Raw genomic sequence first — 230,686 nt, 5'->3', positions numbered from 1 at the left:
ATTCTTTCTCAATATTAATCTCTGAAATTTTATATTTTTTTGTTCTATAACCTATTCTTGAGATGAATAAACTATCAGAAGAATCAAGACACCCTATCTCAAATTTCCCAATGGTATCTGTAAAAGTTCCAAAAGTACTTTTTTTAAGAAATACATTAACAAAGTCTAAAGGTTTGTTTTGTAAACTATCAACAACTGTGCCTCTAATAATTTGAGAACTAACAGTCAGACAAATAAAATATAATATAAAAGTTAATTTGTTTTTCATAATAAAAAAATGAGGTGGATTTACCACCTCAAATTTAAAAATTTAAAATTATGGCCCTGGATCGTATTCACCCATGTCAATATAATGATCTTCAAACCAAACATATAAATGACCATTTTCAATATAATTATTTCCTCTTGGTGGTTTTTTTGCAAATGCTATTTCTGTAGACATTACAAACATAAGAATAGCACTTAATACAACAATTAATTTTTTGTTTTTCATAAGATTAATTTAATAATTTTAATTTTTCATTAACTAAATAAAGTTTCGGATGATCAATCCTTTAGTACCATAATTAAAATAACAATGGATTTATAGCTATATAAATACAAACATAATTTAAATAAAAAAGTTATTTTACGGTTTAATAAATTGATTTTTACGGTTTAAATTATCTTCTAAAAACATCTCTAAATTGATATAATAATCTTTCTAACAATCGTAAATCTTCAGTAATGATATCAGCGGTTCCTGTCATTTCTTGTTGGAAGTTGATTTGCTTTTTATACGAAGTTTGGAGTCCGTTTGGAAGTTCTATATCTAAAAGTAAATTACCTTCTTCATCCGGAGTCAGTGATATGGTTTTTAATCTTCCTTCAATCACTCCAAATTCTCTATCAGGATAATTGGCTAATCGAATGTTTACTTTTTGACCTATTTGTAATTTACCTGAATTTTGAGCTATAGCTTTCACTTTTCCAATGTAGCCTTTTTCAGTTGAAGGTATTATGGCAAACATGTTTTCTCCAGAGTTTATGGTTTGATTTTCAGACCAAATCTGCAAAAAGGAAACAGTACCTTTTACTGATGAACGAAAGACATAATTTAACTCCCAATCTTTAATTGCTTTTTTAAGTTGGTAAAACGATTGCATTACACTTCTTTCTAAATTAATTGAAGTGGTACTCTCATTTATTACGGTTGTTTTACTACTTCTGTTCAATTCGTTAATGGAAGATTTCAATTGTGAAATAGAACTTAATAAACTTTTGTAGTTCTTTTCGGCTTGTAGAAAAACTAATCTTTGTTTTTCGATTTCTTGTGCTGATATGACACCTTTTTTGAATAGTTTTTCATAACGCTCCACATCAGTTTTTAGTAACTGAAGTTCTGATTGATTAATTCCTTTCTGTCCTTCCAAAAGCTGTAAACGTTCTCTTAATTGTTTAGCTTCAAAACTTTGTGCGCTTGACTCAACTTTATATGGTTGCAATTGTTTGTTCAATTCGCTTGCGATATACTCCTTTTGAAACATAGCAAAACTATTTTCAATTTCTCCCAATTGTGCCGCTTGTAATTTTTCAAAAGGGAATTTTGAATTACTTAAAGAAATCGTATCTGTGATTGCTTTTAAAAGAAATACATCTTTATAATTGGCTGCATTTTCAATCACTGCTAACGGAGTATTTTCATTAACTTTTGCTTTATCACTAATTAAAATGGCTTGAATTTTACCAGAAGTTTTAGCAACTAGTTTTTCAGGGGGGATTTGGGTTGTAATGGTAATCTCAGTAGTAATTATGTCTGGATATTTAACCATCCAGGACACCAAAAATAAAAACAGTAAAATAATTAAAACCACCAAAGAACCCCATCGAATAATCCAATGTGGAATTTTAGTTAATATATCCTGAACTTCCTCGCTTCTAAGTTCTATTTCGTTATGATTCGGCATGTTAATTTCCTAATTGCAATTGATTTTTTACTAACCCATAATAGTTTCCTTTCTTGGCAACTAATTCGTAATGATTACCCGTTTCAATAATTTTTCCTTTTTCCAAAACTACGATTTGTTCAGCATTCATAACTGTACTTAATCGGTGTGCAATTACAACAACGGTCTTATTTTTGAAGAAGATATTTAACTTCTCCATAATTTCTTTTTCGTTATTGGCATCTAAAGCAGAAGTGGCTTCATCAAAGAATAGCATTTCCGGATTTTTGTAAACCGCTCTTGCAATTAATAATCGTTGCTTCTGTCCTGTACTCATTCCTACACCTTCTTGACCGATTTTAGTATTGAATCCTAAAGGATATTCTTGAATGAAACTTAAAATATTTGCCACATCGGCTGCATAAACTAAACGTTCTTTATCAATTACATCAACACCAACTGCAATATTATTAGCAATTGTGTCATTAAAAATATAACCTTCTTGCATTACTGTTCCAATATGAGAACGCCAGGATTTTTGCTGGATATTATTCAAATCCGTTTTACCAATTGTGATTTGACCTTTATTAGGTTCATAGAACTTTAATAAAAGTTTCATCAGGGTGGTCTTACCGCTTCCACTAGTTCCAACAACTGCTGTTATTTTATTTGAAGGAATGACCAAATTCAAATTATCTAATACATTACTATCTGAACCTATATATCTAAAAGAGACTTCTTTTAAAGCAATATCGCTTTCTAATGGGATGTTATTCGTTTGTGTTGCTTCTTGCTGCGCTTCATCTTCTTTTTCGTGAATTTCAGATAATCTAGCTAATGATATTTTAGCATCTTGTACTTCTCTAATGAAACCTATTAATTGCAAAACAGGTCCATTAAGGTTTCCTACAATACTACTAATTGCCATCATCATACCTAAAGTGATTTGCCCATCGATAACCAATTTGGCAGATAGAAAAACGATGATGATATTTTTTAATTCGTTGATGAAGTTAGAACCAATACTTTGTGTTTGTTCTAATACCAAGCTTTTCATTGAAACCCTGAACAATCGTGCTTGAACGTATTCCCAACCCCAGCGCTTTTGTTTTTCTGCATTGTGGAGTTTGATTTCTTGCATGCCATTTATAAGTTCAATTACTTTGCTTTGCTCTTGTGAAACTTCTGCAAATCGCTTATAATCTAATGCTTCTCTTCTTTTTAAAAACAAAACTACCCAACCAAAGTATAAGATACTTCCGATAAAGAAAACTGCAAATATTTTTAAATTATAGTAAGCCAAAACTCCGCCCATAATAAACATATTAATCACAGAAAATAATACACTTAATGAAGAAGTGGTTAATATCCTTTCAATTCTTTTATGATCATTAATGCGTTGCATGATATCTCCTGTCATTCTAACATCAAAAAATGAAATAGGTAAGTTCATTAATTTGATGAAAAAATCAGAAATAAGTGAAATATTTATTCGGGTTGATAAATGCAATAATATCCAACTTCTAATGAGTTCTAAAGCCGTTTTACCAAAGAACAAAAAAAGTTGAGCAAACAATACTAAATAAATAAAATGTAGATTTTGGTTTTGAATACCAACATCTACTATACTTTGAGTAAGAAATGGAAAAATAAGTTGCAATAAACTACCCGCTAATAAACCAATAGCCAACTGAACAACAAAAGATTTATAAGGAATAATATATTTAGTTAACAAAGCAAAACCAAACTCTTTACTATCTTGATTATCCCACTCATTTTTATAAAAAGTTGGAGTAGGTTCTAATAGTAAAGCAATTCCTTCTTCTGTGTCTGTTGAAGCATTATTTCCAATCCAAAATTTTAAAAATTCTTCTTCGTTATATTCTAACAAACCATGTGCCGGGTCGGAAACATAAAATTTATTTTTTTTAATTTTATATAACACAACATAATGATTGTTATTCCAATGCAAAATACAAGGTAAAGGTGCTTCTTCTAACTTTTTAATGGATAATTTAACACCTAATGTTCTAAATCCAATTTTTTCAGCAGCATCACTTAAAGTTAATAGATTACTACCTTCACGAGTAGTTTCTGATAAACTTCGTAAGGTCTGAATATTTAAAGTTTTACCATGATACTTGGCAATAATTTTAAGGCATGTAGGACCGCAGTCTTTACTGTCGGGTTGTTTGTAGAAAGGGAAAAATTTACGCATCTTTTTAACTAATTCTTACATGCTAGAATTTTCTATTCTTTTTTGTTGTAAAGACTTTAGCATTTAATTAATTCATACAATAAGTATTACAATTACGCTTTAAATGAGTAGAAAGTCTATTTACGTTCAAAATTAGCACAATAAATGAGGGCTTATTTATTTTATTTTTTTCTATTAGATTGTGTATTAAAAACTATATTTTATCACTCCAAATACTTTTATTTATTTCATTTACTTTTTTGTAATCAACAAAACAATTTTCATCATTCAATAAAATCCCTGATTCATTCAAAGATAGATAACCTAATTCTCCTTTCCATTTAGAAATGTAAGGATTATATGAGCACTCTGATTTATAATAAAAAGAACCATTATTTCTCTCCTGTGGAACTCTATTGTCTATACACATATATCTAAATTCACAGTCTTTGCAAACATCTATTTGATCCTTACAAATACCCCATAATTTAGAGTTCTTAATTTTTTTTATTAAATGTTGGCTATTTTTAATTTTAAAAAAATTTCCTAAAATTTCTTTAGTTTCAATACCATTTTTTATATTACCTTTGGATTCAATGTATATTTTCCCATTAAAATATACATTTTTAAGTAGCGCTTCAGTATATATTCCTATATTAACTGACAAATAAGGTGTAAATATGTCAGTTTCTATTTTTTCTTCAAAAAACTTTATACTTGTCACTTGTTCAATGTTATCAATAATTTTTTTGAATATAATATGATTATTTTTTTTATTGCTTTTCAAATTAAAAGGTAAAACAACTTCAACTGATTTAAATGTTAAATCATTGAATGTGCTAAATAAAAAATTAACTATTTCATCTGCACTATAATTTTTGACAAATCTCAATAAAATATGTTTACAGTTTATTTCTTCAAAATATTTAAAATTTCTTTCACATTCTAAATTATCTAAATCAATTATTGCATTTGTAATATTTGCTGGTGATTCCCATTTAAAATTAATCTCTGGAAAAGAATCAATGAAAAAATCTGGTACTAAAAAACAATATTCATTTTCTATTAAAAATTTAAGCCAAATTTTATCATTATTATCTAATCGATTATTTAAATCAGAAATATTACAATTTATATTATCCCTTAAAGTATTTATTACTTCATTTGGAACAAAATCATATTTCTGTCTTGGCAAATCATAAATACAACTTCTATTATAACCTAACACTATAGGGGTTTCTGAATGAAATTTTAATATCATTTAATCAAAATATAATTGGTTTATGAAATTTTTTTTTAGGATAAAACTTTGTATTATACTCTCTTGATGTGGAAAATTTTATACTATTTTTTTTATTATTCCCTTTTAATGCAAACTTACCAGTTCTGATAAAAATAGGTAGTGACTTAATGTTAAATAGATCCATTACTCTTTTTCTTTATTTTAATTGCAATCTTTTTTGCAATTAATTTTTCTATATAATAGTTGCAAGGCATTGAAACCTGAGAAAATTGCCCAATAGGATTGACCTCTAAAAAAACAAATTCATTATTTGTATTTACTATTAAATCGATGGAGCCTGAATTAATATTTATCTCTTTCATTAATTTTATTAAATTCTTTTTAATAACTTTTGGCAACAAAAATGGCGGAGTTCTATTTGGGTTTTGAAAATCATAGTTTCGAAAATCTACTTTTGTTTTCTCATTATTTTGAGAAAAAATTGCGCTTGAATAAAAATCATTATCTATAAAGAATATTCTTACTTCAAACAACTTTTCAACCATTTCTTGAAATAACATGAAATGAAAATTTTCTGGAATATTATTTAAAATATAATCATCGATAACATTTGTACTACTTGTTAAATATGAATTCTTATGTTTGATAAACACTCCTTGTGAAATATTTTTAGTTATAACATTTTTATTCTCATTCAAAAAACGTATGAGTTCTTCCTTATTGTTTGTTACAATAGTTTTAGGTATTTTAATTCCAATTTCTGCAGCTTTTTTTAAAACCTCTAACTTATTAATAAAAATATCATTATGTTTATTAATAGATCTACTTTCAATATATCTTTTAACAATTCTATGAATCTCTTGAGCTTCAGTATAAATATGTTTTTTTAATTCATAACTAACAGGACTATTTATTTCAAGTTCTTTTAGTTGCAAGTTTAAAAAACTTCTTCTGTACCAAAAGAAATTAAATTCTGTTAACTTGTAAGAAAGACCATTTATTAATAACTCTACATCGAATTCATTGTTGTTGACAATTAAGTTTTTATAATTAATAATATCAAGATGTGATATTCTTATATATTTTATTTTAAAATATCTTAACCAATCAATAACGTCATTAGTTGACTGATCATCCTCGCTAGAAATAATTAAAACCATTTGAATTCAATTTTAATTTTATTAAACTCTTCTTGATTTTTTAATGGGATTTCACCTTCATTTTTTCTAAAATCTATTGGTATTTGTTCTATAGTAAAGCTATTAAATTCTTGATATCCATGTCTTAAATAACAATAAAAATCATAATTTTGAAAAACTACATTAGTAATCTCAAAATTTAAATATGCTTTTTTAAAATACGGATATAATAACAACCATGTTTCGTCAGTATTTTCTCTAAAATTATGAATTAAAACCGTTTCATAACTATTTTGAATTATTCCAAAATTTTTTGAATTTGGTAACTTCCCATATTTTTTTGAAATTTCATACAGAAAGGTTATATTTTCAAAATATAATTTATTCGATTCTTTTAATATTACTTCTTTTTGCAAAGAATCAAAATTTAAATCATTAATCAAATTAGAACTTAATCTTGCTATTATTTGATCTTTCAAATAAAGGTCATTAATTTTTTTTAATTCCATTACTTTACTGAAATTATTTTTTATCCATTTAGAATGGTTTTTTGAATAAACACTTTTAAACCATTTAGATAATTCTCCATAGCAAATATCATTGAAGTAATTTTCATTCCCGCTTAAATATTCAATTTGAAAACCGTGATTTTTAATTAATTCTTTAATTTCTCTCTTAAAAAAAGACATATCTTTATGATGATAACTGCCCTCTATTAGTTTTTTTTTTAACTCTGTTTCGTATCCAAATTTTCTTTCAATTTCAATAATTAAAGATTTGATTTTAAAATAATTATTCTCTTTTAAAATCTTATTAGAATTTAAAATTGGCAAAATAGAATCTTTAATAATCATATCTCTTTCATTTTGAGCAGAGCAATAACAACCCGAAATCAATGAAAAAAATAATGCTATAATAAATTTCATGATTAAATAGAATTTAAGTTTAAAAAATGAAGACTTCCTAAAAAGAAAGTCTTCCAGTTAATATGAACTTATAATTTAATTACAAGTATCATTTCCACTGTCTTTACCACCCGTCCAAGTCATATCGTCTACAACATTTGTTCCACAATCAGCATCCCAACAATCCCCGCCAGTTCCAGTACAATCATTTGTTGTGCCTCCAGGTCCAATTTCTGCAAGTGCTTTACCTCCATTTATTAAAATCGATGACTCTTTTACAATTTTAGCATCCTCGAATTTTTTAAATAAATCTGAATTGAAATTTTTCATAATTTTTGTATTTAATTGTTAAAAAAATAAACAAAACTATTTATCATTTGCGCGCACAATAATTAAGTTTCGAATAACTGTGTCAAAAAAAATAAAAAAAGATAACTTATTTTACGGTTTAAAAACATTATTATTACGGTTTAAAAAAATCGTCTTCTATTATCTCCTTGATATAAAAAAACAAATCTTCTCTATTAAATTGTTCAGGATACTCATATCCATTTATGAAAATTGCTGGAGTATAATTAAAATTATTTTGAACGCACCAATAATTATGATTTTCATAAAATGAATTAATAATCATTTCATTACTATCCAAAAGTTCATACTTATTTAACCATTTATCGACATCTTTATTATTAAACCAATCTTTAAATGAATTTATAAAGTAATTCTCATCCTTCTGAATAAAGTTGTTAATTATACTAGTATAAAATTTTCTTCTTTTTTGATCCTCATTTTCAAGATTTACTTTGATAATTAATTGAACTTGAATATCATTATTAGTATCTAATATTTTATCAACAATCTCGTGTACTTTTTGGCAATGACCACAAAATGGGTTGGTTATTACGGTAACGATAGTCTTTGAGTTTTTATTCCCTAACAAAATTGGCGTTTTGGGTAATATTATCTTCGGTGAGGATAACAATGAATTTTTAAAAATTTTATAATTTCTCTGAAACTTTAATGCTTTCAATTTAAATTCTTTCAATTCCTTTTTTTCTACTAAAATCTCTTTGATTGAAATCCATAAATATGAAATACAAATAAACAAGGAACTGAAAAGTAAAAATAAATTTAACGGAAAGACATTACTGAAATTTATCCAAAAGTGGATATAAATCATTTCGGATAAAGAAATTAGAATTATTACTAAACACAATGGACACCATTTTTTTTCTACGAATTTTTGATAATAAATTGAAATAAAAAAAAGAGGAGAAGCCATTAATAACATATAAAAAATAACCTTAACAAAGTTTCCTTCAATATTTAATAAAATTGAAAAAAATAAACCTACAAATTGAAATACAAAAAAGAGGATGCTTAAATCACTCAAATTTATAATTTTAAAAAAACTCCATTTATCTGAATTAACTACAGAGGAACAACTTGTTGATTCCGTTAAGTTACAAAACTTATTGAAAAAATCATTTTTCGAATCAAATAACTCTCTAATTATTGCGAAAGAAAAGATTAATCCTAAAAGGCTAAAAAAGAAAAGAAATTTAATTTTAAAATCACTTCCTGTAAAAAATAGAAATAATAAAAAGAGAGAAATGAAAGTAATACCAAAAAACAAATTTGTTCTTTTTGATTTTGACGGAATCATTTCAACTTTATTGTTTTCAACTAAAAGAATTATACCACTCCATCTTTCTTTTATGCTCTCTTTAGTGATCTTTTTTCTTTTATTATTTTCGTCAAAAAGAACTAAATCATATCCATCCTTTTCAATAAGATATAACTGTGTTTCATTATTATTATTTTCCAAAAGAACGACAAATCTTTTAGGAAGAATATCAATTTCAAAAAGATCTACTTTAATCATTGCGTTTTCAATGCCGAAGAAATCTAATGTGTCAATTATAGACAAAACAGAAGGATAATTAGGATGAGAACTAACCTGAAATATAAACTCAGATTTATCAATATAAATATTTTCTTTTTCGAAATACTTAAACAAAAAATTGTATGAATTACTCATAATTATTTTAAAGCCTCTAAAATTTGATTATATAATAATTCCCCTTCAGAAGGTTTTTTGGTATTAGGTAAAACTAGATTTCCTTTTGAATTGAATAGTAGATATCTTGGTATATATACTCCTTGAGGCTCATTTAGTAATATTTGTAATGATTCCTGAATCTTATTGGAGGCAAAAACATGATTCCCCTCTAAATAATTTTGCTTTATATTAGGTTGCCACTTAGCAATTTCTTTGTCGTTATCAATAGCAATATAAAGCATTTCTATATTGTTAATTTTTAAAAAAGCAAATAATTTTTGTGAGTGCGAAAATTCTTGAAAACATGGCGCACAATATGCCGCCCATAAGTCTACAAAAACTGGCTTACCTTGAAAATTATCCTTAATAATAGAACTTATATCATAACTTTTAATCTGGTTTATGTACTCAAAATTATTGTTAATAAAATATCCATGAGCTAAAGGCTTTAAAGTTGTAACTTTTTTGTTCTTTAAGTAATTCTCTAAATATTTGTAATATTTACTATTAGGAAATATTTTTTTAAATTGTTTCAAATCATCTTCGTTTAGACGATCATTAACAAAAAGATAAGCAAACAATTTTTCTTGATATTGCAATGGTATATAATTATAATATTCTCTTGCATTTTTATTTTTCCACAAATTCTTATTAAAAACTTTTTCATCAGTTCCGCTTTCTTTAATAAATTTTGAAGTTGCTTGTAGACTATTAAAAAAACTTATAGAGGCAAAAGAATTAAATTTTTCATTAAATGGATTAAACTCAAACATTAGATTGTTTAATAAATCTATAAATTCACTTTTAGGCAATTTTGTCTTAGAAAACTCTTCTTCAATTCTAAAAATATCTTCAATTATACCTTTAGAGTTGTCTGCTAGAGTTGTTTCAAGATATAATTTTGAAATCTGGAAAATTTGATTTGAAATCTTATTCTCATCATATAAACTTTGCAATTTTGATAGTGCATTTTTATATTCACTCTTTATAACATTTAAAATGTCCGAACCTCTATTTGCTTCAAAAATTATAGGTCTTAATTTTTTAGATAATTTTTGGTATTTATAAACAGTATCAGTATTTATAAGTAACAATATATCACTATTTTTTCCAACATAATGAATATGATATTTATTGTCTTGATTTTTAGTAATATTCAAAATAATATTATCATCCGGTTCGAATAAAATACTAATACCTGGATTAACTTTTGAAAAACTAAAATTCATGTAGCCTGAATTTATAGAATTAAAACTCAATGTTGCTTGATTATTTTTTGTGTAAATCGTATCAGTATTTGATAGATAATATGCTGCATCATGATTAATACTTTTACTGGCCACAATAGCTACAGAATCCGGCACATTTTCAAAATTCAGTTTAATAGAAACACTCTGAGAAAACCCGAATTGAAAAAAAGATACTAATATTATTAGAAATTTAATTTTCATTAAGTGCATTTTAAAAAATTTAGAGAAAATTTAAAAGGAGGCTTCTGCCTCCTTTATTAAATAGTAAAGCTTTAAGGAGCAATAGTTAAGCTTGCTTTGCTTCCATCTGTACTACCATCGCATCTTGGCTGACCGCAACATGCTACAGTAGCTCCGTCACAATAACCGTTTCTGATACCATCACACCAACATTGAAATTCTTGAACATTAGCTTTTCCACCAGAAATAAATTTCATTTCAGCTCTAGAAAGCGATCTGTTTAATTTTAAATCTTTCATGATTTACATTTTTAAAAGTTATATTTCAAAAATATTTTATTAAAAAAAAAATAATTACGGTATTTAAAACTAATATTTACGGTTTAGTATTTTAAATCAACTTTAACATTTTACACTTTGCAATCAACTCTTTATCAGATGATTTTTGATCTAAAATTTGTCTTTTTAATATTGCTTTTCTTTTTTCAATTGAACTTAATGAAAGATCAATATACTGAGGTAAATCTTTAGTTTGAATTCCCTTGTCTAACAATAGTATAATTTGTGTATCAAATTCATCCCATTTTAAAGTTTGCTTAACTAATGATTGTATAGCGGCATTAATGGTTGGAGAAAAATAGTTTTCTATATTAACAATTCTATCAAAAATTTCTGGAAACATTTCAAAATCTATATCATTTTTAGAAATAAAGCCCTCCGGATTAATTTGTTTGAAAACATTAAATAAAATTAATGGTTCAGTATGCATAGTAAGCATAATGATCAAACAATCAGGAAAAGAGTTTCTCAATAATAAAGCTACATCAGTACCTGATAATAATTTTTCTTCTTTACACTCGGGTATGCTAATATCTACTAACGCAATATCGATAGGAGTATTAGTCTTTTCTGCTTGTTTTATTAATTTGAAAGCTGAGTAGCAATCAATGGCTTTTTGAAATATTATTTCTTTCATTCCTTGTTTAGATTTTATCAAATTTATATATGCATCAGAATTCATCTGATGATCGTCAATAACAAGAATATTTATTTTTTTGTTTTTCATATCAAACCGTAATAATTGATTTTTTAAACCGTAAAAAAAGATAGAAATGAAATCTAATTTGCACCAAAATTATACAAACTGTGTTAAAAACCTTCATTATAATAGACTTTTCAATCACAATTGATGAAAATTTGAACGAATTTCAATCATTTGAAGATTATCTATGTGTAGGCTACTGTAAAGATTATGAAACTTCTTTAAATACGATACTAGTTAAAAAGCCTGAATTAATCTTTTTCCATTTTACTTCTGAAATTCCACTTAGTCTTTTATACGAACTCAAAGAGTTTACTGAATATTTACCTTACGTAATAGGAATGAATAAGGAAGAAAAAATGGCATATACGGCTTTAAAACATAATGTTTCTGATTTTATTTTATTGCCTTTACAAGAAATAGAAATTAGAAAAGCATTATATAAATTTTCTTTACAACAACAAAAGAAGTTGTCTGGCAGATTATGTGTACGATCCAATGGTGATTATAATTTTATAGATTTTGATGACATTCTATATTTAAAAGCGGATAATAATACCACAGATATTTATCTAATTTCAGGTAAATTGATTACAGGATTTAAAACTTTAAAGCACTACGAAAGTCAATTACCTTCTTCTTTTTTTAGAATTCACAATAGTTATATCATTAATTTAAATCATGTTAGTAGAATTAACACTGGTAAATCTGATTGTTACTTACTTGACAATACAATTAAAGTTCCCTTTTCTAGAACTTATAAAGAACAAATTGATTTAATAATCAAAAGATTAGGTTAAACCATTTTGTTAGTTACCCTCTATTTGATGTCATCCAATATTAGAAAGTTACCACTTACTAAAGGTACTCTATTTTACTGTTTTTTTCAAAAATCTCACTCTAATTTTGGCTTGTTCGAAACACAGAACAGTTGAATTCAATTTAGTTTTTTTAATGAGGGAATTGGTAAAAAAATAACCAAGCATTAAAAGACTGCTGCTAAAGTACTCCCAGCTTTTTCAGATAATCATTTGCGGTGCAATGACACCGTACTGCTCAGTATTGTCCAATTTTTAAAATGATTTTTATGAAAATTTATGCTTTAATAGTAGTAGCTTCTGCTTGCTTTTTAATTACTTCTTGTACTAATGATGACCTAGATAATCAAAATGTAGATACTAATTCAATACTCATCCAAAATGATTATAACGCGAAAGAAGCTGATAGTATTGGTTTAGAGACTGATCCTGTTAAGACGAATGGAAAAGATTAATTATTTTTATTAAACAAAAGCTGTGTTTTGCACAGCTTTTGTTAATTTTGGTAAAAATGCAATTCATTTGAAAAAAATACTTTTTTTTACATTCATTCTTTTAAGTTGTAATAACAAAGAAACTTCAAATAGTAAAAGTATAAGTGTACTATTTGAAAAAAATAAAAATTTATCACAACAATATAAAAATAATTATTTGGATTCTATCTTTTTAGAATCTAATGAAATTACTAATGACTCAACTAAATTAAAAACTCTTTTTGAAATAGCAGCAGAATACTACTATTTAGAAAACAATACTTCTTCACTAAAAGTATCTAAAGAAGCCTACACCACATCAGTGATCCTTAAAGATTCAATAAATATAGGTAGAGCATTATATTATATTGGAGATTGTTATTTAGATTTTCAAAAAGATAGTGCCTACTATTATTATAAAGAATCTGAAAAAATATTCAGAAAAATTAATAATAGTGATAGGTTAGCAAAAGTACTATATAATAAAGCTTATTTATTATATTATGAAGGGAATTATGTAGAGAGTGAAATCGAGGTTATTAAGGCTCTAAATCTATTAAAAAATGAAAAAAATCTATTGTATCAATATCGCTGTTATTCCTTACAAGGGTCCAATCTTTTAGAGCTTGGAGAATATGATAAAGCATTAGAGTATTTTGATTTAAGTGCTGTTGTACTTAACAAAATGAAAAAAAATGACACAGATAAAGATACTTTTTATGATTATGAAATAACAAACACAATAGATTTATGCACTGCATATGACAAAAAAGGAAAATATTCAGAATCAATAAAATTGCTAAAGGAGGTTATTAAAAAAGGAAATTTTATCAATTATTCTAAATTACATTATTCTGTTCTTGGCAACCTTGCTTATTCTTTAATGAAAAACAATCAGTATGAAGAATCTAGAAAGTACTTTGTTGAATCAATAAAATTAGCTAACAATAAAAATGACAAGTTAGGCTATTTATACAAAATCATTGATTATGGAGAATACCATTTATTAACGAAAGACACTTTAAAAGCTCAAAAATTATTTAATGAAGCTTTAATCCTTTCAAAGAAATTAAAGAATGGTAAAGAGATTTTAAAATCATTAGATTTTTTATCGGTTGCAGACAAGACTAATGCTTCCAGTTACAAAACTGAATATATTAGAATAAATGATAGTATCATAAAAAAACAACGAGAGAATAGAGAGAAATTTGCTAGAATTGAATACGAAACTGAAAAAGTTGAAGAAGCTAACAAAGTGCTTTCTAATAAAAACTTACTATTATTACTTGGATTAACAATAACAATCGTAGTTTTCCTAATTGTCTTAATAATTAGAATCAGAATTGCTAGAAAAAAAGAACTCTATTTTGTTCAACAAAAAGAAAAGGCAAGTGAGGAGCTTTCTAACATAACAAGAGAATTTCAATTTGGACTTGTAAAAGCCAAAGAACAAGAACAAGATCGTATTTCTAAAGAACTTCATGATGGTATTGTTAATCAAATCTATGGGATAAGAATGATTTTAGGATCTTTAAATAGAAATACTGATGAAGAGTCTCAAAAAAAACGATCTGAGTATTTAAAAGAATTACATAAATTAGAAACTGAAATAAGAGCATTGTCACACGATTTAAATTCAGACTTTTCAAAGTATGTTGGTGAGTTTAAATTTCTATTAGAACAATTAATTCAAAAAAATAATGAAATTGGAAATACAATTTTTAATCTAGATATTAGTTCAACTATTGATTGGAATACTTATTCGTCTCTAATTAAAATCAATATTTATAGAATTCTTCAGGAATTATTTCAAAACGTAAACAAGTATGCCGAAGCTAAAAAATGTTTTATAAGAATCTCTAAAATGAATAATAATTTGATAGTTGAAGTAAAAGATAATGGTAAAGGATTTGACTTAAAAAACTTATCATCTGGAATAGGTATTAATAACATTAAAGAAAGAGCAAAAACAATTAATGCAGATTTACTAATTGAAAGCGATAATTCAGAAGGTTCAAGATTTCATATTACAATAAAAATTTAGTTTAATTCGTTAGTTTTTTATATTTCCAGCATAAATTTATTTTAAAATAGATTACTTTTACATCATATTTGAATTGTTAAAATACTTATTAATCAAGTTCTATTCCTGAACACGAAATTGAACACGATTTTATAAAAAACTAGTAAATTTTGGTCTCGGTAGCCCAGTAAATACGTTAAGAATTTACTGATTGCCGAATTCATAACCCTGAGGTCACGGGTTCAACTCCCGTCTTCGCTACGAAAACCCGAAATTTTACATTTGTAAATTTCGGGTTTTATTTTTTTAACACAATTCACTGATAATGAAAACAAAACAATTATTTATAGTTTTTTTAGTATTAGTTTCTTCTTTAAGTTTTTCACAATTAAAAGCTATCAAAAACAAAACCGAATACCCTTTTTGGATTAAAATCCCGACTAATTCCCGAGAAAATGAAAAACATCCCGTATTAATTTTTTTACATGGAAAAAGCTTATCTGGAACTGATTTAAATCGAGTAAGACGATATGGAGTGCTAAGGGCAATGGATAAAGGAAGAAATATTCCTGCAATAGTTGTTGCACCACAACTAGCAAAAGGAAGTTGGAATCCAGATAAAGTCTTAGAGATTTTAGAATATGTAAAGAAAAACTACAATGTAGACGAATCAAGAATCTATGTTTGTGGTATGAGCTTAGGAGGATATGGCACTTTACATTTTGCAGGAAAACATGCCGATAAAATCACAGCAGCCGTTGCTATTTGTGGAGGTGGCAATGTAAGTGATGGTTGTAAATTAGCAACAATCCCTCTATGGATTCAACATGGAGATGTGGATTATATTGTACCCATGTCAGAATCCAAAAAAGTAGTAGATGCCATAAAAAAATGCGATGAAAATGCCGATGTTACCTTAACCATTATCAAAGGTGGAAATCACGGCAATGTAGAACGCCTTTTTCATGAAGATGCATTATATGACTGGTTATTTAAACAGAAAAGATAGTTATTTCCAACTTTAATCTATCTTTGCTATATGAGTATCACACTATTATCTTCCCCTTTACAAGGTTTTACCGATTTTCGTTTTAGAAACGCATTCCATAAATATTTTGGCGGAATTGATACATTTTATTCTCCTTACATAAAGTTAAATGGAAAATTAGTTATTAAAGGATCTTACGAACGAGATATTCTTCCCGAAAATAATTCTACCTTAGAAGTTATTCCACAGATAATTACTAACGATGCTGAAGAATTTTTGTTCGTTGCAAAATACGTTCAACAGTTTGGTTATAAAGAATTAAACTGGAATTTAGGTTGTCCATACCCTATGGTTGCCAAATGTGGAATGGGTTCTGGATTAATTAGTAATACTTCTCAAATTGAACATATTTTAAATCGCCTTCATAACGAAACCAATATTATTGTTTCAATGAAAATGCGAATGGGCTATGAAAATCCTACTGAAATTTTAGATGTTTTTCCTATTTTAGAACAATATCCAATTAAAAATATAGCAATTCATGCTCGTATAGGAAAACAATTGTACAAAGGAGGCGTAGATTTAGACTCATTTCAAAAATGTTTAGACACTTCAAAACAAAAAATTTACTATAATGGAGATATTACTTCTGTTAATAAATTTAAAGAATTACAAGAACGATTTCCTTCTGTTGATCATTGGATGATAGGTAGAGGCTTGATTGCCGACCCCTTTTTACCCTCTATGATAAAAAACAACACTACGGAATATCCTAAAAATAGATTTGAAATTTTCGAAGCTTTTCATGATGAAATTTATCGAGAATATGATGCCTATTTACAAGGACCAACACCTATACGAATGAAAATGTTAGGCTTTTGGGAATATTTTTCACAATCTTTTTCAAACCCACAAAAAACATTTAAAAAAATTAAAAAAGCGAACAACAGTAAAAACTATGAAGCAGCTGTTAAAGAAATTTTTAAAACTCCTTAAAAGCAAAACATTTTTTATTTTATATTCTTTTAAAAGTCAAAAAAATCTAAAAACATTTATTTAAATTTAACGTACACTTATTACGTACCACTTTCAATTGAATGTAATAATTTAAAACTTTACTATTAATTAATAGCGTAAAGAAAACCCATTATTATATTCCATAAAACATGAACTCAAAAAATATTACATATTACTAAAGGTAATAAATTTTAAGCTCTCTTTTTCTAATAATGGATTTCTTTATCAAAAGGTGTTTATTATGGAAAAAAAATTCACCCTTCAGACTCATAAAGTAGTGCTTGCTATTTTATTTTTTTTCTGTTTTACAATTAATAATGCACAAACATTAATTAGGTATCAAGGATTCGATAGTACCATAGAAGATACTTGGGGTTATAGCACTACATTAAATACAGGTACTATCCAAACCAATACTAGTACTTATGTATCAGCTCCTAACTCTTTGAGAATAGGTGGTTCTAGCAGTGCCACACCTGACGACCCTTTTATTACCTTGGATAATATTGATATAAGTTTATATTCTGATGTTTATCTAAAAATTTATTTTTCATCAAATGGTTCGCCCGATGACCGCGATGATTTATATGTTGATATATCTTACAATGATGGCGCTAGTTATACTACTAGCATAAAATTAATTGATGGTAAATCAAGTACTACTTCTGACATTTACCCTTTTGAGCATCCTGTTAGTATTGGAAATACTGTTGGTTCATCTTATACTTTTCCAGTCCCAAGTGGAAATACCCAAATTAGAGTTAAAATACGTTTTGATGAATACAATGGTCAAAATAACACTTCAGACTATTATTTTATTGATAATGTTAGTCTGCATGGAAATTTGAATGGTAATCATTTTGAAGTTTTAGGATTAGATAATAATCATGTTCCTCATAATTCATCAGCCAATTCAGGCAATGGAACTAATTTTGGGGAAACTCAAATTGTGACAGATCCTGTAGAAAGAACATTTACAATTCAAAACACAGGTTCAAATACTATTAATTTAACCGGAAGTCCACTAATTGTAATAACCGGAGATACTGATTTTACGGTTTCACAAGACCCTAGCAGTTCAATCACTAAAAACAATGCAACAACCTTCAAAATATTGTTTAATCCAAGCTCAATAGGATTAAAAACTGCTCAAGTTTCAATTTCAAGCAATAACGATGATTATAATCCTTATTTATTTGACATCGAAGGTATTGGAATCCAAACTTTTTTTGATAGTGATGGCGATGGAATTTTTGACAATGTTGATATTGACGATGACAATGATGGCGTTAGAGACGATATTGAAGAATCAAATTGTAATGCAGTAAATGGTAATAAGATAAATTACAAATTTTTACATGAAACATTTGGAGCCGGAACTAGAACCACAATAAACACTACTTATAATGCAATGACAACCTATTGTTTTGAAGATGGTACTGTTGGTATAAACACACCTGAATGTCCAAAACAAAATTTAACCGATTTAAATGACGGAAAATACACAGTTGGTTCATCAGCACAAATTGCTTCATGGGCTCCAACTTATTGGTACTTAGGAGGTGATCATACTGGTAATCCAAATGGTAGAATGGCAATTTTTAATGCCTCTTATACTCCTGGAATTTTTTACACAGCAACTATAACAGGAGCACTTCCAAATATTCCTATTACATATAGTTTTTGGGTTATTAACTTAGACAGAACAGATGCCCCTGGAATTGCTACTCGTTTACGTCCAAACGTTAGAGTAGAATTCAGAGACATGAGTAATAATTTAATAACCTTTATTGAAACAGGAGATATTCCTCCTACTACAGCAGGCAATTTAGCTGGAGATTGGATTCACTTTACTGCGGATATTAACTTAAATGTAAGTGCTTTTAATGTAATTTTTATTAATAATGAAACTGGAGGAACTGGAAATGATTTAGCTTTAGATGACATTTTAATTTCTCAAACATTATGTGATGTAGATGGTGATGATATTGCCGATGTTTTTGATTTAGATTCAGACAACGATGGAATTCCTGATGTAGTTGAAGTAGGTTTAGGTAATCTTTCTGATGGAAAAGCATATTTGCATCAATGGCTAGATACCAACCTTAATGGTATGCACGATAGCGCAGAATCTAATATTATTCCAGATACTGATGGTGATGGCGCTCCAAACTACCTAGATTTAGACAGTGATAATGATAGTGTTTTTGACGTAGATGAATCTTGGGCAGAAAATAGTAATGCCTATGTTGGTTATGAAAATGGAGATGGAGACATTAATGGTGATGGCGCTGGAGACGGACCAGAATCAGAAGATTTTAGAAATAAAGACACTGATGGAGACGGAAATATAGAAGGTTTTGGAGACGGAATCTTAGATATATATGATTATGCTTTTAATGTGTATGGAAATGATAATCAAGGAACCAATATTGCACCCTTTACTTATTATGTAAAAGATACCGATGCAGATGGAATTCCAGATTATTTAGATGTTATGTCTGATGGCGCTACTTATGATATTTCTCATACTCTTTATACCAACTTAGATTCAAATTTGGACGGAATTATTGATGGAATAACCGATACTGATGGCGATGGAATACTAGATGCTTTTGACACCAACAATAGTATTTTTGGTTCACCAAGAGATTTAGAACGTAAATTATTACTAACTTTTGATGGTAGAAATGATTTTGCTACTGATGCCAATATTATCAACAATTGGGGAAACGCTTCATTAATGGCTTGGATTAATATTAATGATGCTTTTACTTCAGAAGGAATGATTGTAGGACAAAATGATTTTAACATTAAAATTACAAATTCTAAAAAAGTTGAAATCAATGCTAATGGGGTTACTTTAACTAGTGATTCCGTATTAAGTACTGCACAATGGATTCATGTGGGAGCAGTTTATGATGGTACTAACGAAATTCTTAAATTATATATTAATGGAGAAATGGTTAATAGTGATGCTGTAACAGGTACTATTTCCGACACATCTCTTTTTACCATCGGAAAAAATGCAATTTCAGACACAGAATTTTTTAAAGGCAAAATTGATGAAGTACGTTTGTTTGATATTGCATTAACAGATTCGCAATTTCAAAAAATGGTGTATCAAGAAATTGAAAATAATAGTAGTCAAACTCGAGGAGCTATTATTCCAAAAGACATTCCAAGTCTTCCTTGGGCAAATCTTATTCGTTACTTTAAAATGGACAATTATAAAGACGATATCATTGACAACCATACTACTACAACTATAGACACAACACCAGGCGCAAGGATTTATAATGTAAAAACTATTGCTCCTCAAGAAGCACCTATGCCATTTATTACAGAACAATCTGGTGATTTTGCCACAGCCGCTAATTCAATTATAAAAGAGATTAGAGGTATGGATGTTGAGGATTACGATTGGTCTATAATACAAGTAAATCACGATATTATTTCTGATGCAAATCACATTGATTTAGGAATGATTGTAGATGTTAGTGCTAAAATCGATGTAATTAATGATACAAAACTTCAAAATGATTGGTATTTAAGACTTGATGGTAAAATCGATTTAGTTGACTATTCACAATTACTTCAAACCGATGAAAGTGATTTAGATCCGATGAGCATTGGTAGTATAGAAAAAGATCAAAAAGGAACAGGTAATTTATATAATTATAATTATTGGTCTTCTCCAGTAAGTTCTGTTGTAAGTTCAACCAAAAACAATACTGGATATACCGTTGGAAATGTTTTAAAAGATGGTACAAATCCAGCATCACCTCAATCAATTAGTTGGATAACAGGATTAAATGGAGCTGCTAATCCAATGCGATTAGCAAGATATTGGCTCTATAAATTCACTAATTTAACTTCAGAATATGCGAATTGGCAACAAATAACCGAAACTACAATACTACAAGCAGGTCAAGGCTACACCATGAAAGGAAGTGGTATCGTAACTGCACCTGCGGTATTGTCTCAAAACTATGTTTTTTCTGGAAAACCTAATAATGGTTTAATTAATCATCCTACACTACAAATTGGTGTAAATAACATCAATCTTGTAGGTAACCCTTATTGCTCCGCTTTAGATGCAAATGAATTTATAATTGATAATTTATCATCAATTACAGGCTCATTGTATTTTTGGGAACACTACACTTCAAATAGTACGCATATTTTATCAGGCTACCAAGGTGGCTATGCTACTCGTAATTTAGTAGGTGGTGTTCCCCCAGTTGCCCCAGCTTTGATAAGCGGATTAGGTTCTAGTTCTCGAATTCCAGGCAGATATATTCCTGTTGCTCAAGGCTTTTTTGTAAAAGGAAATTCTAATGGAGGTCAGATTATTTATCAAAATAGCCAACGTAAATTCGTTAAAGAAGATGATGCTGATTCAAACGAAATGTTTAGAACTACAAATCAATATTCTAACCGAAACAACAGTAATGATATAGTTGAAAATTCCGATAACTTTTTAAGAATTAGACTTGGCTATACAGGAAGCACAAATTATCACAGACAGCTCTTAATTGGCTTTATGAACGAACATGCTGATGATAGTTTTAATTTAGGATACGATGCAGAAATTATTGATATTCAACCAAACGACATCTATTTCCAAGCAGGAATTTACAAATTAGTTATTCAAGGTGTTGGGTATTTTAATAGTAACAATTCCTATCCATTAACTGTAATATCAAGTCAAACAGGCGAAGTAAATTTCATGTTAGACGGTTTAGAAAACTTTGATGCCATTCAACCAATTTATATTCACGATAATGAAACCGGAAATTATTATAATTTAAGAGAATCTAATATCAGTATCATTATTCCTCCAGGAGAAATTACAAATAGATTCTCATTACGATTTGCAACTGAAACATTAAGCGAAGCTGACAATAACATGTTAAATACATTAGTATATTTCAATGCTACAAATGAAGTAATCGAAATAATTAATAACCTCACTTTAGAAATTGAAGGTGCTACTCTATATTCATTATTAGGACAAAAAGTAAGTCAATGGAAAATCAACAGCAACGAACTCAATATTAAAATTCCAACTAAAAATTTAGAACGAGGAGTTTATATTGTCAAAATAAAAACTAATGATAATAAATATATAAATCAAAAAATTATTGTTAGGTAGTGTACAACTACAATTTTCTACTACTCTATAAACGGATGCTTTTTTAAAAGTATCCGTTTGTTTATTACTATAATAACTAATTATATTTTAAAATAATCTCCTAGTTTTTTTCCAATTAAATAAGCTATTCCAATTCCAAGAATCATAATCCAAATATTCATGAAAATATAAAATGTATAGACAATTGGATTTTCAGTTGAATTGAAGCAGTAATTATCAATCAAAAAACAAAATTGAGTAGTTTCTTTAGAAAATAAAGACAAAGCAAAACTCATCAAAAAAGTAATTCCGATAGCCGACAAAATATAAACCAGATTTTTATTCATCGGTTTTTTACCTGTTGGAGCAAATACATTTCGTTCTGCTTCAGTACGTTTATTGTTCTGAAGGGACCAAATTACTTTTTTAGCTTCGTCGTCTACCATATCAAAAATCAATTACAAGTTCAAGGGCAAAAATCAAATTCAAGTTCAAGTTCAAAAATAATTACAAATTCAAGCTCAAAATAAGTGAAACGCTCTGTGTAGCTCTAATCAGCACAATCCTTATTAAAAAAACTCAGAGCTTCTCTGTGTAAATTTTAACGCAAATCCCGAAACTTCGGGACAAAAAACTCGACGAATCTCAGTGTAATTTATTCACTTAATAAAGAAACTAATGTTGCAAAGTCTACTTTCTGTTGTTCGCCAGTGGTTAAGTTTTTCAATCCAAATTCTTCACGTTCCATTTCTGTTTCTCCTACAATTATTGCAAATGGAATTCCTCTTCTATCAGCGTGTTTGAATTGCTTATCAATTTTTGCTTTATCAGGATATAACTCAACTTTGATTCCTTTTTGACGTAATTTTCTAATAGCTTTCATAGCATACAAAGCTTCTTTATCGCCAAAGTTTAAGAACAAGGCTTTTGATGTCGCTAAAACGGCTTCTGGAAACAAACCAACTTCTTCCATTACCAAAGCAATTCGGTCTAAACCAAATGAAATCCCTACACCTGACATATTTTTCAATCCGAAAATCCCCGTCAAATCATCATAACGACCACCGCCACCAATGGAACCCATTGCGACACCTTTTGGAGCAGCGACTTCAAAAATAGCACCCGTGTAATAATTCAAACCACGTGCTAACGTAACATCTAAATCCAAGAAAGCGGTTTGTAAACCTAAAGTCGTAACGTTATCACAAATAAATTGCAACTCGTTAACCCCTTTCATTCCTTCTTCAGAATTGGCTAATAAATTCGCTAATTTTTCTATTTTTTCGTTGATGGTTCCAGTGAAATTGAACAACGGTTGTACTTTTTCAATCGCAGTTTCCGAAATGCCTTTTTCTAACATTTCTTTTTTCACGCCGTCCTCTCCTATCTTGTCTAATTTATCTAAAGCTACTGTAAAATCAATCAATTTATCCGAAGCGCCAATTACCTCAGCTATTCCAGATAATATTTTGCGATTGTTAATTTTAATAGTAACGCCACCTAAACCTAACTGACTAAAAACCGAGTCATACAATTGCACCAACTCCACTTCTTGCCAAAGCGAATTCGAACCCACCACATCCGCATCGCATTGATAAAACTCTCTAAAACGCCCTTTTTGAGGTCTATCGGCACGCCAAACCGGTTGAATTTGGTAACGCTTAAACGGAAACTCAATTTCGTTTTGGTGTTGCACCACATAACGCGCAAAAGGAACAGTTAAATCGTAACGAAGTGCTTTTTCGGAAATTTTAGAAGTTAATTGTTTGTAGTTTATGGTTTGTAGTTCTTCCATTGGAACTTTATCCAAGTAATCTCCCGAATTCAAAATCTTAAAAATCAAACGATCACCTTCTTCCCCATACTTTCCCATTAAGGTTTCAGAATTTTCAAACGAAGGTGTTTCAATAGGTTGAAAGCCAAATTTTTCGAAATTGGTTTTTATCGTACTGAAAATATAATTGCGTTTCGCCACTTCTGCTGGTGAAAAATCTCGGGTTCCTTTTGGTATACTTGGTTTTTGTGCCATTTTTTTAATGTGTCAATGAAAATGTGTCAATAAGACAATTCTAATTTTAGTAGTGCAAATATCGAACATATTCGGCAGTATAAAAAATCAAATCAAACATTTCAAAAATTGAAGTTGCTGTTTTATGATTGTCAAATCGAGCGAAGTCGAGATTCGTTCATTAAAAAGTTCTCGACTTCGCTCGAACTGACAAATTTCTTACTTTAAATATGTAACAAATAATAAACTATTTAGTCTTATAGTCATGGTAGGATTATTTAAGGAAAATACAAAAATTGCGCTTGACTCTATTAGAAGTCAGGCTTTGCGTACAGCATTAACCGTAATGATTATTACTTTGGGAATAACTTTTTTAGTTGGTATATTAACTCTAACAAAAGCCCTAGAAAATAATTTATTTGGGAATTTTGCTTCTATGGGAGCCAATACTTTTTCTATCAGTAGATATGATTTTTCTTCTGAAATCAATCAAAATGATACTGAGCAACGTATCAATCCTATCATCAGTTATCCTGAAGCTAAATCCTTTCAAGACAAATTTAATTTTCCTTTTACCACAACATCTTTGTCTTTTACAGCAGGTTCTGCAATCGAAGTAAAATATGGCGAAAAGAAAACAGATCCTGAAATTTCAGTTTTAGGTGTTGATGAAAATTATTGTCCCAATAAAGGATTAGAAGTCGTTAAAGGACGAAATTTTAATTCGTTTGATATTTCAAACAATAATTATGTTTGTGTTTTAGGTTCGGATTTTGAAAAAGGCTTGTTTGAAAATATCAATCCTATAGATAAAACTATTTCAATTCGAGGTGCCAAATTTAAAGTAATTGGAGTATTAAAAGAAAAAGGTTCTACTTTTGGAAACAGTCAAGATTTACGAGTTTTGATTCCTACTCAAATTGCTAGATCATTATTTTCTGCTCCTAGCATAAATTATGATTTAGATATTAAAGTAAATAATGAAGCACTTCTTGATGAAGCTGTTGATGATGCTACCATAACTATGCGCAGAGTTAGAAAGTTAAATCCGGTTGAAAAAAACAATTTCGGAATTGAGCGTAGTGATGATTTAATTCAAACATTAGGTTCAAACATTGCAGTAATTAATTGGATAGCAGTTATAATTGGCGCAATTACTGTGTTTGGCTCTACTATTGCTTTAATGAACATTATGCTGGTTTCTGTAACAGAAAGAACTAGAGAAATTGGTGTAAGAAAATCGTTAGGTGCTAAAAGAAGTACAATTGCATTTCAATTTTTCACAGAAACTTTTGTTATTAGCCAAATAGGAGGAGTTTTAGGAATAATTTTTGGGATTTTACTTGGTTCAGTAATTGCTTTTAGCTTTGGTTTTTCCTTTGTAATTCCTTGGATGGCGATTATTGCGGCTTTTATTACAACATTCATAGTTACCATTGTTTCTGGATTATATCCTGCGATTAAAGCATCAAAATTAGATCCTGTGGAAGCGTTGCGATATGAGTAATTAGTGATTAGTGATTAGTGATTAGTGATTAGTGCAAAATTACTTTTTACTTTTTACTTTTTACTTTTTACTTTTTACTTTTTACTTTTTACTTTTTACTTTTTACTTTTTAATTTTTAATTTTTACTTTTTACACTTAATCATTCGATCATTACCATACATATCTTTTTTCAATTCGATATTTTTAAATCCTAGATTTTCAAGTAATTCAACCATTTCTTTCCCTAAATATTGATTGATTTCGAAGAATAACAATCCGTTTGGCGACAAGTTTCTCAAAGCCAATTGCGCAATTTTTCTATAAAAAAGTAAGGCATCAGTATCTTCTACAAACAAAGCCAAATGCGGTTCATAATCCAAGACATTTTTCTTGATTTCTTCTTTTTCCAAATTACGAACGTAGGGAGGATTGGATACGATGATATTGTAAGGTGATTGGTAATCGGTAATAGTTGATGGAAGTTGAGATAAATCTTCCACTTCTAATATGTTGGTTTGAATGAAATTGATTTCGACTTTATTTGAAGTGGCGTTTCTTTTAGCAACTTCTAACGCTTTTTCGGAAACGTCAATTGCTGAAACGTTTGCTTGAGGTAAATTTGCTTTTAATGAAATTGGAATACATCCAGAACCTGTTCCGATATCAAGAATGGTTAGGGGTGTTGGGTGTTGGGTGATGGATGAACTCAAAATCCAATCTACCAATTCTTCCGTTTCTGGTCTTGGAATTAAGGTGTTTTCATTGACTTCAAAACGTAATCCGAAAAACCAAGCTTCTCCTGTGATGTACTGAATGGGTTTTTCTAGTTGTAATTCAGCTAAAATTACATTCCATTTTTCAACATCATCTTCTGAAAGTTCAAAATTGGGATTCAAAGCGACATCCACTCGTTTCAAATTATGCAAATATTCGGTTAGAATGAAAAAGAAACTTTCGATTTCTTGTTCATCTTGAATACCTTGTAACGAATCGAAAAAGTGGGTTTTATATTGTTTTAGTAGCATAAGCTAATTTGTTCTTAATTCATAATTCTACAACTTCTTCGTCATCCAAACTTCACAACTATTATGACCGGTATTTCCCATTGGTCCATCGATATTTTCAAAACCGATCCTTTTGTACAATTTTTGTGCGGTTGTCATAAAAGATAAGGTTTCCAAATAACATAATTCGAATCCTTCTTTTTTTGCAAATTCCAAACACTTTTCAATAATTTTCTCCGCATAACCTGTTCCTCTAATTTCAGGAGCAAAATACATTTTTTGCAACTCACATACTTTAATGGTGTCATGCTGAACTGGTTTCAGCATCTCTAAAGGAGCTACACCGCAACCACCAACCACTTTCCCATCTTTTTCCACAATATAATAGATAGAACGCGGTTCTTGATAGACTTCGTATAACGTATCTAAAATTGGGTCGGCATATGCTGTTCCGACTTTTGGCGCATCGAGTTCGTGAAAAATATCGCGAATTACTTTAGCAATCGAGGCATTATCTTTTTGTTGAATTTCTCTAATTAGCATAGCATTTATATTGTTGGGTAAAAGTACGTAAATTGGAAGAATCGATTATTAATTCTATCTTAAAAATACTACTTTTGTATTATGACGACGCACGAATTTTACATGAAACGCTGTATTGAACTTGCCAAAAATGGTTTGGGAACAACCTATCCTAATCCGTTGGTGGGAAGTGTGATTGTGCACGAAGGTAAAATTATAGGAGAAGGTTGGCACAAAAAAGCAGGCGAACCTCATGCTGAAGTTAATGCGGTGAATTCGGTAAAAGACAAATCGTTATTAAAAGAAGCTACGATTTATGTTAGTTTAGAACCGTGCAGTCACTTCGGAAAAACGCCTCCTTGTTGCGATTTAATCATTGCAAATGAAATTCCGAATGTTGTAGTTGGAACTGTTGACCCTTTTGCAAAAGTGGCTGGAAACGGGATTAAAAAATTGGTTGAAAGTGGCAAAAATGTAACCGTTGGTATTTTAGAAGAAGAATGTAACGAACTCAATAAACGTTTTTTTACTTTTCATCAAAAGAAAAGACCTTACATTATTTTGAAATGGGCAGAAACAGCTGATGGATTTATTGCTCCAATTTCGAAAGAAGAAAAAAGTCCCGTTTGGATTACAAATCAATACTCAAGACAATTGGTTCACAGATGGCGTGCGGAAGAACAAGCGATTTTAGTAGGAACGAATACTGTTTTAGACGACAATCCAAAATTGGATACACGCGATTTTTCAGGCAATAACCCAGTTCGAATTGTGTTAGATAAATCGGGAAAAATTTCTGAAAACTATCACGTTAAAAATAATTCCCAAAAAACAATTTTTATTACAGAAAGTGAAATTTTTAATTCAACTGAAAATTGTATCTATGAAAATGCTACCTTTGATACCAACCTTGTCACATCGATAGGTAATATATTGTATAAACATGGAATACAATCTGTAATTATCGAAGGTGGAAGTAAAACACTGCAATCCTTTATAGATGCCAATTTATGGGATGAAGCACGAGTTTTTAAAGGGAATACAACATTTCAAAACGGCATTTTAGCCCCTAACATTTCCGGAAATCCGGTTGCTGGTTTTGACATAATGAATGATGAACTTAATATTTTCAAGAATTATGATTGAAGCAATTATTTTTGATTTTGGTGATGTTTTTATCGATTTAAACAAGAAAGCAATCGATACAGAATTTAGAAAACTAGGCTTAACAGCTTGGCATGACGATTTAGATGCTTTAAACAAACAATATGAAATTGGAAAAATTGACGAACTTGAATTCATGCAAGGTTTTCAAAAGCATTTACCTAATGTAGATTTAGTAGATATTAGAACCGCATGGAATTCAATTTTAGGTGATTTCCCGTTAAACCGTTTAGAATTTTTAGAAAAGATAGCATCAAAATATCGTTTATTTCTTTTGAGTAATACCGATAGCACTCATATTGAAAAATTTGAACATAAAGTTGGGCAAACATTTGCACGCGATTTTTATAGCTGTTTTGAAAAAGTATATTTCTCTTATGAAATTGGTTTAAGAAAACCAGATGAAAATGCTTTCAAATACGTAATCAACAACCACAACTTAAACCCTAAAAAAACCTTATTCATTGATGATAAAAAAGAAAATACAGATGTAGCTGCACAACTTGGATTACAAGTTTGGAATTTACAACCTGGCGTAGACGATGTTACCCAAATGTTTGACAAGAAAATACTTTTTTAATTCGTGATATACCTCCTACTGAGCATTTTATTTAATGCTGTTTTATTTGTTATTATTAAATTATTTGCCAAATTTAATATTGATGCCTTACAAGCTTTAGTTGTAAATTATTTTGTAGCGTTTTTTGTAGGTCTATTATTTCTAGAAGTCGATGTGGTTCCTCAAGAAATCATGAATGAAAATTGGTTTAAAGGAAGTATTCTTTTAGGTTTTGTTTTTATTTCGACTTTTTATGCTACCACCTTAACTTCACAAAGAAATGGCCTTTCAGTAGCTTCAGTGGCTTCTAAAATGTCTGTAATAATTCCGATTACTTTAGGTGTGTTTTTATATAATGAAACACTAAATGCAATAAAAATTACAGGAATACTACTTGCCCTTGTAGCCGTATATTTTACATCAAAAAAAGAAACAGGAGAAGTCCAAAAAGCTACTAACCTACTTTATCCTATTTTGGTTTTTATAGGTGCCGGTACCATAGATTCTAGTTTAAAATATTTGCAAACCTTCCATGTTGCTTCTGATAAAATTAGTTTGTTTTCTTCCATAACCTTTTTATGTGCTTTCTTTGTTGGATTACTAATTTTGTTGTTTTTAAGCATACAAGGAAAAATTAAATTTTCAGGAAGAAATATTTTAGGCGGTATCGCATTAGGTTTGCCCAACTATTTTTCATTGTATTTTTTAGTTAAAATGCTAGAAGCAAAAGCTTTTGAAAGTGCTACATTATTCACCATTCATAATATTGCTATTGTAATTGTGTCTACCTTTGTAGGCATCCTTTTCTTTAAAGAACAAATTTCTATCCGAAATGCTTTTGGTATTGGATTAGCTTTATTTGCACTTTATTTAGTTACTTATTAATATGGATTTTCTGGAAAAAGACACATATAAAACCATTGCCACCGTTTCTGAAGAAGTACTATACAAAAAAAAAAATAGCAAATTCTTTGGTTACGCTTTTCCTGTAACTACCGAAGAAGAAATCAAGGAAATTTTAGAGCGTTTGCGAAAAGAACATTTTTCAGCGCGTCATTGGTGTTATGCATATCAAATTGGAACAGAGAAAATTCAATACCGTGCGAATGATGATGGAGAACCTAATAATAGTGCCGGAATACCTATTTATGGCCAAATTCAGTCATTTGAAGTTACTAATGTATTGGTTGTAGTAGTTCGTTATTTTGGAGGTGTAAAACTAGGTGTTGGTGGCTTGATTTCTGCCTATAAAATCGCTGCCCAAATGGCATTGGAAAATTCTGAAATTGAAGAGCGCACAATAGACAAACATTTTATCATTTCTTTTGGGTATGCCAACATGAATAAAGTGATGCGCATCATTAAGGAAAAAAATCTACAAATCGTTTCTCAAAAAATGGAAATGGATTGTGAAATTGAAATTGCGACTCGAAAAAAAAATGTCCAAAACCTATTGGACACTTTTGAAAATTTATACGAAATTAAACTAACCGAAATTTAAACTTCAAGAAACGAATTTATCTTCTCTGAAACATAACTTGGAGGCAACATTGGACGACCCGATTTCATGTCAACAAACACCAACATGGAGTAACCTGTTGTTAATAACTCATTAGCTTCATTATAGATTTCGTAGTCAAATTCTATCTTCACAGAAGTCTGACTTTTTAATATTGTCTTAACGGTTAACAAATCATCATAACGAGCCGGTTTCTTATAATTCATTGTTAACGAAACTACCGGAAGCATAACACCGTTTTCTTCCATCCATTTATAAGAAACCCCTAGATTTCTTAGCCATTCCACGCGTCCCATCTCAAAATACTGTGCATAATTACCATGATAAACCACTCCCATTTGATCCGTTTCAGCATATCGCACACGAACTTGAAATTGATATTCTCTCATATTAAATCTATATTAAATTAACATTAATTAAACCCGAAATAGCTTTACAATTTTTTTTTTAAAAAATCAATAGCAAAAAAATTTTTTTTAAAAAAAATTGTTCACATATTTGCTATCCCAAACATTAAGTAAGGAATATTCATTCTTTACTAACTTGTAACCTGTACAAAGTTAAAATAAACTAGTAATAATTAATTGAATTCATGACTAAAACTGCGCAATCGGTATGGAATAACTGTCTGTCTTTCATAAAAGACAACATTCAAGATCAAGCTTATAAAACTTGGTTTGAACCCATACAATCTGTGGAGTTAAAAGATAATGCATTATCAATTCAAGTTCCAAGTAAATTCTTCTACGAATGGCTAGAAGAACACTATGTGAAATTATTAAAAGTTGCTTTAACTAAAGAACTTGGACCAAGTGCAAAGTTATTGTATAAAATTAAAATGGAAAACACTTATGGTAATAAACTTCCATTTACTGAGCAAATACCAAGTTACAACAGAACAGCGGTAAAACCTCAAGAAGTTGACGTACCAATTGTGAACAAAAATCCAGAATTAAAAAACCCATTTATTATCCCTGGAATTCGAAATTTAAAAATCGAATCGCAATTAAATGCTAATTACAGCTTTGACAATTTCCTTGAAGGAGATTCAAATCGTTTAGCAAGAAGCGCAGGTATGGCAGTAGCTAATAAACCAGGCGGAACCTCTTTCAATCCATTATTAATTTTTGGTGGTGTTGGATTAGGAAAAACGCATTTAGCTCATGCTATTGGGGTTGAAATCAAAGATAAATATCCAGAAAAAACCGTGTTGTATATTTCGGCTGAAATATTCACCCAACAATATATTGATTCCGTTAAGAAAAACACACGTAACGACTTTATTCATTTCTATCAATTAATTGATGTTTTGATTATTGACGACGTTCAATTCTTATCAGGTAAATCAGGAACACAAGATGTATTTTTCCACATCTTCAATCATTTACACCAAAACGGAAAACAAGTAATTCTAACTTCTGACAAAGCTCCTGTTGATATGCAAGATATTGAGCAACGCTTACTATCTCGTTTCAAATGGGGATTATCAGCAGAATTACACCAACCTGACTATGAAACGCGTATTTCAATTTTGAAAAACATTTTATTCCGTGACGGAGTAGAAATGCCAGATGAAATTATTGAATATGTAGCTAAAAACATTAAAACTAATGTTCGTGAATTAGAAGGCGCTATCATTTCTTTGATTGCTCAATCTTCTTTCAATAAACGTGAAGTTACTATTGATTTAGCAAAACAAGTAGTTGAGAAATTCGTTAAAAACGTAAAACGTGAAATTTCAATTGATTATATCCAGAAAATAGTTTCGGATTATTTCCAATTGGATGTTGAAACGTTACAGTCTAAAACTAGAAAACGTCACGTAGTACAAGCTAGACAATTAGCCATGTTCTTCGCTAAGAAATTTACAAAAGCTTCTTTGGCTAACATTGGCTCGCAAATTGGAGACAGAGACCACGCAACGGTATTACATGCTTGCAAAACAGTTGACAACTTAGTAACTACTGACAAACAATTCCGTAAATTTGTTGACGATATCAACAAGAAGTTATCGCTATAATTCATGGCTACAAAAATCTTAATGGTTTGCTTAGGAAATATTTGCCGTTCTCCTTTGGCAGAAGGTATCATGCGCTCTAAACTTTCTAACGATTTTATTGTAGATTCTGCCGGAACTGGTGGTTGGCATGCAGGCGAATTACCCGATAAACGTTCGATTTCAACTGCTAAAAGTAGAGGATTAGATATCACCAATCAAAGAGCTAGACAATTTAAAAGAAGTGATTTTGACACTTTTGACCATATTTTTGTAATGGATAATTCTAATTACAAGGATGTTTTGGCTTTAGCTCCAAATGAAGAAGCAAAATCAAAGGTCAAGCTCATTTTAAACGAAATTTTTCCAAATGAAAACGTCGATGTTCCAGACCCTTATTATGGTGGTCAAGATGGATTTGAAAACGTTTTTGACATGTTAGACCAAGCTTGTGAGGAAATTGCAAGAAACCTTAACCGATAATATCATGAAATCAACTTCTTTAGGCAAACTGTATTTAATTCCAATTACTTTATCTAATCCAGGAGAAACAACAGTAGCACCTGAAGATGTTTTGCCACAAACCATAAAAAGAACCATCGATTTCGTAGATTATTATATTGTTGAAAACGAAAAAACAGCTCGAAAATTCATCAAAAGCATTCATCCCGAAAAAAAACAACCCGAGTTAAAGATTTCGGTTCTTAATAAACACACTGATTTTTCTGAACATAACGAGTTTATCCAACCTTTATTAAATGGTAAAAACATTGGATTAATGAGTGAATCTGGCTGTCCAGGAGTTGCAGACCCAGGTGCTGTTATTGTAAAACTGGCTCATGAAAAAGGTATTCAAGTAGTACCATTGGTGGGACCTAGTTCTATTTTATTAGCACTAATGGCAAGCGGTATGAATGGACAAAGTTTTGCTTTTAACGGTTATTTACCTATCGACAAAAACGATAAAAAACAAGCTTTGAAAAATTTCGAACGTTTGTCTCAAGATAAAAATCAATCCCAATTGTTTATTGAAACGCCTTATAGAAATAATAAATTGATGGAAGATTTATTACAAATATTACAACCTAATACACTTTTATGTGTGGCTTGTGATATTACATTACCTACCGAATTCATCAAAACCAAAACTGTAAATCAATGGAAAAAAGAAAAGGCCGATTTACATAACCGACCTAGTATTTTTATAATCCATAAAGTATAAAATTACTCTAAATCTACTTTAGCATTTGCATCTGCTTTGATGTGCGAAATATCGTAATTTGAAAATTTTCTGATGTAGCTTGATAATGATGTTCCAAATCCATCTTTGAATCCACTACGACCATTACTTCTCAAGTATTTTTTTACTGAACTTGCACCTCCTAAGTGAGCAGCAGCTATTAATCCTGATTCTGTAATTTCTACACCATTAATTACTCTCCCTGTATATTTTGGAATTTCTTTACGTAATTCCCATTTATTTCTTGCAATTAAAGCTTTAAAAGCCTCATCTTGCCATTTAGCATTACGTAAAAACTCTTGAAAATCATAAATACCTACAGTTCGTAGTGTACTTCTTCCAAATTGGTATTTACCCATATATCCATAGGGATTAACCAAATGTAGTATTCCTCTTGACTCTTTGTAGGCCATTTTTTGAGCAAACCCAGCAAATGATTTACCTACTTGAGGAACTTTAATCAAAATTTCTTCTTCACTTTCATATTCATTTGGCACGTGGTATTTAATCCCTTCGTAATTAGACAAATGAAAACCTTCTATTTTTTCTTCTTTAAAGCTTATAAAACCCGAAGAAACAATTAAAACTAGGAGTGTCAATCCTATAAAATACGACCTTTTATTTATCATGAATTGTTATTTCTCAGCGTCTGTCACCCATCTGAAATTACCGGCGCAAATATACAAAAAAAATTATTATATTGATTTACAGCATGTTAATAATTTCAAAAGTACATGAAGTGCCCTTTAACTCCGTTATAATCATCGTATTGCAAAGTTGGTGCCGGAATTTTTATTGTGTTAAAAACAGAAAATAAAGTCTTCAAAAAATGAGATTTTGTACTAATTTTCGTTAAGTCTACATCAAAACTTAAATAAAATTGTCGATAAGAATTTTGATAAATAGCATTAGCAAAAGCTTCCGTTTCATCTCCATAAAGCATACCATCAGCACCATAACCAATTGCTAAATTTAACCATTTGGGAAAAAACGAATCTTTTGTAAATGAATGAATATTAAACGAAAACCAATAGGTTTGACCGTTATAATCTTTTAAAATTTGTTCGTTGAACGATGACCCAAGTGTTTCTGGCCTATTTGCAGCAAAACTTGTTTGATGAAATGAAAACTTTGGAATTATACGTTGTTCTTTCCAAAGTAATTCTTGAGAAACATATAAAGCAGTCCCTGAAAAATTAGCAATAATATCTCCAGAGGAAGCACCCCATTCTTGTGAATACCCATCAAAAACCTCAACTATTGTTAAAAAACCTAAACCTAGTGTTGAACCATAAATTAATTGCTCTTTCCTTGGTGCACCGCTCCAAGCCAGCATTTCTGCCCCTACTCTTCCAATATGATATGTGGAATACATATGACCTAATTTGTCCATTTGCATCCATTGGTTGTTATCATTTATAAAATGAAAATTAGTTTGCGGATAATCTTTGTACCAAATTTGATTCAAACCAATTAAAGTAGCTCCCAAAGCAATAGATTCACCTACATAAACTCCAGTCCTTCTAGCCTTATTTAAAGTATCAGAAGGTTTTAAGAAGGTATTGATATCCGATTGTGCTTGAGAAAATAAAGATCCAAAAAGAATCAATAAGAATTTATTTCTTATAAACAACCAACATTTAAAATTTGATTTGAACCGAAAAAGTTTCATTAGTATTAAAATTTCAAATATTGATTTAAATTCCACAAAAAATCCCAATCTCGAAGGTTCGGGAATTTGTTACAAAAAATTAACGTTCAATACCTAGTTTGGAAACCCAATCAGCATATTTTTTTGCGTTTACTTGATGAGCTTCATAACTGGATGCAAAAGCGTGATATCCAGGTTTATCGGGATTAGCACAAAAATAAATATAATCATGCTTTTCTGCATTTAATACCGCATCAATAGCTGAAACATCTGGCATTGCAATTGGTCCAGGTGGTAATCCTTTATTTATATAAGTATTATAAGGCGAATTAATTCGCAAGTCATTGTAAAAAACGCGTTTAATTTCTTGATCAAAATCACCAGATCGTTTCTTTAAGGCAAAAATTACAGTTGGATCAGCCTGTAACGGCATATCTTGATTCAAACGGTTTAAGTAAACTCCGGCCACCGTTGGTCTTTCATCAACTTTTGCTGTTTCTTTATGTACAATTGAAGCTAAAGTGTAAACCTGAATAGGAGTCAATCCTAAAGCTTTTGCTTTTTCTAAACGTTGTGCATTCCAAAAAATCTGATATTCTTTTGCTAATTTTTGGGCAATTTTTTCGGCTTTTGTATTCCAATAAAACTCATACGTATTCGGAATAAAAAGAGCTAAAACTGTTTCTTCAGTTAAGCCATTTTCTTCCATAAATGGAGTATTAGTAAAGGCTACTTCTAATTTTAAACTATCTGGCTCTAATTGTGTAGCAAGTCTTTGCACTAACTTTCCTAATGTTTCTTGATTATTGAAAGCTACTTTTACCGGAACGTTTAGTCGCAAGCTTCTAACCATATCAAAACTGGTCATGTCTTTTTTAAATAAAAACTTTCCAGGTTTTACATTGGCAGAATAATTTCTTGAAGAAGCAACAAAATCAAATTTATCAATGTCTTTAACTAAAGGCGCAATCATTTCTTTAACTTCTTCGTAAGAAGCTCCTGTTGGCACATAAACAAACACCTCATCTTGGGCAAATTGTGTATTCGGCGTAAAAGCCTTAAAGTAAACATAAACCCCTAAAATAGTTGCAATTACAATACCAGCTACCGCTACTATTGAAATAAGTTTTTTAATGTTCAAGAAAATTCGATTTAATGTTGATTAATTAATTGAAATAACAACTCGTCTTCATATTGATGATTGATTTTATTCCAATCTTTTTTTACTCCAATTTTTTCAAAGCCAAATTTAGTAAAAAGGGAAATACTAATATCATTTTTTGAGCCAATATTTGCATATAATTGATGCAATTGCAATTGATTAAATGCATAATGAATTACAAGTTCTAAAGCTTCTGAACCTATTCCTGAATTTCGTTTGGCTTCATTTGAAATTACAATTCCTACTCCAGCCCTGTTATTTTTAGGATCAAAATCAAATAAATCAATCAAACCTACTGCTTCAAAGGTATCGTTTAAACAAATTGCTAATCGTAATTGTTTTGCCTCATAGATGTCTTGATGTGCATTTTCTAAATACTGTCGAATCAAAAATCGACTATATGGGGTTTGCGTATTACTCACATCCCAAATGGATTCATTGTTTTCTATCGCATAGATAAACTCTAAATCTTCGGGCTCAAGTGCGCGTAAGTATATGTTAGTTCCTTTTAATGTTATCATTTCGATTTCAAGTTCAATTACAAATTCAAAAATCTAAAATGATTTTCCCTTCAAAAACAAAAGTTGCGGGTCCAATTAAGAAAACGTTAGTGTATTTTCCGTTATCTACATCAAATTGTACTTTTAGTTTTCCGCCTTCTACATTTAAATCTATGATGTTGTTGTTTGTTTTTCCAGTTTGATGCATCGCAATAGCAACTGCTGTTACGCCTGTTCCACAAGACAAAGTTTCATCTTCAACACCACGCTCATAGGTGCGAACTGCAAAAATGTCATTTTCCAATTGATGTACAAAATTGACATTACTTCCTGCTTTTCCATACAAATCGGAATAACGAATTTTTGCTCCTTCTGATTTTACATCCAAGGCTTTTAAATCGTTAACTATTTGCACATGATGAGGAGAACCCGTATTAAGAAACGTATAGTTTTCTTGTTGGTTAATTACATCAACATCTTTCATTTGTAACGCTACAATTCCATTTGTATCAATCGTTGCATAATGATATCCATCAATCGCTTCAAACTCGGCTTTATTTTCAATAACACCCATATGTTTTGCAAAAGCGACCAAACATCTACCTCCATTTCCACACATTGAACTTTCGTTTCCATCTGAATTATAGTAGACCATTTTAAAATCATTTTGTGGATGGTTTTCTAGCAAAATTAAGCCATCACCACCTATGCCAAATCTTCTGTCACACAATTGTTCGATAAGTTTGGTGTTATTTTTTGGAAAAAATTCTGTACGATTGTCAATCATAACAAAATCGTTTCCAGTTCCTTGATATTTATAAAATGTAAGTTGCATTGTGTAATTAGTTTATACAAAAGTACGAATTATTAATAAGATGTTAAACATTGTTAATCGAGCGTTAAAGTAATAAAATGGAATATTTTTTGTTATAAATTTGAGTGAATAAAAATGAAAAACATATGAAAAAATTTGGAAGTTTATTAGCGGTTTCTTTGTTAAGTGGTGCCGTAACATTAGGCGCTTACAAATTCTTTTTAGAACCTAATAATACAGGTAAAATTTCACTTGCATCACCTAATTATGCTAAAAATGTAAATTTAGGAGCAGAAAATATTGATTTTACAACTGCTGCCGAAAACACAGTTCACGCTGTAGTTCACGTCAAAAATGTTAGTGTATCAAGAGTACCTAGTAATCCTTTAATGGAATTTTTCTACGGCTACCAAGGACCAAGAGAACAAACGCAAATTGGTACAGGTTCTGGAGTGATAATTACCGAAGATGGTTATATCGTTACTAACAATCATGTTATTCAGGATGCAACTGAAATAGAAGTAACTTTAAACGACAATAAATCGTATAAAGCAAAATTGGTTGGAACCGATTCAAAAATGGACATTGCACTTCTTAAAGTTGATGCTGATGAAAAATTGCCTTATGTGGTTTTTGGTGATTCAGATGCCATTAAAGTAGGCGAATGGGTTTTAGCAGTTGGAAATCCGTATAACTTGAATTCTACAGTTACTGCTGGAATTGTATCTGCTAAAGCTAGAAATTTATCAAACAACGGAATTCAATCTTTTATTCAAACGGATGCTGCTGTAAATCCTGGAAACAGCGGTGGAGCCTTAGTAAACACACGTGGGGAACTAGTTGGAATTAACACCATGATTTCTTCTCCAACAGGAAGTTATGCAGGTTATTCATTTGCCGTTCCATCGAATTTGACTCGAAAAATTATTGAAGATTTAATGCAATTTGGAAACGTTCAACGCGGTGTTTTAGGAATTGAAGGCGGTGAATTGAATTCAAATTATGCAAAAGAATTAGGAATTAAAGAAACTCAAGGATTTTATATTAATAAAGTAACTAAAAATTCAGGTGCAGAAAAAGCTGGAGTATCTAAAGGGGATATTATTGTTCAATTAGACGATAAAAAAATTACTAGTTTCTCAGAATTATCCGCTTACATCAATACGAAAAGACCTAACGATGTCATTCAAGTAACCGTTTTACGCGATGGAAAACAAAAAACGCTTCCTGTTAAGTTGACTAAAAAAGAAATTTTAAATTACGAATTCAACGGAATTGAATTTGAAGATCTTGATGCAGCTGACAAAAAACAATTTAATGTAAAAGAAGGTATCAAAATTAAAAAAGTAAATAATGCAGAATATGCCGAGTATAGTGACATTTTAGATGGAGCAGTAATTCTTAGCATTGATGGCCGCCCTGCAAAAGACATGGAAACTGTTTCTAGTTATTTAGCGAAGAAAGAAAACCAAAAAGCGAGATACCAAATTATCTCTAAAAATGGTCAGATGTACAGTATAATTATGTAAACTATATTTGGCAAAAGAATATAAAATCGCAATATGATAAAATATTGCGATTTTTTTTATTTAAGTTCAAAATAAGTACCCAACTCAAAACCCACAGAATTAAGTCCGAAATTTGGCATTTGAAGATCTGCGTTGGATACATGTCTAAAAACACACTTAGCATCAAAAGACATTCTATTACGTTTATAGTTGTATCCAAGCGTAAAAATATCACTAAAAGCAAAACCTTTTTTCAAACGCTCTGTATCGGTATCAATATACATGGGTCCCGAATTTAATGTTGCAAATACAGATGAATTTAAATCCAAATATCGTCTGTAAACAATTCCAATATTTAACACATATTCATTCATTGATTTTAAAGGCATGAATTTAGCCCTTAATTCATCACCATTGGGAACAGTATGACTTATAAACCAGTAATTTAACAATTGATGTTGGGATCTGTAATAACTTGGCTCAATCAGAATTTCCCAAGAATGTTTATTTTTTCTGCTAAAATTTAAATGATTCGAAAATTTAATACACATTGTCTCATATGTGTAATCAGAATCTTGCTTAATAATAGTATTTTGAGAAGCATAACCAATAACAATACCCGTTCTTATCCATTTGAACCTAGAAATGGTATCCTGCGAATATCCAAGAACAAAAAATAGAAAAAAGGCAAATAGGAATAGGGATTTTGATTTCATTTCATTTTTTTTCAAAAATAGAAAAATAAACGAAACTCAAGTGTTATAAAAGAATAGATTTTATTACCCTAAAAAAAATTGAAATAAATTTTACGAAAACGATTGAAATCTATACTTTTGCACCACAAAACAACACATTTATTTTCATGAGCAATATCTCTTTATACGAAAAAGAATTAGCTTTTCAGGCAGATAGAAGAAAAGCTGGTGTAGAATTTATTAAAATCATTAGTGATTTATGGTATGATAAATCAATTGAATTGGTTTTATTCCGAAATCAATTAATCGACAAAAACGTAAGTGAAATTATCAATTTACATGAATATGCTGGTGCCTTTGTTGGAAAACCAATCAATGTTTTTGATTCTGTTGAAATTGCAAGCGCTATTGTTGATTTAGATTTACCACCATCTAGAATTGATATTGGAAAATTAACTTACGAATATCATTTAGAAGACGACAAATACAACGATGCTAAAGCATTTGTAATCGACAAATTAAAAAATGCTAAAAACTTCCAAGAAATTAAACCAAAAGATGTGGTTTTATATGGATTTGGTAGAATTGGACGTTTATTAGCTCGTGAAATGATGTCTAAAATTGGAAAAGGACAACAATTACGTTTAAGAGCAATTGTAACTAGAGATAAAAATGATGCAGTTTTATTAGAAAAAAGAGCTTCATTATTACGTTATGATTCTGTACATGGTGATTTCAACGGTTCAGTTATTGCTGATCCAGAAAACAATGCTCTATTGATTAACGGAACAACAGTTCATATCATTACTGCAAATTCTCCAGAAGAAATTGATTATACCGCTTACGGAATTGAAGATGCTTTAGTAATCGACAATACTGGAGCCTTCACAACTGAAGAAGCACTAAAGCGTCATTTAACTTCAAAAGGAGTTGACAAAGTATTATTAACAGCTCCTGGAAAAGGAGTTCCAAATATCGTTTACGGCGTAAATCATGAAGATTACAACCCAGATGAAGTTAACATTTATTCAGCTGCTTCATGTACAACCAATGCAATTACTCCTGTTTTAAAAGCGGTTGAAGACACTTTAGGTGTGGTAAAAGGTCACTTAGAAACCATTCACGCTTATACGAATGACCAAAACTTAGTGGACAACATGCACAAAAAATACCGTAGAGGTCGTGCTGCTGCCTTAAACATGGTTATCACTGAAACTGGTGCTGGAAGTGCGGTTGCCAAAGCTTTACCTGCATTAGCTGGAAAATTAACTTCAAATGCAATTCGTGTTCCTGTTCCAAATGGTTCATTAGTAGTATTGAACTTAGAAGTTGGAAAAAACACTTCAGTTGAAGAAGTTAACAACATTATGAAAAAATATGCTTTAGAAGGTGATCTTGTAGAGCAAATCAAATACTCTTTAAACAATGAATTAGTGTCTTCAGATATCGTAGGAACTTCTGCTCCTGCTATTTTTGATAGTAACGCCACTATTGTTTCTGGAGATGGAAAAAACATTGTAATGTACGTTTGGTACGATAACGAATATGGCTACAGTCACCAAGTTATTCGTTTAGCAAAATACATTGCTAAAGTTAGAAGATACAGCTACTATTAGTAGATAGCGTTCAAAATAAAAGCTCCTATTTTTTCAATAGGAGCTTTTTTATTTATTCAGTAATCAAATTACTCTTTTGCTGCTAAATAACGTTCTGCATCTAAAGCTGCCATACAACCTGTTCCAGCAGCCGTAATTGCCTGACGATATACATGATCTGCAGCATCACCTGCTACAAACACACCTGGTACATTCGTTTTAGAACTTCCTGGTACATTTACTATATAACCTGTTTCGTCTAACGTAATGTAATCTGCAAAAATATCTGTGTTTGGTTTATGGCCAATGGCTACGAAAAACCCTGTTGCTGGAATTTCTTTTGTTTCCCCGGTAGCTCTGTTTTTAACTTTTACTCCAGTAACTACTTGTCCGTCACCTAGAACTTCTTCCGTTTCGGTGTGCATTAAAATTTCGATGTTCTCTGTTTTTTGTACACGTTCTGCCATAATTTTAGAAGCTCTAAATTTATCGCTACGCACTAACATCGTTACTTTTTTACATAATTTAGATAAGTAATGTGCTTCTTCACAAGCACTATCTCCTGCTCCAACAATTACTACTTCTTGATTTCTATAGAAAAATCCATCACAAACCGCACAAGCCGAAACTCCACCACCTAATTTTAAATAATGTTGCTCCGATTCTAATCCTAAATATTTAGCTGAAGCTCCAGTAGAAATAATTACCGTTTCTGCGTGGATTTCAATCGTATCATTAATCCAAACTTTATGAATAGGTCCAGAAAAATCTACTTTTGTAGCCCATCCATCACGAATATCTGAACCAAAACGTTTTGCTTGCTCTTGCAACTGTACCATCATTTCAGGTCCGGTTACACCTTCAGGATAACCTGGAAAGTTTTCCACTTCATTAGTTGTGGTTAACTGACCACCTGGTTGTTGTCCTTGATATAAAACAGGATTCATATTTGCTCTAGCCGCATAAATAGCCGCAGTATAACCCGCTGGACCAGAACCTATAATTAAGCATTTTACTTTTTCAATTGTATCTGACATAACTTTAAATCTTTTAAGAATAGCAAATGTAAGTTTTTAATTAAAATTATTTCTTAAAAATGAATTAGTTTTAACTATAAATATATAGTTTTTTAAAATAAAAAAACCTTCCTGATGTTTCAAGAAGGTTTTGTCGGGGTGGCAGGATTCGAACCTGCGGCCTCCTGCTCCCAAAGCAGGCGCGATAACCGGGCTACGCTACACCCCGAATTTGTGAGTGCAAATATATAACTAATTTCTATTGTTCCAAACAAATCAAATCTTTTTTTAAAATAAATTATTTCTGGAAAAAACCTATATTTTTTTAGCACATATTCTTAACTTTATGAGCAAAAACAAAAAAGACTTAGAATATTATTTCTATTTTTGCTAAAATAAACCTAGACAACATTCTATATGCTAATTATTGGTATTGCCGGTGGTACCGGAAGTGGAAAAACAACAGTAGTTCATCAGATTATGAATGAGTTACCTTCTTCTGAAGTAGGCATCATTTCTCAAGATTCATATTATAAAGAAACGCATCATTTAAGTTACGAAGAACGTACTAAAATCAATTTTGATCATCCAAGAGCAATTGACTTTGAATTATTAGTAGCACATCTTAAAGATTTAAAAGCAGGAAAAACGATTGAACAACCTGTTTATTCATTTGTAACTCATGATAGAACAGATGACAAAATAATTACACATCCAAGACAGGTTATGATTGTAGAAGGTATCTTAATTCTAACAAATCCTGAATTAAGAGACATGTTCGATATAAAAGTATACGTTCACGCAGATTCAGATGAGCGTTTAATTCGTCGTTTAAAACGTGATATTGCAGAACGTGGTCGTGATATGGAAGAAGTTTTGAATCGTTATCAAACTACTTTAAAACCGATGCACGAACAATTCATCGAGCCTACAAAAGCTTTTGCTGATATTATAATTCCAAATGACAAATACAATACGGTTGCTATTGACGTAGTGCGTGCCGTTATTAATCAAAGAATCGCATAATGAACAAAATCAAGAATTTAATTGCCAAATATCCGTTTTTAGCATTCGTAATGAATCGCTACGTTTTGGTGTTAATTCTTTTTTCTGTTTGGATGCTTTTTTTCGACAATTATTCCTATTTAGAACATCGGGTTTTGGATAAAGAAATTGACGAAATTGAAAACAATATCCAGTATTATAAAACTGAAATCAAAAAAGACAGCATAAAAATCAAAGAGTTGAAAAATGATGATCGTGTAGAAAAATATGCGCGCGAGAAATATTACATGAAACGCGATAACGAAGACATCTACATCATCGAATTTGAAGACGAAAAGAAAGCGGCTGCCGAAAAAACAACTAGTAACAATTAAACATATAATTCGTGGCTAACAACAATTTATTTTCCGATTTTGAAGCCGTTTCTTCTAAACAATGGAAGCAAAAAATTCAATACGAACTAAAAGGTGCTGATTACAACGAAACTTTAGTTTGGGAAAGTCCAGAAGGTATTAAAGTAAAACCGTTTTATCATAATGATGATTCCGAAGTGTCGGAAGAAGTAAATCTAAATCCCATTACTCCTTCAAAACCTTTTGCAATAGTTCAAAATATTTTTGTTCACGATGTAAGAAAATCGAATGCTCGTGCGCTAGAAACGTTACAAAGAGGAGCTGAAAGTGTTCGGTTTACTTTAGAAAATGATTCGGTTTCCATTGAAGAATTGATGCAAAATCTTCCCTTAGAAAATGTGAATTATTATTTCCATTTACCTTTTCTTTCAAACGATTTCGTTTCTAAAATAAATGAATTTGCGTCAAAAAATAAAGCCAACATCTTTATTCAAAATGACCCAATCGGACAATTAGCAAAGGACGGAAATTGGTTTGAAAATCTTGAAAAAGATATTGAGAAACTAAACACAATTGCTTCAAAATCAACTGTTTCATTTTTAACAATTTCAAGCAGAATTTATCAAAACGCTGGTGCGAATATCGTACAACAATTGGCTTACGCATTAGCGCAAGCAAACGAATATTTCAATAGAATTCCAGCTATCAACCAATCGATTACGATTGAAGTGGCTGTTGGAACAAATTACTTTTTTGAAATTGCAAAACTAAGAGCCTTACGTCTTTTATTCAACACATTAGCAGCAGAATACAATCATAATTTCGATTGTCATATCATCGCTACACCAACAAAACGTAACAAAACTTTATACGATTACAACGTCAACATGTTGCGTACGACTACGGAATGTATGTCGGCCATCTTAGGTGGAGCCGATGCGGTTGCGAATTTAGCTTACGATGCGATTTACCATAAAGACAACGAGTTTGGAGATAGAATTTCGAGAAACCAATTGTTAGTTTTAAAACACGAAAGTTATTTCGACAAGGTAAACAATCCAGCTGATGGCGCTTATTACATTGAAACATTAACAGAGCAATTAGCAGAAAAAGCATTAGAATTATTCAAAGATATCGAGAAAAATGGCGGATTGATTTCGCAATTAATTGATGGAACGATTCAAAGAAAAATCAACGAAAGCGCTCAAAAAGAACAAGAACTTTTCGATTCTGGGAAAGAAGTTTTATTGGGAACTAACAAATATCCAAACAAAAACGACCAAATGAAAAACGACTTGGAATTGTATCCTTTCGTGAAACAAAACGCCAGAAAAACGCTAATCACACCAATTATCGAAAAACGCTTGGCTGAAAAATTAGAACAAGAACGATTGAATAATGAGGCAATTTAGCCAATTAGTCAATGTGCCAATTCTATTAATTTGAAAAATTCTCTAAAGATGAGAAAAGATATACAACATTTAAAGTTAGAAGTTAAAAGTCAGAAGTTAGAAGTTACTCCAAACTCTAAACTCCAAACTCCAAACTCATTTACAACTGCTGAAGGCATCGAAGTTAAACCAACTTATTCTAAAGAAGATATTTCCGATTTAGAACATCTTGGTTTTGGAGCAGGTTTTGCACCCAATTTACGCGGACCATACGCTACTATGTACGTTCGCAGACCTTGGACGATTCGTCAGTATGCAGGATTCTCAACTGCGGAAGAAAGTAACGCTTTTTACAGAAGAAACTTAGCCGCTGGACAAAAAGGTTTATCAGTTGCCTTCGATTTAGCGACGCACAGAGGTTACGATTCTGACCATGAACGAGTGGTGGGTGACGTTGGAAAAGCGGGAGTTGCAATTGACTCGGTGGAAGATATGAAAGTACTTTTCGACCAAATTCCATTAGGGGAAATGTCGGTTTCGATGACAATGAATGGTGCGGTTTTACCGATTATGGCTTTCTACATCGTGGCAGCGGAAGAACAAGGCGTTGCACCTAACCTATTATCAGGAACGATTCAGAATGACATTTTGAAGGAATTCATGGTGCGAAATACCTACATTTATCCACCAACGCCTTCGATGAAAATTATTGCGGATATTTTCGAATATACGAGTAAAAATATGCCGAAATTCAACTCGATTTCGATTTCGGGTTACCACATGCAAGAAGCGGGAGCTACTGCAGATATTGAATTAGCGTACACTTTAGCAGATGGTTTGGAATACATCCGTACCGGTTTAGCCGCTGGAATGGATATTGATACCTTCGCTCCTCGCCTTTCGTTTTTCTGGGCAATTGGTATGAACCATTTCATGGAAATTGCAAAAATGCGTGCGGGTCGCATGCTTTGGGCAAAACTATTGAAACAATTCAACCCAAAAGACGAAAAATCATTGGCTTTAAGAACGCATTGCCAAACTTCGGGTTGGAGTTTAACCGAGCAAGATCCTTTTAATAACGTAGCTCGAACTGCTATTGAAGCAGCGGCAGCAGCCTTTGGAGGAACACAATCGTTACACACCAATGCTTTGGATGAAGCGATTGCTTTACCAACCGATTTCTCAGCTCGAATTGCGCGTAACACCCAAATCTTTTTACAAGAAGAAACCAAAATTTGTAAAACGGTGGATCCTTGGGCAGGAAGTTATTATGTAGAAAGTTTAACTGCCGAAATTGCTGAAAAAGCTTGGGCATTAATTGAAGAAGTAGAAGAATTAGGAGGAATGACAAAAGCGATTGAAGCTGGAATTCCAAAACTAAGAATTGAAGAAGCTGCTGCGCGCAAACAAGCACGTATCGACAGCGGACAAGATATTATTGTTGGGGTGAACAAATACCGTTTGGAAAAAGAAGATCCGTTACATATTTTGGATGTGGACAACCAAATGGTGCGCAAACAACAAATTGAACGTTTAGAACAAATTAAAGCCACTCGCGATAACGCTAAAGTTGCCGAATGTTTAGCAAAATTAACCGAAAGCGCTAAAAATGGTGGTGAAAATTTATTATCTTTAGCAGTAGAAGCAGCAAGAAACAGAGCAACATTAGGTGAAATTAGTGATGCTTTAGAAACTGTTTTTGGAAGATATAAAGCACAAATTAGAAGTTTTAGCGGCGTGTATAGTAAAGAAATTAAAAACGACGAAAGTTTTGAAAAAGCAAAACAATTAGCCGATGCTTTCGCTAAGAAAGAAGGGCGTCGTCCTCGTATTATGATTGCGAAAATGGGACAAGACGGTCACGATCGTGGTGCTAAAGTAGTAGCAACAGGTTATGCCGATGTAGGTTTTGACGTAGACATTGGACCATTATTCCAAACGCCACAAGAAGCAGCTAAACAAGCGGTTGAAAATGACGTGCATATTTTAGGTGTTTCTTCTTTAGCAGCGGGACACAAAACCTTAGTACCTCAAGTTATCGAAGAACTAAAAAAATACGGAAGAGAAGATATTATGGTAATTGTTGGTGGTGTTATCCCAGCACAAGATTACCAATTCTTATTCGACGCCGGAGCAGTGGCGGTTTTTGGTCCTGGAACTAAAATTAGCGATGCCGCGATTACGATTTTAGAGGTTTTATTGGAGGACTAATCTAAATTCAATATAAAAACAAAAAACACCAGCAGAAATGTTGGTGTTTTTTTTTATCTAAATTTCTTTAATCCCGATTTTAATAAAAAATTCAAATGTCCCATCATACATAAAGTGTGGCCTAGTTAAATCTTCATTATTTCCATTCGGAATATAAATAATCATACCTTGTCTTGCTCTTGTTAATAAAACTCTATAAGAATTAATCAAATACTTTATTCTTTCAGTATTACTGCAATTTTTCCATGTTGTTCCCGTAAACTTTTTATAATTCCATTGATTATTATTATAAAACAAATCACCATCCCAAGCAACACAAGTCCAATCTAATTCCAATCCTTGAATATCAAATTCTGTAGCAACTTCTTCCAAAAAATATGATGAACGAATATCTTCTTTCTCATTTAAAAACCATATTGGCGCATCAATCTTAGCTTTTACATTTAATCCAAAAGGTCTTAATCGAATAGCACCCGACGATGCAATAATCCCAGTTCTTTCTGTTCCTTTTGCTTGATTATTTAACCAGTTTTTTGCTTTTTCTAAATCACGAGTTATTCTAATTGGATAATCTTTTTCAATAAACTCCTTATAAATACTATTTGCTTTTACAATATCATTATTTATAATCTCTTGAATAAAACTTGATAATTGAGAGCTTCTAAATGAACGCAAGGAAACTGACAAATGAAGTTCATCTTTTCTTTCAGCTTTTTTATTTTTTAAAATTTCTAAGGCATAATTGTCCTTTATATAATTATCATCTTCTATTATTTTTGATGAATAATAAATATCCCAATCTTTAAATTTATGATCAAAAGGTCTAATCCATTCTTCTAAACCTGCCTCTCCTGTATTAATTTCTTGTCCTCCTCCTATTAAACAGACTATTGTACACCAATCTTTATGCCTGTCCATAACTTCAATTAAGAATTCAGGTTCAGATTTATTAAATTCAGAATTTCCTTTATTTCTTTTCATAAAACTCGATGCTTGTTCCTTTGTCCAAGCTCTTTGAGCCTCATCGAATATTGTTACTTTTTCAATTGGTGCTTTGTCATCTCTTAAAGATGCATCTCTAAAATGATGGATATTTTGTATGAATGATTTAACTTGAGATTTTGCATTTTCTTTTGATAATTTTTCTCCATTTTCCAATGCAGACTTTACTTTATCTCTTGTTAAAGCTTCTCTTAAAACATCAACCAATGGACCATTTCCCGAAAGGAAAACTGCATGCTCTTCCTCAATATAATTTGAACGTATGTTCGCGATATTTAAACCTGCCAGTGTTTTTCCTGCTCCAGGAACTCCAGTAATAAAACAAATAGATTTTTTATTATTCCTTTTTGAAAAATCAATTATTTCTGAAATACAATTTGATGTTACTGATAAATTTTCAGCACCTGAATCACTTCTTGAAATTTCTAAAACATTATGCTTTTTATATAGAGCAGTTGCGGCTTCAATAATTGTTGGAGTAGGCTTATAAATAGATTCTTCCCAAAACTTTATATCTATCTTCTCAAAAGATTTTAAATTTTGTAGGGTGTTATTAATTACATCTTTAAGATTAGAAGAATTTGCGCAAATAGTCTGATGCAAGCAATCTAAACTTTTTGAAGATATATTTATAATTGAAGGAGCTTTATCTGCAACTAAGATTGGTATTAAATTTTTGTTATGACTTCCTTCATGAAAATTATTCAAGTCTAACCCATAATCAAAAGCTTGTTCTTTAGCTGATTTATCATAAATATCAGAACCAATTTTAAATTCTAAAACAAAAATACAATTATCAATAATTAAAATATTATCAACTCTTTTTCCCATTCTTGGGATTGTAAACTCGAAATAAATCTTTCCGCTAAATAAAGAAATGGATTGTTTTAAAATTTCGATTTGCTTTTTCCATGCATTTGACTGTTGAATAGTCAATTTATTCAAATCATAATTTCCTGAAATTTTTCCGTAAATTGAATTAACGTCTTCTTTGATAAATTCTTCAATAGAATTTGAGTAATATGACCTATTCATCGAATAAATCTTTAATTTTTACATCAAGAGCTTTTGCTAATTTTTCAACAACTTCAATCGAAACATTTCTTTCTCCTTTTTCTATCGTTGGCAAATATGTTCTGTCAATTTCAGCTAAGTTCGCTAATTTTTCTTGCGACAAATTTTTTACTTTTCGCAATTCTTTTACTTTGAGACCAAATTTTTGTTTAATATTCATAGCCTCAAAGTTTAAAAAATGAAGACTACTAAACAACGGAGTATTGTCTACAAAAATAAAATTAGAATTTACTTCACCCCATCCACAGCCTTAACACCTTCCAAAAAATCAATACTTTTCACTTCTTCAAAAAAGTCGATTTCGGTTTCGTGTGGTAAAAAATCGGAGATGATGCGCACGATAAAATCTTGTGGTTTTTTCAAAAATTTAAAAGTGTAATCTTCCATGTTTACAACCGTTTTTTCAGCTAAATCGGTTGTTCGTACAAACTTATCGGAAGTTAAAGAAGACAAACAAGGTAAATTTAGCTTTGGTTTTTCTGTGATAATGGGTTTTCCGTTTTCAAACAAGCTACCTTCGTAACCATATAGCGAAGCATTGGTAATTTCGATAGGTTTTCCTAAATGTAAATAATCAGGTAAATGGGCTTCTTTTCCTACTACAGCTGCAAAACCCATTAAAACGCAAACATCATGAGCTGGCAAATGCATCATCGCCTTAGCCGTACTTTCACGACCAATTCCAGAAACGATTACTTCGTATGTATGATTCAAATTCGGAATTCGAGCTAAAGCGTTTAAGACTTTCTCTCGCTCAATTTCCATTGGTGTTAGAATAACTATCTTCAAAATCTCAGAATTAAATCACAAAATAAAGTAATTTGAAGAAATTAGAGCGTGTGTATTCTCAAAAAATATAAAATAACAACTAATCCGCTCAAAAAGAATAAATTGGAATAATTTTTGAGAATATTACAAATTATTATACATTTGCATAAGTATGAAACAAACAATTACAATAACAGCAGATAGCAAAATGGCTGCTACATTGAAAAAAATGGTTGCTTTAAAAAAAGAAAACCGCGAAATTGTTGTGGCAAAAATTAAGGCTTCAAAAAAATAAATGAGCACGAATTCATATTCATATACAAAAGAGGGCAATGACCCTCTTTTTACTTTTTTAACCAAGCATGGTTTAGAATATTACGTTTCGTTTAAAAAAATGGATTTAGAAAATGACAATTTCAATAGACTTTATGCCATAGATTTTGGAGAATTAAACAACAAGAAATTCATAAAAGACGATTTGATTGAAAATACAATCATTGAGATTATTTTTGATTTCTTTACATCTTATCCTGATAGTTTACTACACTATGTTTGTGATAGTTTAGATAACAAACAACTTTTTAGAAGTAAACTATTTGACAAATGGTATTCAAAATCTGATAATAAAGAATTTTCAAAATTGGAAATCAATTATGAAATCCCTGAAGAAGAAATTTATTACAAACTCGAATTCATATTCAAAAATGAGTTTCATAATATCGAAATAGTAAAACAACATATCAAAACACAACTTGATGATTTTTCAAGTATGAAATAATTATCTCATGTCAAAACTTCCTAACATCACCACCAGTATTTTCTCTGTAATGTCGCAATTAGCGAATGAGCACGGAGCTATTAATTTATCGCAAGGATTTCCAAATTTCCCTGAAGACGAACGTTTGTTACAAATTTCGGAGCGTATTATTAGAGAAAACATTCACCAATATACACCGATGGCAGGTTTGCCTTCGTTATTGGTAAAAATTGCGAATCAAACGTTAAAACAATACGTTAGAAAAGTCAATACGGCAACCGAAATTTTGATTACTGCTGGTGCTACACAAGGCGTTTTTACTGCTATTAACACATTTGTGAATCAGGATGATGAAGTGTTGATTTTAGATCCAAGTTATGACAGTTACGAACCTTCGGTTTTAGTTTCCGGTGGAAAACCAGTCCGTGTTTCATTAAACGATGATTATACGCCCAATTTCAACCGAATTGAAAGCGCAATTTCAGCTAAAACAAAAATGATTGTCATCAATAATCCACACAATCCAACGGGAAGAATTTGGACAGAAAGTGACTTTGAAGCTTTGGAAACTATTTTAGAAAAACATCCTCAAATCCTTATTTTGGGTGACGAAGTGTATGAATACATTACGTTTTCACAACCTCATATTTCGTTTAATACACGTCCGAAATTAGTCGAAAGAGCCATCATCGCTTCTTCTTTTGGAAAATCGTTGCATGTTACGGGTTGGAAAGTGGGTTATTTAATTGCTCCTGAACATCTAATGTACGAAATGAAGAAAGTGCATCAGTTTTTGGTATTTAGTGTGAATAGTTTTTCGCAACATGCTATTTCGGAATACTTAGATGTGGTTGATTTTAGCGAAGTTTCCAAAATGTACCAACACAAACGCGATTTGTTTCAAAATCTAATCAAAAACAGTCGATTCGAGTTAATGCCTTGCGATGGAACGTATTTTCAAGTAGTGAATTATAACCAAATTTCGAATAAAAACGATGTGGATTTTGCTAAAGAATTGATTGTAAATCATGGTGTGGCTTCGATTCCGATTTCTGTTTTTTATAACGATAATACGGATAGACATATGCTTCGTTTTTGTTTCGCTAAAACGGATGAAACTTTAATAAAAGCGGCTAATAAGCTTTGTGCTATATAAAATCCTTGTCTAATTGATTTTTTGAACCCAAATTAACCTAAACAACACCTATACAAAACAACATATAATTGAGGGTAATTTCAGCTAACCAACATTATTTATTATGATTGTACTATATCGTTTTTTGTATAGTTTTTATGATAGATTTTCGCTTCAAACTCTTAAAAAGAAGTTTTAATTTTAAGCAGTTATGAATAAAAAGAAAAACATCCCTTTACTAACAAAGCAATATTGGATTTTTATTGTTTTATTTTGTTACACTTCAAACTCCTTTGGACAGTTAGGATTTTGCACAGGTAGTAGTGGTGCACCAATATTTTATGAGAATTTTGGAAGTGGTACAACTTATGGCCCTGCTCTGCCGGTTGGTATTACCAACTATACTTTTGTCAATTCTGGATTTCCACAAGATGGTCAATATACAATTTACAACAGAACTAATTTAATCCCAAATAACTGGCACAATTCACTTGACAGAACTCCCGATAATGAACCAGATGGAATTAACGGAAAATGTTTAATTGTAAATGCTAGCAATACTCCAGGACAATTTTACAGAAGAACCGTAACAGGATTGTGTAGCAACACACGTTTTGAATTTTCGGCTTGGTTAATCAATATTTACAATGCGGCTTCTGGTGCTTGTCCTGGTTCTGGAATTCCTATCAATGTTACATTTGAAATTTGGGATGAAACCGACACTATTTTGCTTCGTTCTGGAAATACTGGAAATATTGCAGGCACAACTACTCCCATATGGAATCAATTTGGTTTGGTTTTTACGATGCCGGCAGGACAAACTTCGGTAATTTTAAAAATGCGAAATAACGGTGGCGGTGGTTGCGGAAATGACTTAGCTATTGACGATATTATGTTTAGAGCTTGTGGTGAAAATAGTACGATTATTAACACTTCTATTTCTGGAAACACCATGACGATCTGCCCAAATTCTGAAATAACAAATCCAAATTTAGAAGTTATTACATCTGGAAGTATTTCACATGTTTACCAATGGCAACAAAGTAACGACAACACAAATTTCACGGATATTACGGGTGAAACATCTGCAAATTTTTCTATTCCTACTTTAACTACCACCACGTATTACCGTGTAAAAGTAGCACAAGATATTGCGAATTTAAACAATCCGTTTTGCTCTACTTTTTCTGATGTTTACAGTGTAATTATTAATCCTGCACCTAACGCTCCCACTTCAAATGGAGATCAACGATTTTGTACTAATCAAGCTACGAGTTTAAGCGTTAGTTTACTAGCTGGAGAAACAGTGGATTGGTATGATAGCCCAACAAATGGAAATCTTTTATTAGCCAATTCAACTACTTATTCACCGACTTCCATAGGAACTTACTATGCTGAAACCATCACTATTTCAAGTGGATGCAGAAGCAATACAAGAACGGCAGTAACATTATTACCGGCAATTTCAATAACTTCTTCTGGGCCAACTACTTTGTGTACCAATACCAATACCTCGATTACACTAGTTGCTTCTGATGTAAATGCCACTTTGAATTGGACTGCATCATCTTCTGATGTTACAGGATTTTCAAATGGTTCCGGAACTACAATTAATCAAACATTACAATATAATGGAGCTACTTCTGGAACTGTAACCTATGTAGTTACTCCTATTCTAAACGGATGTGAAGGAACACCTGAAACTATAATTGTTACGGTAACACCTTCTACTACAATTGCATTGGTTTTTCCTCCGTTAACAACTACATATTGCTTAAATGCAATACCTGAAAATTTGCCTTCTGCATCATCAAACGCTACTCCAATTTTAGGAACTTGGAGTCCTTCAGCGATTAACACTTCAATATCAGGAACTACAACTTATACTTTTACACCTCAAACTGGACCCTGTGAAATTATTACTCCATACCAAATAAACATTACAGTTGGAAATAATTTTTCACCTGATTTTCCTAATAGTATTTCGTTATGTTCTGGAGATACACCTCCAATTTTAGCAACTACATCTCCTAATGGAATTACTGGAACATGGTCACCAGCAACAATTGACAATTTGAATTCAGGTAATTATACGTTTACACCAAGTTTAGGTTCTTGTGCAAACCCTCAAACAATTTCTGTTACCATTTTAGAATCGCAATTACAAAGTTTTTCGTATAGTGTTTCTGGAATTTTTACAGAGAATCAAAGTATTACTATAAATGCATTTCCAACTGGTAATTATTACTACCAACTCGATAATGGTGCATTACAAGAAAGTCCTGTTTTTGAAAATGTTAGTATTGGAAATCATACCATTACAGTTTTAGATAGTAATGGGTGTGGTTATTTCATTACAGAGGATGTTTTTATTTTAAACTATCCCAATTATTTTACTCCAAATGATGATGGAATAAATGATTTTTGGACTATCGAAGGAATATCCATATTAAATAATTGGAAAATAACCATTTTTGATCGATTTGGAAAATTACTTACACAGCTAAACCCTGTAAATTCAGCTTGGGATGGCACTTTTAACAATAACAAACTACCTTCTACAGATTATTGGTTTAGATTAGAATATGAAGAAAATGGTGTTCAAAAATCGATTAATTCTCACTTTAGTTTAATTCGATAAAAGGGTAACTTATCATATAAAATTTTGATTGTAACCTATTATTTGTCAGATTGTAAATCATTTAACTAACACTTTAACCCATTGTTAACAAAATTACCTTGAAAAAACCATAAATAATTGTATTTTTACGGCTTAAAATTTTCAATAATCAAATGGGTAAAATCATTGCAATTGCCAATCAAAAAGGTGGTGTTGGCAAAACAACTACATCTGTTAACTTAGCAGCTTCTCTTGGTGTTTTAGAAAAGAAAGTACTTTTAATTGATGCTGACCCACAAGCAAATGCTAGTTCGGGTTTAGGAATTGATGTAGAAAGTGTTGAAACAGGTTCGTATCAAGTCCTTGAACATAGTGCTACTCCAGAGGAAGCAACTGTTTCTTGTACAGCTCCAAATGTTTCGGTGATTCCAGCTCATATTGACTTGGTTGCTATCGAAATTGAATTAGTTGATAAAGAAAATCGCGAGTACATGCTTAAAACGGCTTTGGAAAGTGTAAAAGACAAATACGATTATATTCTAATTGATTGCGCTCCTTCGTTAGGGTTGTTAACTTTAAATGCTTTAACGGCTGCTGATAGTGTGGTTATCCCTATTCAATGCGAATATTTTGCTTTAGAAGGTCTAGGAAAATTATTGAACACCATTAAAAGTGTACAAAAAATCCACAATCCAAACTTGGATATTGAAGGATTATTATTAACTATGTACGATTCTCGATTACGATTATCTAACCAAGTAGTTGAAGAAGTTCAAAAACACTTTAACGATATGGTATTTGAAACGGTAATTCAAAGAAATATTAAGTTAAGCGAGGCTCCAAGTTTTGGAGAAAGCATCATTAATTATGATGCAACGAGTAAAGGAGCTTCAAACTATTTAAACTTAGCAGAAGAAATTATTAAGAAAAATCAATAATAGAGTAAGATGACAAAAGCGGTAAAAAAACAAGCCTTAGGAAGAGGATTATCGGCTTTATTGAAAGATCCAGAAAACGATATTAAATCAGTTGAGGACAAAAACGCAGATAAAGTTGTAGGAAATATTATTGAATTAGATATAGAGTCTATTGAAATTAATCCGTTTCAACCAAGAACGAATTTCAATGAAGAAACGTTACAAGAATTAGCCAAATCAATCAAAGAACTTGGTGTAATTCAACCTATAACCGTTAGAAAATTAGAATTTAATAAATTCCAATTGATTTCGGGTGAACGTCGTTTGCGTGCTTCTAAATTAATCGGATTAAAAACGATACCGGCTTACATTCGTTTAGCTAATGATAACGAATCATTGGTTATGGCATTGGTGGAAAACATCCAACGTCATGATTTAGATCCAATTGAGGTGGCGATTTCGTATCAAAGATTAATCGAAGAAATTAATTTAACGCAAGAAGAATTGAGTGAGCGTGTAGGTAAAAAACGTTCTACGATTACCAATTATCTTCGTTTATTAAAATTAGACCCAATCATTCAAACCGGAATGCGAGATGGTTTTATTTCAATGGGACACGGAAGAGCATTGATTAACATTGACAATCAAGATGTACAAAGCGATATTTATCATAAAGTGGTAACGCAAAATCTTTCGGTTAGAGAAACAGAAGCCTTAGTAAAAAATTATCAAGACAGCTTAAAACCAAAGACTTCAAAACCTAAATCAAGCTCTTTTGATATTAAAGAAGAAGAGAAAAAAGCATTTGCAAATTACTTTGGAACAAAAGTAGACGTTAAATTAGCTGGCAATGGAAAAGGAAAAATCACTATCCCATTTCATTCTGAAGAAGACTTTAATCGTATCTTGAAACTAATTAATTCTTAGTGAAAAAACTGCATTACATATTTATAGTAACTTGTCTTTTTCTTACTTACAAAGGGAAAGCACAAGAAGAAATTAGTTTACTTCCGCAAGATACTGTAAAAGCTATTATTGACCCAAATCGTCCTGCTAGAGCAGCATTTTATTCGGCTTTAGTTCCGGGACTTGGTCAGGCTTACAACAAAAAATATTGGAAAATTCCATTAGTTTACGCTGGATTAGGAGCTGGTATTTATTATTACACTTGGAATCAAAATAAATATCAAGAATACAGAAACGAATATAAAAGACGTTTAGATGGTACTTATGATCCTGAACATCCCATTTATGGTGGTTTAGATAACGATCGTTTGATACGTGCTCAAAAATTCCATCAAAAAAACAGAGATTTATCAGCCTTAATTACAGGATTAATTTACATTTTAAACATTGTAGATGCTAATATAGATGCACATTTAATGCAATTTAATGTAAATGACAACTTATCTATTAAACCTGATATGAATCAAAACCAAATTGATTATCAATTTAATTACGGAATGACACTTACTTTTCGATTTTAACATATCATTGGCTAACAAATTGGATAACTGAACAACTAAGAATTATGAAAATTGCACTTTTAGGATACGGAAAAATGGGTAAAGTTATTGAAAGAATAGCTTTAGAAAGAGGTCATGAAATCGTATTAAAAAAAGATCAAAACAATTCATTTGACGGATTATTAAATGCAGATGTCGCCATAGATTTTAGTGTTCCAACTAGTGCTGTAGGAAACATTTCAGAATGTTTAAACAACGGAATTCCAGTAATTTCAGGAACTACAGGTTGGTTAGCAGATTACCCTAAAATGGTACAATTGTGTGAAGAAAAGAACGGAAGTTTTATTTATGCTTCTAATTTTAGCTTAGGTGTAAATGTATTTTTTGAATTAAATGAATATTTGGCCAAAATGATGGCCAACTTGAAACAATACAAAGTTTCAATGGAAGAAATTCATCACACTCAAAAATTAGATGCACCAAGCGGAACCGCTATCACACTTGCTGAAGGAGTTATCAAACACACAGATTATGCCAATTGGACACTAGAAACTCCAATCAGCAACGAAATCCATATTGAAGCAAAACGTATTGAAAACGTACCTGGAACACACAGTATCTTTTACGATAGCGAGGTGGATCAAATCGAAATCAAACATACGGCACACAGCAGAGAAGGTTTTGCTTTAGGAGCTGTAGTTGCAGCTGAATGGTTAAAAGATAAAAAAGGTGTCTTTACAATGAAAGACGTATTAGGTTTAAGATAATAGAATATTGATAATAGAATATAGACATTATAAAACGGAGCGAATGAGTGGAAAAAAAAGACATAATTATAAAAATTTGAAAATTTGGTTATTAGGAATAGAAATAGCCAAAGACATTTCAGATATTTTAGTTCTTTTTCCAAAGCATGAACAATACGATTTAAGTTCTCAAATGAATAAAAGTTCTATTTCTATTCAAAGTAATATTGCTGAAGGGTCTTCACGAACTGATAAATCTTTTAGCCATTTTATTGATATTTCGTTAGGCTCATCTTTTGAATTAGCAACTCAACTTATTATAGCACGACACAAAAATTACATAGACGACATTACACATCAAACAATTGAAAATAAACTAGAAGAATTTCAGAGAATGGCAATGGGATTTCAAAACGGACTTCAGTAAAGTCTATATTCTATTCTCTATATTCTTTTTTCTAAAAATAATATTATGGAAATATCAAGTTGGTTAATTTTTATTTTATTGGTTCAAGCAATTCATGGAATTGGGACTTGGAAATTATATGTAAAAGCAGGCAGAAAAGCTTGGGAAGCATTTGTTCCGGTATATAACGGAATTGTATTAATGCAAATCATCAATCGTCCGAAATATTGGATCTTATTGCTTTTTATACCCGTAATTAATTTGTTTTTATTTCCAATTATTTGGATTGAAACTTTAAGGACTTTTGGCAAAAAATCAACTGCTGATATGGTTCTAGGAGTGGTTACTCTTGGCCTTTACATTGCTTATGTAAACTATACTCAAGAAACGACTTATCATGCAAATCGCGATTTAAAAGCGCCTAACAAAACAATGGACACTTTGGGTTCATTATCGTTTGCTGTTGTGGTGGCTACTTTAGTTCACACCTATTTTATTCAACCCTACACAATTCCTACTTCTTCGTTAGAAAAATCATTATTGGTAGGTGACTTTTTATTTGTTAGTAAATTTCATTATGGTGCAAGAACTCCTATGACACCTATTGCTGCTCCAATGGTTCATGACACCTTACCTTTTATAAAAACAAAATCATATTCATCAAAACCTTCTTTACCGTATTTCCGTTTTCCTGCGTTACAAAAAATCGAACGCAATGATATTGTAGTATTCAATTGGCCAACCGATACGGTATATATGTTTAGAGATGGATTACATAGATATGCAGAGAAGCCTATAGATAAAAAAACAAATTATGTAAAAAGATGTGTGGGTTTACCTGGAGACAAACTAGAAATAAAAAATGGTGACTTATTCATCAATGGTAAAATTGAAAGTTTACCTGAAAGAGCAAAAACACAGTATTCTTATTATACTGAATTTGATGAGAAAACTCCAATTAATGAAAACCAACTTTTTGAATTAAACACTTACAGAAGTGATAAATTTCAACGATATCAAAACAAAGTAGTATTTCCTGCAATCACAAGTGAAAATGTAGAAAAATTGAAAAAAATTGAAGGATTAAAACTTCTTCAAAAAAACATTGATACTACAAATACTATTTTTTCTTATGTTTTTAAATTAGACCCGAAACAAAATATTTCTGAAATTGAAAACATTGTTGAAAAATTAAAAGAAAATAAAATAAGTGCAACTATTAGAAAAGATGACAACTTATTATTTGTAGATTATATTCCAACAGATATCGTTAACTTTATTAAATCTCAAAAAGCGGTTACACAAACTATTGAGAAATATGAGATTTTCCCTCATGGTCCAAACCAAAAAAATTGGACTAAAGATAATCTAGGCCCTATTGAAATCCCAGCAGCTGGAAAAACTGTAGCATTAAATCAAGAAACATTACCTTTTTACAAAAGAATCATTAAAGAATACGAAGGAAATGATTTAAAAATAAATGGTAATGAAATTAGAATTAATGGTCAGATTGCGACTTCTTACACCTTTAAGCAAGATTATTTTTGGATGATGGGAGACAACCGCCATAATTCTGAAGATTCTCGTTATTGGGGATTTGTTCCAGCAGATCACATCGTTGGAAAACCTATTTTCATTTGGATGAGCATTGATGGCATTAACGATGGAATTAAAAATTGGAGTATTCGTTGGGACAGATTATTCACTACTGTTAGTGGTGATGGTCAACCAAAATCCTATTTTCAATTTTTCTTAATTGCATTAGCGGCTTACTTTGGTTTTGATTATTTCAGAAAAAAGAAGAAAAACAAAGAAGAAGCGTAATATAATTTTAAACGAATTTCACTAATTATCACCAACTATTTCGTGCTAATAAGTGAAATTCGTGCTTTAATAACAATATTTATCATGAATAATATTCTTATACATCCTACTTATTTTCCTTCAATTAGTCATTATGTAGCAATGCTTAAGGCGGATTCGATTACATTTGAAATGGAAGATAATTTTCAAAAACAAACTAATAGAAATAGGATGTACATTTATAGTCCAAATGGTATTCAAATGTTGAATATCCCAATCAAACATTCAAAAGAAAAACATCAAAAATATAAAGATGTTCGTATTGAGAATGATTTTGGATGGCAGAAAAATCATTTTAAATCGTTAGAAGCCGCTTACAGAACTTCACCTTTTTTTGAATATTTTGAAGATGATTTTCGACCGTTATTCGAAAAAAGACATGAATTTTTAATGGATTTGAATTTGGAAATCTTTGAATTAGTAAATAGTGCATTAGGCATAAAAATAATTCCTGAAAAAACAACTGAATTCTTTCATGATGTCCCAAATTTTATAGATTTAAGACATTTGGCTAATGGAAAAAAAGACACTACTCAATTAGAAACATACACACAAGTTTTTAATGATAAACACGGTTTTATAAATAACTTAAGTATTTTAGACTTACTATTTAATGAAGGTAGATATGCTGTTGATTATTTAAAAAGACACAATTTATGAGATAGATAAAAAAAGGAGTTAATTAATATTAACTCCTTTTTTTATCTCATTTTATTGCAATGTTAATGGATTATCTTTTTTGAAATTATTTGATTATTTGCCAATTTAACTTTTACAATCAAAGGTTGATTTGTAACTTCTAATTCAGAAATAACTTGATTAGTGGATAATCCTGAACCATTTTTTATTACCCTTCCAAGAATGTCATAAATCTCATATGATGCTATCGTTTCAATTCCGGAATTAATAATTACATGATTAGATTCTGTGTAAATCAATATTGAATCAATATCAAAATTTGGATTTGACAATACGGTATCTTTATATCGTAAAACAAATCTATTGTTAAATATCCCTATTTCTGATTGAAAAGTATAAGGAGATTGAGATAAATTATGAATAGTATTAGTTAGTAAATCCTCCAAATAAACATCTTGATTTTCATTGAAAATACCATCCACTGCAGCTATTGCAACTGAATAACTTCCTCGTCTTGCTGCTTTATATCCTAAAGGAATGACATCATTATCTACAAAAGGAAGACCTTTACCTTGAATACATAAAATATCATTGTTCAAAATAGAATAAAAATTTTGACTTGTTTTATAACTTGTTACCGCATCAAATAATCTGTCTTTCTCATCTGTTGCACCATCAACATAGCCTATTACAGTTCTTGAAACAATTCCGTTTGGAACATTAGCTATTAAATCTAACCATATTCGATGTTTAGGACTAATTGGTTGAGAATTTCTAAAAAATTCTGAATTATCATAACTAGAACTTCTCATTGAATTAGTAAACGTAACATTACTTGTAGCAGCAGTTGCTCCTTCGTTCATCATAACCATAAAACCTTGTCCAGTAGCAATATTTCCATTAAAAGTTCCTGGTCCACTTGTAGTAGCAGTTCCATTATGCACAATATAATCATTAGGTGAATAATTGTATAAATAATCACTATAAAATGGATCTGAAACTAAATTGGAAGGAAGAGCTGTACTGGACCAAATACGAACATTTCCATCAAGATCTGGATTGTTAGATAAAAACGACATTACATCAATTGAAGAAGGATATGGATTTCCAATTAAATTCCAATTATCATCATAAACAGTGCGCATAACTCCGTTAGGACCATTAGAGCCAGCACCTAAATTATTTCCTCTTTCAATAGGAAAAGTAATAATTCCATTATTAGGGACTCCAATAAATGTTGCAGTTAAGTTTTGAGGAGCTCCATTAGTAAATCCAACAGGACCCCTAATGGCATAACCTTTACCTAAAATCATATTCTCATTAGCAAGTTGCCAATTTCCTTGACCACCATTAGAGTTTAATGCTGTAGCTCTCCAGCTGTATATTGAATTAGACGGAGTATTTGGAGAAACATCAAATAATGGAAAATTATTAACGGGTGAAGACCAATAAACATAGTCGCTTAATCTTGTTTGAGTTGTACGCTCCAAATAAATATCCCCTGTATTAGAAACTCCATCCGTAATTTGAATTAAGGATCCATCGTTTAATACTTCAAATAACCCTAAAGGTTGTACAATAACTTTATTTTGAACATTTACATATTTTCCACCAACAACAGTTAACGTTCTACCGTTATTAACTTGTATAGTACAAGCATCTATACTTGGTAATGAAGTCATATCATAATTACCATTTATAAATACATACTTTGTTAAATCAGGTAAACCATTAGACCATGTTGAACCATTCCAAACTGTTGTATTTGAATTAACACCTGAATTTAAGCTTTTACCACAAATATTATTAACCGATCTAATTCTAAAATAAATTGGAGTATCTAAAGGCAATCCTGTCAATAAATATGAGGTAACATTTCCTACATTTAAACCATTATATCCGGGTAGAAATGTACCAAAACCACTAGATGTAGAAACATCTAATTCATAACTATCCGCTCTAACTTGAGCAACCCAATTAATCGTGAATGAATCACAAGAAATAGGACTTATAGAAGGTGAAGCAGGCCTACCTAAATAACTAAAATTTGCTGTAGAAGAAAATCTACTCGAACATGCAGAAGAAACTGCTTGGATTCTATAATAATACAAAGTACTATAATCTAATCCAGAAATAGTATAACTTGTGACATTCCCTACATCTAATCCATTAAAACCTGGTAAAATTGTAGTAAAATTACTAGTAGTTGAAACATATAATAAATAACTAATTGCTCCAGAAACCGGATTCCAATTAGCATCAAATCTATCACATTGTAAATTTGTTGGGGTGGTAATTACTGGTGTTGATAAAGGAGGCGTTGCTATTGTTTCAAGACTAATTACATTACTTGGATTAAAACAGATACCTATATTTGATGAAGGAGAAACCAATCGTCTAAAATATCTAAACCCAGCCGTTGTAGTTCCGGGTGGAGTATAATTTTGAGCAGTTGCACCTGGAATATCTACAAACGTAATATTATCATTTGAAACTTGCCATTGAAAAGAAATAGTTGGATTCGTTCTTGAACCAAGATAAGTATAACTAGACCCATTTAAAAAACCAGGAGCTACATTATTACAAACTTGTGAGTCACCAACAAATGAAATTACATTTGTGGTATTATCGAAACTTGCTAAACTAAATTCTAAAATATTTTGACTACTATTTTCATAATAATCTAAAACCAATTCTGCATCTCCATCCAAATAGATTAAAACATTTGTATATGTACTAGATTGTTGTTTCCATTCATTAAAAACCAACTGATTATCTACATATAACCTAACACCTTCATCTCCTCTAATAGTTGCTATATAACAACCCGCAGGCTTTGTAGACCGCATTCTATATCGCATTGCAAAAGAAGTCGTGGATACTGAAGAATAAGAAGATCCTCCACTTAAAAAGGGAAAACATGCGGTATTACCTCCAAAGTTTTCAACAATACTTTCTGAACCAACATTATAATATCCTAAATAATTTTCAACATTAAATGGAAATGTAGCTGTTGGTGTAATAGGTGAAGTTGATCCTCCTGGCGGAAACGTTGATTCTCCTGGCAATGGTGGAACATAAATCCAATCGTATGCATGACCAATCCAAGTATTTACACCTCTTGCATTTTGGTTATCTAAAGTGTTTCCAACATTTAATAATGTTAATGTTATTATTCTACCTGAAACACTTGAAAAGTCACAAGCATCAAAAGATAATACAATTTTCACTTGACCAGAATATGGTGCAACCCAATTTGTAATTGTAGCTCCATTAGGTCCAGATGAAAATCCAATATTTACATTTGACATATTAAAAATGTCTAAATTTTCACTATTTGAAGGGAAAGCATCGCCTACACTGAATTCATAAGTAAAACCTTGAACAACATTTAATAAAATAAAATTATTCCCTGTAGCATTAGAAACATTTTGACTTTGGGGTGGCGCACTAACACAAAAAGATTGAGTAGCGCCGTTCTGAGTAGCACCAGAAGGGAACGAACATTGTGAATAACTATATATAGCACCTACAATAAGGCACAAGAACATAAAGTAATTTTTCATTTTGCGTATAGGGATTGCAAAACCAAATACTATATTTAAAAAAGACTAGGTATCAAAGATAGTTTTGAACCTACAAAAAGCATTTAGGGTTTTAGGGTTAAACAAGCCTACAAATTTAGCTAAAACATTCAAAACCAACAAATAAATCGATATAAAACTAAAAAAAACGATAAATTACATTAAGCAAAAAATAAATATACTTATTTAACAAATGAACATCTGGCTATTTGTGGAAAATGATCACTTTGAAAAAAAGTATCAATTGTTTTAAACTGTTTAACATTAATTGTATTTTCCACAAAAACATAATCTATTCTTGCAGGATAATACTTAAAATTATAAGATTTTCCAAAACCTGTACCTGCCTCTTCAAATGCATCTTTTAAATCACCTTTAATAGTTCTATAAACATATGAAAAAGCGCTGTTATTTAAATCACCGCAAATAATTTTTGGATATTTACAGGTTTCAAAATGGGCTTTTATAATTTCTGCTTGTTGTTGCTGAATTGTGAAAGCTTCACTCAATCGCTTAAAAATAAATTTTGACTTTTCTTCATCAATATTTTCATGAATATCAGTACTAATTTTTATCGATTGTAAATGAATACTGTAAATTCTAATAGTGTCTTTTTGTTTTAACAAATCAACATAAATAACATTATTATTAGAATTAGGAAATTCAATTATGCCCTGATTAATAATAGAATAGTTTGAAAAAATAGCTTGTCCATATTTATTTTTCCCTCCTTCTAATTTTATAAAACTAAATGGAAACTTAGTTGTATTTACTTTTTCATTTGGCGAATATTCTTGTAAGCATAAAATATCCGGGTTTTTCTCATCAATTAATTTTGAAATTTGTTCTGGCACATCCTCTTTTGGCAACCATTCGTATAAATTAAAAAGACGAACATTATAACTCATCAAAGTGAAGTCATTTTCTTCTTTAGGCAAATTGGTTTCTGAAAATTTATAAAAACGATTAATAAAAGTAATTCCTAGTAACAAAACTAATCCAGAAAGTAACATATAACGCTTGAACTGTAACAACCAATATACAAAAAAGAAAAAATTTAAAATTAAAAAAAAAGGAAGAATAAGTGTCAATACACTTAAAAAAGGGAAGGCTTTTGGAGCTAAAAATGGCAATAAATAGGCAAGAAAAGTCAATACAGTTAATACTATATTGAAAAAAAACATTATTTTACTCAACCAAGTTTGTTTGCGCATGAATTATTTTCCTGCTTTAAATAGGAATTCCTTTTCTTCTTTTGTTAAACTATCATAACCCGATTTACTGATTTTATCCAATATATCATCAATCTGTTTTTGAGTTACATTTTTCTCTGAAAACGAATTTACACCTTTTTTTGTTGTGTTTCGATGCACTTTTTTAAATGGAGTATGCGTTTTAGGTTTAAAAAGATTTACAAAAAAATCTAAAACTTTTGAAATTCCGTTACTCAAATCTATTCCCGATTTCAAAAGTTTTATATACAGAAATCCAAATAAAGCACCACCTAAATGAGCAATATGACCACCTGTATTATCTAAAGGCAATTGAATCAAATCTAGCAGTAAAATTACAAAAGTAACATGCCAAAGTTTTACAATACCTACCAATGGAATTCGTAATAACATAAAAGGTGCATAAGTGGCAGCACTTAATAAAATTGCCATAATTGCACCGCTAGCACCAATCAATAAACCTGCTTTTCCAACAAAAATGTAAGACAGCACAAAAGAAATTCCAGAAAAAATTCCACCTAAAACATAAACACCTAACAATTGTTTATCAGTAAAATAAGTCGAAAATAATCTCCCTGAAAAATGAAGCACCAACAAATTAAAAATCAAATGAAAAAATCCGAAATGAAAAAAATTAAACGTTATTAATGTCCAAGGTGAACTGATAAAAGTCTCTAAATGAGAAGATAAAGCAATCCATGTCGGAATTTCAAATTTACCAACAGAAAATTTATAAAAGAAGACCAACGACAACAAAAAGCAACCTATGTTCCAAAAGATTAACTTTTGTACCATACCTCCTGTTCTGTATTGTAATTTTAAATCATCTAATATGTTCATCTTTTCTCTTTGTTCTAACTTCTATTTTCTGAAATCTATCTGTCCCAACGGTTTTTATTAAACTGATTTTTCTTCCAATACCACATCATGATAAAACCAATTAATGCCCCGCCCAAATGAGCAAAATGAGCAATATTGCTTCCAAATAAACTAAATCCGGTTACCCCTGAAAATAAATCTAACATCACAATCACAGGAACAAAATATTTGGCTTTCACAGGAACCGGAATAAACATCATCATCAACTCGGCATTTGGAAACATAAAAGCAAAAGCCACTAATAATCCGTAAATTGCTCCTGAAGCTCCAACAGCAGAAGCCTGATTTTTAATTGCTGCATCGAATAAAATACGGAAATCTTCAGCAGATAAATTTAACCTATCAAAAATAACTTGCGCATTTTCATATAACAATTTACCCTGAAATTGATTTCCATCATCAAAATTAGTATTTAAAATTGTATGAATATCTGCGGTTGAAATGGTTGTATTCTGCAATTGATTCAATAACGCATGAATTTCATAATAATCAACCCCCGAATGAATTAACGCAGCACCTAACCCACAAGAAAAATAGAAAAATAGAAATTTCTTAGCTCCCCAAAAATGTTCTAATGCACTACCAAAAGAAACCAAGGCAAACATATTAAAAAAGATATGCATTAAACTATTTTTTGAATGCATAAACATGTAAGTAATAGGTTGCCAAAAATGAAATTTATCACTTTCAAAATAATACAATGATAATAAATCATATGATTGAGGAACTATAAAGGCCCCAACATAGCATAAAATATTGATTATCAACAACTGCTTTACAGTATCGGTCATGTTCATCATATCGCAAATTTTTTATCTAAATCTTCTACCGTTAAGGTAATGAAAGTTGGTTTTTGAAAAGGGGAAACATTCGGTTCTTTACATGCAAATAACGAATTTACTAAATTTTCTTGTTCTTTTTCCGTTAAGTAAGTTCCGGTTTTTACTGCCATACTTTTTGCCATCGATTTGGCTATACTATCACTTTGCGAAAAACTACTTTCTGGAATTTCGTTTTGTAAATTCCCAATCAATTCTTCTAAAACAATGGAAACTTCACTTTCTGCCATTCCAATTGGCAACCCAGAAATTTGAACAGAATCAGCATTAAAAGCATCAAAAACAAATCCGGTATTTTCTAAAGACGATTGCAATTCTTTCAATAAAATCATTTCGTCAGATGAAAAATACAATTCCAATGGAAATAACAACTGTTGGCTCGAAGCTTTTTGAACTGTAATATTAGTTAGAAATTGTTCGTATAATACACGTTGATGTGCTCTTCCTTGATCAATAACTAACATTCCCGATTTTATAGCACTAACAATATATTTTTTATGTATTTGATAAGTAGAAGTAGTTTTAGTTTCAACAACCTCATCATCAAACAATTTACTAGAAACTTCTACACTCTCAAACGAAAAAGTTTCAATTTCTTGCGTGTCTTGTTTAAGCCCTACATACAAACTTTCCCAGCTAGATTCCGTTGTTTCTCTTTTATAACTTCCAAAAGAAGACAATGGTTTTGAACTTGTTTTTTCAGCTGCAAACGGATTAAAATTTGAATCCACTTGAATCGTTGGAAAATCAGCTTCTCTATTTTTGTATTCGTAAGGTGTGTCTAAATTAGCATCGCGCTCAAAATCTAAAACCGGTGCCACATTAAACTGTCCTAAACTATGTTTAACAGCCGATCGTAAAATGGCATATAACGAATGTTCGTCGTCGAACTTAATTTCGGTTTTGGTTGGATGAATGTTAATATCGATAGTATGTGGTGGCACTTGCAAATACAAGAAATAACTTGGCTGATTGCCTTCTTTTAATAGACCTTCATAAGCGCTCATAATCGCATGATGCAAATACGCGCTTTTGATATATCTATCGTTCACAAAGAAAAACTGCTCTCCTCTACTCTTTTTTGCAAATTCTGGTTTTCCAACAAAGCCTGAAATTTTAATCAACTCCGTATCTTCTGAAACTGGCACTAATTTTTCATTGGTTTTTCCACCAAAAATATTTACAATACGTTGGCGGTAATTCGAACTTGGTAAATTGTATAATTCACTTCCGTTATGGATCAAAGTAAACGAAATCGATGGATGTGCCATCGCTACACGTTGGAATTCATCCATTACATGACGAAATTCTACCGTTTCCGATTTCAAGAAATTTCTTCTGGCTGGAATATTGAAAAACAAATTCTTAACAGCAAAAGAAGTTCCTTTAGGTAAAACTGCAACATCTTGGGTTACTAATTTACTTCCCTCAATAATGATATGAGTTCCTAGTTCTTCTTGGTCTTGTTTGGTTTTTAATTCCACATGTGCAATCGCAGCAATAGAAGCTAAGGCTTCTCCACGAAAACCTTTGGTATGTAAATCAAATAAATCCTCTGCTTTTCGAATTTTTGAAGTTGCATGACGCTCAAAACACAAGCGTGCATCAGTAGTATTCATACCTAAACCATTATCGATAACCTGAACCAAAGTTTTTCCAGCATCTTTAACGATTAACTTGATATCAGTTGATTTTGCATCTACTGCATTTTCTAACAACTCTTTAACAACAGAAGCAGGTCTTTGAACTACTTCACCAGCAGCAATTTGATTGGCAACATGATCAGGTAAAAGTTGGATTATACTAGCAGCCATTAGATATTTTAAATGATTTATTTGATTTGCAAAAATAAAGAAATTATATGGTGTTTTCTTTATAAAAAAAATAAACCTACATAAAAATGTAGGTTTACTAAAACAAACTTTAAAAACTTAAAATCTAAATTTATATTCTAAATTTAATACTATTGACCTAGTCAAACCATCAGGTCTGGCATCTCTAACTATTAATGGTGTACCTAAATTAAATTCAATCGCATTTTTGTCATTTAATGAATATACCGCCAATAAACTAGCATTTAATGTTAAACCTTTAGATCCACTTATCTGAACTTCCTGATTGTTAACATCTTCAAAAGTATCATTAGCAATATGGTAGATTGGGAGCAAACTTGGGCTTAGTTTCCATTTAGAATTTATAGAATAATTATATCCCAATCTGAATAACAAATCGGGAGCTCTTTCAAATTGATTTGTTGTAAAAAATTCATTAGAACTTGATGGCTTAATAAAAGTATTATTGTTTTTATTCAAGGGGTGTTGGTAACCCAAAGCAAAAAATAAATTTTTATATTTTTTTGAAACCCCAAAAATTAAATCATAAGTTCCTAAACTAGGTTGTAAATCCATTGGTAAAGCCATGCCATTCTCTTTCACATTTCCGTCTGTAAAAGGAATTTTCAACCCAACACTTGCACTTACTGTGGGATTAACTATATAATCTGCTATTATAAAACCATCAGATAAACTACTTGATGAAACTGTTTCTTTTGTTTGATTAATGTAATTTATTCTTGTACCAATATTTAATTTTTCTGTAATTTTATATTGGTACTCTAAGTACATCCCAAATACAGAAATATCAAAATCTGCACTACCATGATTAACTCCAAATTTTAACGTATGTTTTATAGAATCTACAGCTGTTCCATATTTCATGTTTTCTGAAGTGCAAAATCCAGCATCACTACAACCTTGCGAAAAAACAGCATTACTAGCCCATAAAATTAAAACAAATACAACTTTTTTCATCAAATCCATTTTGGTTATCTAATTCGAAATTCGAATTAATAAAATATTATAAACGAACTAAAACTAATACCACAAAATTACATTCTAAAAAAACAAAAAAGTGTTAGATAGCTAACACTTTTTACTTATGGAGAATAATTTGTTTTCGTTCAAAAGTCAATACTTTTTCATTTTGAAGCTCATTAATAAGAACATTCAGGGTTGGGCGAGACAAACCAATTAATGAAGCAATTTCTTTTTGAGTAAATGGATGTTTAATAACAGTATCACCGGTAACTGCATTTGTAAACCCATAGTCATCAGACAACTCTTTTAAAAATTCTAATAATCGTGTTTTAGCATCCTTAAAAAGCATAATCTGCAATCTTCTTTCTAACTTTTTAAAACGATATCCTATGAATTTATATATGGAGATGCTGAATTCAGAATTTCGCCTCAACAGTTCATGCATCATATCTAAAGAAACCACACAAGTTGATACCTCGTTATCTAGTGCTTGGGCAAATTCGTTTCGTTTTTCTTCTCCTAATATGGCTTTCTCACCAAAAATTTGTCCTTTTATTAAAATGGCTGTAATTATTTCATCACCATCATCTGTTATATATCCTACTTTTATTTTACCAGAATTAACTAAAAAAACTTTATTTGCAACATCGTTTTCAAAATAGATATAATCCCCTTTTTTAAAATAATTAAAAGCGTGATCTTTTTTATATTCTTGGAACTTATGAGGACATAGAATTTGAAAAACATCAATATTATCAAAAAACCATATTGCGTTATTCATATACATTATTTTAGTTATTTCTTAAAAATGGAAAAGTCAAAATCAATTACATACATAAAAATAAAAAGTAGAATCAAAACAATAATCATTATACGCATATTAAAATGACGATTCCCTCTATGTCTGCTATTTACTCGGGCTTCACTCCAATGCGCTCTAAAATCATTATAATTTACAGATTCACGATCTCTTCTAATAGCCGAGTCAAAATCGAATGGATTTTCTACTTCTTTCCCTTTATAATGTCGAGGTGTGTAGTTGAATTTTCTATTTTGTGGTAATTTAAACGAACCTCTTCCAAACTTAAACATAACACATTATTTTTTTCAAATTTAACAAATTAATTACTTTTTAAATCTAATTATTTGTGAGTTGTCCTAAAAAAGGTTGACTCGTTAATAATCCAAATATAGTTAAATCGTAACAGAATTAATTCTGTTACGATTTATTTTTTTCCATTGTTTTAAATGTATTATTTTTTGTTGATGTGCTTGGTTTGGAGTTATCATATTAATTGACATATGTATTCTAAAATTGTTGTATAAAGTTATGGCCTGTGTAACTTGTTTGTTTAAATTTTGATAGTTTTCAAATATTTCATGTAAACCAAATTCTTCTTTTAAAATTCCATTTACTCTTTCTGCCACTGCATTTTCATATGGGTCGTATTCTTGCGTCATACTAATTAAAATATTGTTTTTCTTTAACAATTCGGTATACTCTTTACTACAGTATTGTAAACCTCTATCAGAATGGTGAATGAGTTGATTTTTTGTTTTCCTCTTAATCAAAGCCATTTCTAAAGCTTTTACAGTAGTTGAGCTCATTAAATTATCTGACAATTGATATCCTACAATTTTCTTGGAACACGCATCAGTGAGTAAATGCAAATAATATGTTTTCTCTTTTGTTCGTAAATATGTTATATCAGCAACCCAAACCTGCTCAGGTCTGTTAAGTACTAAATTGCTAATTAAATTTGGATAGCGTTTCATCCAATGTCTTGAATTTGTTGTTTTGTAATATCTTCGAGCTTTAGGAACTTGTAAATATTCTGCTTTTAAAAAATCTAAAAAATTATCCCGACCAATTGATATATGGTGTTTTATAAATTCATCTTGTAACATTACATGAAGTTTTTTACCACCTGTTCGGGGTAATTGCTTACGAATAGTAACTACCAAACTTCGTAATAATTCTGAGTTGTATTTAGGTGTTTTTACCTTTGACTTTCGCTTGTAAAATGCTTGTTTTGTGTATCCAAACAGTTCGCATAACTCATAAATAGTCAATGAACTATTTATATTTATTTCTTCGACTGCTTGGAACCAGACTTTTTTACAATATCAATTTTAAGTTCACGTTCAGCTATTTCAATAAATCGTTTAAATACTTTTAATTCTTCTTCTTTTTTCGCTAATTGAGCTTCTAGCTCTTTTATACGCTGTTGTTGAGGATCTTTCATAGGACGACCAATAGTTAATTTATCTTCATAGGTAAATTTACCATATTTTTTTAACCATCTTGGTATACAACTACTACCTAAAATATTGTAACGTCTTCGAAGCTCTGCTTTTGTAAATAAACCCCTCTCAAATTCACTTACAACTTGACGTTTAAATGCTTCGCTGTAAATTTGTGGGACAGTTGGAATTTTTGAAATTTTCTTTTTTGTTGACATATTATGTGATTTTTAGTCAACTTTTTTCAGGACAAGACATTGTTAACAAAAATCCCGCCATAAAAGCGGGATTTATAATTTTCTATAGTAAAAATTAAACTTTTTTATTCAAATCTATCATTTTAATGGCTGCTATTGCAGCTTCTACACCTTTATTTCCGTGCTTTCCTCCGCTTCTGTCAAGCGATTGTTGCATATTGTTATCGGTTAACACGCAAAAAATTGTAGGCACATCATATAAAAGATTTAAATCTTTCATACCTTGAGTAACCCCTTCACAAACAAATTCGAAATGCATCGTTTCTCCTTTGATTACACAACCAATAACGATTACTGCGTCCAACTCTAATTTTTCATGCATTTGTCGTGCACCAAAAATCAATTCAAAACTTCCAGGAACATTCCAACGAATAATGTTTTCTTGCAAAGCTCCACAATCGGTTAAAGCGGAAAAAGCTCCATTATACAAGCCTTCTGTTACTTGTTCATTCCATTCTGAAACAACAATCCCAAACCGAAAGTCTTTCGCATTTGGGATTGTGTTTTTATCGTAATTTGATAAATTTTTATTTTCTGTTGCCATTATTTTTCTGTCAATGCAATAAAAGCATCAATATTTAAACCTTCTTTAGAAGTTTCATATTTTTCTTTGATCTCTACAAATAATTTGTGCGCTTCTTCTTTCTTTCCAGCCACTAAATTTAATTGAGCAGCTTTCAACAAAAATCTTGGAGTTGTAAATTCATTTTCAGAAGCTTCTGCAGCTTGCTTGTAATATGAAATAGCTTCATCAACTTTATTTGTTTCTGATAAAGCATCTCCAATAGCACCTAAAGCAATTGGTTTTAAAATAGCATCATCAGACTTAAATTTCTCTAAATAAGTAATCGCATTTTTGAAATCACCTAAGTTTAAATAAGCCATACCAGCATGATAGTTGGCTAAATTTCCAGCTGCAGTTCCTGAATATTGATCAGCTACCGCTAAGAAACCTAATTTACCTTCTCCACCATTAAGAGCTAATTTGTATAAAGAATCATTCTTTTCTGAAGCATCAACCGCTTGTTGAAAAAATTGTTGCGCTTGAAAAATTTCATTTGCAGCTTTTTCTTCATTAGGCTCAACAACAAAACGATTGTATAACAAGTAAGATAATGTACCAATCGCAATTGCACCTACAATACCTAAAAGTAATTTTTGATTTTTTGCTACCCAATCCTCAGTTTTAGAAGCTGTTTCATCTAAAGTATTGAATACCTCAGCTGTAGTACTATCTTGTACATCAATTGCTTCTACTTCTTCAAACTCATTTTCAACTTTTGCTTCTTCAGGTTTTGGGGCTTTGTAACCTCTTTTGTTATATGTTGCCATTTATTTTTAATTTAATGAGGTGCAAAAATATAATTTTTATTAAAATTTAAAACCATTTTTGTAGATATTTTTAAGAATTTCAATTTACTTTTGCAGGAAGTCTTACTTTTACTCATCAAACAACCTTTAATTATTGTGTTTTTAAAACAATTATCTTTACTTAATTATAAGAATTTAGCCCAAATCGAATTTGATTTTGATGCTAAAATTAATTGTTTTGTAGGAAAAAATGGTGTTGGAAAAACCAATATTTTAGATGCAATTTACCATTTAGCTTATGGAAAAAGCTATTTCAATCCCTTAGCAATTCAAAACATCAAACATGGCGAAGAGTTTTTCGTGATTGACGCTTTGCTTCATAAAAATGGCAAAGAGGAAAAAATAGTTTGCAGTTTAAAAAAAGGACAAAAAAAGACCATCAAGCGAAATGGAAAAGTTTATGAAAAACTTTCTGAACATTTGGGATTAATTCCTTTGGTAATCATTTCGCCTTCCGATGCTGATTTGATTGTGGAAGGAAGTGAAACAAGAAGAAAATTTATTGATAGCGTTATTGGAACATTAGATAACCAATATTTACAATTACTGATTCAATATCAAAAAACGTTAGCGCAGCGCAATGCTTTATTGAAATACTTCGCTTTAAACCAGACTTTTGATTCTGATAATTTATCGATTTACAACGAATTATTAAGTGAAACCGGACAATTAATCTTCGAAAAAAGAAACCAATTTTTGAACGATTTTATCCCGATTTTCCAAAAACATCACACTAATATTTCGGGAGGAAATGAATCGGTTGCTTTGCGTTACGAAAGTCAATTGTTCGAAAAAGATTTATCATCACTTTTAGAAGAATCGTTACAAAAAGACCGAATTATTCAATATACAAGTTCTGGAATTCACAAAGATGATTTGGTTTTTGAGATTGATGGTTTCCCGATTAAGAAATTTGGCTCACAAGGCCAACAGAAATCATTTTTGATAGCTCTGAAATTGGCACAATTCGAGTTTATGAAAAAACAAAGTGGCGAATTACCAATTCTTCTTTTTGATGATATTTTCGATAAATTAGACGAAACACGTGTGCAAAAAATTGTCACTATGGTAAATGATGCTGTTTTTGGACAAATTTTTATTTCCGACACGCATGCAGAACGAACGGAGATGATTATCAAAGAAACGCATCAATCGTATAAAATGTTTTTGATTGAAGATTGATGATTATGGATTTTAGATTTAAGAAGTTTTGAACTTGATTTTTGGAATTTCTACTATATACATTACATTTGAAAAAAATTATTCCACCATGAATATTCAAACCAATTTCTCTTTAAAAAATTATAACACTTTTGGAATTGAAGCTAAAGCTAAACAGTTTGTTTCTGTTTCATCTATCGATGAATTAAAAGAAGTGTTGAGAGCAAACAACGATATTTTTATTTTGGGTGGCGGAAGCAATATGTTGTTAACGCAAAACATTGAAAAATTAGTCGTTCATGTGAACTTAAAAGGAAGAGAAATTGTTGAAGAAAACGATGATTTTGTCATCGTAAAAGCGCAAGCTGGCGAAAATTGGCATGAATTTGTACTTTGGTGCATCAACCAAAATTTCGGCGGAATTGAAAACTTATCTTTGATTCCTGGAAATGTAGGTACAACTCCTATTCAAAATATTGGAGCTTATGGTGTGGAAATTAAAGACACGATGTTTTCGTGCGATGCTTTGAATTTGAAAACATTAGCAATTGAAAAGTTTACCAATGCGCAATGTAAATTTGAATACCGTGAAAGTGTTTTCAAAAACGAATTAAAAAACCAATACATCATAACTTCGGTTAGTTTTAAATTAACGAAGAAAAACCACAAAGTTTCTACAACTTATGGCGCTATTGAAACCGAATTAAAACAAAACGGAATAGAAAACCCAACCTTAAAAGACGTTAGCAATGCTGTAATTGCCATTCGTCGAAGTAAATTACCAGATCCAAAAGAATTAGGCAACAGTGGAAGTTTCTTCAAAAACCCGATTATTGCAAAAGAAGTCTACGAAAAAGCAAAAGCACTTCACCCAGAAATGCCTCATTATGTAGTTTCGGAAACGGAGGTAAAAGTTCCGGCTGGTTGGCTAATTGAACAAGCTGGTTTTAAAGACAAACGTTTTGGCGATGCTGGAGTTCATAAAAATCAAGCTTTGGTTTTAGTCAATTACGGAACAGCAACAGGAGCCGAAATTGTAGCACTTTCGAGAAATATCCAACAAACGATTTTAGAAAAATTCGGAATTGCTATTGAAGCGGAAGTGAATATTATTTAGTTGGGAGTTGGGAGTTTAAAATCTTTGCATGCTTTGCTAAAAAACTTTGCGAACTTTACGTTTAAATTCTGAACTTGATTTGAATTTTCTTTTGTAAATTTGCAGTTCAAAATAGAAAAAAATGAAACTTGTATTAGTAACCATTGGACTTTTAGGACTTGCATTTGCAGGTATCGCGATAAAAATTTGGGCAAAAAAAGACGGAAAATTTGCTGGAACTTGTGCTAGCCAAAGTCCGTTTTTAAATAAAGATGGAGAAAACTGTAGCTACTGCGGAAAAACTCCTGAACAAATGAAAGATTGCAGCGAACCTTCGCATTCTTAATTTTCTAAACTTTATGATACTAATGATACTTTTAATCGCATTTGCGGTTATCGTGTTTATTCAATTTATTTATTACCTTTTTATTTTCGGAAAATTCTCTTTTGGTAAAAAACCAGAAGGAACTCCGAAACGTTTACCTATTTCCATTATTGTCTGTGCTAAAAACGAAGAAGAAAATATCAAAAAGTATTTTCAAACTTTGGTGAGCCAAAACTATCCAGATTACGAAATTGTCTTAATTGACGATGCTTCGAGCGATGAAACCTTGGAACTTTTTGAAGCGTATGAAAAGCAATATCCAAATGTAAAATTGGTAAAAGTTCAAAACAATGAAGCCTTTTGGGGTAATAAAAAATTTGCGCTAACCTTAGGAATCAAAGCCGCAAAAAACGAGTATTTAGTATTTACCGATGCGGATTGTTATCCAGCTTCAAACGATTGGTTGTTGCAAATTTCAACTCAATTTACCAAAGAAAAAACGATTGTTTTAGGCTATGGCGCTTACGAAAAAGTAAAGAATTCCTTCCTAAATAAAATCATTCGTTTTGAAACGATGTTAACCGCTACGCAATATTTTTCTTGGGCAAAAATTGGCAAACCTTATATGGGTGTTGGTCGTAATTTAGCTTACAAAAAAGAAGAATTTTTCAACGTTCGAGGTTTTATGGATCACATGAAAATTCGTTCAGGGGATGATGATTTGTTTATTAATCAAGCAGCAACAAATAAGAATACAGCAATTTTATATACACCAGAAAGTTTCACTTTTTCGGAACCAAAAACTACTTTTTCATCTTGGATGTACCAAAAAAGAAGACATGCTACGACTGCAAATTACTACAAAGGATTTGATAAATTTCAGTTGGGATTATTTTTCTTTAGTCAGTTTTGGTTTTTAGCTTTAGCGATTATTTTGTTAGCCTTTCAATTCCAATGGATGATTGTGACTGGAATTATTGTTTTCAGATATTTATTCACTTGGATTTCTTTAGGTTATGCCGCTGGAAAACTAAAAGAAAAAGATGTGATGTATTGGTATCCAATTATAGAAATTGTGCTTATCTTTACCCAACTGAGCGTATTTTTTAGAAACCTCATCTCAAAACCAATACATTGGAAGTAAATTCGGTAATTATTCAAGAAAATATTGAAAAAGCAAAAAAGGGAGACCAAGTTGCTTTCACCTTTCTATTGGATTTTTTCTGGAATGAAGTGTACGGATTCATGCTAAAACGCACCGAAAACGAAACCGACACTGAAGACATCGTAATTGAAACTTTCGCAAAGGCATTTGATAAAATCGCAACCTATAATCCTGAATACGGTTTTAATACTTGGTTGATTGCGATTGCAAAAAACGTTCATATCGACATGCTTCGCAAAAAGAAATCATCTTTATTTATTGAAATGAATGACGAAGAAGATCACCAAGCTTACAGTGTTGCCGATGAATCCAATTCTGCGGAAGACGAATTAATTATCGAGCAAAATTTAGCGCAATTACTCCAATATATCAAACAATTAAAACCTGCTTATCAAGAAGTCATTCAAATGCGTTATTTTCAAGAAATGACCTATCAAGAAATGGCAGAACAAATTAATGAACCGCTTAATAACATCAAAATTAAATTACTTAGAGCAAAGAAATTATTGGCTGAGATTATTTCTGGAAAATAAAATTCTAAACAAATCTTAAAACTTTCCATTCTTCTATAGAAATCCATCATTTCTAATTATCTTTGCCTATCAAAATTTTGATTATGGACACGGCTATTGACAATGTTTTTCCACCAAGAGAACCCAAACCAAAATGGTTACGCGTAAAATTACCAACCGGTAAAAACTACACCGAACTTAGAGGTTTAGTAGACAAATACAAACTGAATACGATTTGTACTTCGGGAAGTTGTCCTAATATGGGCGAATGTTGGGGCGAAGGAACAGCAACTTTCATGATTTTAGGAAACATTTGTACGCGTTCGTGCGGCTTTTGTGGTGTAAAAACCGGTCGCCCTGAAACGGTGGATTGGGACGAACCTGAAAAAGTAGCGCGTTCTATCAAAATTATGAACATCAAACATGCGGTTATTACGAGTGTGGATCGTGATGATTTAAAAGACATGGGTTCAATTATTTGGGCAGAAACCGTGAAAGCCATTCGCCGAATGAATCCAAATACGACTTTAGAAACGTTAATTCCAGATTTTCAGGGGAATACAAGAAATATAGACCGAATTATTGAAGTAGCTCCAGAAGTAGTTTCGCACAACATGGAAACCGTAAAACGTTTGACGCGTGAGGTTCGTATTCAAGCGAAATATGAGAAAAGTTTGGAAGTACTTCGCTATTTAAAAGAGCAAGGCATCAAAAGAACAAAATCGGGTATCATGTTAGGTTTAGGTGAAACTGAGGAAGAAGTAATTCAGGTCCTACATGATTTAGCTGATGCAAAAGTGGATATTGTTACTATAGGTCAGTACTTACAACCAAGTAAAAAGCATTTACCTGTTAAAGAATATATTACACCAGAGCAATTTGCTAAATACGAAAAAATCGGAAAAGAATTAGGTTTTAGACATGTGGAAAGCGGTGCTTTAGTACGTTCGTCTTATCATGCGGAGAAACATATCCATTAAGCGGGAAGCTGGATGATGGATGCTGGAAGTTTTTTAAATGCCGAATTCAAATAATTAAGCTTAGTTACACTAACTTTTCAACTTGAAACTTGAAACTTGAAACAAAAACATTGAAACCTGAAACAAAAATAAAAATTGCTATTAATGGTTTTGGAAGAATTGGACGTAATTTATTCCGATTGCTTTTGAATCATCCTACTATTGAAGTAGTTGCCATCAACGACATTGCCGATAATAAAACAATGGCGCACTTGGTAAAATACGATAGCATTCATGGTGTTTTGAATCAGAATGTTTCATTTTCTGAAGATTCGATTATAATCGATGACAAATCTTTTTTATTTTTTCACGAAAGAGAAATTATAAATTTAGATTGGAAATCGGTAAACGTTGATATTGTTATTGAATCGACAGGGAAATTCAAAACGTTTGAAGAGATAAACCAACATATTTTAGCTGGAGCAAAAAAAGTAATTCTTTCGGCACCATCTGAAGTAGATGAAATTAAAACCGTTGTTTTAGGGGTAAACGAACACATTTTAGATGGAAGTGAAACGATAATTTCCAACGCAAGTTGTACGACAAATAACGCAGCTCCGATGATTAAAATCATTCAGGAATTGTGCGAAATTGAACAAGCGTACATCACAACGGTTCACTCCTACACTACCGACCAAAGTTTACACGACCAGCCCCATAAAGATTTACGTAGAGCTCGTGGCGCAGCGCAATCAATTGTTCCAACAACAACCGGTGCAGCAAAAGCTTTGACAAAAATTTTCCCAGAATTAGAAGGAAAAATGGGCGGTTGCGGTATTCGTGTTCCAGTTCCAGATGGTTCGTTGACTGATATTACATTCAATGTAAAACGTCAAGTTTCAATTGAAGAAATCAATCAAGCATTTAAAAAAGCGTCTGAAACTAATTTTAAAGGAATTTTAGATTACACAGAAGACCCAATTGTTTCTGTGGATATTATTGGAAATCAAAATTCTTGTTTGTTTGATGCGCAATTAACTTCTGTTATTGACAAAATGGTTAAAATTGTAGGTTGGTACGACAATGAAATTGGTTATTCTTCTCGATTAATTGACTTAATTACATTCGTTTCTAAAAAATAAAGTTTTTTATTAACGCTAAAAAACTTAAATTGCAGGGTTAAATTTAATTGTTAACTCTTGAAAAATCTTTTTTTCATATTATTTATTTTAATTTCTTCAACGAATATTGGTTTTTCGCAGTCAGCTGTTTATAAAGAAGCTGCTAAAATAACCGATAGTTCTGATTATTATTTAGAAGTAGGTTTGTTTAACAAAGAGGATAAAAAATCCTACTCTAAAGCTATTTTGTTTACCGAAAAAGCTATTGAATATGCTAAAAAAAATAATTTAGAAGAAAAGCTTGGTGATTCGTACTTACAACTTGCAACCATTTTCTTTGAATTGGAGAAAAATGACTTAGCAATTGATTACTACATAAGAGCTGTAAGTCTTTTTAGTAAGAAAAATCCAAAATCTAATATTGCTCTCGCCTATTACGGTTTAGGAAAATGCTATTTAATTAAAAACAATATAGATTTAGCAGAAACCTATTTTGAAAAAGCTGCAACGGTTTATGAAAAATTAAATTTTTCAGATGCTATTGAACTTATTAATCTTCAAAAAGCTATCATTAAAAAAGAGAAAGGATATAATGATGAAGCAAGTGCAATTTTAAAAAGTGTAATTGATAATATTAATGATGACAGCGCCTTAATAAGTACAAAAACAGAAGCTTACATTCAATTAAGCGAACTAGAATTAATAAAAAACAATTATCCTCAAGCTATTGATTATTTAAATCTTGCTCTATTAAACAATAAATATGGCAATAAAGATGTAAAATTTACCAAACGAATTTATAAGCTATTAAGTACTTCTTATGAAAAGAATAATAATATTTTAAGTTCTAATTTGTATTTAAAAAGATATGTTCACCTTACAGATTCTTTAAGTAAATTAAACAACAATAATTTAACTGAAAATACGGTAGATAAAATTCAATTTGACAAGCAGCTTAAAACCATTGAGCAATTAGATAAAGAAAGAAAAAGCCAACAAAAGACACTACAGTTTTCAAAATTAATTAGTATTTTAAGTATTGCTTTAATTTCTATTTTATCCTTATTGAGTTTATCTTTATACAAAAACAATAAAATAAGAACGAGCACTAATAAGCTGTTAAAAGATAAAAACAAAGAATTAACGCTTGAAAAAGAAAAAGCAGAGCGAGCATCAAAAGCTAGAGCTGATTTCTTATCTACAGTAAGTCATGAACTTAGAACTCCTCTTAATGCAATTAATGGAATTACCTATCTTTTGTTACAAGAAAAACCAAAAGTTAGCCAACTCAATTATTTAAAATCCTTAGAGTTTTCTGGAAATTACTTGTTGAACTTCATTAATGACATTTTAGAAATTAACCGACTTGAATCGGATAAAGTTTTTATTGAAAAAATCAATTTTAATTTATTGGAATTGTGTGAAAATATTTCAGCTTCATTTAAAGAATTTATCAATGAAAATAACATTAATTTTCATTTAAATATAGACAGATCTGTAAATTATAATTTGAAAGGTGACCCTACAAAATTATCCCAAATTTTTATTAACCTATTAAACAATGCCATTAAATTTAGTAAAGATGGCGATGTTTGGTTTACAATAAATGTAAAATCAGAAAATCCTAACTCTTTACACTTATTTTTCGAAGTAAAAGATAATGGAATTGGAATTGCCAAAGACAAACAAGAAGCTATTTTTGATAGTTTCAGTCAAGGTTCTGTAGAAATTAATAGAACTTATGGTGGAACCGGACTTGGATTGTCTATTGTGAAAAAGATTTTAGAAATAATGGGAAGTCAAATTCATTTGCAAAGTGAACCCGGCAAAGGAAGTACTTTTAGTTTTGAACTAGAATTTGAAAAAGGAATTAATGAAAACATTACCATTGATCATAATGTAAATATTGAAATTTTAAATAAAAAAAATATTCTACTTGTTGAGGACAATAAAATCAATCAAATGATTACCCAAAAAATGTTAGAAAAAAGAGGGATTTCATGCAAAATAATTGATAATGGTGAAGATGCAATTCATGAAATTAAGGACAATAATTATGATTTAATCCTTATGGATGTTCACCTTCCAGGAATCAACGGAACTGAAGCTACTAGCGAAATAAGAAAGTTTAATACTCAAACTCCAATTATTGCATTAACTGCAATTTCTCTAAATGAAAATAGAGAAATGCTCTTGTCCTACGGCATGAATGAAGTAATCACCAAACCTTTTGAACCCGAGCATTTCTATAATGTAATTACTAAATATTTATCTAGTACTGAATAATTAAATTTTTAATTAAATTTCTAACATGAGGCTCTGCTTTTTTTGCTGCTTCTAAAACCTCTTCGTGATTTACTTCTTCAATATTATCTTCGTCACCCATATCTGTAATAACTGATACTCCAAAGCATTCCATATCCATATGCCTTGCTACAATTACTTCAGGAACGGTTGACATCCCTACACAATCAGCCCCAACGGCTTTTACCATTTTATATTCTGCAAGTGTTTCAAAAGTTGGACCTTGTAATCCTAAGTAAATTCCTGTTTTAAGATAAATATTTAAATCTTCTGCCAATTCAAATGCTTTATCAATCATTGCTTTAGAATAAGGCTCGCTCATATTAACAAATCTAGGTCCAAAGCGTTCATCATTATGTCCTCTTAACGGATGTTCAGGCATCATATTAATATGATCCGTAATTACCACAACATCTCCTATAACATATTCTGGATTAACTCCTCCAGATGCATTGGAAACTATCAATTTTTCAACTCCTAAATATTTCATCACACGAACAGGAAACGTTACTTGTTTCATATCGTACCCTTCATAAAAATGAAAACGCCCTTGCATGGCTACCACTTTTTTCCCTTGAATATTTCCAAACACTAAAGCCCCTTTATGACCTTGAACTGTTGAAATAGGAAAATTAGGAATATCGGAATAAGGCAATGTATATTCTATCGTAATGTCTTCTGTAAATCCTCCTAATCCAGAACCTAAAATCACTCCATATTCTGGAGTAAAATTGGTTTTATCTTTAATATAACTAACTGTTTCTTGAACTTTGTCCCACATAATCTTCTATCGTTTTATCAATGTTTGTATTTAAAAAAGTTGATTTTATTGGTAAATAAAACAATTGCTCTTTAGGCAATAATCCATTTAAACGAACAAAATCTTTTTCTGTTGTAATAATTTTACTTCCATTGGCTTTTGCCAAAATTTGCTCACAATCTTGTTTTGAAAAATGATGATGATCTGGAAAAACCAAAGTATCATCTGTTTCATTTTTTAGAAAATCGAAAAACAATTTAGGCTTTGCAATTCCTGCTACCAACACTTTGCTTTCTGATTGAATTTCTGAAACCAACAATTGGCTATCATTTCCAAAAATACAATCGTCGTACTGAATTGTGGTGAAGAAAACAGGTTGTTTGACCTTAAGTTTTTCTTTAATTTTCTGTTGGGCAATTTCGGACAAATCCTTTGGACATTTTGTGACAATTATCATATCAGCTCGCTTTTTACCTGAAGAAGGTTCACGTAAATTCCCGAAAGGCAAAATATAGTCATCACAAAACAAATCATCGTAAGCAGTAAGTAAAATATAAAATCCTGCTTTTACTTTTCTGTGTTGAAAAGCGTCGTCTAGTAAAATAACATCAGGCTTATCTTTAAGTTGTAATAAATTTTCAATTCCGTTTTTTCTATTCGCATCAACTGCAACTTGAATATTTGGGAATTTAGAATAAAACTGAAAAGGTTCATCACCAATAGAACTTGCCGTAGCCTTTTTATCAGCTAAAATAAAACCATCGGTTGAACGCTTATAACCGCGACTCAAAACAGCCACCTTATATTTGTCAGAAAGCAATCGGATTAAATATTCAATTTGAGGTGTTTTTCCAGTTCCGCCAACGCTAAGATTTCCAACAGCAATTATCGGTAAATCAAATTCAGCAGCATTAAAAAACCCTTTATCATACAACCAATTTCGGATATAAGTAATCAGCCAATACAATAAGGCTAAAGGGAAAAGTATTTTTCGAAGGAAATTCATAGGTTATTTATCAGAATAATGTCCCATTGCAGAAACTATTGTTACTGTAACGATATTTTCTTCAACTTTGTAAATCATTCTGTCTTTAGCATTAATTCTTCTGGACCAATAACCTGAAAATTCATATTTTAAAGCTTCTGGATTTCCAATTCCCTCAAAAGGTGTTTCTGAAAGTTCAAAAAGTATTTTTTCAATTTTCTTTATAGTAGCTTTATTGCCAGATTTGTAGTGTGCTTGTAAATCTTTTCTAGCAATTGAATCAAAATCTACAAAATACTTCCCCATATATCGTCAAGATTTAACCTTGTAACATCACCATTTTTAATATTTTCCTCCGCTTTTTTCATTTTTGCAATAAAAGCATCACTGTAAATACTTTTTTCTTTTTTGGGTTTTTTATCATCGGACTTAATAATCTCAACGTCTTTACCTTCGGCAAAAAAAGTTTTAGCAAACTCTAAGAAAGCTTTGCCTTTTTTTGAACGCTCGTTAATTTTAATGGTTATTGTTGTCATAACAGATGAATTTGTATTTACAAATATACAAAAATCGTGCTAATATATTTTCTGTCAAAAATCGTAATATTACTAAATTGAATTTTTATCTTTGATATATAAAAAAAACATCATGAAACTTTCCAATATACTTTCTGTTTTAGAAGAAATGGCACCACTAGGTTATGCCGAAGATTTTGATAATGTTGGACTTTTAGTAGGTAACCCAAATCAGGAAATTTCTGGCGTTTTAGTTTGTCATGATGCATTGGAATCTGTGATTGATGAAGCTATTTCAAAAAAATGTAATTTGGTGGTTTGCTTCCATCCTATTTTATTTTCGGGAATTAAGAAAATTACGGGTAAAAATTATGTAGAACGCGCCATTTTAAAAGCAATTAAAAATGATATTGCGATTTATGCCGTTCATACTGCGTTAGACAATCATCAAAAAGGCGTGAATAAAATTTTCTGTGATGCTTTAGGTTTGAAACATTCTAAAGTGTTGATTCCGAAAGAAAATTACATTCAAAAATTAGTTACCTATACGATTCCTGAAAACTTTGAAAAATTGCGAAATGCTTTATTTGATGCCGGGGCTGGAACTATTGGAAACTATGAAGATTGCAGTTTTAATTCGAAAGGAATTGGAACCTACATGGGCAATGAAAATTCGAATCCGGAAATTGGAGAGCGCTTTGAGTTTGTAGAAAACGAAGAAATCAAAATTGAAATGACGTTTGAAAAGCATTTACAAGGTAAAATCTTGAAGGCTTTGTTTAAAAATCATATTTATGAAGAAGTGGCTTACGAAATTTATCAATTGGAAAACAAACATCAAAATATTGGATTGGGGCGAGTTGGCGAATTAGAAAATTCGATTTCTGAGACCGAGTTTTTACAATTGGTAAAGGAGAAATTACAATGTGATGGTATCAGACATTCCGCTTTCACTGGAAAGCCAATAAAAAAAGTAGCCGTGTTAGGAGGAAGCGGAAGTTTTGCTATAAAAAATGCAATTTCCTCAGGAGCAGATGCTTATCTTACAGCCGACTTAAAATATCATCAATTCTATGAAGCTGAAAATCAGTTACTTTTAGCTGATATTGGACATTTTGAAAGCGAAAGATTTACAAAAAATTATATTGTTGATTTTCTTAAAGAAAAAATCACTAATTTTGCACCGAATTCGCTAGAAAGCGGAATTCTTTTATCAGAAGAAAATACAAATCCAGTTAAGTACTTTTAAATATGGCAACAATCAAAGAGCTAAGTGTAGAAGATAAGTTAAGAGCCCTTTATGCTTTACAACTAGTTGATTCTAAAATAGACGAAATAAGAAATGTAAGAGGAGAATTACCTCTTGAAGTAGAAGATTTAGAAGATGAAGTAGCAGGACTTTCTACTCGTTTAGAAAAACTAAAAAGCGATTTAGAGACAATTGACGAGCAAATCAAAGACAAGAAAAATGCAATTGACGAACACAAAGCTGCGATTAAAAAATATTTAGAGCAACAAAAAAATGTTCGTAATAATAGAGAATTCAACTCTTTAACTAAAGAAGTGGAGTTTCAGGAATTAGAAATTCAATTAGCTGAAAAACACATTAAAGAAATGAAAGCTTCTATTGAGCACAAAAAAGAAGTTTTAGCTCAAACAAAAGAAAAATTAGAAGGTAAACAAACGCACCTAAAACATAAGAAAGCTGAATTAAGCGACATTATGGCTGAAACTGAAAAAGAAGAAAACTTCTTATTAGGTAAATCAGAAGAATTAAGAGGTCAAATCGAAGAGCGTTTATTAGCTGCTTACGACAGAATTAGAAACAGTGTTAGAAATGGTTTAGCAGTTGTTTCTATTGAGCGTGGCGCTTCTGCTGGTTCATTCTTTACCATTCCACCTCAAACGCAAATGGAAATTGCTGCTCGTAAAAAAATCATTACAGATGAGCACAGTGGAAGAATCTTAGTAGACGGTGTTTTAGCTGACGAAGAAAGAGAAAAAATGGAGAAATTATTTGCTAGCATCTAATTGAATCCTTTTCCAAATAAATGAAAGTCCTTTTTTAAAAGGGCTTTTTTTGTTTTAAGATGCAAAGAATATTTCTGTAGAAAACTTGCTAATCACCATTCACTATTCACTATTTACTAAAAAAACCTATCTTTGCACAATGGAAGAAAACACAGTACGCATCAACAAATATTTATCGGAAATCGGCTTTTGTTCTCGTAGAGAAGCGGATCGATTGATTGAGCAAGGAAGAGTAACCATAAACGGAAAAGTTCCGGAAATGGGCACAAAAGTGGCGCCTGGTGATGAAGTTCGTGTGAATGGAGTTTTAGTTGAGGACAAAAAACAAAAACACATCTATTTAGCTTTCAACAAACCCGCTGGAATCGAATGCACGACCAACCAAAAAATTAAGGATAACATTGTAGATTACATCAATTATCCAGAGCGTATTTTTCCTATTGGACGATTAGATAAAGCCAGTGAGGGTTTGATTTTCATGACGAGTGACGGCGATATTGTAAATAAAATTCTTAGAGCAAGAAACAACCACGAAAAAGAATACATCGTAACCGTAAACAAACCCATTACCGACCGATTTATTGACCGAATGGCAAACGGAATTCCAATTTTGGAAACGATTACCAAGAAATGTAAAGTAGAACAAATTAGCAAATACGTTTTCCGAATTATTTTAACTCAAGGTTTAAATAGACAAATACGAAGAATGTGTGAATACTTAGATTACGAAGTAACAGCTTTAAAACGTACGCGTATTATTAATATTTCCTTAGATGTACCAGAAGGAAAATACCGCCATCTTACCGATAAAGAAATTACCGAATTAAACCAATTAATTGCACCTTCTAGCAAAACCGAAGAAGCAAGTTTACCAAGTAATAAAGGGAAATTTAGTGGAAAGAGGAATTATGGGGAGAGGAATAGGTAAAAATTAAAACTTCAAGTTGCTCCAAAAATCTTCGTTATAATTAATTTTCTCAAATGAATGTACTTCATCCTTATTTTTTATTAGTTTAGGATTCTGAATGTTAAAATCCTTCCAATTTGAATGTGCTGTTATTTCAAATTCTTCGTTATCTGTTTTATCATTATAAACATTCCCAGATAAAACACTTGTAGATTGTACAATGAAATAATGCTCACCATTTTTTGTAAATTCTGTAAGCATGGATTCGTTTTTATATTCTTTAGAAGAGTATTTTGATAAAGAATTTTTAAGATGAAACCCCTCTCTAAACTGTTCAGGGAATTCGGTTACTGACCAATTTTCAAAAATCTTTACAATGGCAAAATCTTTTTTATTTACATACAAATATCCTGAATAGTTACTTAAAAAAACACGTCTGGTAAAAGTGGAATGATTTCTTGGAGATGAAAAATTAATTACAAAGACTTCTTCATTATTGTACATCTTAGATTCTTCTATTTGAAAAATAAATTTTTTAAACTTTCCTTTTTTCAAAAAAGGCGCATATTTTATTGGACAATTATAAACCAAACCATGATATTCTCTTAAACTTTCCGATAGAAAATCTCCTTTCTTATTCCATCTTAATTCTTTTATATTTTTGGTACTTCTATTGATATGATTGACGTATCCTAAATCATATTGTTCGGCAATTAAATCAAAATCAAGATAAGTAACATTTGAAACTTTGGTTTGAATATTGGTTTTCATCAAAGAACTAAATGCGTTATCAGGATAATTTTTTTCCAAAGACTCAACAACGTTTTTCATTACCTGATAAGCTGTTCTTTTTCCGTAAATGATAACTTCATTTAATTCTGTTTTCTTTAGTTCATCATCATTATGTTCAGAAAAATTATTCTTTTGTTTTTCTTTAGTTTTAAAAAAAACATTCTTTTCATCAGAATCAATTAAAGTCGAAGGTGCAACGGTTCTAAAATAGAGATAACCATCATGCAATTCATTTAATTTACTTTCCACAAATGTAATTGGGCTAAAAAGTCTATTCCATGCTGAAATTTGCATTCCAATTTGATTTGAAGAAATGAAAATATGTGGTGACGTATTTTTCTCTTTTAAGAAATACTCAAATGAGTGCTTTTTGATTGGTGTTTTGTTCCATTTATTTTGAAGATAAATAGAATCTTCAGATGTTACAGCAGCCAAACTATACACTTTGTTTTTTAGTTCTTTTTTAATGTAAGAACCCATTGGTACAAACTCTTTTAATATAGGTTCAGTAATCGAACTCAAATTATTAGCAAAATGCGCATTGGCTCCCCAACAAATTATCTTAGCATCAGGATTTTGTTTTAAATAAGCTAATAAATTGTTCGCCATTTGTTTGTCGCGAATATTGTCATATGAAGTTGTGTTGAAAGTGCTTAAAATTTCTTCTTTTGAAATAGCATCATAACCTAACTCTAAAAGACTTTTTACAATTTGATTCCAATAAAACTTTTCCTCAGAATCTTTTTGTTGGCTAATTTTAGTTTTAAATAACGTTAATTCGGTTTTAAATTGTTCATAAGAAATATCTTCTTCATCAAACATTCCAGAATTAGTCATCGATTCTAAAAGCAACTCAAAATCTTCTTGTTTAAATTTTATTTTATAATTGACTCTTTTAGAATATTCAAAAATATCTTTAGCAAGATCAACATTTCCGTTATTACCCGTAATCTGATAATCAAAACCGAAAATTTTCAAATCTTTCTTATTCTGATTATAAAACTCGATAAAACTTTGAAATTCGTTTCTTTTTGCCCAAATAGAAAACAAAGAATTTGATAGTGCTTCCTTTACATTTTGTCCTTGTTCAATATTTTTTTGAGCGTTCCACACATCATAAATTCCAGATTCAAATGCAATTGTATTAAACCCCATCTCTTGATGCAAATATTGAACGATTTTGGTTTTCATTTCAAATACATTTCCATCAAAATGCGTATTTTCTCCAAGCATAACCACTTGAACATCTTTTAATTCTTTTTTTAAAAAACTAAAATCAGTGATTTCGGGATTTTGTGAAAGAGTTATTATTTTTGGATTGAATTCTTGAGCAGAAAATGATATACTAAACAAACTGCAAAGTACAATTGCTATATTTTTCAAATTAGTAAATTGTTTAAAGGTAATGATAAAATTATAAGATTATTTACACAAAAGAATAACGCTAAAATAATTGACTTATTATATAATTGCTACCTCCATCACATAATCATCCATCACATAACCACTTCCTATATCTATTACTTCATCTTTTACTGTTGTAAAGCCTAGTTTGGTGTAAAAATGTATGGCGTTGTTGTATTTGTTTACGTTTAAGAAAATAGCTTCTTGGTTATTTTCTATGGCTTTATCTTTTACCAATTCAAAAAATTGTCTACCTAAACCTATTCCTTGAGTTTCGGGTAACACGTAAATTTTGTGGATTTTGGTTTTATTGGGTTCGCTATTAATTTCATAGGAAACAAAACCTACATAATTATCTTTATCATCTTGTGCCAAATAAAAAATGTGTCCTTTTTGCATTAATTCGCATAAAGCAGGTTCGTTATAAAACTTGTCAATCATGTAATCTAATTGTGCTTTTGATAATATTTCTCCATAAGCAACGGGCCAAATTTTCTTGGTTAAGTCGATGATAATTGGAATATCTTCAGAATTTGCTTTTATTAAATTCATAGGTAATCAACTAAAAAAGTCCCGCAATATACGAGACTTTTGGTTATTATGCTTGCCCTGTTGGACCAAAATTTAAAGGAATTGGAGGTTGTTCTCCTTCTTCAATTTTTCCATGAGCACTTTCAAAACGGTGAATATTTTCTCCTAATGCTTTCAACAAACGTTTTGCATGTTGAGGCGTTAAAATAATTCTTGATTTTACTTTCGCCTTTGGCACTCCCGGCATAATCGTTACGAAATCTACTACAAACTCAGAATTAGAATGATTGATAATAGCTAAATTAGAATAAATTCCTTCAGCTGTTTGCTCGTCTAATTCGATGTTAATTTGTCCTTGTTGGTTATTATTTTCCATTTTTTTATTTTTTAATCATAAAAGTCATTGAAGTTTTTAAATGTTTTTGACTTATATTATTAGTTCATTTAAGTAATATTTGAAAATCTTTTACAAGAATAAGTATAATTTGGGTAAAAAAAAAGCCTAACAGAAAATCTGTTAGGCTTTATATTGGAATAATAAAGCTAATTAGTAGTTAAACTCTTCTTTAGCAGCCATTAATTCATTGTATTCTTCTTTAGAACCTACAATAATATTATCGTAATCTCTCATACCAGTACCAGCTGGAATTCTATGTCCTACAATAACATTTTCTTTCAATCCTTCTAAAGTATCTACTTTACCTGCTACTGCAGCTTCGTTTAATACTTTAGTTGTTTCCTGGAACGATGCCGCAGAAATGAATGATTTCGTTTGTAACGATGCTCTTGTAATACCTTGTAATACTGGAGTAGCTGTTGCTGTAATAACATCACGAGCCACAACTAAGTTCTTGTCATTACGTTTTAATAACGAATTTTCATCTCTTAATTGGCGTGGAGAAACAATTTGACCTGGTTTTAAATTCTCAGAATCACCTGCATCTTCCACTACTTTCATTCCGTATAATTTATCGTTTTCAACGATGAAATCACTTGTATGAGCCAATTGATCTTCTAAGAATAAAGTATCTCCTGGATCCACGATTCTTACTTTACGCATCATCTGACGGATAACTACCTCAAAGTGTTTATCGTTGATTTTTACCCCTTGTAAACGGTACACCTCTTGAATTTCGTTAACCAAGTACTGTTGAACAGCAGATGGACCTTGAATTCTTAGGATATCTTCTGGAGTAATTGCACCATCAGAAAGTGGAGTTCCCGCTTTTACGAAGTCATTCTCTTGAACTAAAATTTGGTTTGAAAGTTTTACTAAGTATTTCTTCACTTCACCAAATTTAGACTCGATAGCGATTTCTCGGTTACCTCTCTTAATTTTTCCAAATGTTACAACACCGTCAATTTCAGAAACTACCGCTGGGTTTGAAGGATTACGAGCTTCTAATAACTCAGTAATTCTTGGTAAACCTCCGGTAATATCACCTGCTTTAGAAGAACGACGAGGAATTTTAACTAAAATCTTACCAGCTTTAATTTTTTCTCCATCGTTAACCATAAGGTGAGCTCCTACTGGTAAGTTGTATGAACGAATTAACTCGCCATCTTTACCATAGATGTGTAACGTAGGGATTAATTTCTTATTTCTACCTTCAGAAATTACTTTCTCTTGGAAACCAGTTTGCTCGTCGATTTCAACAATGAACGATTGTCCTTGTTCTAAATCTTCGTAACCTACTTTACCTGTAAATTCAGAAATAATTACCCCGTTATATGGATCCCATTTACAGATAGTAGTACCTTTTTCAACAATGTCACCATCATTTACAAAAATACTTGATCCGTAAGGAATATAATGTGTATTTAATACAATACCTGTTTTTGGCTCAACTAATTTCAACTCCGTAGAACGAGAAATTACGATATCAACAGTATTTCCTTCAGCATCTTCACCTTTAACCGTTTTTAAATCTTCAATTTCTAATCTACCTGCAAAACGAGTTACAATGCTAGATTCTTCAGAGATACCTCCAGCAACCCCTCCAACGTGGAACGTACGAAGTGTTAACTGTGTACCAGGCTCACCAATTGATTGCGCTGCAATAACTCCAACTGCTTCACCTTTTTGAGTCATCTTACCTGTTGCCAAGTTTCTACCATAACATTTAGCACAAATTCCTTTTGTTGCCTCACATGTTAATGGCGAACGTACATCAACTCTCTCTACTGGAGAAGCTTCGATCTTCTTAACAATTGCTTCTGTAATTTCCTCACCAGCATGAACTAAAATTTCATTATCTAATGGGTTGATTACATTTTGTAAAGCCACACGTCCTAAAATTCTTTCTCCTAAAGTTTCAACGATTTCTTCGTTTTTCTTTAAAGCAGAAACTTCAATACCTCTTAATGTACCACAATCTACAGAGTTTACGATTACATCTTGAGATACGTCATGTAAACGACGTGTTAAATAACCCGCATCGGCTGTTTTAAGAGCGGTATCCGCAAGACCTTTACGAGCACCGTGAGTAGAAATAAAGTACTCAAGGATAGAAAGACCTTCTTTAAAGTTCGATAAAATTGGGTTTTCGATAATTTCACCACCACCAGCAGTTGATTTTTTAGGCTTAGCCATCAAACCACGCATACCAGTTAACTGACGAATCTGCTCTTTAGAACCCCTCGCTCCAGAATCAAGCATCATATATACCGAGTTGAAACCTTGTTGGTCTTCACGGATATTTTTCATTGCTAACTCTGTTAATTGCGCATTAGCTGAAGTCCAGATATCAATAACTTGGTTATAACGCTCGTTATTCGTAATAAGACCCATGCTATAGTTCATCGAAATTCCTTCTACTTGCTCACGAGCATCAGCGATTAATTTCTCTTTTTGTTCTGGAATTCTAATATCACCTAATGAGAATGATAAACCTCCACGGAATGCGAACTTATACCCCATATCTTTCATGTTGTCCAAGAAAGCTGCAGTTGTAGGAACATCAGTTACCGCTAAGATTTTACCAATAATATCACGTAGTGATTTCTTAGTTAATACCTCATTGATATATCCAGCTGCTTCAGGTACTACTTCGTTAAATAATACTCTACCAGCAGTTGTTTGAATAATTTTATAAACTAATTCACCGTTTTCATTAAAGTCTTTTGCTCTAATTTTCACTCTAGCATTCAACTCTAATTTTCCTTCATTTAAAGCGATATTTACCTCTTCAGCAGAATAGAAAGTTAATCCTTCACCTAAAATTTTATGCTCAGGAGTTGATAAACGCTCTTTAGTCATATAGTAAAGACCAAGAACCATGTCCTGAGAAGGAACCGTGATAGGCGCACCATTTGCAGGATTTAAGATATTGTGAGAAGCCAACATTAATAATTGTGCTTCTAAAATAGCTTCTGGTCCTAATGGTAAGTGAACCGCCATCTGGTCACCATCGAAATCGGCATTAAACGCCGTACATGTCAATGGGTGTAACTGAATTGCTTTTCCTTCAATTAATTTAGGTTGGAATGCTTGAATACCTAAACGGTGTAACGTAGGAGCACGGTTAAGTAATACTGGATGACCTTTAATTACATTTTCAAGGATATCCCATACTACAGGCTCTTTTTTGTCGATAATTTTCTTAGCCGACTTAACTGTTTTTACAATTCCTCTTTCGATTAACTTACGAATAACGAATGGTTTGTAAAGTTCAGCCGCCATATCTTTTGGCAAACCACACTCATACATTTTCATTTCTGGTCCAACGACAATTACCGAACGAGCAGAATAATCTACACGTTTACCTAATAAGTTTTGACGGAAACGACCTTGTTTACCTTTTAATGAATCTGATAATGATTTTAATGGTCTATTTGATTCTGTTTTAACTGCAGAAGCTTTACGCGTGTTATCAAATAATGAATCTACAGATTCTTGTAACATACGTTTTTCGTTTCTTAAAATTACTTCTGGAGCTTTGATCTCCATTAATCTTTTTAAACGGTTGTTACGGATGATAACTCTTCTGTATAAATCATTTAAATCTGACGTAGCAAAACGACCTCCATCAAGTGGCACTAACGGACGTAATTCTGGTGGAATAACTGGAATTACTTTTAAAATCATCCACTCAGGACGGTTTTCTCTGTTTAAGTTAGACTCACGGAATGATTCAACAACATTTAAACGTTTTAAGGCTTCTGTCTTACGTTGTTTAGATGTTTCGTTATTAGCTGCATGACGTAATTCATATGATAATTCATCTAAATCTGTACGAGCTAATAAATCCATAATACATTCAGCACCCATTTTAGCGATGAATTTATTTGGATCATTATCATCTAAATATTGATTTTCCATTGGAAGTGTATCTAAAATATTTAAATACTCTTCTTCTGTAAGGAAATCTAATTTTTGTAAAGATTCGCCATCAGCATTTTTAGCAATACCTGGTTGAATTACTACATATCTTTCGTAGTAAATAATCATATCTAATTTCTTAGATGGTAATCCTAAAATATATCCGATTTTGTTTGGTAACGAACGGAAATACCAAATGTGAGCGATTGGCACAACTAAGTTGATGTGTCCAACTCTGTCTCTACGTACTTTTTTCTCCGTTACTTCAACACCACATCGGTCACAAACGATTCCTTTGTAGCGGATTCTTTTATACTTACCACAAGCACACTCATAATCTTTAACTGGACCGAAAATTCGCTCACAGAAAAGACCATCTCTTTCTGGTTTGTGGGTACGATAGTTAATTGTTTCTGGTTTTAAAACCTCACCTCTAGACTCTGCCAAAATAGACTCTGGAGAAGCTAATCCTATCGTGATTTTGTCAAATCTTTTAACGGTATTTTTATCTTTTAATCTTGTCATGATATGAATACTTTCGATTTATGAAAAGCGTTGTAAAGGGAGCAACCAAGGCTGCTCCCGGATAAATTTATTCTTCTAATCTGATGTCTAATCCAAGACCTTTTAATTCATGCATTAATACATTGAACGATTCAGGTAATCCTGGTTCTGGCATAGTTTCTCCTTTAACGATAGCTTCGTAAGTTTTAGCTCTACCAATAACGTCATCCGATTTAACAGTTAAGATTTCTCTTAGCGTACTTGATGCACCATATGCTTCAAGAGCCCAAACCTCCATCTCTCCAAAACGCTGACCTCCGAACTGAGCTTTACCTCCTAATGGTTGTTGCGTAATTAAAGAGTAAGGACCAATAGAACGAGCGTGCATTTTATCGTCTACCATGTGACCTAATTTCAACATGTAGATAACTCCTACAGTTGCTGGTTGGTGGAAACGCTCTCCAGTTCCTCCGTCATATAAATATGTATGACCGAATCTTGGAATTCCTGCTTCGTCTGTTAAGGCATTAATTTGATCTAAAGTAGCACCATCAAAAATTGGAGTAGCAAACTTCTTACCTAATTTTTGACCAGCCCATCCAAGTACCGTTTCATAAATCTGACCGATGTTCATACGAGATGGTACCCCAAGTGGATTCAATACGATATCTACTGGTGTTCCGTCTTCTAAGAATGGCATATCTTCATGACGAACGATTTTAGCAACAATACCTTTGTTACCGTGACGTCCTGCCATTTTATCCCCTACTTTCAATTTACGTTTCTTAGCGATGTAAACTTTAGCAAGTTTTAAAATTCCAGAAGGTAATTCATCTCCCACAGTAATTGTGAATTTCTCTCTTCTTAACCAACCTTGTAAATCGTTTAATTTGATTTTGTAATTGTGAATTAAGTCGTTCACCATAGCATTAGTATGCTCATCTGTTGTCCACTGACCTTTAGTTAAGTGAGCAAAATCTTCAACTCCTTGTAACATCTTTTTAGTGAATTTTTTACCTTTTGGTAATACTTCTTCACCTAAATCGTTCATTACACCTTGAGAAGTTTTACCATCGATGATAACAAATAATTTTTCAATTAATTTGTCTTTCAAGTCGTTGTACTTAACTTCGAATTCTGTTTCTAATTTATCAACGTCTTCTTTATCTTTAGAACGTTTTCTCTTATCTTTTACTGCTTTCGCAAATAATTTTTTATCTAAAACTACACCGTGTAAAGATGGAGACGCTTTTAATGAAGCATCTTTAACATCACCTGCTTTATCTCCAAAGATTGCTCTTAAAAGTTTTTCTTCTGGAGTAGGATCTGATTCTCCTTTTGGTGTAATTTTTCCGATTAAAATATCGCCAGGTTTTACCTCTGCTCCAATTCTAATCATACCGTTTTCATCTAAATCTTTAGTAGCTTCTTCAGAAACGTTTGGAATATCATTCGTTAATTCTTCGTTACCTAACTTAGTATCACGAACTTCTAATGTATAATCATCAATATGTAATGATGTAAAGATATCATCACGTACTACTTTTTCAGAAATTACGATAGCATCCTCGAAGTTATATCCTTTCCATGGCATGAACGCCACTTTTAAGTTTCTTCCGATTGCTAATTCTCCGTTTTGAGTAGCATAACCTTCACATAATACTTGACCTTTTACAACTCTGTCACCTTTTCTAACGATTGGTTTTAAGTTGATACAAGTACTTTGGTTGGTTTTTCTATATTTGATTAATTGATACGTTTTCTCATCTGTATCAAAGCTTACCATACGCTCTTCTTCAGTTCTGTCGTATTTGATGGTAATCATATTAGCATCAACATACTCTACAGTTCCGCTACCTTCAGCGTTGATTAACACTCTTGAATCAGAAGCAACTTGTCTTTCTAAACCAGTACCAACGATTGGAGCTTCAGGACGTAATAATGGAACGGCCTGACGCATCATGTTAGATCCCATCAACGCACGGTTCGCATCATCATGCTCTAAGAAAGGAATCAATGAAGCTGAAATTGAAGCAATCTGATTTGGAGCAACGTCTGTATAATGAACAACTGTAGGTTCTACTACTGGGAAGTCACCTTCCTCACGAGCAATAACTTTATCAGCTGTAATTTTTCCGTTAGCATCCATTTCAATGTTTGCTTGCGCAATCATTTTACCTTCTTCTTCTTCAGCGCTTAAGTAGATAGGTTCAGAAATTAAATCAACTTGTCCGTTAGTTACTTTACGGTAAGGAGTTTCGATGAATCCCATTCCGTTAACTTTTGCATAAACCCCTAAAGATGAAATCAAACCAATGTTTGGTCCCTCTGGAGTTTCAATTGGACAAAGTCTTCCGTAGTGTGTATAGTGAACGTCACGAACCTCGAAACCAGCTCTTTCTCTAGATAAACCTCCAGGTCCAAGGGCAGATAAACGACGTTTGTGTGTAATCTCTGCTAATGGATTCGTTTGGTCCATGAACTGAGATAACTGGTTTGTTCCAAAGAATGAGTTAATTACCGATGATAATGTTTTAGCATTAATCAAATCGATAGGTGTAAACACCTCGTTATCACGAACGTTCATTCTTTCACGGATAGTTCTAGCCATACGAGCTAAACCTACTCCGAACTGAGCTGATAATTGCTCACCAACAGTTCTTACACGACGGTTTGATAAGTGGTCGATATCATCAATCTCTGCTTTAGAGTTGATTAATTCGATCAAATATTTAACGATTGTAATAATATCTTCTTTAGTTAAAACTTGTTTTTCCATAGGAATATCAAGATTTAACTTTTTGTTCATTCTGTAACGACCTACTTCACCTAAGTTATAACGTTGGTCAGAGAAGAATAATTTATCTATAATACCACGAGCCGTTTCCTCATCAGGCGGTTCCGCGTTACGTAATTGTCTGTAAATATGCTCAACAGCCTCTTTTTCAGAGTTTGTTGGGTCTTTTTGTAACGTATTGTGGATAATTGTGTAATCAGCCGCATTGTTGTCCTCTTTATGTAAAAGGATAGTTTTTACGTCTGCTTCAATTATTTCTTCGATATTATCTTTATCAAGAATTGTATCACGATCTAAGATAATTTCGTTACGCTCAATAGAAACCACTTCACCAGTATCCTCATCCACGAAGTCTTCATGCCATGTATTTAATACACGTGCAGCAAGTCTTCTTCCCGCATATTTCTTGATTCCTGTTTTAGATACTTTAATTTCTTCAGCTAAGTCGAAAATTTCTAAGATATCTTTATCTCTTTCAAATCCGATTGCTCTGAATAAAGTAGTTACAGGCAATTTTTTCTTTCTATCGATATACGCATACATTACGTTGTTGATATCGGTAGCGAATTCAATCCAAGAACCTTTAAATGGAATAATTCTGGCAGAATATAATTTAGTTCCATTTGCATGGAAAGACTGTCCAAAGAATACACCTGGAGATCTGTGTAACTGCGATACAACTACACGCTCTGCACCATTGATAACGAAAGTACCGCTAGGTGTCATATATGGTATTGTTCCTAAATACACATCTTGAACGATTGTTTCAAAATCCTCGTGTTCAGGGTCAGTACAATATAATTTTAATCTAGCTTTAAGAGGCACACTATATGTTAAACCTCTATCAATACACTCTTCAATAGTATATCTAGGTGGATCAATAAAATAATCTAGAAACTCTAATACGAATTGGTTTCTCGTATCAGTAATTGGAAAATTTTCCATGAAGGTATTATACAGCCCTTCGTTGCCTCTTTCATCTGATTTCGTTTCCAATTGGAAGAAATCTTTAAACGATTTCACTTGAATATCTAGAAAATCTGGATATTGTGGAATGTTTTTTGTCGAAGCAAAATTTAATCTTTCAGTCTGATTTGTTATCATCAATGGACAAAATTTTGATTTAAAAAAAGTAATTTTTTGTGTAAAAACACTGATTTTTAATACTTCCTTTTTTAATTAGTAAACCGATACATCTTTAAAAATAAACCAGGAAAGATTGTTTATTTTTTTTCTTCGTTATGGGCTACTTTGAAACGTATAAGAAATACTAATATTTAATATACGCAAAATGGTTTAGGTCTTTGAGAACACTCTCAAGACCTAAACCTAGCTTATTTATGAGTATAAATTATTTTAACTCAACTACAGCTCCTGCTTCCTCTAAAGCTTTCTTAAGACCTTCAGCCTCATCTTTAGAAACTCCTTCTTTAACGTTTGTTGGAGCAGCATCAACTAAATCTTTAGCTTCTTTAAGACCTAAACCAGTTAATTCTTTAACCGCTTTAACAACTCCTAATTTAGAAGCACCAGCATCTTTTAATACTACTGTGAATTCAGTTTGCTCAGCAGCACCTGCACCAGCATCTCCACCACCAGCAGCAACTACTACAGCTGCAGCAGCAGGCTCGATACCATACTCATCTTTTAATATTGTTGCTAATTCGTTAACTTCTTTAACTGTTAAGTTAACTAATTGTTCTGCGAATTGTTTCAAATCTGCCATTTTTTCTATCTTTTAAAATGTTTTGTAAAAATATAATTTATTAAGTGCGTACGTATTATTCAGCTCCTTCTTCCTTCTCAGGTTGATTTTGAAGAGCTGCAAGAACTCGTTTAGCAGGAGATTGTAATAATCCAATAATTTCTGCGATAACTTCTTCTTTAGATTTAATAGCTACTAAGCTATCTAATAAGTTGTCACCAATATAAATTTCTTGGTTAATGTAAGCTCCTTTGAAGATTGGTTTTTCACCTTTCTTACGGAATTCTTTAATAACTTTTGCTGGACCATTAGCGGTTTCAGCAATAAACATAGAAGTGTTTCCTTTAAGTACTGATGCTAAATCACCATAGTCGTTATCAGAAGCTTCCATTGCTTTTTCTAACAATGTGTTCTTAACAACTTCTAATTTAATACCAGCTTTAAAACAAGCTCTTCTTAAGTTTGAAGTAGTATCTGCATCAAGTCCTGAAATGTCTGCTAAATAAACAACATTCACATCCGCTAACTGTGCAGTTAAATCTTCAATAGCGATTGATTTTTCTTCTCTAGTCATACTAAAAATTTTTAACTACCAATTATACAGCTTTAGGATCTAAAGCAATAGCAGGACTTTGTGTACTTGATATATGAATAGACTTAATATAAGTACCTTTAGCTGCAGTTGGTTTTAATTTGATTAATGTTTGAACGATTTCGTGTGCATTGTCATAGATTTTATCAGCATCAAAAGATACTCTACCTATTCCAGCGTGAACGATACCAGTTTTATCAACTTTGAAGTCGATTTTACCAGCTTTCACTTCTTGCACCGCTTTAGCAACGTCCATAGTTACAGTTCCTGTTTTAGGGTTTGGCATTAAACCTCTTGGACCTAAAACACGTCCTAATGGACCTAATTTACCCATAACAGCTGGCATAGTGATGATAACATCTACATCTGTCCAACCATCTTTAATTTTTTGTAAATAGTCATCTAAACCTACGTGGTCTGCACCAGCAGCTTTAGCTTCAGCTTCTTTATCTGGAGTAACTAATGCTAATACTCTTACATCTTTACCAGTTCCATGAGGTAATGTTACAACCCCTCTTACCATTTGATTCGCTTTTCTAGGATCTACACCTAACTTAACTGCGATATCAACAGACTCATCAAATTTTGCAGAAGCAACTTCTTTAATTAATGCAGAAGCATCTTTTAAAGAATAAAGTTTATTCTTCTCAATTTTTGCTGCAGCCTCTTTTTGCTTTTTTGTCAATTTTGCCATTGTCTAATTTCTTTTTAGAGATTAAAAAGGAGCATTTCCTGTTACTGTTATACCCATAGATCTAGCTGTTCCAGCAATCATACTCATAGCTTTTTCAATTTCGAAAGCATTTAAGTCTGCCATTTTGTCTTCAGCAATAGTTCTAATTTGATCCCAAGTAACGTTAGCTACTTTTTTACGGTTAGGTTGCCCTGAACCAGACTTTAATTTTGCTGCTTCTAATAACTGAATTGCAGCAGGTGGCGTTTTAACAACAAAGTCAAAAGACTTGTCTTTATACACAGTAATTTGTACTGGTAATACTTTGCCAGGTTTATCTTGTGTTCTAGCATTAAATTGCTTACAGAACTCCATGATGTTAACCCCAGCAGCCCCCAAAGCAGGTCCAACCGGTGGCGATGGATTCGCAGCACCTCCCTTAACTTGTAGTTTAACTACTTTACTAACTTCTTTTGCCATTTTTAAAAAAATTTAGCACATCTATCAATTGGAAGCGATTGATGTGATTTATATATGTAACGAAAATTATACTTTTTCAACTTGCATAAAACTTAATTCTAATGGTGTTTTTCTACCAAAAATTTTCACCATTACTTCTAGTTTACGCTTTTCTTCATTTACTTTTTCAATAGTTCCATTAAAACCATTGAAAGGTCCGTCAATAACTTTTACAGTTTCACCTACAGAATAAGGAATAGCAACATTATCAACTTTTACAGATAATTCATCAACTTTACCTAACATTCTATTTACTTCAGACTGTCTTAACGGAACTGCATCTCCTCCTTTAGTTTCACCTAAAAAACCAATAACTCCAGGAATCGACTTGATTATATGTGGAATTTCACCTGTTAAGTTAGCTTCAATCATTACATAACCTGGGAAATAAACTTTATCTTTTGCAATTTTTTTCCCATCTCTTACTTGTACTACTTTTTCAGTAGGAACAAGTACTTGAGAAATGTAATCAGCCATACCTAAACGAGATGCTTCTGTTTCAATGTAAGCTTTAACTTTATTTTCCTGACCACTTACAGCTCTTACTACATACCACTTATTAACATTATTATCAGCCATACTGTAAGTATTATTTTAAAATGTTAAAAAACAATTCAAGAGCTTTTACAAATAATTCATCTACACCCCAAGTTAAAAGAGCGAAAACAATTGAAAATACAGCTACAATAATTGTCAAACGTTGTACGTCAGCCCAAATAGGCCAAGTAACATTTGCTTTCAATTCATGAAAAGCTTCAGATATGTAATTAACTACTTTTGTCATTTTAATCTTTATTTGCACGGGCGGAGGGATTCGAACCCCCATCAATGGTTTTGGAGACCACTATACTAGCCCTTGTACTACGCCCGTTTGTTAAAAAACCAGCAGCTAAACTGCTGGTTTAATTTATTGTTGACTTATAATTAGTCTAAAATTTCAGTAACCTGACCAGCACCTACTGTTCTACCACCCTCACGGATAGCGAAACGTAAACCTACTGATAAAGCGATAGGGCTTAATAATTGAACATCAATTGTTAAGTTATCACCTGGCATTACCATCTCTACACCAGCTGGTAAAGAAATAGTACCAGTTACGTCAGTTGTACGTACATAGAACTGTGGACGGTAGTTATTGTGGAATGGAGTGTGACGTCCACCTTCTTCTTTTTTCAAGATATATACCTCAGCTTTGAAGTGAGCGTGTGGCTTAACAGATCCTGGTTTAATAATAACCATTCCTCTTTTAATATCTTCTTTAGCGATACCTCTTAATAATAAACCTACGTTATCTCCAGCTTCACCTCTATCAAGGATTTTACGGAACATCTCAACTCCTGTAATTGTAGAAGTTAATTTATCAGCTCCCATACCAATGATTTCAACAGCATCACCTGTATTAGCAACTCCAGTTTCGATACGACCTGTAGCAACAGTTCCACGACCTGTAATTGTAAATACGTCCTCAACTGGCATCAAGAATGGCTTATCAACATCACGAGCAGGTAATTCAATCCAGTTATCAACAGCTTCCATTAAAGCTAATACTGTATCAACCCATTTTGGCTCTCCGTTTAAAGCTCCTAAAGCAGAACCTTGGATTACAGGACCATTATCACCATCATATTGATAGAAAGATAATAAATCTCTGATTTCCATTTCTACTAATTCTAATAATTCAGCATCATCAACCATATCCACTTTGTTCATGAATACAACCATTCTAGGCACACCTACTTGACGACCTAAAAGGATGTGCTCTCTTGTTTGTGGCATAGGACCATCTGTAGCAGCAACTACTAAGATAGCACCGTCCATTTGAGCAGCACCTGTAACCATGTTCTTAACGTAATCCGCGTGACCTGGACAGTCAACGTGAGCGTAGTGACGGTTAGCTGTAGAATATTCTACGTGAGATGTATTAATAGTAATACCTCTTTCTTTTTCTTCTGGAGCATTATCAATTTGATCAAATGATTTTGCTTCTGATAAACCAGCATCAGCTAATACTTTAGTAATTGCAGCTGTTAATGTAGTTTTACCGTGGTCAACGTGTCCGATAGTTCCAATATTTAAATGGGGCTTCGAACGATCAAAGGTTTCTTTTGCCATGATTTAATAATTTAATCTTAGTTATATATTAGTGTTCAAAAAATAAACATTCTTAAGAGCCAATGACGGGAATTGAACCCGTGACCTCTTCCTTACCAAGGAAGCACTCTACCCCTGAGCTACACCGGCTTTTGTGAGTTCAGAAGTTAGAATTCAGAATTCAGAAATATCTAAATTCGTTTTCTAAATTCTAATTTTCATTGTGGGGAGAGCAGGATTCGAACCTGCGAAGGTGTAACCAGCGGATTTACAGTCCGCCCTCGTTGGCCGCTTGAGTATCTCCCCGAACCATTTATATTTTTGTTGCAAAATTTGAGCCGATGGAGGGACTCGAACCCACGACCTGCTGATTACAAATCAGCTGCTCTAGCCAGCTGAGCTACACCGGCAACTTAAATATAAAAAGTCCGCTATTTCTAACGGACTGCAAATGTATATAATTTATTTTTGAATCAAAACATTTTTTATATTTTTTTTATCTTTATGAATGCGCTCTTAATTTTTCTTTCCTTTTCATAATTACTCGCTCTAGTGAATCAACCGATAAATCAGCCGCTTCTTCAAAACTTTTTGCTGTTTTTTTAACTAAAAAATCATCTCCAGGAACAATAATTTTTATTTCAACCGTCTTATTTTCTTTATCACTAGTGTTTTCGAGTCTTAAAAATACTTCAGCCGAAACAATTTTATCATAATACTTTTCTAATTTATCCATTCGTTCTTGAATGAAATCTACCAATTTTCTGTCTACATTAAAATTTACTGCTTGCAAATTAACTTTCATAATTATTGTTAATTAAAAGGTTATACAATCGAGTTATTTTTTATTTCTAGGATGCGCTTCTTGATATATTTTTTTTAATTCTGCCAAACTACTATGGGTGTATATTTGGGTAGATGACAAACTAGCATGACCTAATAACTCTTTTACGGAATTTAAATCGGCACCATTATTCAACAAATGTGTTGCAAAGGAATGCCTAAGAACGTGTGGACTCTTTTTTTCTTTTTTCGAGACAGTACTAAAGTAATCATTTATTAATCGATATACAAACGATTCACTCACTTTATTACCTCTTTTAGACAAAATTAACATCTCAATATCTTTAATTTGCTCTAAATTATCTCGTTGCTCTTTATATTTCTTGAATAAATCTAAAGTACAATCTAATACTGGAATAATTCGTTCTTTGTTTCTTTTTCCAATTACTCGAATTGTTTTTTGGATTTCATTTATACTTTTCAACTTTAAATTAATCAATTCGGCTCTTCTAATTCCAGTGGTATAAAATAGCTCCAAAATAAATCTATTTCGAATACTTTCAAAATCATCAACATAATCATGATCCAAAAACACATCTCTCATTTCTTTCTCAGAAAATGGAATTTGAACTTTTTTAGCTGTTTTTAATGATTTATGCTTCAGAAGTGGATTTACCGTTATCTGCTTTACCTTTAGTAAAAACTTATAAAACGATTTTAAGGCAGAAATTTTCCGATTAACGGAAGTAGTACTTACATTGTTTTCGACTAAAACAACTATCCAATTTCTAACATTTGGATAAACAACTTCTTCTAATGTGATTGATTGTTGATTTAGATAATCCTGAAAAGATAAAATATCATCTAAATAAGCACGAACTGTTAAAGGAGAATAATTTTTCTCTTTAACTAAATAATTCTGATATGCTTGTAAATTTGTAGCCATAAAAAAAACCGCTAAAAACAAAGTTACACTTTATTTATTAGCGGTTAGTATAGTTTATTCAAAAAAATATTAACTCTCTAAAGAATCTTTTAATCCTTGAATATAAGCTGCTTTTTGAATTTTAGCTCTGTTTAAAACAGATGGCTTAATGAAAGCTTGACGTGCACGTAACTGACGAACAGTTCCTGTTTTATCAAATTTTCTTTTATAGCGCTTTAATGCTCTATCGATATTTTCTCCGTCTTTAATTGGTATAATTAACATAATATAGACACCTCCTCTCGTTAAGGGTGCAAATGTAGAAAATAATTTTGAATTAAAAATTAAAAAATAAATTATTTTACTGCAGGCTTATAATTCTGATTATCGATTATCATTTTTGATAAAATCTCTTTCAAAATTTCAGAAGTTCCACCTCCAATTGGTCCTAAACGACTATCTCTTAACAAACGTGCTAACGGATATTCTTCCATATAACCATAACCTCCTAACATTTGCAAACAATCATATATAGCCAAATCCGCAACCTTAGTTGATTTTAATTTAGCCATAGTCGCTTCTTTAACAACGTATTCTTTGTTATTTAATCGAGCTACTGCAGCATAATTGAAAATTTTACAGTGTTCAACCTCAGTTGCATGCTCTACCATGGTATGGCGTAAAGCTTGAAATTTATTAATTGGACTACCAAAAGCCTCACGCTGTGACATATATTCTAATGTATAATCAATAGCATATTCCGCTCTTGCGTGAGCATTAATCGCCATAATTAATCTTTCCAATGCAAAATGTTGCATAATATAAGGAAATCCTTTTCCTTCTTCACCCATTAAATTTTCAACAGGAATTTCAACATTATCAAAAGCAATTTCTGCTGTATCAGATGCTCTCCACCCTAATTTATCTAGTTTAGTAGCCGAAATACCTTGAATATTGGTATCTACTAAAAAGATACTGATTCCTTTATTACCTAATTCTGGATTTGTTTTTGCAGCTACAACATAATAATCCGCATAAACGCCATTTGTTATAAACGTTTTAGAACCATTAATTACAAACTTATCTCCTTTACGAACCGCTGTTGTTCTCATTCCCGCAACATCACTTCCTCCAAAAGGTTCAGTAATACACAATGCCCCAATTTTTTTTCCAGCAATACTTGGTGCTAAATATTCTTGTTTTATTCTTTCATCTCCTTCAGCATTTAAATGAGTCATTGCCAAATAAGCATGAGCCCACATAGCTGCAGCAAAACCAGATGATTTTATTTTTTGAAGTTCTTCTAAGAAAATAACAGTGTAAAATAAATCCAAGTTCATTCCTCCATAAGCCTCTGGATAATTTAACCCAAAGAATCCCATTTCGCCAAATTTTTCCCAAATAAAACGTTCTATCGTACCCGTTTTTTCCCATTTTTCAATATGTGGAACAACTTCCTTGTGTAAAAAATCTCTAAAACTCTGGCGGAATAATTCGTGTTCTTCTGTGAAATACATTGAATTCATAAATCAATAATTATGTAGGTTGTTTTTTGATAATAATTTTAAAATTCCAAATATAAGGCGATTATTTTTATTTTTTCGTTAGGCATTCCTTTAATTTTTGTTAAATCATCAAAATTTTTGATTCCGCCATTCATTGATCTATAGACTACAATTTCCTTTGCTAAAGAATAATTAAAATAAGGAAATTTTGCTAATTCTTTCTGAGACAAATCATTTATAGCTATTTTATTAATAGCACTTAAATTATTTACAAAAAAACGTTTGTTTAAATCTTCGATTGCTTCGGGACTTATTCCCCAAATGAACTGAAATTGGTCCATACTAACAAAAGCTCCAAATTTTTCTTTTTCTATCAAGATTTTATCTGCAAGTTTTTCTCCTATTCCATAGACTGCAATCAAATCTTCACGTGAGGCAGAATTGATATCCTTTTTAACAATTTTTTCTTTCTCATTTGCTGAATATTTATAAAACTTTTGTTCTTTAGTTTTGCTTTTATTTGATACCCAGTCAGGAAACTTAAAATAGGGACTAATTTTTGCTAAAAGGTCATCTGATACCTTTGTAACTTGCTGAAATTCTTGAGCAGAATTTACAAATTTTCCAGCTTTTCGATAAACCAACAATCTATCAATTTGTTCAATTGACATTCCTAATTTATATCCTTTATAATCCGTAATATAATTTGGATTAAAAGGATAAATTATATCTTTTTTAGTATACTGAATATTTTTTAAGCTGTCGATTTCATTTTGAACTAACAACCAAGCTTTATCATTTGAATTAGTGTCATTATTTATCACTATTTCTTTTAGAAAAAAATATCCTAATTGAACTAGAATTATGATAATAAATAACAAAAAAATCCCACTTCTGTGTTCATTTGAAAACAGGAAGTAGGATTTTAAATTTTTCATCATTTGATTTATTTATTCTTCTTTACGAATTAATTCTTCATCATTATCCTCATAAGAATCTGGTTCTTGTCTAGGAGGAGTAGTTAATACTTTATAGAAAAAAAATGCCGTAAAACTAATTACTATACCTTGAGTTAGTAACATGGTTGTTAATGCTGTTGAATTCATAATGTAGCTCTCCCTTCTTTAACTCGTTTTTTATATGCAATATAAACTAACAAACTAATAAACACAAACAATGCTACTAGTAAGAATCTTGCAATGTTAATATAAAATATTTTATCTTCTAAAGCAGCAATTTGAATTGCATCTGTAGAAGCTGCAATTTGCTCATGAATTCCTGCATGTGTAATAGTTTTAATAATTGAACCATTATCTAAACTCCATCCATTTCCAGACATCAAATTACTAACGTTTCCAGACCAGTCATTATTTAATGGTTTAAACAAAGAACCTAAGAAAATAACGATCAACATTAATGGAGTTACATATTTAATGATATATTTATAAATGCTTGGCACTTTAATATCTGCTCCACTTGTAATTTCTTTCCATCCTTTATCCATTCCAAAAACCCAAGAAAATAAGATTGTTTCTAACATCGCAAAAACAACCAAACTAACGGTTCCTGCCCAATAATCATATTCGTCAAAAACTCCTTGCTGATAAAAAAGAACCGTAGGCAACCCTAAAATTAAAGCCATAGCTCCAAAAGACCATGCACCTTTATTTCTACCCCATCCAAATTCATCTCTCATGAATCCCATCCATGGAGTTCCCATAGCTAATGACGATGTGATTCCTGCAAAGAACAACAATCCAAACCACATTACACCAGCAACAACTGATAAAACATCACCCCACTGCTGGAATAAATAAGGCATTGTTTGAAAAGCCATTCCGAAACCTGCATTTTCTTTTACCCAATCTAATCCTAAATAACCTGCAGCAATTGGAATTACAATTAATGATCCCAATACAACTTCAACAAATTCATTCATAAAACCAGCTGAAGCAGCATTTAATGCAATATCATCCTTAGGTTTAACATAAGCGGCATAACAATGAATCGTTCCCATACCTACTGATAAGGTGAAGAAAATTTGACCTGCTGCTGCCATCCAAACTTTTAAATCCCATAAAGATTCATACTGTGGTGTCCATAAGAAATTTAAACCATCCCAAGCATTAGCGTCAGGAAATTGATCAGACGCACCACTAGTTCCAAGCGTTAATCCTTTAATAGCTAATAAAACACCAAATAATATCAATAAAGGCATTCCAATTTTTGCAACTTTTTCAACACCACTTAATCCTTTTGATAAGATAAATGTATTGATAAGTAAACATATAATATAAAACACAACTGCTTCATAAGGAATTCCAGTTGTTGAATGTCCGATATCAACATAAGAAGTAAAAAATGCTGAAACATCTGCTTGACTCATATCGGTAAAAGTTCCAATAATTGAGTGAAACATGTACGACATTGTCCAAGATTCAATGTAACAATAATAAGCAACAACGGCTATATTGGTAAAGATTCCAAAAACACCTATATATTTTAATAGGCGACCTTTAACCATTGAGTCTAAAATGTAAGGTGTACTGTGGTTACCAAACTTTCCTCCAAAACGACCAGAAGACCACTCTATGAACAATAATGGAATTCCCATTACTAAAAAACAAATTAAATAAGGAATAATAAAAGCTCCTCCTCCATTTTGCACTGCTTGAACTGGAAATCTTAAAAAGTTACCCAATCCTACAGCATTTCCGGCCATGGCTAAGATAAGTCCAACTCGTGAACCCCACGATTCTACTTTTGCTGTCATATATATTTATTGGTTGTTAATGCCTCAAAGATAAGAAAAGTATCTAAAATTCAAATAAAACTTATACTTAATGAAAATTTATAAGTCAAAAACTGAACTTCTTTTAGTTTTAATCATATCTTTTAATTTTAAAAGAAACGCTAAAGTCAGATACAACCCAAAACCCAAACCTACAGTTATAAAAGATATATAGATAAAAAACAATCTTACATTAGATGTTCTCATTCCTAATCGATCGGCTAAGCGAGAAGCAACAAAAAAACCGTGTTTTTCAAAAAAATGTAATAAGTTTTGAATCATTTCAATTATTTTTTTTCAAAAATACGATTAATTTTTAAGAATAAAATGGCCAATTGCACAATCCAAACACTTTTTATGATCACAATAATTCTTTTTTAACTCTAATAAAGATTGAGATTCATATACATTATTGACTTGTAGTCCAAAAATCTTAAACTTTTCGATAATTACATTTTGTTCGGCTGGAATTAAAGTTGCTAAATCAATCAATTCTTGAGTAATATCTTTTTGCTGGCTTCTGGCATAAGCAAATCGAAGCGGAATGATTGTATTTATAATCAATAAATCTATAAATGATTTGGAAAGTTTTTTTATCTTTTTTGAACTCTCTTTATCAAAATTATAATGCGTTTTCCAATATTCACTGACACCCACATTAAAAACCTGATACAATTCATTTATTGAACTGCAATTCATAACCAAAGAAAATAAATTCTTTCGATGAAAATACAAATTAGCCAATTGCGACAAGCGAATTGTTGGAAAATTATCAGGACGATGTTTGAAAAATTCTACCGTATCAGGAATTCTATCAATTAATTGATGTTTTTGAACCGTATAAAAATAATTTGATTTCAATTCTTTTGCATAACTATCCTGAAAATCATTAGAAAGTAAATTTGCTTGACCTAAAAATAAAGATTCTAATGATTCTAAAGAATGAGATTCTTTTCGAACAACTGAAAATGGAATAGATTTAGCAATTTTATAAAATATTTCACCATTTGAATTCAACCCGAAATTTTTAGCTAAAAGACAAAATAAAACCGCTTCCCAATCTTGATTGGATGCTACAGCTAATTCGAAAATTAATTGTGATTTTCTTTCTAAACGCTCAAAATACAAACGTTCTTGCCAATTTTTGAAAATAAATTCATCAACATTTCGAATTTCGTTTTCGCAATAAATCCAAGATTTCTGACTTACTAACGATTGATAATTATGCAAATCCGAAAGCATAACATATTCCTTAAGCTCTAAAGTTGGAATTTCGGAATTATCTTTCCTAAAAATAGGCACATCATGTTCCCAAACCACATGTAAAATCACGGAATCGTAATTCGAATCTTTTTCGTGATTGTGAACATACCAATCCGATGACTTGAGATGAATTTCAACATTTCCAGCCCATTTTTGATTTCCGATAATCAATTGTGCATTAAAAAAATCAGGTCCGGCAAGTTGTAAATATTGACCTGAATTGAGAATCTGAATCGATTCTCCTTTAGTAGTTTTCAAATTGGCAATATCAAATTTCTTGAATTGCCACACGTGGTGCAAAAAATCTTCTTTCATTCTGTATGGCGTATATAATTGAAAAACAAAGATAAAAATTTATATTTGCTGAACAACTCAACTTTTATGAAAAATTTTATAACCATCACATTATTAAGTCTTTTTTCAATTGTACAATCTCAAACCTACAACAAACTACAAAAAGGATTCAAAATTACTTACACAAGAAGTTCTAACGGAAAACTAATCGAAAATCAAGATCCGATTTTTGTATTCACCAATTCTACTGAAACTTTAATCACAACTGAAAAAATGAGTTCAGGAAAAGCGGAATTTCCATACGAACAAACGTTAATTCATCATTCTGAAAATAAAATTATTCAGGTTACCCAACTCAAAAAAACGAAATCTGTTACTACGGTTGACAGTGTTTCTTTAGCAAAACAAAATTTTGAGTTTTTATCGGATACCAAAACTATTTTGGGTTACAAATGTCAAAAAGCAAAAACTATAATCAATTCCAACACCATTGAACTTTGGTACACGAATGAATTACAAGTAAAAGGCGCACCAACTACATTAGGCCAAAATATTGGGTTGGTTTTGGAAATGGTTCGCAATGGAAATTTTGTGATTTCTGCCACAAAAATCGAAAAAATGAAATCGGTTAGTCCGAGTTTAGAATTAGAAAAAAACACAACAAATAGTCCAGTTATAGATGGATTGACTTATAAAGATTTGGTTTGGAAAAGTCGTTTTAATACCATAAAAGTATTTGAAAATGAAATTATTAACTTTTCAGATGCATCTAAATCAAATGATAGTATTTTACGATTTGCTAACGGAACTATCATTTTGAAAAAAATCACTTTTCCAGAAATAAAAAAAGGAGATTTAGTCTTTTTAGATTTGGCAGAACAATCTAATGGAGATGCTTATGACAGAACAGGTTCGGTTTTCATGATTCCGCAAGATAAGAAGCAATCGTTTTTAGATGGTTTGCAAAATGGAGCTAAGACTTTACCTATTTATGAAAACGGAAATGGAAAGCATTATCAAGGTATTGTGGCAACTCCAGAATTTTCTCCAATAATTGAATTGATGCGCTTTTTTACGCCTTTCGGAATCAAACAATACAACTACATTCAATTGAAAGACAAAAATTGGCATGAAATTGTACCTTACCGAATGGATATTACCGATTTAAAACAAAATTTTTCTGGAAAATCAGTTTATGTAGGAACATTTATTGGTAATTACGATAAAGGCGGACACAAAATTTCAATGAATATTACGATTAATCCGAGTGAAAGTTCATTGGACAAAACCAATGTTTCTATTCCGTTATTCAATACCACAAACGTTATGGAAATGGCGGGACAAGAATATGCAACGATGTTCAATCACGAAAAAGGATTGGAAGTTACTTTCATGTTAGACAAAGAAATCAAAAATGCTCAATTGCGCTACATTACGACTGGACATGGTGGTTGGGAAAATGGCGATGAATTTGTTCCAAAGAAAAATACAATCATTTTAAACGGAAAAGAATTCTTTTCGTTTATTCCATGGCGACAAGATTGTGGTGGTTATCGATTATTTAATCCAGCGTCAGGAAATTTTAACGATGGATTATCATCTTCCGATTTGAGTCGCTCGAATTGGTGTCCAGGTACAGCAACGAATCCGATTTACATTGAATTAGGAGATTTGAAAGCGGGAACACATACAATACAAGTAAAAATCTCACAAGGACCTAACGAAGGTGGAAGTTTTAGTTCTTGGAATGTTTCGGGTGTTTTACTGGGAGAATAATTTTAGGAATAGTAAAAATTGTTCAAAAAAATAACCGCAAAGTTCGCAAGGTTAAAAGCAAAGTTCGCAAAGTTTATTGCGTTCTTAGCGATTTCTTAGCACTCTTTGCGGTTAAATAAATTTAAAATTATTTTATCGAATTGATAATATCGTGTTTGGTAATGATATGATGTTTTCCGTTTCCTAAATCAATTAAAACTGCTTGATTTTCTTTCGTGATTAATTTAGAAACTTCTTCTACTGGTGTTCCTAATTTTACAATTGGAAATGGTTTTCCCATTACTTCACGAATTGGTCGTTCCGCTGTGTTTTTATCTGTGATATAACTTTGAAATAAATCCGATTCATCAACCGATCCAACAAATCCATTAACATCAACTACCGGGATTTGTGAGATTTTATATTTTCTCATTCTTTCGATAGCGTGCGAAACTAATTCTTCTGTACGAACAATAACTAATGGTTTTTCAATGTGTTCTTTGATTAAATCTTCAGCTTTTGTGATTTCTTCTTCAAGGAAACCTCTTTCGCGCATCCAATCATCGTTAAACATCTTTCCAACATAACGGCTTCCAGAATCGTGAAATAAGACCACTACTACATCTTCTGGACCAAAATGTTCTTTCAACTGTAACAAACCTTTTACAGCAGCTCCTGCAGAGTTTCCAACAAAAATTCCTTCTTCTAAAGCGATTTTTCTGGTGTAAACTGCTGCATCTTTATCGGTAACTTTTGTAAAACCATCGATTAAAGAAAAGTCTACATTCTTTGGTAAAATATCTTCTCCAATTCCTTCTGTAATATATGAGTAGATTTCGTTCTCATCAAAAATTCCGGTTTCGTGGTATTTTTTGAAAACCGAACCATACGTATCAATTCCCCAAATTTTGATGTTTGGATTTTTCTCTTTTAAATATTTAGCAGTTCCTGAAATCGTACCTCCTGTTCCAACACCCACTACAAAGTGCGTAATTTTTCCTTCTGTTTGTTCCCAAATTTCCGGCCCTGTTTGTTCGTAATGTGCAATGGAATTACTTGGATTATCATATTGATTTACATACCAAGAATTTGGAATCTCTTCACCTAATCTTTTAGAAACCGAATAATAGGAACGAGGATCTGTAGGTTCAACATCTGTTGGACAAACAATAACCTTAGCACCAACAGCACGAAGAATATCTGATTTTTCTTTTGATTGTTTATCCGAAATTACGAAAATACATTTGTATCCTTTTACGATAGCTGCTAAAGCTAAACCCATTCCTGTATTACCAGAAGTCCCTTCAATGATTGTTCCACCTGGTTTTAAACGACCATCGGCTTCTGCATCTTCAATCATTTTAAGTGCCATTCTATCCTTAACAGAATTTCCTGGGTTAAAAGTTTCAACTTTGGCCAAAACTAAAGCATCTATTTCAGCAGTAACTTTGTTTAATTTCACTAAAGGAGTATTTCCAATAGTTTCTAATATATTTTTAGCGTATTTCATTTGAAATTATAAATTGTTGGCAAAGATAGCTTGAATTTTTAGAAATATAAAATCAGAAATTGACTCGTATCATCAATCGATTATTGGAAGAAATTCCAAACCAAACCAAAACGCACAATAAAATCACGATAAGGATAATTTGGAGCTGAATAAAAATCGTACCCTGTCCATGCAGAATTAAAGTGTTCAGCTTTTAAGAAAATTCGTGTTTGTTTTACTCTAGCGTTAATAAAGAAATCCATCATGGGAAAATCACCAATTTTACGTTCATTTTGAACATAAAACTCACCCAATAAAGGATTATAATCATTAGCATAATATTTAGTAAAATATTGAAAAGTAACACCAGTTTGCAATAACATCGCTTTTTTAAACACATAGCCCGTAAAATACAATGTATTACGAGTAACAATTTGTGGAACATTAACAATGTCGCTTGATTGTTCAACAGATTGATATAAAACTGTATTATCTATTGCAAATTTCCAAAATTTAATTTCTCCACTAGCTTTTACTGACAAATAATTGATTGTTTTGTCATACTGCATAGGTTTAACAGTCAATTTTGTAATATCATTGGTTGTATTATCAAAATACAAATAGTCATTTAAAACTTTATATGTTGTATTAATATTTAACCATTTTGAAAATACAGAAAACTCAAATTGATTAAGTTTTTCATTTTTAAAATTATTAAACCAATTGTAATCTAAATAACCACTTTGATACAAATTAAAATTTAAATTAGGCAAACTATTTAGCTTTTGGTATTTAAACTCAAATTTATAATCATCATTTAATTTATAGTTTCCGCTAGCTTCAATATTAGAAATAGACTGATCAGAAATAGATTGAGAAACGTGTAATCTTACGTTTACATTTTTTATTAGATAAGAATAATTTCCACCTAAATTATTAATTCTATCTGAAATAGCATTAGGAACCGATATATTCCCACTTGAATCATAAATAAGACTATTATAATAATAATTATATTTATTATCATCTACAAAAAACTCTAAATCACCATAATTTTTTGTTTTGTATGCCACACCAACTTTGTTATATAGGTGATTGTAACGCGTTTTATTATTGATAGAACTTGAGAAGCGGTCACCAAAACGGTCACTTGGGGTTGGTTGAGTAAATTGAAAAAACTTGTATTCATGATTGAATTGATGAGTAAATACCAAACTATTTGGATTTTCTTTATTCAATTTAAATGAATGATCAATAAAAAAACGATTTCCTTTTAATAAAGATGTTGCATTGGTGAAATATACTTTTATTCGTTCTCTTTCATTAAAAGGATCTTCACTTGTTTCAAATTCTTCAAGATTTACTATACCCCCATTTTCTTGATTTGATATGTCTTGGCCAGTAAAATGAGCATTAAAAACATAACGTTTATCTTCAGTAAAATAACTCGAAGTAAATCGAAAATTTCCTGAACTACTTAAATTGTTGACATACTTACCAAGCGATCGTAACCCTCTGTATGCAATAGAAAAATTTAAATTGGGTTTAGTATTAACTGTCAAAAAAGCATCTAATGTTTGTCCTTGTTCCATTACCGTTTTAAAATATAAATCCGTTAATGGTGTGGGAACAGAATAATAGTTGATATCTTCAACTTCTAAATAATTAAAATGCTTAGCAGTAAATCCGAAATTAGGAAAAGATGCTTTCTTAAACCATCCGAATTGCAAAGTATTATAAGTATGACCTTCGTTTGAGAACGGCAATAAACCAAAGATATCTTTACGAATCAAATTATATTTATACTCACTTTTAATAGTTAGTGAAGTATCAACAAATGTAGTGTCTTTATGTAATGTGTAGATTTTATAAAGATCAATAGGTGCTTTGGCCAACGATTCTCTCTTACTTTTTTTATTAAGATTTACTAAAGTATCATTAGCATCAGAATTTCTATTAGGTAAACCTCCAAGACCACCATTAACATTCCTAATTTGAGAATTAGAAATAAAAGTAATTGAAAAGAAAAAGAAAAATAAAAAAAATCTCATCACATTTTATAATAAAGGCAAATGTAATGAGATTTTACGAGAATAAAAGTGAAAATAAATTGTTATTTTTTTACAATTTTATAATTAAAAATACCTGAATTAGAATTTAATTGAAGCATATAGACTCCAGAATTAAGAAACGATATATCAACAGAAAAATTCTTAGAATCAATAATATCAGTAGAATAAACAACCCTACCTTGAATATCAATTATATTATAACTATTAATTTCAGAATATTTTGACAAAACAAATACATTATCATTAGCTGGGTTAGGATAAATTTTAATATGATCAATATTACTTTCATAGTCAGTAACTGATAAAGATTCATCAAAACCACTTGCAATTAAACTAAAGGATTGACTACCATTTTCTAAAATTCCTTTGTGAGTAACCTGAACTGTATATGTCCCAACAGCATTGGCAATTTCAACCTTTTCCACATTGTCAACTATATTATCTCCAGTTGTTGCAGGAGCTGAAACATCAGCTAAACTAAGTTTCCATGGAAAAAAAGTATCTGGGTTTTTAATTATTCTTAAATCCAAATCATTAACTAAAACAGGATTTGAATCATTTAATATACCATTTCTAGAAGTACCTGCAGGATCAGTCCAACAAATTGTAACCTCTAATTTTTGTGGAGTATTAATTACAACATCAAAACTAAAAGTTTCAGAACTTGAAATAACATTTTCACTAATTAATGCAGAAGTATTTGAAAAATCATTAGATATCAATTGAGCAGCTTTATTAGCATCAAGTAATCCCCAACCAAAAATAGGATCTGGACCAACAGAGCCAAAATCTCTTGCAGTATGAGTAATTAAACCTTTAAGTGTAGATGACCTCATAAAATTACCATTTAATTGATTATAATACTGTTGCAACAAAAGTGCTCCTCCAGCAACATTAGGTGATGCCATTGAAGTTCCAGACATTGTAGCATATGAATTTATTGAAGTATTTACAGTAGAAAACAAATTAGTTCCATCTCCTGCAATATCTGGCTTAATTCTACCATCATCTGTAGGCCCTTGACTACTACTAGAATTTATAGGAGATGTTATAAAACCAGTTGGTAAAAGTGTTGGATTCGCATTAGCAACAACAAGATTGTTTTTAGCAGTTTTATTAGTTGTTAACTTGTCATAACCTGGAGCTAAACCACCAGAATATGAATCAGAACCAGAATTACCAGCAGATGCAATCATCAAATAATAAGGTGAATTATAATGTAACTCATCCCAATCACGAGCTTGAGTAGAATAACAACCCATTATCCAAGAATCAATAGGATTACCATCACTAATTACTGGTACTCCATATGAATGATTTGAAACTAACAAACCTATATTTTGAATTAAGGAAGCAACATTTGTAATATCGTTTGTCCAATTGTAAGAATAAGCAGTTGCTTGAGGAGCCATTCCTTTTGCACTTGCATTAGTACCTTTAGCGATAATAGTACCCAAAACATGAGTAGCATGATCATCACTTGGTGGAATTGGCAAAGAAGACTGAGGAATCGTTATTCTAGAACTTGGGGTAGAATTATCATCAAGAAATTCAACATGATTTATCAATCCGAAACCACCATCCCATACACCAACAATCATATTTTGTCCATCTAAATTTAAACCTAAACTTCCACCAGTTTGTAATGTATTGATTTTTGTAACTCTAGCTGCATTTAAATTATCTGTAGAAATATAAATGGGTTTGCCATTTAATATATCATATATTTGATAAGTCACATTCTTATCACTTTTAAAATTATATTTAGTCTTAGGATTGGCATCTAAATAAGAACTTATCCTTAAATCACGTAAACTATCATTGATAGAAAATTTATCTCTAAGAATTCGCAATTTAACTAAATCATAACTTGAAAGAATTTTTTCAGATTCAGATATAGTTTGACTGATAAAAATTTGAGAAGTTAACAAAAACAATAATGATAATAATATTTTTTTCATAAAATCAAATGTGTATATAAAAACGCCTCATAAAATTATGAGGCGTTAAAAAATTTAAAGTGTAAAATTGACACTTCTAGTATAATGGGTACGAGTACCATCTCCCCATGTTTGACGAGGAACTATTGTAGTACCATTTGCTTTAATTTGATATGATCCAATGACAGACGCACTAGTGTACATACCATCACCATAAGAATCATTTACAGTAAATACATAATCACCACTATCTAAACATAAAGTAAACTTTTTCTCAGGCTGTAATGCATTTGAACCAGCATCAGTATAAGGTCCACCTGAAGCAACTGTTACTCCATTTTTAGTAATTGACCAAGTTGTTTCAGAACCCCATCTATCAAGTATTAATGAAAGCTCAACAAGATTATAAATACATTTAGCTTTATAACTTACACTCATTGAAGATGTAGTAAGTGCTACAGCAGTGGCATCATCAGGTTGAACCAAATTAAATTTTAACATCCTTGCGTCTGACAAAGACAAGTTATTGTGATTAAACTCAATATCTAATGATCCATAATTAGAACCTGCAGGAATAACTATAGAATTAGATGAAAAAGGAACATAATCACCTGGTAAAGCAGTTGATGATGGATCAATATCAAACACTACAGTACGATCATAATTTACTACTTGGGTAGAATAAACTTTTAAAGCAAAATTTGGATCAACTTCTTCAATCTCTACACTAACAGTAGATCTTTCAAAACCATATGATAAAGGAGAATTAACCTCACTTCCTGCTTCGTACTCATCACAACTATTTAATAAAATAGGAGCAACTACTAAAGCTAAAATTTTAAAAAATTTCTTCATAATATAAATTTAAAAATTAAAAAGGATTTTGGCTACCTAAAGCAGGATTAGCATTAATCTCACTTAATGGAATTTGGAAAGTAAATTTAACAGATCCAGCAGGATAGTTGAAAAATCCGAAAGAAGTATGATTTGAACCTGCATAATTTCTTTCTAAATCAACACCCCATCTTTTCATATCATACAAAGCAAAACCTTCACCCCAAAGTTCAATTCTTCTATGTAATCTAATCTCAGAAAGTAAAGCAGACCCAGAATTAGATGATAATGTATAAGAAGCATCTCTTGTTGAAATTAAATCAAACAATGCTTGTCTAGCCCCTAAATCATCTCCATTAAGTGCTTTAGCTTCTGCTTCAATTAAATACATTTCAGCAGCTCTCATGAAAACATAATCTCCTTCAAAGTCAGTATCATCATAATACTTAACATTTGCATATTGAGGTAATCCATAAGACGGACCATCAAACCAATCTTTTCTCTGATCAGTACTTGGAATATTATCGTACAATCTCTTATCAATGTTTTTGTAAATACCTAACAATCCAGCATAACCAGCGTTAAGATTTCCTACATGAGAAAAATAAGAAGCATAATAAGTTGATGTATTTGTATTAATGTCAGCACCCCACATCCACTCAGAGTTAGATATTTTATTAAAACCATCAAAAAGATTGTTCATTGGAAGATAACCTGATCTAGCTTCAGCAGCATAAGTTGCAGCTTGAGAATAATCACCATATTCTAAATAATATCTAGCTAAAAATCCTGCAACAACATTCTTATCAATGTTAACTTTAGTAGGTCTACTGTACCCGTCGATTAACTGATGAGCAGTAGTCAAATCATCTTCAATTAGAGCAACAATTGTAGAAGTAGGAACTCTTGAAGCATCTAATACAGTCTCTGTATACATTGGTATACCAACTTCACCATTAGCGTACAATCTTACCAAGTTAAAATAAGATAAACCTCTCATTGCGAGACATCTAGCCTTCAAATAACGTAATTCATCATTATTAATATTTTCTGGTAAAAATTTCAAAATTGAATTCATATTATAAATTACTTTATAATAAAATTTCCAAACCATATCAGTTCTAATAGAAATCTCATTTCTAGCAGTATAATTATAATAATTAACAAACCAGTGAGATTGATATTGAACCATGTCATTAGACATTAAATCAAGACCAAGGTTAATAGCCATATAACCGAAGTCATCATGAATATTACCATTACCAGCCGTATTAAAATCATTAACAAAAATATTATTACCAGATTCCATACCACTTGTAATAGTAAAAGCAGCTTCCGGAGAAGAATTGGCTAAATCAATAATCTGATCGCCAGAAACATTATCTCTTGAATCCTTGCCTAAAAAATCATCAGAACAAGAAAACAATGATAGAGATAATGATAAGATTAATAAAATTTTAATTCTTTTCATATCATTTTTTTTTAAAATTGAACATTCATACCAAATGAAACTGTACGTAACAACGAATATTTATTATCAGATCCACCAGTTAAACTTAATCTAGGATCATAACCTTGTCTTTTTGACCACAAATGCACATTATCTATTAAGCTGTAAACTCTTAAAGAAGACAACCCAAGTTTTGAAGTTAAATCATTATTAAATGTATAACCTAATGAAATATTTTGAATACTTAAATAATCCGACTTAACTAAACCTAATGAAGAAGTTGAATAAAAGTTTTGAGGATCTCCAATTTCAACACGTGGCAATGAAGCATTCATATTGTCTACAGTCCAAGTTTTTGAATAATCACTGTGGAAGTTTTCACCTCTACTAGGAGACATAGAACCCATATAAATTGAATCGTAACCATAACCACCAAATTGATAAGCAAAATTTACAGTCATATCAAAACCTTTGTAGTTTGTGTTAAATCCAAAACCTCCATAAAAATCAGGAATAGCACTTTTACCAATTTTGTATTGAGTTGCTTGATTATAATTTTCTGTTAAAACTCTCTCACCTGTAGTTGCATCATCCATCCAAAATAAAGCAGCACCTGTTAAAGGATTAACACCAGCAAATTCTCTCATATAAAAATCATAAACACTACCTCCTTCTTCTCTTAAATAAACACCAGAAACAATTCGATTATTCTCTTGTCCATTCTCAGGTAGCTTTGTAATCTCATTTTTATAATGTGTTGTATTGAAATTCACTCCGAAACTAAAATCTTTTTTTCTAATCAATTCAGCATCAAGAGACACTTCAAAACCAACATTTTGCATTGAACCAACATTGTCAGGAATAGAAGAGAAACCTGAAGAAGGAGGTAATGGTCTATTAAATAACATATCATTTACCTCATTTTTAAAATACTCAGCTTCTATGTTAAGTCTTCTATCAAATAAACTTAAATCAAATCCTGCATTAAAATTTGCTTTTTTCTCCCAAGTAATATTTCTATTACCTAATTGCGTAAGATTAAAACTTACAGGTAAACTTGTATCAGTAGTTACAGAAACTGTATATTGATCTAAATAAGGTAATTCTAAACCTAAATTATCATTACCTTGCTCTCCATAACTAGCCTTTAATTTAAATTCATTCAACCAAGAAATATTAGACATAAACTTCTCTTGTGAAACTCTCCAAGCAGCACCTAAACCATAGAAAGTTCCCCATCTATTATCTGGATGAAATCTTGAAGAACCATCTCGTCTAATACTAGCATTAATATAGTACTTATTATCAAAATCATAATTCAATCTAGAAAAATATCCTTCTAAAGCATAACTTGAACCACCTGCATTACCAGCTTGTAATACACCAGCTTGATTAACATAAGGACTATCTGGAAGTAATAACTTTGATCTTTCAGCATAAACATAATCAGTTCTTCTATCTAATGTTTCATGACCTAATAACAAATCAAATCCATGTTTACCAAAATCTTTGTTATATTTTAATAATTGTTGTTGAGTAAAGGACATTGTTCTATTGTTAGAATAGCTAACTCTACCTCCAGCATTAACAGCATCACCATATAATGGAGTATCTAAACTTCTATCATTTTGATTAAATAAATCACCAGTAGCAGTATAAACAAAATTTAATCCATCATACAAATTAATATCTACATAACCACTAACAAATAAGTTATCTGTTTGATATTTTTTAACATCATTAATAGCTGTAGCATAAGGATTCTGTAATGAACCAAATGGTCTTACAGGAGCTGCACCAAAACCAGTACCATCGTCAAACATATGAACTCCAGATGAATTAAAAATTGGATTACCCGCTGTATCATACAAATAAACCGGATAAATAGGAGCGGTAGTTCTCGTCCAAAAGAAAGGGCTACTATAAGTACTTCCACCCGTATATCCGTCTAAATAATCTTGGAACAAGTGAGAATAACTAAAGTTTCCACCAAATTTAATTTTTCCATCTAAAATATTAGCATCTAACTTCAATCTTGAAGTAATTTTTTCTAATCCAGAATTAACTACATAACCTTCATTTTTCTCATAACCCATAGAGAAAAAGTGAGTTAGATTATCATCTGAACCAGATATATTAAAGACCGACTGAGTAAACAAACCATCTCCAAACAAATAATCAGAATAATTCTCATCATACAATAATGCAGCACCAGGATTTAATTGACCTGTAGCAGGGTTAATCAAAGCATTATCAGCAACATTATATGCATTGTAAGCCAAACCTTGAGAACCAGTAATTAATTCCTGAGAAGCAACGTTAGCCGCAGTTGTAGCATCATAGTTAGTAGGACCAAACATTAATGTTGTTTTCAAAGCAGAAAAATAAGTTTCATAATATTCTCTTTGACTTGTTAAGATATCATATTCCTTAACAGCTCTAGAAGAAAAACCTACTTTAGAGTCAAACATAACTTTAGACTTTCCTTTTTTACCTTTCTTAGTAGTAACAATGATAACACCATTTGCACCTCTGTTACCATATAAAGCAGCTGCAGAAGCATCTTTTAAGAACGAAATAGATTCAATATCAAAATTACTAATAGAAGCTATATCCCCATTAAAAGGAACACCATCTACAACATATAATGGAGCAGATGAAGCATTAATAGATCCAATACCTCTAAATCTAACAACAGGAGGATCACCTGGCATACCATTATTATTAATTACTTGAACCCCTGCTACCTTACCAACCATACCTTGAATAACATTACTTGAAGCAACATTTTCAATTTCAGCAGCTTTAACTTCAGCAATAGAACCCGTAATAGATTCTTTTTTCTGAACACCGTAAGCCGTCACAACAACATCGATACCCTGAACAACATCATCTTTCAATGTTATATTGTAGGAATTAGCAGCAGTGATAGTTACTTTTGCATTTTTCTTACCCGTGTAAGAGAATACTAAAACTTCACCATTTTTAACTTTGATAGTATAATTACCATCAAAATCTGTTGTAGTACCACGAGTTGTTCCTTCAACAACAACGTTAGCACCTGCAATTGGGCCTAGTTCGTCAGAAACTACACCTGTAACAGTTTTCTCTTGCGCGAACGAAAACTGCATTGTAAACGCTACTAAAAGCGTAAAAATCCATTTGAACTTCGATCTCATATTAAATTTATTTGAGTTAGTTATTCCGCAAACTTCTTAATTATTTCTTAAATAAACAAATAATACTTCGGAATATTACTAATTTATTTTTGTTAAAGTTTTTGTTTTAAAAAAACATTTTGCGAAACAATAACATTCATTAGATGATAATATCTCAAAAAGGTTGCGTTGAAAATTATATTTTTGTCAAAAAAAAGTATGTTAACAAAAAGTTACAGTAATTTAATATTAGAATGCGGCACCGATGAAGCAGGTAGAGGATGCCTAGCCGGCCCAGTAACTGCCGCAGCTATTTTGCTTCCTGAAAATTTTCATTTAAACTTACTTAATGACTCTAAACAATTATCAGAAAAAATTAGAGAAAAATTAAAACCCGAAATAGAATCATTAGCCATTTCTTTTGCAGTTACCCATATTTATCCAAATGAAATAGACGAAATTAACATCTTAAATGCATCTATGAAGGCTATGCAAGAATGTGTATTAAAATTAAATCCAACACCTGAATACATTATTGTAGACGGAAATCGGCCATTAAATGGTAAATTGGGAACAAAACAGAAAACAGGCAAAATTTTTACTAAGGAAGAAATTGAACTTTTAAAATCCATTCCGAACACAAGTATTATTAAAGGTGATAGCAAATATGTAAGTATTGCAGCCGCTTCTATTTTAGCCAAAACTTACCGTGACGAATACATGGATAAAATTCACGAAGAATTTCCGATGTATAATTGGAAAAAAAACAAAGGTTACCCAACAAAAGACCACAGAGAGGCTATAAAAAAATATGGCCCGTGCAAATATCATCGAATGAGTTTTCGATTGTTGCCTGATCAACTGGAATTGGAATTTTGATTTTTACAAAGAGATTAGCAGAGTTTTTTTGATTTTGATTGTGTTGATTAGAGAAACACAGAGCACTTTAGTTGTTTAACTTTAAAATTGAGATTGAACTTGCTTTTGAATTTTAAAAAATCTCTGCTTCAAATAAATTTTGAAAATGTTTAAGAATTTTTTCTTTCACTTCTTGCTCGTCTACATTTCTATTTAATTCAACATGCATTGAAGTAACCGCTTTTCCTTTTATTCCACATGGAATAATATTATCGAAGTATCCTAAATCTGCATTAACATTTAGTGCGAAGCCATGCATGGTTACCCATCTAGAAGCACGAACTCCCATGGCGCAAATTTTTCTTGCAAAAGGTGTTCCTACGTCAAACCAAACCCCGGTTTCACCTTCACTTCTTGTTCCTTTTAAACCATATTCTGCTAATGTTAAAATAATTGCTTCTTCAAGAAATCGTAAATATTTATGAATATCGGTAAAAAAGTTTTCTAAATCTAAAATAGGATAACCCACAATTTGACCAGGTCCATGGTAAGTAATGTCTCCTCCTCTATTGATTTTGTAAAATGTTGCTCCTTTAGCTTCTAATTGTTTTTCGGAAAGTAATAAATTTGAGATGTCACCACTTTTTCCTAATGTGTAAACATGGGGATGCTCTACATATAAAAAATAGTTTGGTGTAGCAATCGAAGTTTCGTCTCTCCTATTTTGCACTTTAATGTCAACAATTTCTTTGAACAATTCTTCTTGATAATCCCAAGTGTCTTTGTAATCTTTATTTCCTAAATCTTGAAGTTGGATTTTTTTGTTCATGATAACCGAAATTGTGTTTTGAAAAGTGACGCAAAGATACGAATAGTTTACTAATTAGTCCTGACAGGAGTGACATCCTTTTTAAAAAAAAGATATAACGGATGGCAGGAACATGGAAACCAAAAAAGCCCGAACTACTCGCTCTTAAAAAAAGTATTCAGTGTTCAGTTGAAAGTTGGCAGTTTTTTAATTTATAGTTACATTTGCACGCTAAAATACAATACTATGCAACTTTCGGAACAAGAAATCATTAGAAGAGACAAATTAAACGCTTTACGCGAACTTGGAATTAACCCTTATCCAGCGGATTTATTTCCGGTAAATCACACTTCAAAGCAAGTGAAGGAAAATTTTGAAGAAGGTAAGAAGGTTATTTTGGCTGGACGTTTGATGAGTGTTCGTGATCAAGGAAAAGCTTCGTTTGCCGAACTTCAAGATAGCGAAGGTAGAATTCAGTTGTATTTTAATCGTGATATGCTTTGCCCTGGTGAGGATAAAACACTTTACAATCAAGTTTTTAAAAAATTGACTGATTTAGGTGACTTTATTGGAATTGAAGGAGAATTATTCATGACAAAAGTGGGTGCAATGTGCGTTCGTGTGGATGATTTTAAAATGTTAAGCAAAACATTAAAACCGCTTCCGTTACCAAAAACTGATGAAGAAGGCCATGTATTTGATGCTTTTACTGACCCAGAACTACGTTACCGTATGCGTTACGTGGATTTAGTTGTAAATCCGCAAGTGAAAGAGGTTTTCATGAAAAGAACTAAACTTTTCACAGCCATGAGAACATTTTTCAATGATGCTGGTTATATGGAAGTGGAAACTCCGGTTTTACAATCGATTCCTGGTGGAGCAGCAGCGCGTCCGTTTATTACACATCATAATAGTTTAGACATTCCTTTATATATGCGAATTGCTAACGAATTATATTTGAAAAGATTAATCGTTGGTGGTTTTGATGGTGTTTACGAATTTTCGAAAAACTTCCGTAACGAAGGAATGGACAGAACACACAATCCAGAATTTACCGCAATGGAAATTTATGTAGCTTATAAAGACTACAACTGGATGATGGAAATGACAGAAAATTTATTAGAATATTGTGCCACTCAAGTAAATGGTACTACAAAAGCTACTTTTGGCGACCATGAAGTTGATTTCAAAGCACCTTACGCAAGAGTAACGATGACTGATGCTATCAAACAATTCACAGGTTTTGACATTACAGGAAAAACGGAAGATGAATTACGTGAAGCTGCAAAATCTATGGGAATTGAAGTAAACGATACCATGGGTAAAGGAAAATTAATTGATGAAATTTTTGGTGAGAAATGTGAAGGTAACTTTATTCAACCAACTTTCATTACCGATTATCCAAAAGAAATGTCGCCATTATGTAAATCGCACCGAGATAATCCAGACTTAACAGAGCGTTTTGAGTTGATGGTTTGTGGAAAAGAAATCGCAAATGCGTATTCCGAATTAAATGACCCAATTGACCAAAGAGAGCGTTTTGTAGCCCAAATGGAATTAGCTGCAAAAGGTGATGACGAAGCTAACGGAATTATCGATGAAGATTTCTTAAGAGCTTTAGAATATGGAATGCCACCTACATCTGGTTTAGGAATTGGAATGGACCGTTTAATTATGTTCTTAACAAACAATCAATCGATTCAAGAAGTATTGTTCTTCCCGCAAATGCGTCCTGAGAAAAAAGGTCCAGAATTAACAGAAGACGAAAAACACATTATCGAAATTTTAAAAGCTAATGAAGGAATTTCGATTGGTGATTTAAAAACTAAATCAGAATTAAGCGGAAAAAAATGGGATGCTGCAAGTAAAGGATTAAGCAAACATGGCTTGATGCGTGTTGTTGTAGATGGAGATAATAAAATAGCAGAATATTTAGGAAAATAACAAACAACTACTTTTAAGAAAGACTTCAATTATGGAGTCTTTTTTTATATATTTACAAAAATTCAACTCTCTCAAAATGAAAAAATTATTTCTGCTTATTTTGTTTTTACAAAATCTGATTTTACTAGCTCAAAACCCTTCTTTTACTTGGAGTGAAAGCCAATCTCCTATTGATAATGAATTGAATTATTCTATTCAAAATTATATTGATGGCAAACGTATTTTTAAGGTTAAATCCATCTACAATGATAAAATTTTCAACAAAGATGTTTTTGTTGACATTTTTTCAATTAATGATGATTTCGAAAAGGACGAAAGTAATTTTTCTATAAGTGTAGACCAGCCTTTAATGGGTAAAAACATGCAAACGGTCAGTCATCTTTTTTATCTTAACAATAAAGATTATGTTTACTTTTTAACTGAGTTTAATAATGAAACAAAAGATTTTGAATTATTTACTCAAAAAGTAAATTTTGACACGGGCACTAAAACAAAAGCCGTTTTTCTTACTAAAATGCCTGCAAAAAACATGTTTAATATTGGTGATTATTTTATTGCACAATCAGAAAACAAACAATATTATGGTGTAGTTTCAAGACCTATTGGTGACAAAAAACTAAATGAAAAAGTTACTCTTTATGTTTTAGATGCAAATTTCAAAATTATTAAATCATTAGAACACGAATTTAATTTCACAACTAAACAATCTTTTGACATTGATGTATATGTTTCAAACAATGGAAACGTAGCGCTAACAAGAGAAATTGATTTACCAAAAACCAAACCTTTTAAAACAATCTATTTTTGGAATAAAGAAGCATCAAATATATTGGAATATAATTTAAAGCAAGATTTAGATTTTCAGGTTTCTCAATTTAAATGGAAAGATAGCGAAAATGGTTCTTATTTTTTTGGCGGAATTAATGATGGAAAACGAAAAGTAACAATAGATTTAGGAGGAGCACTTCCAAAAGGAAATCCACTAAATACACTATTATTTATGCATTTTGATTTAAATGGAAAATTACTTTTAGATGAAAAAATTAATATTGAGAAACAAAACAATCTAAATTTTGAAGAAGTAATTATAAAGGATAATAAGATTTGGTTACTATTTAACGAACTCTACACTGGAACAAAAAGTTTACCGGCACCAGACAAAACAAAACCTTTAGAAAGACCTACAGAATATTCTTATTTATCAACTGGCTATAGTGTAATAAAGTTAGATGCTACTTCAGGTAAATTGGATTGGTATACGAGAATTAACAATATGGAACCAAAAACAATAAATGACAATGGTGATCATTTAAAATATTTACATTTCTTTAGAAACAACGAATTAATTTTGATATATAATGATTCTAGAGATATTAATATTAATACCAAATATTATACTAAAGATAGTCGATTTGTTGTAATGAGTGTAATTAACAATGATGGAAAAATCATTAATACGAAAGATATTTCAAATTCAGGAGTTGGTAAAAATTATAATTTTTGTTATGAGCTAGATTTATCAATTGCATTACCAATTGACCAAGACACATATGTTGTTCGATCACGTTGTGGGAATTCGGCTCGTTATGGATTTCTAAAATTTAATTAATAAAATTTTCATAAAGCATTAAACTTTATCAAACTAGTATTGTCTTATACATATAACTTTAAAATCACAAAAAATGAAAAAATTAATTTTAGTTGCATTTATATTTTTATGTAACATATCAATCGCTCAAAGTAGAAAATCTTTTGAAATGACTCCTGAGCAAGTTGCTGAACTTCAAACAAAAAAAATGACCTTGGATTTAGATTTAAATGCAAATCAACAAAAAGAAGTAAAAGCACTTTTATTAGAAGAAGCTAAAAAAAGAGAAGCTATCAAAAAAGAAATGAATGCTAGAAGTGAAGAAGAAAAAAATTTCACATCAGATGAAAAATACAAAAAACAAATTGAAATTTTAGATAATCAAATAGAATTAAAAGCTAAAATGAAAAAAATCCTAAGCCAAGAACAAATGGCAAAATGGGAAGAACACCAAAGTCAAAGAAAAGAAAAAATTGACAATGCTAAAAGAAAGGCAAAAAAACACAGAGAAGAAAAATTTTAAATTGTATTTTTTTTGTTTTATTTGTCAAAATAATTTAGTTTTGACAAACTTTAAAGTAAATTTTACATAAATTATGAAAAAAATAATCATTGCATTCGTGTTCTTTATTGGCATTTCTACTGTTGCAAATGCTCAAGAAATTAAAAAAGCTAAAACTGAACAAAATACAGAAGTTAGACAATCAGATTTTAATGATTTAGCAAAAAAAGAAGCTTATTCTTTAGCTAAATTATTACAATTAGATGAACAAATGACTAAAGATTTAAATGGTTTGTTTTTATACAAATACAACCAATTAAGCTTAGCAAAAAATGAAAATGAAAAGGAACAAATCAGTGCGCAAATTGATGCAAAATTAAGAGCTACTCTTACTCCAAGTCAAATGGAAAAATTAGCAAGTCAAAAAGATTTATTACATAAATTAACACATTAAAAAAATGTCCCGATATCGGGACATTTTTTTTATAATTCCTTTGCAACTTCGGCTATTGCATTAATTGTAAAATCTAAATCATCATAACTTAATGCATCTGTAATAAACCAAGTTTCATAAGCTGATGGCGCAATATAAATTCCTTGTTTTAATAATCCATGGAAAAACTTTTTAAAAGTTTCATTATCACCATTTTTAGCAGTTTGAAAATCAAAAACAGGATTAGCATCAAAATGAACTGAAATCATAGACCCCACTCTATTTATTGTAAAAACAATATTGTTTTCATTAAGAACTTTTCTAATCCCTTTTTCTAGGTATGCTGTTTTTTGGTCTAATCGATTAAAAATCTCTTTATCAGCATTTAAAGCTTTTAACATTTCTAAACCTGCTACCATAGCTAAAGGATTCCCAGATAATGTACCCGCTTGATATACCGGACCAATTGGTGCTAAATAGTTCATTATTTCTTCTCTTGCTGCAAATGCTCCCACAGGTAATCCACCACCAATTACTTTTCCAAAACAAACAATATCGGCTTGTATGTTATACAATTCTTGAGCCCCACCTTTTGCTAGTCGAAATCCAGTCATTACTTCATCAAAAATAAGTAATATTCCATTTTCTAAACAAATTTCTCTCAAGGCTTCTAAAAAACCTTTTGTAGGCGGAACACACCCCATATTTCCTGCAACAGGTTCAATAATAATAGCCGCGATTTGATTTTTATTTGCTTCATATAAGGCTTTTACATTTTCAATATCATTGTAAGCCGCAAGTAAAGTATCTTTTGCCGTACCTTCTGTAACTCCAGGAGAATTTGGCACACCAAATGTACTCAATCCACTTCCTGCAGCAATTAAAAAAGAATCAGAATGCCCGTGATAACATCCTGAAAATTTTATAATCTTGTCTCGTTTTGTAAACCCTCTAGCTAAACGAATAGCACTCATACAAGCTTCTGTACCTGAGTTAACAAATCTTATTTTATCAATATTTGGAACCATCGAAACTGCTAATTTGGCAATTTCAGTTTCTAACGCTGTTGGCATACCAAAAGAAGTTCCTTTTTTTGCTTTTTCAATTACCGCGTTAACAACAGGTTCGTAAGCATGTCCTAAAATCATAGGACCCCAGGAGTTGATGTAATCAATTAAACGATTACCATCTTCATCATATAAATATGCTCCTTTTGCTTCCTTAACAAAAATTGGAGTTCCTCCAACACCTTTAAAGGCTCTAACTGGAGAATTAACACCTCCAGGAATTACATTACATGCTTCTACAAATAGTTCGCTACTTCTTTTATAAATCATTTCTTAATTCTTAATTTTTGACCAATTGAAATGGTATTATCTGATAAATTATTCATTTTCTTTATCTCATTTATCGAGATATTAAACCTTTTTGATAAGGAATATAAAGTATCACCTTGTTGAATCGTATAAAATTCGTCTCCATCTGAAACTAGGTTTGTGTCATTTGAAAAATTTGAATCTTGACCCAATACTTCATTATCGTATTTAAATAACTCATATCGTTCAATTAGTCCAATTAATTTATCTGGATATTTAACATCTGTTGCATAACCGGCTTCTTTTAAACCTCTTGCCCACGATTTATAATCCCCTTTATTCAATTTAAATAATTTAGAATAGCGTGATCGAGTTGTTAAAAATAATGAATGGTCTCGGTAAGATTCTGATGGATGATTATACTTTCTAAAACATTCTTGAGCAGCATCATCATCATGGTGAATGGTTTCTCCTGTCCAACCACTATGACATTTAATTCCAAAATGATTATTAGCCGTTTGAGCCAATCTACCTTTACCGGCACCAGATTCTAAAATTCCTTGCGCTAAAGTTATACTTGCAGGAATTCCATGGATCTTCATATTGTTTTTTGCAATTTCTTTAAAATTATCAATATAATCTCTAACTTCTTCTGCATAGGTTTTAACATTTGAAGTAGCCTCCAAAGTCTCTTGTGAATTATCTTTAGTTTTGATTGATACTGATTTAGTTTCGGTCTTAGTGTGTACAGTTGGTTTTTTATTGATCGAAACTTTTGTTTTTGTAGTGGTTCTAACTACAGGCTTTGAACTTTTACAACTGATTATAAAAAGGGCTAACACAAATAAAACCAATTTACTTTTCGCCATAATTTAATATTTCTTTGTTATTTTTACTTAGTACAAAATTCATACCTTTTATCCCTTGCAATCCACCAGTATGAATAATCAAAATTTTTGAGTTTTCTGGAAAATATCCCTCTTTGATTTTGTCAAGGACACCAAATACCATTTTACCAGTGTAAACCGGATCTAATGGAATACTTGTTTGTGTGTAAAATGAATTTAAAAAATCAATCAATTCATTTGAAACTTTACCATATCCACCAAAATGATATTCATCATTAATCTCCCAATTGTTATTAGAGACAAAATTACGAATTACATCAGACAAAAAACTCCCTTTTAATGAAGAAAATCCGATTATGTATTGATTTTTATTAGATGAATTTATTAAACCCGACAATGTTCCTCCTGTTCCAACTGAACAAACCACATGAGAAAACCCTTCTTTGTCTTCTTTTGTCAATATTTCTTCACAACCTTTAATAGCTAAATTATTAGTACCTCCTTCAGGAATTAAGTAAAAATTTCCAAAAATGGTCTGTAATTTTTCTTTAAAATTAGTGTTTTCTTTTTCACGATAGTCCGACCTAGAAACAAAATAAAACTTCATTCCTAATTCTTGTGCTTTTATTAAAGTAGGGTTTTCATGAATTTTAAACTCTATTTCTTCTCCCCTTATTACACCAATAGTTGAAAACCCAAATTCAGCACCCGCTCCAGCAACTGCTAAAATATGATTTGAAAAAGCTCCACCAAAAGTTAACAAAGTAGAATGACCCAATCGTTTAGCTTCTTGAATATTATATTTGAGTTTTCTAAATTTATTTCCAGAAATGATTGGATGTAACAAATCTTCTCTTTTAATAAAGAGTTCAATATTATTTGGAAAAGATAATGGTATTTTTTGATTAATTGAGTGCATAAAAAAAGCAGCTAATTAAAGCTGCTTTCAAATATACAACAATGTGTATTATTTATTTATTGTAAATTGATATTTTCTTAGAAATGCTCAAATTATCATTTGTAGCTAACTTAACAACATAAACACCCGTACTATAACTTGATGTTGAAATTTTATATTCTGATACAGTACCAATATTTTCTTTTTTGATAATTAGTTTACCCGTAACATCATATAATTCCAAACTTGTAATATCTTTATTTTGAGTATTGTACAACATTAAAGCTTCATTTTCATTATTTTGAGCTACAACAAACATTGCATCTACATCTTCAAGTGGAGTTGATAGTGTAGTGTTTTTAAATGTAACTTCAAATTGAGTTTTATTATCTCCAGCTGGAAGCGTCATATCAAAAATACCATTCTTGATATCGTAATAAATATCATTTACTTTATCGTGTAGATAAACTTCTTGGTTTTGATCAAAATTTACTACATCTTTAACTTGTACTTTAAAATTCGTTGCACTTGCGCATCTAAATCCAACAGGAATTCTTTTATTGATATCAAATTTTACAGCATTCGCAACATACTCATGAGGCATATCATTTAATATATAATAAAATTCTGCAGCTTCAGAAGATGGAGAACGACCATCAGCACCATAGTCAAATCCATCTGTTGCAGTATCTAAAAACGCAATTGTAGTAGGACGTACACCGCCATTATTATACATAGCATGAATTCTAATGTATGGTGCAGGACCTTTTTTAATTTGAGTATAATCGATACCGGCTACATTTGGAATTTCAGGATAATATTCAGAATCAGTATTTGTTACATCTGAATTTGAATTATTTCTAGCAAATTGAGACTGACTAGCAACACCTTCTTTTACAAAAACTCTAAATGCATTTTTCATTGTCACATTTCCGTTTGCCGTACCCATAACCATAAAACCTTGCCCTACAGGTGAAAATCTTCTTTCAAAAGACGTGCCAGCACCAAAAGGAATTCCTCCAGTTTGATTTCCAGCACCATCGTAAGTCCAAAAAGCAGCAGGTGTATAAATTTGCGTTACAGGATTATAAATTCCATAACCTCCTTGATATTGACTTAAAATATGAGTATTAACAACTACTTGTTCCCAAAAATAAGCTTGTCCATTAATTACAGCAGCATTAGAAGGATCTAATAAATAAGAATTTAAATCAATAGCACTTGGATAAGGATTTCCAACCAATGTAAAATTTGAAGCTGAAACTGAAGCTGTTATTGTACCATCATTGGGTTTACCTCTAAAGTCATAACGTTGTCTGCTTCCTGTATTGTTCTGAACATTCTCAGTTGCATCTGCAATTGTAGCATCTGTACCTGAAGTCCCTTTCATGGTAAAACCTTCACCCGCATTAATTGCTGTAGCAGCTCCCACATAAGCCCATTGTGCATAAGCATTAGACGTTATGAATTTCCAAATCCAATAAGGCGCAATAGCCAAAGGATTGGCAGTACCATTATAATTATTGGTTGCCAAAACGGTTGCAGGAGTACTAGCTGTTAATCCTGTTGGACGGTTTAACATGGTAATTCCGAAAGCTTCATTTCCGATTGCCGCCGTAGCATTTCCGACTGGTGAACACCAATAGTTATATTGAAAATTATTCACTGTCCCTTCTTGAAAAACAGATAATTTACCAGCTCCTGTATTTGCTCCAGCACCAGTAGAACCTTGTAATAACTGTGAATTATTTCTAAGAAAGAAATTCCCGTTGTTTTGCAAATTAACATCTTGTTCAACATACATAAACTGATTATTCACAAAAACATAACTATTAGGACTAACATACATCTGAGAGAAAACAGAAAAACATGTTAAAAACCCAAACAATAAAAGTGCATTTTTCTTCATAGTGCTGAAATTAAGTTTAGTAGCGTGCAAATCTACACAATAAATTTAATCTAATTATAACAAAAAATCATTTTTTTAAACTATTTATAACAAAAACCCAACTTTTTATTAACAATTTAAAAAAATAAGTTCAAACAAAATGACAATGACTAAATTTTAATGCACAAATAAAATACTTTTTATATGATCTAGAAAATTAAGCATAAAAAAATGAAATATTTACAAATTACCTCATATTGAACACCTTACAAGTTAAACAAATCTTAAAAAAATACAATTTTTCTTATAAAAAAAACGCATTTTTATAACAATTATGACTCATAATGTGATTTTGACGAAAAAACCAAACATTACATCGTTAAAATTTTTGCAGTGATAGTTTTCAACATACATTTGCATCAGAAACAGTTATTCCAAAAAAACATACACTTATTCCAAAAAATTAAAAAATAATTTGTATGTTTACATTATTAGTTTCATTTTAGTTAAAAGACTAACAATAAATTAATAATAAATATAATTGTTTAAATAGTACTTACTATTAAGCATAAGCTTCCCCAAGCAGATTGTTTAAACTAAAATTAATTTCTATGCAAAAAAAGTACGCGTTAAAAAAGAATTCAACAACTTTTAGATTTAAGAATTTTCACTCTAAGGAAAAGTCTGGTAATTTTTTCAAATCAATTTCGTTGTTAGCATTGTTATTTACAACAGTAATTTCATTTGGACAAAGAAGCGATTGCGACAGCAACTCTGCAGGGCAATTAACCGTTGGAACAAGTTGTACTTTTCAAACTTGGGATTCCACAAACAATTCAGATTATTGGAATGGAGCTTCTGGATGTAATGCAGCTGACCTTGATGACGCATGGGGTTGGTTTGATGCAACTTCCACTACAACAATAATCACATACTCTCCAGATTCACAAGACGCAATACTAACATTATTTGAAGGAGCATGCTCAACTACAATGAGCGCAGTTGCATGTGCTGATTTATATGGTGCAGGTGGTGCAGAAACAATTACATATGCAACAACCATAGGTCAAAGATATAGGGTAAGAATACAAAGATATAATAGCAACAATGACATGACAGGTGATATATGTGTATATTCACCAACACCTTGTTCAGGTGCTCCTGTGGGAGGTTCAATTATTGTTAACCCAACATCTGGAAATCCAGGTTCTACTTATGGAGTAACAGCTTCAGGATTTTCTACTGGATTAGGGATAACATATCAATGGCAATATAGCGATACGGGATCTGCTCCTTGGACTAATCAAGGTGCTTCTTCAAGTACATACTCAGCACTAACAGGTATGATTGCACCTGCAGTTGGAACAGTTAGAACTTGGAGACTTTTAGTATCTTGTACAAATTCTGGCATTAGTACACCTTCTTCAACTGATACTTTTACTTCTATAATGACTGTACCTGCAAGTGGAAATAATTCGTTTACAACTTGTTCTGGGAATATTTATGATAATGGCGGAGCTTCTGGCAATTACGCAACTTCTTCTAATGGTTATACAGTAATTAACCCATCAACACCAGGTAGTTTTATTAGGGTTTCAGGAACTATCACTGCAGAAGCAGGCTATGATTATTTAACTATTTATGATGGAACTGGTACAGGAGGAACTATCTTATGGGGTGGTTCTCCACATGGTTCTGGTACAAGTTGTACAACTTTTACTGTTCCTACAATTACATCAACAACAGGTCCTTTAACTATACAATTCTATTCAGATGGATCTAACAATTGTTCAGGATTTGATTTGTCAATAACTTGCTACACACCACTACCTTGTGTTGCACCTACTGCACAACCAACAGCATTAATTCTAACACCAACTGGAACTTCAATATCTGGATCATTCACAGCAGCAGTTCCAGCAGCAGATAATTATTTGGTAGTCATCAATACTACAGGCACTCCACCAATTAACCCTGTTAATGGAACTTCTTACGCAATTGGAGCTACCTTAGGAGCTGGCAACATAGTAGTAGATAATGACACCAATACAGCCTTTACAGCTACTGGATTAACCCCTTTAACAACTTACTACGTTTTTGTTTACTCCTTTAATAATGCTTGTACTGGCGGTCCATTATATTTAACAACTAGCCCACTAACAGGAAATACTACTACTTTAGTAGCAAACTATTGTACACCTTCGGTTGGTGCCGGATTTGAAAGTTTAACTTATTTCACTAATATTAGTTTTGTTGGAACACTAAATGATGTTTCAAACAATTCAACATTTTCAAGTGCACCAAGAGGGTATGAAGATTTTACTACTCTTCCAAATTTAGCTATTCAAGCACAAGGACAGGGAATTAATATTTCAACTCAAACAACAAATAGAGGTTATTTAAAAGCATGGGTTGATTGGAATCAAGATGGAGATTTTCTTGACGCTGGAGAATTAGTCTATGATGTAGGTGGAATTGCTTCTTATTCTACTACTTTTGGATTTGTTGTACCTATTGCTCAAGCCCCTGGAAACTATAGAGTTCGCATTAGAATAAACAAAGATGACAACACTGCACCTTATGATCCAAATGCAATAAGCACTTTTGATTCTTGTCAAAATATTAATTATTATGGAGAAACAGAAGATTATTTATTTACAGTAATTGCTAGTTGTAATGCAATTGTAACATCAGTAACTAACGACACTACATGTGGTACTGGTAGTGTTACACTAAGTGCAAGTGCAACAGGAAGCCCTAGCGAATACAGATGGTACAGCAGTGAATTTGGAGGTACACCTATTGCTACTACAGCAACAGGAAACTGGACCACTCCATCAATTTCATCAACTACAACATATTGGGTAACAGCATATAATGGTTGTGAATCACATGTTAGAACAAAAGTTACTGCTATAGTTAGCCCATTAGCGTCTATTAGCTTTACTCCTTCAGTTCCTGAAGTATGTGGTGAAAACAATGTACTTTCATTAACAGCATCTGGTGATGTTCAGGAAACATACTTAATTGATGAAGATTTCGAATCAGGCTTAGGAGTAATGACCAACCAAAATATAGTTTCAAACGGAGCTGGAACTGACGCTTTAACTCAATGGCAAACTGAATCAAGTACGTTTGTACCAGCACAACAAGTATGGTTCCCTGCAATCGCTTCTGGTTTAAATGGAAATAACTTTGCAATGTCAACTTCCGATGTAGGAGCATTTATTACACACAATGCTTTATTATCACCAGTTGTAAATACTAACACCTATTTAGATTTAACTTTATCTTTCGATATATTCTATTCAAGATACTATATTGATGGTGCTAATTTACCTCTTGACTACGTAACAGTAGATGTTTCAACTGATGGCGGAACTGCTTGGACAGAAATTGATAGATATACTGCAGACTTAGGATATGGAACAAGATTTGTAAATAAAACTTATGATTTAAGTGCTTACATTAATCAGCCAAACTTTAGAATCAGAATTCAATATTATGGTGAATGGTGTGATGGATTAGCAATTGATAATTTTAAATTACATGGAAATGTACCATTAAATACTGCCTTTGATTGGGCTGCTGGTTCACCTGTAGATGCTTTTCAAGATGCAGCTTGTACAATTCCTTATGTTTCAGGAACTCCAATAGTTACTGTTTATGTTAGACCAAATCTTACTCAGCTTGAAAACACAACATATAGCTTTACTGCAACAGCCGTATTATCTAATGGATGTTCTGTAAGTCAAAATGTATCAGTTGATAACAAATCAAAAGTTTGGAAAGGAACTTCAAGTAATGATTGGAACGACCCTAACAACTGGTCTCCTGTTGGAGTGCCAGATATTACAAATTGCGTAATCATTCCCGATGTAAGTTCTACTAATCCTTCTAATATATTTGGATCAAATTATAATGGATTTGGTAAGACAATACAAGTAAAAGATAACGGAACTCTTAACGTTGCTTCAGGAAATACTTTAACAATTCAAAACTTTGTTGAAGTGGGCGCAACTGGAACTTTTGAAATAGAAAATTCAGCTAGTTTAATTCAAATTGACAATGTTGCAAATACAGGTAACATCTCTATGAAACGTGATGTTAATATTAGAAAACTTGATTATGTGTATTGGTCATCACCAGTAGCAAATTATGCCTTAAACAATATTTCTACAACAATGTACAGATATAAATGGTTACCTACAATTGGAGCAAATGTCAATGGTTGGGGTAATTGGGCATTAGCTAATGAAAATATGATTAGTGGTAAAGGTTATATTGTTAGAGGACCGGATAACTTTACATCGACTCCACAAAATTATACTCAAAATTTTGTAGGCGTTCCAAATAACGGAACAATCAACATGCCTATAAGCAGAGGTACTTATGATGGTGCTAATTATAGTACAGGAGTTTCAACTACTTTGGCTACTAAAAATGATGATAACTGGAATCTAATTGGAAATCCATACCCATCAGCTATAAGTGCAAATACATTTTTAGCCACGAATACAAACATTGCTGGATTTATTAAATTTTGGACCCACAGCAACTTACCTTCATCTGTGATTACTGATCCATTTTATTCAGATTTCGTTCAAAATTATACTGTTGGAGACTATGTAACTTACAATGCAACGGGAGCTAACCCACCTATTGGTAATGGAAACATAGCTGCTGGACAAGGATTTTTTGTATTGATGAACCATACCTCAGGATCTGCAAATGAAAATGTTGTATTTGATAACAGCATGAGAAGAAATGATTATAGAAATGATTTATTCTATAGAAATGGAAACGTAACTGATAATGATATTGAAGAAAAAAATAGAATTTGGTTAAATTTAATTAGCCCAACATTAAAATCAAGTACAACGCTTTTAGGATATATTACCAATGCAACAAATGAGTTAGACAGAATGTATGATGCGCCAGCACTTGATGTAAAAACAAATTTTGAGATTTATTCATACTCTAATTCTGATAAATTAAATATCCAAGGAAAAGGATTACCGTTTTCAAACGAGGATCAAATTCATTTAGGTGTTTCTATAGCAGAAAATGGTATACATTCAATTGGAATTAATAAAGTTGATGGATTATTTGAAAGTGAAAATCAAACTATCTATTTAGAAGATTTACAATTAGGAATTACTCATGATTTAAGAAACAGTCCATATAATTTTATGGCAAATATTGGAAGAATTGAAAATAGATTTGTTTTAAAATTCAACAACAACACTTTAGGCAATGAAGATTTCACATCAAATTCAATTGTAGTATTCACAAACGACTATATTAACGTTACTACTACAAACGAAACTATTAAATCTATCAAAATTCATGATTTACTTGGAAGAGTTGTTACAGAAGTAAACAATGTTAATTCAAACTCTTTTATGAGTAAAAACATTTCAAAAACACAAAGTGCATTACTAGTAGAGGTAACTCTAGAAAATGGAGCTATTAAAACTTTTAAAGTAATTTATTAAAGAATTTAAAATTATATTATTCCACTAAAGAGCTAACAAATGGTAGCTCTTTTTTTTGCAATAAAAGTTCGATAAAAAAACACATCCCCTATTTTTATAGCAAAAAAAATAACATACTTATCAACAAAATGCACTTTTGTTAACAAATGTTTAAAAAAAAGTTGTGTAATTCACAAAAAAAAGTAATTTTGTCAAAAATCAACTTAAACAACTATAAATTAAAAACTTAACCCTAAAATGAAAAAAATCTCTTTCATTCTGAAAAACTTTATGGTTTTTCTTTTTTTTGTTTTTACAACTCAATCGTTTTCGCAAACTACTGACACTTTTATAACGTCTGGTTCATGGACAGTCCCTGCAGGTGTTACTTCTGTTACTGTTGAAATATGGGGCGCTGGAGGTGGTGGAGGTGGCTCTAACACTAATGGATCTGGTGGTTCTGGAGGTGGTTCTGGAGCATATGCTTCTAAAACAATGACTGTTACACCATCAACAAACTATACTTTTACAATAGGAGCTGGTGGAATAGGTGGAGCAGCAGGCTCCGCTACCGGTGGTAATGGTGGTGACTCAACAATAAATTTTGGAGGATTAATCACTGCTGGAGGTGGTAATGGTGGCGCAAGAAATTCAGGAGCTGTTGGCACTGGTGGTATTGCAAGTGGAGGTTCAACTAACACTAACGGTAACCCAGGAATAGTTGGTGGCGCATCAGGAGGAAATGGTGGTACTGCTCCCAATGGAGGAGCTGGTGGAACAGGAACTACAAACGCTGCAGGAAACCCAGGTAACACTCCAGGAGCTGGTGGTGGTGGTGGTGAACGTGGCGGCGGCAATCAACCTGGTGGAGATGGAGCAAGAGGAGAAATTCGTTTTACTTACACACCTCCCGTAACTTACTGTGTTCCTACAAATACCTACTCAACTTCTTATTACATAAGTGGAGTAACTACTACAGGTGGGATTGCTAACATCAGTAACACTCCTACTGGTTTTTCACAATATACAAACTATTCTTCATTATTTGTTAGTCAATTACCTGGTAGTAGTTTTTCGTTAAATGCTACTCATCCTTCAAGTACATATGCCTATTCAGTTTGGGTGGATTGGAACAACGATTCTGATTTTAATGATGCAGGAGAAAATGTTCTTTCCACTGGGTATTTATCTACTCCAGCAAGTTTAGGAACAATAACTATTCCTCCAGGACAACCTGTTGGTAGTTATAGAATGCGTATTAGAAATGCTTATTTAAGTAGTCCTGCTCCAGCTTGTGGATCTTTTGATTATGGTGAAGCTGAAGACTATACTATTCAAGTTGTTGCACCTGCAGCATGTTCAGGCACTCCAAGCGCAGGTACAGTTACTACAAACCCTACATCTGGAAATGCAGGCTCAAACTACACGGTTTCTGCCACAGGTTTTACATCAGCTTCTGGACTTACTTTTCAATGGCAATATAGCACAAACGGAGGATCTACTTGGACTAACGCTGGCGCAGCTTCCAGCACTTATTCAAATTATACTGCAATAGCTCCAGCATTAGGAACTACTGTTATATGGCACTTAATCGTTACTTGTACCAATAGTGGACTTAGTGCAACTTCATCAACAGCAACATTTACATCTGTTTCAACAATAAATATCCCTGCTTCTGGAAATAACACAGTTAGTTGTGGCACCAATGTGGTATTATACGATAATGGAGGTGCTTCTTCAGATTATGCAAATAGTTCTTCAGGTTACACAGTTTTAGAAGCTGGTTTAGGAGCAACAATATCTATCTCTGGAAATTATACAACTGAGAGTTTAGACTACATTAGAATATATAGTGGAATTGGAACAGGTGGAACTTTATTAGCAACATACTCAGGGACTGGAGCAATAAATTATACAGGAACAGCTGGACAAACACTAACTGTCCAATTTACTTCTGATAGTTCTGTTGTATATTCTGGATTTGCACTTTCTGTATCATACAGCGGTGTATGTTATCCTGCTTGTTCTGGAACTCCTTCTGGAGGCACAGTAAGCATAAGTCCTGCTTCAGGTATTCCTGGATCATCATACACAGTATCATCAACTGGTTATACCGGTGCAACTGGTTTAAATTTCCAATGGCAATATAGCACTAATGGAGGATCAACTTGGACAAATGCTGGTGCTGCATCAGGAACATATTCAAATTATACAGCAACTGCTCCGGCTTTAGGCACAACTGTAATATGGCAATTAATCGTAACATGTACAAATAGTGGATTAAGTGCAACTTCATCAACAGGTACATTCACATCTGTATCAGCTCAAAATATTCCTACCTCTGGAAGCAATACTGTATCTTGTGGAACAAGCATAGTATTATATGACAATGGAGGATCGGCTTCAGATTATGCAAATAGCTCATCAGGTTACACTGTATTAGAAGCTGGATTAGGAGCTACAATAACAATATCTGGAAATTATACAACCGAAAGTGTTGATTATATCAGAATTTACAATGGCGTAGGAACTGGAGGCACTTTATTAGCTACCTACTCTGGAACTGGAACTATCAATTATACAGGTACAGCTGGACAAACACTTACTATTCAATTTACCTCTGATAGTTCTGTTGTTTATTCAGGTTTTGCACTTTCAGTATCTTACAGTGGAGTTTGTTATCCTGTTTGTTCTGGAACTCCTTCTGGAGGAACTGTTAGCACAAGTCCAAATACAGGTTGGCCAGGTTCATCGTATACTGTCTCTTCAAGTGGTTATACACAAGCACTTAATCTAACTTACCAATGGCAATTTAGTACAGACGCAGGAGTTTCATGGACTAATGCGGGAGCATCTTCTAGTACATATTCAGATTATAGTGCAACTGCACCAACAAGCGGATTGGTTCATTGGCAATTAGTAGTTACATGTACTAATAGTGGTATTTCAAGTAATTCTACCGTTGGAATTTTTACAACTATGGAAGTTAGTAGCGTTGTTACGGGTTGCCCTAATGTAGTTTCAGGAGGATTAGGATTAAACGGAGCTGATCCTGCTCCATTTGATTGTACAGCTAGCACTACTTGTGTAGACTTAGAAGCTACTTACTTAGATCTTGGAGAAACAACGGATTATATTGTAGAACCAATTTTATACAACCCTCCTTTTGCTTTTAACGGACTTGCAAATCCTGTAAGTGTGAATACCGATGACGTTTGGTCTCCTATTGTAAACCTTCCTTTTGATTTTTGTTTCTATGGAAATACTTACAATCAATGTGTTATTGGCTCAAATGGAATATTAACTTTTAACACATCGGTAGCAGGTGGTTCAAGTGGCTACAGCTTTAGTAATAACATTCCTATTAGCGGTGATCCAAGACTACTTGAAAATTCAATCTTTGGTGTATTTCACGATATAAACCCTGGAGTTGGCGGAGAAGTAGGTTGGGAATTAATTACATTACCAACAGGATGTAGAGCATTAGTAGCATCTTGGTATAATGTACCTATGTTTGACGAAAACTCAATACTTTATACAGGTATGATGGTTTTATATGAAAACTCTAATATTATTGAAGTTTATATTCAAGAAAAAAATATTGATAATTTTGGAGCTGGTACTTGGAATGATGGTAATGCTGTTGTAGGTATTCAAAATGCAACTGGAACATTAGCAAGTGTTGCCCCTGGTAGAAATGGACTTGATCCAAACTGGGCAACTACAAATGAAGCTTGGCGATTTGTACCAAATGGAAACTCAATTGCCTCTATTGCATGGTACGAAGGCTCTGGAACAACAGGCCCAGTTGTTGGAACAACTCCTACAATCAATGTTTGTCCAACTTCTACAACAACATATACAGCAGAAATCACTTACACATTATGTGATGGAAGAACAATCAAAGAAATAGATGAAACTACTGTTACAGTAAATGGAGCAAAAGTTTGGAATGGATCAGTTGATACAGATTGGAACGTAGCCAATAACTGGACTCCTAGTGGTGTACCAACAGCAATGGATTGCGTAGTTATTGCAGATACCCCAAACGACCCAATAATCTCAGGAACAAACTATGTAGGATTAGGTTTAAACTTAACCATAAACAACAATGCTACCTTAACTGTTAACTCTAATAACTATTTAACAATTACTGATTGGGTAAACATTAACGCTACTGGTGATTTAGTTCTTCAGAATAGTGCAAGTTTAATTCAAACTAATAATGCAACAAATCAAGGTACAATGCACATGACAAGAACTGCTAATATTAGAAAATTAGATTATGTATATTGGTCTTCACCCGTAACTAATTTTAGCATCAACAGTGTATCACCTGGTACTAATGGATTTAAATACAAATGGCTACCAACAATTCCAGCAAATGTTAATGGATTTGGAAATTGGAACACCGCCAATGAAAATATGGTACTTGGAAAAGGATATATAGTTAGAGGTCCTGATAGCTTTACAAGTTCAGTTGCAGCATTTAATGCCGTTTTCACAGGAACACCAAATAATGGAATTATTACGACTCCTATTCAAAGAGGAACATGGAATGGTGGAAATTACAGCACAGGTGTTTCAACAACATTAGGAACAAATGAGGATGACAATTGGAATTTAGTTGGAAACCCATATCCATCAGCTATTGATGCAATAGACTTTTTAACATTAAACACCAATATTGATGGCTTCATAAATTTATGGACACATGGAACTTTACCAAACAACTCAATAGCAGATCCATTCTATGAAGATTTTGTATATAATTATACTCCTGGAGATTATATTACTTACAATAGCTCTGGAGCTTCAGCAGGACCTGGTACATTTTCAGGTTCTATAGGTGCCGGACAAGGGTTCTTCGTTTTGATGAATCACACTTCAGCAACAAATAACGAAACTATTACCTTTAACAATTCTCTAAGAAGCAGTTCATTAAGTAATAATCAGTTTTATAGAACATCAAATGAAAGTGGTAAAATATGGCTTGATTTAATTGCTACAAACGGATCAAATGTCAGAAGTTTATTAGCTTACGTTTCAAATGCTACTAACAACAGAGATAGAATGTTTGACGCTATAACAAACGAAAAACTAAATTTAAACTTGTTTTCTTTAATAGGAAATGAAACTATGAAAATTCAAGGAAGAAGTTTGCCTTTTGATGAAAACGATAAAGTTCCATTTGGAATAAAAATCCCTCAAGATGGTAACTACTCTATTGGAATAGGTGCATTAGAAGGATTTTTTACCGATCAAAATCAAAACATTTATTTAGAAGACTTACAAGAAAACATCATACACAATTTGAGAGAAACTCCATACAGCTTTAGTTCTAATGCAGGTCGTTATACAGATCGTTTTATCTTAAGATATACGAACGAAACCTTAGGTAATGATGATTTAATTGCAGATGAATCCAATTTATGGGTAATTTCTTCAGACAATTTATCTGTAAAATCTACTAAGAATGAAATTTTATCAATTAGAGTTTTTGATGTTCTAGGAAGAGAATTAGCTTATTATCCAAAAGTTAATAGTTATGAAACTTCATTGAATAAAATTCAAAAAAACAATACAGGTTTAATAATTCAAGTAACACTAACAAATGGTTCAATAATTAACAAAAAAGTTATTTATTAACATTACTTGATTAGCATACAAACCGCCCCCTATTTACTAATATTTTACCCCATATAGCTCGACTATTTGGGGTATTTTTTTTATGATTATAATTAAATTTCACGAAAAAATAAAATGTTATAAAACTTTGTAAAATAAGTGTGTTTTAAAATAAATTAACAATACATTAATTTTTTGTTATTTTTTTTGGCTCTTTATGATTTATATTATACATTTGCCCACCTAAAAATTTAACTATCAAACACATAAACCTAATGAAAAGAAATCTATTTATCCTACTAATTTTAATAAATACATCCATATTTGGACAAGTTGGTGTTGGAACTACAACCCCTCAAGCAACAATGGATATAACATCAACAAATGATGGTATATTAATACCAAGGATTGCTTTAACAGCGACTAATGTTGCAACAGTGTTAACCCCTACAGTTTCAGAATTAGTTTATAATACTGCAACCTCTGTACCTGGTCCAAATCAAGTAACACCTGGTTTTTACTATTGGGATGGCTCAATTTGGGTTAGAATTGCAAGTGGTGCTTCAAACAATTGGGCTCTTACTGGTAACTCAGGAACTTCAGCAGGAACTAATTTCATTGGTACAACTGATGCTCAGGATTTAAGATTTAAAACTGGAGGCAATGATCGTTTAAACATTTTAAACACGAACGGTCAGCTTCAATCCTATTTTGCAGGAACAAATACTGCACCAGCTTTTTCTTGGAATGCTGATCCAAATACAGGAGTATTTCGTTCTGCGGCAGATAATTTAGGATTAACTACTAACGGAGTTGAAGGTTTAAGATTAAGAGAAAATAGCAATGTTAGTATAGGTGCTACTTACGCATCAACAAATGCTGCTCCAACAAATGGTTTAAGAGTACAAGGAAAAACTGTAATTGGAAAAGCTTCTGGAGAGGACACTAGAGATATTTTCTCATCACATACAACAGCTTCTGCTTATAATAATGTAACTGGATATCCCGGAGCTACAAACTCAAGAGCAATTTCAGGTTATGCAAATGGCGGAGGAATGGGAGTTTTTGGTTTTGCTGACAGAACAGGTTATGGAGTAGTAGGATTAACACAACCTTCAGTAATTTCTAGTTTCGTACAAACTGGTGAAGGAGTATTAGGACAAGCCGATGGTTCAACTGGTATCTCAACTATACCAATTGGAGTTCATGGAATTATAGATGAAAACACTTCAGGTTTAAATACCGCGACTCCTATATTAGGTGAAAATAATAATATTACTACAGGAACTGGATTAGGTGGAGGAGCATACAACAGTTCTAACCCTGCAGTAGCTGGTGTTTATGGAAATATGGCTACAAGAGTATCGTCAGCTTCTACTGACGCCTACCAATTTGGTGTAATTGGAGATATTCTACTATTAGGAGTTGCCAGCCAACCAGATGCTACAGGAGGTGTTCTAGGAACAAATGCAAGTAGTGATTTTGGTATCCTAGGTTATAAATCAAAAAATGGAACAAACTATAGTGTATACGGAGGAAATGCAAACGGATCTATTTCTAACGGAAATAATGGTAGAAATTATCTAAATAATTCTCAAAACAATACAATTGGATTAGGAATCAATGGTGGTTTTATGGGTGGATATGTAAAAGGAAGTGAATATGGATTAATTTCAAGTGGTAACGAATTTGGAATGTATGTTCAAGGAAACACAATTACTAATGAACCAATAGTTCAACTAACTGAGACTAGTAATGCTCAAAGAACCATTTCTTATACTGCAACTTCTACAGAAGTAGATGTAACTACAAGAGGTATTGGTAATTTAAAAAATGGTGAAAGCTTTGTTTCTTTCAAAGAATCATTCAAAAATTTAGTTTCAAACAATGAACCTATAAATATTACAGTTACTCCTACAGGTGAAACAAATGGTGTTTATGTTAGTAAAGTTACTAGTGAAGGTTTCTATGTGAAAGAAAATAAAAATGGTACTAGTAACGTTACTTTCAACTGGACTGCAATCGGAACAAGAAAAGGATATGAAAATGGTGTAGAAATTTCTGATGTTGTTTTATCTAATAACTTCGATAAAAATATGAATGGTGTTATGAATAATGACGGTAGTAAAGAAGAAGGAACACCTATTTATTTCGACGGAAACAATGTTCGTTTTGAAAGAATGCCTGATTCAATGATTCAATACAATAAAAAAGAAGCTCCTAAAAAGAAATAATTTAGTACTTCAAAAAATTCCAAAAAGACCTTTGCTTTAAATAGTTAAGGTCTTTTTCATTTTGGTAGGCTTCTTTTTCAAATGAAATATTTAAATAAGCTACTCTCCTATTTCTAAATCGAATTAACCCAACAAAAAACTCAATTCCATACCATACAAAAAAAGGCAATACTAACATTTCTAATTGTTGCCGAATATGAATTTTTTCATGATTTAATAATTCCTGATTTGTTTTGTCTTTTTTGTTGAATAAAAAAATAAACGGAAAAACTGTAAGTCCTCGAAATCCTTTTGGAATTAAATATTTAATAACTAGTACAATCATATTATACAAAATTGGTAAATTTGTCCACATGAACAATGAATTAAATCCAAATAATTTAAAAGAAGGAGAAGATTTTTATTATACTCCTGAAGGATACAAATGCTTTACAGAAAAATATCATTTAAAAAGAGGTTATTGCTGTAAAAGTGGTTGTCGTCATTGTCCTTATGGTTTTGATAAAAAAACTGGAACCAATAAGAAAAAGTAAATGGACATCAATTTATTCAAATATCGTATTAAAATTCACAAGTCCTATCATAGGTCTGACATTCGTTATCCTTAGTTTATAAATTTAATTTTTGGAAATATTATTAACGAATAAAAATTAAAAAATGACATTTAAAGAACAAATACTAGAGGGAATTCCGTCGGTTTTACCCAATCCTAAACCATACGAAACAGCAATTAATCACGCGCCAAAAAGAAAAGAAATTCTTACTGAAGAAGAAAAGAAATTAGCTCTTAAAAATGCGCTTCGCTATTTTGAACCAAAACATCATGCAACTTTAATTCCAGAATTTAAAGCGGAACTAGAAACTTACGGAAGAATTTACATGTACCGTTTGCGTCCTGATTACAAGATGTATGCACGTCCCATTTCAGAATATCCTGGAAAAAGCGAACAAGCCAAAGCGATTATGTTAATGATTCAAAACAACTTGGATTATGCTGTGGCACAACATCCTCATGAATTAATTACCTATGGTGGAAATGGAGCTGTTTTTCAAAACTGGGCACAATATCGCTTAACCATGAAATATTTGGCCGAAATGACAGACGAACAAACGCTAGTCATGTATTCGGGTCATCCTATGGGATTATTCCCTTCGCACAAAGAAGCGCCAAGAGTTGTGGTTACTAATGGAATGGTTATCCCAAATTATTCCAAACCAGACGACTGGGAAAAAATGAACGCATTGGGTGTTTCGCAATACGGACAAATGACAGCTGGAAGCTATATGTATATTGGTCCACAAGGAATTGTTCATGGTACAACAATCACAGTTTTAAACGGATTTAGAAAAATTAAAAAATCACCAAAAGGCGGATTATTTGTAACTTCTGGATTAGGAGGAATGAGTGGAGCTCAACCAAAAGCAGGAAATATTGCAGGTTGTGTTACCGTTTGTGCCGAAGTAAATCCCAAGATTACCAAAATTCGTCATGAACAAGGTTGGATTAATGAGATAATTGATAATATTAACGAATTAGTTCCTCGAGTTAAAAAAGCTTTAGAAAATCAAGAAGTGGTTTCCATTGCTTATTTAGGAAATGTGGTAGATGTTTGGGAACGATTTGACCAAGAAAATTTACATATCGATTTAGGTTCTGACCAAACTTCTCTTCACAATCCTTGGGCTGGAGGCTACTACCCTATCGGATTTACATTTGAAGATTCAAATAAAATGATGGCTAACGAACCGGATCGTTTCAAAGAAGAAGTTAGAAAAACACTTCGTCGTCATGCTGAAGCAATTAACAAACATACCGCTAAAGGAACGTATTTCTTTGATTATGGAAATGCCTTTTTATTAGAATCTTCAAGAGCCGGTGCCGATGTTATGAATGATCATCCAACCTTAGGAAGAGAATTCAAATATCCTAGCTATGTTCAGGATATTATGGGACCAATGTGTTTTGATTATGGTTTTGGACCCTTCCGTTGGGTTTGTGCTTCGGGTGACCCAGAAGATTTAGCGAAAACAGATAAAATAGCTTGTGATGTTTTAGAAGAAATGATGAAAAATTCTCCAGAAGAAATCCAACAACAAATGGCGGATAATATTCAATGGATTAAAGGAGCACAAGAAAACAAATTAGTTGTAGGTTCACAAGCTCGAATTTTATATGCCGATGCCGAAGGAAGAATAAAAATTGCAGAAGCCTTCAATCAAGCGATTGCAAAAGGTGAAATTGGTTATGTAATTTTAGGTCGCGACCATCACGATGTTTCAGGTACTGATTCTCCTTACAGAGAAACTTCTAACATTTATGATGGTTCAAGATTTACTTCAGACATGGCAATACACAATGTAATTGGTGATAGTTTCCGAGGTGCAACTTGGGTTTCTATTCACAACGGTGGTGGTGTTGGCTGGGGCGAAGTAATAAATGGTGGTTTTGGTATGGTTCTTGATGGTAGTAAAGAAGCATCAAGACGCTTAGAGTCAATGCTATTCTGGGATGTAAACAACGGAATTTCTAGAAGAAGTTGGGCGAGAAACGAAGGTGCTATTTTTGCAATAAAAAGAGCTATGGAGACGCAACCTTTATTAAAAGTTACCATCCCTAATATTGTAGACGATAATTTATTATAGTTTCGGGTTTAAGTTTCAAATCAAGATGCTAATTCCTGAAATTAAAACTTAAAACTAATTGTTATGAAATCGGCTTTAAAAAAAAGTTTGCTTAAGCAAACACCAATAATTAAAAAGGCGATACCATATGTTACCATTTAAAAATATAATTTAAACATATGAAAACACTAAAATTACTTTCGATTCTATTTGTTTTAACATTAGCATCATGCGGCAGTGTAAGAGTGAATGCAGATTATGATAAAAAAGCAACTTTTACAAACTACAAAACCTATGCGTATTTAAAAAGTGGTATTGATAAAGCTGAAATATCCGATTTAGACAAGAAAAGGATACTTTATTCAATTGACGAAGTCATGTCAACTAAAGGCTTTACAAAATCTGAGAATCCTGATGTATTAATTAGTATTTTTACAAAAGAGAGAGACCGAGTAGATGTATATCAAAACTATGGTTTTGGTTGGGGTTGGAATCCTTGGTGGGGAATGGGAATGGGATATACCAATGTAACTACAACTCCAGAAGGAACTCTTTTCATTGACATTATCGATGCTAAAACAAAAGAACTAGTTTGGCAAGGTGAAGGCAGTGGTAATCTTACAAATAATACTGAAAAGAAAGATGCAAGAATTATGGAATTTGTTTCTAAAATCTTAGAACAATATCCACCAAAAAATTAATTTTTTTTATGATTTAAGGGGTTATAAATAACCCCTTATTTTTTTAAATAATATTCATAAAATTTATCGTTGGCAACTACAAAAGAATACTTCAATAAATTATATCATATCTTCAAAAAACTTTCAATATTTCTGAAAAAGTCGTAATTTTACGTCAAACATCACAAGTAAAATTATGGAAACGCATTTTGAAAGTAATCCACTGATTGACAGATTACCAAAACATTTAAAACAATTCATTAAGCCGCAAGTTTATGAAGATTACACACCAATAAATCAAGCGGTTTGGCGCTATGTTATGCGTAAAAATGTAGATTATCTTTCAAAAGTAGCTCATAGTTCTTATTTAGATGGTTTACAAAAAACAGGAATTGAAGTTGATAACATTCCTAGCATGTATGGCATGAACCGAATTTTAAAAGAAATCGGTTGGGCTGCTGTGGCTGTTGACGGATTCATTCCGCCTAATGCCTTTATGGAATTTCAAGCGTATAATGTATTAGTTATTGCTTGCGATATTCGCCAATTAGAACACATCGAATACACTCCAGCTCCAGATATTATTCACGAAGGTGCTGGTCACGCTCCTATTATTGCGAATCCAGAATATGCTGAATATTTAAGACGTTTTGGTGAAATTGGTTGTAAAGCGATTTCATCGGCACGAGATTATGAATTGTATGAAGCGATACGTTTGCTTTCAATTTTAAAAGAAGCAGAAGATACTCCAGAAGAAGAAATCAAAAAAGCGGAAGAGCAAGTGGATTTCTTGCAAAATAATATGGGTGAACTATCGGAAATGTCTCGTATTCGAAATTTACATTGGTGGACAGTAGAATACGGCTTAATTGGAACGGTTGACAATCCAAAAATTTATGGTGCTGGATTACTTTCTTCGATTGGAGAAAGTACTTGGTGTATGACCGATAATGTGAAGAAAATTCCATACGATATTTCAGCAGCCGATATAAGTTTTGATATTACAAAACCGCAACCTCAACTTTATGTAACTCCAGATTTCGCTCATTTGAGTTCGGTTTTAGAAGAATTTGCAAATAAAATGGCATTAAGAACTGGTGGATTATCGGGCATTCAAAAACTAATAAATTCTAAAGCTTTAGGAACAATTGAATTAAGTACAGGACTTCAAATTTCAGGCGTTTTCACAAATGTTATTGAAGATGAAGGAAAACCAGTTTATGTTCAAACTACTGGAAAAACAGCTCTTTCCTACAGAGAAAAAGAATTAGTAGGGCACGGAACAGAATATCATGCTGAAGGCTTTGGTTCACCAATTGGAAAACTAAAAGGCATCAACTTAGCCATTGAAGAAATGAGTCCGAGAGATTTGCGTGCATATGATATTTACGAAGGCGAGCAAGTGACTTTAGAGTTTGAAGGAAATATTAAAGTTGTAGGTGAAATTGTTACAGGAACTCGCAATTTACAAGGCGAAATCTTATTGATTAAATTCAAAAATTGTACGGTTACTCACAACGACACAGTTCTTTTTCAACCAGAATGGGGCATTTACGACATGGCAGTTGGTAAAAAAGTAATTTCTGCTTTTTCTGGTCCAGCTGATGTGAATAGTTTTGACATGATTAATCACGTTCCGTCTTCACAAACGATTAAACAGAAGAAATCGGCAGAGAGAGAAGAATTAGAAAGACTATATTTAAGTGTTCGTAATATTAGAGAAGGTAAACCTGCTGCTACTACTTTAAAAGAAGCATTTGCTTCGGTTTCTGCGGGACATCCAAATGATTGGTTATTATCGGTAGAGATTGCAGAATTAGCAAAAAAAGAAGGAAATTCTGATTTAGTAGATAAAGTTCTAAATCATTTAGAGAAAGTGAAAAATAATCGCCCAGAAATTGTGCATTTAGTGGATAACGGATTGGAATTAATTTTTGAGAAAGCTAACGTTTAACCAAAGTAACTTTTGTTACTGAAAAGATTTTCAATCAGCTCTATCTTTGTCAAAAAAAAAGAAACAATTATGGGAATTTTAGATTTTTTAGGATTAGGAAGTAAAACAAATGATGTTCAAGAATATGTTAAAAAAGGCGCTATTATCTTAGACGTAAGAACGCCAGAAGAATTTAGAGAAGGGCACATCAAAGGTTCAAAGAATATTGCTTTACAAGTTTTAAGCGGAAATATTGAAACCATCAAAAAATGGAACAAACCAATTATCGCTTGTTGCCGTTCAGGAATGCGAAGTGCGCAAGCTACTTCCATGCTACAACAACACGGAATTGATTGTATCAACGGTGGTGGTTGGAACAGTTTAGAAAGTAAATTATAAAAAGAAAGTCTCGATTAAATCGGGACTTTTTTTATTTAAAAGGATGACGTTGTTGCCAATGTAACTCTGGCTCTAAACTTCTGAAGATTTTACCAATAAATCGGTTTATCAATTTATTATTGTGAAAGATAAATCCCGACATTTGAACTGGTGTAGCGCCAATAGAACTTTTAATTTCAAGAGCCGTTCTACCAAAAATGATTCGTTTAAATCCGTTTTGAATTCCAAATTCCGTCATATTGTATAACATATTCAAATACAACATGTTTTCTTTTTGAATGTGATCATTGTAACCTAAGAAATAGGTTTCAAGAGTTTCATCATTCAAAAGTAACGTATGAAATCCAACTAATTCCTCATTCAAAAAATAACCAAAAATCTGAAATCGATTTCCACATTGTCCTTTTAGTGTAGAAAAATGATTTTGAGATAAGAAAAACGTATTAAAAGGAGCATTTTTTGCCACATAATGATACAAATCGTAAATCTTTTCTTCATTTTGATGTACTTCTTCGTAAGAAAGGTTTTTGACTTGAATACTGTCAAACTTTTTACGAGCTCTTTTAAATTGATCGCGATATTTTTTGGAAAGTACTGCAACATAATCTTCTATGGATTTCCAATTTTCATCCAAATAGAAAATCATGTTCGGTTGCGTATTGAATTCGTAAACATTTGAAAAATGATATTTTTTCAATTCTACCGAACAATGGTCATAAAAATCTTTAAAAGAAACTAAGTGAATTGAAATCCCTTTTTTCTTAAAATACAATGTTATTTCATCAGCACTTTGCAAAAGAATTTCACTGATATGTTTAAAATCGATTTCCTTTGAAAAAACGTAACCATTTTGCCCAGTAATCATATTATTTCCTAAAAACAAGGTATGAGAAGCAAAATTTTTGAAGATAAAATTACGAATCGCAGTTTTAAAACATTTGTCACGTTCACCAAACGACTCTAGTTTATTCAAATCTAAATATTGTGCTAAAGAAACTCCAATAAGTTCTGAATTTTCAAAAATACCAATGTAAAAACATTCCATATTCACTGGAGCTGAACGTTCCAATACAGATAGATAAGGAGTTTGAAGAAATACATTACTCTGAGCTACTACATCCCAAAGCACTGGTAAATCTTTAACCGAATTGAATATTTTAAAATGAATACTGTTCAATGTATAAATAAAATCGCCCTACAAATGTAGAGCGATTCTTATATAATTAAATGTTAAATTATTTCCATCCACAAATTATAGCTCCCATTAATGTCATAACAAGAATCCAATAACCAGAGGTAATTGCTGCATACTTAAATGATTTTTGCTCAAATAAGCAGTTAGTAGCAATTGTAGGAACTACAATAAATAAAGAAGCAAAAAAACCATGTAATGCCCCGTGGCCAAAACTTCTGAACATGTGACCATGAACTTGCATGTAAGCTAAAAAAGCTTCGTCTTTTTCGTTACCACCAGCTAATTGCAAAGCGCCTATTTGATGGATTACCAATGTTGGCATCATAAAAGCTAACATAAATGCAAACACAAAAGTTAATCCAAAAATTTTTGCCATGTTGCCTTGTTTCGCTTTTTCTTCGGTCATCCCGATTTCATTCATCCAAATGGTTCCAAAAACTTTGGGATTGTACCAGACAAAGCCGACAACAAAACTTGACAAAGCGGCCACTAAAACAGCTAAATAATTCATTTCCATATTGATATAGTTTATTGGTTAGTATATCAAAAATAAGGATATTTTTTTAACGACTGATTATTCCGCAACTAATTTTGAAGCGCTTCTATATAAAAACTCATTGTAAATGTGTCTTCTCGCAAAACGACTAGGCGATTCTGCATTTACCATTTTAATGTAAGTTACTTTTGGAACGCTGAAATATTCGTAATTACTTCCATCTAAAAATGAAATGTACAACACTCCATTATCCATATAAAAATCCTGAATGTTTACTGTTGAAGTAATTCTTTGGTAAACTTCTTTATTTTTCTCTTGGGTTTCAGGAGCAATACTAACCAAAAAATGATATGCCTCAATAATATTCTTACTTCTTTCCTCAGCAGCTAAACGCTCCACTGGGTCAGCAATAGTATCAGGATGATCTTCCTTCATGCTATTTCTGTAAATGGTTTTTAATTCTTTCAGCGTAGCTGTCTTAGTAACATTGAGTAATTTTCTGTACTCAGCAATTTTTTTTGGATTCATAATTTTTTAAAAATAAAAAAGCCCAGCATTTTGCTGGGCTTCTAGTAGCGGGAACAGGACTCGAACCTGTGACCTTCGGGTTATGAGCCCGACGAGCTGCCTACTGCTCTATCCCGCGATGTACGGTTGTAATTCAATAAATTTTTAGTAGCGGGAACAGGACTCGAACCTGTGACCTTCGGGTTATGAGTTTAAAAACTTATTTCAATTAAAAATTAAAACCCTGAAAATCAACAACCTAAAATTTTGTTTGCCAGCTCAAAAAGTAAAATCGTTTACGGAATCGTTTACTTTTATTATGTTGCAAATATAGTTAAAAAACTATACAATACAAGAAGAAATTAATATTTTTATTACTTTATTAAAAACTTACACATTAAAATACCATCAAATTTTTAAGACGATTACTTATCAACATAATTTGTTGATTACTATTTATTCAAACAAGACTAAAAAGTCTTTTTAATATTTAAATTTGTTCCATACCACAATAAAAATTCTGCAATATGGACAAATTTGTAATCAAACGAAATGGCACGTATTTACCATTTGAACCTTTCAAAATAGAAGAAGCCATTACAAAAGCTTTTGCTAGTGTAAGCGAAACTTTAAATCCAAAAGTAATTGAAACCGTATTCCAATTGTTATCACACGAAGACACTTGGGCAGTTGAAGATATACAAGATAAGATTGAAAAAACGCTTTATGAATATGGTCATTATGAAGTGATGCGTTCTTTCATGTTGTTCCGTCATACTAGAAAACTGCAACGCGAACACGTTTTAGGATTAAATGACGATACCACTTATGTCGACAGCACCCAAACCATCGAAGAATATACCAACCAAACCGATTGGCGCATCAATGCAAACGCTAATACTTCATATTCAAATGCAGGTTTAGTGAATAATGTCGCAGGAAAAATTATTGCGAATTATTGGTTAGACAAAGTCTATTCGAAAGAAGAAGGCTATGCACACCGTAATGGCGATATTCACATTCACGATTTAGATTGCTTAACGGGTTATTGTGCGGGTTGGAGTTTACGGGTTTTATTAAATGAAGGTTTTAACGGTGTTCGAGGTCGAGTGGAAAGTCGTCCTCCTAATCATTTCAGAGAAGCATTAGGACAAATGGCTAATTTCCTAGGAATTTTACAAAGCGAATGGGCCGGAGCTCAAGCGTTTAGTTCGTTTGATACTTATTTGGCTCCTTATGTTTTCAAAGATAATTTATCATATGATGATGTTTTAAAAGCGATTCGAAGTTTCGTCTACAATTTGAATGTTCCAGCTCGTTGGGGACAATCGCCGTTTACGAATATTACTTTAGATTGGGTAGTTCCTGACGACTTAAAAGAGCAAATCCCAACACGAAACGAACAGCATCTTTTCAAGGGAATTACATCTGAAGATTTTATACAAAGAGCCAAAGAAAGAGGCGTTTCAGATGTAACCGAAATGCGTTACGAACATTTTCAAAAAGAAATGAATCTCATCAACAAAGCCTATTATACGGTTATGACCGAAGGCGATGCGCATGGACAGCCGTTCACCTTCCCTATTCCAACGGTTAATATTACTGAAGAATTTGATTGGTACGGAGAAAACACCGATATTCTTTTCGAAAATACAGCAAAAATTGGTTCGTCTTATTTCCAAAATTTCATTGGAAGTCAATATACGTATGATGAAAATGGCAATAAAGTTGAAAATCCAAATGCCTACAAACCCAATGCCGTTAGAAGCATGTGCTGCCGCTTACAACTCGATTTACGCGAATTATTAAAAAGAGGTAACGGTTTATTCGGTAGTGCAGAAATGACAGGAAGTATCGGTGTCGTAACTATCAATATGGCGCGATTGGGTTATTTGAACAAAGGCAATAAAGTGAAATTATATTCCGATTTAGATCGTTTGTTAGAAATTTCAAAAGCAACCTTAGAGAAAAAACGCCTTTTCATTCAGGAAATGTACGATAGAGGTTTATTTCCATATACCAAACGTTATTTGCCACATTTCAGAAATCACTTTTCTACAATTGGTGTGAACGGAATTAACGAAATGATTCAAAATTTCACCGATGGAAAAGAAGATATCGTTTCAGATTACGGAATGGCGTTCGCGACTGAAATTTTGGAACACATTCGAACCACAATGAGAGCTTATCAAGAAGAAACAGGTAATTTATACAACTTAGAAGCTACTCCAGCAGAAGGAACTACATATCGTTTTGCCAAAGAAGACAAGAAACGTTATTCCAATATTATTCAAGCAGGTGAAGGTGAAAACATTTATTATACGAACAGTTCACAATTACCAGTAGACTATACCGAAGATCCGTTTGAAGCTTTGCTATTACAAGACAATTTACAATGTCAGTATACAGGCGGAACTGTTCTACACTTGTACATGAATGAAAAACTAAGTTCGGTAGAAGCATGTCGCAATTTCATTAAAAAAGTGATTACGAATTTCAAATTGCCATATATCACGGTGACTCCCGTTTTCAGCGTTTGTCCGAAACATGGCTATTTGAATGGCGAACACGAGTATTGTCCGAAATGCGATGAAGAATTATTAGCAACCTTAAAAACAACATCCTATGCAAACACAAACCACTGAAGCCTTGCTTCAACACAATGAAAAAAGAACCAAATGTTTGGTGTATACACGAGTAATGGGCTATCACAGACCCGTAGAAAGTTTTAATATTGGAAAAAAAGGTGAACACAAACAACGAACCCACTTTAGAGAATGTAAATCTTGATTTTCTAAACAAAAAAGCCATTCATAGCTTTACACCCTTCACTCTACTAGATTATCCCGATAAATCGGCTTGTATCTTTTGGTTTGCAGGGTGTAACATGAAATGTGATTATTGTTACAATCCCGAAATAGTTTTCGGAAAAGGCTCTTTTTACTTTTCCGAAATCATTTCGTTTTTAAAATCCAGAAGAAATTTGTTGGATGCCGTAGTTCTTAGCGGTGGCGAATGCTTGATACATAAAGACATAATTCCATTCATCAAATTAGTAAAAAGTTTAGGGTTTTTAATCAAAGTAGATACGAATGGAAGTCAGCCCAAAGTACTAGAAAAACTAATAGAAGAAAAGCTAATCGATTATGTGGCTTTAGATTTTAAAGGTCCGAAAGAGAAATTCTATGCAATTACTAAATCTAATTTTTATACTCAATTTCTAAGTTGTTTGGAATTGCTTCAAGCGAGTTCCATTCCATTTGAAGTCCGAACTACTTATCATTCTTCTTTATTGAATTCAGAAGATATTGCAGCAATGCAAAACGTTTTATTGGTATTAGGTTACGATAAAGACTATTACATTCAAAATTTTAGAAATTATCAAAACACGATTGCACCACTACCCGATTCGCAATCAATTTCGGAAAAGGATATCCATCAGAATATGACTAAAATCATATTTCGATGATTTAAAATGCCTAACTTTGTGTAAATTTTATCTATGTTTTCAAAAACCTGTGAATATGCCATACGAGCTACCATTTACATTGCCTCAGAATCCTCTGCGGGCAAGCGTTGCGGTATTCGAGACATTGCCAGAAAAATTGAATCACCAGAACCTTTTACAGCTAAGATTTTACAACGTTTGGTAAAAGCCGACATCATAAAATCGATTAAAGGAAATGGCGGTGGATTTGAAATCGAAAAGGTACAATTGAAACACATCAAATTAGAACAGCTCGTAAAAGCTATCGACGGAAATGACTTATTTGACCGATGCAGTTTAGGACTTCATGATTGTTCCGACAAACAACCGTGTCCTTTTCATCATAAGTACAAACCATTACGTGAAAACTTGAAGAAAACGCTGAAAGAAACCTCTCTTTTGGATTTAATTAGTGAATTCAACACCGGAGAAACTTTCCTTAAGCTTTAAAAAATTTAATTAAATAAAAGATAAAAATATCCTCTAATGAAAACAACTTCGGATTTAAAAGAGAAAATTCTTGAATTGAAAAAAAGAAAAAATGCGGTTATTTTGGCGCATTATTATCAAGAAGAAACCGTTCAAGAAATTGCTGATTTTGTAGGTGATAGTTTAGAATTATCGAGAAAAGCATCGCAAGTTGATGCCGATATTATCGTTTTTGCTGGCGTTTATTTTATGGCAGAAACGGCTAAAATTGTGAATCCCAATAAAAAAGTAATCGTTCCCGATGTTAAAGCAGGTTGTTCCCTTGCCGATGGTTGTCCGCCAGATGCATTCAAAGCTTTTCTAAAAAATTATCCGAATCATACCGTTGTAACTTACATAAATTGCACAGCCGAAGTTAAAACCTTAACAGATATAGTTTGTACTTCTTCCAATGCTAAAAAAGTAATCGCATCTATTCCTGAAGACCAACCTATTGTTTTTGCTCCAGATAAAAACTTAGGCAAATACTTAATTTCAGAAACTGGTCGCGATATGGTTTTATGGGAAGGTTCTTGTATTGTTCACGAAGCATTTTCATTAGAAAAATTAATCGATTTATATAAAAAACATCCCACCGCTACTATCATTGCACATCCAGAATCGGAAACGCATATTTTGAAGGTAGCGCATTACATAGGTTCGACATCTGGCATGTTGAATCATGTAAAAAACAGTTCAAACGACACTTTCATCGTAGCCACAGAAGCGGGAATTTTACATCAAATGCAATTGGATAATCCGACCAAAACATTAATTCCAGCGCCTTCAAAAGAAGACAATACTTGTGCGTGCAGTGAGTGTGCGTTTATGAAAGTCAACACCTTAGAAAAACTCTATCAATGTTTACAAGATGAACATCCGGAAGTACATTTGGACAACGAAATCATCGAAAAAGCTTTACTTCCTATTCAAAGAATGTTAGCGCTAAACTAAAACATCATGCAAAATTTAGAAACCGATATACTCATAGTAGGAACAGGATTAGCGGGATTATCACTAGCAAAATATCTCAGCGAGCAAAATCCGAACTTACAAATTATTTTACTTAGCAAAACCTCTATAGACGAGTGCAATACCTATTATGCTCAAGGCGGAATTGCCGTAGTACACGATTTTATCAAAGATAGTTATCAACAACACATTCAAGACACTTTACTTGCTGGAAAAGGCATTTGCGATAAAAAAGTAGTCGAACACGTCATTACAGAAGCACCTACCCGATTGCAAGAATTGATTCAATGGGGAGTGGAATTGGACAAGAATAATTCAGGTGAACTGGATTTAGGGTTAGAAGGCGGTCATTCTCAAAATCGTATTGTACATTACAAAGACAAAACAGGATTAGAAATTGAAACCAAGTTGATTCAAGTTGTTCAAAATTTACGGAATGTCACCATCAAAACTTCCTTTTTTGCAACTGATTTATTATTAGACAATCAAAAATGCATCGGAATCATTGGATTTGATGAAAAAAGCGAAGTGACATCCATCGTAGCAAAAGCAACCGTTTTAGCAACTGGTGGTTCGGGACAAGTGTTTGGCGTGACTTCTAATCCGTTTGTTTCAACTGGGGATGGTGTGGCGATGGCGTATCGAGCGGGTGCTAAATTGGAAAAAATGAAATACATTCAATTTCATCCCACAGCACTTTACGAACCTAATAAAAGCCAAGCTTTCTTAATTACCGAAGCGATTAGAGGATTTGGAGCTCATATTTTGAATCAAAAAATGGAACGTTTTGTTTTTCAATACCATCCTGATGGCGAATTAGCAACTCGAGATATCGTTTCGAAAACCATTTCGGATCAAATGAAAAAAGAACATTCGCAACACGTTTGGCTCGATGTTAGACATTTACCGATAGCTACATTTAAAACAAAATTTCCAAAGGTTTACAACTATTGTTTCGAAAATGGAATTGATGTTGCTAAAGATTTAATTCCGATAACTCCAGCAGCGCATTATCAATGTGGTGGTATTGTGGTGGATGAAATGGGTGCTACTTCTATCAAACAATTGTTTGCCATAGGAGAATGTTCGCACACCGGACTTCATGGCGCCAATCGATTGGCTTCGAATTCATTATTAGAAGCGATTGTTTATGCGCATGATTTAGCAAATCATCTGATTTCATCAATAGATGCAATTAAATTGAATAAGTCTGAAATTACGCCAATTCGCTATAAAAACATTCATCACGACCAAATTTTGCAATTCAAAAACCAACTGCAACATTTCATGAAATACGATGCTTTGTACACTTCGGGAAAAAATACTGAAAAAGTATATGAAATGGTTACCGAAATGAGCAAACGCTTCAAAATGAAGTTCAAAAATTATAATTCGCATCCGTTTTTATGCGAAACTTATAATTTGATTCAAACCGCAGAAATCATTTTAAAAGATTGTTTACCAAAAAGATACCGAGTAAAATCGGTTAAAAAAGAAAAAACTATTTCGTAATGCTGAATCTATTTGCTCATCCAAAACGCATTTTTTTGTTGCTTTTCGTTTGTTTTCTAACGTTTAGCATTTGGATTTATGCCATTCCGCTTTTTAGCCCAACGCCCTATTCTGAAAAAGAACTTCATTTAGTAGCTGAAGGTCGATTGGTTTGGCAAAAATACAATTGCCATACGTGTCATCAATTGTATGGCTTAGGCGGTTATTTGGGTCCGGATTTAACGAATGTGTATTCCAGAACTGCCAACAACGAAGCGTATATCAAAGGCATTATAAAATCGGGAGTAAAACAAATGCCTGCTTTTGAAATTTCGGATGACGAAATGAAAGCGCTTTTACACTTTTTAAAAAATGTAGATGCCACCGGAACATCGAATCCGCAAGATTACCAACCTGAAATAATAGGAACTTTTAGTTTAGAAAAGAAATGAAGAATATTGGAATTTGGCTCATCAGAGTAGCTCTTATACTGTTTGTTTTAGGTTTGTTTTTTGGACATTTAGCTTCCGAAAGTTATCGCATAACCCAACCAAAATCGGGTGTTATGGGATTTTTATCGCTTCGTCCGCTTCATGTGAGTAGCGCTTATTTGGGCATCATAACAGCAGGATTAGGTTTTGTAACACTGATTATTGCAAAAATGAAAACCACTCGATTGGGTACTTTTTTACAATACTTGCATTTTTCACTTTGGGTAATTGCTTTACTTGGAATTTTCTACAGCTATTTTACAGGTGATTTTGGCGGAAGAGAATATTGGGAATTCAATCCTGTTTGGGCTTTACCGATTTTTCTCTCTTTTATTATTTTCTTAGTTTTCTATCTGCATCAAATTGGTTTTTCGATAAAATGGCCTGTGTATTATTGGATGTGGCTTACTGGAATTATCTTCTTTATTTTCACTTTCATCGAAAACTATTTGTGGATTTTTCCTTATTTCAGACAACATTTTATTGCCGATATGACGATTCAGTGGAAAGTAAATGGTTCGCTTGTGGGTGCTATCAATCAAATCATTTATGGTGTTGCTTTTTATTTGATGGAAAAAATTAGTGGCGATGAGAAATCGTCCTATCAAAAACTATCTTTTGCGATGTATTTTCTGGGAATGTTTAATTTGATGTTCAATTGGGGACATCATATTTACCTACTTCCAACCGAAAAATACATTCACTACATTGCTTACGCAGTGAGCATGACGGAATGGATTATTTTGATTCGTATTTTCTACAAATGGAGCCAACAAATCAAAGAAAATAAACAATTTTACTACTTTTTCCCTTATCGATTTTTGATGGCATCTGATTATTGGGTCACGATAAACTTAACTCTAGCTTTATTCATGTCGATTCCAGCCATCAACTTATACACGCACGGAACGCATATCACGGTGGCGCATGCTATGGGAACTACCATTGGGATTAACACTATGATTATTTTGGCAGGTGTTTTCTACTTTATTAAACCGACTTTTAATTCTGCAAAATGGCGTTTGTATGGGAGCATTGCGTTTTGGATAGTACAAATTACCTTATTACTTTTTCTAATTTCCTTAATTGGGATGGGCATTCAACGTGCGATTTGGCAAGCAGGATTGACTTCGGATAGTTTTAGTAAAATGAGTAGTTCCAGTGGGAATTGGGTTTTACTTTTCATCATTTTAGGAACAATTTTAATGTTCAGTATGGCGAGTTTCTTCATTTATCTTTTAATTCAATCTTGGAAGAAAAGTAAATTGAACATTGAAGAATAAATTTATCCTAAAAATACGATGATAAAAATCAGGTGAGATTTGATAATTCCATTGTATATTTGACCCTTAATTCTTTCAAATTTATCATTGCTTATGTTTTCAAAATCATGCAATTATGCTATAAAAGCTACTATATTTATTGCTAAACATTCCTTAGAAGAAAAAAAGGTAGGTTTTGTTGATATCGCTAAAGAAATCGATTCGCCACAAGCGTTTACAGCTAAAATTTTACAAATACTTGTAAAAGCTGGTATTATCGATTCTGTTAAAGGTGTAAATGGTGGATTTTATATTCCGAAAAAACGTATTGCTTCAACTTTCTTAGTTGAAATCGTTGATGCTATTGATGGTGATGCCGTTTTTCATGGTTGCGGATTAGGTTTATCTCATTGCTCAGAAACTCATCCTTGTCCGGTGCATGATAAATTTAAAAGTATTCGTAATGAACTAGCGTATATGCTAGAAACCACGAATTTAGAAGAATTAGCTTTGGGAATTAAGTCAGGAGAAACTTTCTTGAAATCGCTATAAAACCAATTCTTCTAATTTGTAGTATTTTTAAAACTGAAACATCAAATTAATAAAGATATTTCGTCCCATTCTTGGAATATTTTTCCAATCGGTATAAGTAGTATAATTGGCATCGAACATGTTTTCAACACCCATATTTAGCATCATTTTTGATTTCTCAAAAGTAAATTTATATCCAAAATTGGCATTTACAATCGCATAATCTGGTGTTTTGTCTTCACCATAAAAAGCATTGTATTGAGTTTGTGTAGTATTTCCTTTTAGTTGTAATTCCGAGCTAAATTTTCCTGGTCTAAAGCCTAAAGAAGTCATGTAATTAAACGGACTCATAAAAGGCAATCCGTTATTCTCATTGTCTTTTCCTAAGTTATAGACGAATTGTCCTTTCCAAATCCAGAAATCTGATAATTGATAACTTACCGTAAAATCGGAAGATAAAATAGTCGCATAATCTAAAGCAGTATAGACTTTTATTCCATTGGCACCAATAGTCATAGGCGCTACCGAAGCATCCGGAATTCCAATGATATAATCGTAAATATGAAAATACGATGCTGATATTTTGGTTTGCCATTTCGCATTTTTGAAACCAATATTGGCATTTCCTTCTAATGATTTTTCGTTTTTTAAGTTTGGGTTCCCAATGTAATCAAATCCATCAAAACTGTTGTACAAATAAAACCCATACCCTTCTGAAACTGATGGAGCGCGTTCGCCATACCCCATTCCGAATCCATACGAAATTCCGTCTTTGTTATAGAAATAATTAGTGGAAAAACTTTTTAGGAATCGAGATTTTGAAGCATCCATTTCAGGATAAAAAATCTGTAAACTTTGTAAGCCGAAATCACTCGCTACATTGTTATTATGAAAACCTAAATTGGTGGTGAATTTCAAATTCGAATGACAGTTGATTTCGAAATTATCTTCCAAATAAATTCCAGCATACAACGTACGAACATCAGGCCAAGTGTACATAAACATTAAGTTTTCGTTTGGATCAGACGGATACATTGTCATTTCGGCAACGGAACGATTGTAAAACGAATTCAAATTGGCTAAAAATTGATGTTTTTTGTATTTCCTATTTACTTTGGAATAAAAACCATAGGTATCGCTCCAACCTGGCATATCCATGTGAATAGGAACATCAGGACGTTTGGTGTCGTCCATGGTGTGTGTAATCGTATTGAAATAGAGTTTGGTTTCCCAATTATCGATTGAATCAAAACTTGGTTTGTAATTGAATTTTACTGAAGTAATCAAAGCTTCCGCCAAAGAAACATCCATTGGTAATGCAGGATAACCAACATCAGTAGCTCTATCAAAAATTACAGAAGCTTCAATGTTTTTATTGGGAGCTAATCGGTAACCCGAAGTGGCGGAAAGATTCAGTTTTCTGAACTGTGAAAATTGAATTTCTTTGTTATTTCCTGCTTTGTAATTTTCGGCATCGCGAAACATTACATCGGTATCCACATAAAATAAACTATCAGCATAATTGATGGCTGAGCCTATGATTTTTTGGTGATTATTCGTTTCATAACCTGAGTTAACAAAGAATTCCCAACCCGCATTAGTAAATTGGCGTTGGCTTCTTTTTAAATCGATAGAACCACCAATCGTATTTCCATGACAACTGCCTTGTTGCCCTGAAGAAATGGTAGCTTCTGACAAATTAGATACTTCAACATAGGAAGTTACAGGATCCATTTTATCGGTACAAGCACCAAAGATTCGCATTCCGTCGATGGTAACTACGGTTCGTTCAGTTGCCATTCCGTTGATGATGGGTTCCCAAGCATAAGCACCTCTTTTGATTAAATCTACTTTGGTTGATTTTTGCAGAAATTCGTCTAAAGTAGCAAGTGTTTTGGTTTGTTTTTCGTGTAAAGCTGCTTTTGTTCCTACTACCAAAACTTCTTTGAGTTCTTTGGTTTTAAGAGAATCCGCTTCTTGACTAAAAGTAAAACAAAACGAAAGTGACAGAAAAAATACTATTAATTTTTTCATGATATAAAAGTTTTAAAAAAGGTCATTATAATGTCATAACGACCTTTTTTATAAGTAAAATTTAAAATTCGATTTCGAAGAAAATACTACTAGCAGTAACTGTTTCTGTGATTTCTTCTCCTTTTAAGATAGTTCCTTCTGCGTCAGCTAATTGTAAGTTGATTTTCCAATAACCTGTCATGGTTAACGATAATTTCCCATCATATAATCCACCAGCAAGCGTTTGAGTTGCATGAACGTTATTTGGAGAGGTATGATTTCCCATACTTGGCATTCTTGGGTCGATTTTTACAGTGTAACCATCCACAACTGGGAACGTCATCATGTTTTGCATTTTCCAAACGCCAACTTTCATATCGTTAAGCGCTACTTTTGGATGATGAGGCTCAATGTAAGCCACTAAATACTTAACACCATCTGAACCTGTGAATGTATTTACTTTTCGATGAGTAGAGGCTGGTAAATCAATTACATCTGTAGCAGTGTAGTCTATTCCATTAATGGTATAATCTATTTTTAAGTCCCAATATTCCGTGTCATTTTGCGCCATTTGAAACATAATATAACCTTCATATAAAGTTCCATTTTCAGTTACTTTTTCCACTTCTGATTTAGGACAAGAATGCGTCATTGAAGTCATGTGCATTAGAGGCATCCAACTCACTTGGGCATTTGTTATATAATTGTTGGTTCCGTTTTCTTTGATTCGTAGACTAATTTCATTGTATCCTTGTTCTAAACTTCCCATGTGAGAATACAATTCAATCGTATGTGTATCGTTAGTGATTTCTTTAAATTTAGTAATTCCGTCTAATTCATTTACAGTAATTTCATCATCGTTTGAACAAGACACAAAAGTTAAAGCCATAGCAAAAATGGCTGCAATATATTTTATTGAAGTTTTCATTATATTTTTTAATTAAAGTGATTGTAATTCCATCTGAAATGTGATTTTTTCAGAGAAATTATGATATAAGTTGAGTGGGTTAATTCAGTAAATGAACTAACAAAAACCAATATTTAATTAAGAAATAAATGTGGGTGGATGAAAAAAGGCACAATCATTCAAGTGAAAGTAAAGGTTAGAATAATTGTTACCAATAGAAGTTTTATTTAAAAAATAAATTTGTCTAATTTCTATAGGTTGAATTTCCTGAAAAAATACAATTTCAGTATGTTCGAAAGATATTTTTTTATCAGAAGAATTTTCAGAATTACTTTCGGAAGCTTTTGCCAATTGTTTTGCCAAGTGACACTTTCCGTTACATTTTAATTCGGGTTTAGATTTGTTCTCACAAAGGTTGTTTACAATGTAATCATAATTCACGGCATACTCTAAAACCGGGAGTATTGGCTTCAGGAACATTAGCGCGGTTAATATGATTAGTAATTGTTTCATGGGACAAATTTACAAGAAATAAATTAAGGTCTAGTATGATTTCAGTCATATTTTTTTTACTTTTATTGAAATTAATTTGTGCTTTATCTAAAAGAATTAAAGCCTTCAACACAACTACTTTATGCAGATTGATTTAGATTTATTATTTACTTGGGGCGCTATTGCCAAGGAGTACAAGAAAAATGAAATTATTTTTCATGAAGAGGAATCAGCGAATTTTTATTATCAAATTATTGACGGTTGCGTAAGAATGTACAATTCAAATGATGAAGGAAAAGAGTTTACCCAAGGCTATTTTAAAAATGGTCAGAGTTTTGGAGAACCTCCTTTATTTATTGATGAAGTATATCCTTCTACAGCAGTAGTTTTCAAAGATTCCAAGATTATAAAAATTTCAAAAGAGAAGTTTTTAAAGATTTTAGAGGAATATCCCTTTATTCAAAAACAATTCTTGAATTTAATGGCAACTCGAATTCACACCAAAGCCAAAACCACTAAAGACATTGTAAACCAAAAACCAGAGTTTAGAATTTTAGCTTTTCTAAATGCACACAAAAACCCCGATTGTTCTAAAAAAGAATTAGTGGAATTTACAAGACAAGAAATTGCCAACTTTACAGGATTACGTGTGGAAACGGTGATTAGAGAGCTTTCAAGATTAAGTAAAACGAATAAAGTGGAAATTATTAATCACAAATTATATTACTGATGTCGTTTAAAACAACTTTTTGGATTCGGTTTTCGATTTTTAATCTGATGCTTGTTGCATTATTAGGACTTTTAATGCGTTATAAAATTCTGTTTGAATTTCCGCTACTCGATCAAAAAAGTGTACAACATTCGCACTCTCATTTTGCTTTCGCTGGTTGGGTTACGCATACTTTAATGACGTTACTAATTGCCTTTTTACAAAAACACAACACGCTTCACAAAATAACATTTAAGAAATATAATCTTATTTTAATTGGAAATTTAATTTGCTCTTATGTAATGCTGATTTCCTTTATTATGCAAGGTTATGGTGCAATTTCGATTACTTTTTCAACCCTTTCTATTTTTGTTTCTTATTGGTTTGCTTATGTTTTCTTTAAAGATTGCAAACAACTTGAAACTTCTTCTGTAGCAACAAAATGGTTCAAAGCTGCATTATTTTTTAATGTGATTTCGTCTTTAGGAACTTTTGCTTTAGCTTATATGATGGCAACAAAAAACATCCATCAAAATGAATATTTGGCTTCCATTTACTACTATTTGCATTTTCAATACAATGGTTGGTTTTTCTTTGCTTGTATGGGATTGTTGTTGGATTATTTAAAAATAACATCAAACTCAAATCGCATTTATTCACAATCATTTGTATTGCTATTTTGGTCTTGTATTGCAGGGTATTTTCTATCAACTCTTTGGTTAGATTTACCGCTACTAATTTATGTTTTAACGGCTATTTCGGCAATTGTTCAAGTAGTTGTTTGGTATTTATTATTCAAAACTATTTTTAAAGAAAACAAATCCATCTTCGTTACTCTTCCAAATTACTTAAAATATATGATTTTATTCATCAGTTTTGCTTTGAGTGCGAAGTTCTTATTACAATTGGGTTCCACCGTTCCTGCAATTAGCAAATTAGCATTTGGTTTTAGACCGATTGTGATTGCTTACTTACACTTGATATTATTAGCTATTATTTCACTTTTTCTGTTGTTTTACATTTATGTAAATAATTTTATTGTTGTAAATAAAAAAACCATCTTAGGATTAATTGTATTTAGCATTGGAGTTGTACTTAATGAAGTGGTATTAGGAATTCAAGGAATCGCATCATTAAATTATACTTTAATTCCTAAAATTAATGAAGCTTTGTTTGGAATTGCTATACTTCTTTTCGCAAGTATTTTATGGACAACTTTTTTTACAAAAAAGGAATAAAAAAGTATTTTTTTTATGATTCTACGCATAAAATAATTTTCAGATAATCAAGTACTTTGTGTGTATAAATTATTCAAATTATGAAAAATTCCATTAAAACTTTATTGTTAGCCAGTTTACTGATCACTTTTGGGTGTAAACAAGGCGAAGAAACAGCTTCAGAACCAGCATCAGAATCTACAGAAGTACCAGCTGGTGGACAAGAGAATGTGGTTGATGAAACTTCAGTTCCAAATATTGTGCAAACAGCTGTAGGAAGTAAAGACCACACTACTTTAGTTACTGCTGTTAAAGCGGCTGGTTTAGTAACATCATTAAGTAATGCTGGACCATTTACTGTATTTGCACCAACAAATGCTGCATTTGACAAGTTACCTGCTGGAACAGTAGAAGGCTTGTTAAAACCTGAAAAGAAGGGTGATTTAGAAAATATTTTAGGATATCATACCTATGTAGGTGTCTTAAAAGTAGAATACATGCAAGATGGTCAAGAGTTTGACATGGTTTATGGCGGAAAAGTAAAAATCACTAAAAAAGATGACAAAACGTATATCAATGGTTCTGAAATAGTTGCTACAATTGAAACTGGCAACGGAATAATTCACGTAATTGGCGACGTACTTTTACCAAAATAGAAATAATTATTAATTCAACTTTGCTTTTCTTATAATTAGGTTAAAAAGCGTGAATTGAATCAATTCACGCTTTTTGTTTTAGCGATGGTTAAACTAAATTATATTCCTCCTATTCGAATTAAACTTCCTAAAATTAACATTATAACTGCAATAATAGTTACTAACGAGATGAATAAATAGAGTAAATATGATGGTTGGTTTTGTAGTTTTGGAAATAAAAACTTAACCGCTGTAAAAGCTAAGAGTATTGTGCAAAAAAAGAGTGCTATTTTTAAACTTATTATTTTTTCTATTGAATTTTGAAAATTAAACCATTTGTCAAATGAAATTCCATAATCGTAGGCTAACAATATTCCTGTTACAAATAAAATTAATAATGAAGGAATTCCAACAGATTCAAAATTTTTTCTAAAAAATGTTATGTCATCTAATGATTTATTTTTCAAAGCTTTTGGAACATATCTTAAAAGTAATATTAAATGTCCCCCAACCCAAATTGTAGCCGCTAATAAGTGAATTATTAAAATTATTTGATGATACATTATGATAGTGTTTTGTACATAATTACCTGGGCAATATTTGAAGCTCTTTCTTTAATTTCATTGGCTTTTATACCTATAAAAAGCTTATCTACTGTTTCACTAAATAAATTATTCCAATGCTGAAAATGTTGTTGATTCATAGTGCTTTTTTGATGTAACTCTTTGTGAACCACCATAGGACTTCCACTATAATTTCCAGAGTAAAAAAGAATATTCTCCCAAAAATCATACATTATAGGCAAATGTAATTCCCAATTTACTTTTGCTACATCATTGAATAAATATCCAATAGTGTCATCTTTTTTTACTTTATCATAGAATGCATTGACTAATTTTTCAATATCTTTTCTATTTCTAATATCTGTTTTCATATTGGATCAGTTAAAAAAAATAAATTATTTAACTATAAAATCTAAATTTATAAACCATATATTTTACAAATCTTTAGTTTTAAATTTTTTAAGCGATAATACAAAAGGAACAATTACCCATAGAATTAGCAATAATAATGAAATAGCTATTCCTGTTCCATTACCAAAATATTCTTTAAATAAAGCACCTGTATATCCCATCATTGCAGAAGCATCTAAATGTAATAACATTTGGATTCTTGCTAAATCAATTGGACTTAGAGAAGTTACAAAAATCATTGGTTTTTCTATAGGATAATCTGAGAATTGAAACAATAAAAACAATATCAATCCATCAAAAATTAATGCAAAAAAGAGCCAAATAACTATTGAAGCACCAATTCCTCTGGCTTTATCTCTATTAAAAATAGCACTAAGAAACGCTAAAGAAACAAAAATAGCAGTGATTAAAACACCTATTAGCAACATCATTATACCATTCAAATTAGGTGCATTGATGAGTAATGGAATTCCAGATCCAATTAAAAAAGAAATAATAAGCGAGAGTGATAAACTAATAAATAAACTTATCCAAATTTTACTTCTTCTAATAGGTTGACTTATTAAAAGTTCAATAAATTCAGAACTATTATAAATGTAAATTGTTGCAAACAAAATTGAAACTAATGGAACTGTAAATAAAATAACATTCAAAATTGTTAGCATTCCTTTTGCTGTATTATCTTCCATTCCAAAAGAACTCCAAGATAAAACGGCTAAAATAAATGTGTAAACTAATACAATTTTATTTTTTAAAATATCGGATAGTATAATTTTAATTATTCTGTTCATTTGAATTGGCTCTTAAAATTTTAGCAATGGCTTTTGAAATTTTATCTTCTTGTGTTTCATCTCTTAATTCATCTATATTTTTATGAAAGAATATTTTACCTTCTTGCATAAAAATAATTTCAGAAATCAAATCATCTAATTCACTTAGTAAATGTGATGTAATAATAATTAATTTGCCTTTTTCTTTTTCTTTAATAATTTTCTCTTTTAATAATTCAGATGCAAGAGGATCTAAACCAGCTGTAGGTTCATCTAATATTAAAACATCTGGATTAAATAAAAAAGCTAAAACTGCACTGATTTTTTGAGTAGTTCCACCAGATAGTGTTCGCATTTGCTTATTTAACATTTTCTCAATTTCAAAATCTCTAAACAAATCTTCATCTAAATTGTCTTTTGAATTTCGAATTTTCTTAACCATTTCGATAATTTCACCAATAGTCATTGTATCTGGATAGCGACCAATTTGTGGCATGTATCCAATTTTTTCTCTGTACAGATAATCACCAAAAATCGATTTTTTATTAAATTCCATACTTCCAGCATCAGGAATCACCATACCTAAAATCGACTTTATCAAAGTTGTTTTTCCACAACCATTAGGTCCAATTAAAGCAATACATTGACCAGAATTACAGGAAACAGAAACATTCTTAAGGACTTCCAGTTTTCCAAATTTTTTAGATATATTTTTTATTTCAATCATAATAATGGTAATGGTTTCATTTGTGGCTTATTGTCTATAAAATTATCAGGAGTTATACTTGGTAATACTTTTTCAGATTTATCTAAAAGTGTAATCATAAAACTTCTAAATAAAAGCATAGTTGAAGGATTATTTTCAATCAGAACAGCAAATAAACTCAAAGGATGATATGGTACATCACCAATTTCATCTTTATTCAAATCATAGCCTTCATATTTATCCCAATAATTTGAATTAAAAGTATTCAACACTAAACTTCCGTTGGTTCCCATATCAAAAGTATTACCAATGAAATTATTGTTTACAACTTCGTTATCCATGCTACTTGCTTGAATTTGCATAGCCCATCCATTAGCGTTAAATTGATTTTTCTCTATTTTATTTCGGCTACTACCTTCAACGTAAATAGCTGAAGTATTTGAGTTAAATCTATTGTTAAATATATAACTATCCGTTATATCTTTTAAAAGCAATCCATAAGCTGAAGCTCCCCAATTTTCATCAAAAGTGTTATTAAACATTTTAACATCTTTAGTATACATTACTGCAACTCCAGCACCGTTATTTCTAAAAATATTAGTAATATATGTATCGCTGTGTGAAAACATAAAATGCAATCCATATCTGACATTATTTGTGCTAATATTTCTCCAAATTAATGAATCATATACAAATTCAAAATAAATCCCATCTCTATGACCATCAATACGATTTGCAATTATTAAAATATTATTTGATTTCCAACAATGAATTCCATTTCCAAGCTGTTGCTCTTGTTTTCCATAAGCTTTTAGTGTATTATTTTTAATAGTACAATTTTGAGAATTTTGAAGATATATCCCAAAAAAATTATCATCTAAAACATTATTTTGAATTAAAACGTGACTTCTATTATAAACTTTAATACCACAAGGATCTGTAATAGTTGCGTAAGCACATCTTACTATTTTGAATCCATCAACCACTACACTATCTGCGTGTATTGATAAAACTTCATGTTTTTTTTCCCCATCTAAAACCGGCAAACCTTTTCCTAAAAAGACAATTTTTTTATCAATTTTTATATTACCTTCTTTATACAATCCACCATGTACAATAAGAGTATCTCCATTTTTTGCTAAAGCAATTCCTTTCTTAACAGACTTAATCTCATGCTTTTTACCTACATGTATAGTGGTTGCTTTAAGTGAGAGTGAAAAAAAAAGTAATATAATTAAGAAATATTTCATTTGATTTTATTTAATTATTTCGCTCCAAGAAATTGGATTTGCATTATATTTTGATGCTATTTTTTTTGCTTCCTCCTCGGTTTTAACTGCAATTATATTGCCACGCATTGGACTGCTAATTTCTCCTCCTTTTACGTAAAAGGCATTTTCGGCAGGAATTAAAACATTATTTTGATTAAAATCATGTATGTAAAATGATTGAATATTTGTTGTTAGATTTTCTTTATGATAATTAATCATACAATGCATATCATCAAATTTATATATTCTACCCTTTGTTGTGATTAATTCTGCTCCAAATTTACCATCTGCAATTTTCATTTTACAAAAATCACATCCGTCAGAATTAAGTTTAATTGGATCAGCTTCTTTTGTTGCACAAGAAATTGATACTAACAAGATTAAAATATAAGATAGTCGTTTCATTTATATTGATTTTTTAAATTTAAATTCTTTTAAAACTACAACAAATAATAAAATTCCAGCGCCTGTAAGCATCCATCCACCTATATCTGGAATTGAATAAGCTCCAAAGTTTAATAATTGTTTGTAACCAATTAATGGAGGTTGATAAGCCATACCCGGCACTTTTATTGCTGCATTAGGATCAAGATTGTGTCCGTATTCATAATTCCATCTATAAAAATCAATTCCAGAAAGAATTACAAAAAGAACAAAAGTTATAAGAAAGCCAAAAACAGCTTTTCTATTATTAATGAATACTAAAATTAGTGAAATAAATGCAAAAGTCCCAAAAACATAAGGAAGAATCGTAAATTCAAAAAAGTTCTCCGTATGTAAAGTTGCCATACCGATGTAGTGATTTAATCCATTTATAATATCAACATCACCGCCAATTTTATTTGCATGAAGTTGTAACATTAATCCCTCTGGATATTGTGGAGCATCTAATTCAATTCTCCACATTGGTACAAATAAAGAGCCAATAAATAATAATCCTACTATTACTAACAAAACTTTAGAAAGTATTGTTAAATTATTTTCTTTCATGATTTTTATTTTTATGTTAAAATCATATATTGTTTTAAATAAATTATCGTAAGTTTTTCTTACTAAAAGAAAAACAATAATGATTTTTAATTATAGTTTTAAGTGAAGATTTTTGTTTTATTGGAAGAAAAATTAGGGAGCATTTCTGCTCCCTAAAAAATTATTTTGTTGAAGAAGCTGGTAAATTTGTACCTAAGCTATAACTAAGAGGAACATTACTTCCTGCAGGAGAAACTCTGATGTATCCTGACATTTCTTGGTGTAATGCACTACAGAAATCTGTACAATAAAATGGAACAATACCAACTTTTGTAGGTTTCCAATTCAAGGTAGAGGTTTCGCCAGGCATAATTAGTAATTCAGCGGTTTGTGCTCTTCTAATTGAGAATCCATGAGGTACATCCCAATCTTGTTCAAGGTTTGTAATGTGGAAATAAACATCATCTCCAACTTTAATTCCTTCAATATTATCTGGAGAAAAGTGTGAACGTACCATTGTCATATAAACATGTACTTTGTTACCTTCTCTTACCACTTTTGTTTCTTTTTCACCTTTAGCTACTCTTGGGTGATTATTTTTCTTAATATCGTAAATTTTCAATTGTCCGTTATTTCGAATCAAATCAGCAGGAGCTGCTTGTGCATAGTGAGGCTCACCAATAGTTGGAAAATCTAACAATAATTGCATTTTATCTCCGCTAATATCATATAATTGAGCAGATTGCGTTAACTCTGGCCCTGTAGGTAAATATCTATCTTTTGTAATTTTATTGTAAGCAATCAGATATTTTCCAAAAGGTTTTTTAGAGTCGCCACCAGGAATACATAAGTGACCTACAGAATAATAAGTTGGTACTCTATCTAACACTTTTAATGTTTTAATATCCCATTTAACTACTTCAGAAGACACAAAGAAAGTAGTGTATGCGTTTCCTTTTCCATCAAATTCAGTATGTAATGGTCCTAAACCTGGTTTTTGAACCTCTCCATGAAGTACTGAGTTGTATTTTAATACAGGAATACCTTCATAATCACCTTCATAATCTTTTTTGCCAATAGCATTTATCATTTTATCAAAGCTAAATACAGGTATTAAAGCTGCTAATTTACCTGAACCTACGATATATTCTCCAGTTGGATCAACATCACAACCATGTGGAGATTTTGGACAAGGCATTAAATAGCAAATATCTTTCATTGCCATAGCGTCTAAAACTAAAACCTCATCTTTAATTACAGAAGTCCCAGTATGTGTTTCGTCATTCCAAGTATTATGGGCATATTTTGTTTTTTCTATTTTCCCTTTACCAGCTTTTATATACTCTTCAGCTTTTTTCCAGTTTACTGCCATAATAAAGTCTTTATCTCTTTGAGAAGCATTAACTTCTAAAAGTGTATTAGCTTGTTCAGAATTGTAACAAGTGAAGAAAAACCATCCATGAGATTTTCCTTTTCCAGCATGAGAAAGGTCAAAATTTACACCAGGTAATCGTAATTGAAAAGATAAATCCATTTTACCTGATTCTTTATCCACTTTAATAAAACTAATATGTCCTTTAAAATTTTCTTTATAAGTATTGATTGGAACATCACCATTTTCGTAATCACCAGGTACACCAAAACGAGTTCCTGCAACTACATATTCTGTATTTTCAGTAATAAAAGGTGATGAGTGGTTACCCGCAGAGTTTGGCAACTCAATAATTTCTGCAGTTTTAAAACGTTTTAAATCAACTCTTGCAATACGTGGTGTGTTGTTTGCATTAGCAAATATCCATCTACCATCAACTTCTCCGTTGGTTTGTGATAACTCTAAGTGATGTTGATCATCCCAAGGAATAAAACCTTCTGAAGTATTTAACATAGGTTTAGTTTCTTCACTAAAGCCCCATCCACTTTCAGGGTCTTGAGAAAAAATAGGAACTACTTTTAACATTCTACCACTTGGCAGACCATAAACACTCATTTGACCACTAAATCCCCCTGAAACGAAATTATAAAATTCATCGTATTTACCAGGAGCAACGTATACTCGTTGAGCGGCATCACCACTAACAGCATCTCCTGAATTTTTGGGTTTACAAGAAGTAAAAAGTGCACTTCCTAATACAATTACTAAAATTGCTTTTACAAATTTATTTTTCATGATATATGTAGTTAAATTAAGGTATCGTATCACTTTCACTTAATACAATACCTTTTTACGTTTATTTTACACCGTCATTTTTACGCATATACTCTAAAATCCCTCTGGCTTCATCATCAGAAACACCTTGGTTAGGCATACGAACCAAACAAATTTCAAGTTGTGCTTGTACTTCTGGATCTTTATCAATCATTGGATCTGGATTAGTAATGAAGTTCATAATCCATTGAGGTGTTCTTCTTTCAGTTACGCCTTTCCATCCTGGCCCTACTAATTTTTCATCTGTCATTTTATGACACGATGTACATTTTACACCTGCAACTTCTTCCCCTTTAGTAGCCATTGCTTGGTCTAATGTTGCACCTAATTCAACAGTGTCGTATTTTCCTTCACCACGTTTTGGATCATACGAAGCCGGATCAGCGGCAGCCTCTGTTGTTGCTTCACCTCCACCAGGTTGATAATTATCCTCAGCAGATGCTTCTTTTTTACCACATGCTATAGCTAAAGCAAGAGATAAAACAAGTAAAATTGATTTGTTCATGATATTTTAATATTAAAATTATTACTACAAATTTCTGAAATTGAGCGCTTTAAAAGTATGATTACAATCATAAAAAAGATATTTTTATCTTTATTCTTAACAATTGTTGAATAAAAAAGGTTGTCTCCAAAAACTGAAAACAACCTTTTAAAAAAAACCTACTTATAAAAATTAAATAACCCTCATTATTAAATAATTATATCTTAAACTGAAACAACATTGAATTCAAGTTTGTTTAGTTGCAATTCTAATTCTGTAATATCGTTTTGAATTTTTGAGTTCTTTTCTTGGAAAATCGATTTATAATAGTCGATTCCATTTAAAAGATTCGTTTTAAATGTTTCCCATTTTTTGATTTGTTGGGGAGTTATCTCGAAAGCTTCATTTATTTGAGTTGACAAATACGAAACATACAAACCTAATTCTTTCACTAACATATTAGGTCTATCGGTATGATCTTCGATTTCTTTTTTGCCATAAATATGCTGAATCATCTCTTTTAAAGAAAATTCCCTTGAAAAATAAGCCATATTTGGACCAGGACAAACAACCACTCCTTGCGCTTGACCTTTAATTGGAATTCCTAATTCTAAGTGACTTGCATTGGATAATCCCACACACAAACATGATTTTTCTGTGATTGAATTGTATTCTTTGGTGTAAGCTTCGAACGAAATGCTATTGCGTTTTGCTTCTAACTCTTCTAATTTCTTGTCTTGATGTTTTTTAGATGCGATACAAGTACCTTCTTTCTTGTATTCTTTGCTTAATGCTAAATATTTTTTAGGACACGAACTTCCTGCTTTTCCTGAAGCGATGCGTTGGCTTTTAAAGAAATCATTTGTCATGCCTTTAATCGTATTAAACGGAACTCCAAGTGGAGAAATATTACTCAAATACAAATCTTTTTCTTTGGCATCAGCTAATAATTTTCTTGTTTCCGCATCAACTGAAGTAGCTTCTGGAACTAAAAGAAACGGAGAACCCCAACCCACAGCATCTACTTGATAATGGTCTAATAAAAACTGATGCTCTTCTGCTGTTCCTACGCCACCTTGCACTGTGATTTTTAAAACAGGAGGTTCGTTTGGAACTATTTTATTTTTTGAAGCTAAAGCATTTGTCAATAGCGAATAAGCCGATTGAATCAACTCGTCTTTTTTGTTTTTGAATTCTTCCAAAATTGGACCTAATAAAAACCCATCAGTAGCAAAAGCGTGACCTCCACAATTTAAACCTGATTCTATACGATATTCAGAAACCCAAAGTCCTTTCTTAGCAAGAAAATTTCCTTGAATCATTGCTGAACGGAAATCACTCACTTTCAAAATGATTTTCTTCTGAAATTGTCCGTTTGCATTGGGATAAAAAGCATCAAAATTTTCCATATAACTGTACAATCTCGGATTCATTCCAGCAGAAAAAACTACCGATGAATTTGTGGTACTGTTTACAAAACCTCTTAAAGCTGCATGCGCATCGTTATAAATTACGGGCAATTGTTCTTCATCACTAAAATTATCTTTATCAAGTTTTGTCATGATATTCACATCGATACTACCTGGTGCAAAATGATGGTCAAGAATCGTTTTCAATTCCATTATATTGTTTTTTCCTGATTCGATTAAATGTTCTAATTTGATTTTTAATTCGGAAGTTGTTGGCAAAATGGCGATAAAATCTTCTAATTGCGTTCTTTTTTCAATCAATTCCGATTTGAAACTTTCGAATTTTTGAGTGACAACTGTATCGAGTAAATTCAAATAATTGGTAATTCTTTTGGCTCTAAAATCTTCTACTTTTTGCGAAATTTCTTCATACGGTTGCTTGAATTTTTCGGCATAAAAAGCGGTCATTTTTTCAATCAAATCGTCATCCATGATAGAGATTACAGAATCAATTCCGTATTGTGCCACTCGCACTGGACTATCAATAGTGAAAGCCAATCCCATAACAGGAATGTGAAAAGTGTGTACGTTTTTTTGTAAAGTCATATTGTTTTCTTGGTTAATTTTTGCGTTCTACTTATTCTCTTAGCAAAATAAATAGTGACAAATGAAACACAATTAAAACGATTAAAACATGATTAAAATCATAGTTCTCAAAACCTTACTTTTTATTTATTAACTACAAATCAATAATTTAAAATAAAAAAAACTTTTGAATACAGAATTTTCAAAAGTTTTTAAATTAAAAAAAGTAAGATATTATTTTTTGTTATTGCCAATAGGGAGATAATAGAGTAAACCTACTCCAATTGCAAATAATATAGCCGATGCAATAAAAGCTGGAATTAAAATCTCTTTGTTATTATCTAAAGCATTATTTAATGCAGCGTATAATAACCAAATTTGAATAGTAACATTAAGTATTAATATAAAAATTATGGTAGATAATACAGCATTTAGTTTTCTTGTATTGGCACTATTCTGTCCTTGTCTAAAAGTACTCATGGGCTTTATTTATTAAGATTAACCAATTGAATTTTCATGAGCTTTTACAAAGATAGCTTGTTCTTTTACTAACACATCTAAACGTGGTAAGGGTCTTGGAGGTGGTCCTGCTAAAACATCACCTGTTTTAGCATCAAAGTGACCTTCATGACACGGACAAATTATTTGACCAGAACCAGGTTTATAATAAACCGCACATGATAAATGTGTACATTTTTGTTCATATGCAGTAAAACTACCATCCTCTAAATGGATTAAAATATAAGGAATAGTACTTCCTTTAATTAAAAATGCTTTTGTTCCGCCAACAGGGATATCTTTTATATCACAAACAAAATGTTCTCCTTCTACTTCCTCTTTAGGTAATAAATAAGATTTTGCTGCAACTAAACCACTACCTACCATTAATCCACCTGATACTAGAGTTAAAAACTTTGCAAAATCTCTTCTACTAACTTGAGCTGCTTCTTGTTTTTGGATTGGAAAATCTTTTTTCCAATTTTTATCTAAATTATTTTCTTTTGACATGATAAATTCATTAATAAATAATTAATTCGGTACTACCTTTTGGCATCATTATATTCACTTTTGTATTCACTACTTCTTTTCCAAATACAAATGTATTCACTGGTGAACTGTTTGGTCTCATTTCTTTAATTTCTTCTTTAGTACCGTAAAACAAAGCGCCGCTTGGGCATACTGTAGCACACATTGGTTTTTTTCCAACGCTTGTTCTATCATAACACATAGTACATTTCATCATTAAATCATACTCTTCAATTTTCTTAGGAACTCCAAACGGACATGCCATAACACAATTGGAACATCCAATGCAACGTTCAGTATTTGCAGTATGAACTATACCAAATTCATCTTTTGAAATAGCATCGGCGGGGCAAACATTTGCACATACAGGATCTTCACAATGCATACAAACTTGAACAGTAGTTTGAATAGTAGTAGAACGCTCCACGTAATTTACATGTATCATAGAGTCATGACCATTCGTTTCACATTCTGCACATGCCATTTCACAAGCTTTACATCCTATGCAACGTTGCATATCTACAAAAAACTCTTCGTTTCTATTAAATGTGGTATAATTACTCATAGTATTTTTTTAATAAATTAAATGCTTGCGTAGGCTTTTGATTCTGTACCAAGTGGAGCAATTTCATTTAATGGCTCTAATTTACATGCAGACACTTTAAATTCTGGTATTTTAGAAATAGGGTCTAGAGTCCCTGGTGTTAATAAATTTGCTGATTTTTGACCTGGCCAATGATACGGTATAAAAACGGTGTCTTTCCTAATCGTTTCAACAATATTAGCTGGAAAAATACCTTCTCCACGACGGGTAGAAACCTTAACTAATTCTCTTTGTTTTATGTTATATTTTTCAGCCATTTCCGGATGAATTTCTAATAAAGGTTCTGGAAATTGATCAACTAATTTTCCTATACGTCTAGTTTGTGTTCCACTTAAATATTGTGATACTACGCGACCTGTGGTTAAAGTAATTGGATATGCTTCATCTGTAACTTCTCCTGGTAATTTATAAGGGGCTGGATTAAAATGTGCTTTCCCGTCGGGTGTTTTGAATTTTTTATCTTCCCATAAACGTGGTGTTCCTGGATGATCTTCGGAAGGACATGGCCAAAAAACACCCATGTTGTCTTCGATTCTCTTATAAGTAATACCGTAATAATCAGCTGTTCCTCCTTTAGAAGCTACTCTCAATTCATTAAAAATTGTTTCACTATTATCATAGGTAAATTTATCTTTTACACCTAATCTTTCTGCTAATTCAAGTATAATAGAAGTATCTGTTCTTGCATCTCCTGGAGGAGTTACTGCTTGTCTAATTCTAATAACTCTACCTTCAGCAGAAGTTGTAGTTCCTTCTTCTTCTTCTTGTAATGAACCTGCCAATATAATATCGGCATGTCTTGCTGTTTCATTTAAAAAGAAATCAATACATACGTAATATTCTAATTTTTCTAATGCTTCTCTAACATAATTACTGTTAGGTAAAGAGACTAATGGATTAAAACAAATTGACAAAAGCCCCTTTATTTCTCCACGATGAATCGCCTCAATAATTTCGTAGGCTGAAAGTCCTTTTCCTGGCAAATCCTTTTCATCAATTCCCCAAACTTCTGAAATATATTTTCTGTGTTCTGGGTTTTCAATATCACGGTTACCTGGTAATTGATCACACTTATGACCATGTTCTCTTCCTCCTTGTCCGTTTCCTTGACCTGTAATAGTTCCGTATCCGCAATAAGGTTTTCCTATTCTTCCTGTAGCTAATACTAAATTTATACAGCCTAAAACGTTATCTACACCTTTTGAATGATGTTCAATTCCACGAGCGTGTAATAAGAATGATGTTTTGGCTTTTCCCCATAATTCAGCTGCTGCTTTTATTTTTTCTTTTTGAATACCGGTTATTTCCTCAGCCCATTCAAGCGTATAATCTTTAACTGCGTCTATTGTATCTTGAAAACCTGAAGTATAATTATCAATAAAATCATGATCTAACATGTCATTATCAACTAAATATTTTAGCATAGCACCATACAAAGCAGAATCGGTTCCTGGTTTCACATCTAAATGAATATCAGCCGTACGAGCTAGAGGAATAACACGTGGGTCTATAACAATTAGTTTAGCACCTCTATCTCTTGCTTTCCAAATCCAATGTGTTAATGTTGGGAATGTTTCACTAATATTTGCACCTGCGACAATAATAACCTCAGCATACTCTAAATCCGAATAATTATTAGATGCTCTATCTAATCCAAAAGCTTTTTTATTTCCTGCTCCAGCACTTACCATACACAAACGACCATTATAGTCCAGGTTTTTGGTTTTTAATGCTACACGTGCAAACTTGCCTACTAAGTAACTTTTTTCGTTAGTTAAAGAAACTCCAGACAACATGGAAAAGGCGTCTTTTCCATATTTTTCTTGAATTCTTTTAATTTCTGTGATAGTTTTATCCATCGCACTATCCCAAGAAATAGGTTCAAAACCTTTACCTTCTACTCGTTGAAGTGGATTTAAAATTCTATCAGGGTGATTATTTTGTAAATAACGTTGCACCCCTTTTGGACACAATCTTCCCTCGTTAAAAGGAAATTCCATCCATGGATCGAATCCTACAACTTTATTTTCTTTTACTAATAATTTAATTCCACATTGCATACCGCAAAAGCAACAATGTGTATTTACAACTTCATCTGGTTCGTCTCTACCTGTAAATCCATCTTTAGGAGCATAGTTTAAACTAGGTCCAAATTGTTCTATAATTTTATCTATTGAAACTGGTAATTTTGCCATTTTGTTCTTATATTAAATTAACCAAATAAATTGCCTCCATCTTTTCGAGCATTTAAATGTGCTTGAGCAATTCTTGAACGCTTCCCTTCTGGACTTAAATCTAAATGCGAACCTCCGTCTTGTTGAGAAAAGTCGAACCCTAATTTTCGTGTTACAATTTTTAAATCGTCTACATGCAATTGCGTAGTGAATTCTTTACCTGTATGAGGACAAACTGCCATTCCTTTTAGTTTTTTTCCTTCAATTTTATAGATGTGAGCTCCAATTTGCGCAGGTCTTTGTATAATATGGAAAAATTTACCGAAAGGAATCCAAATTAAAAACAAAATAACGGTTACTGCATGTAAAACTGCTAAAAAGTCAAAAGCAAAGCCTTTCATAAATTGATAAGAATAGGTAAGACCAAGACCCGTAGCAGAAATAGCAATTAATAAAATTAATGGCAATAAATCTCCATCAAAAGTTTGGGTTGCTATTAAACCAGGATTTGTTAAACGTCTTCTTAAATAGTATAAAGAGCCCAAGATAACAAACCAAGAAGACCAATTTAAAGCATGAAAAGTTAAAAAAGCTATTATTGAGCCTAGTTTAAATGAGAACATATGAAAACCAAAAACATGGGCTTCGTAAAGTTCTATAGAATTGGGTGCTAAAGTGAAATGTATCCATCCAAAAGTTAGAGGAATCGTGATTAAAAAAGCCGAAGTACATCCTATAGCGATTAGAAAATGAGCTAACCAACGGTACTTTCCTCTTGGATAAATAAATTTTTGTAAAGCAATATTACCTACCACTTCTTTGGAGACAAAAACTAAATGAGAAAAAACTTTTCCTGTAAATAAAAAATGAATTCCTCGTTTAAAATACATCCACGTTGGAGGTCTTTGTAACCAAACAGTTGTTCTGTATACGATTCCAAAAAATGCAAATACAGTACCAAACAAATAAGTAATTAAGGCAGCATCGAAATTTTGCAAATTTCTAGAACCAAAAAAAACTAATACAACCATTAAAACCGAAGCAAAAGTTGCAGAAAGTAGTGCTCTAACGTTATAATTCATGACTCTTTTTTTCTAATTAATCATTAACTAGGTCTTTCACAACCTTTTCTATTATAATAATACCAATTAATAACTGTAGCTAATATAGTGAAAATAATTAAGCCTATAAAGAATTGGTTTGCTCCTCCATTTGAACTAATATTATTTCCAATTAATTTAGAAAAAATAAAAGGTCCAAAGGCTGCAATTGCGGCTGTCCATCCAATAACTCCAGCAGCTTGTCTTTGATTTTCAGAAAATATAATTGGATATTGTCTAAAGGTGCCAGCATTTCCAATTCCAGTAAACAAAAACATCAACAAAATAATTGTTACAAACATTGGGAATTGGTCCATACTAGTTGGCGCTACCAATCCTTGAGTTACTAAAATTATTGCTCCTGTTAAAATACCAATACCTGTAATAGTAGTTAAAATAGCTCCTCCTACTTTGTCAGCCACAAATCCGAAAACAACTCTACTTGCTGAACCAATAAGTGGACCATAAAAAGCATAAGCTAACGGATCTGGAGCATTTGGAAAATCGCCATATAAGAATTTAATCATTAATGGAAAAGCTGCTGATAATCCAGCAAATGTTCCAAAAGTCATAACATAAGTTACGGTACAAAACCAAGTGTGTTTGTTACTAAAAATATCCATTTGTTCTTTTATAGAAGCCTTCATAGGGATACTTCTTAAATAAAACCAACTAATTATTGAAAGTAAAATTAATAATGGAATGTACCAAAATGCAGCCGATTGAATATAAATTTCTTTATTGGTTACGGCTTTATTGTCTGGTTCTAATTGGTTTAATATTTTTTCAGCTAATTTAGGATTTGAATTAGCAATAATTTTTGCTCTAGCTTTTAAAGGTAGTGCAGCAAATACTTTTACATTATCAGTTGAACTAATAGCGGCTTTAACAGAATCCATTACTTTAGGTTTCACGTTTGAAAGCATTGCTGTTTGCTTTTTATCTTCGATTTTTTCAAAAATTGCAACTTGTTGTTCTACTGTAGTTCTAGCAACAATTGCTTTCGCTTCTTTTGCATCTATACTTGTAAACATAGAAGGTGCTCCATATAAAGCGATACTTAAAACCATTGGAGTTACAAATTGCGCTAAAGAAACACCAAAATTTCCAATACCTGCTTGAACACCAAGTGCTGTTCCTTTTAATCGTTTTGGAAAGAACATATTAGTACTTGGCATAAATGAAGAAAAATCGCCTCCACCAAAGCCAGTAGTAAAAGCTAAAATCATAAACACCCAAAATGGTGTAGTAGGATTCATAACTGCAAACCCAATTCCTACAACTGGGATTAATTTTATTAATGTTGAAAATGCAACTACATGTCTTGTTCCGAAAATAGGTAATATAAACGTATGTACTATTCTTAAAATACCCGCAGCTAATCCTGGAATTGCGGCTAACCAAAATAATTGATCTTTATCGAAACTAAAACCTAAACCTGGTAATTTTACCACAATAACGCTCATCATAAACCATGACGCAAATGACAAAATTAACGACAATGTTGTTATTGTTAATGTTTTCCATGCTATTTTACTTCCTGTTTGGTTCCAAAAATTATCTTCTTCTGGTTCCCATTTTTCTAGCCAAGTTCCCATAGTAATTGTTTTATGTTTAATATAAATTAGTTTGTTTTATTAATGATCGTGTTCTATATCTCTTGAAAATTCTGGAGATTTTATTCTTAAAATTCTAATAATGGTATTGTGCATCCAAATCAGACAGGCTAGCGATATTACAAAAATAAATATCCAAGAACTTGTCCATAATCCAGTAGAGCTTAATAAATATCCAAAAATGATGGGACCAAAGAAACCTCCTAAACCACCAATTAAGCCTACCATTCCACCAACTACTCCTACTTCGTTTGGAAAATATTCAGGAATGTGTTTGTAAACAGCTGCTTTACCAATACCCCAAGCAATTCCTATTAAAATGACTAAAATTAAATACACCCACATATTCGCACTGAATTTGATTTGGGTTATTCCTTTTGCTAATAATTCTTTCTTCTTTACTTCTTGATTTTGTTTTACAACAATCTCTTGCCAAGAAGAGCTAACGGGTAAGATATTGCTTTCTTTTTCGTCAGTTACATCTTTAATATTTATATCATATTCTTTTGTATCTATAACAATATGTGAACCTTTTATTTCAGAAACAATTCCATTTTTAGCAGACAATACTCCGGGACCAGCAGTTATAATTTCCATTTTTGGAAACATTAATAAAAAACTTATTATAACAGAAGAACCTAATACCCAGTACATAACTTTTCTAGCTCCAAACTTATCAGATAAATAGCCTCCAAACGCTCTAATAACTCCGGATGGTAAACTAAACATAGTAGCAAACATTCCGCCCATTACTAACGAAGTGCTATATACATTCATAAAGTTAGGTAACAACCATTGTGAATAAGCAACAAAGCAACCAAAAACTAAAAAGTAGTAAACACCAAAACGCCAAACTCTTTTATTTTTTAAGGGTAATAACAATTGAGAAATTGTTTTTCCAGAGGCTTCAACTTTTTTATTTTTTGCAAAGAATACGAACAACAATCCTATAAGTAATAAAGTAATTCCATAAATAATTGGCAATGTTTTCCATCCATTTTCAGGGTCAGTCTCTGAGAATTTATTTAAAAGTGTGGGTGCAATAAAAGTAGTAATTGCAGCTCCTGCATTTCCCATTCCGAAAATACCTAAAGCTCTACCTTGCCACTCTTTTGGGTACCAAACAGAAGTGTAACCAATTCCAACTGCAAAACTAGTTCCAACTAATCCAAAAAGAAAACTCAAAATAGCAAATGACCAAAAAGAGTTTGCAAATGTTAATAGGAATAGCGGAATAGCACATAAAATTAATAAAAATGAGAACACGACTTTACCACCATATTTGTCAGTTAATATACCTACAGGCAATCTAAATATAGCACCTGATAGTATTGGAATTCCTAGTAACCAACCTATTTCAACAACACTAAAATTAAATATTCCTTTATCTACCAAGTAAGTTACCAAGACGCCATTTAATGTCCAACAAGCGAAACAAATAGTAAAAGCTAAAGTATTTAAAAATAATATTTTGTGAGATTGTGACAAACTGCTCATAAACTTACATTTTAATTCTTGTGTAAAAGTATAAAAGACAATAATGTCCCTATATGACAAATATCATATAATTTCATTTAAAAAACCAATAATACTAACCACCAATAGCAATCATACTTCGGTTTTTATTAAAAACTAATGGGTTTTCAAATGCATTTTGGTCGTCTAAGCCAGCACGAATTCCTTTTTTTGAATAAATATTTTTTTCAATTAAAGGAAGTATTGAATCTCCATTTCGTAAGGCTTCTAAAAGTGAGGTTTCCGAATTAGAAAACAAACAGTTCTTTAATTTTCCATCTGCAGTTAATCTAATTCTATTACAAGTATTGCAAAAAGGATTGGTCACAGAACTTATAATTGCAAAACTACCGCAATAGTTTTTAATTTTATAGTTTCTTGCGGTATCATTTGGCTTATCTATTAATCTTTCAATAGCTTCTTTAGCATGTAGTTCCTGAATTGTATGTAAAATTTCAGCTTGACTAACTAATTTAGACTTATCCCAATTATTACCATCAAATGGCATAAATTCTATGAAACGAATTTGAAGATTTTTATCTTTCGTTAAATCAATAAAATCTAAAATCTCATTTTCGTTAAATCCTTTTATTAAAACAACGTTTAATTTAACAATAAATCCTTCGGCTAATAACAATCGAATATTTTCATCTAATTTATCAAACTCATCACGACGTGTAATTTGAGCAAATTTATCTTTTTGTAACGTATCTATACTAACATTTAGTGCTTTGATGCCAGCTTCTTTAAAAACTGTAATATAATCATGTACAAATAATCCATTAGTTGTTAAAGTCAATTCAGTTTCTAATTTTGAAAGGCGCAGAAGAATTTCTTTCGCGTCTTTACGTACCAATGGCTCTCCACCTGTTAAGCGGATTTTTGTTACACCAAGAGAAACAAAAGTTGAAGCTATTTCAATAATTTCATCGGCAGACATCAAGTGTTTCTTAGGAGTTAATTGAATTCCTTCGGCAGGCATACAATAAGTACATCTTAGATTGCAATTTTCTGTAATTGAAATTCGAAGATAATTGTGGTTTCTACCGTGAGAATCTATTAAAACCTTATTTTTTGTCATGATTAAATCCTTTGATTATCTTAAATAAATGTAATACAGATGGAAATACCGCATCTATAGATTCTGAAGCACCGCTTGTAGATCCTGGAAGTGCCATTATTAAAGTATCACCTTTAAATCCAACTACACTTCTGGAAAGCATGGCGTAAGGTGTTCTGTCTTGCCCATAAGAACGAATAGCTTCTTCAATACCTGGAATTCTTCTGTCTAATAACGGAATTATAGCTTCTGGAGTGGTATCTCTTGGCGACAATCCGGTTCCTCCAGTTATAATAATTAAATCCTTTTGGGCTGCACAAAATTGTAATAACGTATTTTGTAACGTTTCAATTTCATCTGGAACAATAATATAATCTGAAACATCAAGACCTAATGTGTTTAATTTTGAACCTATTATTTTTCCAGCTTTATCTTCTTTTTTTCCACTAGAAACGCTATCGGAACTGACAACAACGGCTACATTTAAATTTAGATTTTCATTTTTACCAAAATCTGATTTACCTCCTTTTTTATGTAATAACTTGACACTAGAAATTTCTACATTTTTATCGATTGGTTTTAACATATCGTACATGGTTAAAGCAACAATAGAAGCGCCATGCATAGCCTCTACCTCTACACCTGTTTTGTAAATGGTTTTAACCGAAACTTCTATATATATGCAATCATCTTGAATATAATGATGAACAGCAGTGAATTCAATAGGCAATGGATGACAATCTGGAATGGCATTAGAAGTATTTTTTACAGCAAACAATCCAGCAACTTTAGAAACTTCAATTACATCTCCTTTAGGAACCGTTTTATTTTGAATAGCTTCTATAGTCTTTAAACTTCCTACTTTCACAATTGCTTGTGCAACAGCTTCTCTTTTTGTGTTTATTTTATGTGTTATATCAACCATAGTTATTGATTTTTTTTCCAAGTATAGGTTTCATCTTCAAATAGTTCTTTACCAAAAATGGCTACTTTTTCTTTTATTTCTTCAACCAAAAAATTTAATGCATCATAAACCACTTTTCTTCTAGGTGCCGAAACAAATACAAATAAGCAAATTTCACCTGCTTTTACTAGTCCTAAACTATGGTAAATATGCAAACATGTTAAATCGTATTTTTCAAATGCAGCTTCACGAATTTCATGAAATTTTTGTTCAGCCATTTCTTCATAAGCTGAATAGTCAATCGCAACAACAGTTTTTCCATCAATTTCATCGGCGCGAACTTGCCCTAAAAAGATATTATGTGCTCCAATACTTGTTTTTGTTTGGTGTTTTGCAATTGAATTCCCAATAAAATCAGCAGAAATTGGACCTTGAACGAATGATTTTTTAATTGGTTTTGTTTCCATATTTATGTTGTTGTTTCTAAATGTAATGATTGAATTCCGTTTTGTAAATGATAAATGTTTGTATAACCATTATTTACCAATAGTTCAACTGCTTTTTTACTGCGTATGCCACTTTGACAAAAAAAGACTATGTTTTGACTTTTTACTAATTGATTTTGATGTTTTTCAATTTCTGAAAAAGGAATATTTTGAATTGATTTGTATTTTAATTTAGGGAGTTCATGAACCTCTCTTAAATCGATAATAATATAATTTTCGTTGGTACATTTTTCTAAAAATGCAGTTTTGTCCAACTCGTAATTCTGTTTTTTATTTTGAGACAATTGTTTTCCTTTTTCAATTCCAATTTCTAATTGTGTTTTATTTTTCACAAATTCCATTTCGTTAAACGATAACTCTAATGCATTGTAAATTAGTAATCTTCCCGAAAGAATAGAACCTATTCCTAAAATTATTTTCAACACTTCGGTAGCTTGCAACATTCCAAGTGTATTTGGCAAAACCCCTAAAACACCGGTTGTAACACAATTGGGAATATTTCCAATTTCTTTTTCAGGAAATAGACAACGATACGAAGGACCATTTTGAAAATTAAATACACTTATTTGACCTTCAAATTTATGAATTGAAGCGTAAACCATAGGTTTATTCATGTAAACCGAAATGTCATTAATTAAATAACGTGTTGCAATAGAATCGGTACAATCTACAATAATATCATAATCTTTTGTTATAAATGCAATGTTACTTTCATTTACAAAATCAGGATAAACATTCGTTTTAATTTCAAAATTAATTTTATGAATAGCATTTGCTGCGGCATTTACTTTATTTTCTCCACAATCATCAAAAGTATACAATAATTGTCGGTGCAAATTTGTTTCATCTACAACATCACCATCCACAATACCTAAAGTTCCAACTCCAGCAGCTGCAAGTATTTGTAAAACTGGACAGCCTAAACCACCAGCACCAATAACTAACACTTTTGCGTTTCGTAATTTTTGCTGACCAAGACTCCCAATTTCTGAAAGATCCAGTTGTCGTGAATATCGTTTTGAATGTTCCATTTTTTTTATCCGCCTGCAAAAGGAGGCAATAAGGCTATAATGTCGTTATTATTTAATTTTAAATCACTAGTTACAATTGATTTATTAACTGCAATTACAAAGGATGTATTTTTTAATTCGGTATATATTTTATATAAATCCGAAATCAATTCTTCAGTTGTTATTACTGATTCTGACAAAGAAAATAGTTCTTCGTTTCTTTTGGTGATATCAGCAATAAGTCCGAAATATTTTATTTTCACTGTCATTTTATTAAATTTTTATAATCTTCTTTTGTGTTGATATTTTGTAATAAAGTACACCATTTTTCAGGAACTTCAATAGTTTGATGCTGAATTTCATCCACTATCATTCTCAGTTTTAATTGTTCTTTTTTTAAATTCTCTTCAAAAATTGATACTACACTTTTATTATAAACAGCTATTAAAGGGCTGGTTTTGTCTACTACTTTTACTTGTGTTATTTGTTTCTCTTTATCGATATTAGTAAGTAACCATTTTATAACATCAGCAGAAATTAATGGAATATCTACGCTTAAAATAATGTTTTGTTCTGTTTTCGAATGCGATAAAGCGGTAAAAATTCCGCCAACAGGACCTTTATCTTTATATACATCTTCGATTCGATTACAATTTAAAAAATCATAAGCCATATTTGTAGATACAATCGAAATATTTTGAATAGAAGCTTCTTGTAAAGCTTTTACTATATGAGCAATAAAAACGGTTTCATTTAAAAGCAACATTCCTTTATCTGAACCCATTCGAGAACTTCTTCCACCTGCTAATATGTATGCTGAAACTTCACTCATTAGATGGTATATAATTTAAGTATTGCAATTCCTAAAACTATGGCTAACACATTTCGTAATACTAAAGTGTTGAATTTTTTACTCCCATAATAGGCTCCAAAAAAACCTCCTACAAATACAATCCCTATTAAAAGAGATGAGGAGGTTGGAATTTCACTACCTTTAGATAGAAAACCAACAATTCCCGAAATTGAATTTACAAATATAAATAATGCAGATACAGCAGCGGTTTGTTTCATGTTTGCCCAGCCTAATATTAGTAAAATAGGGCTCAAAACAATTCCACCTCCAATACCAATTAAGCCCGATAAAAACCCAATTATAGCTCCAATTAGCAAGGCAAATGGAATGTTAATTTCTTTTAGTGTTGTTTTTTCCTTTCCAAAAAAACCTAACAATCTAAATACCGCAAAAACTAAAAAAATTCCTAATATTATTTTATAAATTTTAGTATCTACTGATAAAAATCCTCCTAGAAAAGAGAACGGAATTGATGTTATAACAAATGGATAAAATAAGTTCCATTTAAAATTTTTCTCTCTATAATAAAAGTAGAATGAAATTCCAGAAACTAAAATATTTAAGAGTAAAGCTGTTGGCTTCATAAACGTAATTGGAAAAGCAAATAAGCTCATTAAAGCCAAATAACCACTTGCTCCACCGTGTCCTACACTAGCATATAAAAAAGCAACTATTGGTAATAGTAAAAATAATAAAGGTGAACTTAAAATTTCAGTTCCTAACATAAAGAATGCTTTTTTAATTGTTTATCTAAAAATTCCCAGCAATCTTTATTTATTGTATCAAAAACAATAATAAGTGATTTTCCATAAGGTGTTAAAACCGTTCCTCCACCTTTTGTTCCTCCAATTTTTGTTTCAATTAAAGGCTGATTTGTAGTTTTATTTACTTCATCTAGCAAGCGCCAAGCTTTTTGATATGAAATATTTAACGCTTTTGAAGCTTTATTTAAAGAACCTGTTTCATCAATCATTTTAAGGAGTTGCACACGCCCATCACTTAAAAGAATTCCATTATTAGACTCTATCCAAATTTTACTTTTGATTTTCAAAATAAACTTATTTCGTTATACTTTAACAAATATAACGAAAAACTGAAGATCCTAAATATGATAAATATCAACTTTTGAACCTTTTTTTAGTTCATAGTTTCCTTCAGGAAGGTAAATCAAGCAATTTGCAAGCGCAAAAGTGTTTAGCATAGAAGATTGTTGGTGAGATAAAACTGAAACTGTAGCATCTAAATAATTAGCTTTTAGGAACTGACTTCGTGGATTATCTACTACAAAATCATGAGATAATTCTTTTATTGCTGTTGAAGTCGTCTTTGAATTTCCAGCTATTTTTTTTAGAATTGGATGTACATAAATATAAAAACAAGTTAAACTTGCTGCAGGATTTCCTGGAAGAGCTAAAATAACTTTATCATTAAAAGTACCTGCAAACAATGGCTTACCAGGTTTTTGATTGACTTTATAAAAAAGGGTTTGTACCCCAATTACCTGCAATGAGTCGTAAACAAAATCGTAATCCCCTACTGAAATTCCACCAGATATAAGTACAACATCATGAATAGCAATAGCATTCTCTATTACTTGTTTTGTTGCTTGATATTCATCAAAAACTTTATAGACTTGTATTTCAGAAGTTAACTCAGAAAGTGCCATTTGCAACATTATACCGTTACTTTCATAAATTTTACCATCTGGCAAAGGAATCCCTGGTTCAATTAATTCATTTCCTGTTACAATAATTCCTACAGACGGTTTTTTGTACACCTTAACTTCTGTAATTCCTAATCCTGCTAAAAAACCTATAGCTGCTGGATTTAAAAGTGTGTCTTTAGACAGTGCAATATCATTTATAAAAATTTGCTCGCCAATTGGTCTAATATTTTGGTTAATCTTAGGTTCTATTTCTATAGTGAGAATAGACTCATTTACCGAACATTTTTCAATTTGAATAACCGCATTAGCATCATCTGGAACTTTAGCTCCTGTAAATATTTTAACCGACTGACCTTTACTTAATTTAATATTTTCAGTGTCTCCTGCTTTAATTTCTCCAATTATTTTATAGCTATTATTTTCATCTGTTTGGATAGCAAAACCATCCATTGCAGATTGTCTAAATGGAGGCATGTTAATTGGCGAAAAAACATCTTGTGATAAAATATAATTATTTACTAAATGAAGTGGCAACGTAATTTCACTCTTACGAATTGAGATGTTGTTTAAAATATTCAATGCTTCAACAACAGTTATCATAATGGATGTATTTAATCTTATACGACAAAAGTAACATAGTATTTAGTAGAATAAAAATATAATTTTTAAAATTCAAATAACTAAGCATAGATAATTAATCAACTCCAAATTTTAATAAAATTAATTAGAGCAAAATCATTAAAATAATTCCCATTAAACCACCAAAACCTAATATCAAATATTTCCAAAAAGAATGCGCTTTTTTTAATTCCATAAACTGAAAAGCTACTAACCAAAACTTAATTAAAGCTAAAGTCACAACCGTTATTGCCATAATTTCTGCACTTACATTTAATGCTAAAAAAGCAGCGATTATAGTCAGTGCCAACAACAAAACAAACGTAGAAGAAATAGTGTCTCGCATAATCTAACATTTAAAAAAGTAAATAAAGTACTGGGAATAAAAGCAACCAAATTAAATCGCACATGTGCCAAAAACTGGCGCTTGCTTCGATATCTTCAAAGGATGCTTCGGTTTGTTTTTTTCTGATGGAAAATGTAATGACTAATAAAATTACCAATCCCACCAAAACATGTATAAAATGAAAACCCGTTAATAACCAATAAAATCTAAAAAACGAATTGTAATCCATGTGCAATCCGGCTTCTAATTTTTCGTAATATTCAAATGATTTTAAAACTAAAAATCCAAGACCTCCTACAATTGCCCAATTGAAATAAAACAATGTCTTTTTGATGTTAGCAGCTTTAAAAAAATGAATCCCTTTGGCTACAAAAAAACCACTAGTTAACAACAAAATTGTGTTTATAGTTCCTATTGTTTTATTCAATTTTAAGCTACTGCTGTGAAACAATTCACGCTCTTCCGAACCGTAATAGGCTAATGCTAAAATCGCCATTCCGAAAGTGATGAGTTCCAAATAAATAATGATCCAAATTAAAATGCCTCCTGGCGGATAGTATATTGATTTTGTATTGTTCATGATTGTAATAATTCAACTTTACCTGTGTGTAAATCGTAAAATGCTCCTACTATTTTTATTTTCTTTTGATGGACCAAATCTCTAATAATTTTGCTCGATGAGAGAATGTGATCTATGGTGGAAAGCACGTTCAATCGACCTGTTTCATTTGATAAATGTTCGGGTAACGGATAGGTTCTATGATTACTAAATGCCACTTTGATTTGATTGGTTAATTGTGTTAAATGTCCTAAATTCACATTATCAATTGCGCCTTGAACTGCACCACAATTGGAATGTCCTAACACCACCAACAATTTGGTTCCTTTTACTTGAACGGCATATTCCATACTTCCTAAAATGTTTGGATCTTCTATGTTTCCCGCTACACGTGCTACAAATAAATTTCCAATTCCTTGGTCAAAAACAATTTCAGGTGGTACACGAGAATCAATACAAGACAACACAAAAGTGTGCGGATGTTGGTCTTTTTCTGAATGATGTGCTTCATCAATAAAATCATGATGTATGAGTATATTATTTACGTACCGTTCATTTCCTTCCATTAATTCTTTTAATGCCTCATCTGCTGTTTTTGGCATATGATGATGCTCTACAGTTTCACAAGAAAAAATAAAAAGAATAAAAATGCTGAATAAAATAGTTCCTATGATTTTCATAACTTTTTTGAATCAATTACTCCATTCTAATAATCGTTTTTCACCGTTAATTTGTTTGATATCAGTAATATCTTGCGACATTTCGATTACACCTTTATAACGTTTTTGAGCATCTCTAACAGCGAAATAGCGAATGTAAATCAGGCGTTCTTTATAGTTAATCCAGAAAGAAGCTTCGTTTTGTTCGCCTTTTCTAAATGCTTCTAAAATTTGCAAAACGGTATCCACACTTTTGGGCGGATGACAAAAACGAACTTCTCTACCAATGATTCCAGCACTTCTAGGAAACACACGTTCTTCACCACGGTTGTAGAAAATAACTTTATCGTTTTCATCTACATAAGTTAAATCGATTGGTAAGGTTTTAAACAGTAAGTTTACTTGTTCAACCGTCATGTAACCTTCATCATAATGTGCTGCATTTTCGTTGAAAACCACATCGGTTCTGTGTTCTGTATCTTGAGAAGGATGAATGTATTCGGATTCTTTTGGAAATTTTGGTGGCGCTTCTGATAACATCCAACCAATTTCATCTTCTCCTTTTCGCATTTTAATCCAATCTTCATCGGATAGCATTTCTAAAGCATTTGGAAACAACATGTTTTCTTCTACTTCTAATAATCGATATAAATTTTGAGAGATTAAATTGGTATTGTGCTTGGCAGAAGTGAAATCTTGATCTTCCAAATTTTTTCTAACAATGCGAAACATTTCTCTAATCGTATCATGAAACGACCACATATTGCGAGATGGTCCTGTCCAACCTTTTTGTTCTAAAAACGGAAATAATTGATTTTCTTTTCGTTCAAAACGTCGTTCAACGGTTGCAAGATGATTGAAAACATTGTAAAATTTCTGAAATTCTTCTTTTGGATTGATAGTATTTAATTCTTCCAATAATTGATGAATCAAATCGGTTTCTACGAAATAAGTATGGATGGGATGTCCTTCAATCACGTTTGCATGTGTTTCTGATGTTGACATTTTATTGATGTTTAATTTTCTCATAAAGTTTTACCAATGATTTTAGTAAAGCTTCAGGAGACGTTAATATTTGATAATGATTTTGACCGAACATTTGCGGTAAATAATATTTGGCTTGCGCTTCGATGGCTAAAGCATACGAATTGATTTTTCGTTCATTCAATTCTCGCAACGCTTGTTTGATGTCTTGAATTCCGTGTTGTCCTTCGTATTTATCGTAATCGTTTGGTTTTCCATCGGAAAGCACGATAATCCATTTGTTTTTGGCATCCAATTGATCCATTCTTGCTCCAGCGTGACGTAAAGCTGGACCAATTCGGGTGTAGCCATTAGGTTCAACAGCTCCAATTTTATGTTTGGCTTTGTTCCAACTTTCATTGAAATCTTTCAAAGTCAAATAAGTCGTGAAATTTCTGGTTTTGGAATAAAATCCATCAATCGCAAAATCGATGTCGAACTCATGCAGAATTTCGCCAAATAAAATGGAAACTTCTTTTTCTACATCAATCACACGATTTCCTGCGGCATAACCATCACTTGAAAGACTAATATCTAACAAAACTAAAATCGCAATGTCTTTGTTTTTCTTTCTTTGCGATAAATAAATGCGTTCGTCTGGCGATTTTCCAGAATGAATGTTGGTATATAAATCGGTTAACGCGTCTAAATCGAAAGCGTCACCTTGTAATTGTCTTCGTTGTTGTTGCATTTTATTATTCACGCTGGTAAGCATTTTTCGTAAACCATTTAAAGTGGTTTTGTACTTCGCCATCGTATTTTTATAATAAGTTGCGTGGGTTTTGAGTTGGGTTTTCGGATATACTTTACAGAAATTAGTTAAGTAATTTCGTTTTTTGAAATCCCATTCGTCGTATTTTAAATGAAAGCCTTTTTCATCGACCTCAGCACTTTCGGCAATAGATGTATTTTCAACAAAATCTGCTTGATACACAGAATGCACCATATCATCCACACGAACGGTGAATCGCATGTTCATTTCTTCCAAGGCTTCTTGATGTTGTTCTAAATCATCGGCACCATCAAAATCGCGCCAATTTCCGTTAAATTCTTCTGCGGTTTCAATTTTCTCGAAACTGTGCATTAATACGTAATCTTCTTGTTGTTTTTTGTCAATCGTAAGCGATTCGATTTCTTCAACTGCTTTGGCATGAAGTGTGGTTTTGGCTACGACGTTATTTTGAATTTTCTTAGTATTGTCATCAAAATTATGTAAGGCATTTTCGTTTTCAACTTCTGGTGTGTTTTTCATCCATTTACCATACAACCAAGAATAATCATTGGTTTGATATTTTTTATTAATGGGTAATTTTGGCACCGCATCAAAATAAAACTCTTGCATTGATGGATAATCTTGAAACATTTTTTCCAGAACCAAAGGAGCCGTTTCTGCTGCTTTTTCTAAAGAAAGCAGTTGTGAATTGTCTTGATTGTCCCAATTCAAATTCAGTTGTTTTTGAATGCTTAAATAAACGGTTCTAAAAAAATAGAATTTTAAATTTTCTTCCTTAGTTGGAAACAGCGAACAATTAATGGGTAAGAAAAAGTTTTTGTTTTTGTAACCACCTTCTCTTTCAGCAGGAAAAATTTCGATTGGAGCACCGCAAATAGCTCTTGCAAAAAGAGTTAATCTTGGTTTAATATCGGACAAGTTAATTTGACAGCATAGAATTTCTGCATCATTCAGTCGTTTATTTTTAAAGTATTTGAGTACTTTTTTATAAATTATTTCATCTAATTCAAACCCCATTTTTGCTTCTTTAAATCATTAAATCACACAAATCGTTTAATGCTTGTATAGTTTCTTGTTCATCTGTTAAAGGCTCAACAACCGCAACATGTACTGCTAATCTTTTTGGTAAACCATTATTGATTAGCTTAGCGGCATCAACTAATAATCGAGTAGAAACGGTTTCGGTTAAACCTAATTCGGTAAGATTTCTGATTTTAGTTCCGATTGCGACTAACTTTTGAGCAATATCGTGTTGAATTCCCGTTTCGTTTACTAAAATTTCTGCTTCAATTTTTGGATTTGGATAATCGAATGAAAGAGCAACAAAACGTTGACGCGTGGAAGGTTTTAACTCTTTGAATCCTTTTTGATAACCTGGATTGAAAGAGGCTACTAGTAGAAAATCAGAATGCGCCTTAATGGTTTCACCTAATTTATCAATAAAAAGTTCCCTTCTATGATCGGTTAAAGAGTGAATGGCTACTATGACATCCGGACGTGCTTCGGCAACCTCATCTAAATATAAAATATAACCATTTTTTACAGCTATAGACAATGGACCATCAATCCAAATAGTTTCGGCACCTTTAATAATGAAACGTCCTATTAAATCGGTTGCAGAAGTTTCTTCGTGACAACTTACCGTAACTAATTTTTTGTTTAACTCATTAGCCATATATTCGATAAAACGAGACTTACCAGAACCTGTTGGCCCTTTTAACAAAAGAGGTAATTGCAGTTGATTAATTTGATTAAACACTTCTATTTCTTGACCAACTGCCTTGTAAAATATTTTTTTTTCTGTTGTTATCATAACTTTTTTGAAAAAACCGAAACCAAAAGCGAAAATGACAACTCTGAACAATTGGTTTCGGCAGGGTTAGTAATTAAACACTAATCAAAGATTAAAAACAAACCTATTCTTTTATTAGAGCTTCATCAGTAGGCTTACCATACTTAATAAACTCTAAAATATATAAAGTAATTCCTGTTGTAAATAATGTAGCACAAAGTAATAATACTACAAAGTGAATACTAATTTCGTTTTGTACGTCCATAAAATCCATTTTCATTTTACGTTCCATGTACACTTGAGCTACACCAGCAACACCAAAAGCTACGGTCATTCCAAGCATTCCAATATTTGACAACCAAAACGCCATATGACCTCTTGTACTGTCGTATAATTTTCTTCCGGTTATATTAGGCAATGCATAACTTATAATTGCTAAAACAATCATTGCGTAAGCCCCCCAGAAAGCATAATGTCCGTGCATTGCTGTTACTAATGTTCCGTGTGTATAAATATTTGTTTGAGGTAAAGTATGTGCAAATCCTAACAATCCAGCACCGATGAATGAAACGATAGATGCTCCGATTGTCCAGAACAATGCAATTTTATTTGGATGCGATTTTTCACCTTTTCTATACATATATACTGCAAATAATGCCATTGCCAAGAAAGCTAACGGTTCTAATGCAGAGAAAATTCCACCTACAATTAACCAAATTTTATTTACTCCGATATAATAATAGTGGTGACCTGTACCTAATAAACCTGATAAAAATGTCAAACCAACAATTACATATAACCATTTTTCGATTACTTCGCGATCTACTCCTGTAAGTTTTATTAGTAAATATGATAAAATACCTCCCATGATTAGTTCCCATACTCCTTCAACCCATAAGTGAACTACCCACCAACGGAAGAATGAATCGGTTACTTGACTATCGAACCAAATCATACCTGGTAAGTATAATAAGGCTGCAAAAAGTAATCCCATTGATAATACAAGCGAAGTTGTTGTTCTCCTTTCTGCTTTAAAGAGTGTTCCTAAAATTAATCCTAGAAATAACAACACATTTACGACAACTAAAAAGTCTAATTCTCTCGGAATTTCAAGGAATTTACGTCCTTCCCAAATATTAAAATGATAACCTACAATAGCCATTACACCTACAACGGCTAATGATATTAACTGAACGTAAGCCCATTTTACACTTATCAACTCCCTTTGAGCTTCTTCAGGGATAATGTAATAAGCGGCTCCCATAAAACCTGTTAACAACCAAACTACTAATAAATTTGTGTGAACAGCTCTTGCTGTGTTGAACGGAATAAAATCGTGAAGACCATCCATTCCAATTCGGGCAAAGCCCATAATAAAACCATAGATAATTTGTAATGCAAATAATAACATGCATAATCCAAAGAACCAATACGCTACTTTTTGTGATTTATATTTCATGATACTAAATTTTGGATTATTCTTCTTTAGCTAAAGGGGAAACCACGCGCTCAAACCCATTCAAATCAATGTTTCCAATCCACTTGAAGTAAGCAATCATGGCTTCGGCATCGGCATCGTTCATTTCGTATTTTACCATTTTTCTGCCTTTTGGTCCCCAAGGAACTGGCGATTGTAAAACAGCTTTTACATAACCTTCTCCTCTTCTTTCGATTACTTTAGTAAGTTCTGGAGCATAGTAGCCTCCTTCCCCAAGTATGGTATGACAACCCATACAATTATTCGATTCCCAAAGTTCCTTTCCTCGAATAACTTTTGCATCAATCTTATCATGATAAGTTTGATCATTTTTAGGCATGAACGAGTAAATAGTTAAGCCGATAAAGACTAAAAAGGTTACTACAGTTCCACCTAAAAAAAATGCTCGTGCTTGTGATTTTGATAACATATTTTAGATATTAGTTAGAAATTATAAAGGATATTTTTATCCTTTAATTAAGTACAAAATAACTGCCAAAAAAAAACATTCGTTATGATTCAAATCATACTATGAAAATTAAATTAAGGATAAATTTGTCTTTTATTTAAACAATACAGTATTATGGTAATAGATTCAAACAAAACAGTGGGAAACATAGTAGCAGATGATTATAGAACTGCAGGTGTTTTCAGTCAACTAGGTATCGATTTTTGTTGTAAAGGAAACCGAACAATCGATGAAGTATGTGCAAAAAAAGGCATTGATAAATATGCGCTTTTAGACGAATTAGAACGTGTTACGGCAAACAACAACAATCAAGGAATCGATTTTAAATCTTGGGAATTGGATTTATTGATTGATTATATTGAGAAAAAACACCATCGTTATGTGGAAGAAAAAATTCCGCAATTGGTATCGTTTTTAATTAAGTTGGAACAAGTACATGGCGCTCAACATCCAGAACTTTTTGAAATTAAAAAATTATTCAAAAGAAGCGCCGACGAATTAACCCAACACATGAAAAAAGAAGAGTTAATTCTGTTTCCGTTTATCAAAAAAATGGTAGAGGCTAATCGAAATAACACACCTATCAACAATCCTGGATTTGGTTCTGTTGCTAATCCAATTGCGATGATGATGGAAGAACATGAAAATGAAGGTGAACGATTTGAAAAAATTGTAGAATTATCAAACAACTACACGCCACCAGCAGATGCTTGCAACACTTACAAAGTAACCTATCAAATGTTACAAGAATTTGAAGCGGATTTACATGCGCACATTCATTTAGAAAATAATATTTTGTTTCCAAGTGCCATTGTTTTACAAGATAAGTTTTATTAGTTAATTAGGTTCTTTAAACGGAGTCGTTTTGCTAAACAGAGCGACTCTTTTTAAAGTAAAAGGACTGCTAAAATAATTAGCAGTCCTTTTTTAATTAAAAATAACCCATTTATAATTAATCTATTTTTTGTAAGTAAACAATTGCGGATTAAATGAAACCATTACCCATGCCCAATTGTTACAATTGTTGTTATTTCCACCTTTTAATATTTCCATTGTATCGCTGGCAAACATTTTGGAAATACCACCCGATATTACAAAGTTTTTATCTAATTTATAAGTTGCTGTTAAATCGATTTCTGTACCTAAATAACTATCTTGTTCCTCTAAAGTAGTCATGTTGTAAACCGATGCAGCACTGTAAAAAAGGTGTGGCGCAAACGTTACTTGCCATTTGTTTTTGTCGTAAATGAATTTCGTGTAAAAATCTTGTAATCCAACCGAATTTTTATGATTTCCTACATAGAAATAATCCATTAAACCATTGAATCCGTGATTGGTTCCAAATAAAGGTGTGAATGATTTTACTTTAGTATCGGTATCATTTTGATCTTTTCCAGATAAATATTCGAAACCTAATTCGGCTTTAAATGGAGAAGAGAATTTATATCCTAAATTAAATCCAGCATAATACGCACCAACATCAACTTTATCATTTGTAACAGCAGCTTCACCCATTTGTACATACAAACCGAAATCGCCATAGAATTTAGAAGCATCCCATTTTCCATAAGTTCCGATGGTTTGCAAATAGGCAACTTGGAATTTATTTTCTACCAAATTTTCATATTGATAACCATTATTCAATGCTAAAAAGCTCAAACTAAGCTTTGAAAATTTTTGGTTGAACCAAATGAACTGCATGTTTTTATAGTTCGTCACATAAGCAGATTCATAAAGAGCTTCGTTATTATTATTTAACGCTGCTCCGAAATCCAATTGGTAGCCATTTTTCTTGTTTGTAACCAAAACAGCATCGTGACTTTGTCCTTGTTGGAGCCAATCGATTCCACCTAGAATTCTTTGATTGTCATAAGAAAGCACTTGTCGACCAAATTTAGCGGTCCAATTCGTATTGAAATCATACGAAATCCAAGATTCGAATAACGCTACTCCGTTTTTATCAGAAGGAGAAGTTGTGGCCACATCGCCCCAAACTCTAACGTTTTGAAACGAAACATTGGCTTTCATTTTTTCTTGTTTGTAGAAAAAGTTCATTCTTGAACGTTGGGAAACAAACGAAGTGGGATAAAAATCATCTTTCATTAGTTCTTTGAACCCGTTTCGGTATTCAAATCGAGGTCGTATTTGTAGGTTGACTTCTAACTCTTGAGCAAAAGAACCTACAGTTGAAATTGCAAAAGCAACTGCAACTAGCATTTTATTTTGAAGTTTCATGTTTTATTGATTTTTTGGGGAAGCCACTACTCTATTTTAGCCGCTTCTTCTTTGATTTTTGAAACCGTTTTGTCGTAACTAACTCCTAAGCCTTCTTGTTGGAATGCCAATTCCCCTTCTGCATTAAATACACTGATGATATTGGAATGAGAGAAATCTATCGGAGATATTTTTTTATAATTTACGGCTAGAACTGCTGCGAATTCTCTGGTGTTTTCTTCATTTGAACGCAAGAAAACCCATTGATCTCCAGTCATTTTATTTTCGATAGAGAAATCTTTTAATCGTTTTGGAGTATCCACAGTTGGATCAATACTTACTAAAACCAATTGTACTTTGTCTTTGTATTCTTCGGGAATTCGTTCTTCAATATTTCGCATATCGGCAACTAATCTTGGACAAGCGGCTTTGCAAGAAGTGTAAATCATCACCATAACAAGAACTTTTCCTCTCAATTCTTTTAGTTCAATATCTTTTCCGTCTTGATTGGTCCATTTTTCAGGTAAATTATAAATTGATAAATCGGTTATGGGTTTATCTTTTATATCTTGTTTATCTTCTTTTAAATTGCATCCGATTAATAAAAGGGAAGCAATTACGAATAAAATTATCTTTTTCATATGTTGAAATTATATTTATTATTGGTAACATATGTTATCGCCTTTTTTCATAATGATTTTTGCTTACGCAAAAGAAGAATTTGTGGCGATTTCATGACTCAATTTTTTAATTGAAAACTCAATTAGCGATGTTTTTGGCACATCGGAAACCTAAATTTTTTGTAGTGTAGTTTGCTTTTATACTGCCTCTGAAAGCATAGCGCATAAAAGCGGCGTAATTCATTAAATCGGTGGCGTTGACAGAACCGCTTCCGCAGAACAAATCTTTATCGGTGTCTTTATCTTTTCTAGATTCTCCTGATAAAAAAATGCTGTTGAAATCGAAAGTCCATTCCCAAACTAATCCGTGCATATCGTAAACGCCCCAATAATTTTTGAATGTTTTCCCTACGGAATTGTTATAGGTTTTGTTTTTTTCGTACCAACTCAAGATGTATTTGTTGAATTCTTCTCTTGAACGAGCGTCTTTTCGTTTCTCATCAGCCATAGCTACATATTCCCATTCATCTAAAGTGGCTAATCTTTTACCTTGACATTCGCAATATTCTTTCGCAGCAAACCAAGAAATATTAGTTACAGGTGCATTTGCATTTAATTGTCCGAAACTTAAATCACCACTCCACTCTGATAAATAAGTTGTATTAGCAAAAAGGCGTTTGATTTTTGATTTTCTGTAATTCGGATTTTTTTTCAAAAATTCTAAATATTCCTTATTCGTAACCGGATATACATCTAACAAAAAGGATTTGATGAACACTGGTTTCTTATCAGTAGTTCCATATAACGGAACGTAACTCCCTGCTCCAATGGTTACCATATCTTTGGGTACCTGAGAAAAAGAAATGGAAACCCAAGATAATAAAATTAGGCAGTAGTGAAATCGTTTCATAAATTGAGCTTCCATTCTTCAGTTTTTTTAGGGTTTATTATTATTTTTTACCTCTTTGTGCTTTTACCATAGCTGGAGTAACTTTTGTATTGTTATTTCCCCAACTGCTGTAAACATAAGTCAGTACATCCGCCACTTGTTGGTCGCTTAATCCCTGACTTGTCATAGCACTATTGTATTTTTTTCCATTAACAGTAATAGGTCCGTTTAATCCGTTTAATACCACTTTAATAGCTCTATTTACATCTTTATTTAAGTAATCGGATTTGGCTAAAGGAGGAAATGCATTTGGAATTCCTTGCCCATTTGCCTGATGACAAGCCACACAAGTTTTGTTATAAATTGCTTTTCCTTTATTTCCATCTTGAAATGCAACTACTTCAGATGTTTTGGTTGTTGGTAATTTAAAACTGATTAAAGTTCCGGTACGATAAGTGCGATGGCACTCAATACTATTTTTTTCATTTTATATTTACTCTATTTATTTGATTATTATTCGTGCATATCTTTTGCTTTTGGAGCTGGTTTTGCTCTTTGTGTTTTAACCATTTCTGGAGTTACTTTGGTTTTGTTGTTTCCCCAACTGTTGTATACATAAGTTAAAACATCTGAAATTTCTTGATCTGTAAGGTTTTGACTGGTCATTACCGAATTGTATTTTTTACCATTTACAGTGATTTCACCACTTAATCCGTGAAGAACCGCATTGATAGCTCTATTTGGATCAGCATTTAAGAAATCAGATTTAGCTAATGGAGGGAAAGCTCCAGGTATTCCTTGACCTTCTGATTGGTGACAAGCAAAACAAGTTCTTCCATAAACATTTTTACCATCTATAATCTGTTGGTCTAAGGTTTTGTTAACTACAATTTCTTTTCCATTACCTGTTTTCGGCATGTTTTGAATAGTTCCTCCTTCTGGGTGATAAATTCCTTCTTGTGTAGTACCAGAATAAATTTTAGCATTCTCAGCACCTTCTACTTTTAACATCCCTAATGCACCTTTATTAAATGCTCTGAAGATAGAGTGGTCTACTAAAATAAATGTTCCTGGAACGTCAACTTTAAACTCTACAATTGCAGAACCTCCAGCAGGAATTAAAGTTGTTTGTACGTTTTTGTTGATCATGTCTCCACCTTCAATGTGTACCTTGTCGAAAATTTCTCCAATAACGTGGAAGGAAGAAACTAAATTTGGTCCACCGTTACCCATATAAATTCTAACTGTTTCTCCTACTTTAGCCGTTAAAGCTTTTTCACCTGTTAAAGCCCCAACTTTACCATTAAATACAACATAATCCGCGTGCTCATCAACAGCTTTTGTCATATCGAAAGGTTGCATTCCAGGTTCTCCGTACTTTCCTTTCGTATAGAAATCCCCTTGCATTACGTAGTATTCTTTATCAACTGGAGGTAAACCACCTTCTGGTTCCACCAAAATTAAACCGTACATTCCGTTTGCAATGTGCATCCCTACAGGTGCTGTAGCACAGTGGTATACGTATAATCCTGGATTAATACATTTAAAATTGAATGTTTTTTCATGCCCAGGTGCTACTAATGAAGAAGCTGCTCCACCACCTGGCCCTGTAACTGCGTGTAAATCGATGTTGTGAGGCAATTTGTTGTCTGGGTGATTTTTTAAAGTAAATTCTACTTCATCACCTACTCTAGTTCTAATAAAACTTCCTGGAACACTACCTCCAAAAGTCCAGTAAACATACTTAACACCGTCGGCCATTTCACCTTCGATTTCTTTAATTTCCATGTTTACAATTAATTTTTTAGCAGGACGATCTCCAACAGGTTTGGGAACAAATGGAGGCGCTGTTAATTCTGCAATCATTTCATCACCAACAGAAATATCGGCATAGTTGGTTGTTGAGTCACCGTTCTGTTTACATGCAATACTTGCTGCACAAGCTACACACAATACAAGAACTTTTTTAATAAAATTACTCATGGTAGAAAAAATTAGTTTTAAATATTGGTTTCAATAATAGTTTCGTTACTATCATTTTATAGGTCAAAATTAAAGGACAAAAACATCCTTTAATATGATAAAAATCATGTTTAATAAAAAAGTTAAAAAAATATTAAAAAAGATTATTCTAAAAAAAAATAATTACATTTGTTAACCAAATGGTTAAACTATATAATTAAACAATATGGATAAAATTAAAACTGAAAATACTGAAACTGAAATATTAATAGCTGCAAAAGAAATCTTTCAGCAAAAAGGAATGGCAGGTGCAAGAATGCAAGAAATAGCAGATAAAGCAAAAATTAATAAAGCATTATTGCATTATTATTATAGAAGCAAACAATTATTATTTGAAGCTGTTTTCAAAAGTGCTTTTTCGCTTTTAGCACCACAATTAAATAAAGTGTTAAATGATGATAGTGACTTATTTGAAAAAATACGAAAGTTCACTGAAAATTATGTTTCGTTTGTAATCAAACATCCCTATTTACCAAATTTTGTAATACAAGAATTAAATAAAAACCCAGAATTTGTTCAAAAGCTTCGCTCTGAAAAAAATTTTCCTTCCATTGAAAAATTTAAACTTCAAGTAAGTGATGCTATAAATCAAGGAATTATTAAACCAATCGAAGCCGAACAGTTATTTATCAATATTATCTCTTTAAATATTTTTCCTTTTATCGGAGAACCGCTATTGATGGCGCTTGTTAATGTGGATAAAGAAAGCTACAATAAAATACTAGAAAATAGAAAAACGGAAGTGGCTGAGTTTATCATTAATTCAATAAAAATATAAATTATGAAAATTAAGTTAATCATACTGATAGTATTGTTTATATCAATATATGCAAATGCACAACAGACTTTAACCTTGGAAGATTGTTACTCATTAGCTACAAAAAATTATCCTTTATCAAAACAAACAGGTTTATTAGAACAGAAATCAAGTTATGAAATTGACGCATTAAGCAAAGGAAAATTACCAAAAATCGATGTAAACGCACAAGCAACTTATCAATCTGATGTGATTGGATTACCTACTTCACTTCCAGGGGTTCAATCTTTAAATAAAGATCAATATAGAGCAACTTTAGATGTAAATCAATTAGTGTACAATGGTGGAATAATTGATGCAAATGCAAAATTAAAAGAGGCACAAACCAAAACACAACAACAACTAATAGAAGTTAGTTTATACCAAATAAAAACTCGAATCAGTCAATATTTCTTTTCTATTTTGTTACTTCAAGAAAAAAAAGCACTACTATCTTCAAAAAAAGAGTTATTAATTTCCAAAGTTAAGGAAGTGAAATCGGGAGTCAAATTTGGAGCAATTCTTCCATCATCAGAACAGGTTTTAGAAGCAGAAATTATTAAAATAAACCAGCAATTAACCGAAATTAAATTTGAAAACATCAAATTATTAAATAACCTATCAGAATTAACTTTTTCAGATATTGATGCCGAAACAACTTTAATACAACCAGTATCATATCCAAATAGCACTAATATAACAAGACCTGAAATTGCTTTTTATGATTTACAAAATCAGCAATTAGAGTTCTCGAAAAGTGTACTATCTAAATCAAATCTTCCAAAAATAAATGCTTTTGGTCAAGCGGGTTATGGTAATCCTGGATTAAACATGTTAGACAATTCTTTTCAACCATTTTATGTTGTTGGCCTAAAAGCGAATTGGAATATTTTTGATTGGGGCAAAACCAAAATAGATAAAAAAGCATTGGATATATCTAAAGAAATAGTAACATCTGAGAAAGAAACATTTGAATTAAATAACAAAATACAATTAGAAGAGCAAGATTTTGAAATTAAAAAATTAGAACAACTGCTGCTTTCTGATACCGAAATAATTCAAATACGTGAAAAAGTTATTAAATCCTCAGATGCTCAATTAAAAAATGGTGTGATAACATCGTCTGAATATCTTATAGAATTAACCAATTTATTTGAAGCAAAAAATATTTTGAAAACGCATGAAGTTCAATTAGCAGCTGCTAAATCAAATTACGAAATAATTAAAGGAAAATAAAATAGTACCCGAAAAATTTAAAAAAATGAAAAAAATAAGCATAATAATTTTAGCAACGATAGGGCTAATTTCTTGTAACAAAAATAACGACAAAGCTGACGGTTATGGGAATTTTGAAGCAACTGAAATAACTATTTCTTCAGAAGCTAACGGTAAAATAGAGTTTTTAAAAGTCGAAGAAGGAGATGAATTAAAATCTCAATTACAAGTAGGATTAGTTGATACATTACAATTACATTTTGCGAAACAACAATTAATTGCCTCTAAAAGCACCATATCGTCAAAATCCGCAAATGTAATATCGCAAAAAAGCGTCTTAAATGAACACTTAAAAACAGCTAAATTAGAGAAAAACCGAATCCGTAATATGTATTCTGAAAATGCTGCAACTAAACGACAAGTAGATGAAATTGAAGGAAAGGTAAAAGTTATCGAAGAGCAAATAAAAAGTGTCGGAACTCAAAACGCACCTATTTTAAATGACTTAAAATCCATAGATGTACAAATTGCTAAAATCAATGACCAAATAGCAAAAAGTAAAATTATTAATCCTATTAATGGAACTGTTTTAACTAAGTATGCTGAACCAGGCGAAATAACAGCATTTGGAAAACCACTATACAAGATAGCTGATATTTCTGAAATGACTTTGCGAATCTATGTAAGCGAAACACAGTTGTCAAAAATAAAAGTTGGACAAAATGTATCGGTAAAAATTGATGCTGAAAAAGATATGAAATCATATCAAGGAAATATTTCATGGATTGCATCTTCGGCAGAGTTTACTCCTAAAATTATTCAAACAAAAGAAGAACGAGTAAATCTCGTTTATGCCGTAAAGGTAAAAGTAAAAAATGATGGCAGACTAAAAATCGGAATGCCAGCAGAAATGTGGATTAAATATTAATTAAAAAATTACAAGAAATGTTAAAAATAAAAATTGCCTTTTTAGCTACAGTTGTATTACTCATTTTCTCTTGTAACACGAAATCAAAAGAAGAAAAAACTACTGAAATTAAAACTGAAGAACACCAACATTCTGAAAGCGAAACAATTCAATTAAACAATGGTGAAAAATGGAAGGTAGATGATAATATGATGATACACATTCGTAATATGGAAAAAGATGTAGTCCATTTTGACCAAGAAAAAAGCACAAATTATTCATTATTAGCTAATAAATTAAAGACAAATATTGATATACTAACATCAAATTGTACCATGAAAGGACAAGCTCATGACGAACTTCACAAATGGTTAGTTCCATATATAGAGTTAGTCGATTCGTTTTCTAAAGAAAAATCAGCAAATCAGTTTACAGAAATTCAAAATTCGTTTAAAACATTTAATCAATATTTCCAATGATTTTAAAAAACTTACATACCGAAAATAAACCCGTTCAAACACAATTATTATTTGAACCAAAAGACGCTAAAGTAATTTCATTGCAAATAGCAAAAGGTGAAACACTTAAAGAGCACGTTTCAAAAATACCTGCATTGTTAGTTTGCATTTCAGGAAATGCTGTTTTTACTGATGATAAAGGAACAGTCGTTAATCTCAATTCAGGCACTTATGTAATGATTGAAGAAAATGTAAAACACGCTGTAAAAGCAATCGATGAAAGTAATTTCTTATTGATGAAATAATGAGTATTGCAGTAAACAACATATCAAAATCTTACAAAAAGTTAAAAGCAGTCGAAAACATTACTTTTAATGTAAATGAGGGAGAATTATTTGGTTTAATTGGACCTGATGGTGCAGGGAAAACAACTATTTTCAGAATACTAACTACGCTTTTAGTTGCTAATGAAGGAAGTGCAGAAGTCGCTGGATATGATGTAGTCAAACAACTCAAAGAAATCAGAAACTCTGTTGGCTATATGCCAGGAAAATTCTCGCTATATCAAGATTTAACTGTTGAAGAAAACTTACATTTTTTTGCCACTATTTTCGGAACCACAATTGAGGAAAATTATGATTTAATTAAAGACATATACATTCAAATTGAACCATTCAAAAACAGAAGAGCAGGTGCTCTATCGGGCGGAATGAAACAAAAATTAGCATTATGTTGTGCGTTAATTCATGCTCCAAAAGTATTATTTCTTGACGAACCAACTACAGGAGTTGATCCCGTTTCTCGAAAAGAATTTTGGATAATGCTAAAAAGATTGCAACAAAAAGGCATTACAATATTAGTTTCAACACCCTATATGGATGAAGCTTCTCTTTGCGATAGAATTGCATTAATTCAAAAAGGCAAAATTTTAAAAATAGATACACCTGAAAATATCATTAACAACTACGAAAAAGTAATTTATGATGTACAAGCAAAAAACACACACGGATTGATTCACGATTTAAAAAATTATCCTAATCAATACAGTGTTTATGCTTTTGGTGAGTTTGTACATTACATAGATAAAAATGCAACTTTCAATCCAAACGATTTACAAACCTATTTGAAAAATAAAAATCATACGGATATAATTATTAAACCTGCTACAATAACCATTGAAGATGTTTTCATGGACTTATAAACAAAAAAATGGAAAGAGAAAAAATAATATCTGTAAAAAATTTAACGAAAGAGTTTGGTCATTTTACTGCAGTAAAAGGCATTTCATTTGATGTTTATAAAGGAGAAATTTTTGGGTTTCTAGGCGCCAATGGAGCAGGAAAAACAACAGCTATGAAAATGTTGATTGGAATTTCAAATCCTACTTCAGGTGAAGCCAATGTTGCAGGTTTTGATGTTCACTCACAAGCCGATATGGTAAAAAAAAGTATTGGTTATATGAGCCAAAAGTTCTCAATGTATGATGATTTAACTATTAAAGAAAACATTACTTTTTTTGGTGGAATTTATGGATTATCAAGAATACAAATCAAACAAAAAATCGCACAATTAATAGAAGAATTAGAACTTCAAGAAGTAGCAAATAATTTAGTAGGTTCGTTACCATTGGGTTGGAAACAAAAATTGTCGTTTTCAGTTGCATTACTGCACGAGCCAAAAATTGTTTTTCTCGATGAGCCAACAGGAGGCGTTGACCCAATAACCCGAAGACAATTTTGGGAAATGATTTATACACAAGCTTATAAAGGTACTACCATTTTTGTAACCACACATTACATGGATGAAGCAGAATATTGTGACCGTGTTTCTATTATGGTTGACGGCTCTATTGAAGCTTTAGACACCCCAAAAAATTTAAAACAACAATTCAAAGTAGATTCTATGAATGATGTTTTTTTAAAATTAGCAAGGAATATAGAATAATAAATCACTACAACACTTGAAACTTAAACTAGAAACAAAAAACAAATGAAAAGATTTATCGGATTTGTAAAAAAAGAATTCTACCATATTTTCAGAGATAAACGTTCTTTGTTTATTCTGTTTGGTATGCCGATTGCCCAAATTTTATTGTTTGGTTTTGCCATAACAAATGAAATTAACAATGTTGACATTGCCATTTTAGACAAATCAAATGATATAGAAACACAAAAAATTATCTATAAAATAAAAGCATCACCCTATTTTAATGTTGAAAACCAAATTGAAAAAGAAAGCGACATAGAATCAGAATTTAAAAAAGGAAAAATCAAGGCAGTTCTTATTTTCGAACCAAATTTTAGTAAAAATCTAGAAACCAAAAAAGTAGCAGTAGTTCAAGCAATTACCGATGCGACCGAACCTAATGTTGCCAACACAATAGCAAATTATACCTCAGCAATTATACAAAATTATCAATCGCAAAAAAAACAATCCAATAGTAATCAGGTAAAGGTTGAAGTACAATCGAGAATGTTTTATAATCCTGAACTCAAAAGTGTTTTTAATTTTGTTCCGGGTGTAATGACCGTTATTCTAATGCTTGTTTCAGCTATGATGACCTCTATTTCTATCACACGAGAAAAAGAATTAGGCACTATGGAAATTCTTTTAGTTTCTCCATTAAAACCATTTCAAGTAATTATTGGAAAAGTATTTCCTTATATTTTTCTTTCCATTATCAATGCAATAGTAATATTAACATTAGGCTATTTTGTGTTCAAAATGCCTATAAATGGAAGCATCTTTTTGTTAGCTTTTGAAAGTATATTATTTATCATTTCTGCTCTTTCATTGGGGATATTAATTTCTACCGTTTCTAATTCTCAACAAACCGCAATGATGTTATCATTAATGGGTTTGATGCTACCAGTAATTATTCTATCAGGATTTATATTTCCTATAAATAGTATGCCTTTACCCATGCAAGTAATCAGTAACATCATACCTGCAAAATGGTTCATTATTATTGTAAAAGCCATTATGCTCAAGGGAGTCGGAATTCAATATATATGGAAAGAAACCCTTATATTAATAGGGATGACTGTGTTTTTTATAACATTGAGCATCAAAAAATATAAAATTAGACTAGAGTAAGAATAGTATTACTGTAAAGGTTTAAAAACAATCATTGGGATATAAAAATAAATTATGAAAACAATATTATTCATCATACAAAAAGAATTCAAGCAAATTTTTAGAGATAAAAGCATGCTTCAACTTATATTTATATTACCCATTTTGCAATTATTAATTTTGTCAAATGCAGCTACATTCGATGTTAAAAATATTGCAATAACCTTTGTTGACAATGACCAAAGTCGGGAATCAAGAGATTTAATAAATGCTTTTAAATCCTCAACCTATTTTAAAGTTACAGAACCTTATTTTTCTGAAAAAGAAGCTATCCAAGAAATGCAAAAAGGAAAAACCGACATTATTGTAAATATTCCAATTCACTTCAATCGTGACCTTCAAAAAGACCAAAAAACAAGTATTTCAGTAAGTATTAATGCTATAGATGCTGCAACAGCAGGTGTTGAAAATGTATATGTAACACAAATTATAAATACATACAGTCAAAATATTCAAATGCAGTCGAGCTATTTTTCAGGAAACAAAGAAATACCTCAAAATATTATAGTTATACCGTCTTTTTGGTACAACAAAACCTTAAACTACAAAACCTTTATGGTTCCAGGTATCTTGGTTTTATTGGTTACTATGCTTACTTTATTTCTATCATCAATGAATATAGTTAGAGAAAAAGAGTTAGGTACATTGGAGCAAATTAATGTAACACCAATAAAAAAATATCAGTTTATAGTTGGAAAATTATTTCCATTTTGGGTACTTGGCTTAGTGATTCTGACTGTTGGTTTGCTTATAGCTAAAGTTGTTTTTAATGTTCCCATGCTAGGCAATATTTTCCTTGTTTATGGTTTCACATCAGTGTATTTGCTATTAATTTTAGGATTCGGACTATACATATCTAATCATACCGAAACCCAACAACAAGCTATGTTTATTGCTTGGTTCTTTATAGTAATTTTCATATTAATGAGTGGTTTATTTACACCTATCGAAAGTATGCCAAAATGGGCACAAAGCTTAACATTGTTAAACCCTATTCGATATTTTGTAGAGTTCATAAGAATGGTTCTACTAAAAGGATCTGGATTTTATGAAGTATTACCAAATCTATTAATTGTTACCGGATTTGCAGTATTTGTAAACGGCATGGCGGTTTGGAGTTATAAAAAATCAAATTAGAAGTTTAAGTTTTTAAAAAGTATTAAAAATGAATGGTAATAAATTAGTTACGAATGAATCTTTATTCTTTCGAGGTCCGCTATCGAGATTTAAAGAGCTAATATTCACATTTAGGGTTCAAATTAATTTTATAAGAGCATTTAGAAAATTACATTTCCTTGGTCCATGCGTAACTATTTTTGGTTCGGCTCGATTTACACCAGAATCAGAACATTATAAAAACGCAGAAAAAATTGGTGCAGAAATTTCTAAATTAGGTTTTACAATAATGACAGGTGGCGGACCAGGAATAATGGAAGCCGCAAATAAAGGAGCATTTGAAAATGATGGTTATTCTGTTGGTTGTAATATTGTATTGCCAAGAGAGCAAAAACCAAATCCATATTTACATAAATGGATAGATATTCCTTATTTTTTTGTTCGTAAAGTTGTTCTGATAAAATATTCGTATGCCTTTGTAGTAATGCCAGGTGGAGTTGGTACTTTAGATGAATTATTTGAAGCACTTACATTGATACAAACTAAAGTAATTAAAAACTTTCCGATAATTATTTTTGATTCAGATTATCATAAAGAACTTTGTCATCATATTAAAATTATGCTTGAAAATGAAAGCATCAGTCCAGAAGATATGAAGCTCCTTTTTGTAACTGATTCTATTCCTGATTTAATTACACATCTTGAAACGCATGCAATCAAAAAATTTGGGTTAGTAAATAAACAATATAAACCAAAATGGTGGTTTTTAGAAAATTAAAACAATTCTTGTCTATGTCTTTTTTAATTAATACTAAAATGTAGAAAAATATTATTTTCTTTCTTGTAAAATATCTGAAAATATAGACGAATTAGCAATAAAATATGAAAAAGAATATAGTATTAGTTTTTATTATTGTAATAACGACCATAACTTCAGCTCAAACTAAAGTAGATACAACAGCAATTCTATCTTTAGATAAAATAGCACAAGTTAACCAAGGAGAAAGTTATGTTACATTTCCTTTTGATATTGGTAATTTAGAACCCTTACTATTTGAAGCAAATGTTAGTCCTAATTTTAAAATTCGAGAACGTAAAGATTCAAGATTAATGGCAGTACTTACCTCTCAAATCATTATAAGAATGTTTGATGAATATTCATATCCAGTAAAAACACCCAGTTATATTCCTCAAATAGCATTTTATTTTCTAACAGGACATAAAGAATCAGCCAATAAATTAACACTTTTTGGTAAAATTGCACATCATTCGAATGGTCAAAACGGAAATTTCTATACCGAAAATGGAGATATCAATTTACAATCAGGAAACTTTGCAACTAATTATATAGAACTTGGATTTTTAAAATCATCATATAGTCAAAACTTGAAAGCTTTCAAATTTATAAAAAGCTCATTTGAAATCCACCCAAAGAGTTGGATGTTAGAGGAACTTAATGGTCAATATAGCGGATTGCGATGGCACAATACCTTTTTAGCTTATAAACTTCCTATGAAAACAAATCCACTTCCAAACGAAAAACAAATAGCAAACTTCTCAATTAAAGCTGAAACGACAATAATGTTAGATAATTTTAATAATTGGAACTATTTTGACGCCAAAAGATTAAATGCCAGTCTAATTCTCTATTATCACCCAAAATTCTTAGAAGATATTGGCTTTTTTGTTCAATTCTATCATGGTATGGATTATTATAATATTTATTTTCAACATCAAATCAGTTCAATTAGATTTGGTATAATGACAGAAACTTTACGTTTTTAATATTTTAATTATGAAACAAAAACCAATTTTTATTAAAAAGAATTCTTTTGATGTTGAACCATTTTCAACTCAAAAATTAGAACATTCACTACTACGTAGTGGTGCATCTGAAGAAGAAATTGAAAACATTATTTCAAAAATACAAACTGAAATTTATGATGGTATTTCTTCAAATGAAATATATAAAAAAGTGTTTGCTTATTTAAAAAAATCAAACAGAACATCTGCTTCTCGATATAGTCTAAAACGTGCCATTTTTGATTTAGGTCCTACAGGTTATCCTTTTGAAAGATTAGTTGCAGCATTATTGAGAGAAAAAGGATTTAAAACCTCTGTCAGTGTAATTTTATATGGCGAATGCGTTACCCACGAAATAGATGTTTTAGCTGAAAAAGAAGGAAGCGTTTATGCAATTGAATGCAAATTTCATTCTGACGCTAATGCAGTTAGTAATGTAAAAATTCCTTTATACATTAATTCAAGATTTTTAGACATCCAAAAACAGTGGAATACTAATTCTAAAAACACTACATATCTCAAACAAGGCTGGTTGGTTACTAATACCAGGTTTACTATTGATGCAATAAATTATGCGAAATGCGTTGGTTTAACTTTACTTAGTTGGGATTATCCGTTAAATAACGGAATTAAAGACAATATTGATTCATTTGATCTTTATCCAATTACTACTTTAATAAATCTTTCAAAAGACGAAAAAACAACTCTTATTTCTAAAGATATAATTTTAGTTAAAGAACTTTATGAAAATAAAATTGTATTAGAAAAAATGCAGATTACATCTGATAGAATAGTAAAAATTCTGAATGAAGTTAAGGAACTTTATAAAATATAAATATTTATTCGATTAGGAACTCATCAAATTATTAAAACTATATCTTTAAATATTTTAAGACTTTGAATCAAAAAATAATAAATCTACAAACAGACCTAAATGAACAACTGTATGTCTTCAAACTAAAGTGGACTTTTCCTAAGAGAGTATTTAGTTAATAATTCAAAGATAAATGTTTTTATTATTTGTTGTTAATTTTATTTTTTGGTACTCATTTCTGCGATTAATAATTGCAATTTTCTTTAATTTTTCTCTTTCTTTTAATATCATTTCTCCTCTTCCAAAATAAATATCTGCAGGTGTTAAGTTGTTTAATGATTCATGATATCGTTCATTATTGTATCGTTCAACAAACTTTTTCAAAGCAGCTTCTAATTCTTCTGGAGCGAAGTAATTATCGAGTTTTACCACATTTTTCGTGGTTCTATGGTATCTTTCAATCTTTCCTTGTGTTTGCGGATGATTGGGTCTACCATGCACTTGTTCCATTTGATAATTGTCTTTTAAATATGATTTTAGTTCACTTGCAATATAACACGAGCCATTATCAGATAGTAACTTTGGTTTTTGTTTGGTAATCAATTTTGCTTTTTGAATTGCGGTATCAACGGTTCTTTTTACATTATCGGCTTTCATATTAGAACAAAGTTCCCAGTGCACAATATACCTGCTGTAATCATCCAAAACCGTACTCAGATAATACCATCCCCATCCTAAGATTTTAAAGTACGTAAAATCAGTTTGCCACATTTGATGAACAAAGCCTGTTTTATCTGTAAATTCATCGCCTGCACTCAGGAAAATATGAGCTGGAGCTGTAATTAACCCTCTTGCTTTTAAAATTCGATAAACACTTGATTCTGATAGAAATATTTGCTGTTCATCGGTCATTTTACAAGCTAATTCCCGTGAGGATAAATCAGGATAATCTAAAGCTAATTTCACAACCAAATTCTTCTGTTCTTGTGGAATGCTATTCCATTGTCTGTTTGATGTTCTTTTAGTTGGAATTAAACCTTCAACACCATTTTCGCTGTAAGCATGATACCAATTGTAAAACGTACTTTTATTGATTCCAATCTCCCGAAGTGTTCGGTTTACGCCAATTTCTGAACGAGTAACCATGTGAATAATTTCTTGTTTTTCGGATACTGTAAGTCGCATGTACTTCTTGAATTTATCAGTTAATCCAGCATTTCCAAGCTTTTTTTTACGATATCATAGCGTAATACTAAATCCGCAACCATTTCTTTTAAACGTTGGTTTTCCCTCTTGAGTTCTGCTACTTCATCACTCGTGGCTTCTCTTGTTATGTCGCCTGCTAATCGCTTTTTACCAGCTTCTAAAAACTCTTTATTCCACTTATAAAACTGAGATTCATTAATGGAATACTTACGACACAATTCTGCAACTGACATTTCTGCTCGTAAAGCTTCCATTACGATTTGGATTTTCTGTTCAGAACTAAAGATTCTTCGTGTGTTTCTACGAATGTCTTTGATGAAATTTTCTGCTGTTTTTTTCTTTGGTGTTTTCATGATAATTCAAATTTAAAGATTTTGAAAACACTCTCTTAGTTTTGATCTAAATCAGTCCACTTTTTGCTGACGATTTACAACTGTAGATTTTTCCACAGAAGTTATAAAACGAAATAAATATCCTTTTTCTTCTAAATACTTTTCAAAACGTTTGATTCTGGATTTAAAACGAATAAATGAATTCTCGGTCATCATATTCTTTTTGATATCCAGTGCGAAAGCAAAGGCTTCTTTTACGGATTTAATTTCGTTTTGTGTGCCTTTTTCGTCATATGGGTTGTAGCCTTCTTTTAAGATTCGAAGTAAATTTCGGCGATAGGTTTCTAAGATTTCCATTCGCTCTTCTTTGGTTTTATAGCGATTTACTCCTCCTTTGATAAAGGGTTGTTTTTCTAAAAAACCTGTTTTAGAATTACGAAAAGAAAAATAGACAAACCAGTTTTTATCTAAAGCTTCTTGTTGTTCTGCTTTAGAATATTTGGACCATTTGCTAATCTCAATACCTCCGGTATAGATTTTAGGTTCGGTAAAATTTCGTTTTGGCTTCAAGTTAAAATCGTTTACGGTTTCGTTTACGATTTGTAAGATACTAAGAATTTTGGACATAAAAAAAAGGTTTTGAAAAGTATTCAAAACCTTTTACTTTAAAGCCTTAGCGGACTTTTTTCTACTTAGTAGCGGGAACAGGACTCGAACCTGTGACCTTCGGGTTATGAGCCCGACGAGCTGCCTACTGCTCTATCCCGCGATTTGTGAGTGCAAAGGTACAATCTTTATTTAAAATTACAAGACTTTTTTTAAAAATAATGTTTTCTTTCCACTATTTCAGGCGTTATCACTACCTTTGTACCCATAAATTTATTGAAATGGAGCACAGAGCAGGTTATGTAAATATCATTGATTTGATATTAAGAGGAGAATGTCCAGTGGACATTCGGTTAAAAATGTTACACTTTAAAAATAATTCTCATGCATAAAGCAGGCTATGTCAACATAATTGGTAACCCGAATGTAGGAAAATCAACTCTTATGAATGCGTTTGTAGGCGAGCGTCTTTCTATTATTACATCGAAAGCACAAACTACAAGACACCGTATTTTAGGTATTGTTAATGGTGATGATTTTCAAGTTTTATTCTCAGACACCCCTGGAATTATCAAACCAGCATATGAATTACAAAGTTCGATGATGGATTTTGTAAAATCAGCTTTTGAAGATGCCGATGTATTGATTTACATGGTAGAAATTGGCGAAAAAGAATTAAAAGACGAAGCGTTTTTCAATAAAATTATTCACTCTAAGATTCCAGTATTATTGTTGTTAAATAAAATTGATAAATCGAATCAAGAACAATTAGAAGAACAAATGCAATTGTGGAAAGAAAAAGTCCCTAATGCCGAAATTTATCCGATTTCAGCGTTAGAAAACTTTAATGTTCAGGTTGTGTTTGACAGAATTATAGAATTATTACCACAATCGCCACCCTTTTACCCAAAAGATGCTTTAACCGATAAACCAGAGCGTTTCTTTGTGAATGAAACTATTCGTGAAAAAATCTTGTTGAATTACGATAAAGAAATTCCGTATGCGGTTGAAATTGAAACGGAAGAATTCAAAGAAGATGACAACATTATTAGAATTCGTGCTGTAATTATGGTAGAACGCGATACGCAAAAAGGAATCATCATCGGACATAAAGGTGCTGCTTTGAAGAAAGTTGGAATTCAAGCCCGTGAAGATTTAGAAAAATTCTTTGGAAAACAAATTCATCTAGAAACTTACGTTAAAGTAAATAAAGATTGGAGAAATAACGAACGTCAGTTGAGACGTTTTGGGTATAACCAAAAATAAGATGATAGATAAGTGTAATTTAATCAAAACTAGAATCTAAAATTAAACAATGAAAAAATTTATTATAATCATTTTCTTTATTTCATTCAAATTGTTTTCTCAACCTAATGAAGAACGTATAAATCAATTCCGAAGCGAAACAAAGATCGATAATCAAGATAAAGCAATTTTCAATTTATTAGATGAATTTTATGCACAAGCTTTACAATCTGATTTGGGTGAATTAAATGCCGATATACCAAAAAAAATTGATAAACTATATCAAAATAGAAAAACTAAAAATAGACATTTACTTTTAATGTTTATGGCATACCAAAATCACATAAGTCAAACGGCAGCTGTTGGTAAAAAACCAAATACAAAATTTCAAGTAGAATTAATGACGGACATAGCTTATGAGTTTAAAAATATTTTTAATAAAATACCTGTATTAATTTACATCTATAAATTTGAAGCTTTGGACACAAGTGGACAAAATGAGGAAGCTGTAAAAGTTCTTAATGAAGGTCTGACAGAATACCCAGATTCAATTCCTTTAAAAGTATATAATTTTCTGATTTCTAAAGATGAAATTATAAAAACTGATTTAATTACTAATCATTCTAATCATTGGATGGTGAAGCAATTTGAAATCAAATAAACTGTACATAACACTGTTTGCTTCAATAGCTACTTCTGGATTTTTCTACGGAAAATCCGCTGCTGAATGGAATGTTTTGTAATATTGGTAATGGCTTGGTGTTGGTGCGACGCCACTGAGAGCAAGCCGCAGAAGAAAGATAAAAGATACCTGATGAATATTCATCAGGTATCTTTTATTCCAAAACCTTATACATTAAATCTTCTAATTCGTGCATTTGTGGCACACCGCGTTCTCTGTTTAATCTTGCCATAAAATAGAGCGAAAACCAAAAAATCACCATAATTCCCATAATACTAAAATCTAGAATTGTAGATTGTTTTAGCGACCAATGCGTGTAAGCCATCATAGCAAAAACCAAAAACAATCCTGCAATGATAAAATGTAAAAACATAAAAAGCGTCCATAACAATTGCTCTGGACCAAACAAGCCTTTTACGGTGGTTTTGCCTTCGTTGGCTTCTAGTTCCAAATGCAAGAAAGGCGAATAGTATTTTCGTTTTTCTTTACTGAAATAGAAATACAAATGTTCGTCTATGATTTTGATTTGGTAATCAGCTTTAAGTTCCGTTTTTAGTTGTTTTGCTCTTTCTAAGATTTGCGCAACACTATTTTTTGATTCCACTTCAAATCTGGGGCGAAGTGCGATGCTTTTTTCGGGTTCCATACACTTGGGATTTATGCGAATATATAAATTTTTAACAAATGTTGAACAAATTTTTCAATCTAGCCCAGATAACAATGAAAACCCCGCAAATTTTACACCTATTTTTTCTTTTTATTGTGGTAGCGACCTTAGAAGCTGCTGCAATAAATTTAGAAAAAAAGACGTAAAATTGTGGAGTTGTAATGGATAGCTGGAAAAAGCTCCAAAAAAAATCGTACTTTTGCCGATTCAAAATAAGATTATGAACAATATTGTTGCCATTGTAGGAAGACCAAATGTTGGAAAATCCACATTTTTTAACCGTTTAATTCAGCGAAGAGAAGCTATTGTTGACTCGGTAAGCGGTGTTACGCGTGATAGAAATTATGGAAAAAGTGAGTGGAACGGAAAAGAGTTTTCGGTAATTGATACCGGAGGTTATGTAAAAGGTTCGGATGATATTTTTGAAGGAGAGATTCGTCGTCAAGTAGAATTAGCTATTGACGAAGCAGATGCTATTGTTTTTGTAGTAGATGTTGAGGAAGGCATTACGCCAATGGATGATGAAGTAGCTAAGTTACTTCGAAAAGTTAAAAAACCCGTTATTTTAGTTGTAAATAAAGTGGATAATGCCATGCGTGAAAAAGACGCGGTGGAATTCTACAACTTAGGATTAGGTGATTATTTCACGATTTCGGGAATGAGCGGAAGTGGAACGGGAGAATTATTAGATAAAATTGTAGAAGTTTTACCTGAATTACCAGACGCAGTTGAAGAGGAAAATCCGTTACCAAGATTTTGTGTAGTGGGAAGACCAAATGCTGGAAAATCATCATTCATCAATGCTTTAATTGGTGAAGATAGATTTGTAGTAACGGATATTGCAGGAACAACTCGTGATGCAATTGACACAAAATACAACCGTTTTGGATTCGAGTTCAACTTAGTTGACACTGCCGGAATTAGACGTAAAGCGAAAGTAAAAGAAGATTTAGAATTTTACTCGGTAATGCGTTCGGTAAGAGCAATTGAGCACAGTGATGTATGTTTATTAGTTATCGATGCCACTCGCGGATTTGAGGGGCAAGATCAAAGTATTTTTTGGTTGGCAGAAAAAAACCGTAAAGGAATTGTAATCTTAGTGAACAAATGGGATTTGGTTGAAAAAGACACCATGACGACTCGTGATTACGAAAGAAAAATTAGAGAAGAAATTGCTCCTTTTACTGATGTGCCGATTTTATTCGTTTCCGCTTTAACTAAACAACGTTTATTAAAAGCATTAGAAACTGCCGTGGAAGTTTTTGAAAACAGAAAACAACGTATTTCGACTTCAAAATTCAACGAGTTGATGTTGCCAATTATAGAAGCAACGCCACCACCAGCATTAAAAGGAAAATACATCAAGATTAAATATTGTATGCAGTTGCCAACACCAACACCTCAGTTTGTGTTTTTTGCGAATTTACCACAATATGTTAAAGACCCATACAAACGTTTTATTGAAAACAAATTAAGAGAAAACTACAATTTTAGTGGCGTTCCAATTGATATTTATTTCAGACAGAAATAGTTGAAAAACCGAAGTTTACGCTTCGGTTTTTTATTAAGATTGTTAAATTTTTCGTAAGAAAATTTTTATTTACACAATAAATATAGTAATTCGTGGTTTATAAGATTTTAATAAAACTATTTCATTTTTATGGGTAAGAAAATTTCTTTCATTGCAGTATTTCTATTTTCAATTTTTAGTTACAGCCAAAGCACTTTTGTGTTAAAAGGAAAAATCATTGACAAAAACACTTCTATTCCACTTGAATCAGCAACTATTTACATAAAATCGGCAATTGATTCCACTTTAATTGATTATACAATTTCAGATAAGAATGGAAATTTTTCATTTAAAACAAAAAAAATAGAAACTGGAGTTTTATTTAAAATTTCATATATCGGCTATAAGGATTATTCAGAAAAAATTGAAAAAATTACTGCTGATAAAGATTTTGGATCTATCAGACTTGAAGAAAATGTGAGTGATTTAAAAGAAGTTGTTATTCAATCTGAAGCACCACCCGTTACCATAAAAAATGATACCTTAGAATTTAATGCATCTTCTTTTAAAGTTAGACCTGATGCGAATGTGGAAGCGTTACTTAAACAACTTCCTGGTGTTGAAATTGATGAAGAAGGAAAAATAACGGTAAATGGAAAAGAAGTTAATAATATTCTTGTAAACGGAAAGCCTTTCTTTGGCAAAGATGGAAAAATTGCAACTCAAAATTTACCTGCCGAGATAATTGACAAAGTTCAAGTAGTTGACACCAAAACTAAAGAAGAAGAATTATCAGGTCAAAATGCAACTTCTGATGAAAAAACCATAAATCTTACTATACAAGAAGATAAAAACAAAGGTGTTTTTGGAAAAGTAAATGCAGGTTATGGAACTGATGATCGATATGAATCCAGCATGCTTTTTAATTATTTCAAAGACACGCAAAAAATAAGTATTTTAGGTTCTTCCAATAATGTGAATTCAATTGGATTTTCAATGGATGAAATCTTTGACAACATGGGCGGAGGAAGAAATAGCTCTATTTGGGTAAACGATAACGGAAGCTTTGGAATTAATGGAATGCAATTTGGTGGTTCTACAGGAATAACACAATCAAATATGATTGGGGTAAATTTCGCAGATGAGTGGGCTAAAAAGAAAATCAATCCTAACGGGAGTTACTATTACTCAAATGCTGAAACAAACAATAAAAGCAGAACCAATAGAATCAATTTATTACCTACTGGCAACACAAACACATTAGCTGAGTCAACAACAAAATCTACAACTGACGGACATAATATTTCGATGGATTTTGAAATAAAAATTGATTCTACAACAACGTTATATATGAATCCTAGTTTTTCAAAAAATGAAATTAAAAATAAAAACTCAGGATTTGATAACACTTTTGATGAATTTGGAGCAACATTGAATGAAAATACAACGAATAATAATTGGGCTAGCCAAAACAATTCATTTAGAAACGATATTTATTTTTATAAAAGTTTAAAGAAAAAAGGGAGAGGAATTAGTGCTTCTTTCAATAACGAAAACAGTAAAAACGAATCGGATTTAGTTACCAAAACAACCACTACCTTTTTTCAATCGGGAAGTTCTAGTGATATTCGTGACCAATTACGTTTAGACGAATCTAAAAACGATAGTTTTAGAGCAGAAATGGGATATAATGAACCATTACAAGATTCTTTGTCATTAAATTTCAAAGCCGTTTACAGATACAAAAAATCCACAGACACTAGAGCAACTTACGATTTTAATAACGGATTAAATATCTATTCTGATTTTAACGATTTACTTTCTAATTCTATTATCTCATCTACTTCTTCAGTAACACCCATGGTAGGTGTAAGTATTCGCAAGAAAAACATCAGAGGAAATATTTCTATGGGAACTGAAATTATCAATTTCAATAATCAATCGGATTATTTATCGAATAAAACAACAGTTAACAAAAACTACATGTATCCTAAAATGAATGGATATGTTAGTATTACATTGGGCAAATCAAAATCAATTTATAGCTATTATTCTTACGAAGTAAATTTACCAACGGCCAATCAAATTTTACCATTTCAAAACTTAGGCAATCCATTAAATACCATTATTGGAAATGCCGATTTAAAACCAAATGAAAATTATTCTATTTATACCAATTTTAATAATTACGATTATGCTACTCGAAGTGGTTTATATGCTTACATAGGTGGAGATTACAATGTAAATAAAATCGTAGCTTCAACAACATATGATTCTGATTTTAAAGCCACAACAACTTACCAAAACGTAGACCGAGCTTACAATACTTATATAGGATTTAATTATAATAAATCTTTAAAGAAAGAAAAGCGAACTTTTAAATATGGTTTTGGAATGCAACTGGGTTACGATTACAACCAAGGATTAACTAATGCTGAATTATTTGAATCAAAAGGATTAACTTTTAATCCGAGAGTTAATCTGACTTGGTCAATTGACGAAATGATAACAATTAATCCGTCTTATCGCTACACTTACATTAATAATGATTTTACTAATTACGTTATTGAAAATACTAAAAATTTCAAACACAGTGCTAAGTTAGAAATCACGAGTTATTGGCCAAAAAAAGTAGTTATCGGAAGTGACTTTGGTTATAATTATAACTCAAATATTGCTGATGGTTTCCAAAAAGATTTCTATTTATGGAATTTAAGTTTAGGATATAATTTTTTCCAAGACAAACTACTAGCTAAGGTAAAAGTGTATGATGTATTAAATCAAAATATTAGTGCCACTAGAACGATAACTCCAACCGCTATTACCGATATGGAAAACATGGTATTACAACAATATGCAATGTTTTCATTAACTTATAAATTAGAAAAATTTGGAGGCAAAAAGAATGATAGCAATGGCATAATTTTCATGGACTAAATAAAAAACTCGTTAGTAAAGCTAACGAGTTTTTTATTTTTCAAGTACAAGTTTATTTTCGCTGTGCTCAAAGTAAGCCTACTTTGTAGGAGATTCCTCTTTAATCGGAATGACAAGGTAGATAATAATAATTTAAACTACCAACTTCCGCCAGCACCACCACCAGAGAAACCACCACCGCCAAAGCCACCGCCAAAGCCTCCTGATGAACCGCCCCCAAAGCCTCCACCACCAAATCCTCCGTTTCCTCTTCCAAGACTACTTAGAATGATGATATCACCCAAATCTAAGCCTCCACCTCCTCTAAAGTTTCCGCCACCTTTTCTTCCTCTTGAAGACAAAACAATCAAGATTATTATGAAAATTACAATTAAAATAAAAGGCAATGGATTATTTGACTCTTTTCTAGAACCTTTGTATTTGCCTTTTAAAACTTCAAAAATCGCATCGGCACCTTTGTCTAAACCGTTGTAATAACTTCCAGCTTTGAATTCGGGAATAATGATATTTCGGATAAGCTCTCCGTTGATTCCAGCTGTTAATCGGTCTTCTACTCCGTATCCTGGAGCAATCCAAATTTCTCTATCGTTCTTTGAGAGTAAAATCAGAATTCCATTATCCTCTTTTTCTTGACCAATTCCCCATTCGTGTGCCCATCTTGGAGTCAAAATTCCAATAGATTCTCCTTTTAAATCATCAATAGTTATGACAACTATTTGTGTTGTTGTAGAATCTGAATAGCGAATTAATTTATTTTCTAATTCTTTTTCTTCAACTGGATTTAAAACATCAGCATAATCATAAACACTTGTTTGAAAAGATGGTACCTTAGGAATAGTGAATTGGGCATTAGCATAAATTCCAGAAAGGAAAAATACTAGTAAAATTAGTTTTCTCATTTTAACCTCTCGAAATTTCGTTAGACAATTCATTTGTATCATCCGATTGATACGGAAAATATTTTTTTAAACGTTCTCCTGCGCTTTTAATTCCTTCAATTAGACCGCTTTTAAAATTTCCTTCTTTAAAATTGGCAATCACAATATCTTTAGTACTATTCCAAAAATCAGTTTCTACTACATTATTAATCCCTTGATCGCCAATAATTGCAAACTTTTTATCTGAAATTCCTACATAAAAAAGCACTCCGTTTCTATCTTTAGTTTCGTGCATGTTAAGTTCAAAAAAAACCTCCTGAGCTCGGTCAAGAGGTGATTTTTGTGTATGTTCTTCTAAATGCACTCTGATTTCTCCCGAAGTGTTTTTTTCCGCTTCAATAATCGCTTGAACAATTTCTTGTTCGTCTGCTTTTGATAAGAAATCTTCTGTTTTAGACATTATTTTTTCTCGTTATTAAAGTCAAATTCTACGTCAACTGGTTTTTCAGCACCAGCAACTGATTTAAATAATGCTTTTTCTTTGTAATCAGACAAAATAAAACTTCTTGGCATTTTTAACACATAATTATTATATTTTTCAACAGCTTCATTAAAACGAGTTCTAGCTGTTAAAATCTGATTTTCTGTACTTGTTAATTCATTTTGAAGCATTCTAAAATTCTCATTTGCTCGTAACTCTGGATATTTTTCTACAGTTACCAATAATCTTGACAACGCAGAAGAAACACCACTTTGAGCTTGATTAAATTGCTCAAACTGTTCTGGAGTAATGTTTGTTGGATCAATATTTACTGAAGTAGCTTTAGATCTTGCAGAAATAACTGCTTCTAGGGTAGTTTTTTCAAAATCAGCTGCCCCTTTTACTGTTTTAACCAAATTCCCAATTAAGTCATTACGTCTTTGGTATGAAGTTTCTACATTACCCCATTCCTTTTTCACAGCTTGGTCTACTGTAACAGCTCCATTTTTAACACTGATATACCAAAATACAAGGATTAATAATAACCCACCACCTATCATATAAGGTAAAAATTTTTTAATCATTTTTTTTTAATTTTTAAAGTTTGTTTATTGTTTAAAGTTGATTTTTAATTGTGTTTAATTGCGCTTTAATTGTTTCTAATTTACTTATGATTTCAAATTTATCAAGCGTTTTTTTCTGACCTTCTTTCAGATGCATTTTGGCTCCTTCTAACGTAAATCCGCGCTCTTTTACCAAATGATATATCAGTTGTAAATTCTTCACGTCTTCAGGTGTAAACATTCGATTTCCTTTGGCGTTTTTCTTTGGTTTTAGAATATCAAATTCTTTGTCCCAAAAACGTATTAAAGAAGCATTAACATTGAAAGCCTTAGCAATTTCGCCAATGCTATAATATCTTTTATTTGGTGTTAATTCTAAATGCATTTTTCAAATTCAATTACAAGTTCAAAACTTCTGAAATCGTTAATCATCAATCTTAAATCGTTAATCCAACGATTGATTTTCTTGGTTCGCTAATTTTGAAATTTCTATATATTCTTTTGCCGAAATACTTCCATAATAGAAATTCAGCGGATTTACACGCTCTCCATTTTTAAAAACTTCATAATGCAAATGTGGTGCCTGACTTCTTCCTGTACTTCCTACATAACCGATAATATCACCACGTTTTACTTTTTGACCTGGACGACATTTGTATTTACTCAAATGCGCATACAAGGTTTTATAACCAAAACCGTGATTGATTTCAATATGATTTCCGTAACCTGATAAGGAAGCATCTGCTTTGTATACTACACCGTCACCTGTAGCGTAAATTGGCGTTCCTGTTCTTGCTGTGAAATCCATTCCGTAATGGAATTTTCTAATTTTAGTAAACGGGTCGCTTCGATAACCAAAACCTGACGCCATTTGTTTTAAATCTTCATTTTTAACAGGTTGTATAGCTGGAATTGCCGCTAACAACTTCTCTTTTTGTTTTGCCAAAGCCACAATTTCATCTAATGATTTCGATTGAATAACTAACTCTTTTGTTAATACATCTACTCGTCTAGTCGTGTTTTCTATCAAATCAGAATTATTAAAACCTTGTAAATCTTTATATCGATTCACACCTCCAAATCCAGCTTTTCGCTCTTCTTCAGAAATGGGAGTGGCATTAAAATAAATTCGGTA

The 230,686-nt window shown here is 31.6% G+C and carries 212 protein-coding genes, 7 tRNA genes and 1 pseudogene (2 of these 220 running past the window's edge); 85 read left to right on the top strand and 135 right to left on the bottom strand.

Annotated features, from left to right (window positions below):
* The 12 genes from LOS86_RS04060 to LOS86_RS04005 form a co-directional block, all read right to left on the bottom strand.
* Positions 1-268: the 5' portion of a carboxypeptidase-like regulatory domain-containing protein gene (locus LOS86_RS04060; protein ID WP_231843360.1), read on the bottom strand. It extends 659 nt beyond the left edge of the window; only the first 268 of its 927 coding nucleotides appear in the window; the start codon lies at positions 266-268; the stop codon falls past the left edge of the window.
* 48 nt (positions 269-316) lie between these two features.
* Positions 317-493: a hypothetical protein gene (locus LOS86_RS04055; RefSeq protein WP_231843359.1), complete on the bottom strand. Its 177-nt coding sequence runs from the start codon at positions 491-493 to the stop codon at positions 317-319.
* A 169-nt stretch (positions 494-662) separates the two neighbouring features.
* Positions 663-1,946 (bottom strand): HlyD family secretion protein, encoded by a 1,284-nt coding sequence (locus LOS86_RS04050; RefSeq protein WP_231843358.1) that lies wholly within the window; start codon positions 1,944-1,946, stop codon positions 663-665.
* Between the two features lies 1 nt (position 1,947).
* Positions 1,948-4,143 (bottom strand): peptidase domain-containing ABC transporter, encoded by a 2,196-nt coding sequence (locus LOS86_RS04045; protein WP_231843357.1) that lies wholly within the window; start codon positions 4,141-4,143, stop codon positions 1,948-1,950.
* Between the two features lie 193 nt (positions 4,144-4,336).
* Positions 4,337-5,383, bottom strand: a complete 1,047-nt coding sequence (locus tag LOS86_RS04040; RefSeq protein ID WP_231843356.1) for a hypothetical protein — start codon at positions 5,381-5,383, stop codon at positions 4,337-4,339.
* Between the two features lie 152 nt (positions 5,384-5,535).
* Positions 5,536-6,525: a grasp-with-spasm system ATP-grasp peptide maturase gene (gene gwsG, locus LOS86_RS04035; RefSeq protein WP_231843355.1), complete on the bottom strand. Its 990-nt coding sequence runs from the start codon at positions 6,523-6,525 to the stop codon at positions 5,536-5,538.
* Positions 6,516-7,430 carry a hypothetical protein gene (locus LOS86_RS04030; protein WP_231843354.1) on the bottom strand — a complete coding sequence of 305 codons (915 nt, stop codon included), beginning with the start codon at positions 7,428-7,430 and terminating at the stop codon, positions 6,516-6,518. The genes gwsG and LOS86_RS04030 overlap by 10 nt, the downstream gene beginning before the upstream one ends.
* Positions 7,431-7,505: 75 nt before the next feature.
* On the bottom strand, positions 7,506-7,739 hold the full coding sequence (locus LOS86_RS04025; protein WP_231843353.1) for a hypothetical protein: 234 nt from the start codon (positions 7,737-7,739) through the stop codon (positions 7,506-7,508).
* A 133-nt stretch (positions 7,740-7,872) separates the two neighbouring features.
* The gene (locus tag LOS86_RS04020) at positions 7,873-9,294 is read right to left on the bottom strand and encodes a vitamin K epoxide reductase family protein (protein WP_231843352.1); all 1,422 of its coding nucleotides are present in this window, start codon (positions 9,292-9,294) and stop codon (positions 7,873-7,875) included.
* A 158-nt stretch (positions 9,295-9,452) separates the two neighbouring features.
* Positions 9,453-10,922: a TlpA family protein disulfide reductase gene (locus tag LOS86_RS04015; RefSeq protein WP_231843351.1), complete on the bottom strand. Its 1,470-nt coding sequence runs from the start codon at positions 10,920-10,922 to the stop codon at positions 9,453-9,455.
* A gap of 71 nt (positions 10,923-10,993) precedes the next feature.
* Complete coding sequence (locus LOS86_RS04010; protein ID WP_231843350.1) at positions 10,994-11,200, bottom strand: hypothetical protein; 207 nt, start codon at positions 11,198-11,200, stop codon at positions 10,994-10,996.
* Positions 11,201-11,291: 91 nt separating this feature from the next.
* On the bottom strand, positions 11,292-11,966 hold the full coding sequence (locus LOS86_RS04005; RefSeq protein WP_231843349.1) for a response regulator: 675 nt from the start codon (positions 11,964-11,966) through the stop codon (positions 11,292-11,294).
* Positions 11,967-12,097: 131 nt separating this feature from the next.
* Here LOS86_RS04005 and LOS86_RS04000 point away from each other — a divergent pair, with 131 nt between their 5' ends.
* The 6 genes from LOS86_RS04000 (at position 12,098) to LOS86_RS03975 (ending at position 22,419) form a co-directional block, all read left to right on the top strand.
* The gene (locus tag LOS86_RS04000) at positions 12,098-12,742 is read left to right on the top strand and encodes a LytR/AlgR family response regulator transcription factor (RefSeq protein WP_231843348.1); all 645 of its coding nucleotides are present in this window, start codon (positions 12,098-12,100) and stop codon (positions 12,740-12,742) included.
* Between the two features lie 287 nt (positions 12,743-13,029).
* Positions 13,030-13,215: a hypothetical protein gene (locus tag LOS86_RS03995; RefSeq protein WP_231843347.1), complete on the top strand. Its 186-nt coding sequence runs from the start codon at positions 13,030-13,032 to the stop codon at positions 13,213-13,215.
* Between the two features lie 67 nt (positions 13,216-13,282).
* A complete protein-coding gene (locus tag LOS86_RS03990) occupies positions 13,283-15,277 on the top strand; it encodes a tetratricopeptide repeat-containing sensor histidine kinase (protein ID WP_231843346.1) in 1,995 nt (664 codons plus the stop codon).
* A 304-nt stretch (positions 15,278-15,581) separates the two neighbouring features.
* Positions 15,582-16,265 carry a carboxylesterase family protein gene (locus LOS86_RS03985; RefSeq protein WP_231843345.1) on the top strand — a complete coding sequence of 228 codons (684 nt, stop codon included), beginning with the start codon at positions 15,582-15,584 and terminating at the stop codon, positions 16,263-16,265.
* A gap of 30 nt (positions 16,266-16,295) precedes the next feature.
* Entirely contained in the window at positions 16,296-17,240 is a 945-nt protein-coding gene (locus LOS86_RS03980) for a tRNA dihydrouridine synthase (RefSeq protein WP_231843344.1), read from the top strand.
* 262 nt (positions 17,241-17,502) lie between these two features.
* Positions 17,503-22,419, top strand: coding sequence for a DUF8693 domain-containing protein (locus LOS86_RS03975; protein ID WP_231843343.1), 4,917 nt, complete (start codon positions 17,503-17,505; stop codon positions 22,417-22,419).
* An 80-nt stretch (positions 22,420-22,499) separates the two neighbouring features.
* Here the strand turns inward: LOS86_RS03975 and LOS86_RS03970 are convergent, their stop codons facing one another.
* Positions 22,500-22,844, bottom strand: a complete 345-nt coding sequence (locus LOS86_RS03970) for a hypothetical protein (protein WP_231843342.1) — start codon at positions 22,842-22,844, stop codon at positions 22,500-22,502.
* A gap of 209 nt (positions 22,845-23,053) precedes the next feature.
* Positions 23,054-24,427: a histidine--tRNA ligase gene (gene hisS / locus LOS86_RS03965; protein WP_231843341.1), complete on the bottom strand. Its 1,374-nt coding sequence runs from the start codon at positions 24,425-24,427 to the stop codon at positions 23,054-23,056.
* Between the two features lie 244 nt (positions 24,428-24,671).
* Between hisS and LOS86_RS03960 the strand changes: the two genes are divergently transcribed.
* Positions 24,672-25,913, top strand: coding sequence for an ABC transporter permease (locus LOS86_RS03960; RefSeq protein ID WP_231843340.1), 1,242 nt, complete (start codon positions 24,672-24,674; stop codon positions 25,911-25,913).
* 123 nt (positions 25,914-26,036) lie between these two features.
* On the opposite strand, the gene prmC is transcribed toward LOS86_RS03960, so the two are convergent.
* Both prmC and LOS86_RS03950 read right to left on the bottom strand, forming a co-directional pair.
* Positions 26,037-26,918 (bottom strand): peptide chain release factor N(5)-glutamine methyltransferase, encoded by an 882-nt coding sequence (gene prmC / locus LOS86_RS03955; RefSeq protein ID WP_231843339.1) that lies wholly within the window; start codon positions 26,916-26,918, stop codon positions 26,037-26,039.
* Between the two features lie 27 nt (positions 26,919-26,945).
* Positions 26,946-27,440, bottom strand: coding sequence for a GNAT family N-acetyltransferase (locus LOS86_RS03950; RefSeq protein ID WP_231843338.1), 495 nt, complete (start codon positions 27,438-27,440; stop codon positions 26,946-26,948).
* Positions 27,441-27,521: 81 nt separating this feature from the next.
* On the opposite strand from LOS86_RS03950, the gene ribD reads away from it, so the two are divergent.
* From ribD to LOS86_RS03930, 4 genes are read left to right on the top strand one after another with little or no spacing between them, the layout of a single operon-like run.
* Complete coding sequence (gene ribD / locus LOS86_RS03945; RefSeq protein ID WP_231843337.1) at positions 27,522-28,565, top strand: bifunctional diaminohydroxyphosphoribosylaminopyrimidine deaminase/5-amino-6-(5-phosphoribosylamino)uracil reductase RibD; 1,044 nt, start codon at positions 27,522-27,524, stop codon at positions 28,563-28,565.
* A complete protein-coding gene (locus LOS86_RS03940) occupies positions 28,558-29,163 on the top strand; it encodes an HAD family hydrolase (protein WP_231843336.1) in 606 nt (201 codons plus the stop codon). Before ribD ends, LOS86_RS03940 begins: the two co-directional genes overlap by 8 nt.
* 3 nt (positions 29,164-29,166) lie before the next feature.
* Positions 29,167-30,027 (top strand): EamA family transporter, encoded by an 861-nt coding sequence (locus tag LOS86_RS03935; RefSeq protein ID WP_231843335.1) that lies wholly within the window; start codon positions 29,167-29,169, stop codon positions 30,025-30,027.
* A 1-nt stretch (position 30,028) separates the two neighbouring features.
* Positions 30,029-30,643 carry an IMPACT family protein gene (locus LOS86_RS03930; protein WP_231843334.1) on the top strand — a complete coding sequence of 205 codons (615 nt, stop codon included), beginning with the start codon at positions 30,029-30,031 and terminating at the stop codon, positions 30,641-30,643.
* Here LOS86_RS03930 and LOS86_RS03925 read toward each other — a convergent pair.
* Entirely contained in the window at positions 30,640-31,050 is a 411-nt protein-coding gene (locus tag LOS86_RS03925) for an acyl-CoA thioesterase (RefSeq protein WP_231843333.1), read from the bottom strand. The genes LOS86_RS03930 and LOS86_RS03925 overlap by 4 nt on opposite strands.
* Positions 31,051-31,253: 203 nt before the next feature.
* Here LOS86_RS03925 and dnaA point away from each other — a divergent pair, with 203 nt between their 5' ends.
* The 3 genes from dnaA to LOS86_RS03910 are packed head-to-tail and all read left to right on the top strand — an operon-like array spanning position 31,254 to position 33,879.
* On the top strand, positions 31,254-32,681 hold the full coding sequence (dnaA, locus tag LOS86_RS03920; protein ID WP_231843332.1) for a chromosomal replication initiator protein DnaA: 1,428 nt from the start codon (positions 31,254-31,256) through the stop codon (positions 32,679-32,681).
* 3 nt (positions 32,682-32,684) lie between these two features.
* Positions 32,685-33,140, top strand: coding sequence for a low molecular weight protein-tyrosine-phosphatase (locus LOS86_RS03915; RefSeq protein WP_231843331.1), 456 nt, complete (start codon positions 32,685-32,687; stop codon positions 33,138-33,140).
* Positions 33,141-33,144: 4 nt separating this feature from the next.
* Positions 33,145-33,879, top strand: coding sequence for an SAM-dependent methyltransferase (locus LOS86_RS03910; protein ID WP_231843330.1), 735 nt, complete (start codon positions 33,145-33,147; stop codon positions 33,877-33,879).
* Positions 33,880-33,881: 2 nt separating this feature from the next.
* Here LOS86_RS03910 and LOS86_RS03905 read toward each other — a convergent pair whose 3' ends face one another.
* The 5 genes from LOS86_RS03905 to dapF form a co-directional block, all read right to left on the bottom strand.
* Entirely contained in the window at positions 33,882-34,526 is a 645-nt protein-coding gene (locus LOS86_RS03905; RefSeq protein ID WP_231843329.1) for a peptidoglycan-binding protein LysM, read from the bottom strand.
* A 95-nt stretch (positions 34,527-34,621) separates the two neighbouring features.
* Positions 34,622-35,569 carry a DUF2279 domain-containing protein gene (locus LOS86_RS03900; protein WP_231843328.1) on the bottom strand — a complete coding sequence of 316 codons (948 nt, stop codon included), beginning with the start codon at positions 35,567-35,569 and terminating at the stop codon, positions 34,622-34,624.
* A gap of 79 nt (positions 35,570-35,648) precedes the next feature.
* Entirely contained in the window at positions 35,649-36,689 is a 1,041-nt protein-coding gene (gene mltG, locus LOS86_RS03895; protein ID WP_231843327.1) for an endolytic transglycosylase MltG, read from the bottom strand.
* 11 nt (positions 36,690-36,700) lie between these two features.
* Positions 36,701-37,231: a GNAT family N-acetyltransferase gene (locus LOS86_RS03890; protein WP_231843326.1), complete on the bottom strand. Its 531-nt coding sequence runs from the start codon at positions 37,229-37,231 to the stop codon at positions 36,701-36,703.
* Positions 37,232-37,256: 25 nt separating this feature from the next.
* Positions 37,257-38,045 (bottom strand): diaminopimelate epimerase, encoded by a 789-nt coding sequence (gene dapF / locus LOS86_RS03885; protein ID WP_231843325.1) that lies wholly within the window; start codon positions 38,043-38,045, stop codon positions 37,257-37,259.
* Between the two features lie 125 nt (positions 38,046-38,170).
* Here dapF and LOS86_RS03880 point away from each other — a divergent pair, with 125 nt between their 5' ends.
* Positions 38,171-39,553 carry a Do family serine endopeptidase gene (locus tag LOS86_RS03880; RefSeq protein ID WP_231843324.1) on the top strand — a complete coding sequence of 461 codons (1,383 nt, stop codon included), beginning with the start codon at positions 38,171-38,173 and terminating at the stop codon, positions 39,551-39,553.
* Between the two features lie 56 nt (positions 39,554-39,609).
* Here LOS86_RS03880 and LOS86_RS03875 read toward each other — a convergent pair whose 3' ends face one another.
* Positions 39,610-40,248, bottom strand: coding sequence for an acyloxyacyl hydrolase (locus LOS86_RS03875; protein ID WP_231843323.1), 639 nt, complete (start codon positions 40,246-40,248; stop codon positions 39,610-39,612).
* A 146-nt stretch (positions 40,249-40,394) separates the two neighbouring features.
* Here LOS86_RS03875 and LOS86_RS03870 point away from each other — a divergent pair, with 146 nt between their 5' ends.
* Complete coding sequence (locus LOS86_RS03870) at positions 40,395-41,843, top strand: glyceraldehyde-3-phosphate dehydrogenase (protein WP_231843322.1); 1,449 nt, start codon at positions 40,395-40,397, stop codon at positions 41,841-41,843.
* 68 nt (positions 41,844-41,911) lie between these two features.
* On the opposite strand, the gene trxB is transcribed toward LOS86_RS03870, so the two are convergent.
* Both trxB and LOS86_RS03860 read right to left on the bottom strand, forming a co-directional pair.
* A complete protein-coding gene (trxB, locus tag LOS86_RS03865; protein ID WP_231843321.1) occupies positions 41,912-42,859 on the bottom strand; it encodes a thioredoxin-disulfide reductase in 948 nt (315 codons plus the stop codon).
* Positions 42,860-42,992: 133 nt separating this feature from the next.
* Positions 42,993-43,067, bottom strand: a tRNA-Pro gene (locus tag LOS86_RS03860).
* Between the two features lie 188 nt (positions 43,068-43,255).
* Between LOS86_RS03860 and udk the strand changes: the two genes are divergently transcribed.
* Genes udk through scpA form a run of 4 tightly spaced genes read left to right on the top strand, consistent with a single transcriptional unit; the run spans position 43,256 to position 47,798 of the window.
* Positions 43,256-43,864: a uridine kinase gene (udk, locus tag LOS86_RS03855; protein WP_231843320.1), complete on the top strand. Its 609-nt coding sequence runs from the start codon at positions 43,256-43,258 to the stop codon at positions 43,862-43,864.
* On the top strand, positions 43,864-44,217 hold the full coding sequence (locus LOS86_RS03850; protein ID WP_231843319.1) for an FtsB family cell division protein: 354 nt from the start codon (positions 43,864-43,866) through the stop codon (positions 44,215-44,217). The genes udk and LOS86_RS03850 overlap by 1 nt, the downstream gene beginning before the upstream one ends.
* A gap of 11 nt (positions 44,218-44,228) precedes the next feature.
* Positions 44,229-45,608 (top strand): methylmalonyl-CoA mutase subunit beta, encoded by a 1,380-nt coding sequence (locus tag LOS86_RS03845; protein ID WP_231843318.1) that lies wholly within the window; start codon positions 44,229-44,231, stop codon positions 45,606-45,608.
* A 48-nt stretch (positions 45,609-45,656) separates the two neighbouring features.
* Positions 45,657-47,798 carry a methylmalonyl-CoA mutase gene (scpA, locus tag LOS86_RS03840; protein ID WP_231843317.1) on the top strand — a complete coding sequence of 714 codons (2,142 nt, stop codon included), beginning with the start codon at positions 45,657-45,659 and terminating at the stop codon, positions 47,796-47,798.
* 57 nt (positions 47,799-47,855) lie between these two features.
* Here scpA and LOS86_RS03835 read toward each other — a convergent pair whose 3' ends face one another.
* The 3 genes from LOS86_RS03835 to LOS86_RS03825 form a co-directional block, all read right to left on the bottom strand.
* Positions 47,856-49,835 carry a DUF2075 domain-containing protein gene (locus LOS86_RS03835; RefSeq protein ID WP_231843316.1) on the bottom strand — a complete coding sequence of 660 codons (1,980 nt, stop codon included), beginning with the start codon at positions 49,833-49,835 and terminating at the stop codon, positions 47,856-47,858.
* Entirely contained in the window at positions 49,828-50,034 is a 207-nt protein-coding gene (locus tag LOS86_RS03830; RefSeq protein WP_231843315.1) for a helix-turn-helix domain-containing protein, read from the bottom strand. Before LOS86_RS03830 ends, LOS86_RS03835 begins: the two co-directional genes overlap by 8 nt.
* 68 nt (positions 50,035-50,102) lie before the next feature.
* Positions 50,103-50,663, bottom strand: a complete 561-nt coding sequence (locus tag LOS86_RS03825) for a hypothetical protein (RefSeq protein ID WP_231843314.1) — start codon at positions 50,661-50,663, stop codon at positions 50,103-50,105.
* Positions 50,664-50,814: 151 nt separating this feature from the next.
* Between LOS86_RS03825 and LOS86_RS13650 the strand changes: the two genes are divergently transcribed.
* From LOS86_RS13650 to LOS86_RS03775, 11 genes are all read left to right on the top strand, one after another.
* Entirely contained in the window at positions 50,815-50,937 is a 123-nt protein-coding gene (locus LOS86_RS13650) for a hypothetical protein (protein ID WP_255674288.1), read from the top strand.
* The gene (locus LOS86_RS03820) at positions 50,938-51,420 is read left to right on the top strand and encodes a DUF6169 family protein (protein WP_231843313.1); all 483 of its coding nucleotides are present in this window, start codon (positions 50,938-50,940) and stop codon (positions 51,418-51,420) included.
* A gap of 7 nt (positions 51,421-51,427) precedes the next feature.
* Positions 51,428-52,555: a methionine aminotransferase gene (locus tag LOS86_RS03815; RefSeq protein ID WP_231843312.1), complete on the top strand. Its 1,128-nt coding sequence runs from the start codon at positions 51,428-51,430 to the stop codon at positions 52,553-52,555.
* Positions 52,556-52,745: 190 nt separating this feature from the next.
* Positions 52,746-55,175, top strand: a complete 2,430-nt coding sequence (locus LOS86_RS03810; RefSeq protein ID WP_231843311.1) for a T9SS type B sorting domain-containing protein — start codon at positions 52,746-52,748, stop codon at positions 55,173-55,175.
* A 152-nt stretch (positions 55,176-55,327) separates the two neighbouring features.
* Positions 55,328-56,092, top strand: a complete 765-nt coding sequence (locus LOS86_RS03805) for a ParA family protein (RefSeq protein WP_231843310.1) — start codon at positions 55,328-55,330, stop codon at positions 56,090-56,092.
* Between the two features lie 9 nt (positions 56,093-56,101).
* Positions 56,102-56,998: a ParB/RepB/Spo0J family partition protein gene (locus LOS86_RS03800; protein WP_231843309.1), complete on the top strand. Its 897-nt coding sequence runs from the start codon at positions 56,102-56,104 to the stop codon at positions 56,996-56,998.
* Entirely contained in the window at positions 56,998-57,558 is a 561-nt protein-coding gene (locus LOS86_RS03795; RefSeq protein WP_231843308.1) for a DUF5683 domain-containing protein, read from the top strand. The genes LOS86_RS03800 and LOS86_RS03795 overlap by 1 nt, the downstream gene beginning before the upstream one ends.
* Before the next feature lie 44 nt (positions 57,559-57,602).
* Complete coding sequence (gene dapB, locus LOS86_RS03790) at positions 57,603-58,304, top strand: 4-hydroxy-tetrahydrodipicolinate reductase (protein ID WP_231843307.1); 702 nt, start codon at positions 57,603-57,605, stop codon at positions 58,302-58,304.
* Positions 58,305-58,347: 43 nt separating this feature from the next.
* On the top strand, positions 58,348-58,710 hold the full coding sequence (locus LOS86_RS03785; protein WP_231843306.1) for a four helix bundle protein: 363 nt from the start codon (positions 58,348-58,350) through the stop codon (positions 58,708-58,710).
* Between the two features lie 45 nt (positions 58,711-58,755).
* On the top strand, positions 58,756-60,513 hold the full coding sequence (gene lepB / locus LOS86_RS03780) for a signal peptidase I (protein WP_231843305.1): 1,758 nt from the start codon (positions 58,756-58,758) through the stop codon (positions 60,511-60,513).
* 84 nt (positions 60,514-60,597) lie between these two features.
* Entirely contained in the window at positions 60,598-61,212 is a 615-nt protein-coding gene (locus LOS86_RS03775) for a WbqC family protein (RefSeq protein WP_231843304.1), read from the top strand.
* A 62-nt stretch (positions 61,213-61,274) separates the two neighbouring features.
* Here LOS86_RS03775 and LOS86_RS03770 read toward each other — a convergent pair whose 3' ends face one another.
* From LOS86_RS03770 to LOS86_RS03720, 11 genes are all read right to left on the bottom strand, one after another.
* Positions 61,275-64,757, bottom strand: coding sequence for a RemA C-terminal-like gliding motility protein (locus LOS86_RS03770; RefSeq protein ID WP_231843303.1), 3,483 nt, complete (start codon positions 64,755-64,757; stop codon positions 61,275-61,277).
* A 200-nt stretch (positions 64,758-64,957) separates the two neighbouring features.
* Positions 64,958-65,989 carry an endonuclease/exonuclease/phosphatase family protein gene (locus LOS86_RS03765; protein ID WP_231843302.1) on the bottom strand — a complete coding sequence of 344 codons (1,032 nt, stop codon included), beginning with the start codon at positions 65,987-65,989 and terminating at the stop codon, positions 64,958-64,960.
* 3 nt (positions 65,990-65,992) lie between these two features.
* Positions 65,993-66,847: a rhomboid family intramembrane serine protease gene (locus LOS86_RS03760; protein WP_231843301.1), complete on the bottom strand. Its 855-nt coding sequence runs from the start codon at positions 66,845-66,847 to the stop codon at positions 65,993-65,995.
* A 35-nt stretch (positions 66,848-66,882) separates the two neighbouring features.
* The gene (locus tag LOS86_RS03755; RefSeq protein ID WP_231843300.1) at positions 66,883-67,686 is read right to left on the bottom strand and encodes a rhomboid family intramembrane serine protease; all 804 of its coding nucleotides are present in this window, start codon (positions 67,684-67,686) and stop codon (positions 66,883-66,885) included.
* On the bottom strand, positions 67,683-69,539 hold the full coding sequence (gene mutL / locus LOS86_RS03750; protein WP_231843299.1) for a DNA mismatch repair endonuclease MutL: 1,857 nt from the start codon (positions 69,537-69,539) through the stop codon (positions 67,683-67,685). The genes LOS86_RS03755 and mutL overlap by 4 nt, the downstream gene beginning before the upstream one ends.
* 117 nt (positions 69,540-69,656) lie before the next feature.
* Positions 69,657-70,535 (bottom strand): TonB-dependent receptor, encoded by an 879-nt coding sequence (locus LOS86_RS03745; protein WP_231843298.1) that lies wholly within the window; start codon positions 70,533-70,535, stop codon positions 69,657-69,659.
* A 121-nt stretch (positions 70,536-70,656) separates the two neighbouring features.
* Positions 70,657-71,322 carry a Crp/Fnr family transcriptional regulator gene (locus tag LOS86_RS03740; protein ID WP_231843297.1) on the bottom strand — a complete coding sequence of 222 codons (666 nt, stop codon included), beginning with the start codon at positions 71,320-71,322 and terminating at the stop codon, positions 70,657-70,659.
* A 14-nt stretch (positions 71,323-71,336) separates the two neighbouring features.
* A complete protein-coding gene (locus LOS86_RS03735; RefSeq protein WP_231843296.1) occupies positions 71,337-71,633 on the bottom strand; it encodes a hypothetical protein in 297 nt (98 codons plus the stop codon).
* A 102-nt stretch (positions 71,634-71,735) separates the two neighbouring features.
* A protein-coding gene (locus tag LOS86_RS03730; protein WP_231841609.1) for an IS3 family transposase occupies positions 71,736-73,003 on the bottom strand; the annotation gives its coding sequence in 2 pieces (ribosomal slippage) (positions 71,736-72,664 and positions 72,664-73,003; 1,269 coding nt in all).
* A gap of 94 nt (positions 73,004-73,097) precedes the next feature.
* On the bottom strand, positions 73,098-73,586 hold the full coding sequence (ribH, locus tag LOS86_RS03725; protein ID WP_231843295.1) for a 6,7-dimethyl-8-ribityllumazine synthase: 489 nt from the start codon (positions 73,584-73,586) through the stop codon (positions 73,098-73,100).
* Positions 73,586-74,374, bottom strand: coding sequence for a tetratricopeptide repeat protein (locus LOS86_RS03720; RefSeq protein WP_231843294.1), 789 nt, complete (start codon positions 74,372-74,374; stop codon positions 73,586-73,588). Before LOS86_RS03720 ends, ribH begins: the two co-directional genes overlap by 1 nt.
* Positions 74,375-74,509: 135 nt before the next feature.
* Here LOS86_RS03720 and recF point away from each other — a divergent pair, with 135 nt between their 5' ends.
* The 8 genes from recF (at position 74,510) to LOS86_RS03680 (ending at position 83,038) form a co-directional block, all read left to right on the top strand.
* The gene (recF, locus tag LOS86_RS03715; protein WP_231843908.1) at positions 74,510-75,595 is read left to right on the top strand and encodes a DNA replication/repair protein RecF; all 1,086 of its coding nucleotides are present in this window, start codon (positions 74,510-74,512) and stop codon (positions 75,593-75,595) included.
* Between the two features lie 88 nt (positions 75,596-75,683).
* A complete protein-coding gene (gene murB / locus LOS86_RS03710) occupies positions 75,684-76,691 on the top strand; it encodes a UDP-N-acetylmuramate dehydrogenase (protein WP_231843293.1) in 1,008 nt (335 codons plus the stop codon).
* A gap of 121 nt (positions 76,692-76,812) precedes the next feature.
* On the top strand, positions 76,813-77,016 hold the full coding sequence (locus tag LOS86_RS03705; RefSeq protein ID WP_026724852.1) for a hypothetical protein: 204 nt from the start codon (positions 76,813-76,815) through the stop codon (positions 77,014-77,016).
* A 13-nt stretch (positions 77,017-77,029) separates the two neighbouring features.
* Positions 77,030-78,139 carry a glycosyltransferase gene (locus LOS86_RS03700; protein ID WP_231843292.1) on the top strand — a complete coding sequence of 370 codons (1,110 nt, stop codon included), beginning with the start codon at positions 77,030-77,032 and terminating at the stop codon, positions 78,137-78,139.
* The gene (locus LOS86_RS03695) at positions 78,130-78,693 is read left to right on the top strand and encodes an RNA polymerase sigma factor (protein WP_231843291.1); all 564 of its coding nucleotides are present in this window, start codon (positions 78,130-78,132) and stop codon (positions 78,691-78,693) included. Before LOS86_RS03700 ends, LOS86_RS03695 begins: the two co-directional genes overlap by 10 nt.
* Before the next feature lie 83 nt (positions 78,694-78,776).
* Positions 78,777-79,652: a lipoyl synthase gene (gene lipA / locus LOS86_RS03690; protein WP_231843290.1), complete on the top strand. Its 876-nt coding sequence runs from the start codon at positions 78,777-78,779 to the stop codon at positions 79,650-79,652.
* Between the two features lie 89 nt (positions 79,653-79,741).
* A complete protein-coding gene (gene gap / locus LOS86_RS03685; protein WP_231843289.1) occupies positions 79,742-80,773 on the top strand; it encodes a type I glyceraldehyde-3-phosphate dehydrogenase in 1,032 nt (343 codons plus the stop codon).
* A gap of 57 nt (positions 80,774-80,830) precedes the next feature.
* Entirely contained in the window at positions 80,831-83,038 is a 2,208-nt protein-coding gene (locus LOS86_RS03680) for a tetratricopeptide repeat-containing hybrid sensor histidine kinase/response regulator (protein ID WP_231843288.1), read from the top strand.
* On the opposite strand, the gene LOS86_RS03675 is transcribed toward LOS86_RS03680, so the two are convergent.
* The 4 genes from LOS86_RS03675 to LOS86_RS03660 are packed head-to-tail and all read right to left on the bottom strand — an operon-like array spanning position 83,025 to position 85,337.
* The gene (locus tag LOS86_RS03675) at positions 83,025-83,837 is read right to left on the bottom strand and encodes a purine-nucleoside phosphorylase (protein WP_231843287.1); all 813 of its coding nucleotides are present in this window, start codon (positions 83,835-83,837) and stop codon (positions 83,025-83,027) included. The genes LOS86_RS03680 and LOS86_RS03675 overlap by 14 nt on opposite strands.
* On the bottom strand, positions 83,809-84,822 hold the full coding sequence (gene lpxK / locus LOS86_RS03670; protein WP_231843286.1) for a tetraacyldisaccharide 4'-kinase: 1,014 nt from the start codon (positions 84,820-84,822) through the stop codon (positions 83,809-83,811). The genes LOS86_RS03675 and lpxK overlap by 29 nt, the downstream gene beginning before the upstream one ends.
* A gap of 3 nt (positions 84,823-84,825) precedes the next feature.
* Complete coding sequence (locus tag LOS86_RS03665) at positions 84,826-85,107, bottom strand: Txe/YoeB family addiction module toxin (protein ID WP_231843285.1); 282 nt, start codon at positions 85,105-85,107, stop codon at positions 84,826-84,828.
* Positions 85,089-85,337, bottom strand: a complete 249-nt coding sequence (locus LOS86_RS03660; protein ID WP_231843284.1) for a DUF2683 family protein — start codon at positions 85,335-85,337, stop codon at positions 85,089-85,091. The genes LOS86_RS03665 and LOS86_RS03660 overlap by 19 nt, the downstream gene beginning before the upstream one ends.
* Positions 85,338-85,449: 112 nt before the next feature.
* Between LOS86_RS03660 and LOS86_RS03655 the strand changes: the two genes are divergently transcribed.
* The 3 genes from LOS86_RS03655 to rluF all read left to right on the top strand — a co-directional run bounded on the left by LOS86_RS03655 (position 85,450) and on the right by rluF (position 88,275).
* Entirely contained in the window at positions 85,450-86,565 is a 1,116-nt protein-coding gene (locus LOS86_RS03655) for a Nif3-like dinuclear metal center hexameric protein (protein ID WP_231843283.1), read from the top strand.
* Between the two features lie 2 nt (positions 86,566-86,567).
* A complete protein-coding gene (locus LOS86_RS03650; RefSeq protein WP_231843282.1) occupies positions 86,568-87,347 on the top strand; it encodes a zinc ribbon domain-containing protein in 780 nt (259 codons plus the stop codon).
* A 139-nt stretch (positions 87,348-87,486) separates the two neighbouring features.
* A complete protein-coding gene (gene rluF, locus LOS86_RS03645; protein ID WP_231843281.1) occupies positions 87,487-88,275 on the top strand; it encodes a 23S rRNA pseudouridine(2604) synthase RluF in 789 nt (262 codons plus the stop codon).
* 3 nt (positions 88,276-88,278) lie between these two features.
* Here rluF and LOS86_RS03640 read toward each other — a convergent pair whose 3' ends face one another.
* From LOS86_RS03640 to LOS86_RS03520, 25 genes are all read right to left on the bottom strand, one after another.
* Positions 88,279-90,429 (bottom strand): erythromycin esterase family protein, encoded by a 2,151-nt coding sequence (locus LOS86_RS03640; RefSeq protein ID WP_231843280.1) that lies wholly within the window; start codon positions 90,427-90,429, stop codon positions 88,279-88,281.
* 78 nt (positions 90,430-90,507) lie between these two features.
* A complete protein-coding gene (locus LOS86_RS03635) occupies positions 90,508-91,002 on the bottom strand; it encodes a GNAT family N-acetyltransferase (protein ID WP_231843279.1) in 495 nt (164 codons plus the stop codon).
* A gap of 46 nt (positions 91,003-91,048) precedes the next feature.
* On the bottom strand, positions 91,049-91,357 hold the full coding sequence (locus tag LOS86_RS03630) for a DUF3467 domain-containing protein (RefSeq protein WP_073580526.1): 309 nt from the start codon (positions 91,355-91,357) through the stop codon (positions 91,049-91,051).
* Positions 91,358-91,528: 171 nt separating this feature from the next.
* Positions 91,529-95,827: a DNA-directed RNA polymerase subunit beta' gene (rpoC, locus tag LOS86_RS03625; protein ID WP_231843278.1), complete on the bottom strand. Its 4,299-nt coding sequence runs from the start codon at positions 95,825-95,827 to the stop codon at positions 91,529-91,531.
* A 67-nt stretch (positions 95,828-95,894) separates the two neighbouring features.
* Positions 95,895-99,707 carry a DNA-directed RNA polymerase subunit beta gene (gene rpoB / locus LOS86_RS03620; RefSeq protein WP_231843277.1) on the bottom strand — a complete coding sequence of 1,271 codons (3,813 nt, stop codon included), beginning with the start codon at positions 99,705-99,707 and terminating at the stop codon, positions 95,895-95,897.
* Positions 99,708-99,954: 247 nt separating this feature from the next.
* Positions 99,955-100,329: a 50S ribosomal protein L7/L12 gene (gene rplL, locus LOS86_RS03615; protein ID WP_231835100.1), complete on the bottom strand. Its 375-nt coding sequence runs from the start codon at positions 100,327-100,329 to the stop codon at positions 99,955-99,957.
* 55 nt (positions 100,330-100,384) lie between these two features.
* A complete protein-coding gene (gene rplJ, locus LOS86_RS03610) occupies positions 100,385-100,882 on the bottom strand; it encodes a 50S ribosomal protein L10 (RefSeq protein ID WP_231843276.1) in 498 nt (165 codons plus the stop codon).
* A gap of 22 nt (positions 100,883-100,904) precedes the next feature.
* Positions 100,905-101,594 (bottom strand): 50S ribosomal protein L1, encoded by a 690-nt coding sequence (gene rplA, locus LOS86_RS03605; RefSeq protein WP_231843275.1) that lies wholly within the window; start codon positions 101,592-101,594, stop codon positions 100,905-100,907.
* 21 nt (positions 101,595-101,615) lie between these two features.
* Positions 101,616-102,053 carry a 50S ribosomal protein L11 gene (rplK, locus tag LOS86_RS03600; RefSeq protein ID WP_026724872.1) on the bottom strand — a complete coding sequence of 146 codons (438 nt, stop codon included), beginning with the start codon at positions 102,051-102,053 and terminating at the stop codon, positions 101,616-101,618.
* Between the two features lie 66 nt (positions 102,054-102,119).
* The gene (gene nusG / locus LOS86_RS03595) at positions 102,120-102,671 is read right to left on the bottom strand and encodes a transcription termination/antitermination protein NusG (protein WP_231843274.1); all 552 of its coding nucleotides are present in this window, start codon (positions 102,669-102,671) and stop codon (positions 102,120-102,122) included.
* Positions 102,672-102,681: 10 nt separating this feature from the next.
* Entirely contained in the window at positions 102,682-102,876 is a 195-nt protein-coding gene (gene secE / locus LOS86_RS03590) for a preprotein translocase subunit SecE (RefSeq protein ID WP_231843273.1), read from the bottom strand.
* 15 nt (positions 102,877-102,891) lie between these two features.
* Positions 102,892-102,963: transfer RNA gene (locus tag LOS86_RS03585), tRNA-Trp, on the bottom strand.
* A gap of 53 nt (positions 102,964-103,016) precedes the next feature.
* Positions 103,017-104,204 (bottom strand): elongation factor Tu, encoded by a 1,188-nt coding sequence (tuf, locus tag LOS86_RS03580; protein ID WP_231835104.1) that lies wholly within the window; start codon positions 104,202-104,204, stop codon positions 103,017-103,019.
* A gap of 57 nt (positions 104,205-104,261) precedes the next feature.
* Positions 104,262-104,333 (bottom strand) — tRNA-Thr (locus tag LOS86_RS03575).
* 74 nt (positions 104,334-104,407) lie between these two features.
* A tRNA-Tyr gene (locus tag LOS86_RS03570) sits at positions 104,408-104,489 on the bottom strand.
* A gap of 30 nt (positions 104,490-104,519) precedes the next feature.
* Positions 104,520-104,593, bottom strand: a tRNA-Thr gene (locus LOS86_RS03565).
* 92 nt (positions 104,594-104,685) lie between these two features.
* On the bottom strand, positions 104,686-104,988 hold the full coding sequence (gene hpf / locus LOS86_RS03560) for a ribosome hibernation-promoting factor, HPF/YfiA family (protein WP_231843272.1): 303 nt from the start codon (positions 104,986-104,988) through the stop codon (positions 104,686-104,688).
* A 33-nt stretch (positions 104,989-105,021) separates the two neighbouring features.
* Positions 105,022-105,912: a tyrosine-type recombinase/integrase gene (locus LOS86_RS03555; protein WP_231843271.1), complete on the bottom strand. Its 891-nt coding sequence runs from the start codon at positions 105,910-105,912 to the stop codon at positions 105,022-105,024.
* Positions 105,913-105,981: 69 nt separating this feature from the next.
* Complete coding sequence (rpsU, locus tag LOS86_RS03550; RefSeq protein WP_231843270.1) at positions 105,982-106,176, bottom strand: 30S ribosomal protein S21; 195 nt, start codon at positions 106,174-106,176, stop codon at positions 105,982-105,984.
* 71 nt (positions 106,177-106,247) lie between these two features.
* Positions 106,248-107,417 carry an acyl-CoA dehydrogenase family protein gene (locus tag LOS86_RS03545; RefSeq protein ID WP_231843269.1) on the bottom strand — a complete coding sequence of 390 codons (1,170 nt, stop codon included), beginning with the start codon at positions 107,415-107,417 and terminating at the stop codon, positions 106,248-106,250.
* Positions 107,418-107,455: 38 nt separating this feature from the next.
* Positions 107,456-108,337, bottom strand: coding sequence for a ComEA family DNA-binding protein (locus LOS86_RS03540; protein WP_309508782.1), 882 nt, complete (start codon positions 108,335-108,337; stop codon positions 107,456-107,458).
* A gap of 9 nt (positions 108,338-108,346) precedes the next feature.
* The gene (locus tag LOS86_RS03535) at positions 108,347-108,502 is read right to left on the bottom strand and encodes a hypothetical protein (protein WP_231843268.1); all 156 of its coding nucleotides are present in this window, start codon (positions 108,500-108,502) and stop codon (positions 108,347-108,349) included.
* Positions 108,499-110,169: a sodium-dependent transporter gene (locus tag LOS86_RS03530; protein WP_231843267.1), complete on the bottom strand. Its 1,671-nt coding sequence runs from the start codon at positions 110,167-110,169 to the stop codon at positions 108,499-108,501. Before LOS86_RS03530 ends, LOS86_RS03535 begins: the two co-directional genes overlap by 4 nt.
* A gap of 78 nt (positions 110,170-110,247) precedes the next feature.
* Positions 110,248-110,469 carry a PspC domain-containing protein gene (locus LOS86_RS03525; RefSeq protein ID WP_231843266.1) on the bottom strand — a complete coding sequence of 74 codons (222 nt, stop codon included), beginning with the start codon at positions 110,467-110,469 and terminating at the stop codon, positions 110,248-110,250.
* Positions 110,470-110,496: 27 nt separating this feature from the next.
* Positions 110,497-111,765, bottom strand: a complete 1,269-nt coding sequence (locus tag LOS86_RS03520; protein ID WP_231843265.1) for a DUF2851 family protein — start codon at positions 111,763-111,765, stop codon at positions 110,497-110,499.
* 66 nt (positions 111,766-111,831) lie between these two features.
* Here LOS86_RS03520 and LOS86_RS03515 point away from each other — a divergent pair, with 66 nt between their 5' ends.
* Positions 111,832-113,520, top strand: coding sequence for a GLPGLI family protein (locus LOS86_RS03515; protein WP_231843264.1), 1,689 nt, complete (start codon positions 111,832-111,834; stop codon positions 113,518-113,520).
* A 127-nt stretch (positions 113,521-113,647) separates the two neighbouring features.
* Here the strand turns inward: LOS86_RS03515 and LOS86_RS03510 are convergent, their stop codons facing one another.
* The 6 genes from LOS86_RS03510 to LOS86_RS03485 form a co-directional block, all read right to left on the bottom strand.
* Positions 113,648-115,009 (bottom strand): pyridoxal-phosphate dependent enzyme, encoded by a 1,362-nt coding sequence (locus LOS86_RS03510; protein WP_231843263.1) that lies wholly within the window; start codon positions 115,007-115,009, stop codon positions 113,648-113,650.
* 80 nt (positions 115,010-115,089) lie between these two features.
* The gene (locus LOS86_RS03505; protein ID WP_231843262.1) at positions 115,090-117,039 is read right to left on the bottom strand and encodes a putative porin; all 1,950 of its coding nucleotides are present in this window, start codon (positions 117,037-117,039) and stop codon (positions 115,090-115,092) included.
* A gap of 62 nt (positions 117,040-117,101) precedes the next feature.
* Positions 117,102-119,021 (bottom strand): S8 family serine peptidase, encoded by a 1,920-nt coding sequence (locus LOS86_RS03500; RefSeq protein WP_231843261.1) that lies wholly within the window; start codon positions 119,019-119,021, stop codon positions 117,102-117,104.
* A gap of 54 nt (positions 119,022-119,075) precedes the next feature.
* Positions 119,076-119,855 carry a DUF1735 domain-containing protein gene (locus tag LOS86_RS03495; protein ID WP_231843260.1) on the bottom strand — a complete coding sequence of 260 codons (780 nt, stop codon included), beginning with the start codon at positions 119,853-119,855 and terminating at the stop codon, positions 119,076-119,078.
* A gap of 16 nt (positions 119,856-119,871) precedes the next feature.
* Entirely contained in the window at positions 119,872-121,305 is a 1,434-nt protein-coding gene (locus tag LOS86_RS03490) for a RagB/SusD family nutrient uptake outer membrane protein (RefSeq protein WP_231843259.1), read from the bottom strand.
* An 11-nt stretch (positions 121,306-121,316) separates the two neighbouring features.
* Complete coding sequence (locus tag LOS86_RS03485) at positions 121,317-124,463, bottom strand: SusC/RagA family TonB-linked outer membrane protein (RefSeq protein WP_231843258.1); 3,147 nt, start codon at positions 124,461-124,463, stop codon at positions 121,317-121,319.
* A gap of 198 nt (positions 124,464-124,661) precedes the next feature.
* Between LOS86_RS03485 and rnhB the strand changes: the two genes are divergently transcribed.
* Positions 124,662-125,321, top strand: coding sequence for a ribonuclease HII (rnhB, locus tag LOS86_RS03480; protein WP_231843257.1), 660 nt, complete (start codon positions 124,662-124,664; stop codon positions 125,319-125,321).
* 112 nt (positions 125,322-125,433) lie between these two features.
* On the opposite strand, the gene lipB is transcribed toward rnhB, so the two are convergent.
* A complete protein-coding gene (lipB, locus tag LOS86_RS03475; protein WP_231843256.1) occupies positions 125,434-126,129 on the bottom strand; it encodes a lipoyl(octanoyl) transferase LipB in 696 nt (231 codons plus the stop codon).
* 225 nt (positions 126,130-126,354) lie between these two features.
* On the opposite strand from lipB, the gene lysS reads away from it, so the two are divergent.
* The 4 genes from lysS to LOS86_RS03455 all read left to right on the top strand — a co-directional run bounded on the left by lysS (position 126,355) and on the right by LOS86_RS03455 (position 130,596).
* On the top strand, positions 126,355-128,052 hold the full coding sequence (lysS, locus tag LOS86_RS03470) for a lysine--tRNA ligase (RefSeq protein ID WP_231843255.1): 1,698 nt from the start codon (positions 126,355-126,357) through the stop codon (positions 128,050-128,052).
* Between the two features lie 76 nt (positions 128,053-128,128).
* The gene (locus LOS86_RS03465) at positions 128,129-129,661 is read left to right on the top strand and encodes a hypothetical protein (protein WP_231843254.1); all 1,533 of its coding nucleotides are present in this window, start codon (positions 128,129-128,131) and stop codon (positions 129,659-129,661) included.
* Positions 129,662-129,734: 73 nt separating this feature from the next.
* Positions 129,735-130,163 carry a DUF4890 domain-containing protein gene (locus tag LOS86_RS03460; protein WP_231843253.1) on the top strand — a complete coding sequence of 143 codons (429 nt, stop codon included), beginning with the start codon at positions 129,735-129,737 and terminating at the stop codon, positions 130,161-130,163.
* A gap of 73 nt (positions 130,164-130,236) precedes the next feature.
* Positions 130,237-130,596 carry a hypothetical protein gene (locus tag LOS86_RS03455; protein ID WP_231843252.1) on the top strand — a complete coding sequence of 120 codons (360 nt, stop codon included), beginning with the start codon at positions 130,237-130,239 and terminating at the stop codon, positions 130,594-130,596.
* 29 nt (positions 130,597-130,625) lie between these two features.
* On the opposite strand, the gene hemL is transcribed toward LOS86_RS03455, so the two are convergent.
* From hemL to LOS86_RS03435, 4 genes are read right to left on the bottom strand one after another with little or no spacing between them, the layout of a single operon-like run.
* Positions 130,626-131,912, bottom strand: coding sequence for a glutamate-1-semialdehyde 2,1-aminomutase (gene hemL / locus LOS86_RS03450; RefSeq protein WP_231843251.1), 1,287 nt, complete (start codon positions 131,910-131,912; stop codon positions 130,626-130,628).
* Entirely contained in the window at positions 131,909-132,760 is an 852-nt protein-coding gene (locus LOS86_RS03445; RefSeq protein ID WP_231843250.1) for a glucosaminidase domain-containing protein, read from the bottom strand. Before LOS86_RS03445 ends, hemL begins: the two co-directional genes overlap by 4 nt.
* Positions 132,747-133,658, bottom strand: a complete 912-nt coding sequence (locus tag LOS86_RS03440) for a 1-aminocyclopropane-1-carboxylate deaminase/D-cysteine desulfhydrase (RefSeq protein ID WP_231843249.1) — start codon at positions 133,656-133,658, stop codon at positions 132,747-132,749. The genes LOS86_RS03445 and LOS86_RS03440 overlap by 14 nt, the downstream gene beginning before the upstream one ends.
* A gap of 52 nt (positions 133,659-133,710) precedes the next feature.
* Entirely contained in the window at positions 133,711-135,546 is a 1,836-nt protein-coding gene (locus LOS86_RS03435) for a DUF8693 domain-containing protein (RefSeq protein WP_231843248.1), read from the bottom strand.
* Positions 135,547-136,136: 590 nt separating this feature from the next.
* Here LOS86_RS03435 and LOS86_RS03430 point away from each other — a divergent pair.
* From LOS86_RS03430 to LOS86_RS03420, 3 genes are all read left to right on the top strand, one after another.
* Complete coding sequence (locus LOS86_RS03430) at positions 136,137-141,023, top strand: RemA C-terminal-like gliding motility protein (RefSeq protein WP_231843247.1); 4,887 nt, start codon at positions 136,137-136,139, stop codon at positions 141,021-141,023.
* Positions 141,024-141,260: 237 nt separating this feature from the next.
* Positions 141,261-146,651 (top strand): RemA C-terminal-like gliding motility protein, encoded by a 5,391-nt coding sequence (locus tag LOS86_RS03425; RefSeq protein ID WP_231843246.1) that lies wholly within the window; start codon positions 141,261-141,263, stop codon positions 146,649-146,651.
* Positions 146,652-146,905: 254 nt separating this feature from the next.
* A complete protein-coding gene (locus LOS86_RS03420; protein WP_231843245.1) occupies positions 146,906-148,864 on the top strand; it encodes a phage tail-like protein in 1,959 nt (652 codons plus the stop codon).
* Position 148,865: 1 nt separating this feature from the next.
* On the opposite strand, the gene LOS86_RS03415 is transcribed toward LOS86_RS03420, so the two are convergent.
* Complete coding sequence (locus tag LOS86_RS03415) at positions 148,866-149,186, bottom strand: hypothetical protein (RefSeq protein ID WP_231843906.1); 321 nt, start codon at positions 149,184-149,186, stop codon at positions 148,866-148,868.
* A 31-nt stretch (positions 149,187-149,217) separates the two neighbouring features.
* Between LOS86_RS03415 and LOS86_RS03410 the strand changes: the two genes are divergently transcribed.
* The 5 genes from LOS86_RS03410 (at position 149,218) to LOS86_RS03390 (ending at position 154,498) form a co-directional block, all read left to right on the top strand.
* Positions 149,218-149,397 (top strand): C1orf53 family protein, encoded by a 180-nt coding sequence (locus LOS86_RS03410; protein ID WP_231843244.1) that lies wholly within the window; start codon positions 149,218-149,220, stop codon positions 149,395-149,397.
* A gap of 124 nt (positions 149,398-149,521) precedes the next feature.
* Complete coding sequence (gene hutU, locus LOS86_RS03405) at positions 149,522-151,507, top strand: urocanate hydratase (RefSeq protein WP_231843243.1); 1,986 nt, start codon at positions 149,522-149,524, stop codon at positions 151,505-151,507.
* A 158-nt stretch (positions 151,508-151,665) separates the two neighbouring features.
* On the top strand, positions 151,666-152,187 hold the full coding sequence (locus tag LOS86_RS03400) for a DUF4136 domain-containing protein (protein WP_231843242.1): 522 nt from the start codon (positions 151,666-151,668) through the stop codon (positions 152,185-152,187).
* A gap of 175 nt (positions 152,188-152,362) precedes the next feature.
* Complete coding sequence (locus tag LOS86_RS03395) at positions 152,363-154,120, top strand: aromatic amino acid hydroxylase (RefSeq protein WP_231843241.1); 1,758 nt, start codon at positions 152,363-152,365, stop codon at positions 154,118-154,120.
* Between the two features lie 69 nt (positions 154,121-154,189).
* On the top strand, positions 154,190-154,498 hold the full coding sequence (locus LOS86_RS03390; RefSeq protein ID WP_231843240.1) for a rhodanese-like domain-containing protein: 309 nt from the start codon (positions 154,190-154,192) through the stop codon (positions 154,496-154,498).
* A 31-nt stretch (positions 154,499-154,529) separates the two neighbouring features.
* Here the strand turns inward: LOS86_RS03390 and LOS86_RS03385 are convergent, their stop codons facing one another.
* The 4 genes from LOS86_RS03385 to LOS86_RS03370 all read right to left on the bottom strand — a co-directional run bounded on the left by LOS86_RS03385 (position 154,530) and on the right by LOS86_RS03370 (position 156,835).
* On the bottom strand, positions 154,530-155,675 hold the full coding sequence (locus tag LOS86_RS03385) for a GNAT family N-acetyltransferase (RefSeq protein ID WP_231843239.1): 1,146 nt from the start codon (positions 155,673-155,675) through the stop codon (positions 154,530-154,532).
* Between the two features lie 58 nt (positions 155,676-155,733).
* Positions 155,734-156,210 (bottom strand): DUF1761 domain-containing protein, encoded by a 477-nt coding sequence (locus tag LOS86_RS03380; RefSeq protein WP_231843238.1) that lies wholly within the window; start codon positions 156,208-156,210, stop codon positions 155,734-155,736.
* Between the two features lie 57 nt (positions 156,211-156,267).
* On the bottom strand, positions 156,268-156,717 hold the full coding sequence (locus LOS86_RS03375) for a KTSC domain-containing protein (protein WP_231843237.1): 450 nt from the start codon (positions 156,715-156,717) through the stop codon (positions 156,268-156,270).
* Between the two features lie 45 nt (positions 156,718-156,762).
* Positions 156,763-156,835, bottom strand: a tRNA-Met gene (locus LOS86_RS03370).
* A gap of 388 nt (positions 156,836-157,223) precedes the next feature.
* Here LOS86_RS03370 and LOS86_RS03365 point away from each other — a divergent pair.
* From LOS86_RS03365 to LOS86_RS03325, 9 genes are all read left to right on the top strand, one after another.
* On the top strand, positions 157,224-159,341 hold the full coding sequence (locus LOS86_RS03365; protein ID WP_231843236.1) for a ribonucleoside triphosphate reductase: 2,118 nt from the start codon (positions 157,224-157,226) through the stop codon (positions 159,339-159,341).
* On the top strand, positions 159,322-159,486 hold the full coding sequence (gene nrdD, locus LOS86_RS13670) for an anaerobic ribonucleoside-triphosphate reductase (protein ID WP_111567273.1): 165 nt from the start codon (positions 159,322-159,324) through the stop codon (positions 159,484-159,486). Before LOS86_RS03365 ends, nrdD begins: the two co-directional genes overlap by 20 nt.
* Positions 159,443-160,165: an anaerobic ribonucleoside-triphosphate reductase activating protein gene (locus LOS86_RS03355; protein WP_309508781.1), complete on the top strand. Its 723-nt coding sequence runs from the start codon at positions 159,443-159,445 to the stop codon at positions 160,163-160,165. Before nrdD ends, LOS86_RS03355 begins: the two co-directional genes overlap by 44 nt.
* Before the next feature lie 33 nt (positions 160,166-160,198).
* Positions 160,199-160,633 carry an RrF2 family transcriptional regulator gene (locus LOS86_RS03350; protein WP_111567272.1) on the top strand — a complete coding sequence of 145 codons (435 nt, stop codon included), beginning with the start codon at positions 160,199-160,201 and terminating at the stop codon, positions 160,631-160,633.
* Positions 160,634-160,669: 36 nt separating this feature from the next.
* Positions 160,670-161,605 (top strand): quinolinate synthase NadA, encoded by a 936-nt coding sequence (gene nadA / locus LOS86_RS03345; protein ID WP_231843235.1) that lies wholly within the window; start codon positions 160,670-160,672, stop codon positions 161,603-161,605.
* 6 nt (positions 161,606-161,611) lie between these two features.
* Positions 161,612-163,135 (top strand): L-aspartate oxidase, encoded by a 1,524-nt coding sequence (gene nadB, locus LOS86_RS03340; protein WP_231843234.1) that lies wholly within the window; start codon positions 161,612-161,614, stop codon positions 163,133-163,135.
* Positions 163,135-163,566: a c-type cytochrome gene (locus LOS86_RS03335; RefSeq protein ID WP_231843233.1), complete on the top strand. Its 432-nt coding sequence runs from the start codon at positions 163,135-163,137 to the stop codon at positions 163,564-163,566. Before nadB ends, LOS86_RS03335 begins: the two co-directional genes overlap by 1 nt.
* On the top strand, positions 163,563-164,888 hold the full coding sequence (locus LOS86_RS03330; protein ID WP_231843232.1) for a cbb3-type cytochrome c oxidase subunit I: 1,326 nt from the start codon (positions 163,563-163,565) through the stop codon (positions 164,886-164,888). Before LOS86_RS03335 ends, LOS86_RS03330 begins: the two co-directional genes overlap by 4 nt.
* 93 nt (positions 164,889-164,981) lie before the next feature.
* Positions 164,982-165,419 (top strand): RrF2 family transcriptional regulator, encoded by a 438-nt coding sequence (locus LOS86_RS03325; RefSeq protein WP_231843231.1) that lies wholly within the window; start codon positions 164,982-164,984, stop codon positions 165,417-165,419.
* 27 nt (positions 165,420-165,446) lie between these two features.
* On the opposite strand, the gene LOS86_RS03320 is transcribed toward LOS86_RS03325, so the two are convergent.
* The 3 genes from LOS86_RS03320 to LOS86_RS03310 all read right to left on the bottom strand — a co-directional run bounded on the left by LOS86_RS03320 (position 165,447) and on the right by LOS86_RS03310 (position 168,831).
* Positions 165,447-167,432, bottom strand: coding sequence for a TonB-dependent receptor plug domain-containing protein (locus LOS86_RS03320; protein WP_231843230.1), 1,986 nt, complete (start codon positions 167,430-167,432; stop codon positions 165,447-165,449).
* Between the two features lie 61 nt (positions 167,433-167,493).
* On the bottom strand, positions 167,494-168,339 hold the full coding sequence (locus tag LOS86_RS03315; RefSeq protein ID WP_231843229.1) for a hypothetical protein: 846 nt from the start codon (positions 168,337-168,339) through the stop codon (positions 167,494-167,496).
* Between the two features lie 117 nt (positions 168,340-168,456).
* Positions 168,457-168,831 (bottom strand): hypothetical protein, encoded by a 375-nt coding sequence (locus LOS86_RS03310; RefSeq protein WP_228063946.1) that lies wholly within the window; start codon positions 168,829-168,831, stop codon positions 168,457-168,459.
* Between the two features lie 121 nt (positions 168,832-168,952).
* Between LOS86_RS03310 and LOS86_RS03305 the strand changes: the two genes are divergently transcribed.
* The 3 genes from LOS86_RS03305 to LOS86_RS03295 all read left to right on the top strand — a co-directional run bounded on the left by LOS86_RS03305 (position 168,953) and on the right by LOS86_RS03295 (position 171,392).
* Positions 168,953-169,540: a Crp/Fnr family transcriptional regulator gene (locus LOS86_RS03305; protein ID WP_231843228.1), complete on the top strand. Its 588-nt coding sequence runs from the start codon at positions 168,953-168,955 to the stop codon at positions 169,538-169,540.
* A gap of 47 nt (positions 169,541-169,587) precedes the next feature.
* A complete protein-coding gene (locus LOS86_RS03300) occupies positions 169,588-170,757 on the top strand; it encodes a hypothetical protein (protein WP_231843227.1) in 1,170 nt (389 codons plus the stop codon).
* Positions 170,758-170,837: 80 nt separating this feature from the next.
* Positions 170,838-171,392 carry a fasciclin domain-containing protein gene (locus tag LOS86_RS03295; RefSeq protein ID WP_231843226.1) on the top strand — a complete coding sequence of 185 codons (555 nt, stop codon included), beginning with the start codon at positions 170,838-170,840 and terminating at the stop codon, positions 171,390-171,392.
* A 98-nt stretch (positions 171,393-171,490) separates the two neighbouring features.
* On the opposite strand, the gene LOS86_RS03290 is transcribed toward LOS86_RS03295, so the two are convergent.
* From LOS86_RS03290 to LOS86_RS03125, 34 genes are all read right to left on the bottom strand, one after another.
* The gene (locus tag LOS86_RS03290) at positions 171,491-171,934 is read right to left on the bottom strand and encodes a CopD family protein (RefSeq protein ID WP_231843225.1); all 444 of its coding nucleotides are present in this window, start codon (positions 171,932-171,934) and stop codon (positions 171,491-171,493) included.
* Positions 171,934-172,305: a group III truncated hemoglobin gene (locus LOS86_RS03285; protein ID WP_231843224.1), complete on the bottom strand. Its 372-nt coding sequence runs from the start codon at positions 172,303-172,305 to the stop codon at positions 171,934-171,936. The genes LOS86_RS03290 and LOS86_RS03285 overlap by 1 nt, the downstream gene beginning before the upstream one ends.
* Before the next feature lie 63 nt (positions 172,306-172,368).
* Positions 172,369-173,136: an ABC transporter permease subunit gene (locus tag LOS86_RS03280; RefSeq protein WP_231843223.1), complete on the bottom strand. Its 768-nt coding sequence runs from the start codon at positions 173,134-173,136 to the stop codon at positions 172,369-172,371.
* Entirely contained in the window at positions 173,120-173,842 is a 723-nt protein-coding gene (locus LOS86_RS03275) for an ABC transporter ATP-binding protein (RefSeq protein ID WP_231843222.1), read from the bottom strand. Before LOS86_RS03275 ends, LOS86_RS03280 begins: the two co-directional genes overlap by 17 nt.
* The gene (gene nosD, locus LOS86_RS03270) at positions 173,839-175,071 is read right to left on the bottom strand and encodes a nitrous oxide reductase family maturation protein NosD (RefSeq protein WP_231843221.1); all 1,233 of its coding nucleotides are present in this window, start codon (positions 175,069-175,071) and stop codon (positions 173,839-173,841) included. Before nosD ends, LOS86_RS03275 begins: the two co-directional genes overlap by 4 nt.
* Positions 175,072-175,077: 6 nt before the next feature.
* Complete coding sequence (locus tag LOS86_RS03265) at positions 175,078-175,497, bottom strand: nitrous oxide reductase accessory protein NosL (protein ID WP_231843220.1); 420 nt, start codon at positions 175,495-175,497, stop codon at positions 175,078-175,080.
* Complete coding sequence (locus tag LOS86_RS03260; protein WP_231843219.1) at positions 175,498-176,082, bottom strand: hypothetical protein; 585 nt, start codon at positions 176,080-176,082, stop codon at positions 175,498-175,500. It lies immediately after the preceding gene.
* Positions 176,083-176,242: 160 nt separating this feature from the next.
* Positions 176,243-178,228 (bottom strand): Sec-dependent nitrous-oxide reductase, encoded by a 1,986-nt coding sequence (gene nosZ, locus LOS86_RS03255; RefSeq protein WP_231843218.1) that lies wholly within the window; start codon positions 178,226-178,228, stop codon positions 176,243-176,245.
* Positions 178,229-178,289: 61 nt separating this feature from the next.
* Positions 178,290-178,772 (bottom strand): c-type cytochrome, encoded by a 483-nt coding sequence (locus LOS86_RS03250; RefSeq protein WP_231843217.1) that lies wholly within the window; start codon positions 178,770-178,772, stop codon positions 178,290-178,292.
* A gap of 203 nt (positions 178,773-178,975) precedes the next feature.
* A complete protein-coding gene (locus tag LOS86_RS03245) occupies positions 178,976-180,766 on the bottom strand; it encodes a hypothetical protein (protein WP_231843216.1) in 1,791 nt (596 codons plus the stop codon).
* Between the two features lie 213 nt (positions 180,767-180,979).
* Positions 180,980-181,225 carry a DUF6755 family protein gene (locus LOS86_RS03240; protein WP_231843215.1) on the bottom strand — a complete coding sequence of 82 codons (246 nt, stop codon included), beginning with the start codon at positions 181,223-181,225 and terminating at the stop codon, positions 180,980-180,982.
* Positions 181,226-181,243: 18 nt separating this feature from the next.
* Positions 181,244-181,753, bottom strand: a complete 510-nt coding sequence (locus tag LOS86_RS03235) for a Rieske (2Fe-2S) protein (protein WP_231843214.1) — start codon at positions 181,751-181,753, stop codon at positions 181,244-181,246.
* Between the two features lie 10 nt (positions 181,754-181,763).
* Positions 181,764-182,336, bottom strand: coding sequence for a 4Fe-4S dicluster domain-containing protein (locus LOS86_RS03230; RefSeq protein ID WP_231843213.1), 573 nt, complete (start codon positions 182,334-182,336; stop codon positions 181,764-181,766).
* A 17-nt stretch (positions 182,337-182,353) separates the two neighbouring features.
* On the bottom strand, positions 182,354-184,570 hold the full coding sequence (locus LOS86_RS03225; RefSeq protein WP_231843212.1) for a molybdopterin oxidoreductase family protein: 2,217 nt from the start codon (positions 184,568-184,570) through the stop codon (positions 182,354-182,356).
* Between the two features lie 17 nt (positions 184,571-184,587).
* Positions 184,588-185,631, bottom strand: coding sequence for an MFS transporter (locus LOS86_RS03220; RefSeq protein ID WP_231843211.1), 1,044 nt, complete (start codon positions 185,629-185,631; stop codon positions 184,588-184,590).
* Positions 185,632-185,654: 23 nt separating this feature from the next.
* On the bottom strand, positions 185,655-187,247 hold the full coding sequence (locus LOS86_RS03215; RefSeq protein ID WP_231843210.1) for a magnesium transporter MgtE N-terminal domain-containing protein: 1,593 nt from the start codon (positions 187,245-187,247) through the stop codon (positions 185,655-185,657).
* Positions 187,248-187,286: 39 nt separating this feature from the next.
* Positions 187,287-188,762, bottom strand: coding sequence for an MFS transporter (locus tag LOS86_RS03210; protein ID WP_231843209.1), 1,476 nt, complete (start codon positions 188,760-188,762; stop codon positions 187,287-187,289).
* A gap of 94 nt (positions 188,763-188,856) precedes the next feature.
* A complete protein-coding gene (moaA, locus tag LOS86_RS03205; protein ID WP_231843208.1) occupies positions 188,857-189,861 on the bottom strand; it encodes a GTP 3',8-cyclase MoaA in 1,005 nt (334 codons plus the stop codon).
* Positions 189,848-190,765, bottom strand: a complete 918-nt coding sequence (gene moaCB / locus LOS86_RS03200; protein ID WP_231843207.1) for a bifunctional molybdenum cofactor biosynthesis protein MoaC/MoaB — start codon at positions 190,763-190,765, stop codon at positions 189,848-189,850. The genes moaA and moaCB overlap by 14 nt, the downstream gene beginning before the upstream one ends.
* Positions 190,766-190,767: 2 nt before the next feature.
* Positions 190,768-191,211 (bottom strand): molybdenum cofactor biosynthesis protein MoaE, encoded by a 444-nt coding sequence (locus LOS86_RS03195; RefSeq protein ID WP_231843206.1) that lies wholly within the window; start codon positions 191,209-191,211, stop codon positions 190,768-190,770.
* 2 nt (positions 191,212-191,213) lie between these two features.
* Positions 191,214-192,281: a HesA/MoeB/ThiF family protein gene (locus LOS86_RS03190; protein ID WP_231843205.1), complete on the bottom strand. Its 1,068-nt coding sequence runs from the start codon at positions 192,279-192,281 to the stop codon at positions 191,214-191,216.
* A gap of 5 nt (positions 192,282-192,286) precedes the next feature.
* Positions 192,287-192,529, bottom strand: a complete 243-nt coding sequence (locus tag LOS86_RS03185) for a MoaD/ThiS family protein (RefSeq protein WP_231843204.1) — start codon at positions 192,527-192,529, stop codon at positions 192,287-192,289.
* Complete coding sequence (locus LOS86_RS03180; RefSeq protein WP_231843203.1) at positions 192,526-193,092, bottom strand: molybdenum cofactor guanylyltransferase; 567 nt, start codon at positions 193,090-193,092, stop codon at positions 192,526-192,528. The genes LOS86_RS03185 and LOS86_RS03180 overlap by 4 nt, the downstream gene beginning before the upstream one ends.
* Complete coding sequence (locus tag LOS86_RS03175; RefSeq protein WP_231843202.1) at positions 193,092-193,838, bottom strand: sulfite exporter TauE/SafE family protein; 747 nt, start codon at positions 193,836-193,838, stop codon at positions 193,092-193,094. The genes LOS86_RS03180 and LOS86_RS03175 overlap by 1 nt, the downstream gene beginning before the upstream one ends.
* Positions 193,832-194,164 carry a winged helix-turn-helix domain-containing protein gene (locus LOS86_RS03170; RefSeq protein WP_231843201.1) on the bottom strand — a complete coding sequence of 111 codons (333 nt, stop codon included), beginning with the start codon at positions 194,162-194,164 and terminating at the stop codon, positions 193,832-193,834. The genes LOS86_RS03175 and LOS86_RS03170 overlap by 7 nt, the downstream gene beginning before the upstream one ends.
* 51 nt (positions 194,165-194,215) lie before the next feature.
* Positions 194,216-195,379: a molybdopterin molybdotransferase MoeA gene (locus tag LOS86_RS03165; protein ID WP_231843200.1), complete on the bottom strand. Its 1,164-nt coding sequence runs from the start codon at positions 195,377-195,379 to the stop codon at positions 194,216-194,218.
* A gap of 124 nt (positions 195,380-195,503) precedes the next feature.
* A complete protein-coding gene (locus LOS86_RS03160) occupies positions 195,504-195,743 on the bottom strand; it encodes a cytochrome C oxidase subunit IV family protein (protein ID WP_231843199.1) in 240 nt (79 codons plus the stop codon).
* A 10-nt stretch (positions 195,744-195,753) separates the two neighbouring features.
* Complete coding sequence (locus LOS86_RS03155) at positions 195,754-196,323, bottom strand: cytochrome c oxidase subunit 3 (protein ID WP_231843198.1); 570 nt, start codon at positions 196,321-196,323, stop codon at positions 195,754-195,756.
* Positions 196,320-196,982: a carbonic anhydrase gene (locus tag LOS86_RS03150; RefSeq protein ID WP_231843197.1), complete on the bottom strand. Its 663-nt coding sequence runs from the start codon at positions 196,980-196,982 to the stop codon at positions 196,320-196,322. Before LOS86_RS03150 ends, LOS86_RS03155 begins: the two co-directional genes overlap by 4 nt.
* 12 nt (positions 196,983-196,994) lie before the next feature.
* On the bottom strand, positions 196,995-197,966 hold the full coding sequence (locus LOS86_RS03145) for a DUF438 domain-containing protein (RefSeq protein ID WP_231843196.1): 972 nt from the start codon (positions 197,964-197,966) through the stop codon (positions 196,995-196,997).
* 1 nt (position 197,967) lies between these two features.
* Positions 197,968-199,734 (bottom strand): nitric oxide reductase activation protein NorD, encoded by a 1,767-nt coding sequence (locus LOS86_RS03140; RefSeq protein ID WP_231843195.1) that lies wholly within the window; start codon positions 199,732-199,734, stop codon positions 197,968-197,970.
* A 10-nt stretch (positions 199,735-199,744) separates the two neighbouring features.
* On the bottom strand, positions 199,745-200,530 hold the full coding sequence (locus LOS86_RS03135) for a CbbQ/NirQ/NorQ/GpvN family protein (RefSeq protein WP_231834509.1): 786 nt from the start codon (positions 200,528-200,530) through the stop codon (positions 199,745-199,747).
* A gap of 103 nt (positions 200,531-200,633) precedes the next feature.
* On the bottom strand, positions 200,634-201,968 hold the full coding sequence (locus LOS86_RS03130; RefSeq protein WP_231834510.1) for a cbb3-type cytochrome c oxidase subunit I: 1,335 nt from the start codon (positions 201,966-201,968) through the stop codon (positions 200,634-200,636).
* Positions 201,969-201,984: 16 nt separating this feature from the next.
* Complete coding sequence (locus tag LOS86_RS03125) at positions 201,985-202,416, bottom strand: c-type cytochrome (protein WP_231843194.1); 432 nt, start codon at positions 202,414-202,416, stop codon at positions 201,985-201,987.
* 153 nt (positions 202,417-202,569) lie between these two features.
* Here LOS86_RS03125 and ric point away from each other — a divergent pair, with 153 nt between their 5' ends.
* Complete coding sequence (gene ric / locus LOS86_RS03120) at positions 202,570-203,292, top strand: iron-sulfur cluster repair di-iron protein (RefSeq protein ID WP_231843193.1); 723 nt, start codon at positions 202,570-202,572, stop codon at positions 203,290-203,292.
* A gap of 120 nt (positions 203,293-203,412) precedes the next feature.
* On the opposite strand, the gene LOS86_RS03115 is transcribed toward ric, so the two are convergent.
* The 5 genes and pseudogenes from LOS86_RS03115 to nirK form a co-directional block, all read right to left on the bottom strand.
* Positions 203,413-204,690 (bottom strand): alginate export family protein, encoded by a 1,278-nt coding sequence (locus LOS86_RS03115; protein ID WP_231843192.1) that lies wholly within the window; start codon positions 204,688-204,690, stop codon positions 203,413-203,415.
* A gap of 26 nt (positions 204,691-204,716) precedes the next feature.
* Positions 204,717-205,310 carry an SCO family protein gene (locus LOS86_RS03110; protein WP_231843191.1) on the bottom strand — a complete coding sequence of 198 codons (594 nt, stop codon included), beginning with the start codon at positions 205,308-205,310 and terminating at the stop codon, positions 204,717-204,719.
* Positions 205,311-205,428: 118 nt separating this feature from the next.
* A complete protein-coding gene (locus LOS86_RS03105) occupies positions 205,429-206,214 on the bottom strand; it encodes a formylglycine-generating enzyme family protein (protein ID WP_374107579.1) in 786 nt (261 codons plus the stop codon).
* Positions 206,215-206,239: 25 nt separating this feature from the next.
* Positions 206,240-206,530: pseudogene (locus LOS86_RS03100) on the bottom strand (c-type cytochrome); the annotation flags it as partial.
* Between the two features lie 161 nt (positions 206,531-206,691).
* Positions 206,692-208,161, bottom strand: coding sequence for a copper-containing nitrite reductase (nirK, locus tag LOS86_RS03095; protein WP_231843190.1), 1,470 nt, complete (start codon positions 208,159-208,161; stop codon positions 206,692-206,694).
* A gap of 205 nt (positions 208,162-208,366) precedes the next feature.
* On the opposite strand from nirK, the gene LOS86_RS03090 reads away from it, so the two are divergent.
* The 12 genes from LOS86_RS03090 to LOS86_RS03035 all read left to right on the top strand — a co-directional run bounded on the left by LOS86_RS03090 (position 208,367) and on the right by LOS86_RS03035 (position 218,465).
* Positions 208,367-208,978, top strand: a complete 612-nt coding sequence (locus LOS86_RS03090) for a TetR/AcrR family transcriptional regulator (protein ID WP_231843189.1) — start codon at positions 208,367-208,369, stop codon at positions 208,976-208,978.
* A 3-nt stretch (positions 208,979-208,981) separates the two neighbouring features.
* On the top strand, positions 208,982-210,232 hold the full coding sequence (locus LOS86_RS03085) for a TolC family protein (RefSeq protein ID WP_231843188.1): 1,251 nt from the start codon (positions 208,982-208,984) through the stop codon (positions 210,230-210,232).
* Positions 210,233-210,257: 25 nt separating this feature from the next.
* Positions 210,258-211,139, top strand: a complete 882-nt coding sequence (locus LOS86_RS03080) for an HlyD family secretion protein (RefSeq protein ID WP_231843187.1) — start codon at positions 210,258-210,260, stop codon at positions 211,137-211,139.
* A gap of 17 nt (positions 211,140-211,156) precedes the next feature.
* Positions 211,157-211,597, top strand: coding sequence for a hypothetical protein (locus LOS86_RS03075; RefSeq protein WP_231843186.1), 441 nt, complete (start codon positions 211,157-211,159; stop codon positions 211,595-211,597).
* On the top strand, positions 211,594-211,881 hold the full coding sequence (locus tag LOS86_RS03070) for a cupin domain-containing protein (protein ID WP_169522442.1): 288 nt from the start codon (positions 211,594-211,596) through the stop codon (positions 211,879-211,881). The genes LOS86_RS03075 and LOS86_RS03070 overlap by 4 nt, the downstream gene beginning before the upstream one ends.
* Positions 211,881-212,777, top strand: a complete 897-nt coding sequence (locus tag LOS86_RS03065; protein ID WP_231843185.1) for an ABC transporter ATP-binding protein — start codon at positions 211,881-211,883, stop codon at positions 212,775-212,777. The genes LOS86_RS03070 and LOS86_RS03065 overlap by 1 nt, the downstream gene beginning before the upstream one ends.
* Before the next feature lie 8 nt (positions 212,778-212,785).
* Positions 212,786-213,520: an ABC transporter ATP-binding protein gene (locus tag LOS86_RS03060; protein ID WP_112112173.1), complete on the top strand. Its 735-nt coding sequence runs from the start codon at positions 212,786-212,788 to the stop codon at positions 213,518-213,520.
* Between the two features lie 45 nt (positions 213,521-213,565).
* Positions 213,566-214,672, top strand: a complete 1,107-nt coding sequence (locus LOS86_RS03055; RefSeq protein WP_231843184.1) for an ABC transporter permease — start codon at positions 213,566-213,568, stop codon at positions 214,670-214,672.
* Between the two features lie 54 nt (positions 214,673-214,726).
* Positions 214,727-215,848, top strand: coding sequence for an ABC transporter permease (locus LOS86_RS03050; protein ID WP_231843183.1), 1,122 nt, complete (start codon positions 214,727-214,729; stop codon positions 215,846-215,848).
* Positions 215,849-215,876: 28 nt separating this feature from the next.
* Positions 215,877-216,605: an LOG family protein gene (locus LOS86_RS03045; protein WP_171221819.1), complete on the top strand. Its 729-nt coding sequence runs from the start codon at positions 215,877-215,879 to the stop codon at positions 216,603-216,605.
* Between the two features lie 104 nt (positions 216,606-216,709).
* Complete coding sequence (locus LOS86_RS03040; protein ID WP_231843182.1) at positions 216,710-217,612, top strand: hypothetical protein; 903 nt, start codon at positions 216,710-216,712, stop codon at positions 217,610-217,612.
* Between the two features lie 10 nt (positions 217,613-217,622).
* Complete coding sequence (locus tag LOS86_RS03035; protein WP_231843181.1) at positions 217,623-218,465, top strand: restriction endonuclease; 843 nt, start codon at positions 217,623-217,625, stop codon at positions 218,463-218,465.
* 162 nt (positions 218,466-218,627) lie between these two features.
* Here LOS86_RS03035 and LOS86_RS03030 read toward each other — a convergent pair.
* The 3 genes from LOS86_RS03030 to LOS86_RS03020 form a co-directional block, all read right to left on the bottom strand.
* Positions 218,628-220,003 (bottom strand): IS3 family transposase gene (locus LOS86_RS03030; RefSeq protein WP_374107578.1). Its coding sequence is split into 2 segments (ribosomal slippage): positions 218,628-219,665 and positions 219,668-220,003, totalling 1,374 coding nucleotides; the frame shifts between segments, so codons are not numbered across the junction.
* A gap of 51 nt (positions 220,004-220,054) precedes the next feature.
* Positions 220,055-220,609: a hypothetical protein gene (locus tag LOS86_RS03025; protein ID WP_231843180.1), complete on the bottom strand. Its 555-nt coding sequence runs from the start codon at positions 220,607-220,609 to the stop codon at positions 220,055-220,057.
* Positions 220,610-220,678: 69 nt separating this feature from the next.
* Positions 220,679-220,751: transfer RNA gene (locus LOS86_RS03020), tRNA-Met, on the bottom strand.
* 221 nt (positions 220,752-220,972) lie between these two features.
* Here LOS86_RS03020 and era point away from each other — a divergent pair.
* Positions 220,973-221,854 carry a GTPase Era gene (era, locus tag LOS86_RS03015; RefSeq protein WP_231843179.1) on the top strand — a complete coding sequence of 294 codons (882 nt, stop codon included), beginning with the start codon at positions 220,973-220,975 and terminating at the stop codon, positions 221,852-221,854.
* 49 nt (positions 221,855-221,903) lie between these two features.
* Complete coding sequence (locus tag LOS86_RS03010; protein ID WP_231843178.1) at positions 221,904-222,494, top strand: hypothetical protein; 591 nt, start codon at positions 221,904-221,906, stop codon at positions 222,492-222,494.
* A 175-nt stretch (positions 222,495-222,669) separates the two neighbouring features.
* Here LOS86_RS03010 and LOS86_RS03005 read toward each other — a convergent pair whose 3' ends face one another.
* Positions 222,670-223,161, bottom strand: coding sequence for a hypothetical protein (locus LOS86_RS03005; protein ID WP_231843177.1), 492 nt, complete (start codon positions 223,159-223,161; stop codon positions 222,670-222,672).
* 241 nt (positions 223,162-223,402) lie between these two features.
* Between LOS86_RS03005 and der the strand changes: the two genes are divergently transcribed.
* Positions 223,403-224,713, top strand: a complete 1,311-nt coding sequence (gene der / locus LOS86_RS03000) for a ribosome biogenesis GTPase Der (protein ID WP_231843176.1) — start codon at positions 223,403-223,405, stop codon at positions 224,711-224,713.
* A 129-nt stretch (positions 224,714-224,842) separates the two neighbouring features.
* Positions 224,843-227,629 (top strand): outer membrane beta-barrel protein, encoded by a 2,787-nt coding sequence (locus LOS86_RS02995; RefSeq protein ID WP_231843175.1) that lies wholly within the window; start codon positions 224,843-224,845, stop codon positions 227,627-227,629.
* Between the two features lie 137 nt (positions 227,630-227,766).
* Here the strand turns inward: LOS86_RS02995 and LOS86_RS02990 are convergent, their stop codons facing one another.
* The 5 genes in view from LOS86_RS02990 to LOS86_RS02970 are tightly spaced (at most 60 nt apart) and all read right to left on the bottom strand, a layout consistent with a single transcriptional unit that may run on beyond the window.
* Entirely contained in the window at positions 227,767-228,528 is a 762-nt protein-coding gene (locus LOS86_RS02990) for a TPM domain-containing protein (RefSeq protein ID WP_231843174.1), read from the bottom strand.
* Between the two features lies 1 nt (position 228,529).
* Complete coding sequence (locus LOS86_RS02985) at positions 228,530-228,967, bottom strand: TPM domain-containing protein (RefSeq protein WP_231843173.1); 438 nt, start codon at positions 228,965-228,967, stop codon at positions 228,530-228,532.
* A complete protein-coding gene (locus LOS86_RS02980) occupies positions 228,967-229,572 on the bottom strand; it encodes a LemA family protein (RefSeq protein ID WP_231843172.1) in 606 nt (201 codons plus the stop codon). The genes LOS86_RS02985 and LOS86_RS02980 overlap by 1 nt, the downstream gene beginning before the upstream one ends.
* 31 nt (positions 229,573-229,603) lie before the next feature.
* Positions 229,604-229,936, bottom strand: coding sequence for a MerR family transcriptional regulator (locus LOS86_RS02975; RefSeq protein ID WP_231843171.1), 333 nt, complete (start codon positions 229,934-229,936; stop codon positions 229,604-229,606).
* Positions 229,937-229,996: 60 nt separating this feature from the next.
* Positions 229,997-230,686: the 3' portion of a M23 family metallopeptidase gene (locus tag LOS86_RS02970; protein ID WP_231843170.1), read on the bottom strand. 288 nt of this gene lie beyond the right edge of the window; the window shows 690 of its 978 coding nt (coding positions 289-978); the start codon falls outside the window, past its right edge; its stop codon occupies positions 229,997-229,999.

Origin of the sequence: Flavobacterium cyclinae, from assembly GCF_021172145.1 — a bacterium.
GTDB lineage: Bacteria > Bacteroidota > Bacteroidia > Flavobacteriales > Flavobacteriaceae > Flavobacterium > Flavobacterium cyclinae.
Note: the sequence above shows the minus strand (reverse complement) of the source record. Positions and strands in the feature narration are given on the sequence as shown.

What these genes read in the sequence shown, in the direction of transcription:
- LOS86_RS04055 (WP_231843359.1), bottom strand. Translation starts at nt 493, where the DNA reads ATGAAAAACAAAAAATTAATTGTTGTATTAAGTGCTATTCTTATGTTT.
- LOS86_RS04050 (WP_231843358.1), bottom strand. Translation starts at nt 1,946, where the DNA reads ATGCCGAATCATAACGAAATAGAACTTAGAAGCGAGGAAGTTCAGGAT.
- LOS86_RS04045 (WP_231843357.1), bottom strand. Translation starts at nt 4,143, where the DNA reads ATGCGTAAATTTTTCCCTTTCTACAAACAACCCGACAGTAAAGACTGC.
- LOS86_RS04040 (WP_231843356.1), bottom strand. Translation starts at nt 5,383, where the DNA reads ATGATATTAAAATTTCATTCAGAAACCCCTATAGTGTTAGGTTATAAT.
- gwsG (WP_231843355.1), bottom strand. Translation starts at nt 6,525, where the DNA reads ATGGTTTTAATTATTTCTAGCGAGGATGATCAGTCAACTAATGACGTT.
- LOS86_RS04030 (WP_231843354.1), bottom strand. Translation starts at nt 7,430, where the DNA reads ATGAAATTTATTATAGCATTATTTTTTTCATTGATTTCGGGTTGTTAT.
- LOS86_RS04025 (WP_231843353.1), bottom strand. Translation starts at nt 7,739, where the DNA reads ATGAAAAATTTCAATTCAGATTTATTTAAAAAATTCGAGGATGCTAAA.
- LOS86_RS04020 (WP_231843352.1), bottom strand. Translation starts at nt 9,294, where the DNA reads ATGATTAAAGTAGATCTTTTTGAAATTGATATTCTTCCTAAAAGATTT.
- LOS86_RS04015 (WP_231843351.1), bottom strand. Translation starts at nt 10,922, where the DNA reads ATGAAAATTAAATTTCTAATAATATTAGTATCTTTTTTTCAATTCGGG.
- LOS86_RS04010 (WP_231843350.1), bottom strand. Translation starts at nt 11,200, where the DNA reads ATGAAAGATTTAAAATTAAACAGATCGCTTTCTAGAGCTGAAATGAAA.
- LOS86_RS04005 (WP_231843349.1), bottom strand. Translation starts at nt 11,966, where the DNA reads ATGAAAAACAAAAAAATAAATATTCTTGTTATTGACGATCATCAGATG.
- LOS86_RS03995 (WP_231843347.1), top strand. Translation starts at nt 13,030, where the DNA reads ATGAAAATTTATGCTTTAATAGTAGTAGCTTCTGCTTGCTTTTTAATT.
- LOS86_RS03985 (WP_231843345.1), top strand. Translation starts at nt 15,582, where the DNA reads ATGAAAACAAAACAATTATTTATAGTTTTTTTAGTATTAGTTTCTTCT.
- LOS86_RS03980 (WP_231843344.1), top strand. Translation starts at nt 16,296, where the DNA reads ATGAGTATCACACTATTATCTTCCCCTTTACAAGGTTTTACCGATTTT.
- LOS86_RS03975 (WP_231843343.1), top strand. Translation starts at nt 17,503, where the DNA reads ATGGAAAAAAAATTCACCCTTCAGACTCATAAAGTAGTGCTTGCTATT.
- LOS86_RS03970 (WP_231843342.1), bottom strand. Translation starts at nt 22,844, where the DNA reads ATGGTAGACGACGAAGCTAAAAAAGTAATTTGGTCCCTTCAGAACAAT.
- hisS (WP_231843341.1), bottom strand. Translation starts at nt 24,427, where the DNA reads ATGGCACAAAAACCAAGTATACCAAAAGGAACCCGAGATTTTTCACCA.
- LOS86_RS03960 (WP_231843340.1), top strand. Translation starts at nt 24,672, where the DNA reads ATGGTAGGATTATTTAAGGAAAATACAAAAATTGCGCTTGACTCTATT.
- prmC (WP_231843339.1), bottom strand. Translation starts at nt 26,918, where the DNA reads ATGCTACTAAAACAATATAAAACCCACTTTTTCGATTCGTTACAAGGT.
- LOS86_RS03950 (WP_231843338.1), bottom strand. Translation starts at nt 27,440, where the DNA reads ATGCTAATTAGAGAAATTCAACAAAAAGATAATGCCTCGATTGCTAAA.
- ribD (WP_231843337.1), top strand. Translation starts at nt 27,522, where the DNA reads ATGACGACGCACGAATTTTACATGAAACGCTGTATTGAACTTGCCAAA.
- LOS86_RS03940 (WP_231843336.1), top strand. Translation starts at nt 28,558, where the DNA reads ATGATTGAAGCAATTATTTTTGATTTTGGTGATGTTTTTATCGATTTA.
- LOS86_RS03930 (WP_231843334.1), top strand. Translation starts at nt 30,029, where the DNA reads ATGGATTTTCTGGAAAAAGACACATATAAAACCATTGCCACCGTTTCT.
- LOS86_RS03925 (WP_231843333.1), bottom strand. Translation starts at nt 31,050, where the DNA reads ATGAGAGAATATCAATTTCAAGTTCGTGTGCGATATGCTGAAACGGAT.
- dnaA (WP_231843332.1), top strand. Translation starts at nt 31,254, where the DNA reads ATGACTAAAACTGCGCAATCGGTATGGAATAACTGTCTGTCTTTCATA.
- LOS86_RS03915 (WP_231843331.1), top strand. Translation starts at nt 32,685, where the DNA reads ATGGCTACAAAAATCTTAATGGTTTGCTTAGGAAATATTTGCCGTTCT.
- LOS86_RS03910 (WP_231843330.1), top strand. Translation starts at nt 33,145, where the DNA reads ATGAAATCAACTTCTTTAGGCAAACTGTATTTAATTCCAATTACTTTA.
- LOS86_RS03905 (WP_231843329.1), bottom strand. Translation starts at nt 34,526, where the DNA reads ATGATAAATAAAAGGTCGTATTTTATAGGATTGACACTCCTAGTTTTA.
- LOS86_RS03900 (WP_231843328.1), bottom strand. Translation starts at nt 35,569, where the DNA reads ATGAAACTTTTTCGGTTCAAATCAAATTTTAAATGTTGGTTGTTTATA.
- LOS86_RS03890 (WP_231843326.1), bottom strand. Translation starts at nt 37,231, where the DNA reads ATGATAACATTAAAAGGAACTAACATATACTTACGCGCACTTGAGCCC.
- dapF (WP_231843325.1), bottom strand. Translation starts at nt 38,045, where the DNA reads ATGCAACTTACATTTTATAAATATCAAGGAACTGGAAACGATTTTGTT.
- LOS86_RS03880 (WP_231843324.1), top strand. Translation starts at nt 38,171, where the DNA reads ATGAAAAAATTTGGAAGTTTATTAGCGGTTTCTTTGTTAAGTGGTGCC.
- LOS86_RS03875 (WP_231843323.1), bottom strand. Translation starts at nt 40,248, where the DNA reads ATGAAATCAAAATCCCTATTCCTATTTGCCTTTTTTCTATTTTTTGTT.
- LOS86_RS03870 (WP_231843322.1), top strand. Translation starts at nt 40,395, where the DNA reads ATGAGCAATATCTCTTTATACGAAAAAGAATTAGCTTTTCAGGCAGAT.
- trxB (WP_231843321.1), bottom strand. Translation starts at nt 42,859, where the DNA reads ATGTCAGATACAATTGAAAAAGTAAAATGCTTAATTATAGGTTCTGGT.
- udk (WP_231843320.1), top strand. Translation starts at nt 43,256, where the DNA reads ATGCTAATTATTGGTATTGCCGGTGGTACCGGAAGTGGAAAAACAACA.
- LOS86_RS03850 (WP_231843319.1), top strand. Translation starts at nt 43,864, where the DNA reads ATGAACAAAATCAAGAATTTAATTGCCAAATATCCGTTTTTAGCATTC.
- scpA (WP_231843317.1), top strand. Translation starts at nt 45,657, where the DNA reads ATGAGAAAAGATATACAACATTTAAAGTTAGAAGTTAAAAGTCAGAAG.
- LOS86_RS03835 (WP_231843316.1), bottom strand. Translation starts at nt 49,835, where the DNA reads ATGAATAGGTCATATTACTCAAATTCTATTGAAGAATTTATCAAAGAA.
- LOS86_RS03830 (WP_231843315.1), bottom strand. Translation starts at nt 50,034, where the DNA reads ATGAATATTAAACAAAAATTTGGTCTCAAAGTAAAAGAATTGCGAAAA.
- LOS86_RS13650 (WP_255674288.1), top strand. Translation starts at nt 50,815, where the DNA reads ATGAAACAAACAATTACAATAACAGCAGATAGCAAAATGGCTGCTACA.
- LOS86_RS03820 (WP_231843313.1), top strand. Translation starts at nt 50,938, where the DNA reads ATGAGCACGAATTCATATTCATATACAAAAGAGGGCAATGACCCTCTT.
- LOS86_RS03815 (WP_231843312.1), top strand. Translation starts at nt 51,428, where the DNA reads ATGTCAAAACTTCCTAACATCACCACCAGTATTTTCTCTGTAATGTCG.
- LOS86_RS03810 (WP_231843311.1), top strand. Translation starts at nt 52,746, where the DNA reads ATGAATAAAAAGAAAAACATCCCTTTACTAACAAAGCAATATTGGATT.
- LOS86_RS03805 (WP_231843310.1), top strand. Translation starts at nt 55,328, where the DNA reads ATGGGTAAAATCATTGCAATTGCCAATCAAAAAGGTGGTGTTGGCAAA.
- LOS86_RS03800 (WP_231843309.1), top strand. Translation starts at nt 56,102, where the DNA reads ATGACAAAAGCGGTAAAAAAACAAGCCTTAGGAAGAGGATTATCGGCT.
- dapB (WP_231843307.1), top strand. Translation starts at nt 57,603, where the DNA reads ATGAAAATTGCACTTTTAGGATACGGAAAAATGGGTAAAGTTATTGAA.
- LOS86_RS03785 (WP_231843306.1), top strand. Translation starts at nt 58,348, where the DNA reads ATGAGTGGAAAAAAAAGACATAATTATAAAAATTTGAAAATTTGGTTA.
- lepB (WP_231843305.1), top strand. Translation starts at nt 58,756, where the DNA reads ATGGAAATATCAAGTTGGTTAATTTTTATTTTATTGGTTCAAGCAATT.
- LOS86_RS03775 (WP_231843304.1), top strand. Translation starts at nt 60,598, where the DNA reads ATGAATAATATTCTTATACATCCTACTTATTTTCCTTCAATTAGTCAT.
- LOS86_RS03770 (WP_231843303.1), bottom strand. Translation starts at nt 64,757, where the DNA reads ATGAAAAATTACTTTATGTTCTTGTGCCTTATTGTAGGTGCTATATAT.
- LOS86_RS03765 (WP_231843302.1), bottom strand. Translation starts at nt 65,989, where the DNA reads ATGCGCAAACAAACTTGGTTGAGTAAAATAATGTTTTTTTTCAATATA.
- LOS86_RS03760 (WP_231843301.1), bottom strand. Translation starts at nt 66,847, where the DNA reads ATGAACATATTAGATGATTTAAAATTACAATACAGAACAGGAGGTATG.
- LOS86_RS03755 (WP_231843300.1), bottom strand. Translation starts at nt 67,686, where the DNA reads ATGATGAACATGACCGATACTGTAAAGCAGTTGTTGATAATCAATATT.
- mutL (WP_231843299.1), bottom strand. Translation starts at nt 69,539, where the DNA reads ATGGCTGCTAGTATAATCCAACTTTTACCTGATCATGTTGCCAATCAA.
- LOS86_RS03745 (WP_231843298.1), bottom strand. Translation starts at nt 70,535, where the DNA reads ATGAAAAAAGTTGTATTTGTTTTAATTTTATGGGCTAGTAATGCTGTT.
- LOS86_RS03740 (WP_231843297.1), bottom strand. Translation starts at nt 71,322, where the DNA reads ATGAATAACGCAATATGGTTTTTTGATAATATTGATGTTTTTCAAATT.
- LOS86_RS03735 (WP_231843296.1), bottom strand. Translation starts at nt 71,633, where the DNA reads ATGTTTAAGTTTGGAAGAGGTTCGTTTAAATTACCACAAAATAGAAAA.
- ribH (WP_231843295.1), bottom strand. Translation starts at nt 73,586, where the DNA reads ATGGCAACAGAAAATAAAAATTTATCAAATTACGATAAAAACACAATC.
- LOS86_RS03720 (WP_231843294.1), bottom strand. Translation starts at nt 74,374, where the DNA reads ATGGCAACATATAACAAAAGAGGTTACAAAGCCCCAAAACCTGAAGAA.
- murB (WP_231843293.1), top strand. Translation starts at nt 75,684, where the DNA reads ATGAATATTCAAACCAATTTCTCTTTAAAAAATTATAACACTTTTGGA.
- LOS86_RS03705 (WP_026724852.1), top strand. Translation starts at nt 76,813, where the DNA reads ATGAAACTTGTATTAGTAACCATTGGACTTTTAGGACTTGCATTTGCA.
- LOS86_RS03700 (WP_231843292.1), top strand. Translation starts at nt 77,030, where the DNA reads ATGATACTAATGATACTTTTAATCGCATTTGCGGTTATCGTGTTTATT.
- lipA (WP_231843290.1), top strand. Translation starts at nt 78,777, where the DNA reads ATGGACACGGCTATTGACAATGTTTTTCCACCAAGAGAACCCAAACCA.
- LOS86_RS03675 (WP_231843287.1), bottom strand. Translation starts at nt 83,837, where the DNA reads ATGTGGGACAAAGTTCAAGAAACAGTTAGTTATATTAAAGATAAAACC.
- lpxK (WP_231843286.1), bottom strand. Translation starts at nt 84,822, where the DNA reads ATGAATTTCCTTCGAAAAATACTTTTCCCTTTAGCCTTATTGTATTGG.
- LOS86_RS03665 (WP_231843285.1), bottom strand. Translation starts at nt 85,107, where the DNA reads ATGGGGAAGTATTTTGTAGATTTTGATTCAATTGCTAGAAAAGATTTA.
- LOS86_RS03660 (WP_231843284.1), bottom strand. Translation starts at nt 85,337, where the DNA reads ATGACAACAATAACCATTAAAATTAACGAGCGTTCAAAAAAAGGCAAA.
- LOS86_RS03655 (WP_231843283.1), top strand. Translation starts at nt 85,450, where the DNA reads ATGAAACTTTCCAATATACTTTCTGTTTTAGAAGAAATGGCACCACTA.
- LOS86_RS03650 (WP_231843282.1), top strand. Translation starts at nt 86,568, where the DNA reads ATGGCAACAATCAAAGAGCTAAGTGTAGAAGATAAGTTAAGAGCCCTT.
- rluF (WP_231843281.1), top strand. Translation starts at nt 87,487, where the DNA reads ATGGAAGAAAACACAGTACGCATCAACAAATATTTATCGGAAATCGGC.
- LOS86_RS03635 (WP_231843279.1), bottom strand. Translation starts at nt 91,002, where the DNA reads ATGAATTTAATAAAAGCAAATTCTGAAGATATTCCAATTATCATCGAC.
- LOS86_RS03630 (WP_073580526.1), bottom strand. Translation starts at nt 91,357, where the DNA reads ATGGAAAATAATAACCAACAAGGACAAATTAACATCGAATTAGACGAG.
- rpoC (WP_231843278.1), bottom strand. Translation starts at nt 95,827, where the DNA reads ATGACAAGATTAAAAGATAAAAATACCGTTAAAAGATTTGACAAAATC.
- rpoB (WP_231843277.1), bottom strand. Translation starts at nt 99,707, where the DNA reads ATGATAACAAATCAGACTGAAAGATTAAATTTTGCTTCGACAAAAAAC.
- rplL (WP_231835100.1), bottom strand. Translation starts at nt 100,329, where the DNA reads ATGGCAGATTTGAAACAATTCGCAGAACAATTAGTTAACTTAACAGTT.
- rplJ (WP_231843276.1), bottom strand. Translation starts at nt 100,882, where the DNA reads ATGACTAGAGAAGAAAAATCAATCGCTATTGAAGATTTAACTGCACAG.
- rplA (WP_231843275.1), bottom strand. Translation starts at nt 101,594, where the DNA reads ATGGCAAAATTGACAAAAAAGCAAAAAGAGGCTGCAGCAAAAATTGAG.
- rplK (WP_026724872.1), bottom strand. Translation starts at nt 102,053, where the DNA reads ATGGCAAAAGAAGTTAGTAAAGTAGTTAAACTACAAGTTAAGGGAGGT.
- nusG (WP_231843274.1), bottom strand. Translation starts at nt 102,671, where the DNA reads ATGGCTGATAATAATGTTAATAAGTGGTATGTAGTAAGAGCTGTAAGT.
- secE (WP_231843273.1), bottom strand. Translation starts at nt 102,876, where the DNA reads ATGACAAAAGTAGTTAATTACATATCTGAAGCTTTTCATGAATTGAAA.
- tuf (WP_231835104.1), bottom strand. Translation starts at nt 104,204, where the DNA reads ATGGCAAAAGAAACCTTTGATCGTTCGAAGCCCCATTTAAATATTGGA.
- hpf (WP_231843272.1), bottom strand. Translation starts at nt 104,988, where the DNA reads ATGAAAGTTAATTTGCAAGCAGTAAATTTTAATGTAGACAGAAAATTG.
- LOS86_RS03555 (WP_231843271.1), bottom strand. Translation starts at nt 105,912, where the DNA reads ATGGCTACAAATTTACAAGCATATCAGAATTATTTAGTTAAAGAGAAA.
- rpsU (WP_231843270.1), bottom strand. Translation starts at nt 106,176, where the DNA reads ATGTTAATTATACCAATTAAAGACGGAGAAAATATCGATAGAGCATTA.
- LOS86_RS03545 (WP_231843269.1), bottom strand. Translation starts at nt 107,417, where the DNA reads ATGAATTCAATGTATTTCACAGAAGAACACGAATTATTCCGCCAGAGT.
- LOS86_RS03540 (WP_309508782.1), bottom strand. Translation starts at nt 108,337, where the DNA reads ATGATGAAAAATTTAAAATCCTACTTCCTGTTTTCAAATGAACACAGA.
- LOS86_RS03535 (WP_231843268.1), bottom strand. Translation starts at nt 108,502, where the DNA reads ATGAATTCAACAGCATTAACAACCATGTTACTAACTCAAGGTATAGTA.
- LOS86_RS03530 (WP_231843267.1), bottom strand. Translation starts at nt 110,169, where the DNA reads ATGACAGCAAAAGTAGAATCGTGGGGTTCACGAGTTGGACTTATCTTA.
- LOS86_RS03525 (WP_231843266.1), bottom strand. Translation starts at nt 110,469, where the DNA reads ATGATTCAAAACTTATTACATTTTTTTGAAAAACACGGTTTTTTTGTT.
- LOS86_RS03520 (WP_231843265.1), bottom strand. Translation starts at nt 111,765, where the DNA reads ATGAAAGAAGATTTTTTGCACCACGTGTGGCAATTCAAGAAATTTGAT.
- LOS86_RS03515 (WP_231843264.1), top strand. Translation starts at nt 111,832, where the DNA reads ATGAAAAATTTTATAACCATCACATTATTAAGTCTTTTTTCAATTGTA.
- LOS86_RS03510 (WP_231843263.1), bottom strand. Translation starts at nt 115,009, where the DNA reads ATGAAATACGCTAAAAATATATTAGAAACTATTGGAAATACTCCTTTA.
- LOS86_RS03505 (WP_231843262.1), bottom strand. Translation starts at nt 117,039, where the DNA reads ATGAGATTTTTTTTATTTTTCTTTTTCTTTTCAATTACTTTTATTTCT.
- LOS86_RS03500 (WP_231843261.1), bottom strand. Translation starts at nt 119,021, where the DNA reads ATGAAAAAAATATTATTATCATTATTGTTTTTGTTAACTTCTCAAATT.
- LOS86_RS03495 (WP_231843260.1), bottom strand. Translation starts at nt 119,855, where the DNA reads ATGAAGAAATTTTTTAAAATTTTAGCTTTAGTAGTTGCTCCTATTTTA.
- LOS86_RS03490 (WP_231843259.1), bottom strand. Translation starts at nt 121,305, where the DNA reads ATGAAAAGAATTAAAATTTTATTAATCTTATCATTATCTCTATCATTG.
- LOS86_RS03485 (WP_231843258.1), bottom strand. Translation starts at nt 124,463, where the DNA reads ATGAGATCGAAGTTCAAATGGATTTTTACGCTTTTAGTAGCGTTTACA.
- rnhB (WP_231843257.1), top strand. Translation starts at nt 124,662, where the DNA reads ATGTTAACAAAAAGTTACAGTAATTTAATATTAGAATGCGGCACCGAT.
- lipB (WP_231843256.1), bottom strand. Translation starts at nt 126,129, where the DNA reads ATGAACAAAAAAATCCAACTTCAAGATTTAGGAAATAAAGATTACAAA.
- lysS (WP_231843255.1), top strand. Translation starts at nt 126,355, where the DNA reads ATGCAACTTTCGGAACAAGAAATCATTAGAAGAGACAAATTAAACGCT.
- LOS86_RS03465 (WP_231843254.1), top strand. Translation starts at nt 128,129, where the DNA reads ATGAAAAAATTATTTCTGCTTATTTTGTTTTTACAAAATCTGATTTTA.
- LOS86_RS03460 (WP_231843253.1), top strand. Translation starts at nt 129,735, where the DNA reads ATGAAAAAATTAATTTTAGTTGCATTTATATTTTTATGTAACATATCA.
- LOS86_RS03455 (WP_231843252.1), top strand. Translation starts at nt 130,237, where the DNA reads ATGAAAAAAATAATCATTGCATTCGTGTTCTTTATTGGCATTTCTACT.
- hemL (WP_231843251.1), bottom strand. Translation starts at nt 131,912, where the DNA reads ATGATTTATAAAAGAAGTAGCGAACTATTTGTAGAAGCATGTAATGTA.
- LOS86_RS03445 (WP_231843250.1), bottom strand. Translation starts at nt 132,760, where the DNA reads ATGGCGAAAAGTAAATTGGTTTTATTTGTGTTAGCCCTTTTTATAATC.
- LOS86_RS03440 (WP_231843249.1), bottom strand. Translation starts at nt 133,658, where the DNA reads ATGCACTCAATTAATCAAAAAATACCATTATCTTTTCCAAATAATATT.
- LOS86_RS03435 (WP_231843248.1), bottom strand. Translation starts at nt 135,546, where the DNA reads ATGAAGAAAAATGCACTTTTATTGTTTGGGTTTTTAACATGTTTTTCT.
- LOS86_RS03430 (WP_231843247.1), top strand. Translation starts at nt 136,137, where the DNA reads ATGCAAAAAAAGTACGCGTTAAAAAAGAATTCAACAACTTTTAGATTT.
- LOS86_RS03425 (WP_231843246.1), top strand. Translation starts at nt 141,261, where the DNA reads ATGAAAAAAATCTCTTTCATTCTGAAAAACTTTATGGTTTTTCTTTTT.
- LOS86_RS03420 (WP_231843245.1), top strand. Translation starts at nt 146,906, where the DNA reads ATGAAAAGAAATCTATTTATCCTACTAATTTTAATAAATACATCCATA.
- LOS86_RS03410 (WP_231843244.1), top strand. Translation starts at nt 149,218, where the DNA reads ATGAACAATGAATTAAATCCAAATAATTTAAAAGAAGGAGAAGATTTT.
- hutU (WP_231843243.1), top strand. Translation starts at nt 149,522, where the DNA reads ATGACATTTAAAGAACAAATACTAGAGGGAATTCCGTCGGTTTTACCC.
- LOS86_RS03400 (WP_231843242.1), top strand. Translation starts at nt 151,666, where the DNA reads ATGAAAACACTAAAATTACTTTCGATTCTATTTGTTTTAACATTAGCA.
- LOS86_RS03395 (WP_231843241.1), top strand. Translation starts at nt 152,363, where the DNA reads ATGGAAACGCATTTTGAAAGTAATCCACTGATTGACAGATTACCAAAA.
- LOS86_RS03390 (WP_231843240.1), top strand. Translation starts at nt 154,190, where the DNA reads ATGGGAATTTTAGATTTTTTAGGATTAGGAAGTAAAACAAATGATGTT.
- LOS86_RS03380 (WP_231843238.1), bottom strand. Translation starts at nt 156,210, where the DNA reads ATGGAAATGAATTATTTAGCTGTTTTAGTGGCCGCTTTGTCAAGTTTT.
- LOS86_RS03375 (WP_231843237.1), bottom strand. Translation starts at nt 156,717, where the DNA reads ATGAATCCAAAAAAAATTGCTGAGTACAGAAAATTACTCAATGTTACT.
- LOS86_RS03365 (WP_231843236.1), top strand. Translation starts at nt 157,224, where the DNA reads ATGGACAAATTTGTAATCAAACGAAATGGCACGTATTTACCATTTGAA.
- nrdD (WP_111567273.1), top strand. Translation starts at nt 159,322, where the DNA reads ATGCAAACACAAACCACTGAAGCCTTGCTTCAACACAATGAAAAAAGA.
- LOS86_RS03350 (WP_111567272.1), top strand. Translation starts at nt 160,199, where the DNA reads ATGTTTTCAAAAACCTGTGAATATGCCATACGAGCTACCATTTACATT.
- nadA (WP_231843235.1), top strand. Translation starts at nt 160,670, where the DNA reads ATGAAAACAACTTCGGATTTAAAAGAGAAAATTCTTGAATTGAAAAAA.
- nadB (WP_231843234.1), top strand. Translation starts at nt 161,612, where the DNA reads ATGCAAAATTTAGAAACCGATATACTCATAGTAGGAACAGGATTAGCG.
- LOS86_RS03335 (WP_231843233.1), top strand. Translation starts at nt 163,135, where the DNA reads ATGCTGAATCTATTTGCTCATCCAAAACGCATTTTTTTGTTGCTTTTC.
- LOS86_RS03330 (WP_231843232.1), top strand. Translation starts at nt 163,563, where the DNA reads ATGAAGAATATTGGAATTTGGCTCATCAGAGTAGCTCTTATACTGTTT.
- LOS86_RS03325 (WP_231843231.1), top strand. Translation starts at nt 164,982, where the DNA reads ATGTTTTCAAAATCATGCAATTATGCTATAAAAGCTACTATATTTATT.
- LOS86_RS03320 (WP_231843230.1), bottom strand. Translation starts at nt 167,432, where the DNA reads ATGAAAAAATTAATAGTATTTTTTCTGTCACTTTCGTTTTGTTTTACT.
- LOS86_RS03315 (WP_231843229.1), bottom strand. Translation starts at nt 168,339, where the DNA reads ATGAAAACTTCAATAAAATATATTGCAGCCATTTTTGCTATGGCTTTA.
- LOS86_RS03310 (WP_228063946.1), bottom strand. Translation starts at nt 168,831, where the DNA reads ATGAAACAATTACTAATCATATTAACCGCGCTAATGTTCCTGAAGCCA.
- LOS86_RS03305 (WP_231843228.1), top strand. Translation starts at nt 168,953, where the DNA reads ATGCAGATTGATTTAGATTTATTATTTACTTGGGGCGCTATTGCCAAG.
- LOS86_RS03300 (WP_231843227.1), top strand. Translation starts at nt 169,588, where the DNA reads ATGCTTGTTGCATTATTAGGACTTTTAATGCGTTATAAAATTCTGTTT.
- LOS86_RS03295 (WP_231843226.1), top strand. Translation starts at nt 170,838, where the DNA reads ATGAAAAATTCCATTAAAACTTTATTGTTAGCCAGTTTACTGATCACT.
- LOS86_RS03290 (WP_231843225.1), bottom strand. Translation starts at nt 171,934, where the DNA reads ATGTATCATCAAATAATTTTAATAATTCACTTATTAGCGGCTACAATT.
- LOS86_RS03285 (WP_231843224.1), bottom strand. Translation starts at nt 172,305, where the DNA reads ATGAAAACAGATATTAGAAATAGAAAAGATATTGAAAAATTAGTCAAT.
- LOS86_RS03280 (WP_231843223.1), bottom strand. Translation starts at nt 173,136, where the DNA reads ATGAACAGAATAATTAAAATTATACTATCCGATATTTTAAAAAATAAA.
- LOS86_RS03275 (WP_231843222.1), bottom strand. Translation starts at nt 173,842, where the DNA reads ATGATTGAAATAAAAAATATATCTAAAAAATTTGGAAAACTGGAAGTC.
- nosD (WP_231843221.1), bottom strand. Translation starts at nt 175,071, where the DNA reads ATGAAATATTTCTTAATTATATTACTTTTTTTTTCACTCTCACTTAAA.
- LOS86_RS03265 (WP_231843220.1), bottom strand. Translation starts at nt 175,497, where the DNA reads ATGAAACGACTATCTTATATTTTAATCTTGTTAGTATCAATTTCTTGT.
- LOS86_RS03260 (WP_231843219.1), bottom strand. Translation starts at nt 176,082, where the DNA reads ATGAAAGAAAATAATTTAACAATACTTTCTAAAGTTTTGTTAGTAATA.
- nosZ (WP_231843218.1), bottom strand. Translation starts at nt 178,228, where the DNA reads ATGAAAAATAAATTTGTAAAAGCAATTTTAGTAATTGTATTAGGAAGT.
- LOS86_RS03250 (WP_231843217.1), bottom strand. Translation starts at nt 178,772, where the DNA reads ATGAACAAATCAATTTTACTTGTTTTATCTCTTGCTTTAGCTATAGCA.
- LOS86_RS03245 (WP_231843216.1), bottom strand. Translation starts at nt 180,766, where the DNA reads ATGACTTTACAAAAAAACGTACACACTTTTCACATTCCTGTTATGGGA.
- LOS86_RS03240 (WP_231843215.1), bottom strand. Translation starts at nt 181,225, where the DNA reads ATGAGTACTTTTAGACAAGGACAGAATAGTGCCAATACAAGAAAACTA.
- LOS86_RS03235 (WP_231843214.1), bottom strand. Translation starts at nt 181,753, where the DNA reads ATGTCAAAAGAAAATAATTTAGATAAAAATTGGAAAAAAGATTTTCCA.
- LOS86_RS03230 (WP_231843213.1), bottom strand. Translation starts at nt 182,336, where the DNA reads ATGAGTAATTATACCACATTTAATAGAAACGAAGAGTTTTTTGTAGAT.
- LOS86_RS03225 (WP_231843212.1), bottom strand. Translation starts at nt 184,570, where the DNA reads ATGGCAAAATTACCAGTTTCAATAGATAAAATTATAGAACAATTTGGA.
- LOS86_RS03220 (WP_231843211.1), bottom strand. Translation starts at nt 185,631, where the DNA reads ATGAATTATAACGTTAGAGCACTACTTTCTGCAACTTTTGCTTCGGTT.
- LOS86_RS03215 (WP_231843210.1), bottom strand. Translation starts at nt 187,247, where the DNA reads ATGGGAACTTGGCTAGAAAAATGGGAACCAGAAGAAGATAATTTTTGG.
- LOS86_RS03210 (WP_231843209.1), bottom strand. Translation starts at nt 188,762, where the DNA reads ATGAGCAGTTTGTCACAATCTCACAAAATATTATTTTTAAATACTTTA.
- moaA (WP_231843208.1), bottom strand. Translation starts at nt 189,861, where the DNA reads ATGACAAAAAATAAGGTTTTAATAGATTCTCACGGTAGAAACCACAAT.
- moaCB (WP_231843207.1), bottom strand. Translation starts at nt 190,765, where the DNA reads ATGGTTGATATAACACATAAAATAAACACAAAAAGAGAAGCTGTTGCA.
- LOS86_RS03195 (WP_231843206.1), bottom strand. Translation starts at nt 191,211, where the DNA reads ATGGAAACAAAACCAATTAAAAAATCATTCGTTCAAGGTCCAATTTCT.
- LOS86_RS03190 (WP_231843205.1), bottom strand. Translation starts at nt 192,281, where the DNA reads ATGGAACATTCAAAACGATATTCACGACAACTGGATCTTTCAGAAATT.
- LOS86_RS03185 (WP_231843204.1), bottom strand. Translation starts at nt 192,529, where the DNA reads ATGACAGTGAAAATAAAATATTTCGGACTTATTGCTGATATCACCAAA.
- LOS86_RS03180 (WP_231843203.1), bottom strand. Translation starts at nt 193,092, where the DNA reads ATGAGTGAAGTTTCAGCATACATATTAGCAGGTGGAAGAAGTTCTCGA.
- LOS86_RS03175 (WP_231843202.1), bottom strand. Translation starts at nt 193,838, where the DNA reads ATGTTAGGAACTGAAATTTTAAGTTCACCTTTATTATTTTTACTATTA.
- LOS86_RS03165 (WP_231843200.1), bottom strand. Translation starts at nt 195,379, where the DNA reads ATGATAACTGTTGTTGAAGCATTGAATATTTTAAACAACATCTCAATT.
- LOS86_RS03160 (WP_231843199.1), bottom strand. Translation starts at nt 195,743, where the DNA reads ATGCGAGACACTATTTCTTCTACGTTTGTTTTGTTGTTGGCACTGACT.
- LOS86_RS03155 (WP_231843198.1), bottom strand. Translation starts at nt 196,323, where the DNA reads ATGAACAATACAAAATCAATATACTATCCGCCAGGAGGCATTTTAATT.
- LOS86_RS03150 (WP_231843197.1), bottom strand. Translation starts at nt 196,982, where the DNA reads ATGAAAATCATAGGAACTATTTTATTCAGCATTTTTATTCTTTTTATT.
- LOS86_RS03145 (WP_231843196.1), bottom strand. Translation starts at nt 197,966, where the DNA reads ATGTCAACATCAGAAACACATGCAAACGTGATTGAAGGACATCCCATC.
- LOS86_RS03140 (WP_231843195.1), bottom strand. Translation starts at nt 199,734, where the DNA reads ATGGGGTTTGAATTAGATGAAATAATTTATAAAAAAGTACTCAAATAC.
- LOS86_RS03135 (WP_231834509.1), bottom strand. Translation starts at nt 200,530, where the DNA reads ATGATAACAACAGAAAAAAAAATATTTTACAAGGCAGTTGGTCAAGAA.
- LOS86_RS03130 (WP_231834510.1), bottom strand. Translation starts at nt 201,968, where the DNA reads ATGAAATATAAATCACAAAAAGTAGCGTATTGGTTCTTTGGATTATGC.
- LOS86_RS03125 (WP_231843194.1), bottom strand. Translation starts at nt 202,416, where the DNA reads ATGTTATCAAAATCACAAGCACGAGCATTTTTTTTAGGTGGAACTGTA.
- ric (WP_231843193.1), top strand. Translation starts at nt 202,570, where the DNA reads ATGGTAATAGATTCAAACAAAACAGTGGGAAACATAGTAGCAGATGAT.
- LOS86_RS03115 (WP_231843192.1), bottom strand. Translation starts at nt 204,690, where the DNA reads ATGAAACTTCAAAATAAAATGCTAGTTGCAGTTGCTTTTGCAATTTCA.
- LOS86_RS03110 (WP_231843191.1), bottom strand. Translation starts at nt 205,310, where the DNA reads ATGAAAAAGATAATTTTATTCGTAATTGCTTCCCTTTTATTAATCGGA.
- LOS86_RS03105 (WP_374107579.1), bottom strand. Translation starts at nt 206,214, where the DNA reads ATGGAAGCTCAATTTATGAAACGATTTCACTACTGCCTAATTTTATTA.
- nirK (WP_231843190.1), bottom strand. Translation starts at nt 208,161, where the DNA reads ATGAGTAATTTTATTAAAAAAGTTCTTGTATTGTGTGTAGCTTGTGCA.
- LOS86_RS03090 (WP_231843189.1), top strand. Translation starts at nt 208,367, where the DNA reads ATGGATAAAATTAAAACTGAAAATACTGAAACTGAAATATTAATAGCT.
- LOS86_RS03085 (WP_231843188.1), top strand. Translation starts at nt 208,982, where the DNA reads ATGAAAATTAAGTTAATCATACTGATAGTATTGTTTATATCAATATAT.
- LOS86_RS03080 (WP_231843187.1), top strand. Translation starts at nt 210,258, where the DNA reads ATGAAAAAAATAAGCATAATAATTTTAGCAACGATAGGGCTAATTTCT.
- LOS86_RS03075 (WP_231843186.1), top strand. Translation starts at nt 211,157, where the DNA reads ATGTTAAAAATAAAAATTGCCTTTTTAGCTACAGTTGTATTACTCATT.
- LOS86_RS03070 (WP_169522442.1), top strand. Translation starts at nt 211,594, where the DNA reads ATGATTTTAAAAAACTTACATACCGAAAATAAACCCGTTCAAACACAA.
- LOS86_RS03065 (WP_231843185.1), top strand. Translation starts at nt 211,881, where the DNA reads ATGAGTATTGCAGTAAACAACATATCAAAATCTTACAAAAAGTTAAAA.
- LOS86_RS03060 (WP_112112173.1), top strand. Translation starts at nt 212,786, where the DNA reads ATGGAAAGAGAAAAAATAATATCTGTAAAAAATTTAACGAAAGAGTTT.
- LOS86_RS03055 (WP_231843184.1), top strand. Translation starts at nt 213,566, where the DNA reads ATGAAAAGATTTATCGGATTTGTAAAAAAAGAATTCTACCATATTTTC.
- LOS86_RS03050 (WP_231843183.1), top strand. Translation starts at nt 214,727, where the DNA reads ATGAAAACAATATTATTCATCATACAAAAAGAATTCAAGCAAATTTTT.
- LOS86_RS03045 (WP_171221819.1), top strand. Translation starts at nt 215,877, where the DNA reads ATGAATGGTAATAAATTAGTTACGAATGAATCTTTATTCTTTCGAGGT.
- LOS86_RS03040 (WP_231843182.1), top strand. Translation starts at nt 216,710, where the DNA reads ATGAAAAAGAATATAGTATTAGTTTTTATTATTGTAATAACGACCATA.
- LOS86_RS03035 (WP_231843181.1), top strand. Translation starts at nt 217,623, where the DNA reads ATGAAACAAAAACCAATTTTTATTAAAAAGAATTCTTTTGATGTTGAA.
- LOS86_RS03025 (WP_231843180.1), bottom strand. Translation starts at nt 220,609, where the DNA reads ATGTCCAAAATTCTTAGTATCTTACAAATCGTAAACGAAACCGTAAAC.
- era (WP_231843179.1), top strand. Translation starts at nt 220,973, where the DNA reads ATGCATAAAGCAGGCTATGTCAACATAATTGGTAACCCGAATGTAGGA.
- LOS86_RS03010 (WP_231843178.1), top strand. Translation starts at nt 221,904, where the DNA reads ATGAAAAAATTTATTATAATCATTTTCTTTATTTCATTCAAATTGTTT.
- LOS86_RS03005 (WP_231843177.1), bottom strand. Translation starts at nt 223,161, where the DNA reads ATGGAACCCGAAAAAAGCATCGCACTTCGCCCCAGATTTGAAGTGGAA.
- der (WP_231843176.1), top strand. Translation starts at nt 223,403, where the DNA reads ATGAACAATATTGTTGCCATTGTAGGAAGACCAAATGTTGGAAAATCC.
- LOS86_RS02995 (WP_231843175.1), top strand. Translation starts at nt 224,843, where the DNA reads ATGGGTAAGAAAATTTCTTTCATTGCAGTATTTCTATTTTCAATTTTT.
- LOS86_RS02990 (WP_231843174.1), bottom strand. Translation starts at nt 228,528, where the DNA reads ATGAGAAAACTAATTTTACTAGTATTTTTCCTTTCTGGAATTTATGCT.
- LOS86_RS02985 (WP_231843173.1), bottom strand. Translation starts at nt 228,967, where the DNA reads ATGTCTAAAACAGAAGATTTCTTATCAAAAGCAGACGAACAAGAAATT.
- LOS86_RS02980 (WP_231843172.1), bottom strand. Translation starts at nt 229,572, where the DNA reads ATGATTAAAAAATTTTTACCTTATATGATAGGTGGTGGGTTATTATTA.
- LOS86_RS02975 (WP_231843171.1), bottom strand. Translation starts at nt 229,936, where the DNA reads ATGCATTTAGAATTAACACCAAATAAAAGATATTATAGCATTGGCGAA.